The sequence below is a fragment of the Nonomuraea sp. NPDC003214 genome (assembly GCF_053590035.1).
This window is the reverse complement of the sequence record NZ_JBSFSX010000009.1, coordinates 57,354-282,307: the sequence shown is the minus strand read 5'-3', so window position 1 is coordinate 282,307 and position 224,954 is coordinate 57,354. Positions and strand designations below refer to the sequence as shown.

210 protein-coding genes and 2 riboswitches (2 of these 212 cut by a window edge) are annotated in these 224,954 nt (G+C 71.6%); of the genes, 83 read left to right on the top strand and 127 right to left on the bottom strand.

Annotated features, from left to right (window positions below; translation table 11 throughout):
* Positions 1-721, bottom strand: partial view of a PucR family transcriptional regulator gene (locus tag ACWDXC_RS29225; protein WP_449986935.1) — the 5' portion only. It extends 815 nt beyond the left edge of the window; only the first 721 of its 1,536 coding nucleotides appear in the window; it begins with the start codon at positions 719-721; the stop codon falls past the left edge of the window.
* 36 nt (positions 722-757) lie between these two features.
* A complete protein-coding gene (locus tag ACWDXC_RS29220) occupies positions 758-1,228 on the bottom strand; it encodes a hypothetical protein (RefSeq protein ID WP_449986933.1) in 471 nt (156 codons plus the stop codon).
* A gap of 149 nt (positions 1,229-1,377) precedes the next feature.
* Between ACWDXC_RS29220 and ACWDXC_RS29215 the strand changes: the two genes are divergently transcribed.
* Genes ACWDXC_RS29215 through ACWDXC_RS29205 form a run of 3 tightly spaced genes read left to right on the top strand, consistent with a single transcriptional unit; the run spans position 1,378 to position 4,206 of the window.
* Positions 1,378-2,574 (top strand): histidine kinase, encoded by a 1,197-nt coding sequence (locus ACWDXC_RS29215; protein ID WP_449986931.1) that lies wholly within the window; start codon positions 1,378-1,380, stop codon positions 2,572-2,574.
* Positions 2,575-2,588: 14 nt separating this feature from the next.
* Positions 2,589-3,245: a response regulator gene (locus ACWDXC_RS29210; RefSeq protein WP_449986929.1), complete on the top strand. Its 657-nt coding sequence runs from the start codon at positions 2,589-2,591 to the stop codon at positions 3,243-3,245.
* 10 nt (positions 3,246-3,255) lie between these two features.
* The gene (locus ACWDXC_RS29205) at positions 3,256-4,206 is read left to right on the top strand and encodes an NAD-dependent epimerase/dehydratase family protein (RefSeq protein WP_449986927.1); all 951 of its coding nucleotides are present in this window, start codon (positions 3,256-3,258) and stop codon (positions 4,204-4,206) included.
* Here ACWDXC_RS29205 and ACWDXC_RS29200 read toward each other — a convergent pair.
* Positions 4,203-4,838: a hypothetical protein gene (locus tag ACWDXC_RS29200; RefSeq protein ID WP_449986925.1), complete on the bottom strand. Its 636-nt coding sequence runs from the start codon at positions 4,836-4,838 to the stop codon at positions 4,203-4,205. The genes ACWDXC_RS29205 and ACWDXC_RS29200 overlap by 4 nt on opposite strands.
* Before the next feature lie 102 nt (positions 4,839-4,940).
* Between ACWDXC_RS29200 and ACWDXC_RS29195 the strand changes: the two genes are divergently transcribed.
* The gene (locus ACWDXC_RS29195) at positions 4,941-6,149 is read left to right on the top strand and encodes a sensor histidine kinase (RefSeq protein ID WP_449986923.1); all 1,209 of its coding nucleotides are present in this window, start codon (positions 4,941-4,943) and stop codon (positions 6,147-6,149) included.
* 32 nt (positions 6,150-6,181) lie between these two features.
* Positions 6,182-6,826 carry a response regulator gene (locus ACWDXC_RS29190; RefSeq protein ID WP_449987333.1) on the top strand — a complete coding sequence of 215 codons (645 nt, stop codon included), beginning with the start codon at positions 6,182-6,184 and terminating at the stop codon, positions 6,824-6,826.
* Here the strand turns inward: ACWDXC_RS29190 and ACWDXC_RS29185 are convergent.
* Together ACWDXC_RS29185 and ACWDXC_RS29180 are read right to left on the bottom strand one after the other, a co-directional pair.
* Complete coding sequence (locus tag ACWDXC_RS29185; RefSeq protein WP_219508491.1) at positions 6,820-7,269, bottom strand: hemerythrin domain-containing protein; 450 nt, start codon at positions 7,267-7,269, stop codon at positions 6,820-6,822. The two genes, ACWDXC_RS29190 and ACWDXC_RS29185, sit on opposite strands and share 7 nt — an antisense overlap.
* 35 nt (positions 7,270-7,304) lie before the next feature.
* On the bottom strand, positions 7,305-8,507 hold the full coding sequence (locus tag ACWDXC_RS29180; RefSeq protein ID WP_449986921.1) for a hypothetical protein: 1,203 nt from the start codon (positions 8,505-8,507) through the stop codon (positions 7,305-7,307).
* 132 nt (positions 8,508-8,639) lie between these two features.
* On the opposite strand from ACWDXC_RS29180, the gene ACWDXC_RS29175 reads away from it, so the two are divergent.
* Positions 8,640-9,203, top strand: coding sequence for a hemerythrin domain-containing protein (locus tag ACWDXC_RS29175; protein ID WP_219508489.1), 564 nt, complete (start codon positions 8,640-8,642; stop codon positions 9,201-9,203).
* A gap of 6 nt (positions 9,204-9,209) precedes the next feature.
* Here the strand turns inward: ACWDXC_RS29175 and ACWDXC_RS29170 are convergent, their stop codons facing one another.
* The 4 genes from ACWDXC_RS29170 to ACWDXC_RS29155 all read right to left on the bottom strand — a co-directional run bounded on the left by ACWDXC_RS29170 (position 9,210) and on the right by ACWDXC_RS29155 (position 12,476).
* Complete coding sequence (locus tag ACWDXC_RS29170) at positions 9,210-10,043, bottom strand: SAM-dependent methyltransferase (protein ID WP_449986919.1); 834 nt, start codon at positions 10,041-10,043, stop codon at positions 9,210-9,212.
* A 72-nt stretch (positions 10,044-10,115) separates the two neighbouring features.
* Positions 10,116-10,775, bottom strand: a complete 660-nt coding sequence (locus tag ACWDXC_RS29165) for a response regulator transcription factor (protein WP_357583278.1) — start codon at positions 10,773-10,775, stop codon at positions 10,116-10,118.
* Positions 10,772-12,037, bottom strand: coding sequence for a sensor histidine kinase (locus tag ACWDXC_RS29160; protein WP_449986916.1), 1,266 nt, complete (start codon positions 12,035-12,037; stop codon positions 10,772-10,774). The genes ACWDXC_RS29165 and ACWDXC_RS29160 overlap by 4 nt, the downstream gene beginning before the upstream one ends.
* A complete protein-coding gene (locus ACWDXC_RS29155) occupies positions 12,027-12,476 on the bottom strand; it encodes a hypothetical protein (protein ID WP_449986915.1) in 450 nt (149 codons plus the stop codon). The genes ACWDXC_RS29160 and ACWDXC_RS29155 overlap by 11 nt, the downstream gene beginning before the upstream one ends.
* A gap of 202 nt (positions 12,477-12,678) precedes the next feature.
* Here ACWDXC_RS29155 and ACWDXC_RS29150 point away from each other — a divergent pair, with 202 nt between their 5' ends.
* Positions 12,679-13,353: a GAP family protein gene (locus ACWDXC_RS29150; protein ID WP_449986913.1), complete on the top strand. Its 675-nt coding sequence runs from the start codon at positions 12,679-12,681 to the stop codon at positions 13,351-13,353.
* A 54-nt stretch (positions 13,354-13,407) separates the two neighbouring features.
* On the opposite strand, the gene ACWDXC_RS29145 is transcribed toward ACWDXC_RS29150, so the two are convergent.
* From ACWDXC_RS29145 to ACWDXC_RS29135, 3 genes are read right to left on the bottom strand one after another with little or no spacing between them, the layout of a single operon-like run.
* Positions 13,408-14,166: an SDR family NAD(P)-dependent oxidoreductase gene (locus tag ACWDXC_RS29145; protein ID WP_449986911.1), complete on the bottom strand. Its 759-nt coding sequence runs from the start codon at positions 14,164-14,166 to the stop codon at positions 13,408-13,410.
* A 50-nt stretch (positions 14,167-14,216) separates the two neighbouring features.
* Complete coding sequence (locus ACWDXC_RS29140) at positions 14,217-14,792, bottom strand: TetR/AcrR family transcriptional regulator (protein WP_449986910.1); 576 nt, start codon at positions 14,790-14,792, stop codon at positions 14,217-14,219.
* A 9-nt stretch (positions 14,793-14,801) separates the two neighbouring features.
* Positions 14,802-18,494: a LuxR C-terminal-related transcriptional regulator gene (locus tag ACWDXC_RS29135; RefSeq protein WP_449986908.1), complete on the bottom strand. Its 3,693-nt coding sequence runs from the start codon at positions 18,492-18,494 to the stop codon at positions 14,802-14,804.
* A 114-nt stretch (positions 18,495-18,608) separates the two neighbouring features.
* Between ACWDXC_RS29135 and ACWDXC_RS29130 the strand changes: the two genes are divergently transcribed.
* Positions 18,609-19,880, top strand: coding sequence for an FAD-binding oxidoreductase (locus tag ACWDXC_RS29130; protein ID WP_375074300.1), 1,272 nt, complete (start codon positions 18,609-18,611; stop codon positions 19,878-19,880).
* Between the two features lie 49 nt (positions 19,881-19,929).
* A complete protein-coding gene (locus ACWDXC_RS29125; protein WP_449986907.1) occupies positions 19,930-21,078 on the top strand; it encodes an AI-2E family transporter in 1,149 nt (382 codons plus the stop codon).
* Here ACWDXC_RS29125 and ACWDXC_RS29120 read toward each other — a convergent pair.
* From ACWDXC_RS29120 to ACWDXC_RS29090, 7 genes are all read right to left on the bottom strand, one after another.
* Positions 21,075-21,740, bottom strand: a complete 666-nt coding sequence (locus ACWDXC_RS29120) for an AIM24 family protein (RefSeq protein ID WP_308125984.1) — start codon at positions 21,738-21,740, stop codon at positions 21,075-21,077. The two genes, ACWDXC_RS29125 and ACWDXC_RS29120, sit on opposite strands and share 4 nt — an antisense overlap.
* 47 nt (positions 21,741-21,787) lie before the next feature.
* Positions 21,788-22,453 carry a sensor domain-containing protein gene (locus ACWDXC_RS29115; RefSeq protein WP_449986906.1) on the bottom strand — a complete coding sequence of 222 codons (666 nt, stop codon included), beginning with the start codon at positions 22,451-22,453 and terminating at the stop codon, positions 21,788-21,790.
* A 71-nt stretch (positions 22,454-22,524) separates the two neighbouring features.
* Positions 22,525-25,308, bottom strand: a complete 2,784-nt coding sequence (locus ACWDXC_RS29110; RefSeq protein WP_449986904.1) for a hypothetical protein — start codon at positions 25,306-25,308, stop codon at positions 22,525-22,527.
* Positions 25,305-26,420 carry an ATP-binding protein gene (locus tag ACWDXC_RS29105; protein ID WP_219509826.1) on the bottom strand — a complete coding sequence of 372 codons (1,116 nt, stop codon included), beginning with the start codon at positions 26,418-26,420 and terminating at the stop codon, positions 25,305-25,307. Before ACWDXC_RS29105 ends, ACWDXC_RS29110 begins: the two co-directional genes overlap by 4 nt.
* 12 nt (positions 26,421-26,432) lie before the next feature.
* Complete coding sequence (locus tag ACWDXC_RS29100) at positions 26,433-27,734, bottom strand: vWA domain-containing protein (protein ID WP_364171431.1); 1,302 nt, start codon at positions 27,732-27,734, stop codon at positions 26,433-26,435.
* Positions 27,731-29,131, bottom strand: a complete 1,401-nt coding sequence (locus ACWDXC_RS29095) for a hypothetical protein (RefSeq protein WP_449986902.1) — start codon at positions 29,129-29,131, stop codon at positions 27,731-27,733. Before ACWDXC_RS29095 ends, ACWDXC_RS29100 begins: the two co-directional genes overlap by 4 nt.
* Positions 29,131-29,634: a hypothetical protein gene (locus tag ACWDXC_RS29090; protein ID WP_364171427.1), complete on the bottom strand. Its 504-nt coding sequence runs from the start codon at positions 29,632-29,634 to the stop codon at positions 29,131-29,133. The genes ACWDXC_RS29095 and ACWDXC_RS29090 overlap by 1 nt, the downstream gene beginning before the upstream one ends.
* Before the next feature lie 99 nt (positions 29,635-29,733).
* On the opposite strand from ACWDXC_RS29090, the gene ACWDXC_RS29085 reads away from it, so the two are divergent.
* The gene (locus tag ACWDXC_RS29085; protein ID WP_449986899.1) at positions 29,734-31,923 is read left to right on the top strand and encodes a glycosyl hydrolase family 95 catalytic domain-containing protein; all 2,190 of its coding nucleotides are present in this window, start codon (positions 29,734-29,736) and stop codon (positions 31,921-31,923) included.
* Here the strand turns inward: ACWDXC_RS29085 and ACWDXC_RS29080 are convergent.
* Entirely contained in the window at positions 31,908-35,636 is a 3,729-nt protein-coding gene (locus ACWDXC_RS29080) for a S8 family peptidase (RefSeq protein WP_449986897.1), read from the bottom strand. The genes ACWDXC_RS29085 and ACWDXC_RS29080 overlap by 16 nt on opposite strands.
* Positions 35,637-35,898: 262 nt before the next feature.
* Between ACWDXC_RS29080 and ACWDXC_RS29075 the strand changes: the two genes are divergently transcribed.
* Positions 35,899-37,008: a class I SAM-dependent methyltransferase gene (locus ACWDXC_RS29075; protein WP_449986895.1), complete on the top strand. Its 1,110-nt coding sequence runs from the start codon at positions 35,899-35,901 to the stop codon at positions 37,006-37,008.
* Here ACWDXC_RS29075 and ACWDXC_RS29070 read toward each other — a convergent pair.
* Positions 36,947-37,996, bottom strand: a complete 1,050-nt coding sequence (locus tag ACWDXC_RS29070) for a helix-turn-helix transcriptional regulator (protein WP_449986893.1) — start codon at positions 37,994-37,996, stop codon at positions 36,947-36,949. The two genes, ACWDXC_RS29075 and ACWDXC_RS29070, sit on opposite strands and share 62 nt — an antisense overlap.
* Before the next feature lie 101 nt (positions 37,997-38,097).
* On the opposite strand from ACWDXC_RS29070, the gene ACWDXC_RS29065 reads away from it, so the two are divergent.
* From ACWDXC_RS29065 to ACWDXC_RS29040, 6 genes are all read left to right on the top strand, one after another.
* The gene (locus ACWDXC_RS29065) at positions 38,098-38,670 is read left to right on the top strand and encodes a DinB family protein (RefSeq protein ID WP_449986892.1); all 573 of its coding nucleotides are present in this window, start codon (positions 38,098-38,100) and stop codon (positions 38,668-38,670) included.
* Between the two features lie 25 nt (positions 38,671-38,695).
* Complete coding sequence (locus ACWDXC_RS29060; RefSeq protein WP_449986890.1) at positions 38,696-39,106, top strand: hypothetical protein; 411 nt, start codon at positions 38,696-38,698, stop codon at positions 39,104-39,106.
* A gap of 41 nt (positions 39,107-39,147) precedes the next feature.
* The gene (locus tag ACWDXC_RS29055; protein ID WP_449986889.1) at positions 39,148-40,407 is read left to right on the top strand and encodes an AAA family ATPase; all 1,260 of its coding nucleotides are present in this window, start codon (positions 39,148-39,150) and stop codon (positions 40,405-40,407) included.
* Positions 40,407-41,069 (top strand): RloB family protein, encoded by a 663-nt coding sequence (locus ACWDXC_RS29050; protein WP_449986887.1) that lies wholly within the window; start codon positions 40,407-40,409, stop codon positions 41,067-41,069. The genes ACWDXC_RS29055 and ACWDXC_RS29050 overlap by 1 nt, the downstream gene beginning before the upstream one ends.
* 90 nt (positions 41,070-41,159) lie before the next feature.
* Positions 41,160-41,543: a VOC family protein gene (locus tag ACWDXC_RS29045; protein WP_357583241.1), complete on the top strand. Its 384-nt coding sequence runs from the start codon at positions 41,160-41,162 to the stop codon at positions 41,541-41,543.
* 34 nt (positions 41,544-41,577) lie between these two features.
* Positions 41,578-42,456 (top strand): sigma-70 family RNA polymerase sigma factor, encoded by an 879-nt coding sequence (locus ACWDXC_RS29040; protein ID WP_449986884.1) that lies wholly within the window; start codon positions 41,578-41,580, stop codon positions 42,454-42,456.
* A gap of 518 nt (positions 42,457-42,974) precedes the next feature.
* Here ACWDXC_RS29040 and ACWDXC_RS29035 read toward each other — a convergent pair.
* From ACWDXC_RS29035 to ACWDXC_RS29010, 6 genes are all read right to left on the bottom strand, one after another.
* Positions 42,975-43,736 carry an ABC transporter ATP-binding protein gene (locus ACWDXC_RS29035; protein WP_364171410.1) on the bottom strand — a complete coding sequence of 254 codons (762 nt, stop codon included), beginning with the start codon at positions 43,734-43,736 and terminating at the stop codon, positions 42,975-42,977.
* Positions 43,733-44,776: a FecCD family ABC transporter permease gene (locus tag ACWDXC_RS29030; RefSeq protein WP_449986882.1), complete on the bottom strand. Its 1,044-nt coding sequence runs from the start codon at positions 44,774-44,776 to the stop codon at positions 43,733-43,735. Before ACWDXC_RS29030 ends, ACWDXC_RS29035 begins: the two co-directional genes overlap by 4 nt.
* An 11-nt stretch (positions 44,777-44,787) precedes the next feature.
* Entirely contained in the window at positions 44,788-45,783 is a 996-nt protein-coding gene (locus tag ACWDXC_RS29025) for an ABC transporter substrate-binding protein (RefSeq protein ID WP_357583237.1), read from the bottom strand.
* A 95-nt stretch (positions 45,784-45,878) separates the two neighbouring features.
* Complete coding sequence (locus ACWDXC_RS29020; RefSeq protein WP_449986880.1) at positions 45,879-47,486, bottom strand: discoidin domain-containing protein; 1,608 nt, start codon at positions 47,484-47,486, stop codon at positions 45,879-45,881.
* Positions 47,487-47,492: 6 nt separating this feature from the next.
* Positions 47,493-49,040: an alkaline phosphatase D family protein gene (locus tag ACWDXC_RS29015; protein ID WP_449986879.1), complete on the bottom strand. Its 1,548-nt coding sequence runs from the start codon at positions 49,038-49,040 to the stop codon at positions 47,493-47,495.
* 132 nt (positions 49,041-49,172) lie between these two features.
* Positions 49,173-49,637, bottom strand: a complete 465-nt coding sequence (locus tag ACWDXC_RS29010; RefSeq protein WP_364171403.1) for a hypothetical protein — start codon at positions 49,635-49,637, stop codon at positions 49,173-49,175.
* A 90-nt stretch (positions 49,638-49,727) separates the two neighbouring features.
* Here ACWDXC_RS29010 and ACWDXC_RS29005 point away from each other — a divergent pair, with 90 nt between their 5' ends.
* Entirely contained in the window at positions 49,728-50,228 is a 501-nt protein-coding gene (locus ACWDXC_RS29005) for an EF-hand domain-containing protein (protein WP_449986877.1), read from the top strand.
* 12 nt (positions 50,229-50,240) lie between these two features.
* Here the strand turns inward: ACWDXC_RS29005 and ACWDXC_RS29000 are convergent, their stop codons facing one another.
* From ACWDXC_RS29000 to ACWDXC_RS28985, 4 genes are all read right to left on the bottom strand, one after another.
* Positions 50,241-50,663 carry an ATP-binding protein gene (locus ACWDXC_RS29000; RefSeq protein ID WP_375074283.1) on the bottom strand — a complete coding sequence of 141 codons (423 nt, stop codon included), beginning with the start codon at positions 50,661-50,663 and terminating at the stop codon, positions 50,241-50,243.
* Between the two features lie 105 nt (positions 50,664-50,768).
* Positions 50,769-51,602 (bottom strand): carbohydrate ABC transporter permease, encoded by an 834-nt coding sequence (locus tag ACWDXC_RS28995; RefSeq protein ID WP_449986875.1) that lies wholly within the window; start codon positions 51,600-51,602, stop codon positions 50,769-50,771.
* The gene (locus ACWDXC_RS28990) at positions 51,599-52,495 is read right to left on the bottom strand and encodes a carbohydrate ABC transporter permease (RefSeq protein WP_449986873.1); all 897 of its coding nucleotides are present in this window, start codon (positions 52,493-52,495) and stop codon (positions 51,599-51,601) included. The genes ACWDXC_RS28995 and ACWDXC_RS28990 overlap by 4 nt, the downstream gene beginning before the upstream one ends.
* Entirely contained in the window at positions 52,492-53,826 is a 1,335-nt protein-coding gene (locus tag ACWDXC_RS28985; protein WP_449986872.1) for an extracellular solute-binding protein, read from the bottom strand. The genes ACWDXC_RS28990 and ACWDXC_RS28985 overlap by 4 nt, the downstream gene beginning before the upstream one ends.
* A gap of 156 nt (positions 53,827-53,982) precedes the next feature.
* On the opposite strand from ACWDXC_RS28985, the gene arfA reads away from it, so the two are divergent.
* Positions 53,983-55,473, top strand: a complete 1,491-nt coding sequence (gene arfA / locus ACWDXC_RS28980; RefSeq protein ID WP_449986870.1) for an arabinosylfuranosidase ArfA — start codon at positions 53,983-53,985, stop codon at positions 55,471-55,473.
* Here the strand turns inward: arfA and ACWDXC_RS28975 are convergent.
* Entirely contained in the window at positions 55,470-56,501 is a 1,032-nt protein-coding gene (locus tag ACWDXC_RS28975; protein WP_357583225.1) for a LacI family DNA-binding transcriptional regulator, read from the bottom strand. The genes arfA and ACWDXC_RS28975 overlap by 4 nt on opposite strands.
* Before the next feature lie 90 nt (positions 56,502-56,591).
* Here ACWDXC_RS28975 and ACWDXC_RS28970 point away from each other — a divergent pair, with 90 nt between their 5' ends.
* From ACWDXC_RS28970 to ACWDXC_RS28955, 4 genes are all read left to right on the top strand, one after another.
* Positions 56,592-57,209, top strand: a complete 618-nt coding sequence (locus tag ACWDXC_RS28970) for a TetR/AcrR family transcriptional regulator (protein WP_375074281.1) — start codon at positions 56,592-56,594, stop codon at positions 57,207-57,209.
* The gene (locus ACWDXC_RS28965; protein WP_449986868.1) at positions 57,206-58,528 is read left to right on the top strand and encodes an MFS transporter; all 1,323 of its coding nucleotides are present in this window, start codon (positions 57,206-57,208) and stop codon (positions 58,526-58,528) included. Before ACWDXC_RS28970 ends, ACWDXC_RS28965 begins: the two co-directional genes overlap by 4 nt.
* On the top strand, positions 58,525-59,943 hold the full coding sequence (locus ACWDXC_RS28960) for a pyridoxal phosphate-dependent decarboxylase family protein (RefSeq protein ID WP_449986866.1): 1,419 nt from the start codon (positions 58,525-58,527) through the stop codon (positions 59,941-59,943). Before ACWDXC_RS28965 ends, ACWDXC_RS28960 begins: the two co-directional genes overlap by 4 nt.
* A 63-nt stretch (positions 59,944-60,006) precedes the next feature.
* Positions 60,007-60,483, top strand: coding sequence for a Clp protease N-terminal domain-containing protein (locus tag ACWDXC_RS28955; RefSeq protein ID WP_449986864.1), 477 nt, complete (start codon positions 60,007-60,009; stop codon positions 60,481-60,483).
* Here the strand turns inward: ACWDXC_RS28955 and ACWDXC_RS28950 are convergent.
* The 6 genes from ACWDXC_RS28950 to ACWDXC_RS28925 all read right to left on the bottom strand — a co-directional run bounded on the left by ACWDXC_RS28950 (position 60,448) and on the right by ACWDXC_RS28925 (position 68,337).
* Positions 60,448-62,820: a glycoside hydrolase family 2 protein gene (locus tag ACWDXC_RS28950; RefSeq protein ID WP_449986862.1), complete on the bottom strand. Its 2,373-nt coding sequence runs from the start codon at positions 62,818-62,820 to the stop codon at positions 60,448-60,450. The two genes, ACWDXC_RS28955 and ACWDXC_RS28950, sit on opposite strands and share 36 nt — an antisense overlap.
* 10 nt (positions 62,821-62,830) lie before the next feature.
* Positions 62,831-63,706 (bottom strand): ATP-binding cassette domain-containing protein, encoded by an 876-nt coding sequence (locus ACWDXC_RS28945; RefSeq protein ID WP_364171389.1) that lies wholly within the window; start codon positions 63,704-63,706, stop codon positions 62,831-62,833.
* The gene (locus tag ACWDXC_RS28940) at positions 63,706-64,647 is read right to left on the bottom strand and encodes an ABC transporter ATP-binding protein (RefSeq protein ID WP_449986860.1); all 942 of its coding nucleotides are present in this window, start codon (positions 64,645-64,647) and stop codon (positions 63,706-63,708) included. The genes ACWDXC_RS28945 and ACWDXC_RS28940 overlap by 1 nt, the downstream gene beginning before the upstream one ends.
* Positions 64,644-65,528 carry an ABC transporter permease gene (locus ACWDXC_RS28935; RefSeq protein ID WP_449986858.1) on the bottom strand — a complete coding sequence of 295 codons (885 nt, stop codon included), beginning with the start codon at positions 65,526-65,528 and terminating at the stop codon, positions 64,644-64,646. The genes ACWDXC_RS28940 and ACWDXC_RS28935 overlap by 4 nt, the downstream gene beginning before the upstream one ends.
* On the bottom strand, positions 65,525-66,517 hold the full coding sequence (locus ACWDXC_RS28930) for an ABC transporter permease (RefSeq protein WP_449986856.1): 993 nt from the start codon (positions 66,515-66,517) through the stop codon (positions 65,525-65,527). Before ACWDXC_RS28930 ends, ACWDXC_RS28935 begins: the two co-directional genes overlap by 4 nt.
* A 62-nt stretch (positions 66,518-66,579) precedes the next feature.
* Positions 66,580-68,337 (bottom strand): ABC transporter substrate-binding protein, encoded by a 1,758-nt coding sequence (locus ACWDXC_RS28925; protein ID WP_449986854.1) that lies wholly within the window; start codon positions 68,335-68,337, stop codon positions 66,580-66,582.
* A gap of 322 nt (positions 68,338-68,659) precedes the next feature.
* Between ACWDXC_RS28925 and ACWDXC_RS28920 the strand changes: the two genes are divergently transcribed.
* Positions 68,660-69,700 carry a LacI family DNA-binding transcriptional regulator gene (locus ACWDXC_RS28920; RefSeq protein WP_449986852.1) on the top strand — a complete coding sequence of 347 codons (1,041 nt, stop codon included), beginning with the start codon at positions 68,660-68,662 and terminating at the stop codon, positions 69,698-69,700.
* Here the strand turns inward: ACWDXC_RS28920 and ACWDXC_RS28915 are convergent.
* The 8 genes from ACWDXC_RS28915 to ACWDXC_RS28880 form a co-directional block, all read right to left on the bottom strand.
* On the bottom strand, positions 69,680-70,063 hold the full coding sequence (locus ACWDXC_RS28915; RefSeq protein ID WP_449986850.1) for a hypothetical protein: 384 nt from the start codon (positions 70,061-70,063) through the stop codon (positions 69,680-69,682). The genes ACWDXC_RS28920 and ACWDXC_RS28915 overlap by 21 nt on opposite strands.
* An 83-nt stretch (positions 70,064-70,146) precedes the next feature.
* Complete coding sequence (locus tag ACWDXC_RS28910) at positions 70,147-70,389, bottom strand: hypothetical protein (RefSeq protein WP_449986849.1); 243 nt, start codon at positions 70,387-70,389, stop codon at positions 70,147-70,149.
* Positions 70,386-71,687, bottom strand: coding sequence for an AAA family ATPase (locus ACWDXC_RS28905; protein ID WP_449986847.1), 1,302 nt, complete (start codon positions 71,685-71,687; stop codon positions 70,386-70,388). The genes ACWDXC_RS28910 and ACWDXC_RS28905 overlap by 4 nt, the downstream gene beginning before the upstream one ends.
* A gap of 70 nt (positions 71,688-71,757) precedes the next feature.
* Positions 71,758-72,648, bottom strand: coding sequence for an acyltransferase domain-containing protein (locus tag ACWDXC_RS28900; RefSeq protein ID WP_449986845.1), 891 nt, complete (start codon positions 72,646-72,648; stop codon positions 71,758-71,760).
* 33 nt (positions 72,649-72,681) lie between these two features.
* Positions 72,682-73,290 (bottom strand): dihydrofolate reductase family protein, encoded by a 609-nt coding sequence (locus ACWDXC_RS28895; protein WP_449986843.1) that lies wholly within the window; start codon positions 73,288-73,290, stop codon positions 72,682-72,684.
* Between the two features lie 98 nt (positions 73,291-73,388).
* Complete coding sequence (locus ACWDXC_RS28890) at positions 73,389-73,736, bottom strand: DoxX family protein (RefSeq protein WP_219509782.1); 348 nt, start codon at positions 73,734-73,736, stop codon at positions 73,389-73,391.
* A gap of 85 nt (positions 73,737-73,821) precedes the next feature.
* Positions 73,822-74,550, bottom strand: a complete 729-nt coding sequence (locus tag ACWDXC_RS28885; RefSeq protein WP_449986841.1) for a phytanoyl-CoA dioxygenase family protein — start codon at positions 74,548-74,550, stop codon at positions 73,822-73,824.
* Positions 74,550-75,149, bottom strand: coding sequence for a TetR/AcrR family transcriptional regulator (locus tag ACWDXC_RS28880; RefSeq protein ID WP_449986839.1), 600 nt, complete (start codon positions 75,147-75,149; stop codon positions 74,550-74,552). The genes ACWDXC_RS28885 and ACWDXC_RS28880 overlap by 1 nt, the downstream gene beginning before the upstream one ends.
* Before the next feature lie 190 nt (positions 75,150-75,339).
* On the opposite strand from ACWDXC_RS28880, the gene ACWDXC_RS28875 reads away from it, so the two are divergent.
* The 6 genes from ACWDXC_RS28875 to ACWDXC_RS28850 are packed head-to-tail and all read left to right on the top strand — an operon-like array spanning position 75,340 to position 81,314.
* On the top strand, positions 75,340-76,347 hold the full coding sequence (locus tag ACWDXC_RS28875; RefSeq protein ID WP_449986837.1) for a LacI family DNA-binding transcriptional regulator: 1,008 nt from the start codon (positions 75,340-75,342) through the stop codon (positions 76,345-76,347).
* Positions 76,348-76,362: 15 nt separating this feature from the next.
* The gene (locus ACWDXC_RS28870) at positions 76,363-77,628 is read left to right on the top strand and encodes a sugar ABC transporter substrate-binding protein (RefSeq protein WP_449986835.1); all 1,266 of its coding nucleotides are present in this window, start codon (positions 76,363-76,365) and stop codon (positions 77,626-77,628) included.
* Positions 77,625-78,506 carry a carbohydrate ABC transporter permease gene (locus ACWDXC_RS28865; RefSeq protein ID WP_449986834.1) on the top strand — a complete coding sequence of 294 codons (882 nt, stop codon included), beginning with the start codon at positions 77,625-77,627 and terminating at the stop codon, positions 78,504-78,506. The genes ACWDXC_RS28870 and ACWDXC_RS28865 overlap by 4 nt, the downstream gene beginning before the upstream one ends.
* The gene (locus ACWDXC_RS28860) at positions 78,506-79,312 is read left to right on the top strand and encodes a carbohydrate ABC transporter permease (protein ID WP_219501621.1); all 807 of its coding nucleotides are present in this window, start codon (positions 78,506-78,508) and stop codon (positions 79,310-79,312) included. The genes ACWDXC_RS28865 and ACWDXC_RS28860 overlap by 1 nt, the downstream gene beginning before the upstream one ends.
* A gap of 10 nt (positions 79,313-79,322) precedes the next feature.
* Complete coding sequence (locus ACWDXC_RS28855; protein ID WP_449986832.1) at positions 79,323-80,678, top strand: sulfatase-like hydrolase/transferase; 1,356 nt, start codon at positions 79,323-79,325, stop codon at positions 80,676-80,678.
* A 45-nt stretch (positions 80,679-80,723) separates the two neighbouring features.
* The gene (locus ACWDXC_RS28850; protein ID WP_364171361.1) at positions 80,724-81,314 is read left to right on the top strand and encodes an AAA family ATPase; all 591 of its coding nucleotides are present in this window, start codon (positions 80,724-80,726) and stop codon (positions 81,312-81,314) included.
* Positions 81,315-81,325: 11 nt separating this feature from the next.
* Here ACWDXC_RS28850 and ACWDXC_RS28845 read toward each other — a convergent pair whose 3' ends face one another.
* Complete coding sequence (locus ACWDXC_RS28845) at positions 81,326-81,472, bottom strand: hypothetical protein (RefSeq protein WP_449986830.1); 147 nt, start codon at positions 81,470-81,472, stop codon at positions 81,326-81,328.
* 26 nt (positions 81,473-81,498) lie between these two features.
* A complete protein-coding gene (locus tag ACWDXC_RS28840) occupies positions 81,499-83,448 on the bottom strand; it encodes a family 10 glycosylhydrolase (protein ID WP_449986828.1) in 1,950 nt (649 codons plus the stop codon).
* Between the two features lie 189 nt (positions 83,449-83,637).
* Between ACWDXC_RS28840 and ACWDXC_RS28835 the strand changes: the two genes are divergently transcribed.
* The 4 genes from ACWDXC_RS28835 to ACWDXC_RS28820 all read left to right on the top strand — a co-directional run bounded on the left by ACWDXC_RS28835 (position 83,638) and on the right by ACWDXC_RS28820 (position 88,627).
* Positions 83,638-85,152 carry a golvesin C-terminal-like domain-containing protein gene (locus tag ACWDXC_RS28835; RefSeq protein ID WP_449986826.1) on the top strand — a complete coding sequence of 505 codons (1,515 nt, stop codon included), beginning with the start codon at positions 83,638-83,640 and terminating at the stop codon, positions 85,150-85,152.
* Positions 85,153-85,248: 96 nt separating this feature from the next.
* Positions 85,249-86,751, top strand: a complete 1,503-nt coding sequence (locus tag ACWDXC_RS28830; protein WP_375074271.1) for a sugar ABC transporter ATP-binding protein — start codon at positions 85,249-85,251, stop codon at positions 86,749-86,751.
* Positions 86,741-87,703 carry an ABC transporter permease gene (locus ACWDXC_RS28825; RefSeq protein WP_449986824.1) on the top strand — a complete coding sequence of 321 codons (963 nt, stop codon included), beginning with the start codon at positions 86,741-86,743 and terminating at the stop codon, positions 87,701-87,703. Before ACWDXC_RS28830 ends, ACWDXC_RS28825 begins: the two co-directional genes overlap by 11 nt.
* A gap of 12 nt (positions 87,704-87,715) precedes the next feature.
* Entirely contained in the window at positions 87,716-88,627 is a 912-nt protein-coding gene (locus tag ACWDXC_RS28820) for a D-ribose ABC transporter substrate-binding protein (protein ID WP_449986822.1), read from the top strand.
* Positions 88,628-88,633: 6 nt separating this feature from the next.
* Here the strand turns inward: ACWDXC_RS28820 and ACWDXC_RS28815 are convergent, their stop codons facing one another.
* From ACWDXC_RS28815 to ACWDXC_RS28805, 3 genes are read right to left on the bottom strand one after another with little or no spacing between them, the layout of a single operon-like run.
* A complete protein-coding gene (locus ACWDXC_RS28815) occupies positions 88,634-89,440 on the bottom strand; it encodes a DUF1206 domain-containing protein (RefSeq protein ID WP_449986820.1) in 807 nt (268 codons plus the stop codon).
* Between the two features lie 47 nt (positions 89,441-89,487).
* Positions 89,488-90,669 carry a hypothetical protein gene (locus ACWDXC_RS28810; RefSeq protein ID WP_449986818.1) on the bottom strand — a complete coding sequence of 394 codons (1,182 nt, stop codon included), beginning with the start codon at positions 90,667-90,669 and terminating at the stop codon, positions 89,488-89,490.
* Positions 90,666-91,175: a SigE family RNA polymerase sigma factor gene (locus ACWDXC_RS28805; RefSeq protein ID WP_449986817.1), complete on the bottom strand. Its 510-nt coding sequence runs from the start codon at positions 91,173-91,175 to the stop codon at positions 90,666-90,668. Before ACWDXC_RS28805 ends, ACWDXC_RS28810 begins: the two co-directional genes overlap by 4 nt.
* A gap of 234 nt (positions 91,176-91,409) precedes the next feature.
* On the opposite strand from ACWDXC_RS28805, the gene ctaD reads away from it, so the two are divergent.
* The gene (gene ctaD, locus ACWDXC_RS28800) at positions 91,410-92,984 is read left to right on the top strand and encodes an aa3-type cytochrome oxidase subunit I (protein WP_449987330.1); all 1,575 of its coding nucleotides are present in this window, start codon (positions 91,410-91,412) and stop codon (positions 92,982-92,984) included.
* 74 nt (positions 92,985-93,058) lie between these two features.
* Positions 93,059-93,286 (top strand): hypothetical protein, encoded by a 228-nt coding sequence (locus tag ACWDXC_RS28795; RefSeq protein ID WP_449986815.1) that lies wholly within the window; start codon positions 93,059-93,061, stop codon positions 93,284-93,286.
* A gap of 10 nt (positions 93,287-93,296) precedes the next feature.
* Here the strand turns inward: ACWDXC_RS28795 and ACWDXC_RS28790 are convergent, their stop codons facing one another.
* From ACWDXC_RS28790 to ACWDXC_RS28765, 6 genes are all read right to left on the bottom strand, one after another.
* A complete protein-coding gene (locus tag ACWDXC_RS28790) occupies positions 93,297-94,691 on the bottom strand; it encodes an alpha/beta fold hydrolase (RefSeq protein ID WP_449986813.1) in 1,395 nt (464 codons plus the stop codon).
* 126 nt (positions 94,692-94,817) lie between these two features.
* Entirely contained in the window at positions 94,818-95,351 is a 534-nt protein-coding gene (locus tag ACWDXC_RS28785) for a hypothetical protein (RefSeq protein ID WP_219501592.1), read from the bottom strand.
* Between the two features lie 68 nt (positions 95,352-95,419).
* A complete protein-coding gene (locus ACWDXC_RS28780) occupies positions 95,420-95,902 on the bottom strand; it encodes a metallophosphoesterase family protein (protein ID WP_449986811.1) in 483 nt (160 codons plus the stop codon).
* 420 nt (positions 95,903-96,322) lie between these two features.
* A complete protein-coding gene (locus ACWDXC_RS28775; protein ID WP_449986809.1) occupies positions 96,323-96,940 on the bottom strand; it encodes a hypothetical protein in 618 nt (205 codons plus the stop codon).
* On the bottom strand, positions 96,937-97,488 hold the full coding sequence (locus ACWDXC_RS28770; protein WP_357583179.1) for an RNA polymerase sigma factor: 552 nt from the start codon (positions 97,486-97,488) through the stop codon (positions 96,937-96,939). The genes ACWDXC_RS28775 and ACWDXC_RS28770 overlap by 4 nt, the downstream gene beginning before the upstream one ends.
* A gap of 128 nt (positions 97,489-97,616) precedes the next feature.
* Positions 97,617-98,270: a YdcF family protein gene (locus tag ACWDXC_RS28765; protein WP_449986807.1), complete on the bottom strand. Its 654-nt coding sequence runs from the start codon at positions 98,268-98,270 to the stop codon at positions 97,617-97,619.
* Between the two features lie 188 nt (positions 98,271-98,458).
* Here ACWDXC_RS28765 and ACWDXC_RS28760 point away from each other — a divergent pair, with 188 nt between their 5' ends.
* On the top strand, positions 98,459-99,439 hold the full coding sequence (locus ACWDXC_RS28760; RefSeq protein ID WP_449986805.1) for an endonuclease/exonuclease/phosphatase family protein: 981 nt from the start codon (positions 98,459-98,461) through the stop codon (positions 99,437-99,439).
* Between the two features lie 52 nt (positions 99,440-99,491).
* Positions 99,492-100,643 carry an MFS transporter gene (locus tag ACWDXC_RS28755; RefSeq protein WP_449987326.1) on the top strand — a complete coding sequence of 384 codons (1,152 nt, stop codon included), beginning with the start codon at positions 99,492-99,494 and terminating at the stop codon, positions 100,641-100,643.
* 36 nt (positions 100,644-100,679) lie between these two features.
* Here the strand turns inward: ACWDXC_RS28755 and ACWDXC_RS28750 are convergent, their stop codons facing one another.
* On the bottom strand, positions 100,680-101,813 hold the full coding sequence (locus tag ACWDXC_RS28750; protein WP_449986803.1) for an esterase-like activity of phytase family protein: 1,134 nt from the start codon (positions 101,811-101,813) through the stop codon (positions 100,680-100,682).
* A gap of 280 nt (positions 101,814-102,093) precedes the next feature.
* Here ACWDXC_RS28750 and ACWDXC_RS28745 point away from each other — a divergent pair, with 280 nt between their 5' ends.
* From ACWDXC_RS28745 to ACWDXC_RS28730, 4 genes are all read left to right on the top strand, one after another.
* Positions 102,094-103,815: an HAD-IIB family hydrolase gene (locus tag ACWDXC_RS28745; RefSeq protein ID WP_449986801.1), complete on the top strand. Its 1,722-nt coding sequence runs from the start codon at positions 102,094-102,096 to the stop codon at positions 103,813-103,815.
* 73 nt (positions 103,816-103,888) lie between these two features.
* Positions 103,889-104,494 carry an RNA polymerase sigma factor gene (locus ACWDXC_RS28740; protein WP_449986799.1) on the top strand — a complete coding sequence of 202 codons (606 nt, stop codon included), beginning with the start codon at positions 103,889-103,891 and terminating at the stop codon, positions 104,492-104,494.
* Positions 104,487-105,533 (top strand): CU044_5270 family protein, encoded by a 1,047-nt coding sequence (locus tag ACWDXC_RS28735; RefSeq protein ID WP_449986797.1) that lies wholly within the window; start codon positions 104,487-104,489, stop codon positions 105,531-105,533. Before ACWDXC_RS28740 ends, ACWDXC_RS28735 begins: the two co-directional genes overlap by 8 nt.
* A 28-nt stretch (positions 105,534-105,561) precedes the next feature.
* A complete protein-coding gene (locus ACWDXC_RS28730; RefSeq protein WP_449986796.1) occupies positions 105,562-106,398 on the top strand; it encodes a hypothetical protein in 837 nt (278 codons plus the stop codon).
* A 1-nt stretch (position 106,399) separates the two neighbouring features.
* Here ACWDXC_RS28730 and ACWDXC_RS28725 read toward each other — a convergent pair whose 3' ends face one another.
* Genes ACWDXC_RS28725 through ACWDXC_RS28715 form a run of 3 tightly spaced genes read right to left on the bottom strand, consistent with a single transcriptional unit; the run spans position 106,400 to position 109,542 of the window.
* Positions 106,400-107,491, bottom strand: a complete 1,092-nt coding sequence (locus ACWDXC_RS28725) for a sialidase family protein (protein WP_449986794.1) — start codon at positions 107,489-107,491, stop codon at positions 106,400-106,402.
* 40 nt (positions 107,492-107,531) lie between these two features.
* Complete coding sequence (locus tag ACWDXC_RS28720; protein WP_364171322.1) at positions 107,532-108,191, bottom strand: potassium channel family protein; 660 nt, start codon at positions 108,189-108,191, stop codon at positions 107,532-107,534.
* On the bottom strand, positions 108,184-109,542 hold the full coding sequence (locus tag ACWDXC_RS28715) for a TrkH family potassium uptake protein (protein WP_449986792.1): 1,359 nt from the start codon (positions 109,540-109,542) through the stop codon (positions 108,184-108,186). The genes ACWDXC_RS28720 and ACWDXC_RS28715 overlap by 8 nt, the downstream gene beginning before the upstream one ends.
* A gap of 120 nt (positions 109,543-109,662) precedes the next feature.
* Between ACWDXC_RS28715 and ACWDXC_RS28710 the strand changes: the two genes are divergently transcribed.
* Together ACWDXC_RS28710 and ACWDXC_RS28705 are read left to right on the top strand one after the other, a co-directional pair.
* Entirely contained in the window at positions 109,663-110,535 is an 873-nt protein-coding gene (locus ACWDXC_RS28710; RefSeq protein WP_449986790.1) for a sulfotransferase family protein, read from the top strand.
* Entirely contained in the window at positions 110,532-111,689 is a 1,158-nt protein-coding gene (locus ACWDXC_RS28705) for a glycosyltransferase family 4 protein (RefSeq protein ID WP_449986789.1), read from the top strand. The genes ACWDXC_RS28710 and ACWDXC_RS28705 overlap by 4 nt, the downstream gene beginning before the upstream one ends.
* A gap of 12 nt (positions 111,690-111,701) precedes the next feature.
* Here the strand turns inward: ACWDXC_RS28705 and ACWDXC_RS28700 are convergent, their stop codons facing one another.
* The 3 genes from ACWDXC_RS28700 to ACWDXC_RS28690 form a co-directional block, all read right to left on the bottom strand.
* Positions 111,702-112,634 (bottom strand): sporulation protein, encoded by a 933-nt coding sequence (locus tag ACWDXC_RS28700; protein ID WP_449986787.1) that lies wholly within the window; start codon positions 112,632-112,634, stop codon positions 111,702-111,704.
* A gap of 67 nt (positions 112,635-112,701) precedes the next feature.
* Positions 112,702-113,070 carry an STAS domain-containing protein gene (locus tag ACWDXC_RS28695; protein ID WP_449986785.1) on the bottom strand — a complete coding sequence of 123 codons (369 nt, stop codon included), beginning with the start codon at positions 113,068-113,070 and terminating at the stop codon, positions 112,702-112,704.
* Positions 113,071-113,143: 73 nt separating this feature from the next.
* Positions 113,144-113,668 carry a MarR family winged helix-turn-helix transcriptional regulator gene (locus ACWDXC_RS28690; protein ID WP_357583163.1) on the bottom strand — a complete coding sequence of 175 codons (525 nt, stop codon included), beginning with the start codon at positions 113,666-113,668 and terminating at the stop codon, positions 113,144-113,146.
* Positions 113,669-113,784: 116 nt separating this feature from the next.
* Between ACWDXC_RS28690 and ACWDXC_RS28685 the strand changes: the two genes are divergently transcribed.
* The 3 genes from ACWDXC_RS28685 to ACWDXC_RS28675 all read left to right on the top strand — a co-directional run bounded on the left by ACWDXC_RS28685 (position 113,785) and on the right by ACWDXC_RS28675 (position 118,322).
* A complete protein-coding gene (locus ACWDXC_RS28685) occupies positions 113,785-115,941 on the top strand; it encodes a transglycosylase domain-containing protein (RefSeq protein WP_219501553.1) in 2,157 nt (718 codons plus the stop codon).
* A 115-nt stretch (positions 115,942-116,056) separates the two neighbouring features.
* Positions 116,057-117,028 (top strand): LacI family DNA-binding transcriptional regulator, encoded by a 972-nt coding sequence (locus tag ACWDXC_RS28680; protein WP_219501552.1) that lies wholly within the window; start codon positions 116,057-116,059, stop codon positions 117,026-117,028.
* Positions 117,015-118,322, top strand: a complete 1,308-nt coding sequence (locus tag ACWDXC_RS28675; RefSeq protein WP_449986782.1) for a serine/threonine-protein kinase — start codon at positions 117,015-117,017, stop codon at positions 118,320-118,322. Before ACWDXC_RS28680 ends, ACWDXC_RS28675 begins: the two co-directional genes overlap by 14 nt.
* Here the strand turns inward: ACWDXC_RS28675 and ACWDXC_RS28670 are convergent.
* Positions 118,319-119,689 (bottom strand): GH12 family glycosyl hydrolase domain-containing protein, encoded by a 1,371-nt coding sequence (locus tag ACWDXC_RS28670; protein ID WP_449986780.1) that lies wholly within the window; start codon positions 119,687-119,689, stop codon positions 118,319-118,321. The genes ACWDXC_RS28675 and ACWDXC_RS28670 overlap by 4 nt on opposite strands.
* 222 nt (positions 119,690-119,911) lie before the next feature.
* Between ACWDXC_RS28670 and ACWDXC_RS28665 the strand changes: the two genes are divergently transcribed.
* Both ACWDXC_RS28665 and ACWDXC_RS28660 read left to right on the top strand, forming a co-directional pair.
* The gene (locus ACWDXC_RS28665) at positions 119,912-120,979 is read left to right on the top strand and encodes a lytic polysaccharide monooxygenase (RefSeq protein ID WP_219501549.1); all 1,068 of its coding nucleotides are present in this window, start codon (positions 119,912-119,914) and stop codon (positions 120,977-120,979) included.
* A 21-nt stretch (positions 120,980-121,000) separates the two neighbouring features.
* Positions 121,001-121,537, top strand: coding sequence for a hypothetical protein (locus tag ACWDXC_RS28660; protein ID WP_364171304.1), 537 nt, complete (start codon positions 121,001-121,003; stop codon positions 121,535-121,537).
* A 142-nt stretch (positions 121,538-121,679) separates the two neighbouring features.
* On the opposite strand, the gene ACWDXC_RS28655 is transcribed toward ACWDXC_RS28660, so the two are convergent.
* The 3 genes from ACWDXC_RS28655 to ACWDXC_RS28645 are packed head-to-tail and all read right to left on the bottom strand — an operon-like array spanning position 121,680 to position 128,761.
* Positions 121,680-123,242: a cellulase family glycosylhydrolase gene (locus tag ACWDXC_RS28655; protein WP_449986777.1), complete on the bottom strand. Its 1,563-nt coding sequence runs from the start codon at positions 123,240-123,242 to the stop codon at positions 121,680-121,682.
* A gap of 57 nt (positions 123,243-123,299) precedes the next feature.
* Positions 123,300-125,798 carry a glycoside hydrolase family 9 protein gene (locus tag ACWDXC_RS28650; protein WP_449986775.1) on the bottom strand — a complete coding sequence of 833 codons (2,499 nt, stop codon included), beginning with the start codon at positions 125,796-125,798 and terminating at the stop codon, positions 123,300-123,302.
* Positions 125,799-125,809: 11 nt separating this feature from the next.
* Positions 125,810-128,761, bottom strand: a complete 2,952-nt coding sequence (locus tag ACWDXC_RS28645) for a glycoside hydrolase family 48 protein (protein WP_449986773.1) — start codon at positions 128,759-128,761, stop codon at positions 125,810-125,812.
* A 267-nt stretch (positions 128,762-129,028) separates the two neighbouring features.
* On the opposite strand from ACWDXC_RS28645, the gene ACWDXC_RS28640 reads away from it, so the two are divergent.
* Complete coding sequence (locus ACWDXC_RS28640; protein WP_449986772.1) at positions 129,029-131,380, top strand: glycoside hydrolase family 6 protein; 2,352 nt, start codon at positions 129,029-129,031, stop codon at positions 131,378-131,380.
* A gap of 61 nt (positions 131,381-131,441) precedes the next feature.
* Here the strand turns inward: ACWDXC_RS28640 and ACWDXC_RS28635 are convergent, their stop codons facing one another.
* The 5 genes from ACWDXC_RS28635 to ACWDXC_RS28615 all read right to left on the bottom strand — a co-directional run bounded on the left by ACWDXC_RS28635 (position 131,442) and on the right by ACWDXC_RS28615 (position 135,683).
* Positions 131,442-131,840: a DnaJ family domain-containing protein gene (locus tag ACWDXC_RS28635; RefSeq protein ID WP_449986770.1), complete on the bottom strand. Its 399-nt coding sequence runs from the start codon at positions 131,838-131,840 to the stop codon at positions 131,442-131,444.
* Between the two features lie 16 nt (positions 131,841-131,856).
* The gene (gene folP / locus ACWDXC_RS28630) at positions 131,857-132,762 is read right to left on the bottom strand and encodes a dihydropteroate synthase (protein ID WP_449986768.1); all 906 of its coding nucleotides are present in this window, start codon (positions 132,760-132,762) and stop codon (positions 131,857-131,859) included.
* 89 nt (positions 132,763-132,851) lie between these two features.
* Complete coding sequence (locus tag ACWDXC_RS28625; protein WP_449986767.1) at positions 132,852-133,319, bottom strand: ATP-binding protein; 468 nt, start codon at positions 133,317-133,319, stop codon at positions 132,852-132,854.
* An 87-nt stretch (positions 133,320-133,406) separates the two neighbouring features.
* On the bottom strand, positions 133,407-134,459 hold the full coding sequence (locus ACWDXC_RS28620) for an NAD-dependent epimerase/dehydratase family protein (protein WP_449986765.1): 1,053 nt from the start codon (positions 134,457-134,459) through the stop codon (positions 133,407-133,409).
* Between the two features lie 42 nt (positions 134,460-134,501).
* The gene (locus ACWDXC_RS28615) at positions 134,502-135,683 is read right to left on the bottom strand and encodes a zinc-dependent alcohol dehydrogenase (protein WP_449986764.1); all 1,182 of its coding nucleotides are present in this window, start codon (positions 135,681-135,683) and stop codon (positions 134,502-134,504) included.
* Between the two features lie 211 nt (positions 135,684-135,894).
* Between ACWDXC_RS28615 and ACWDXC_RS28610 the strand changes: the two genes are divergently transcribed.
* From ACWDXC_RS28610 to ACWDXC_RS28595, 4 genes are all read left to right on the top strand, one after another.
* The gene (locus tag ACWDXC_RS28610; RefSeq protein WP_449986763.1) at positions 135,895-136,944 is read left to right on the top strand and encodes a polyprenyl synthetase family protein; all 1,050 of its coding nucleotides are present in this window, start codon (positions 135,895-135,897) and stop codon (positions 136,942-136,944) included.
* Positions 136,945-137,051: 107 nt separating this feature from the next.
* Positions 137,052-138,470, top strand: coding sequence for a family 2B encapsulin nanocompartment shell protein (locus tag ACWDXC_RS28605; RefSeq protein ID WP_449986761.1), 1,419 nt, complete (start codon positions 137,052-137,054; stop codon positions 138,468-138,470).
* Positions 138,471-138,506: 36 nt separating this feature from the next.
* Complete coding sequence (locus ACWDXC_RS28600; protein WP_449986759.1) at positions 138,507-139,871, top strand: family 2B encapsulin nanocompartment shell protein; 1,365 nt, start codon at positions 138,507-138,509, stop codon at positions 139,869-139,871.
* Between the two features lie 35 nt (positions 139,872-139,906).
* Positions 139,907-142,057, top strand: a complete 2,151-nt coding sequence (locus ACWDXC_RS28595) for a terpene synthase family protein (RefSeq protein WP_449986757.1) — start codon at positions 139,907-139,909, stop codon at positions 142,055-142,057.
* Positions 142,058-142,076: 19 nt separating this feature from the next.
* Here the strand turns inward: ACWDXC_RS28595 and ACWDXC_RS28590 are convergent, their stop codons facing one another.
* Both ACWDXC_RS28590 and ACWDXC_RS28585 read right to left on the bottom strand, forming a co-directional pair.
* Positions 142,077-142,409, bottom strand: coding sequence for an STAS domain-containing protein (locus ACWDXC_RS28590; RefSeq protein WP_364171278.1), 333 nt, complete (start codon positions 142,407-142,409; stop codon positions 142,077-142,079).
* A gap of 340 nt (positions 142,410-142,749) precedes the next feature.
* Positions 142,750-143,001 (bottom strand): hypothetical protein, encoded by a 252-nt coding sequence (locus ACWDXC_RS28585; RefSeq protein ID WP_219501509.1) that lies wholly within the window; start codon positions 142,999-143,001, stop codon positions 142,750-142,752.
* A 359-nt stretch (positions 143,002-143,360) separates the two neighbouring features.
* On the opposite strand from ACWDXC_RS28585, the gene ACWDXC_RS28580 reads away from it, so the two are divergent.
* On the top strand, positions 143,361-143,930 hold the full coding sequence (locus ACWDXC_RS28580) for a C40 family peptidase (RefSeq protein ID WP_449986755.1): 570 nt from the start codon (positions 143,361-143,363) through the stop codon (positions 143,928-143,930).
* 213 nt (positions 143,931-144,143) lie between these two features.
* Here the strand turns inward: ACWDXC_RS28580 and ACWDXC_RS28575 are convergent, their stop codons facing one another.
* Positions 144,144-144,395, bottom strand: coding sequence for a hypothetical protein (locus tag ACWDXC_RS28575; RefSeq protein WP_219501505.1), 252 nt, complete (start codon positions 144,393-144,395; stop codon positions 144,144-144,146).
* Between the two features lie 408 nt (positions 144,396-144,803).
* On the opposite strand from ACWDXC_RS28575, the gene ACWDXC_RS28570 reads away from it, so the two are divergent.
* Both ACWDXC_RS28570 and ACWDXC_RS28565 read left to right on the top strand, forming a co-directional pair.
* Positions 144,804-145,295, top strand: coding sequence for a hypothetical protein (locus ACWDXC_RS28570; protein WP_449986753.1), 492 nt, complete (start codon positions 144,804-144,806; stop codon positions 145,293-145,295).
* Positions 145,296-145,304: 9 nt separating this feature from the next.
* On the top strand, positions 145,305-145,862 hold the full coding sequence (locus tag ACWDXC_RS28565) for an O-methyltransferase (RefSeq protein ID WP_449986752.1): 558 nt from the start codon (positions 145,305-145,307) through the stop codon (positions 145,860-145,862).
* A 333-nt stretch (positions 145,863-146,195) separates the two neighbouring features.
* Here ACWDXC_RS28565 and ACWDXC_RS28560 read toward each other — a convergent pair whose 3' ends face one another.
* Entirely contained in the window at positions 146,196-146,636 is a 441-nt protein-coding gene (locus ACWDXC_RS28560) for a MarR family winged helix-turn-helix transcriptional regulator (protein ID WP_357583141.1), read from the bottom strand.
* Positions 146,633-147,259: a type 1 glutamine amidotransferase family protein gene (locus ACWDXC_RS28555; protein ID WP_449986750.1), complete on the bottom strand. Its 627-nt coding sequence runs from the start codon at positions 147,257-147,259 to the stop codon at positions 146,633-146,635. The genes ACWDXC_RS28560 and ACWDXC_RS28555 overlap by 4 nt, the downstream gene beginning before the upstream one ends.
* A 60-nt stretch (positions 147,260-147,319) precedes the next feature.
* On the opposite strand from ACWDXC_RS28555, the gene mads6 reads away from it, so the two are divergent.
* Both mads6 and bla read left to right on the top strand, forming a co-directional pair.
* Positions 147,320-148,672 (top strand): methylation-associated defense system protein kinase MAD6, encoded by a 1,353-nt coding sequence (gene mads6 / locus ACWDXC_RS28550; RefSeq protein WP_219501494.1) that lies wholly within the window; start codon positions 147,320-147,322, stop codon positions 148,670-148,672.
* 113 nt (positions 148,673-148,785) lie between these two features.
* Positions 148,786-149,712 (top strand): class A beta-lactamase, encoded by a 927-nt coding sequence (gene bla / locus ACWDXC_RS28545; protein ID WP_449986748.1) that lies wholly within the window; start codon positions 148,786-148,788, stop codon positions 149,710-149,712.
* A 460-nt stretch (positions 149,713-150,172) separates the two neighbouring features.
* On the opposite strand, the gene ACWDXC_RS28540 is transcribed toward bla, so the two are convergent.
* Entirely contained in the window at positions 150,173-152,863 is a 2,691-nt protein-coding gene (locus ACWDXC_RS28540) for a BTAD domain-containing putative transcriptional regulator (RefSeq protein ID WP_449986747.1), read from the bottom strand.
* Positions 152,864-152,977: 114 nt separating this feature from the next.
* On the opposite strand from ACWDXC_RS28540, the gene ACWDXC_RS28535 reads away from it, so the two are divergent.
* Positions 152,978-153,901, top strand: a complete 924-nt coding sequence (locus tag ACWDXC_RS28535; protein ID WP_449986746.1) for a M23 family metallopeptidase — start codon at positions 152,978-152,980, stop codon at positions 153,899-153,901.
* On the opposite strand, the gene ACWDXC_RS28530 is transcribed toward ACWDXC_RS28535, so the two are convergent.
* A complete protein-coding gene (locus ACWDXC_RS28530) occupies positions 153,898-154,701 on the bottom strand; it encodes an FKBP-type peptidyl-prolyl cis-trans isomerase (RefSeq protein ID WP_449986745.1) in 804 nt (267 codons plus the stop codon). The two genes, ACWDXC_RS28535 and ACWDXC_RS28530, sit on opposite strands and share 4 nt — an antisense overlap.
* Positions 154,702-154,793: 92 nt before the next feature.
* Here ACWDXC_RS28530 and ACWDXC_RS28525 point away from each other — a divergent pair, with 92 nt between their 5' ends.
* Both ACWDXC_RS28525 and ACWDXC_RS28520 read left to right on the top strand, forming a co-directional pair.
* Positions 154,794-155,831: a DUF2293 domain-containing protein gene (locus ACWDXC_RS28525; protein ID WP_219501484.1), complete on the top strand. Its 1,038-nt coding sequence runs from the start codon at positions 154,794-154,796 to the stop codon at positions 155,829-155,831.
* The gene (locus tag ACWDXC_RS28520; RefSeq protein ID WP_364171258.1) at positions 155,828-156,202 is read left to right on the top strand and encodes an MmcQ/YjbR family DNA-binding protein; all 375 of its coding nucleotides are present in this window, start codon (positions 155,828-155,830) and stop codon (positions 156,200-156,202) included. Before ACWDXC_RS28525 ends, ACWDXC_RS28520 begins: the two co-directional genes overlap by 4 nt.
* On the opposite strand, the gene ACWDXC_RS28515 is transcribed toward ACWDXC_RS28520, so the two are convergent.
* The 8 genes from ACWDXC_RS28515 to ACWDXC_RS28480 form a co-directional block, all read right to left on the bottom strand.
* Positions 156,182-156,787 (bottom strand): LysE family translocator, encoded by a 606-nt coding sequence (locus tag ACWDXC_RS28515; RefSeq protein WP_449986743.1) that lies wholly within the window; start codon positions 156,785-156,787, stop codon positions 156,182-156,184. The genes ACWDXC_RS28520 and ACWDXC_RS28515 overlap by 21 nt on opposite strands.
* 116 nt (positions 156,788-156,903) lie before the next feature.
* Complete coding sequence (locus ACWDXC_RS28510) at positions 156,904-158,091, bottom strand: kynureninase (RefSeq protein ID WP_364171254.1); 1,188 nt, start codon at positions 158,089-158,091, stop codon at positions 156,904-156,906.
* Positions 158,092-158,095: 4 nt separating this feature from the next.
* The gene (locus tag ACWDXC_RS28505; protein WP_449986742.1) at positions 158,096-159,202 is read right to left on the bottom strand and encodes an ABC transporter substrate-binding protein; all 1,107 of its coding nucleotides are present in this window, start codon (positions 159,200-159,202) and stop codon (positions 158,096-158,098) included.
* A gap of 14 nt (positions 159,203-159,216) precedes the next feature.
* Positions 159,217-160,185, bottom strand: coding sequence for an amidohydrolase family protein (locus ACWDXC_RS28500; protein WP_449986740.1), 969 nt, complete (start codon positions 160,183-160,185; stop codon positions 159,217-159,219).
* Positions 160,185-160,700, bottom strand: coding sequence for a 3-hydroxyanthranilate 3,4-dioxygenase (locus tag ACWDXC_RS28495; RefSeq protein WP_219501471.1), 516 nt, complete (start codon positions 160,698-160,700; stop codon positions 160,185-160,187). The genes ACWDXC_RS28500 and ACWDXC_RS28495 overlap by 1 nt, the downstream gene beginning before the upstream one ends.
* The gene (locus tag ACWDXC_RS28490) at positions 160,697-161,101 is read right to left on the bottom strand and encodes a RidA family protein (protein ID WP_308125642.1); all 405 of its coding nucleotides are present in this window, start codon (positions 161,099-161,101) and stop codon (positions 160,697-160,699) included. The genes ACWDXC_RS28495 and ACWDXC_RS28490 overlap by 4 nt, the downstream gene beginning before the upstream one ends.
* Positions 161,102-161,127: 26 nt before the next feature.
* On the bottom strand, positions 161,128-161,925 hold the full coding sequence (locus ACWDXC_RS28485; RefSeq protein ID WP_449986738.1) for a 2-keto-4-pentenoate hydratase: 798 nt from the start codon (positions 161,923-161,925) through the stop codon (positions 161,128-161,130).
* Positions 161,915-163,351, bottom strand: coding sequence for an aldehyde dehydrogenase family protein (locus ACWDXC_RS28480; protein ID WP_449986736.1), 1,437 nt, complete (start codon positions 163,349-163,351; stop codon positions 161,915-161,917). Before ACWDXC_RS28480 ends, ACWDXC_RS28485 begins: the two co-directional genes overlap by 11 nt.
* A 184-nt stretch (positions 163,352-163,535) precedes the next feature.
* Between ACWDXC_RS28480 and ACWDXC_RS28475 the strand changes: the two genes are divergently transcribed.
* From ACWDXC_RS28475 to ACWDXC_RS28465, 3 genes are all read left to right on the top strand, one after another.
* Entirely contained in the window at positions 163,536-164,000 is a 465-nt protein-coding gene (locus ACWDXC_RS28475; RefSeq protein WP_449986734.1) for a VanZ family protein, read from the top strand.
* A 154-nt stretch (positions 164,001-164,154) separates the two neighbouring features.
* Positions 164,155-164,907: a GntR family transcriptional regulator gene (locus ACWDXC_RS28470; protein WP_308125632.1), complete on the top strand. Its 753-nt coding sequence runs from the start codon at positions 164,155-164,157 to the stop codon at positions 164,905-164,907.
* A 112-nt stretch (positions 164,908-165,019) separates the two neighbouring features.
* Positions 165,020-165,250, top strand: coding sequence for a hypothetical protein (locus ACWDXC_RS28465; protein WP_219501459.1), 231 nt, complete (start codon positions 165,020-165,022; stop codon positions 165,248-165,250).
* A gap of 155 nt (positions 165,251-165,405) precedes the next feature.
* On the opposite strand, the gene ACWDXC_RS28460 is transcribed toward ACWDXC_RS28465, so the two are convergent.
* Positions 165,406-166,368, bottom strand: coding sequence for a hypothetical protein (locus tag ACWDXC_RS28460; protein ID WP_449986732.1), 963 nt, complete (start codon positions 166,366-166,368; stop codon positions 165,406-165,408).
* Between the two features lie 177 nt (positions 166,369-166,545).
* On the opposite strand from ACWDXC_RS28460, the gene ACWDXC_RS28455 reads away from it, so the two are divergent.
* Positions 166,546-167,067 carry a gamma carbonic anhydrase family protein gene (locus ACWDXC_RS28455; RefSeq protein WP_449986731.1) on the top strand — a complete coding sequence of 174 codons (522 nt, stop codon included), beginning with the start codon at positions 166,546-166,548 and terminating at the stop codon, positions 167,065-167,067.
* Here the strand turns inward: ACWDXC_RS28455 and ACWDXC_RS28450 are convergent.
* Positions 167,039-167,941, bottom strand: a complete 903-nt coding sequence (locus ACWDXC_RS28450) for a hypothetical protein (protein ID WP_449986729.1) — start codon at positions 167,939-167,941, stop codon at positions 167,039-167,041. The two genes, ACWDXC_RS28455 and ACWDXC_RS28450, sit on opposite strands and share 29 nt — an antisense overlap.
* 53 nt (positions 167,942-167,994) lie before the next feature.
* On the opposite strand from ACWDXC_RS28450, the gene ACWDXC_RS28445 reads away from it, so the two are divergent.
* Positions 167,995-169,332, top strand: coding sequence for a hypothetical protein (locus ACWDXC_RS28445; RefSeq protein WP_449986727.1), 1,338 nt, complete (start codon positions 167,995-167,997; stop codon positions 169,330-169,332).
* Positions 169,333-169,782: 450 nt separating this feature from the next.
* Here ACWDXC_RS28445 and ACWDXC_RS28440 read toward each other — a convergent pair whose 3' ends face one another.
* The 7 genes from ACWDXC_RS28440 to ACWDXC_RS28410 form a co-directional block, all read right to left on the bottom strand.
* Entirely contained in the window at positions 169,783-170,064 is a 282-nt protein-coding gene (locus tag ACWDXC_RS28440) for a metal-sensitive transcriptional regulator (protein ID WP_049560737.1), read from the bottom strand.
* A 28-nt stretch (positions 170,065-170,092) separates the two neighbouring features.
* On the bottom strand, positions 170,093-171,160 hold the full coding sequence (locus ACWDXC_RS28435) for a glycosyltransferase (protein WP_364171234.1): 1,068 nt from the start codon (positions 171,158-171,160) through the stop codon (positions 170,093-170,095).
* On the bottom strand, positions 171,157-171,951 hold the full coding sequence (locus tag ACWDXC_RS28430; protein WP_449986725.1) for a hypothetical protein: 795 nt from the start codon (positions 171,949-171,951) through the stop codon (positions 171,157-171,159). The genes ACWDXC_RS28435 and ACWDXC_RS28430 overlap by 4 nt, the downstream gene beginning before the upstream one ends.
* A gap of 147 nt (positions 171,952-172,098) precedes the next feature.
* Entirely contained in the window at positions 172,099-174,198 is a 2,100-nt protein-coding gene (locus tag ACWDXC_RS28425) for a (Fe-S)-binding protein (RefSeq protein WP_449986723.1), read from the bottom strand.
* A gap of 117 nt (positions 174,199-174,315) precedes the next feature.
* The gene (locus tag ACWDXC_RS28420) at positions 174,316-174,897 is read right to left on the bottom strand and encodes a TetR/AcrR family transcriptional regulator (protein ID WP_219501443.1); all 582 of its coding nucleotides are present in this window, start codon (positions 174,895-174,897) and stop codon (positions 174,316-174,318) included.
* Positions 174,894-175,643: a class I SAM-dependent methyltransferase gene (locus tag ACWDXC_RS28415; RefSeq protein ID WP_449986722.1), complete on the bottom strand. Its 750-nt coding sequence runs from the start codon at positions 175,641-175,643 to the stop codon at positions 174,894-174,896. The genes ACWDXC_RS28420 and ACWDXC_RS28415 overlap by 4 nt, the downstream gene beginning before the upstream one ends.
* An 11-nt stretch (positions 175,644-175,654) precedes the next feature.
* Positions 175,655-176,464: a sugar phosphate isomerase/epimerase family protein gene (locus ACWDXC_RS28410; RefSeq protein ID WP_219501440.1), complete on the bottom strand. Its 810-nt coding sequence runs from the start codon at positions 176,462-176,464 to the stop codon at positions 175,655-175,657.
* A 56-nt stretch (positions 176,465-176,520) separates the two neighbouring features.
* Between ACWDXC_RS28410 and ACWDXC_RS28405 the strand changes: the two genes are divergently transcribed.
* The 6 genes from ACWDXC_RS28405 (at position 176,521) to disA (ending at position 184,026) form a co-directional block, all read left to right on the top strand.
* Positions 176,521-177,219, top strand: coding sequence for a class I SAM-dependent methyltransferase (locus ACWDXC_RS28405; RefSeq protein WP_449986720.1), 699 nt, complete (start codon positions 176,521-176,523; stop codon positions 177,217-177,219).
* 44 nt (positions 177,220-177,263) lie between these two features.
* Positions 177,264-177,632 carry a MerR family transcriptional regulator gene (locus ACWDXC_RS28400; protein WP_219501436.1) on the top strand — a complete coding sequence of 123 codons (369 nt, stop codon included), beginning with the start codon at positions 177,264-177,266 and terminating at the stop codon, positions 177,630-177,632.
* Positions 177,629-177,934, top strand: coding sequence for a thioredoxin (gene trxA, locus ACWDXC_RS28395; protein ID WP_219501434.1), 306 nt, complete (start codon positions 177,629-177,631; stop codon positions 177,932-177,934). Before ACWDXC_RS28400 ends, trxA begins: the two co-directional genes overlap by 4 nt.
* 73 nt (positions 177,935-178,007) lie before the next feature.
* On the top strand, positions 178,008-180,218 hold the full coding sequence (locus ACWDXC_RS28390) for a M28 family peptidase (RefSeq protein WP_449986717.1): 2,211 nt from the start codon (positions 178,008-178,010) through the stop codon (positions 180,216-180,218).
* 361 nt (positions 180,219-180,579) lie between these two features.
* Positions 180,580-181,986 carry a DNA repair protein RadA gene (radA, locus tag ACWDXC_RS28385; RefSeq protein WP_449986715.1) on the top strand — a complete coding sequence of 469 codons (1,407 nt, stop codon included), beginning with the start codon at positions 180,580-180,582 and terminating at the stop codon, positions 181,984-181,986.
* Between the two features lie 957 nt (positions 181,987-182,943).
* Positions 182,944-184,026 carry a DNA integrity scanning diadenylate cyclase DisA gene (gene disA / locus ACWDXC_RS28380; RefSeq protein WP_219501428.1) on the top strand — a complete coding sequence of 361 codons (1,083 nt, stop codon included), beginning with the start codon at positions 182,944-182,946 and terminating at the stop codon, positions 184,024-184,026.
* Positions 184,027-184,055: 29 nt separating this feature from the next.
* Here the strand turns inward: disA and ACWDXC_RS28375 are convergent, their stop codons facing one another.
* Positions 184,056-184,736 (bottom strand): hypothetical protein, encoded by a 681-nt coding sequence (locus tag ACWDXC_RS28375; RefSeq protein WP_219501426.1) that lies wholly within the window; start codon positions 184,734-184,736, stop codon positions 184,056-184,058.
* 196 nt (positions 184,737-184,932) lie between these two features.
* Between ACWDXC_RS28375 and ACWDXC_RS28370 the strand changes: the two genes are divergently transcribed.
* The gene (locus tag ACWDXC_RS28370; RefSeq protein ID WP_449987323.1) at positions 184,933-185,691 is read left to right on the top strand and encodes an A/G-specific adenine glycosylase; all 759 of its coding nucleotides are present in this window, start codon (positions 184,933-184,935) and stop codon (positions 185,689-185,691) included.
* A 10-nt stretch (positions 185,692-185,701) separates the two neighbouring features.
* Positions 185,702-186,172 (top strand): MarR family winged helix-turn-helix transcriptional regulator, encoded by a 471-nt coding sequence (locus tag ACWDXC_RS28365; RefSeq protein ID WP_219501422.1) that lies wholly within the window; start codon positions 185,702-185,704, stop codon positions 186,170-186,172.
* Between the two features lie 14 nt (positions 186,173-186,186).
* Here ACWDXC_RS28365 and ACWDXC_RS28360 read toward each other — a convergent pair whose 3' ends face one another.
* From ACWDXC_RS28360 to ACWDXC_RS28335, 6 genes are all read right to left on the bottom strand, one after another.
* Positions 186,187-187,125, bottom strand: coding sequence for a TIM barrel protein (locus tag ACWDXC_RS28360; protein WP_449986713.1), 939 nt, complete (start codon positions 187,123-187,125; stop codon positions 186,187-186,189).
* Positions 187,126-187,478: 353 nt separating this feature from the next.
* Positions 187,479-189,968: an ATP-dependent Clp protease ATP-binding subunit gene (locus ACWDXC_RS28355; protein ID WP_449986711.1), complete on the bottom strand. Its 2,490-nt coding sequence runs from the start codon at positions 189,966-189,968 to the stop codon at positions 187,479-187,481.
* 709 nt (positions 189,969-190,677) lie between these two features.
* Positions 190,678-191,010, bottom strand: a complete 333-nt coding sequence (locus ACWDXC_RS28350; protein WP_219501415.1) for a histone-like nucleoid-structuring protein Lsr2 — start codon at positions 191,008-191,010, stop codon at positions 190,678-190,680.
* Positions 191,011-191,524: 514 nt separating this feature from the next.
* The gene (locus ACWDXC_RS28345; RefSeq protein ID WP_219501414.1) at positions 191,525-192,010 is read right to left on the bottom strand and encodes an RDD family protein; all 486 of its coding nucleotides are present in this window, start codon (positions 192,008-192,010) and stop codon (positions 191,525-191,527) included.
* Positions 192,011-192,122: 112 nt separating this feature from the next.
* Positions 192,123-193,370, bottom strand: a complete 1,248-nt coding sequence (locus ACWDXC_RS28340) for an RDD family protein (protein ID WP_449986709.1) — start codon at positions 193,368-193,370, stop codon at positions 192,123-192,125.
* Positions 193,371-193,455: 85 nt separating this feature from the next.
* Positions 193,456-194,025: an amino-acid N-acetyltransferase gene (locus tag ACWDXC_RS28335; RefSeq protein WP_219501412.1), complete on the bottom strand. Its 570-nt coding sequence runs from the start codon at positions 194,023-194,025 to the stop codon at positions 193,456-193,458.
* Positions 194,026-194,291: 266 nt separating this feature from the next.
* Positions 194,292-194,439, top strand: a riboswitch (cyclic di-AMP (ydaO/yuaA leader).
* 3 nt (positions 194,440-194,442) lie between these two features.
* Here ACWDXC_RS28335 and ACWDXC_RS28330 point away from each other — a divergent pair.
* Complete coding sequence (locus ACWDXC_RS28330; protein WP_364171215.1) at positions 194,443-195,438, top strand: C40 family peptidase; 996 nt, start codon at positions 194,443-194,445, stop codon at positions 195,436-195,438.
* Positions 195,439-195,464: 26 nt separating this feature from the next.
* Here ACWDXC_RS28330 and ACWDXC_RS28325 read toward each other — a convergent pair whose 3' ends face one another.
* Positions 195,465-195,677: a LuxR C-terminal-related transcriptional regulator gene (locus ACWDXC_RS28325; RefSeq protein ID WP_219501411.1), complete on the bottom strand. Its 213-nt coding sequence runs from the start codon at positions 195,675-195,677 to the stop codon at positions 195,465-195,467.
* Positions 195,678-195,915: 238 nt separating this feature from the next.
* On the opposite strand from ACWDXC_RS28325, the gene ACWDXC_RS28320 reads away from it, so the two are divergent.
* Positions 195,916-197,043 carry a cytochrome P450 gene (locus tag ACWDXC_RS28320; RefSeq protein ID WP_449986706.1) on the top strand — a complete coding sequence of 376 codons (1,128 nt, stop codon included), beginning with the start codon at positions 195,916-195,918 and terminating at the stop codon, positions 197,041-197,043.
* On the opposite strand, the gene lysX is transcribed toward ACWDXC_RS28320, so the two are convergent.
* Positions 197,027-198,484 (bottom strand): bifunctional lysylphosphatidylglycerol synthetase/lysine--tRNA ligase LysX, encoded by a 1,458-nt coding sequence (lysX, locus tag ACWDXC_RS28315; protein ID WP_364171982.1) that lies wholly within the window; start codon positions 198,482-198,484, stop codon positions 197,027-197,029. The genes ACWDXC_RS28320 and lysX overlap by 17 nt on opposite strands.
* A gap of 169 nt (positions 198,485-198,653) precedes the next feature.
* Between lysX and ACWDXC_RS28310 the strand changes: the two genes are divergently transcribed.
* Positions 198,654-199,127, top strand: a complete 474-nt coding sequence (locus ACWDXC_RS28310) for a hypothetical protein (protein ID WP_449986704.1) — start codon at positions 198,654-198,656, stop codon at positions 199,125-199,127.
* A 51-nt stretch (positions 199,128-199,178) separates the two neighbouring features.
* Here ACWDXC_RS28310 and ACWDXC_RS28305 read toward each other — a convergent pair whose 3' ends face one another.
* The 5 genes from ACWDXC_RS28305 to ACWDXC_RS28285 form a co-directional block, all read right to left on the bottom strand.
* A complete protein-coding gene (locus tag ACWDXC_RS28305; RefSeq protein WP_219501408.1) occupies positions 199,179-199,961 on the bottom strand; it encodes a type III pantothenate kinase in 783 nt (260 codons plus the stop codon).
* Between the two features lie 3 nt (positions 199,962-199,964).
* On the bottom strand, positions 199,965-202,487 hold the full coding sequence (locus ACWDXC_RS28300) for an L-aspartate oxidase (RefSeq protein ID WP_449986703.1): 2,523 nt from the start codon (positions 202,485-202,487) through the stop codon (positions 199,965-199,967).
* A 77-nt stretch (positions 202,488-202,564) separates the two neighbouring features.
* Positions 202,565-203,392, bottom strand: a complete 828-nt coding sequence (gene panC / locus ACWDXC_RS28295; protein WP_219501397.1) for a pantoate--beta-alanine ligase — start codon at positions 203,390-203,392, stop codon at positions 202,565-202,567.
* A gap of 49 nt (positions 203,393-203,441) precedes the next feature.
* Entirely contained in the window at positions 203,442-204,332 is an 891-nt protein-coding gene (locus ACWDXC_RS28290) for a Rossmann-like and DUF2520 domain-containing protein (RefSeq protein WP_449986701.1), read from the bottom strand.
* Between the two features lie 321 nt (positions 204,333-204,653).
* Positions 204,654-204,893, bottom strand: a complete 240-nt coding sequence (locus tag ACWDXC_RS28285; RefSeq protein ID WP_308125631.1) for a chaplin family protein — start codon at positions 204,891-204,893, stop codon at positions 204,654-204,656.
* Positions 204,894-205,039: 146 nt separating this feature from the next.
* Between ACWDXC_RS28285 and ACWDXC_RS28280 the strand changes: the two genes are divergently transcribed.
* Positions 205,040-206,002 carry an SAM-dependent methyltransferase gene (locus ACWDXC_RS28280; RefSeq protein WP_449986699.1) on the top strand — a complete coding sequence of 321 codons (963 nt, stop codon included), beginning with the start codon at positions 205,040-205,042 and terminating at the stop codon, positions 206,000-206,002.
* Positions 206,003-206,036: 34 nt separating this feature from the next.
* Here ACWDXC_RS28280 and ACWDXC_RS28275 read toward each other — a convergent pair whose 3' ends face one another.
* Both ACWDXC_RS28275 and ACWDXC_RS28270 read right to left on the bottom strand, forming a co-directional pair.
* Positions 206,037-207,227: a cytochrome P450 gene (locus tag ACWDXC_RS28275; protein WP_449986697.1), complete on the bottom strand. Its 1,191-nt coding sequence runs from the start codon at positions 207,225-207,227 to the stop codon at positions 206,037-206,039.
* Entirely contained in the window at positions 207,227-207,943 is a 717-nt protein-coding gene (locus ACWDXC_RS28270; protein ID WP_449986695.1) for a TerC family protein, read from the bottom strand. The genes ACWDXC_RS28275 and ACWDXC_RS28270 overlap by 1 nt, the downstream gene beginning before the upstream one ends.
* Before the next feature lie 117 nt (positions 207,944-208,060).
* A riboswitch (SAM riboswitch) is annotated at positions 208,061-208,176 on the top strand.
* Between the two features lie 43 nt (positions 208,177-208,219).
* On the opposite strand from ACWDXC_RS28270, the gene ACWDXC_RS28265 reads away from it, so the two are divergent.
* Positions 208,220-209,509 carry an aminotransferase class V-fold PLP-dependent enzyme gene (locus tag ACWDXC_RS28265; protein WP_219501388.1) on the top strand — a complete coding sequence of 430 codons (1,290 nt, stop codon included), beginning with the start codon at positions 208,220-208,222 and terminating at the stop codon, positions 209,507-209,509.
* Between the two features lie 3 nt (positions 209,510-209,512).
* Here the strand turns inward: ACWDXC_RS28265 and ACWDXC_RS28260 are convergent, their stop codons facing one another.
* On the bottom strand, positions 209,513-210,265 hold the full coding sequence (locus ACWDXC_RS28260; RefSeq protein ID WP_449986693.1) for a DoxX family protein: 753 nt from the start codon (positions 210,263-210,265) through the stop codon (positions 209,513-209,515).
* A gap of 101 nt (positions 210,266-210,366) precedes the next feature.
* Here ACWDXC_RS28260 and ACWDXC_RS28255 point away from each other — a divergent pair, with 101 nt between their 5' ends.
* Both ACWDXC_RS28255 and ACWDXC_RS28250 read left to right on the top strand, forming a co-directional pair.
* Positions 210,367-211,512 carry an NADH-quinone oxidoreductase subunit D gene (locus ACWDXC_RS28255; RefSeq protein ID WP_219501384.1) on the top strand — a complete coding sequence of 382 codons (1,146 nt, stop codon included), beginning with the start codon at positions 210,367-210,369 and terminating at the stop codon, positions 211,510-211,512.
* Positions 211,509-212,603: an acyltransferase family protein gene (locus ACWDXC_RS28250; protein WP_375074455.1), complete on the top strand. Its 1,095-nt coding sequence runs from the start codon at positions 211,509-211,511 to the stop codon at positions 212,601-212,603. The genes ACWDXC_RS28255 and ACWDXC_RS28250 overlap by 4 nt, the downstream gene beginning before the upstream one ends.
* Before the next feature lie 79 nt (positions 212,604-212,682).
* Here ACWDXC_RS28250 and ACWDXC_RS28245 read toward each other — a convergent pair whose 3' ends face one another.
* The 11 genes from ACWDXC_RS28245 to dacB all read right to left on the bottom strand — a co-directional run bounded on the left by ACWDXC_RS28245 (position 212,683) and on the right by dacB (position 222,591).
* Entirely contained in the window at positions 212,683-213,138 is a 456-nt protein-coding gene (locus ACWDXC_RS28245) for a DUF3180 domain-containing protein (RefSeq protein WP_219501378.1), read from the bottom strand.
* Positions 213,135-213,638, bottom strand: a complete 504-nt coding sequence (gene folK / locus ACWDXC_RS28240; protein ID WP_449986690.1) for a 2-amino-4-hydroxy-6-hydroxymethyldihydropteridine diphosphokinase — start codon at positions 213,636-213,638, stop codon at positions 213,135-213,137. Before folK ends, ACWDXC_RS28245 begins: the two co-directional genes overlap by 4 nt.
* Positions 213,635-214,000, bottom strand: coding sequence for a dihydroneopterin aldolase (gene folB / locus ACWDXC_RS28235; RefSeq protein WP_449986688.1), 366 nt, complete (start codon positions 213,998-214,000; stop codon positions 213,635-213,637). The genes folK and folB overlap by 4 nt, the downstream gene beginning before the upstream one ends.
* Positions 213,990-214,436: a nuclear transport factor 2 family protein gene (locus ACWDXC_RS28230; protein WP_219501370.1), complete on the bottom strand. Its 447-nt coding sequence runs from the start codon at positions 214,434-214,436 to the stop codon at positions 213,990-213,992. The genes folB and ACWDXC_RS28230 overlap by 11 nt, the downstream gene beginning before the upstream one ends.
* Positions 214,433-215,284: a dihydropteroate synthase gene (gene folP / locus ACWDXC_RS28225; RefSeq protein ID WP_449986686.1), complete on the bottom strand. Its 852-nt coding sequence runs from the start codon at positions 215,282-215,284 to the stop codon at positions 214,433-214,435. The genes ACWDXC_RS28230 and folP (ACWDXC_RS28225) overlap by 4 nt, the downstream gene beginning before the upstream one ends.
* A 101-nt stretch (positions 215,285-215,385) precedes the next feature.
* Positions 215,386-215,964, bottom strand: a complete 579-nt coding sequence (gene folE / locus ACWDXC_RS28220) for a GTP cyclohydrolase I FolE (protein ID WP_219501367.1) — start codon at positions 215,962-215,964, stop codon at positions 215,386-215,388.
* Positions 215,961-217,955, bottom strand: coding sequence for an ATP-dependent zinc metalloprotease FtsH (gene ftsH, locus ACWDXC_RS28215; RefSeq protein WP_219501365.1), 1,995 nt, complete (start codon positions 217,953-217,955; stop codon positions 215,961-215,963). The genes folE and ftsH overlap by 4 nt, the downstream gene beginning before the upstream one ends.
* Positions 217,956-218,192: 237 nt before the next feature.
* Positions 218,193-218,744: a hypoxanthine phosphoribosyltransferase gene (gene hpt, locus ACWDXC_RS28210; protein ID WP_049568591.1), complete on the bottom strand. Its 552-nt coding sequence runs from the start codon at positions 218,742-218,744 to the stop codon at positions 218,193-218,195.
* An 11-nt stretch (positions 218,745-218,755) separates the two neighbouring features.
* Positions 218,756-219,712 (bottom strand): tRNA lysidine(34) synthetase TilS, encoded by a 957-nt coding sequence (gene tilS, locus ACWDXC_RS28205; RefSeq protein WP_449986683.1) that lies wholly within the window; start codon positions 219,710-219,712, stop codon positions 218,756-218,758.
* Between the two features lie 356 nt (positions 219,713-220,068).
* A complete protein-coding gene (locus ACWDXC_RS28200; RefSeq protein ID WP_219501360.1) occupies positions 220,069-221,145 on the bottom strand; it encodes a zinc-dependent metalloprotease in 1,077 nt (358 codons plus the stop codon).
* 24 nt (positions 221,146-221,169) lie between these two features.
* Positions 221,170-222,591: a D-alanyl-D-alanine carboxypeptidase/D-alanyl-D-alanine endopeptidase gene (gene dacB, locus ACWDXC_RS28195; protein ID WP_449986681.1), complete on the bottom strand. Its 1,422-nt coding sequence runs from the start codon at positions 222,589-222,591 to the stop codon at positions 221,170-221,172.
* Positions 222,592-222,676: 85 nt separating this feature from the next.
* Between dacB and ACWDXC_RS28190 the strand changes: the two genes are divergently transcribed.
* Positions 222,677-223,171 (top strand): inorganic diphosphatase, encoded by a 495-nt coding sequence (locus ACWDXC_RS28190; protein ID WP_219501356.1) that lies wholly within the window; start codon positions 222,677-222,679, stop codon positions 223,169-223,171.
* A 3-nt stretch (positions 223,172-223,174) separates the two neighbouring features.
* Here the strand turns inward: ACWDXC_RS28190 and ACWDXC_RS28185 are convergent, their stop codons facing one another.
* Both ACWDXC_RS28185 and ACWDXC_RS28180 read right to left on the bottom strand, forming a co-directional pair.
* On the bottom strand, positions 223,175-224,272 hold the full coding sequence (locus tag ACWDXC_RS28185) for a C40 family peptidase (RefSeq protein ID WP_357583088.1): 1,098 nt from the start codon (positions 224,270-224,272) through the stop codon (positions 223,175-223,177).
* Positions 224,273-224,331: 59 nt separating this feature from the next.
* Positions 224,332-224,954: the end of an RNA polymerase sigma factor gene (locus tag ACWDXC_RS28180; protein WP_449986678.1), read on the bottom strand. It continues 802 nt past the right edge of the window; only the last 623 of its 1,425 coding nucleotides appear in the window; its start codon lies beyond the right edge, outside the window; the stop codon is at positions 224,332-224,334.

Sequence of the window (224,954 nt, the reverse complement as noted above, 5' to 3'; positions counted from 1 at the left end):
GCGGCGCGCCCTCCAGCGGACGCTCGCACTCCACCCAGATCGACCCCAGCAGCTCGCGCCCGGCCCGCACGGCCACCACCATCCGGCCGCGCAGCCCGTGCTCCGGCGACGGCGCCACGAACACGGGCTCGTCGGAGGTCGCCAGGTGGCGGAAGACCCCCTTGCGCGCCAGCAGCCGCCGCATCGAGTCGGGCACCCGGCGGCCCAGGATCGTCTCCAGCCGAACCGGGTCGGAGCTCTGCTGGGAGCCCGAGTAGGCCAGCACCCGCGACATCTGGTCCTCGATCGTCACCGGGTTGCCCAGCTCGCCGGCCAGCGTGTCGGCGAAGGCGAACAGGTCGGTCGGGCCGCGGCCCGCCTCGGTCTCGCGTCCCTCCAGGACCAGGCCGTACACCACGCCGAGGAGCTGGCTCCAGGACACCTCGGGGTCGACGGCGAGCACGGCCATCCCGGCGTCGCGGGCGCCGGCCAGGGCCTCGTCGTCGCCCGGGACGCCCTCGCGGACCAGCACCACGACGGCTCTGGCGGTACGGGCCAGCCGGATCGCCTCGGCGGTCGACTCCACGCCCACCGCCAGGTACACGTCACCGCCGGCCGGCCGGTCGTCGGCCGGATCGTGGACGACGACGCTGCGCAGCTCGACGCCCCGGGAGGCGGGCGCCAGCCGCAGCCGCGCGCCGTAGCCTCCCAGCACGTTCACCAACCGGTCCAGCTTCAGCATCCGCGCAGCGTACACGCAGGATGCCCGCGGCGGAGGTCAGCCGCAGTTGGCGAGCCTGCCGCGCTTTCCGACGGCGGTGGCGTAGTTCCGCGTGCCGTTGGTCGTCCTGCCCTCGAAGTCGACGCACTGGCCCTTGCCGTAGCCGATGGCGGCGGCGTAGTACTTGTACGTCCTGGCCGTCAGCGTGCCCGGGTCACGGTACGCGCCGCCGCCCTGCACCTTGAGGATCGCCTGGGTGTAGGTGGACTTGCCGGCGTACCTGGTCTTGATCATGGCGACGCAGTTCTGCTGGCTGGCGCGGTTCCACATCAGGTAGACGTGACCCCACGTCGAGCCCCGGTGCTTCACCGCACGCCTGTTGTCGCTCACATGCGTCCAGCCGCCCTTCCCGGACTGCTCGGCGCACGCGGCCTCAGGGGTGTAGCCGGCGGCCATCGCCGGCGCCGGGTGCAGGAGGACCGTGCCGGCGCCGAGCATGGCTGCCAGGGCGAGGGCCTTCTTACGCACGTGGTACGTCCTTTCATCGGGAACGAAGCGAGATCATGTTTGCATATGGATGATCCTCTTTGTGGGGTTTTGGGGTAGGGGAAAGTCCACCTGAAGGCTCCTCGTGCCCTCACTGACCGGAGATGTCCGTTCTCCATAGGCTGCACGACATGTCCAACGCCTGGTCCGCTCTCCGCGGCTCCCCCTTCAGGTTCCTGACGTCGCGCTGGCCGTGGCGTGGCCTGGTCTACACCCTCGTCCACGCCCTGCTGTGGGCGCCGGGGGTCGTGGCCGTGAGCCTGCCGCTGCTGTTCCCGTTCTGGGCCGCGTACATGGCCAGGATCGAACGCCGGATGGTGCGGCTGGCCGGGTTCGAGCCCATCCCCCGGCCGCCGGGCCCGCACGGGCTCGCCAGGCTCCAGCAGCCGATGTTCTGGCGGGAGGTGGCCTTCGCGGTGGTGCAGCTCGCGACCGGGCTGCTGTCCGTCGTGTTCCTCGCCGTGGCGGCCGCCCTGTCGGTGCTCTGGGTGGTCGTGGCGCTCGTCGTGTTCACCGCGATCGAATGGCAGACGCGGCCCGAGCCGCTGGAGCTCACGCTCGCGCTCGCCGCCAGCCTCCTCGCCACCGTGGCGCTGCCGTACGTCTCGACCCTGCTCGCCTGCGGGCAGAGCTTCCTGGCCACGATGCTGCTCTCGCCCCGGATGGACGAGCTTCAGTCCCAGGTGACGTCGCTGGCCAGGGCCAACATCGCCGAGCTGGAGCGGTTCGAGGGCGAGCGGCAGCGCATCGAGCGCGACCTGCACGACGGCACCCAGCAGCACCTGGCCACGGCCGCGATGCGCCTCGGCATGCTCGAACTGGAGCTGCGCGAGTCCATCCCCGCCGGGCCGAAGCAGGACGCCGCGCTGGAGTCGCTGGAGGCCGTCAGGCGCGAGAACGAGCTGGCCCTCGACACCCTGCGCGACGTCGTGCACGGGCTGCGCCCCCGCACGCTGATCGACGACGGGCTCGGGGCCGCGCTGCGCGAGCTCGGGCACCGCATGCCGGTGCCCGCCACGGTCGAGGCCGACGGCGTCGGGCGGCTCCCGCTGCCGGTCGAGTCGTCGCTCTACTACATCGCCAGCGAGGCCGTCGCCAACGCCGTCAAGCACGCCATGCCCGACCGGATCCACGTCACGCTGGCCGCTCCCGGCGACCGCATCGTGCTGACCGTCACCGACGACGGCCTCGGCGGCGCCAGCTCGGCGCGCGGGACCGGGATCGTCGGCATGTACGAGCGGGCCGCGATGCTCTCCGGCGACCTTGTGGTGGACAGCCCGCCCGGCGGCCCCACGAGGATCGTCGCCGACATCCCCCGTCCTCGATGAGCGACAATGGGATCATGCGTGTGGTGATCGCCGAGGACGCGGCACTGATGAGGGAAGGGCTGGTCGCCCTGCTCCAGCGCTTCGGCCACGAGGTCGTCAGCGCCGTCGAGGACGCCGACGAGCTGCTGCGGGCCGTCGCCGAGCACCGCCCCGACGTGGTGATCACCGACGTGCGGATGCCGCCGCGCAACCTCGACGACGGGCTGCGCGCCGCCCTGGAGATCCGCGCCGCCCATCCGGGCATCGGCGTCCTGGTGCTGTCGCAGTATCTCGGCGACGCCTACGCGGCCAAGCTCATCGCCGAGCCCCGGGGCGGCGTCGGCTACCTGCTGAAGGACCGCGTGGGGCGCGTGACCGACTTCATGCACTCGCTCGACGTCGTCGCGGGCGGCGGGATCGTCATCGACCCCAAGGTCATCAGCCACCTGATGGCCGCCAACCGCCCGCGCGCCATCGACACGCTGAGCGAGCGCGAGCGCGAGGTGCTGGGCCGCATGGCCGCCGGGGAGAGCAACGGCCACATCGCCGCCGGGCTGCACGTCACCGAGGGCGCGGTGGTCAAGCACATCGGCAACATCTTCGCCAAGCTCGGCCTCCAGGCCGAGGACGGCAACCGGCGGGTCCTGGCGGTGCTCACCTACCTCCAGGCGGCCGGCGAGCCGCGCATCTAGGCTGGTCCCCATGCGCACTGTGGTGATCGGCGCCAGCGGGCACATCGGCACCTACCTGATCCCCCGGCTCGTCGAGGCGGGACACGACGTGGTGGCCGTCAGCCGCGGCCGGCGCGGCCCCTACACCCCGCACGGCGCCTGGCGGAAGGTCACCACGGTGGTCGCCGACCGGGAGGCGGAGGAGGCGGCCGGGACGTTCGGCGCGCGGATCGCCGGCCTGGGCGGCGACGCCGTCATCGACCTGATCTGCTTCGAGGAGTCCAGCGCCAGGCAGCTCGCCGAGGCCCTGGCCGGGCGGGTGCGGCACTTCCTGCACTGCGGCACGATCTGGGTGCACGGCCCCAGCGAGCAGGTGCCGACGACGGAGGACCGCCCCCGGCGGCCGTTCGGCGACTACGGGATCAAGAAGGCGGCCGTCGAGTCCTACCTGCTGCACGAGAGCGGGCTGCCGGTCACCGTGCTGCACCCCGGGCACATCACCGGGCCTGGCTGGGTGCCGGTCACCCCGGCGGGCAACGTCGATCCCGCCGCGTTCCAGACGCTGGCCGACGGCGACGTGCTGACGCTGCCCAACCTGGGGCTGGAGACCGTCCAGCACGTGCACGCCGACGACGTGGCCCGGCAGTTCATGGCCGCGCTGGCCGCCCGCTCGGCCGCCGTCGGGGAGAGCTTCCACTGCGTGGCCTCCTCCGCGCTCACGCTGCGCGGCTACGCCGAGGCGGTGGCCGGCTGGTTCGGGCAGGAGGCGCGGCTGGCGTTCCTGCCGTGGGAGCGGTGGCGGGAGACCGTGCCGGAGCCGGACGCCGAGATCACCTACGACCACATCGCGCACAGCCCGCACTGCTCGATGGCCAAGGCCGAGCGCCTGCTCGGCTTCCGCCCCCGCTACACGCCGCTGGAGGCGGTCGCCGAGGCCGTCGACCGGCTGATCCGCGACGGGATCATCCACGCGCCCGCCTAACGCAGCCGGGCCACCGTGACCAGGCCCATCACCAGGTGGACCACGGCCACCAGGAGCACGGCCGCGACCGCGACCGGCAGCGGCGGCAGGACCCAGGCCGCCGCCGCGCACGCGACGCCGACCAGCGTCGTCGCCAGCCCGCCCGGCCGTTGCGCCCGCTTCCACTCGCGGGCCGGCGCCTCCGGCAGGTCCGGGGTGACCCTCGGCAGCGCCCGGCCCAGCGCGACCAGCAGCAGGCCGAGGGAGGCGGCCATGATCTGCTCGACCGGGACCGCGTACCCGGCGGTCCAGGCGAGCAGTCCCGTGTGGAGGACCAGCAGGAACGGCGGCACCGTGCCGAGCACCACGCTCAGCGCGGCCCGCGACGGCGTGAGCGTGAACAGCGTGTTCAGGACCGCCGGGGCCCGCCGCCCCACCACGACGCCCGCGCCCAGGGCTGCCACGACGAGCACCAGCGCGGCCGGGAGCGCCCCGGCGGCCAGCAGTCGCGGCACCCGGACCCCGGCCCGGTCGGGCGTGGCCTCCCGGGTCGTGATCAGCTCCGGCAGCGCGTCCCACAGCGCCCAGCTCACGGCCAGCATGGCGGCCAAGGAGAGCGTGGCGATGACGGCTCCTGTCCTGGGGAAGTTCATGGCACCGACCGTAGGTTCGCGGCCTACGGGCAGAACATCCGCTTTTTGTCATGTGCCGGATGTCATCTGCCCGCCCCGCGCGGCCCGCCGTATGCTGCGAGCATGCGGGGCTGGACGGAGTTCGACGGCGACCGGGCCCCGGTGGCGCTGGAGATCACCTTCTGGGGCGCCGCGCTGCTCAGCGCGCTCATCTACCTGGCGACCCTGCACCCCGACATCCGGCCCGGCCTGGCGGCACAGCCGCTGATCTCGGCGCTGTTCTGGATCGGCGCCGCCGCCCTGCTCGCCGCGTGCGTGCTGTGGTTCTTCCTGCCGTGGCGGGCCTCGGCGCCTGCCGGGCGCAAGGCCGTCACCGTGCTGTTCCTGGGCGCGAGCCTGCTCATGATGTCCGCGGGCAGCATCACCACGCTGCTCATCTCGTGCCTGGCCGTGGGCAACGCGCTCGTCGTGTTCGGCATGCGCGGCGCGGCGCTCTACCCGGTCCTGACCGGGCTGCTGCACTTCGGGGCCGGCCTGGTCAACCCGGCGCAGACGCTGTTCATGGCCGTGGTCAACGGGCTGCTCGCGATGTTCCTCTGCCTGGTGATCGTCCTGGTCATGATGGCGTTGCTGGAGGCGCACCGGCAGGCCGTACGGACCCGGCGCCTGCTGGCGGAGCTGGAGGAGGCGCACGCCGCGCTGCGCCGCCACGCCGAGCAGTCGCGTGACCTGGCCGTCGCCGACGAGCGCGCCAGGATGGCCCGCGACATGCACGACAGCGTCGGCCACCACCTCACGGTCATCAACATGAGCTTGGCCAACGCCCTGAGGTTCCGCACCGCCCGGCCCGCCTCGGCGTGGGACGAGGTGCGCCAGGCGCAGGAGCTGACCCTCGACGCGCTGAACGACACCCGCCGATGGGTCCGCGCGCTCAAGCCGCTGCGCATGGAGGGCCGCACCGGCGCGGCCGCGATGGAGCTGCTGGCCGCCTCGTTCCGGTCGGCCGACCTGGAGGTGGCGTTCACCGTGGACGGCGAGTGGCCCGCCGTGGCCGAGGGGCACGAGCTGGTCTGCTACCGGATACTGCAGGAGGGGCTGACGAACGTGCTGCGGCACGCGCGGGCCCGCCGCGTCGAGGTCGCGCTCGGCTGCGCGCCCCGGGAGATCACGGTGACGATCGCGGACGACGGCGACGGCGCCGACCCGGAGCGCGTGGCAGAGGGCTTCGGCCTGCGCGGGCTGGAGGAGCGGCTGGCCGGGATCGGCGGCGTCCTGCGGATCGACAACCGGCCCGGCGACGGATTCGCGCTGACCGCGACGGTGCCCGCGTGATCCGCGTCCTGCTGGTCGACGACCAGATCCTCATGCGCGAAGGGCTGCGCAAGCTGCTGGAGATCGAGCCCGGCATCGCCGTCGCCGGAGCGGCCCGCAACGGCCTCGACGCCCTCGAACTGCTCGCCGGGACGGCCGCGGACGAGCGTCCGCACGTCGCGCTCGTCGACGCCCGGATGCCCGTGATGGACGGGGTCGAGCTGGTGGGGCGGCTGCGCACGGATTTCCCCGACATCGCGGCGATCATGCTGACCACGTTCGACGACGACGCGTACATCTTCGGCGGGCTGCGCGCCGGCGCCCGCGGCTACCTGCTCAAGGACACGCCGCCTGACGAGCTCGTCGGCGCCGTGCGGCGGGCCGCCGCCGGGGAGACCGTGCTCGGCGGGCCCGCGGCCGCGCGGCTGGTCGCCGCGCTGCGGCAGGACGAGCCGCCCGCCGCGACGCCGCTCACCGGGCCACTCACCGGGCCACTCATCCGGCCACTCACCGGGCCGCTCACCGGGCGCGAGCTGGAGGTGGCCCGGCTGGTCGGACTCGGCGCGACCAACCGGGAGATCGCCCGGCGGCTGGACATCTCGGAAGGCACCGCCAGGAACCACATCTCCAGCTGCCTGCGTAAACTCTCCCTGCGCGACCGGACCCAGCTCGCCGTTTGGGTGACCCGGGGCTACTGACCGGCCTGTTCCAGGGGCTTGGCCGCCGCCAGGGCGCGCAGGAGCTGCTGCCTGCGCTCGGCGAAGGCGGCGCCGATCCGTTTCAACCGCTTGTCGCCCGCCGTCCTGGCCAGCAGCGGCAGCATCGTCGTCTCCTCCTCCCGCATGTGCGGGACGATCGACTCGGCCAGCAGCTCCAGCGTCTCCACGAACCCGGCCGAGCCCGCCTCGGCGCGCCGCAGCGCGTCGAGCAGGACCTCGGCCTCCTTGTGTGCTTCCAGCCCGTGATGGGCGTCGATGCCGGGATAGACCCGATCCTCCTCGGCACGAGCGTGCGCGGTGAGAAGGACGTGCAGCTCGGCCACGGTGTCCCGGCGCTCGCCCCGCTCCGCCTTGAGCCGGTCGAGCAGTGCTTCCACCCGCCGGTGATCAGCGGTGATGAGGGTGATGACGTCGGCAGCCATGGCAACGGGACTACCCCGGCCCCGGCCGGCCAACCTCAGCGGCCCAGGCGCAGGCTCTCCACCGGGTGCGGGCCCTCGGTCTCCAGCCGGTACTCCTCGCCCGACTTGCTGCGATTCTCCTCGATGACCCGCTCCGAGGGCGCCTTCTCACCGCCCATGATCGCGTCCTGCATCTTCTCGAACCGCTCGTGGGCCTCCTGCACGTAGCCGGTGCCCAGCGTCGTGTAGTCGATCTGCGTGGCGATCAGCTCGCGCAGGTACGCCTTGTTCGGCTCGAACGTGACCGGCGTCGGCAGCGCCGGGGCCACCACCTGCTCGGGGTCGCGGCCGTCATGCTTCTTGAACAGCTCGGCGGCCAGCCGCAGGTGCTCCAGCTCCATGTTCAGGTGCAGCTCCCAGATGGCCTTCACCTTGGGGTCGGACTCGGTCTCCATGAACGAGTGGTAGAGGTAGCACTCGTTGTACTCGTGGTTGAGCAGCATCTCCCACCAGCTCTCGCCCGGGTCGACCAGCGACTCGTAGTGGGTGACGTGCTCCTCCTCGATGAGCCCGATCTCCTGGTAGAGCTGGCGGGCGATCGGCTCCATGTAGGTGGGGCCGACGTTCATGTAGAAGTTCATGGTCTGCTGCTCGGCGGCCATGATGGTCAGCGCGTGCAGCTTGGAGATCGGCTCGGTGCTGCTCTTGTCGTACGGCTCGCGTACGTTGTCGACGGGGTCGCGGTGGTGCAGGTACGTCGGGCGGCCCGGCATCACCTCGGTGAGGTCGTCGACGATCTTCTCCGCCTTGCGGTGCTCGATCATCTCGTACAGGTTGGCGTACCGGTAGAGGTGGTCGAAGTCCTCCAGGACGCCGAACTGGTAGGCCTGCTTGAGATACGGGTCGGGCTCCATGCGGGCCACCCAGGCCGTCAGGTCGACGGCCACCTGCTCGTAGGCGAGCGTGGTCTCCAGCACCGAGGAGACGCCCGGCAGCAGCCAGTTGACCGCCTTCTGCTGCTGCGCCTCGATGTAGCGGACCCGGGCGAGCTGCTGCTTGAGCTCCAGGTCGGGGCAGTGCCGGGCGAGCTGGTGGCTGAAGAGGATCGCCTCCACCTCGATCCCGTTCATCGCGATGATCCGGCACCGGGTGTACGGGTCGGCGTGGTCGGGGTCGATGGGCATGACGTTCAGCTCGCGCCAGTTGCGTAGCTGTTTGTCGAGCGGGATGCCCCGCTCTTGGAGTGGGTCGAAGCTCATGGGCGCGACCTACCCGGGGGCACTTCGGACAATCTCCGCGCCACGCCTGGGGACGGCCTGCGGTTGGCCACGCGAGGCGTGACCAGCGCGTCCGAGGGTAGGCAGCCGCCGTATTCGAGAGGAGATCCACCCATGGCGACCGATACCGAGACCGACGTCATCGAACTGCTGCTGGCCCAGCACGGGATGATCAGAAACCTGTTCGACGAGGTCGAGCAGGCTCCCGCCGGGCAGCGTGGCGAGGCGTTCACGCGCCTGGTTCGGCTGCTGGCCGTGCACGAGACGGCCGAGGAGGAGATCGTCCACCCGTACGCCCGCCGCAAGATCGACGGCGGTGACGGCATCGTCGACGATCGCCTGGCCGAGGAGAACCAGGCCAAGAAGCTCCTCCAGCAGATGGACAAGGCCGGGCCGGACGCGCCCGACTTCATGGAGAACCTCCTGGTGCTGCGCGCCGCCGTCGAGGCGCACGCGCGCAGCGAGGAGCGCTACGAGTTCGCCGAGTTCCGCGCCCGCACCAGCGAGGCCGAGCGGCGCGCCCTGGGCGCCGGGCTCCGGGCCGCCGAGGCGATGGCGCCGACGCACCCGCACCCCGGCACCGAGTCGGCGACCAAGAACCTGCTCATGGGCACGCCGGTCGCGATGATGGACCGGGCGCGCGACGTCATCCGCCAGGCGATGGGCAAGCGCCCCTGACCGCGGTCACGGCTTGCGCGCCACCGCGCCGACGAAGGTGTGGTACGTGATGCCCAGCTCGGCCTGTTCGTCCCGCCCGTCGGGCCGCCACTCCGGCAGCGGGACCAGGCCGGGGTCCAGCAGTTCGAGGCCGTCGAAGTAGGCGAGGATCTCCTCCCTGGTGCGCCACCGGCCGGTGCCGAGCGTCTCGTTGAAGATCTTCTCGGCCGAGCGCGCCTGCTCCGCCACCTCGGGGTGGGCCCGGCCCGGATTGTGGAAGTGGGAGATCGCGAGATGGCTGCCCGGCGCCAGGGCCGCCATCAGCCGGGCGACGATGCCGCCCGGGTCCTCGTCGTCGGCCAGATGGTGCAGGATGCCGAACAGCAGCAGCCCCACCGGCCGGGTGAAGTCGATCAGCCCCCGGACGTCGGGGTGCGCCAGGATGGCCTCGGGCTCACGGATGTCGGCCTCGATCACGGTCGTGCTGGCGTCCACGGCCAGCAGCGCCCGGCCGTGCACGAGCACGATCGGGTCGTGGTCCACGTAGACGACGCGGGCGCCGGGCGTGATCGCCTGGGCGACCTCGTGCACGTTGCCCTGGGTCGGCAGCCCGGAGCCGATGTCGAGAAACTGGCGGATGCCGGCCTCGCCCGCCAGATGGCGGACCGTGCGCCGCAGGAACTGCCGGTTGGACCGGGCGGCCTCGGGGGCGTCAGGCGCGACCTTCAACGCCAGTTGCGCCACGTGCCGGTCGATCTCGTAGTTGTCCTTGCCGCCGAGCATGAAATCGTAGACGCGGGAGACGCTCGGCCTGGTGATGTCGATCCCTTGTGGCGCGCGCTCCTGCTCGTTCTCGGGCACTGGCGGGCTCCTTCGGAGGCCCAGGGGGCGATGTGCGTGATCATAACCTTTCGCCCGGCCCGCCTCGACGGGCTAATCCCGGCCGGGCACGACCAGCCCGGTCTCGTACGCGATCACCACGAGCTGCGACCGGTCGCGGGCCGCGAGCTTGCCCAGCAGGCGGCTGACGTGCGTCCGGGCGGTGGCCGGGCTCATCGACAGCACCCGGGCGATGTCGTCGTTGGAGCGGCCCCGGCCCACCTCGGCCAGCACCTCGCGCTCCCGCTCGGTGAGCGCGTCGAGGCGGCCGGTCTCCAGGGGCGGGCTGCCGGCCGCCGCCGCCCGCATCACCCTCCGGGTCACGCCCGGCGACAGCAGCGCCTCACCGGCCGCGACCACCCGCACCGCCTCGCGCAACTGCTCCGGCGTGCTGTCCTTCAGCAGGAACCCGGCCGCGCCCGCGCGCACGGCGTCGAGCACGTTCTCGTCGGTGTCGAACGTGGTCAGCACGATCACCTGGACCCGGCGCAGCTCAGGGTCGGCGATGATGCGCCTGGTCGCCTCCAGCCCGTCGCCGCCGGGCATGCGGATGTCCATGAGCACCACGTCCGGCTTCTCCCGGACGGTCACCGCGACGCCCTCGGGCCCGGTGCTGGCGTGGCCGACCACGGTGATGTCGCCGGCCCGGTCGAGCAGGGCACGCAGCCCCTCGCGCACCAGGTGCTGGTCGTCGACCAGGACGACGCGGATCACGTCCGGTCCCCGTACGGCACGCGCGCCTCCACCTCGAACCCCTCCGACGGCCGCGAGCCCACCCGCAGGGTGCCGCCCAGCAGCCCCACCCGCTCGCGCATCCCCATGATCCCCCACCCGCCGTCCAGCCTCTCACCCTCGCCGGGTCCGCCCTCGCCCTCGCCCTCGCGCTCGGCGGGGCCGCCTTTTCCGTCGTCGGCCACCCTGACGACCAGGGCCTCCTCCCCGTACGCGAGCTCGATCTCCACCCGGTGGGCCTCGGCGTGCTTGAGCACGTTGACAAGCGCCTCCTGGACCACGCGGTAGGCGGTCGCGTCGGCGACGGCGGGCAGCGGCACCGGCGTGCCGCGCACGCTGACCCCGACCTCCAGCCCGGCCTCGCGCGCCGGCCGCGCCAGCTCGTCCAGCCGGTCGAGCCCCGGCACCGGAGCCAGCCGGCCCTGATCGCCGAGCCCCCGCATCGGAGTCAGCCGGCCCTCGTCGGCGAGCGGCGGCTCGCGCAGTGCGCGCAGCGAGGCGCGCAGCTCGGCGACCACGTCGCCGCAGGCGTCGCGGACCACCGCCAGCGAGCGTTCGGCGGCGTCGGGGTCGTCGCGCAGCGCCTCGCGGGCCACGTCGGTGTGCAGCGAGATGACGGAGATCGTGTGGCCCAGCAGGTCGTGCAGGTCGCGGGCGATCCGCAGCCGCTCCTCGCCGACCCGGCGGGCGGCCTCCCGCTCGCGTTCGGCCCGCGCCGCGCGGGCCTGCTTGTCGAGCTCGGCCCGCCAGCCGCGCCGTGACCGCACGGTGTCGCCCAGCGCGATCACCGCGGCCATCAGGCCCACCGACGTGGCGAGCTCGAACCCGTACAGATAGGCGGGGTCGTCGCCGTGGGCGGTGCGCGCGGTCGTGGAGATCACCAGCAGCGCGACGGCCGTGCCGACGGCCCACCGGAGCTTGCCCTGCTCGGCCGCCGAATAGAGGGCCGCCGCCACCGGCACGGCCAGCCCGACCGGCGGATAGGACAGCAGGTAGTAGACCAGCAGGGCGGCGGCCGTGACGACGAGCGTCGCCACCGGCCAGCGGCGGCGCACGAACATCAGCCCGCTCAGCAGCAGCCCGAACCCGTAGGCGGCCACGGGCGGCTCCGCCCCCGCCGAGCCCACGTTGGCGCTGATCGCGGTGCCGACCACGACGAGCACCACCATGGCCAACCCCAGGTCGGCCGCCTGCTGCCGTCGCTCGCCCCGGATCGTCACCGCCTCCTCCGCCCTAGTCGTCACCCGGCCGCAGCCCCGGCACCAGCCGCGACAGCACCCAGCCGACCGCGCCCACCGCGGCCCCGACCGCCAGCCCGGTCATCAGGCTGCTGCCGAACGCGAATACCCGCAGCAGCAGCCCCTCGACCGCCGGTGACAGCGCGCCCGCCAGGTTGCCGCCGAGCGAGGGCGGATCACCGCCGAACGACTCGGCCCACAGCACCTGGTGGGTGAGTCCCAGCAGCACACCATAGGCCGCGCCGATCGCCAGCAGCGTCATGAACGCGTTGGGCACCCGTTTCCACAGCACGACCGCCAGCCAGACGGCGATCGGCACGAACACCAGCAGCGCGTTGACGGACGGGCCGACCAGCCGCAGGTCGTGCGCGACCACCCGGGGCACGCCGAGCGCGGCCAGCCCGACGACGGCGACCAGCGGAAGCCCCAGACCCTTGGCACTCATCTCGACCGGATCCTTCCTGGTAGGAGGATTCGAGGCTAGGTCCGGGGCGGGGTCCGGGACATCGGTCTCGCGACCCCTTTCGCCTACGCGTCTGTACGTATCCGTCCCGCTTCGCCGTACGTCGCGGGTCGGTCGAAGGATGTACGCCCGGGTCGGTCGGGCGCAGGATGTGGCCGGTCGCGCCAGGCGGGAGGATCGGGGGATGACGATCGGACTGATGCTCACCCTGGCCGCGCTGGCACTGGTCGACAGCACCAGCTTCGGCACCCTGGGCATCCCGGTCTACCTGCTGCTGACCACGCGGACGTCACGGCTGCTGATCTACCTGGTGACCGTGGTCGGGTTCTACTTCCTGGTGGGCGTCGGGCTCATGCTCGGTCTGTCCACAGTTGTGGACAACTTCGGGCAGGCGCTGGAGAGCCAGGCGGCCCATTGGGCGCAGTTCGCGCTCGGGGTGGGGCTGTTCGCGCTGAGCTTCCGGTTCGACCCGAAACGCCGGGCCAAGCTCGGCAAGCCGGAGCGCCGCTTCGAGCCCCGGGCCGGCGGGCCGCGCACGATGGTGATGCTGGCGCTGACCGCCGGACTGCTGGAGGTGGCCACCATGCTGCCCTACCTCGCCGCCGTCGGGATCATGACCACCGCCGAGCTGCCGCCGGGCGTGTGGGTGCCGCTGCTCGCCGCGTACGTGCTGGTCATGATCGTGCCGACGCTGGTGCTGCTCGCCCTGCGCACGGCGGCCGGCGAGTGGCTGGAGCCGAAGCTGGAGCGGCTGCGGGCGTGGCTGGCCAAGCACTCGGCCTCGATGGTGAGCTGGACCCTGGCCATCGCCGGCTTCCTGCTGGCCAGGGACGCCGCCGTTCCGCTGTTCTTCGCCTAGCCGTCCATCCTTCGCCTGGTCAGGCCCTCGCGCCGCCGTCCGTCCTTCGCCTGGTCAGGCACTCGCGCCGCCATCGGCGACCAGGTCGTGGCCCAGCACGAACGCCGACTCGGGCGCGGCCAGCCACAGCACCGCCGCGGCGATCTCCTCCGTCCGGCCGACCCGGCCGATAGGGAGCTGCGCGGCCATCCGGGCGTCGCGGTCCTCGGCGGTCTCGCCGGGCCGCATGCTCATGGGGGTGTCGACCGGGCCGGGGCTGATCGCGTTGACCCGGACGCCGTCGGCGGCGTGGTCCAGCGCGGCGGCCCGGCTGAGCGCGCTCACGGCGGCCTTCGACACGGCGTACGCGCCCAGGCCGGGCAGCCTGCGGTGGGCGCCGATGTTGGAGGCCATGTTGACGATCGCGCCGCCGCCGTGCGCCCGCATGTGCGCGATCTCGGCCTTCATCGACAGGAACACGCCGGTCACGTTGGCGTCCATGAGCGACGACCACGCGGCGGGGTCCACGTCGGCGAGCGGGCCCACCGCGCCGAGCACGCCCGCGTTGTTGAAGGCCACGTCCAGGCCGCCGTGGCGCTCGACGGTGGTGGCGACCATGCGGGCGGCGTCGTCGGCGCTGGTCACGTCGGCGGTCACCCAGTCGGCCCGGCCGCCCTCGGCCTGGACGCGCTTGGCCGCCTCGGTCAGCCTGGCCGCGTCACGCCCGGCGAGCACCACCGTGGCGCCCTCCGCCGCGAACGCCCGCGCCGTGACTCCGGCGATGGCCCCGGCGCCGCCGGTGATGAGAACGATCTTGCCGTCGAATCGCGTCATGATGCAAATTCCTATCAGAATGATCGGTTTTTAAAGAAGGCATGGGTTCGTCACCCGAGCAGGACCAGAGCCTGGCGGGCCGCGTCACGCAACCGGTCACCGTTGCCCTCGGTGCGGCCCAGCACGCGCATCCCCTGCAGAAGCACCAGCAGCAGCCTGGCCAGCGCCTGCGGGTCCCGGTCGGCCGACAGCTCGCCCTGCGCCCTGGCCCGAACCAGCGCCGACGTCAGCGTCGACTCCAGGTGCCGCCAGCTCGACTCCACGAACCGCCCCGCCTCCGGATCGCGCGCCGCCAGCTCCACGGCCGTGTTGACCACCATGCAGCCCAGGTGCCCCTCGGCCGAGTCCTCCGCGTACGACCAGATCAGCTCCCGCAGCGCCGGCAGCACCGGGCCGGGCTGCGACAGCGCGTCGGTGATGCTCGGGTCCTGCGTCCGCAGATAGCGGCCCAGGGCCTTGAGGTAGAGCTCGTGCTTGCCGCCGAACGTGGCATAGATGCTCGCCCGCGCGACGCCCAGGTGCTCGACCAGATCCGCCATCGACGTCGCCTCGTAGCCGCGCTCCCAGAACAGCTCCTGCGCGCGCCGCAACGCGACCTCCGGATCGAACTCCTTCGCCCTCGCCATGCCCCGACCCTATGCCTTTCGAGAACGATCGGTCAACATAACGCCCATTGCGGCCAGCTCGTCCCTGCCCTCGGCCTCCCGGCCCGGCACCAGAAGCAGCGTCCGCGCCCGCTCGTACCGCGCCCCGACGCCCTCCCAACCAGCCACCGCCCGCTCCAACGCCTCCACCCCAGCCCCAGACCCACCGGGCGCACCCTGACTACCGGATCCGCCTTGGCCGCCGGACCCGCTGGACCCACCGGATCCGCCTTGGCCGCCAGACCCGCCCTGACCGCTCGCTCCGCCCGATCCGGCCGCTCCGTCCGACCGGGCCGCCAGCCGGCCCTGGGCCCGTGCCAGGCAGGCCGCCGCCCAGGCGTTCTCCCGCCCCACCGGCTCCGCGGCCGCCAGCCACTCCGCCGCATCCGCCCGGCCCGCCACCACGGCCAGCTCCGCCCGCGCCGCCACGGCGTACCCGGCGAACATCCCCCCGGCCCGCCCGCCGAGATCCGCCTCGGCCAGCGCCCCACCCACCCGGTCAGCGCCCTCGCCGTCGGCGATCCGATCCGTGGCCGTACGCGCGTCGATGAACGCGAACAACGCCACCAGCCTCGTCCCGCCGACCGCCTCCGCCCGGCCATACCACCCCTGCGCCGCCGCCGAGTCTCCCAGCAGATCGCAGGCCAGCCCCATCCACGCCAACGCCGGAGCCATCCACCGGCCCGGCGGCGTCTCCATCCGCGCCTGGCTCTCCCACATCTCCACGCCCAGGGCCAGCGCCTCCCGGAACGCCCCGGTCAACACCAGCGGCGCGATGAGCCGGCTCCTCGCCAACGCCGGATGGCCACCGGTGACGTCATCACGCATCGCCTCCTCCGCGATCTCCAACGCCCCAGGCAGATCGCCCACGGCCACGGCGTAGACCGAGGCCGTGTGCAGGGAGTCGACGATCTCGATGCCCGAACGCGGATCGTAGGGGTCCATCGCCGCCCGCAGCACGAGCCGCTCCCTGGCCGTCCCGTACGCCTCCCGCAGCCGCCCCTCCCCGGCCGCCTCCAGCACCACCCCGTCCATCGCCCCGCTCACCAGCACCGCATCCCCGACAGCCTCAGCCGCCCCCAACGCCCACCGCGCCAACGACCCGCCCTCCCCCAGAACCCGCCTCCGCTGCTCCCGAGGCGCAACGGAGGCACCGGGCGGCTCCCCGCCCACCGGAAGGGTGCCTGGGGTAACGGGCTGCTCAAGCTCCACCTGGGAAGCGGCGGGGCTGCCCGGCTGCGTCTGGCCCGTCGGAGGAGCGGCGGCGGAATCCGCGGGCCCCTCCGATGGAGCGACCGAGCTGCCCAGGTGCGCCTGCCCCGCCGGAAGGGCAGCGGGCCGCGCGGTGCCCGCCGAAGGCGTAGTGGAGCTGCCGGGCGGCGCCTGGTCCACCGGAGGCGCGGCAGAAGCGGCGGGCCGCGCAGCCCCGGCGGGAGGGGCGGGGGAGCCAGCCGGGTGCGTCTGGTCTGCCGGAGGGGCAGCGGAACCTGCGACCCCCGCCGAAGACGCGGTGGAACTGTCCGGGTGCGCCTGGCCTTCCGGAGGGGTGGGCTGTGTGGGGTCCGTTGAAGGGGGGTGGGGGGTCAGGGGGTGGGTGGTCCAGGCGTAGGCGGCTGCTACGTGGGCCGTCACGTACGGGTTGGCCGGGTCGCCGGCGGTGGCGGCTTCCTCGGCGAGGGCGTGGAGCTGGGCGGGGGTGACGGTGAGGCCGGTGCCGAAGCCCGGGTGGCGGCTCGCGATCACCGCGGCCCTGGCCAGCGCGATCGCGCGGGCGTCGCCGTCGCCCGCCTGACGGGCGTGCTCGGCGGCGGCCAGGTGCAGCTCGTACGCCAGCGCCGAGTCGGCGAAGGCCAGCGCGCACTCGGCGGCGGCGCCCAGGTCTGCCGCCGCGTCCCGGGCGTTCGCCGCGGCCTGCCCCGGGGTGGGGTGCGGTTCTGCGGGATCGTGCCGGGTCAAGGCCAGCGTGGCGGCGTGGCGGAAGTGGGCGATGGCCTCCCGCAGGAAGCGCCGCCCGTACGCGAGCCGCCCCAGCGCCCTGGCCAGCCGGTGCGCCATCTCCCCCGGCTGGGCCCTGGCCAGCGCCGCCCGCAGATCGTCGGCCACGGCGTCGAACTCCGCCCACCACGCCACCCCGGCCCGTGCCGCCCCGGCGCGCCCGCCTTCCACGGGAACGGCGGCCCACGCGGGCGCCCCCTCCGGGCGGGCCTCCCCCGGACGGGCAAGCGCGCCACCGGCCGTCCCGGCGGGGGCCTTCTCCCGAAGGGGGCCCGCAGGCGCGCCACCGGCCGCCCCGACCGGGGCGTCCCCCCGAAGGGAGCCCGTAGGCGCGCCGCCGGCCGTCCCGGCGGGGGCCTCTCCCAGGTGGGGTGATGGCCGGACCGCCTCCCCCGGACGGGAGCCCGCGCCGCCGGTCATCCAGGCGGGGATGGGGGCGGGGGTCGGGGCGGGGGCGTCGGCGGGGGGCAGGAGGCGGGCGGTCAGGGATTCGGCGGTGGTGGCGGCCCAGGTGAGGTGGCGGGCGTGGGTGGCGGGGGTTTCGCCGGCGGCGGCGAGGTGTTCGGCGGCGAAGGCGCGGACGGTCTCCAGGAGCCACCAGCGGCCGGCCCCGCGCTGGAGGAGGCTCTTGTCCACGAGGCGGCCGAGGAGGTCGGCGACGTGGACGCGGTCCTCGCCGGTGACCGCGACGGCGGCGGGGAGGTCGAAGGCGCCGGTGAAGGCGGACAGGCGGCGCAGGAGGGCGCGTTCAGGGTCCGCGAGGAGGTTGTGGCTCCAGGCGAGGACGGCGCGGAGCGAACGGTGCCGCTGGTCGGCTCCGCGCCCGCCGGCGAGCAGGCGGAGGTGGTCGTCGAGGGCGGCGAGCAGTCCTTCGGCGCCGAGGGCGGCGCTGCGGGCGGCGGCGAGTTCGACGGCGAGGGGAAGTCCGTCGAGCCGGGCGCAGATGGTCTCGACGGTGGCCGGGTCGAGGGCGTCCTGTCCGGCGGCGGCGGCGCGGTCGTGGAAGAGGGTGACCGCGTCGGTGCCGGCGGGCAGGGGTTCGACGGCGATGACGCGTTCGCCGGGCATGCCGAGGCGTTCGCGGCTGGTGGTGAGGACGCGGACGCCGGGGCAGCGGGCGAGGAGCCGGTCGACGAAGCCGGCGACCTCGTCGAGCAGGTGTTCGCAGTTGTCGAGGACGAGCAGGGCGGGTGTGGTGCCGAGCCGGTCGGTGACGGCGTCGGCCAGGGGCTGTTGCGGCTGCTCGGAGACGCCGAGGGCGGCGGCGACGGCTTCGGTGACGAAGCCGTCGCGGACGGGGACGAGGTCGGTGTAGGCCCCGCCGTGGCCGAGGGCGCCGGCCACGGCCACGGCGAGGCGGGTCTTGCCGACGCCGCCGGGCCCGGCGAGGGTCACGAGGCGGGAGGCGGCGAACGCGGCGCTGATCGCCTCCTGCTCGGCCTGCCTGCCGACGAACGAGGTGCGGGTGACGGGCAGCCCGGCCAGCTCACCGGCGGGGACGGCGAGCGCGGCCAGCTCCTGCCGGTCGGTGACGCCGTACTTGCGCAGCAGCGACGAGACGTGGCTTTCGACGGTGCGGATGGAGATGTGGAGCCGGCCGGCGATCTGCGCGTTCGTGAGCCGCGCGCCGAGCGCCTCGAGGACTTCCGCCTCGCGCCTCGACACCCCGCCCGGACCTGACACCGTCACGTCCACATCATCGCCTATCAGGACTTTCCGTGGTGAATCCGTGGTGACTACGGATGTGTTCGGGGGGTGCCCGGCGGGAGGCTGGAGGCAGTCGGGAAACAGGAGGTCAGGGACATGGTGCAGCAGCTCGCGGACAGGACGTACGGGATCGCCGGCTTCCGTGGAGCCGTGCACCGGCCGGGTGGCGAGGGGTACGAGCGGGGGCGCGCGGCGCTCAGCCCGGCCGTCGACGCGCGGCCTGTGCTGGTCGCGGAGGCGTCGGGGCGGGAGGACGTGCGGGCGGCGGTGGCGGCGGCGGGCGAGCTGGGCCTGCCGCTGGCGGTGCAGGCGACGGGTCACGGCACGCACGTCCCGTCGGACGGCGGCATCCTGCTGCGGACGACGGCGCTGGACCGGGTGGAGATCGATCCGGTCAGGCGGGTGGCGCGGGTCGGGCCGGGCGCCCGCTGGGGTCAGGTCCTGGCGGCTGCCGCGCCGTACGGGCTGGCGCCGCTGTCGGGCTCGTCGCCGGACGTCGGCGTCACGGGCTTCACGCTCGGGGGCGGCGTCGGGTGGCTGTCGCGCCGGTACGGGTTCGCGGCCGACAGTGTGCTGAGCGCCGAGGTGGTCACGGCCGACGCCCGGATCGTCACGGCGGACGCGCACCGGGACGCCGACCTGTTCTGGGCGCTGCGGGGCGGCGGCGGCAACTTCGGGATGGTGACGTCGCTGGAGTTCCGCCTGTATCCGGTGGCTGAGGTGTTCGCGGGCATCGCGTTCTTCCCGTACGAGCGGGCCGGGGAGACGCTGGCCCGTTACCGCGACTGGGCGGCGTCGGCGCCGGACGAGGTGAGCACGGCGATCATGCTCACCAAGGGGCCCGACGGCGGCCGGGCGGTCGGGATCAAGGCCATGTACGCGGGCCCGGCGGAGCGGGGGCGGCAGGTGCTGCGCCCGCTGTGGGAGGCGGCCGGTCCGGCGCTGGCGGACGGCGTGCGGCCGGTGCCGTACGCGCGGGCGGCGATGGGCGGGACGCCCGCGCGCTACCTGGACCTGTTCCCGTCGCTGCCGGACGAGCTGATCGGCGCGCTGGTGGAGACGGGCCGGGAGGCGACGGTGGAGCTGCGGCACTGGGGCGGCGCGATGGCCCAGGCGGGGCCGGACGCGGGGCCGGTCGGCCATCGCGGGCTGCCGTTCTCGATCATCGTGGACCAGGCGCTGCCGGGTCTCGGGGAGAGGCTGGGGCAGCACGGCATCGGCGGGACGTTCCTGAACTTCCTGGCCGACAGCACCCGGGTGCGGGACGCGTACACGGAAACGGACTATCGGCGGCTGGCGGCCGTGAAGCGGTGTTACGACCCGGGCAACGTGTTCCGGCTCAACCACAACATCGTTCCGCAGGGCTGAACACGCTCGCTGGGGGCAGAGGACGGGTCCCGCCCTAGGAGATCCCCTCGTGACGAACCCCACGCAAGAGCACGCGCAGCCCGACGGACGCGCGGTGCGGGTCGAGGGCTTCGCGCCGCGCGTCCCGGCCGCGCGGCGCGGTGAGAAGGCCCCGTTCGGCAAGCCGGGCCGGCCGGTGAGCGGGAGCCCGTTCATGTTCGGGTTCACGGCGGCGCTGGGCGTGCTGTCGGCCTGGCTGCTGGTGCAGGCGCTGACCGTGACGGCGTCGGCGTTGATCCTGATCGTGGTGTCGCTGTTCCTGGCCGTCGGGCTGAACCCGGCGGTGCGCCGGCTGGAGGAGCGCGGGCTGCGGCGCGGCGCGGCGATCGGGATGGTGTTCGCGGCGGTGATCGGGTTCTTCGTGCTGTTCGGCGTGGCGGTGGTGCCCGCGCTGTCGCAGCAGACGGGCCAGTTCGTCGAGCAGTTGCCCGCCTACATCGAGCAGCTTCTCGCCAACCCGGGCGTCCGTGAGCTGGACCAGCGGTTCGGGCTGCTGGAGCGGGCGCAGGACTACCTGCTCAGCGGCAACATGGGCACGCAGGTGTTCAGCGGGCTGCTGGGCGCGGCGGGCGTCGTGGTGAGCGTCCTGTTCTCGGCGCTCACGGTGCTGATCCTGACCCTGTACTTCCTGGCGTCACTGCGCTCGATCACCGGGCTCGGCTACCGGCTGGTGCCGAAGAGCCGCCGCGAGCGGGTGCGGCTGCTGGGCGACGAGGTGCTGCGGCGGGTCGGCGGGTACGTCGCGGGCAACCTGATCATCTCGCTGATCGCGGGCGTCACGTCGTTCCTGTTCCTGTCGATCGCCGGGGTGCCGTACGCGCTGCCGCTGGCGATCATCGTGGCCGTGACGGACCTGGTCCCGCTGATCGGCGCGGCCATCGGCGCCGGGGTCGCCTCGATCGTCGGCTTCTTCGTGTCGATGCCGGTGGGGATCGCCTGTCTGGTGTTCTTCATCGCCTACCAGCAGGTGGAGAACTACCTGATCGCGCCGCGCGTGATGAAGACGTCCGTGGACGTCCCGGCAGCCGCCACGATCGTGGCGGCGCTGATCGGCGGCGCGCTGCTCGGCATCGTCGGCGCGCTGCTCGCCATCCCGGTGGCCGCCGCCATCCAGCTCATCCTGGCCGAGGTGGTGCTCCCCCGGCAGGAGAGCCACTAGCCCTTGGCCTGCACCACCGGCGGGCCCTCGCTCGCCTGGACCAGGACGAACCCCTGTCCCTGGAAGGCGAGCTGCATGGCCTCGCCGCTGCCCCGGCCGATCAGCGCGCCGGCCTTGAACGTGCGGTTGACGCCCACCTTGAGCGACGTGCTCCAGCACACGGCCGACTGCCCGTCGGCGTACGTCGGCATGGCGGCGGCGTCGAGCACGACCGGCGTGCCGTGGGTGGTGACGGCGACCCAGCCGGTGCCGTTGAGCGTGGTGTTGAACAGGCCGCCGGCCGCCATGCCGGCCCCCTGCACCCGCTGGATGTCCCAGGCGAGCTGCGGCTGGAAGGCGAGCAGGTTGCGGCCGTTGACGGTCAGGCCCTCGTTCTCCAGGAAGAACAGGTGGATGTCGTCGGCGTTGTCGGCCAGGTAGAGGTTGCCCTGCCCGCGCACCCGCATGAGCGAGGCGCCCTCACCCGTCATGGCCTTCTTGAACAGCTTGCCGAGGCTGCCGGACCCTTCGTAGTCGAAGTCCATCTGCCCTTGGAAGGCGACCATCGAGCCCTGCTTGGCCAGCACTTCGGGAAGCTGGACGCGCAGCATCTTGGAGTTCTGCAGGGCGAAGCCCGGTGGGAGCTGCTGGGGGTCCATGTTGCCGAAGAATGCGCTGCGCACGCTCGCCCCTTTCGAGATGGATGTCCGTTGAGTCCCACGATATGGGGTCAGGACACGCCCACGTGGGCGGCGTGCCGGAGGCCGGAACGGGGGGCGTAGGCGGGACGGGTGAGCATCGCCTGGGCGAGCGTGGCCTTGACCAGCGCGGCGCCGCGCAGCACCGGCACCAGCGTCAGCGCGAACAGCACGCCCACGATGACGTTGAAGGTGATGTGGGTCGCCATGTCGGTGCCGAAGCCGAGCAGCGCGGGCAGCCCGCCCTCGTGGAAGCCGGGCAGACCGGTCAGGAGCCAGCCGTAGACCGGGAAGGTCAGGCCCGCGATCGCCCCGGCCCACCACACGACGGCGAACACGAACGAGACGATGGCGATCGGGAAGGACAGGATGGCGTACAGCAGGTCCATCGGGGCCTGCGCGTTGAGCACCGGGTTCATCGTGCGGCGGAACCAGCCGGCCCACGCCGGGGCCTCGCGGTATTCGGGGCGGGCGAGCGGGCGGCCGAGCACTTCCGGCAGCGCGGCCCGCTCCACGTCGGCGAAGCGCCGCGCCATCGTGGCCGTGGCGGCCAGGATCGGCAGGCCGACGAAGGCGACGGCGCTGCCCAGCCCGGCCGCGATCCCGGTCACGATCAGGCAGAAGCCGATGACGGCGAGGGGGAAACCGGTGAGGACGTAGCGGGTGTCGACGGCGATGCGGCGGCGGAGGTTCGTCATGTACCTCAACGTACGGTTCGGACCCCTGCCGCCACTCTCCCGCTCGCTGGCCTCTTGGGGTAGGGCTGTCCCTACCCCTTACCGGCCGCGCACAGCACGCCTGCCAGCGCGTGCGCCGCCGACGGATGCCGGGCCAGGAGCGCGGCCACCTCGGGGGCCGCCCCGGGCACGGCGTCGCCGGAGCCGAGCGGCGCCCAGCCGCCCTCGCAGCCGAGCAGCGCCGCCACGGCGTCGCTGGGGGCCGGGTGCGCCGCCAGCAGCTCGGCGACCGGCCCGCCCGCGACGGCGGCGGGAGCCGCCCGCACGCCCGGCCCGTCGCCGGGCGCCCGCTCCCACGGCGCCACCCAGGCGTCCACGGCCGCGAGCGTCGCCGGGAACGTGCGCCCGGCCTCCCGGATCAGGATCGGGACCAGCTCCGGGGCCTCCTTGCGCAGCGTCTCAATGAGCGTCGGCAGCCACGGCAGCAGCACCCGGTCGGGCAGCTTGGCGAACGCACCGGAGATCACCTCCACCACGAACGGCGTCAGCGCCGGGGCCGCCTCCAGCGCCTGCACGAACCCGCTCAGGTACTGCGGGAACGACGGCACCACCAGCGGGTTGTCCAGCAGCTCGGCACACCGCTCCCGCAGGTCGGCGATCGCCAGCACGCCGAGCTGGAACTGGGCCGCCCACAGCAGCGCGATCTTGCCGGGCGTCTCCGGATGCGACTGGCGCACGGCCAGTTCGAGCTGCGCCCGGTCGCAGCCCAGCGACAGCGCCAGGCTCTCCATCGACGACAGGAACCCGAGCATGGCGGCCACCTGCCGCACCCCGACGTCCTCGGCCACGAACGCCGTGGGCAGCAGCGTGCAGTACTGCGCGTAGCCGGTGGTCACGAACCGCTCGCACCACTCAGGCAGCGCCGGCTCGGTGGCCCGGTAGTGGGCCAGCAGCCGCCGGATGCGCCGCAGCACGTCCGGCGCGTCGTCGACGCTCCGCTCGGCGGCGAGCAGGTCCACGGCCCGCGCCCCGAGCTCGTCGGCGACGCGCCGGCCGCCCAGGAACAGGATGGCCTCCTCGACCGCCTGCAACGCGTCGGCGGCGGTCGCCTTCGGCTCCCACACGCTGCGCCGCAGCCGCTGCTCCAGCACCTGCTCGACGGTGACGCCCTCGTAGCCGAGCTCGATGAGCGCGCGCTGGTGGTGGCCGAGCGCGACGTCCCAGCTCTCCTGGATGGAGCGCTCGCCGAGCTGCTTGCTGCCCATGATGGGCCGCACGGCGTGGTCGTCGGGCATCAGCCGCCGCAGCACCCACAGCAGTTGGGAGCAGGGCCGCAGCTCGGGGGTGGCGTTCAGGTCGAGCAGCACCCGGTGCACGGCCCGCTTCTTCATGTCGAAGCCGAGCGGCTCCAGGCGTTCGAACACGTCCTGGGCGAGCGGCGGCAGCGACTGGTAGCCGACCTCGCCGATCCGGTCGCCGCCGAGCAGGATCTCGCACAGCCGCCGCACGTCCCGGCGGCCGGGCACGGTGTCCTTCTCGATGCAGGTGACGGCCGCATCCTGGAAGTCGTACGGCGTCGGCCTGGCCCTGCCCCGGATCCCGGCGAGCAGGATGGACGTCTCGTACACGGCGATGGCATCCGCGGTGCTGGACAGGTAGCCGTTGCGCCGGGCCAGCCGGACGATGTCGACGCACCAGCCGAGCAGTTCGGCCTCGTCGAGCGGGTCGCGCTCGGGCGGCCTGGACAGGAACCCGGTGAGCTGGTCGGCGGGCACCAGGGGCGCGGCGGGCTTCGCCTTGGCGGGCCGCTTGCTCGACGGCTGCCCCTTGAGCGCGTACGGCTTGACGCCGCCGCGCGTGACGGCCTTGGCGTACGTGGCGGCGGCGATCGACACCGACCCGGGGGCCAGCCCGAACTGGGCCTCGATGGCCGAGTGGCTGGACGGGATGAGACCGTACAGCCAGTTCGTGGCGGTCCGCGGGGAGATGTCGAAGTCCGTACGCGTCGCGTCCAGGCCGAACTCCTCCACCCGGCTGGCCGCGTGGAAGGCGCCGCACACGTACAGGCAGCGCTCGGGGTCGGCGCCGGTCGCGGCCAGGTGCTCGCGCATGCGCGTCCACATGTACCGCTCGCGGTCCTCGTCCCGGTCGAGCTTGGCCGAGTCGTGCGGGCGCAGCCGCCTGAACAGGCTGCCGATCAGCACCATGACCTGACGGTAGGTGTCGTAGTCCGCACTGGACAGCGGCTGCTCCACGTACTGGTCCCACCACTCGGACCAGTGGCGGACCTTGCCGTGGTGCAGCAGGTGCTCCTCCAGCTCGGCGAAGCGGGGCCGCAGGTCGCCGATCTCGACGCCGACCGCGTCGCCGTGCAGGCCGGCCTCGTCGGCGGGCCTGCCGGGCTCCTCCCGGGGATGCCACTGGAAGACGTGGTCGGAGGACCGGTCGACCAGCACCAGCTCCACGCCGGGCGTGTCGAGCGCGTAGGCGATGGCCTGATACTCGGCGGACGCCTCGGTGATGGGGGCGACCACGCTGAGCGGCCCCCAGCTCTCCGGGAAGCCGTCGAGGTCGGTGGCGAACGCCTGGAGCGCCACCGGCAGCTTGCAGGTCCGCAGCTCGTCGAGGAGCGGCCGCAGGTCCTCGCACAGCTCCAGGTAGATGACCTGCGGCTGCTTCTCGCGCAGCCGCCTGGCCATGGCCAGGGCCGAGGCCGGCGAGTGGTGGCACACCGGGAAGATCTCCAGCCGCTCGCCCAGCGCCCGGTCGACGTCGTCGACCATGCCCGTGAGGATCTCGGACAGGGCGCCGGGCGACCCGGCGAAGGTCTCGGCGGCATCGTTGAGCTGCTCGCGCAGCGCGCCGAAGAGGCTCATGACAGGGTGGCGATGGCCTGGCGGCCGCCTTCGAGGAAGCCCTGCCACTCGCCGCCGTCCTTCTTGCTGCGCGGCTCGACGACCCCGTGCCAGTACTTGTTGAGGATGGCCAGGTCCTCGGGGGTGCGCCGGGCCAGCGACCCGACGAGCGAGCCGGCCAGCGTCTCGGCCCTGAGCGTGCGGTCGCCGAAGAAGTTGCTGTGCAGGATCGCGTCCTCCAGCACGCCGATCTGCTCGGCCGTGGACAGCGCCGACTCCAGCTTGCCGTCGTCGCTCTGCGCGGACGCGGCGGCGGCCCGCAGGTCGGCGAAGCTCTGCAGCAGGATGTCGAGCAGCGTGGGCGGCAGCTCCAGGTCGATGTTGTGGCGGCGCAGCAGCTCGGTGGTGCGGAAGCGGACGATCTCCGCCTCGCTCTTCTTGTTCGTCACGACGGGGATGCGGACGAAGTTGAAGCGCCGCTTGAGCGCGGACGACAGGTCGTTGACGCCCCGGTCGCGGCTGTTGGCGGTGGCGATGATGGAGAAGCCGGGCTGGGCGAAGACGATGTTGTCGTCGTCGAGCTCGGGGATGGACACGTACTTCTCCGACAGGATGGAGATGAGCGCGTCCTGGACGTCGCTGGTGGAGCGGGTCAGCTCCTCGAAGCGGCCGATCACGCCCTGCTCCATCGCCGTCATGATCGGCGAGGGGATCATCGACTCGCGCGACTGCCCCTTGGCGATCACCATGGAGACGTTCCACGAGTACTTGATGTGGTCCTCGGTGGTGCCCGCGGTGCCCTGCACGACCAGCGTGGAATTGCGGGAGATGGCGGCGGCGAGCAGTTCGGCGAGCCAGCTCTTGCCGGTGCCGGGGTCGCCGATCAGGAGCAGGCCGCGGTCGGAGGCCAGCGTGACGATGGCACGCTCGACGAAGCTCCGGTCGCCGAACCACTTCTGCGCGATCTCCCGGTCCAGGCCGTCGGAGCGCTCGGAGCCGAGCACGAACAGGCGGACCATGCGCGGGCTGAGCCGCCAGGAGAACGGCTTGGGGCCGTCGTCGATCGACTCCAGCCAGTCGAGCTCCTCTGCGTACTTGACCTCGGCGGGGGCGCGCAGCATCTCGTCGGTCATTCGGGGATTCTCCTAGTTGAGGAAGTTCTTGAGCTCGAACACGAGTTTGCGGATGTGGCCGGAGATCACCGGCGTGCCCAGGTCCTTCAGCTTCTGCTTGAACCAGGAGTCGACGCTCTGATGTCCGGAGCTGCTGACGGACCCGACGGGGATCAGCTTCACGCCGGAGCGGTGCAGCGACTCGAACTCGGTCTGCACGTCCCGGTTGTCGTAGAAGTCGGAGATCCACACCAGCGCGGTGTTGCGCGGGTCCATGATCTTGGGGCGGGCCAGGCTCATCGCGACCATGCCGTTGGTGCCGCCGCCGAGCTGGGTGCGCAGCAGCACCTCGAACGGGTCGTGCACCCACGGCGTCAGGTCGAGCGCCCGGTGGTCGTAGGCGATCAGGTGCACGTCGACCTTGGGCAGCCCGGCGAAGATGGAGGCCAGGATGGTGCAGTTGACCATCGCGTCCACCATCGAGCCCGACTGGTCGACGACCACGATCATGCGGGCCGGGACCGTGCGCTTGGCGGTGTGCTTGTAGAAGAGCCGGTCCACGTAGAGCCGCTCGTCGTCGGGGCTCCAGTTGGTGAGGTTCTTCCAGATCGTCCGTTCGATGTCCAGGTTGCGGAACACCCGCTTGGGCGGCACCGACCGGTCGATGGTGCCGGCGCTGGTCTGCTGCACCTGGGTGCGCAGCACCTGGGCGACCTCGTCGACGTAGCGGCGGATCAGCGCCTTGGCGTTGGCCAGGGCGACGCCCGACAGGTTGTCCTTGTCGCGCAGCAGTTGCTCGATGAGCGACATGCTGGGCGTGAGCTGCCGCGACAGCGCCGGGTCGGCGAGCACCTCGCGCAGCCGCATGCGCTTGACCAGGTCGCCTTCGAGGCCGGCGAGCACTCCGCCGAGCCCGTTGCGGCCGGGCTGGGCGCGCAGCTCGCCGGGCTCGCAGCCGAGCGCCTGCTCGAACCAGCCGGCGTCCTGCTGCCAGGCGGCCAGTTTGGTGGCGGAGACGTCGCCGCTGCCGGTGGCGAACAGGTTGAGCAGCAGCTTGGACGCCAGCGCGGCGGTGCGGGCCCGGTCGCGCGGCTCCTCGTCGTCCTCGCCGGGCGCCATCAGGCCGCGGAACTCCTCGGCCAGCTCGGGGAAGCGCTGCACCAGCGTGTCGACGGACACCGACGGGTCGAGCAGCGCGGGCGGCAGCCCGAGCGCGTCGACGGCGGCCACGCTGGCCGCTTCGAGCGCCGGCTGCTCGTCGGTCTCGAACACGCGGGCCAGCAGCCGCCACAGCAGCACCTGGCGCCGGTTCTCCTCGGCGCGGGTATCGGTCATTTCCTCAGCAGCCGTCCTGCTCGTTCGCGGAGTACGGCCACCGCGTCGCCCGATCTGGCCAGCGACTTGACGACCTTGGGGTCGGTGGGCCCGAGCGCCCAGTCGCCGTTGTGCACGGCGACCTGCTGGCGCTTGACCGTCGACTGGACGGCGAGCGGCTGGAGCAGCCAGCGGCCGTCCCAGCGCAGCAGGCCGATGCAGGCGGTGGAGGTGGCCAGGAGCTGGGGCGTGAGCGGGCCGCAGCCGGGCAGCCGGTCGGTGGTGACGGCGATCGCCTGGTCGCCGAGCCGGAACTCGATCCCTTCGTCCACCTTGACGGCCTTGTAGCCCTCGACGAACACCGGCTCGGCGATGGCCACGGGGTGCCGGTCGATCGGCGGCCCGGCGGGCGCGAGCGCCCCGGCGAGCTGGACGCGGGCGACGGCGAACGGGGCGGCGAGCTCGCCCGCGGCGGCCTTGGCGTCGTCCCACAGCAGGTCGCCGCTCGCCAGCAGCGGCATGTCGGTGAGGTCGAGCGACAGGTGCCTGGCCAGCGCGCCGAGCAGCGCCGGGTAGTCCTGGAGGACGCCCCACACGGCGGGGCCGACGACGGTGTCGACCTTGGTGGCGGAGATCGCGGTGCGCACCAGCCGGGGCGTGCCGCCGTCCTTCGGCTCCAGCAGGCCGTGCACCTGGACCTGGACGGCGGTGGCGTGCTCGTGCACGTCGGCGCCGAGGATGAGCAGCCGCCCGGACACCGGGACGCCGGGGTCGGCGCCGGCGCGGCCGGGCTGGGTGAGCATCAGGGCGCGGGTCCACAGGTCGGCCCAGCGGCGTTCCGGCAGCCTCTCCATCGTGGCGACGGGGCTGGAGGCGCGCAGCTCGGCGGCGAGCCCGTCGAGCAGCACGGCGGCCCGGCGCAGCGCGGGCTCGCCGAACATGGCCTCGATGGCCTGGTCGGAGGCGGCGACGAGGTCGTGGCCGACGCCGCGCCAGCCGGTGATGGCCACCTCGTGCAGCCAGGACCGGCAGCCGACGAGCAGGTTCTCCGGAGCTTCGGCCGGGCCGGCGGCGGGCTCCTCCCAGGAGGCGCGGGTCCGGCCGAGCGCCTCGTCGAGGCGGGCCAGCAGGGCGTCGGCGACGGCGCCGAGCAGCGCGGCACGCGCCCCGGCCAGCATCGTCAGGTGGTCGCCCGCGACCGAGCCGGTGGCGATCTTGTCGGCGGCCTCGACGGCCCGGTCGCCGAGCGGGGTCGCGGCCACGGCGGCGGCCAGCCCGGTGATCGCCTGGGCGCCCTGCTCGCTGAGCCGGCCGAGCCCGGTGCCCAGCGTCTCGTCGAAGGCGGAGACCAGGTCGAGGGCCTCCTCGACGCCCGGGGGCAGGCCGGCGTCGAGCGCGCCGAGTTGCACGTCCAGCATCAGCGCACCGCCCCGGTCGAGGGGAACCAGTGCATCTCGGCGAGCGGCGCGGTGCCGGCCGGCAGCTCCAGGTAGCCGAGGTGGCGCAGGAACCGGCTGAACACCACGGCGGCCGAGCCCGGCTCGTGCCCGCCGGTCAGGCGCCTGATCAGGTCGTGGCTGGTCTCGACGGTCTCGGCGCCGTCGACGCGCAGGTAGCGGGCGACGCGCCCGGCGCCGTACTGCACGATCGCCTCGGCCACCAGCGAGTTCAGGTGCTTGCACGGCGAGCTGTAGAGGCCGCCGCAGGGCCGGTTGTTGTTGGTGCTGCAGTTGAAGTCGTGGGTTCCGGCGGCGATGAAGGACACGTACACCCGCCCGATGTCCGATCCGCTCGACACGACGCCCTGCAGGCGTCCGTCAGCCAGCTCGACGAAGGGCACCTTCGCCAGCTTGCGCGGCTGGACGGGCGGCACCACGAGGGTGACGCTGCGCCGCTCCCACGCGGTTGGGTCCGCGTTCACGATCCTCTGACCTCCAGGGCTCTTGATCAACGAACCGGAAATGTAGCGGAGGCCACCGACAAGAGTGGGCGGTTCACGCAGAATGACTAGGCTTGGACGGTGATCCTCTGGTACGACCGACCTGCCGCGACCTGGGAGAGCGAGGCGCTGCCCATCGGCAACGGCGCGCTCGGCGCGACCGTCCATGGCACCGTGGCGACCGAGCGGTTGCGGCTCAACGAGAAGACGCTGTGGACCGGCGGCCCCGGCGAGGACGGCTATCTGTCGGGCAACTGGCCGAGCCCCCGGCCCGGCGCCGTCGAGAGGATCCAGCAAGGCATCGACGAGCGCGGCAGCCTGCCGCCCGAGGAGGTCGCGGCGGAGCTCGGCGCGCCGCCCACCGGGTTCGGCGCGTACCAGACCTTCGGCGAGCTGCTGCTCGACGTGCCGGGCGCGCCCGCCGAGCCGGCCGGCTACCGGCGCGCGCTCGACCTCGGCGACGCCGTCGCCACCGTGACCTACCGGGACGCCGACGGGGTCACGTTCACGCGCGAGTACCTGGCCAGCCATCCGGCCGGGGTGATCGCCGGGCGGATCACCGCCGACCGGCCGGGCCGCGTGAGCTTCACGCTGCGCTTCGCCGGCGCGCACCCCGGCTGCGAGCGGGTCACGGCACGTGACGGGCGGCTGGTCGTGCGGGGCGCGCTCCCGGGCAACGGGCTGCGTTACGAGGGCCAGATCCAGGTCCTCGCCGACGGCGGCGCCCGTACCGACGGGGACGGGTGCGTGACGGTCAGCGGGGCCGACGGCGCGACGTTCGTGTTCTCGGCCGGCACCGACTACGCGCCCGCGTACCCGCACTACCGGGGGCCGGACCCGCACGCGCGGGTGACGGCGGCCGTGGACGGCGCGCCGCCGTGGGAGGAGCTGCGGCGGGCGCACGTCGCCGATCACCGGGAGCTGTTCGACCGCGTACGGCTCGACCTCGGCGAACCGCTGCCCGACGTGCCCACGGACCAGGCGCTCGCCGGGCGGGGCCGGGGGCTGCAGGCGCTCTACTTCCAGTACGGGCGCTACCTGCTCATCGCCTCGTCGCGGCCCGGCTCGCTGCCCGCCAACCTCCAGGGCGTCTGGAACGAGTCCAACACGCCGCCGTGGGACTGCGACTACCACACCAACATCAACCTCCAGATGAACTACTGGCCCGCCCAGGTCACCGGCCTGGCCGAGACCGCGGAGCCGTACCACGCCTTCGTCGAGGCGCTGCGCGAGCCCGGCAGGCGGACCGCGAAGGAGCTGTTCGGCACCGAGGGCTGGGTGGTGAACCAGAACACCAACCCGTTCGGCTTCACCGGCGTGCAGGACTGGGCCACCTCGTTCTGGATGCCGGACGCGGCCGGCTGGCTGGTGCGCGAGCTGTACGAGCACTACCTGTTCGGCGGCGACGCGGACTTCCTGCGCGAGCGGGCCTACCCGGCAATGCGTGAGGCGGCCCTGTTCTGGCTGGCCAACCTGCGGACGGACCCGCGTGACGGGCTGCTCGTCGTCTCCCCCAGCTACTCGCCCGAGCACGGCGGCTTCACCGCCGGGGCCGCGATGCCGCAGCAGATCGTGTGGGACCTGTTCACCTCCACGCTGGAGGCGGCGGACGTGCTCGGCGCGGACGGCGAGCTGCGCGAACGGCTGCGGGCGGCGCTGGACCGGCTCGACCCGGGCGTGCGCGTCGGCTCGTGGGGCCAGCTCCAGGAGTGGAAGGCCGACCTCGACGACCCGGACGACGAGCACCGGCACGTCTCCCACCTGTACGCGCTGCACCCGGGACGTCAGCTCACCGAGCCCGCGCACCTGGAGGCCGCCCGGGTCACGCTCGGCGCCCGCGGCGACGGCGGCACCGGCTGGAGCAAGGCCTGGAAGATCAGCTTCTGGGCGCGGCTGCGTGACGGCGACCACGCGCTGCGGATGCTGACCGAGCAGCTCAAGGACAGCACGCTGGCCAACCTGTGGGACACGCATCCGCCGTTCCAGATCGACGGCAACTTCGGCGCCACCGCCGGGATGGCCGAGATGCTGCTGCAGAGCCACGCGGGCGTCATCGACGTGCTGCCCGCGCTGCCGTCCGCCTGGCCGGACGGCTCGGTGGACGGCCTGCGGGCGCGTGGCGGCTTCACCGTCGGCGTCACCTGGGCCGGCGGCCGGCCGACGGAGATCCGCCTGACCTCGAACCTCGGCGGCACCGCCAGGCTCCGGTATCCAGGGTCCGGGATCCTGACGGTGCCGACCGAGGCGGGCGGCTCCTACCGCGTCGCGTAGGCCCTGATCACCTCCTGCGTGACGCCGTTGCCGTGGACGTCGGCGGCGGTCAGCCGCAGCGAGACGAACCCGGACCGGTGCCGCTCCACCTTGGCCTCGTACCGCTTGTCGCCCTTGTTCTTCAGCTTGGCCGGCTTCCAGGTGGCGCCGTCGTCGTAGGAGACCTCCAGGGTCACGTCCTTGACGTCGCTCTGCTCGGCCCCTTCCTGGTGGAACAGCCGCACGCCGAGCTTGGTGGACGTGGCGCGGTTCTTCAGGTCGACCGGGGCGTCGAAGCTCGCCATGAGCAGCGGGATCACGGTCGTGTCCGCCGTGTGCGCCGAGCCGAACGTCCACACGCCCTTCGTCCGGGTGGACAGCCTGGCCCACTCCGCCTCGTTGCGCACGTCGTACTCGATCCGGTAGGACGCCTGCTCGGCGGGCAGGTCGACGGTGCCCGTCGGCAGGTAGTTCGTCTGCGTGACGAGCGTCTCGCCCTGGTAGAGGCGGAAGTCGGTCTTCATGCCGTGCTCGAAGTCACTCGTGTACGTGTCGCCGAAGTTGCCGTCGGCGTCCACGAAGCCCTGCATCGAGATCGACAGCCGGTCGCCGTCGCGGCGCAGCGGGTTGCGCGGGTTGGTGCCGGGCAGCAGCGGATGCCGGAACCAGCTCCGGCTGACCTTCTGGCCCGCCTCGAAGGTGGCGAAACCGGGCAGCGTCAGCGTGACGTACGGGGTGTCGGGGTGCGGCCACATGCTGTTGTAGTGCCGCTCCGGCGTCCCGGCGCTGGTGGTCCAGCGCAGGTCGGCGCCCGGGCTGACGTAGTCGACGCGGGTGCGCGGCGCCTTGGCCAGCGGGCGGTTGGTGGTGATGGCGAAGGTGTCCCACGGCTCGAAGACGTAGCGGGCCTCGTTGACCGTCACGTCGTCGGCGAGCTGGCTGCGGAAGTCGGTCTCCACCCTGGCCAGCGACTTGGCGCGCACCACGTAGTCCAGCGAGCCGGGCACCCGGCCGACCTCGCGCAGATACAGGTCGTAGGCGTACGGGCTGGCGACGATGCCCTTGGCCAGCACCGGGACGGGCAGCCGCTTGAGCCGTTCGACCAGCTTGAGCCCTTCCTCGTGGCTGAGCCGGACGGTCGGGACGGCCAGCTTGACGCCGTTGCCGCCGGAGCTGACGTCGGAGCCGGGCGTGTCGCTGTAGATGGCGACCAGCTTGGCCCCGGCCGCGGCGGCGGCGTTCGACTGGGTGGACACGGGCACGCCGGGGGTGCGGCGGATGACGGCGAGCTTGCCGCGCAGGCGGGCCCGGGCGATCTCCTCGGCGCTGCCCCGGCCGGCGTCGGCCGCCATCAGCAGGGCGGTGCCGTCGAGGCGCGGGTACTCGGTGGAGAAGTCGCTGAAGTGGACCGGGTCGTAGTAGAAGGGCTCCAGGTCGAGGCCGGGGGCGCTCAGCGTGATCGCGGGAGCCTCCAGCCGCCACCGGGTGGCCACGGCGAACGTGCCCTTGGTGACCTTCTTCGTCGGCTGCACGAACAGCCGCTCCTCGATCTGGCCGCCGGGCGAGATGTGGGTGCCGCCGCGCAGCGCCGTGCCCTTGTCCGCGGCGCGGTACCACATGAGCTGGGCCGCGGCCCCGACGTTGCGCTTGGTGCGGTGGTCAGGGGTCTTGATGTTGACCTCGACGGCCTTGCGGGCGTCGAGCACGACCTCGGTGTTCTCGGTGATCTCCATCTCGGGGTCGCCGACGAGGCTCTCGTGCAGCGGCTTGCCGCCCGACGTGCTGTCCTGGCCGGCGGGCATGGTCCAGATGTGGCCGAGCACGGAGTACGTGCCGGGCGTCACCAGCAGGCAGGTGCCCTGGCCGTACTTCTGCTCGGTGCACGGCTGGGCCGGGTCGCCGGGCAGCACGCGCCCGGCGAGCGTGCCCTCGTCCAGGTTGAGCACGGTGAAGCCGCCGCGCCCGTCGCGCCCGTCGCGGGCGATGCCGCGTACCCGCAGCTCGACGCGCTTGGGCTCGACGCTCGCCGACAGCAGCGTGCGCACGGTCGCGCCGCCGGCGGCGGTCGCGGTGAGGTGCTCGCGCAGCAGGGCGGGGGTGTCGCCCTTCAGCGTCACCGTGGCCTCCGCCGTCCCGGCGGCGGGCACGGTGAGCTTGGCCGGCTCCACGGTGAAGGGGCCGCTGACCGCCAGGTCCAGCTCCACGGGCGCCTGCCCGAGGTTGCGGTAGGCGACGGTGGCGGTCTTCGTCTCGCCCGGCTTGACCTTGCCGAACCCGGCCGAGCCGGTCGAGGCCACGACCGTGCCCTTGATCGCCGCGGCCACGTCGATCCGGCCGTTGCCCTGCGCGTCGGCCGCGATGTCCTGGCCCGGCTTCGCCGTGCCCATCAGCAGCGCCTTCAGCTCGGCGCCGGTGATGCCGGGCCGGGCCTGTCGCAACAGCGCCGCCGCCCCTGCCACGTGCGGCGTCGCCATCGAGGTGCCCGACATGGGGGTGTACGGCCGGTCCTGGGCGGTGCCGCCGGTCCGGGCCGCGACGATGCCGACGCCCGGCGCGGTCACGTCCGGCTTGACCGCGAGCGTCGCCGCGATCGGGCCCCGGCTGGAGAAGCCGGCGAGCTTGTCCTCGCGGTCGACCGCGCCGACGGTCAGCGCCTCGGGGGCGTCGCCGGGCGTGCCGACGCAGCCGTCACAGCCGTCGTTGCCCGCCGCGACCACGAACAGCGTGCCGTACTGGCGCGTCAGCGCGCCGACGGCCTCGGTGAGCGGGCCGCCCGGCTCCGGGCTGCCGAGGCTCATGTTGACGATGCCGGCGCGCTTCTCGCCCGCCGCCCACTCCATGCCGTCGATGATCCACGAGAGCTGGCCATTGCCGTCTCCGTCGAGCACCCGGCCGTCGACCACCGTCGCGCCCGGCGCCACGCCCTTGCCCCGGCCTTCGGAGGCCGCGCCGCTGCCCGCGATCGTGCTCGCCACGTGGGTGCCGTGGCCGTGCGGGTCGCCGGTGACGTTCTCGCCGGTGAAGTCGCGCCGGTCGGCGACCTTGCCGGCCAGGTCGGGGTGCCGGCCGTCCACGCCGGTGTCGAGCACGGCCACGGTCGTGCCCGTGCCGTCGAAGCCCGCCGCCCACGCCTCGGGCGCGGCGATCTGCGGCACGCTGTGCTCCAGCGACGGCTCCACCTTGCGGTCGAGCCAGATCTTCTCCACCGCCGCCAGCGGGCCCGCCGCGCGGGCCGCGGGACCGGCCCCGGCGAGCTTGACCAGCTCGGCGCCGAGCCCGGCCGCCTCCGAGGCGGCCAGCTCCACGCCGGCGCCGCCGATGCTCTCCAGCGTGCGGGCCTGCTTGACGGCCGGGAGCGCCGCCTTCGGCACGTTGTCGCGGTAGGTGAGGATCAGCGGGATCGACGTCCCGTAACCGTCCCTGGCCAGGTCGGTGACGTTGAACAGCGCCGGGTCCAGCCGGTCCGGCACCAGGGCCGCCACGTCGTCCGGGATCACGGTCAGCTCGCCGTCCGACTCCAGCGTCCGGAACGCCGGGACGTGCCCGTCCGCGCGCGGCGCCGGGGTGACCGCCACCGTCCGGTGACCGCCGTCGACCGCCCGCACCCGCACCCGGTCACCGGTGATCAGGGTGATCTCGTCGGCGGCGCCTAACGCGGTGGCCGCCGGGACACTCTCGGCTCCCGCGCCCGGCGCGCTGAGCGCCGACACGGCCAGAACCGCCGAGACGCCCACCACCGCCCCTCGGCGCCATCGCCCCAAACCAGACATTCGACCGTCCTCCAACGCATGTGGTAAGCACAACTACCGAATTCCTAAGGGGCGCGATCTGCCGGTGTCCATGAGATCGGCGTGGCTGGAACCGGACTTGTCATGAATCCGCCACCCATTCCGGCCCGCGCGGTGGTCGTTCTCGGTGTTCATTTGGGGATTGCGATGGAATAGTCGGAAGGAGGCGAGGCAATACCTGCGGCATTCGGCTGCTTAGGGGTATGTGATGGTCTCTGCACGGCGAGTTCTCGGCCGGCTGGCGTACGGCACCCGCTACGACCGCGTCCCCTGGGGACAGCGCGTCTACGTCCGGCCCGGCGAACGCCTCGTCCGCGAGGCGCAGTGGCGCTGGCGACTGCGCCGGGCGCCCGTCCTGCCGCTGGAGGACTACCAGGCCGATCTGCCGCTGGGCGAGATCGAGGAGTTCCTCGCCTGCATGATGTGCGGCGACGAACGCCAGCAGCCGCTCTTCCGGCCCGCTGGCGAGAAATGGCGCTACCGCGTCGTCCGCTGCCCCTCCTGCGGCTTCCTCTACCGCAACCCGAACATCCGCCCAGAACGCCTCGGCGACCTGTACGCCACCGGCTACAGCAAGTTCCTGACCGGCAAGTACGCCGCCAACCGGCAGCGCCGCTACACCCTCACCATGCAGGCGTTCTCCCCCATCCTGGACGCGGGCGAAGGTAGGCGGCTGCTCGACTTCGGCTGCGGCGCCGGCCTCTTCCTGGAGCTCGCCGAACAGCGCGGCTTCGACGCCTACGGCGTGGACCTCTCACCCGACTCCGTCGCCCAGGCCAACGAACGCCTCACCAAGGCCCGCGCGTTCTACGGCGCGCCCGAGGACGTGCCCGAGATCGCCGAGGGCGGCTTCGACGTCATCACCCTCTGGTCGGTGCTCGCCCACCTGCCCCGCCCGCTGGACGACTTCACCCGCTTCCGCAGCCTGCTCGCTCCCGGCGGGGTGCTGCTCATCCTCACCGTCAACGCCCGCTCCCTGCTCCTGAAGGCGTACGGGTCGGCGTGGAGCGGCTTCACCAAGAACCACCTGATGTTCTACTCGTCCGACACGCTGCCCACGCTGCTGAGGCGCACCGGGTTCGCCGGGGTCGGCTACGCCCCGCACTACGGCGACACCGTCGAGGCCGGCACGTCCCGCCTGCCCGATCCGCTCCGCGCCCGCCTGCGCCGGGCCGTCGAGGCCACGGACGGGGGCAACATGATGCGGGCGATGGCGTTCGCCGACGACGAGGCGATCTCCCGATGGGGCGGCGCCCTCAAGGTCCGGCGGCTGCGCGAGTCCCCCGCCTCGGCCCCGCTGGAGTCGGCGGGCCACTGACCTCCGGGCCCGCTCCCGAGCCGGTCGCGGCGGCGGCGTAGCGGCGGGCCAGCCGGGCGAACGCGTCCCTGAGCTCGGCGGGCCCCACCACCTCGATGTCGGCGTCGAACCTGCCGAGCGCCGCCGCCAGCCCCGGCCACGACCACGAACCCAGCACGACCCGGCAGCGATCCGGCCCGAGCTCCTCCACGAGCGCCTCACCGGCGAACCGCGACACCTCGGCGGCCGGCAGGCCGAGGATCACCTCGCCCCGGCAGGGCCAGTCGCCCGGCCCGCCGGCCCCCCGGAACCTGCCCGCCACGAACGCCGCCGCGTCACCCCCGGGCAGCGCGCGCGGCGTGAACCGGGGCCCCGCCGCCGGGACGCGCGGCGTGATCCGATCCGCCCGGAACGTGCGCCAGTCGCCACGGTCGAGATCCCAGGCGACGAGATACCAGCGCCCGCCCCAGGTGACGAGATGATGCGGCTCCACGCGCCGCGCCGGTCCGGGATCGCGCTCGCCGGTCCACCTCCTGTAGTCGAACCGCAGCACCTCGCGGGCGTGCACGGCCGCGCTGAGCGTCATGAGCACCCCGCTGTCCACCCGCGTCCCCGGCCGGACCGCGTCGGCGGCCGTGACCTGGAACGTGTCGATCCGGTGCCGCAACCGCGCGGGCATCACCTGCCGGACCGTGTGCAGCGCCCGCGCCGCCGCCTCCTCGATCCCCGCCCCCGACCTGGCGGCCCCCTGAAGCGCGATCGCCAGCGCCACGGCCTGCTCGTCGTCGAACAGCAACGGCGGCAGCTCGCTCCCCGCGTCGAGCCGGTAACCGCCGTCCGGCCCCTTGATCGCGAGAATCGGATAGCCGAGCTCCCGCAACCGGTCGACGTCCCGCCGCACGGTCCGCGAGCTGATGTCCAGCCGCTCGGCCAGCAGCGCCCCCGGCCAGTCGCGGCGCGCCTGCAGCAGCGAGAGCAACGCCAGCAGTCGCGCTGAAGTCTTCGGCATGTTTTCCATGGTGCCGCAAATAGCGGCCACACCCTGTCCTGTACTGCTGCGACTGTTGACCCCGTACCGAGAACCACCCACCGAAAGGCCGGTCCGCCACCATGCCCACTCCCGCGACCACCACCCTCGACGCCGAGCGCGCCGACCTCCTCGCCGAGCTCGCCGCCGTCCGCTCCGCCCTGACCGCCACCGTCCGCGGCCTCACCGACGAGCAGCTCGCCGAACGCCCCACGGTCAGCGCCCTGTGCCTCGGCGGCGTGATCAAGCACGTCGCCGCCATGGAGGAGCAGTGGCTGCGCTTCGCGACCGACGGCCCGTCGGCCATGAGCTACGACCTGCCCGACGGCGTCACCTGGGCCGACATCGCCGCCGGCACCGCCCGCGAGTTCCCGCAGTGGATGATCGACCACCAGAACGACTTCCAGATGCTGCCCGGCGACACGCTCGCGAGCATCCTCGCCCGCTACGAGGAGGTCGCCGCCCGCACCGAGGAGATCGTCGCCGCCGTCCCCTCGCTGTCGGCCACCCACCCGCTGCCCGAAGCCCCCTGGCACCAGCCGGGCGCGGTGCGCAGCGTCCGCCTGGTCCTTCTGCACGTCATCGCCGAAACCGCCCAGCACGCCGGCCACGCCGACATCCTCCGCGAATCCCTCGACGGCCAGAAGTCCACCTGACCCAGACTTCGACATGAGTACAGTTATGATAAGTGCACCTATCGTAACTGCGAGGAGCTGGCACACGGCGCCGTCAGGGCAAGACCTTCCTGCTCAGAGCCCCTCCGCCCGCACCAGCCACGAACTCGACGTCGTCGCCCACGGCCTCGACGAGGACGACCGGCAACCCCTGCTCGGCATCGGCGAGGTCAAATGGGGCGACGTCATGGGCCTCGGCCACCTTGACCGGCTCACCCGCATCCGCGCCCTGCTCACCGCCCAGAACCGGCCCGGCGCCGCGACCGCCCGCCTCCTGCTCTACAGCGCCACGGGCTTCACCACCGAACTCCGGGCCCGCGCCGCCTCCGATCCGGGCATCGTCCTGGTGGGAGCCGAAGACCTCTACACGTCCCACTCCGCCGCCTCCAAGCGCCGTTCTCGTACGAAATCCGCTTGATAGCCTCTTACGCAGGGTAACCTCAGCTTCGAGGAGGTCGGATGCTGCTCAGGTTCCGTGTCGCGAACGTCCTGTCCCTGCGCGATGAGCAAGTCCTGTCGTTCGTGGCGGCCCACCCCGGCGCTCCCGCCGCGCGTGACACCGGCCTGACGATCGACGGCAAGCCCGTACGCGCCCAGCCGGTCATAGGCGTGTACGGCGCCAACGCCTCAGGCAAGTCGAACGTGCTGCGCGCGATGGAGCTCATGCGCGACGCCGTGCTCGATTCGCACGCCGAATGGGCGAAGGGCGAAGGCGTGCCGCGCAAGCCCTTCGCGCTCGATTCGTCCTGTGCCGCCGAGCCGTCGTTCTTCGAGGTCGACGTGGCCCTCGGCACCCCTCCCGTGCACTACACGTACGGGTTCACGCTGAGCGACAGGCGGGTCGAGCACGAGTGGCTGTACGCGTATCCGAGCGGCAGGCGGCACACCCGGCAGGTGTGGTTCACCCGGGACGCTTCGGCCCGCGTGCCCTTCGAGTTCCCCGGAGACCACCTCAAAGGGCCGAAGTCCACGCTGGCGAAACTCACCAGGCCCAACGCCCTCTTCCTCTCCACCGCCGCCGCCAACAACCAGCGGCAGCTCACCGCCCTGCAACGATGGTTCGCCGACGACTTCTCGCTGCTGACCCCGGAGAGAAACCGCACCGTCCTGGAGAACGACACGAGACGGCAGTTGCTCGGGCCGCTCAAACCCTGGGTCGAGGAAATGCTCCGGCATGCCGAACTCGGCATCGAGGGGATCGACGTCATCGCGAGAGACCCGGACCCGCCGGAGATCCGATTCGTCCACCGCGCCGGGGCCGACCGGGTGACGCTGGACTTCGCCGACGAATCGCTCGGCACCCGCACCTGGTTCTCGATGCTGGGACCGGTCCTGCTCAGCCTGAGCCGTGGCTCCGTGCTCCTGGTGGACGAACTCGACGCCAGCCTGCATCCGGCCATCTCGGCCGAGCTGATCCGGCTCTTCAACGACCCCCAGGCCAACCCCGCCGACGCCCAGCTCGTCTTCACCTCGCACGACACCACGCTGTTCGGCAACCTCCCGGGCGGACGCCCGCTGGACCGCGCCCAGGTCTGGTTCACCGAGAAGACGGACGAGGCGGCGACTGAGCTCTACCCCCTGGCCTCGGCGAAGCCACGCCCGGACGAGAACCTTCACCGCGGCTACCACGAGGGCCGTTACGGCGGCAGACCGTCGATCATCCCCGGTGACCTCGCCTGGCGGATCGGGCTGCGAAGAGCAGGCGAGGGCAGAAGCTGATGCCACGCCCCACCCCCGGGACCCCCCTGCACAGTGGCGGCGGACGCTTCCGCTCCCGAGTTCCCGTCTACTTCTTCGTCGAGGGTGAGACCGAAGAGGACTACATCCGCCACCTGGGGAGAAGGACGGCTGAATACTCGTTCTTCCTCCAGAAGAGGCACACCGACAGGGCATGCCTCGTGGATGAGGCCGTCGCGCTGCGCAAGAAGGAGTTGAAGAAGGACCAGCTCCGCGACCCCGACACCGGCCCGCGAGTGTGGTGCGTGTTCGACTTCGACGGGGATCATCGTGTCGATCGGCTCTTCCAGCAAGCCGCCCGGCACGGGGTTCGCATCGCCTTCTCGCACCCCTGCCTGGAGCTCTGGTGGCTGCTGCACTTCCAGGCCGTCACCGCGACCCTGGACGCTGAGACGATCAAGCTGAAGCTGGGGCGCCAGTCCGAGGCCTTCCGGGGGCTGAGCAAGAACAAACGCCTCACCCCACAACGATGGGAAGCCCTGCGGGGGCTCTACCCGACCGCGTGCCGACACGCCGACAGGCTGATCTCTCACTGCGGCTGCGCATGCGAGCCGCCACGCCACGGTGACGACTGCCCGCCGTCCAAGCGGAGCCCTTCGTGCAACCTCGCGGAACTGGTCGGCTCCTTCGCGATCACCTACTGACCCGTCCGCGCGTTGTTACCTTCCGGCGCCCCTCCCCGTCATATGAGCGACGGCCGCGGACGCGGGCCGACGACGAGATGGGACACCGGAATGCTGACGAACATCATGTACGTGACGATCCCCGTCACCGACCAGGACCGGGCGCTGAGGTTCTACACCGAAGGGCTCGGCCTGGAGAAGCGCATCGACTTCCCGGGGCCGGAGGGGCGCTTCCTCACCGTGGCCGTGGCCGACAGCCCGGTGCAGCTCCTCCTCTGGCCGCACGCCGGGCAGCCGGTCGAGAAGCAGCCGGACGCCGAGGCGGGCCTGCTCATCCTCGAGTCGGACGACCTGAGGAAGGATTTCGAGGTGTTCCGCCGGCGGGGCGTGACATTCGACCAGCCCGAGCCGGAGGATTATCCGTTCGGCGTGCGCATCGAGGCGGTGGACCCGGACGGCAACCGGATCTCCCTCCGCCAGCAGCGCCGCCCATGACCCACGAGCAAGCCGACCCGAGGAACGCCACAGGATGACTGACACCAGCCGGACGGACCTGCTGGCCGCGGCCTTCGAGGCCGAGCGCGACCGGCTGGGCGCGGTCGCCTACCGCGTGCTCGGCTCGCACGCCGACGCCGAGGACGTGGTCCAGGAGGCGTGGATGCGGCTGGCCCGCCAGGACACGACGGCCATCGCGAACCTGCCCGGCTGGCTCACCACCGTGGTCGGCCGGATCAGCCTGGACGTCCTGCGGTCCCGCCGGACCCGCCCCGAGGCGGCCTACGGGGACGGGCTGTCCGAGCTCGTGATCACCGTCGACGACGGCGACGAGCCCGGCGAGACCGTGTCGGTCGGCGACTCGGTGGGGCTCGCGCTGCTCGTCGTCCTGGACGTGCTCGGGCCCGGCGAGCGGTTGACGTTCGTGCTGCACGACCTGTTCGCGGTGCCGTTCGCGGAGATCGGGCAGATCCTGGGCAAGTCGGCCGACGCCACCAAGATGATCGCCAGCCGCGCCCGCAGAAAGGTACGGGCCGCCGAACGGCCGCTGATCGCCCGGCGCGAGCAGCGGCGGGTCATCAGGGCCTTCCGCGAGGCCGTCACGGACGGCGACTTCGAGGCGCTGCTGCGCGTGCTCGACCCGGACGTGAGGCTGACGGTCGACACCCCCGGCGGCGAGGTCGTCACCCTCGGCGCCACCGCCGTCGCCTCCGGCGCCCGGCTGTTCTCCGGCGCCGTCGCCCGCCACCGGGCCGTCCTCGTCAACGGCCTCCCCGGGTACGTCTCGTGGCGCGAGGACGGGACGCCGCTCTCGATCATCTCCTTCGCGGTCACCGACGACCGCATCACCGCCATCACCATCGTGGCCAACCCGCCCCGGCTCGCATCCATCCCCCTCCCCGCCCCTGCCTGAGCCGGTACCGGCCTCCCGATCGACCGGCCCCTCGGGGCGGCCACCCTGGGGGGCGCCCATCCTTGGGGGCGGCCATCCTTGGGGGCGGCCAGCCCTGGGGGCGGCCAGCCCTGGGGGCGGCCAGTCCATCCGGACCGCGCGCCTACCCTTCTCCGCTGGTCAGGGGCGCCGGGAGTCCGACCGGCCGCCGCTTCCGGAGGATCGGGCGGCGCTGTGGGCCGCCCAGCTCGCCGTGCGGCAGTCGGTGCGTCCTGGGCTCGACGACGCCCCTGGTCGCCGCCGCATCGGCCCCCACCCAGGCCCGGCTGGGGCCACGGTAGGGGTGCGGCTTCAAGGCCGCGGTGCACTGTGTCGGCGGCTCTCCGCCCAGGTGGTTGGCCATGCGGCGGTCGCGCGGCGCTCGGGGGTGCAGGGGGCCGGAGGCCCCTTGCCAAGGGGGTGTGGGGGAGCTCGGCTCCCCCACTGGACACAGCCCGAACCCATCGGGCGCGAAGCGCCCCCCGGTGAGGGCCATGCCGTCAGGGGAGGCGGTCGAAGACGAAGCCGAGGGAGCCGTTCATGCGCACCAGTGAGGCGCGCACCCCAAACACCTCCTCGATGAGCTCCGCCGTGAGCACCTCGCCCGGCGGCCCGCCGGCGACGATGCGGCCGGCCGACATCACGTACAGCCGGTCGCAGTACGCCGCCGCCTGGTTGAGGTCGTGGAGCACGGCCAGGGTGCTGACGTCGAGTTCGCGTACGAGGTGGAGGACTTCGAGCTGGTGCCGGATGTCGAGGTGCGAGGTGGGCTCGTCGAGGAGGAGCAGCCCGCTGCGCTGGGCGAGGGCGCGGGCGATGAGGACGCGCTGTTTCTCGCCGCCGGACAGGACGGCGTAGCGCCGGTCGGCGGCGTGGGCCATGCCGGTGCGGGCGAGGGCGTCGGCGCAGATGCGGTCGTCGTCGCGGGTGGTGCGGTCGAGGGCGCGTTTGTGTGGGGTTCGGCCCATGTGGACGACTTCGGAGACGGTGAAGTCGAGGTCGTCGGGGGTCTCCTGGGGGACGACGGCGACGCGGCGGGCGGCTTCGCGGGAGGGGAGGCGGGTGAGTTCGTCGCCGTCGACGGCGATGAGACCGGCGGTGGGGCGCAGGGCGCGGTAGACGGATCGCAGGAGGGTGGATTTGCCGCAGCCGTTGGGGCCGATGAGGCCGACGAGTTCGCGTTCGCCTACTTCGAGGTCGGCGCCCTGGACGATGGGGCGGCCGTCGAGGGCGACGCGGACGCCGGAGACGGTGAGTTTCATGCGCGCCTCCGCAGCAGCCAGAGGAAGAACGGCACGCCGAGCACGGCGGTGACGATGCTGAGGGCGAGTTCCTGGGGTGCGCTGATGGTGCGGGCGGCGAGGTCGACGAGCTGGAGGAAGACGGCGCCGAGCAGGGCGGTGACCGGGAGCATGCGCCGGTGGTCGGCGCCGACGAGCATGCGGGCGACGTGCGGCACGATGAGGCCGACGAACGCGATGGCGCCGGTGGCGGCGACCATGACGCCGACGAGCAGTGAGGTGATGACGAAGAGCTGGGCTCTGAAGAGGTGTACGGGGATGCCGAGGGAGAGGGCGGTCTCTTCGCCGGCGGTGAGCGCGTTGAGGCCGCGGTGCTGCACGAGGAGCAGGGCGAGGCCGATGATCATGACGGCGGCGGGGAGGGGCAGGTTCTCCCAGCGGGCGCCGCCGAGGCTGCCCATGAGCCAGAAGAGCACCTGCTGGGCGGCGCGTCCGCTCTGGGCCTGCTGGAGGACGAAGCTGTAGAGCGCCTGGAACAGGTAGGCGAGCGCGACTCCGGCCAGCACGAGCCGGGCGGGGGTGAGGCGTCCGCTGCGCTGGGCCAGCGCGTACACGAGGGCGAGGGCGAGCAGCGCGCCGAGGAAGGCGGCGGTCGGCAGTGAGAGGCCGCCGAGCACGGTGGGCCCGGCGATGAGCACGACGACGGCGCCGAAGGAGGCGCCGGAGGAGACGCCGAGCAGGAACGGGTCGGCGAGCGGGTTGCGCACGACGGCCTGGAGGACGGCGCCGACGACGGCGAGTCCGGCGCCGACGAGCAGGGCGAGGAGGGCGCGCGGGAGCCGGTAGGTCCAGACGATCTGTTCCTGGGCGGCGGTCCAGGTCTGCTCGACGGCGCCGGGGATCAGCCGGTTCACGATGATTCCCCAGCATTCGGCCACGCCGACGGGGACGGCGCCGATGCCGACCGACAGCAGTGTGGCCACCACGATGGCGGTGGCGAGGCCGAGGACGAGCAGGGAGAATCCGGTACGCCGCCGCCCGGTGGGTGGGGCGGCGGTCAACGCCTCGGTGCTCACTCCTTGAACGCCTCGGGGTGCAGGTGCCGGGCGATGTCGAAGACGGCCAGGACGTTGCGGTAGCCGGGGTGCGCGGCGGCGGCGGGGACGGGCAGGAACTCCTTCTTCGCGGCGAGCGGGCTGCCCTTGGTCATGCCGTACGCGAGGTCGGCCTTGGCCTTGGCGGCGGGCATGTTCTCGCCGCGCAGGTTGGCGTAGTCGAGGACGAGCAGCGCCTCGGGGTCGGAGGTGGCGACCTTCTCGACGCTGACCTCGGTGTAGTCGGCCTTGACGTCGGCGAGGACGTTGACGCCGCCGGCCAGGGTGATGAGCTGGTTCATGATGCCGGCGCCGCCGAAGGCGTTGACCGGGCCCTCGCCGCCGTCGGTGGCGAGCACGCGCTTGGGCGGCAGGTCCTTGACGCGGTCGCGGACGTCGTCGAGCCGGGCCTGGAGGTCGGCGACGACGGCTTCGGCCCGCTCCTCGACGCCGAAAATCTTGCCGAGGTTGCGCAGGTCGGTGAGCGTGTCCTCGACGGTGAACTCGAGCTGCTCCTGCGGGCTGCACCAGCCGCCCATGATGTAGACGGGCGCGCCGGCGGCGTCGAGCTCCTCGACGGTGGCGTAGCCGCCGGCGGCGTCGAAGCTGGCCATGCTGTTGTCGAGGACGAAGTCGGCGCCCTGCGACAGCATGATCTCCTTCTGCGGCAGCATGATCGTGCTGGAGATCTCGGGGATGGCGTCGTAGTGCTGCTTCTGGCCGGGCAGGAAGCCGTCGGGGCCGAGCTCGGTGAAGTTGGTGCGGGCGGCGACCTTGTCCTGGAGCCCGAGGGCGAGCAGCGTCTCCAGGGCGGGGTGGTAGCCGGTGACGACCTTGCTCGGCGGTTTGTCGAAGGTGAGGGTGCGGCCGCAGTTCTCGATGGTGACGTGCTTGCCGGCGGCTTGGGGTTGCGGGGCGGGCGCCGCCGCGCAGCCCGTCGCCAGGAGCAGCAGACCGGCGAGCCAGTAGCGCATGCGAGGACCTTCCAGAGTGGTACGGCGCGGCAGGGCGGACGGGTCCGCCCTGCCGCATAGCTCGCACCAATCTAGCAATTGCGAACTATTTGCAGCTATCGGGGCGTGATCTCCGCCGCCGACAGGTACTGGCCGTTGTGCCCGCGCGTCCCTTCCAGCCGTACGTAACGGGCGGTCACGGCGGGGAAGGCGACCGTCTTGAGCCGGGCGTCCAGCGCCCACGACCCGCTCGCGACCTTGGTGAACTCCTTGCCGTCGGCGCTGACGTAGACGTGGTAGTCGAGGATGGTGCCGTTCAGGTTGCCGTCGAAGCGCGGCTGGTAGTCCAGCGCGCTCACCTGCCGGGTCTCGCCCAGGTTGAGCGTGATCGACTGCGGCAGCGGGGTGAGCGGCTGATACTCCGAGTGCCAGAACGTCGCAATGTCGCCGTCCACGGCCAGCTCGGGCCCGTTGCCCGCGTGGAAGCTGGTGGCGTACACGGCGGGCTCGGAGCAGGTCTCGGTGACGGTGACGGGCACCTCGGTGGTCCCGGAGCCGGCCCGGACCGTCAGCCGGTGCTCGCCGGGCGGCGTGTCGCGGGGCGCGGTGACCTTGACCACGACGCCGCCGCCCTGCCCGGCGGGCACGTCGAGCGCGGCCGGGGCGGTGGCCGCGAGCGGCGCCGGGGCGTCGACGGTGACGGGCAGCGACACCGGCTCGCCGGTGTTGTTGACGGCCCGCACCACCACGTCGGCGACGCGGACGGCCAGCTCGCAGTGGTCGAGCGCGATGCGGGCGGGCGTCACCGCCTGCTGGACGTCCCGCCCGGCCGCGAGCAGCGCCCAGCTGAACGGCGCGTCGGCGTAGTAGTCGGACCGGCACGCGGGCGGCGCGGTCCCGGACCGCCCGGCGTCGAAGGCCGCCTTGCAGGCGGCCACGTCCGGCAGGTCGCGGTCGTAGCCCGCCGCCAGCACGTCGCCGCGGGCGAACAGGTAGCCGGTGAGCGGCCGCGCGTGCGCGTCCCCCTTGTCGAAGAGCGCGTCACTGTACGCCCCGGGCCCGGTCAGGCTCGACCAGAACGCCTGGGGCGCGCAGCCGGCCGCCTGGTCCTTGCTCGGCGTGGCGCAGCGGCCCGCCCGGAAGTCGCCGCCGAGCACCGTTACCTGGCCTCGGGCGCGCGGGAAGCGGTCGGCGAGCTGGGGCACGGCGGTGGCCGGGTCGCCGCCGGGGTGGGCGGCGAGCAGTGGCACCCGCAGCGTCCCGTCACGCCGGGCGGCGGCCACGTACGCCTGGTCCTCGTCCTGGACGCGGTGGAAGCCGCCGGGCTGTTCGGCGAGCATGGTGTCGGTGTTGAGGATGACGGCGTTCTCGCGGACGGCGCCGTCCGGCAGGAAGGCCGTGCGCTCCCCGGCGGCCATGACGCGATAGCGGTAGCCGGTGGCCTGGCTGAGCTTGGTGGCCAGGCGGCGGGCGCCGGGGCCGAGCACCTCGGTGAGCACCAGGGCGTCGGGCGCGGCTGGGACCTTCCCTGCCAGGCGGCGGGCGAAGGTGTCGAGGTCCCGGGTGTCGCGGGCGTCGGCGGGCCGTACCGAGTCCTGAAGGCCGGCCTGGACGACCAGCACCTGGCCGGCGGGGGTGGCGGGCAGGCGCGGGGCGCCGGTGGCGGGGACGGCGAGCGCGCCGAGGGCGAGGGCGGTCGCGGCGGCGATCCGTAGGTGTCTCATGGGGCCTCACACGTCCTGGAGGGCCGGGCGGCCGGACTCGACGGCGAACGACCTGCGGACCGAGGCGCCGCCGCCGGGCGTGGTGACCCGGTCGACGACCACGAAGTCCGTCCGCAGGAGGTCGCGGGACAGGGTGCAGCGCACGTATCCGCGCTGGCTGTTGAAGAACTTCAGGTGCGGGTTGGCGGCCAGCCACTCCTGGCCTCCGGCGGTCATGTCGGCGCCGTTGCCGCCGGAGCTGATGGAGGTGCCCATGAACTCGACGCCGACGGTCGCGGAGTCGGGGTTCGCCCAGTCGGCCTTGAGCTCGGCGGCGGAGTTGACGTGCGCGTCGCCGGTGATGACCACCGGGTTGGAGACGCGGCGGCGGGCGATCTCGGCCCAGAGGCGGTCGCGGCCGGCGGCGTAGCCGTCCCAGGTGTCGGGGTTGAGCTGCTGGAGCCCGGGGTCGGTGAGCCGGTCGAGCTGGAACATCTGGACCTGGTTGGCGATGAGGTTCCAGGTGCTGCGGGAGGAGGCCAGGCCGTCGGCGAGCCAGCGCTCCTGCTCGTGGCCGAGCATGGTGCGGTTCGGGTCGAGGCGCTGGGTGATGTTGGCGGGGCTGCGGAACTGCCGCTCGTCGAGGATGTGGAAGGTGGCCAGCCGGCCGTAGCGGAGCCGGTGGTGCAGCGACATGTCGGGGCCCTCGGGCAGGGTCGAGGGGCGCACCGGCTGGTTCTCGAAGTAGGCGCGGAAGGCGGCGGCGCGGCGGCGCAGGAAGTTCTCCGGCACCATGCGGGTGGGCGACAGGTCGGCGCCCCAGTTGTCCTCGACGTCGTGGTCGTCGACCATGAAGAACCAGGGCGCGACCGCGCGGGCGGCCTGGAGGTCGGGGTCGGAGTTGGTGAGCGCGTAACGCAGCCGATACTGCGAGAGCGTCATCACGGCGGCGTTGTGCGCGGCCGACAGCGGCGTCCTGCGCTGGCCGCCGGTGGCGCCGATGCCGTACTCGTAGATGTAGTCGCCCATGTGGCCGACCAGGTCGAGGTCCTGGGCCGCCAGGTCCTTGTAGGCGGTGTAGAAGCCGGCCTCCCACTGCTGGCAGGAGGCGAAGGCGAAGCGGATCTCGGGGGCGCTGCGCGGGTCGGGCGCGGTCTTGGTGCGGCCGACGGCGCTGGCGTCGCCGCCGACGGCGAACCGGTACCAGTATTCGCGACCCGGCCGCAGCCCGTTCACCTCGACGTGCACGGAGTGGGCGAGGTCGGGGTGGGCGGTGGCGGTGCCTTTGCGGATCACCCGGCGCATGCCGTCGTCCTCGGCGAGCTCCCAGCGGACCGGCACCCGCTCGCGCGGCATGCCGCCGAAGCCGTCGTCGGCCAGCGGCTCGGGGGCCAGCCTGGTCCACAGCACCACGCTGTCCGGGCGCGGGTCGCCGGAGGCGACGCCGAGCGTGAACGGGTTGGCGGGCAGCGCGGGCGCGGAGTCGGTCCAGCCGCTGGGCGCCTGGCTCAGGGCGGCGAGCCCGGCGAGGCCGGCGGCGTAGGAGAGGAGTTGTCTTCGGGAGGCGGGGGTCATCCGGTGTGCCTTTTCGTCGTTCCTGGGCCGTTCAGGGGCTGGGAAGGCGAAACCTCTCATGTGGTGATCAAACACCGAGGAACGCCGACACACCACAGGCGAGACGACAGGTGAACGAATGACCCCTAAGGGCTAGAAACGCCCCTTCTTGAACCTGCGCACGAAGATGTGCGTGTGCGAGCGGCTGAGCACCTCGACCTTCCGGCGGCGCGGATGCTCGTACATCGTGACCTTGAGGCACTTCAGCGTGACCCGGCGCGGCCCGCGCAGCGCGTCGAACGCGATCGTCTCGGTGTCGAAGCCGCGCCCGTCGTCGATGCCGATGCCGAGCTCGCGGCGGAACTTGAAGGAGCCCGGCGGGTTGAACGGCTTGGTCGCCACGATGGCCCGGTTGGCCTCGAACGGGCAGCGGACCAGCACCCGCACGTCGCTGTCCTGCCGGGGCCGCCGCGGCCTGATCTTCACCCCGGTCCACTCGTCGGTCCAGCGCAGCGGGCCGTGGTCGGCACGGGCCGGGGCCGGGGCAGTGACCTCGGCCGTCAGGCCGCCGGCCAGGCCGAGCGCCATGACGATTCCGATCCCAACGAACAGCCTCATGTTCTCCCCCATCGTCGGCGTTTCGGGGGGAGCTGATCAAGTATCGATTACTGTGAGTAGTGAATCAATCACTCTTCGAGAGGAGTCGCGGTGAACGACGGAAATGTGCTCCGCCGGTGTGCCGAGCGTAACTTCAAGGATCTCGACACCGATGGCGACGGCGCCCTGACCAGGGACGACTACGTGGCTCTGGCCGAGCGCCGGTGCGCCGCGGCCGGCGTCGCCCCCGGCAGCCCCCAGGGCCGGTCCGTCGTCGAGGCGTACGCGGCCACCTGGGCGTCGCACGCCAGGGCCATGGACCTCGACCACGACGAGCAGATCACGCTGGACGAGTACGTCCGGTCCTTCGAGTCGATGGTGCGCAGCGGCACGATGTCGCAGGTGCTCGCGCCGATGTTCCGGGCCACGTTCGAGCTGGCCGACCGCGACGGCGACGGCGCCCTGGCGGCCGAGGAGTTCAGGGCGCTGTGGAGCCGTCCCGCCGACGGCCTGGCGGCGGCCTTCCAGGAGGCCGACGCCGACGGCGACGGCCGCATCAGCTACGAGGAGTACGCGGACGTGCGGCACCGGCTGCTCGTCGGCGACGCCTGACGCGCGCGGCGGTCAGCCGCGGGGCAGGGCGAACCAGGTGGCCTTGCCCGTCCGGTCGGGGCTCGTGACGTAGCGCTGCGGGTGGCAGCCGTAGAAGCCGTCGGACAGCGCAGCCACGATGTGCAGGCCGCGCCCCCGCTCGGCGTCCAGGTCAGGCGGGCGCTGGGCGGGCAGCGGCCTGCCGCTGTCGACCACCACGCAGACGATCTCCTTCCGCCCGGCGTTCACGGCCAGCTCGTACGGCGCGTCGCCGTACAGCAGGGCGTTGGTGACCAGCTCGCTGGTCATCAGCACCGCATCGTCGACGAGGCCGGCGGGCAGGCCGAGCCCGGTCAGCAGGTCCCGGATGGTGGTGCGGGCGTGGCGCACGGCCAAGGCGTCGCCGGGCAGCGGCCATGCGTACTGGATTCGGCTCTGCGGAGCGGATCGCAGCATGTCGTCCCTTTCCTCAACCGGGCGGAGGGTGCCGTCCCCAACCTGTACGAACACAGGAGGTTGCCAGGTTGAACCCCCGGCTGTCCCGGGGAAGTGACAACTTCGCTACTGTCCGGCCAGGCCCGTGTGCGCCACGCCACGGATGATCTGGCGTTGAAACAGGACGAACACCACGAGGAGCGGCAGCCCGGCGAGCATGACCGAGGCCATGATCTGCGCGTACCTCAGGCCGAACGTGCCCTGGACGACGTTGGCCAGGCCGACCGGCAGGGTCATCGTGTTGGGGTCGGTCGAGACGAGGAACGGCCACAGGAAGTTGTTCCATGTGGTGATGAACGTGAAGATCGACACCGCGCCGAGCACCGGCCGCGACAGCGGCAGCACGATCCGGAAGAACACCCGCCAGCGCCCGGCCCCGTCCACGAACGCGGCCTGCTCCAGCTCCGGCGGCACGTCCTGGAAGAACTTGAACAGGATGTAGACGATCAGCGGCGCCGCCACCTGCGGCAGGATGATCGCCCACCAGGTGTCGACCAGCCCGAGCGAGACCATCTCGGCGAACAGCGGCGCGATCAGCACCTGCGGCGGCACCATGATCCCGGCCAGGATGAACCCGAGCAGCGCCCGCTGCCCCCTGAACCGGGTGCGGGCGAACCCGTAGGCGGCCATGGCCGACAGCAGCACGGTCAGGAAGGTGACGATGATCGAGGTGACCGCCGAGTTGATCGCCCACTTGACGATGCCGCCGGTGCCCAGGACCAGCGCGTACGCGTCGAGGGTGAGCTCGCTGCCGAACCAGCGCAGCGGCAGCAGCGTGGTCTCCGACTCGGGCTTCAGCGAGGTGGCCAGCCCCCAGGCGAACGGCGCGATCCACACGACGGCCAGGACGAGCGTGACGGCCAGCAGGACGAGCCTGCCCGGGCTGAACCGCTTGGTCATGACGCGACCTCCTCGCGCTTGCGGAACAGCCGGAGCTGCACCAGGGACACGACGACGATGATGACGAAGAGGATGTAGGAGACGGCCGAGGCGTAACCGATGCGGTAGCCGGTGAAGCCGACGTCGTAGGCGTACTCGATGATCGGCCGGGTGGAGTTCTCGGGGCCGCCGCCGGTCATCAGGTAGATCTGGTCGAAGACCTTGAGCGAGGCCAGCAGCTGCAGCACCACGATGAGCGCGGTGGTCCGGCTGAGCATCGGCAGGGTGATGGAGCGCAGCTTCTGCCAGGCGTTCGCCCCGTCGATGGCGGCGGCCTCGTACAGGTGCTGCGGGATCGACTGGAGCGCGGCCAGGTAGAGCAGGAAGTTGAAGCCGACGGTCCACCAGACGGTCGTCAGCACCATCGACCACATGGCCACGCCCGGGTCGCCGAGCCACAGCACGTCGGTGCCGAGGGTGCCGTTGAGCAGCCCGTATTCGGGCGGGTAGATCATCTGCAGCCACAGCACGGCGACCACGGCCGACGGCAGCAGGAACGGCCCGAAGAACGACAGCCGCCACAGCCACTGCATGAACCGCAGGTTGTGCACGAGCAGCGCGAACAGCAGGCCGAGCAGCACCAGCGGGACGGTGCTCAGCGCGGTGAAGACGAGCGTGTTCCACAGCGAGCGCCACATGAGCGGGTCGCCGAACGCCTCGGCGTAGTTGTCGAAGCCGACGAGCCGGTCGTTGGTGCCGGCGATGTTGACGCTGGAGAAGCTCATCCGGAGCCCGAGCAGTGTCGGCCAGACGAGGAAGGCGAGGTAGACGAGCAGGAAGGGGGCGACGAACAGCAGCCCGTGCTGGGTCCAGCTCCGGTGCACCCTGGCTTCGGCGACGGCGGTCGTCATCATCGCTCCTGGGCGGGGAAGGGGTTCGGGGCGGACATCAGCCGGGTCAGCGCGGCCTTGGCGTTGGCCAGCCCTTCCTCGGGGGTGCGCTCCCCGCTGATGACGGGGGAGAACGCCTCGCCGAACTCGATCCACAGCCGGGAGGCCGAGCCGGTGTACCAGACCTGCGGGTCGAGGGCGACGTCGGTGATGACCGAGCGGTACTCCGACTGCGGTTGCAGAGCCAGGTACTCGGGCTGCTGCAGGGTGGGCAGGTAGGCGGGCACGTGCCCGGCCACGGCCCAGTCGGCGCTGTTCTTGACCAGATAGGCGATGAACCGGTAGGTGGCCCGCTCCACCTCGGGGTCGCGGTGGCGCTGGTGGGGCAGCACGAACGCGTGGCAGTCGGCCTGCGCCGCCCCGCTGCCGAACACGCTGGGGAAGCGCGTCATGCTGAACGGCGTGCCGCGCTCCTTGAGCCCGGTGGTCTCCCAGTCGCCGTTCCACAGGAAGGCGGCCCGGTTGTTGGTGAACTTGGCGACCGAGGCCCCGTAGTCGGTGGTCGGGTCGCAGAGCCCTTCCTCGCCGAGCGTGCGCATGAACCGGAGCGCGGCCAGGGCCTTGGCGTCGTCGATGGTGATGCGGCTGCCGTCGTCGGAGAGGAGGGTGCCGCCGCTCTGCGGGTAGAGCGACCACCACACGCGCCACGGGCCGACGGTGCCGAGGCCGAGCGCGTCGAAGGTGAGCGGCGGCTGCCCGCCCATGGCGTCCTTGGCCTTGCGCAACGCGTCGAGCAGTTCGCCGGGGCCGGTGGTGGGGCGCAGCTTGCCGTCGGGGCCGAGCAGCCCGGCTTCGGAGCAGATGTCGGTGTTGTAGTACTGCACCATCGGGTGGGCGTCGAAGGGGACCGCGTACAGGGTGCCGTCGAGGTGGGCGCGTTCCCAGATGGGCGGGCTGAAGTCGGCTCCCCGCAGCCCGGCCTCGGCGAGCAGGTCCACGTCGATCGGGTCGAGGAGCCGGCCCGCGCCGATGCCGGCCAGCCTGGCCAGGTGGAAGGTGGCCAGGTCGGGTGAGCGGCCGCCGGCGCCCGCCATGGCGACCTTCGTGTAGTAGGGCTCGCCCCAGGCGAGCACGTTCTCCTCGACGAAGATCTCGGGATGCTGCTCGGCGAAGCCGCCGACCATCTGATGCATGATGATGCCGTCGCTCGCGCCGAGGAAGTGCCAGTACCTGACGCGGGTCTGCGACGAGCCGAGCCCTACGGGGAGTGCGCATCCTGCCGCGCCGGCGCCGAGGAGGGCGAGGCTGCCGCCGAGGAGGTTCCGGCGGCTGATGGTGGGGGGTGGGTCGTGCACAGTGGCCTCTTCTCGCCGGGCTGATCGAGGTGGCCACGAGTGTTAGCGATAACACAGGCGCTGTCAAGGCTTCCGCTGCAACCGCTTGCCGCACCCTTGACCCCACTTGCTGATAACGCTAACAATCGGGGGACCCCGGTATTGAGGAGCAGCCACGTGCAGACGGCACACCTGACGATCGACCCCGCGTTCCGGGTGGCCCCCGTGCGCCGCCGCACCTTCGGCGCCTTCGTCGAGCACCTGGGCCGATGCGTCTACGAGGGCATCTACGAGCCCGGCCACCCCGGCGCCGACGACGACGGGTTCCGGCGCGACGTCCTCGACCTGACCCGCGAGCTGGGCGTCACCACCGTCCGCTACCCCGGCGGCAACTTCGTCTCCGGCTACCGCTGGGAGGACGGCATCGGCCCCAAGTCTCGGCGCCCGCGCCGGCTCGACCTGGCCTGGCACAGCACCGAGACGAACGAGGTCGGCGTCGACGAGTTCATGCGCTGGTGCCGCAAGGCGGGCGTCGAGCCGATGATGGCCGTCAACCTCGGCACGCGCGGCATCGCCGAGGCGCTCGACCTGCTCGAATACTGCAACCACCCGTCCGGCACCGCCCTGTCGGACCTGCGCGTCGCCAACGGCGCCAAGGAGCCGCACGACATCCGCATGTGGTGCCTGGGCAACGAGATGGACGGCCCCTGGCAGACCGGGCACAAGACCGCCCGCGAGTACGGCAGGCTCGCCGCCGAGACCGGCCGCGCCATGCGCGTGCTGGACCGCGACCTGGAGCTCGTCGCCTGCGGCAGCTCCGGCTCGGGGATGCCCACGTTCGGCGCGTGGGAGGCGACCGTGCTGGAGGAGACGTACGACGTGGTCGACTACGTCTCCTGCCACGCCTACTACGAGGAGAAGAACGGCGACCTGGGCAGCTTCCTGGCCTGCTCGACCGACATGGAGTACTTCATCCGCTCGGTCGTCGCCACCGCCGACCACGTCGGGGCCCGGCTCAAGTCCCGCAAGCGCATCGACATCTCCTTCGACGAGTGGAACATCTGGTACCTGTCGCGCTTCCAGGCCGCCGAGCCGCCCGCCGACTGGCCGGTGGCGCCGCCGCTGCTGGAGGACCACTACCACCTGGCCGACGCGGTGGCCTTCGGCGGGCTGCTGATCACGCTGCTGCGCAACAGCGACCGGGTGACCGCCGCCTCGCTGGCCCAGCTCGTCAACGTGATCGCGCCGATCATGACCGAGCCGGGCGGCCGGGCCTGGCGGCAGACCACCTTCCACCCGTTCGCCCAGGCGTCGCGGCACGCGGCCGGCGACGTGCTGCGCGTCGAGCCGGTCTCACCGAGCTACGAGACCGCCGAGTACGGCGAGGTGCCGCTGCTGCACGCGGTGGCCACCCGCTCCGACGCGGGCGTGACGGTGTTCGCGGTCAACCGCTCGACGGACGCGCCGCTCTCGCTGGAGATCGACGCCCGCGCGCTGGGCGGCGCCCGCATCACGGCCGCGACCACGCTGACCGACGACGACGTGTACGCGCGCAACACCGCCGACGACCCTGACCGGATCGCCCCCCGCGCCAACCCGGACGTCGAGCACGACCCGATGCGGGTGCTGCTGCCGCCGGTGTCGTGGAACGTGATCCACCTGGCCTAGCGGGGCGGGGGCGCGGTGCTCTCGCGGACCACGAGCTGCGGCTCGACCAGCCGCCGCGCCCCTTCGCCCTTGCCCGCCATGCGGTCCAGCAGCAGGTGGAAGGCGTGCCTGCCGACCTCGCCGAAGTCCTGGCGCACGGTGGTGAGCGGGGGCGAGTAGTAGGCCGACTCGGGCACGTCGTCGAAGCCCACGACGCTCACGTCCTCGGGCACCCGGCGGCCGGCCTCGCGCAGGGCGCGCAGCATGCCGAGCGCCATCTGGTCGTTGCCCACGAACACGGCGGTCACCGCCGGGTCGGCGGCCAGCCGCCTGCCCAGCTCGTAGCCGGAGCGCGGGGACCAGTCGCCGCGCAGCGGCTCGTGCACCGGCCGGTCGTGGTCCTCCAGCACCGCCCGCCAGCCGTCGATCCGGTAGTTGGCGTCGAGCCAGTCGACCGGCCCGCCCAGGTGCCACACGCTCTCGTGGCCGAGGTCGAGCAGGTGGCGGGTGACGTGCTCGGCGCCGGCCCGCTGGTCGACGGTGACCACCGGGACCGGGATGTCCTCCCCCGCGTCGACCGCCACCACGGGCAGGTCGGGCGGCAGGTGGCGCAGGCCGTCGGCGGCCGACTCGTGCGGGGCGAGAATGACGACGCCGTCGACCGACTGGGAACGCAGCCGGTGCACGGCCTCCTCGATGGAGTGCCGGCTCAGCAGGCTCAGGCTGGCGATGCTCACGCTGTAGCCGCTGAGCCTGGCGGTCTGCTCGATGCAGTAGAGCGTGGACGCCGGGCCGTACAGGGTGGTGTCGATGCTGACCACGCCGAGCACGCCGGAGCGGCCGGTGACGAGCTGGCGCGCGGCCGAGTTGGGCCAGTAATCAAGCTCGCGCACGGCGGCGAGGACGCGCTCGCGCGTCTCGGCGCGCACCCGGTCGGGCTTGTTGAGCACCCGGGAGACCGTCATCGCCGAGACCCCCGCCAGTGCGGCGACGTCCCCCAGCACCGCCGGCCTGGTGCGCGGGCTGCGTTCGTCGGACTTCCCGGCCATGGCCGCTCACCCCCTTGCCGATAACGCTAACAGGACAGGGCCGGTTTCAGCGCCCTGTTATCTCCATCAATCGATTGATAAGTTCGGGCCATGACCACCCCAGCGGAGACGATCCTCAAGGTCGCGACGGAGCTGTTCGCGGCGCACGGCTACGCGGGCACCTCCACCAGGCGGATCGCCGAGGCCGCCGGGCTCAACATCGCCACCGTCAACTACCACGTGGGCGGCAAGCGGGAGCTCTACCTGGCGGTGATGGAGCACGCCCACCGGGCCGAACGCGAGGCGCTGGAGGCGGCGCTGGCCGAGCTGCCCGGCGACGACCCGGTGGCCGCCATCCACGGCCTGATCGACGCCTACCTCGACTTCTGCGTGGCCCGCCCCGAGGTGCCCGCGCTGTGGATGCACCGGTGGCTGTCCGACGCCGGCGACGTCAACGAGCTGGAGCGGCGCTACGTCCTGCCGCTGGTCGGCGCCGTCGCCGCCGCGCTGCGGCCCTCGGTCGAGTCGCGGCTCATCGACCCCGGCCTCGACCTGGAGTACGCGGTGTGGTCGGTGGTCTGGTGCGTCCACGGCTTCGCCAAGGGCGGCGTGCTCGACGCCGACGGCCGCCGCCGGGGCGCGGGCGACCGCGAGGCGCTGCGCCGCTTCCGCGCCCATCTGCACCTGTCGCTGCACCGCACGCTCGGCCTGCCGGGCCAGGCGCCGTGACGACCGCCGGACGCCTCGGGCGCGGGCGGCTGCTCGGCTACGGCGCGGGCTCGGTCGGCACCGGCGTCTTCTCCGCCGTGCCGGGACTGCTGCTGCTCTACTACCTGACCGACATGCTCGGCGTGCCCGCCGCCGTGGCCGGGGCCGTGCTGGTGACGCCGAAGATCTGGGACGTGCTGCTCAACCCGCTCGTCGGCGCGTGCAGCGACCGCGAGGCCGTGCGCACCGGGCGGCGGACCCGGCTGCTGCTGGCGGGCTCGGCGGCGCTGCCGGTGACGTTCGCGCTGATGTTCGCCGTGCCCGGCGACGTGCCCGGCTGGCTGTGGGCGGGCGGCGCGTTCCTGCTTGCGGCCTCCGCGTTCGCCTGCTTCCAGGTGCCGTACGTGGCGCTGCCCACCGAGATGTCGGCCTCCCCCGCCGAACGCACCCGGATCATGTCCTGGCGGGTGGTCTGCCTGACCGTCGGCATCCTCGTCGCCGGCGGGCTGGCCCCGGCCGTGGTCGACCTGGCCGGCGGCGGCCGGGGCGGCTACGCGGTCATGGGCGTCACCGTGGCCGCCGTGATGGCGGTCGCGCTGGTCACCGCGACGCTGTCCACCCGCTGGGTCGACTCGCGGCCCGGCCCGCGCCCGCTCGGCGTCGTGGCCGCCTTCCGGCTGGCGCGCGGCAACGCCGCCTTCTTCGCGCTGCTCGCCGCGTTCGTCACGCAGGCGCTTGGCGTGGCCGTCATGCTGGCGGGCGCGCCGTACGTGGCCTCCTACCGGCTGGGCGACTACGGGCTGACGACCGTGCTGTTCGTCTGCCTCGTCGCCCCCAGCACGGCCGCCGTGCCGGTGTGGGCCCGGCTGTCCCGGCGGCACGGCCCGGTGCGCTGCTACCTGGTGGCCACGGTCGGCTTCGGACTGGTCGCGCTCGCGCTCGTGCCCGCCGTCCAGGCCCGCTCGCTCACCGCCACGCTGGCGCTCGTCGCGGTCGCCGGCGTCTGCTACGCCGCGCTGCAGCTCCTGCCGCTCGCCATGCTGCCCGACACCGTGCACGCCGACAGCGCCCGTACGGGACACGCGCAGGCGGGCGCGTTCACCGGGCTATGGACGGCGGGCGAGACCGCCGGGCTGGCGCTCGGCCCCGGGCTGTTCGCTCTCGTGCTCACGCTGTCCGGGTTCGCCTCCGCTCCCGCCGAGACGCCCGTTGCCCAGGAGCCGGCCGCGCTGACCGGGCTGCTGCTCGGCTTCACCGCGCTGCCCGCCGTGCTCATGCTGCTCAGCCTGCCGTTCATCGCCCGCTACGGGCGGCTCGCCCGAATCAAGGAGACCCTGTGAACCTGCCCGCGACCGGACGCACGCCCGAGGACCTGCTGGCCGAGCTCGCCACGCTCAGGGAGCACGACCTGCCGGTGCGCGGCGGCCAGGTGACGTCGTACGTGTACGACACCGGGCGGCCCGAGGTGCACGAGGCGGCGGCCCGCGGCTACATGGAGATGCTGGAGGTCAACAGCCTCGACCCGACCGCCTTCCCGAGCATCGTGGAGATGGAGAAGCAGGTCGTCGGCGCCGTCGCCGACCTGCTCGGCGGCGGCCACGGCATCTTCACCAGCGGCGGCACCGAATCGATCATGCTGGCGGTCAAGGCCGCCCGCGACGCCGCCGGGCGGGCCCGGCCCAACCTGGTGGCGCCCGTCACCGCGCACCCCGCCTTCCACAAGGCCGCCCACTACCTGGGGCTGGAGGTCAGGGCGGTGCCCGTGGACCTCGGCACGTACAAGGTGCCCGTCCAGGCCGTCGCCGACGCGATCGACGAGGACACCGTGCTGGTCGTCGTGTCCGCGCCCGCCTACCCGCAGGGGGTGATCGACCCGGTCGAGGAGGTCGCCGCCGTCGCCGCGTCGGCCGGGGTGCGCTGCCACGTCGACGCCTGCGTGGGCGGGTGGCTGCTGCCGTGGCTGCGCGAGGCCGGGGCGGACGTGCCGCCGTTCGACCTGTCGGTGCCGGGCGTGACGTCGATCTCGTGCGATCTGCACAAGTTCGGGTACGCGCCGAAGGGGGCGTCAGTGGTGCTGTTCGCCGACCCGGCGCTGCGGCGCCGGGCCTACTTCGCGTCCGCCGCCTGGCCCGGCTACACGATCATCAACGCCACCGTGCAGAGCTCGCGCACCGCCGGGCCGCTCGGCGGCGCCTGGGCCACCCTCCAGGCGCTCGGCCGTGACGGCTACCTGGAGCTCGGCCGGACCACGCTGGAGGCCGCCGCCCGGCTGCGCAAGGGGATCGCCGGGATCGACGGGCTGCGGGTGCTCGGCGAGCCGGAGTCCACGCTGATCGCCTTCACCGGAGACGACGTGGACGTGTTCGTCCTGGCCGACGAGGCGCGGGCGCGCGGCTGGTTCCTGCAACCACAGCTCTCCTACGCGGGCATCCCGGCGAACCTGCACATCACGGTCACCGGCGTGACGCTCGCCGGGGTGGACGCCATGCTGGAGGTCATCGCCGAATCGGCCGCCGCCGCCCGGCGCATCGGCCCCGCCACCCTGCCCGACGGCCTCGTCGACCTGATCGCCGGCCTCGACCTGGACGCCCTGGACGACGCCGCCTTCGCCGAACTGGCCGCCTCCGTCGGCGTCGACCTGCGCCCCGGCGCCGGGCAGCCCCGCATGGCCGTGGTCAACACCGTCCTGGACGCCCTCCCGGCCCCCGTCCGCGAGTCCGTCCTGGTCCGCTTCCTGTCGGTGATCTACGGCTGACGCCGCCGCGCTCACTAGCATGCTCAGCGACGAGAACCTGATCCACCTGCGAGGAGTGGCGGCATGTTCGAGAAGTTCACCGGACGGGCGCGGCGCGTCCTCATCCTGGCCCAGGAAGAGGCCAGGATGCTCAGCCACAACTCCATCGGCGGCGAGCACCTCCTGCTCGGCCTGATCCATGAGAACGAGGGCCTGGGCGCCCATGTCCTCAAGAGCCTGGGCCTCACCCTTGAGGGGCTGCGCTCCCAGGTCGCGGAGAGCAGGGGCCGGGACGGGCAGCCCGCGCAGGGCTACCTGCCGTTCACCCCGCCGGCCGAGCAGGCGCTCAAGGCGGCGCACGAGGAGGCCGTGCGGCGCGGCCTCGACTACGTCGGCACCGAGCACCTCCTGCTCGGCCTCGTCCGCGACGGTGCGAGCCCGGGCGCCCAGGTGCTGGTCAAGCTCGGCGTCGACCTCGGCCGGGTCGAGCGCGCCGTGGACGAGTTCGTCCAGCGGACGCTCGGTTCAGCGGTCGTTGACGCAGCGCAGGACCGGGGGTGAGGTCAGGGCGTCCGGGTCCAGCGATTCGCCCGACGTCACGTGGAAGGTCGCCGTCTCGCCCGGCAGGAGGGTGACGAGCAGGTCGTCCACCGAGGCCGCCGGGTCGAGGCGGTCGGGGAAGAGCGCCAGGTCGCGCAGGACCGTGCGGGCGGTGACCGTGACCCGGTAGCCGCCGTCCACCGGCTCGGCGCTCGCGTCGTAGGCCGCCGGGGGGAACGCCACGGCCGGGTCCTCGGCGAAGAACGCCACGGTGCGCCGGTCGCCGAGCGAGGCCGTGAGCAGCTCGCCCGACGGGTCGTCCGGCGCCGACAACGCGGGCGGCAGCGGCACCCGGACGACCGAGCGCGGCCCGGCCTCGACCGGGACCGACTCCTTGGCCAGCGGTTCGCCGGCGAGGGTCCGGCGGACCAGCAGCAGCTCGCCGCGCCACGCCACGCCGCCGCCGTTGACCACCGCCACCTCGTCCCCCTGCACGCTGAGCAGCCGGTCGGCGTAGACGCGGCGGAGCGCGTACCAGAGGGGCTTGCGGCGGCCGTCGCCGTCGACGGCGGCCCACGAGGTGACCGGCCAGCAGTCGTTGAGCTGCCACACGATCGTGCCCATGCAGTGCGGCGCGAGCGCGCGGAACCGCTCGATGCCGAACGTCATGGCCCTGGCCTGGTTGAGCTGGGTCAGGTAGTGCCAGTCGTCGAACGAGCCGGGCCGGGGCAGGTGGTCGCCGAGTCCGCGCAGCAGCTTGGCGTTGCCGTCGTCGGCCTTCTGGTGGTGCAGCACCAGCGGCGCGTCGGCGGCCAGCTCGCCGGAGACGGCGCGGCGCAGCGTGGCGTACGCGGGCGGGCCCTGGAAGCCGAACTCGGCGACGAACCGGGGCGTGTAGGCGGCGTAGCGGGTGTAGTCCTCGCGGTTCCACACGTCCCAGATGTGGATGGTGCCGCTCGACGGGTCCTGCGGGTGCCGGCCCGGGTCGGCGGAGAACGGGCTGCCCGGGATGTACGGGCGGGTGGGGTCCAGCTCGGCGACGATCGACGGCAGCAGGTCGTGGTAGAAGCCGCCGCCCCAGCTCCGGCCCTCCAGCGGCTCCTGCCAGGACCAGTCGGCGTACCCTTCCAGGTTCTCGTTGTTGCCGCACCACAGCACCAGGCCGGGGTGCGGGGCCAGCCGGGTGACCTGCTCGCGGGCCTCGGCGGTCACCTCGGCGCGGAACGGCTCCTCCTCCGGGTAGGCGGCGCAGGCGAACGGGAAGTCCTGCCACACCATCAGCCCCAGCTCGCCGGCCAGGTCGTAGAAGTCCTCGCTCTCGTACAGCCCGCCGCCCCACACCCGCAGCAGGTTGACCCCGGCGTCCACGGCCTGGGCGAACCGGGCGGCCAGGCGTTCGCGGGTGACGCGGCTGGGGAAGCAGTCGTCGGGGATCCAGTTGACGCCCTTGACGAACACCGGCTCCCCGTTGACCGACAGCCGGAACGCGTCCCGGTCCAGCTCGACGCTCCGGAAGCCGATCTTCCGCTGCCAGCGGGACCCGCCGAGCCGCACGGTCAGCTCGTACCGGTGCGGCTCGCCGTAGCCGCGAGGCGACCAGAGCAGCGGGTCCGGCACGGACAGGGAGACGACGGCGGTGCGCTGCCCGGCGGCGAGCGGCACCTCGGCGCTGACCCCGGCCACGTCGGCGGTGAGCGTGAGCGGCGCCTCGGTGGCGCGCTCGACGCGCACGTGCACGTCCACCACGCCGGCCGGGCCGTCCAGCCGCACCTGCGGGCGGACCTCGGCCAGCCGGGCGCCGCTCCAGCTCTCCAGCCCGATCGGCCGCCAGATCCCGGCCGTGACCAGCGCGGGCCCCCAGTCCCAGCCGAAGTTGCAGGCCATCTTGCGCACGAACGGGTACGGGGCCGCGTAGGCGCCGGGCCGGAAGCCGAGCCGTTCGCGCAGCGCCTCGGCGTGGGCGACGGCCGGCTCGAACGTCACGGTGAGCGTGTTGGCGCCCTCGCGCAGCAGGTGGCGCACCGGGAACCGGTAGGAGCGGTGCTGGTTGGCGGTGCTGCCCACGGTGACGCCGTTGAGCGTGACCGTGGCGACCGTGTCGAGGCCGTCGCACACCAGATCGGTGCGCTCGTGCTCGTCGGCCTGCCAGGTGAGGACCGTCGTGTACGCCCAGCGGGTGTCGCCGATCCAGGCCAGCCGGTTCTCGTTGTCGTCCAGGTAGGGGTCGTCGATGAGGCCGGCGGTCAGCAGGTCGGTGTGCACGCAGCCGGGCACGCTCGCGGGCACGTCCGTCGGTCCGGCGTCGCGCGGGATGGCCGACAGGGTCCAGCCGTCGTGCAACGGTCGGTACGCGCTCAAGTAGGTCTCCTTAGCAGTCGCTGAGCTGGGCACATGCCACGAAGTGCCCGGGGTCGGCCTCCAGCAGCCCGCCGGTGGCGCCGCGCTCGTGGTAGAGGCAGGTGGTGACCGGCGCGGCCTCCTCCCAGGGCGCGTGCAGCCGGGGGACGGCCGACAGGAGTTGCCTGGTGTAGGGGTGCAACGGGTCGTCGAACACCTTCGCCGTCACGCCCATCTCCACCACCGTGCCGCGCCGCAGCACGACGGTACGCTCGGCCAGGTAGTGCCCGAGCGACAGGTCGTGCGTCACGTACAGCACGCCGAGACCCCGGCCCTTGAGCTCGGCCAGCAGGTTGAGCACGTCGATGCGGGTGGAGGCGTCGAGCATGCTGGTGATCTCGTCGGCGATCAGCAGCTTGAGGTCGAGCAGCAGCGCCCGCGCGATGAGCAGCCGCTGCAACTGGCCGCCGCTGAGCTGGTGGGGGAACTTGCCCAGCACCTCGTCCGGGTTGAGCCGCACGTCGCGGACGGCCGAGCGGACCCGTTCGGCCCATTCGGCCTCGGGGACGGCCGGGTAGTAGCTCTCCTTGATGAGCCGGAACACCCGGTCGGCCTTGAAGACGGGGTTGTAGCAGCTGAACGGGTCCTGGAAGACGCCCTGGACGGACCGGTAGTACTCCTTGCCCGGCCGGACCGCGACGCCGTCCACGGTGATGGAGCCGCTGGTGATGGGGACGAGGCCGAGGATCATCTTGCCGAGCGTGCTCTTGCCGCTGCCGCTCTCGCCGATGAGCGAGACGACCTCGCCGGGCCGCACGTCGAAGCTCACCGCGTCCACGGCCGTCATGGTCCTGCCGCCGAAGGTGCCGACCTTGTACACCTTCGTGACGTTGTCGACTTTCAGCATCAGGCCTTCCAGCACGCGACGAAGTGGTTGGGCTCGATCTCGACCGGCGGCGGGTCCTCGGCGCACTCCTTGCCCGCCATCGGGCACCGGTCGCGGAACCGGCAGCCCTGGGGCGGGTCGAGCAGCGACGGCGGGCTGCCCGGGATGCCGGTCAGCTTGCGGTCCTGGTGGCGCACGCCGATCTCCGGCAGCGAGTTGATCAGCAGCCGGGTGTACGGGTGCCGCGGGGCCTTGGTGAGCCGGTCGGAGGGCGCCTTCTCGGCCAGCCGGCCGGCGTACATCACCATGATCGTGTCGGCGATGTGCGAGGTCAGCGCCAGGTCGTGGGTGATGAAGATCATGCTCTTGACGTAGCCGCTCTCCCGGAAGCCGAGCAGCGCCTTGGCCACCGCCTGCTGCGTCGACACGTCCAGCGCCGAGGTGATCTCGTCGGCGATCAGCAGCGACGGGTCGAGCAGCGTGGAGATGACCATCACCATGCGCTGCTTCATGCCGCCGGACAGCTCGATCGGATAGCGGTCGAGCACGTCGCGCGGCAGGCCCACCAGGTCGAGGCGGCTCTCCAGCTCCTTGACGTCGAGCGTGACCCCGCGCGAGCGCAGCAGCTCGCCGACCATCCTGCCGATCCTGCGGGTCGGGTTCATGGCGCTCATCGAGTACTGCGGGATGAGCGACACCTCGTGGAAGCGGAAGGCGACCATCGCCCTGTCGTCGCCGATGGGCAGCTCGCGGCCGTCGAGCTCGACCGTGCCGCCCGCGTGGCGCATCCGGCCGTCCATCCGGATCAGGCTTTTGCCCAGCGTCGTCTTGCCGCAGCCGGACTCGCCCGCCAGGCCCAGGATCTCGCCGTCCGCCATGCCGAAGGAGACCCCGTCGAGCGCCTTCACCTCACCCCTGAGCGTGCGGTAGTGCACCCTCAGATCGTTGACCCGCAGACTCATGTCTCCCTCAGCTTCGGGTTGAAGACCTCGTCGAGGCCCACGTTGGCCACGTACAGGGCGCCCACGACGGCGGTGATGGCCGCGCCCGGCGGGACGAACCACCACCACAGGCCGAGCTGGAGCGCGCTCCACTGGGTCGCGTTCTGCAGCATCAGGCCGAGCGAGACGCCCTCGGTCGGCCCGAGGCCGATGAAGTCGAGCGAGGCGGCGATCAGGATGGAGCCGCCGAACAGCAGGATGAAGGTCATGAACAGGTACGAGCTCATGTTGGGCGCGATCTCCCGCATGATGATCCTGCGGGTGCTCACGCCGCTCAGCCTGGCCAGGTCCACGAACTCGCGGCTGCGCAGCGAGAACGTCTGCGCCCGGATCGCCCGCGCCGCCCACGGCCACGAGGTCAGGCCGATGAACAGCGCCTGGAGGCCGACGCTCCTGATGCCCAGGTAGGCGTTGATGATGAGCAGCACGGCCAGCGTCGGGATGACCAGCACGACGTTCGTCAGCATGGTGAGCACCTCGTCGACCAGGCCGCCCCGGTAGCCCGCGACGAACCCGATCGCCATCGCGATCACCGCCGCGATCCCGCCGCCCATCGCCCCGGCCAGGAACGTCGTGCGCAGCCCGTGCACGAACTGGGTGAACACGTCCTGGCCGAACGTCGTCGTGCCGAACCAGTGCTCGGCCGAGGGCGGCAGCATGGGCCCGGCCACGTACTCGTTGGGCGGGGCCGAGCCGAGCAGCAGCGGCCCGAGCAGCCCGACGAGCAGCAGCACGAGCACGATGCCGAAGCCGATGAGCAGCTTGGTGTTGCGCACCGCGAAGTACAGCGCCTCGCGGCGCACCACCCGCTCTTCCGCGGGCAGGGTGGTGGTCGTGGTCATGCGGCACCCGCCATTCCCGCTCGTGTCCGGGGATCGACGATCACGTACACGATGTCGATGATGAAGTTGGCCAGCAGCACCCCGATCACGATGAACATGAACGTGCCCTGGAGCAGGAAGAAGTCCTGGTTCTGGATGGCCTTGAGGATCAGGCTGCCGAGCCCCGGGTAGGAGAACACGATCTCGGTCACCAGCGCCCCCGCGACGAGCACGCCGAGCTGCAACGCCAGGCCGGTGATCTGGGGCAGGATCGCGTTCCTGAAGGCGTAGCGCCGGATCAGCCGGGTCGGCGCGCCGAGCGCCGCCAGGTAGTTGGAGTAGTCCGACTCCAGCTCGTAGATGATCATGTTGCGCATGCCGATCGCCCAGCCGCCCAGCGCCACGATGAACAGCGACAGGAACGGCAGCGTCCAGTGGTGCAGCAGGTTGACCAGGAAGGCCCAGCTCCAGCTCGGCTGCAGCGCGAAGCTGTAGCCGCCGGCCACCGGGAACCAGCCCGCCGTCACGCCCAGCCCCCACGCCAGGATCACGGCCAGCCACATGTACGGCATCGCCGTCAGGACGTAGCCGACCGGCAGGACCGTGTTGTCCAGCAGCTTGCGCCGCGCCGCGAACGCGCCCAGCCGGTTGCCGATCCAGTAGCTGAGCAGCACCGCCGGGATCATCAACCCCAGCGTGTACGGGACCGCGCCGAGGATGACGTCGGTCACCGGGGTCGGGAACACCCAGATGCTGATGCCGAAGTCACCCCGGAACAGGGCGCCCCAGAAGTTCAGGTACTGCTGCCAGATCGGCTGGTCGAAGCCGAACAGGTTCGTGTAGTAGGCCCGCATCGCCTCGACGGCCGCCGGCTGCGACACGCGGGCCCTGGCCAGCATGCTCGCGACGGGGTCGCCGGGCATGAAGCGCGGGATCATCCAGTTGACGGTGACGGCGACCACGAAGGTCAGCCCGTAGATGAGCAGTTTCCTGCCGAAGTATTGGCGCACGTGAGGTCTCCCAAGCGGCCCCCTCCGCCCGGGGGCGGGCGGAGGGGGCACCCGTCATCCGGTCAGCCGGCCGCCGGCTGGAGCTGCGTGAGCGTCTCGAACCCGCCCAGCTCAAGCCAGTTGCGCCACATCACGGGAGCCGACTTGGGCGTCCCGGCGGCCGACGACGGCCAGTTCTTCCACACGCTGGTGCTGGACTGGGACCACAGGCCGTTGTACCAGAGCGGGATGATCGGCATCTCCTGGAGGTGGATCTTCTGGATCTCGGAAATGACCTTCTTCATGCCCTCGATGTCGTCGGTCTTGACCCGGTCGAGCTGCTGGACGAGGTCCCAGGCCTTCTTGTTCTCGTACCGCCCGAAGTTGACGGTGTTCTGCTGCTTCCTGATCGGGAGCTGGAAGATGTAGTCGTAGTAGGTCCACGGGCTGCTGGAGAGCTGCCGCTCGTTGTTGACCACCAGGTCGAACTTGCCCTCGCCGCGCTTCTGCACGAGCGCGTTGAAGTCGGGGAACTCGGGGTTGACGTCGATCCCGGCCGCCTTGGCGCTGCTGGAGATGACGCGGGCCGCCTCCATCCAGTCGGTCCAGCCGGCGGGCACCTCGATGGTCAGGCTGATCTTGGAGCCGTCCTTGTTCTCCACCAGCCCGTCGCCGTCGGTGTCCTTGTAGCCGGCGTCGGCCAGCGCCTTCTTGGCGGCGGCGGTGTCGAAGGTGAACCCGTCGGAAGCCACCACGCCCTGGTCGACGAACTGGTCCCACTGCGGCAGCAGGCCGGTCGGGCTGGCCGCCTTGACCAGGTTGCCGTAGACGCCCTCGACGATCTTCTTGACGTCCACGGACGCGGCCAGCGCCTTGCGGAAGGCCGGGTCGTCCATCGGCTTCTTCGTGGTGTTGGGCACCAGCCAGGCGGTGTTGGCCGACAGCATGTACGGCGGCTCGTTGTAGAACGTCGTGATGCCGAAGTTGCCCTTGACCAGGTTGGCGACGCCGGGCAGGAAGTTGTTGCTCATGTCCATGCCCTTCTGCAGGAGCATGCCCATGGCCACCTCGTTGCTGGGGGTGGCGACGTCGACGATGTACCGGGGCTTGGGCTCCATGCCGAGCGCCGTCTTGCCCCACCAGTCGTCGCGCTTGACCCACACCACGCGGTCCTGGTCGTGGCTCTGATACTTGTATGCGCCGCTGCCCACCGGGTTCTCGTTGACGCCGTTGAGCACGTCCTCCTCGGAGCGGTCCTTCCAGACGTGCTCCGGCACGATGACGCGGCTGTAGAGGTTGAAGTCCCATTCCTGGTAGTTGGCCTGGGAGAACGTGAAGCGCACGGTCTGGTCGTCGACCGCCTCGACGCTCTTCAGCCAGTCCCAGATGTTGTGGTACGGGATCGTCTCCATCTTGCCGAGGCTGTAGGAGAACGCCACGTCCTTGGCCGTCAGCGGCTTCCCGTCGGACCAGGTGACCCCGGTGCGGATCTTGGCCTCGTACGTGGTGTCGTCCACCCAGCTTCCGCTCTCGGCGATCCACGGGGTGAGCTTGGCCGCGTTCGGGTCGTAGTGGAACAGGCTCTCGTAGACCAGGCCCTTGGTGCCGGTGGCGGAGTCCCATTCGCGGATCGGGTTGAAGTTGGCCGGCGGGCCCCACTGGGTGCCGGTGGTGTAGAGGGTCTCGTTGCGCGGCAGCTCGCCCGTGGCGCCCTGGCCGGTGGCGGCGGGGGCGGCTTGGGTGTTCTGGGTGGCCGCCGGTGTGGCGCCGCCGCCCGTACAGGCGGTGGCCGTCAGGCCAGCCGCGAGGAGCGGTATCAGGATCCGCGCCCGGGTCTGCATCTGTTTCTCCTTCCCCCACCGAAGCGGAGGTCGACCGTCCTGTCCAACCCCGAGATCGGCGGCCCGGGACGTGTGACGCCGCCGCTTCCTCGGCCCGGCGAAAGCCCGCTGACCTGCGCAGGAGCTCCTTGGGAGCGCTCCCGCAACCGGCCGTGCCGAGCGCTGTCGCTGAACCGGTGAAGTACCGAGACGGTCAATACGGCGTGACGACGGCGTCAAGAGTCGTGATGCGTTTGAGACGATGGGGCCGCCGAAGTGCGGTTGGGGAGGGCGGTAGTAAAGTTCGGGTGCACTGACTAACCGGTTCACAAGTGGAGGCTCGGTGAAGCGACCGACGATCGCCGACATCGCCCGGCGAGCGGGCGTCTCCAAAGTGGCCGTCTCCTACGCCCTCAACGACCGCCCCGGCGTCTCCCCCGCCAAACGCGCCGCCATCAAGGCCATCGCCGAGGAGATCGGCTGGCGCCCCAACTCCGCCGCCCGCGCGCTCAACGGCGCCCGCGCCCGCTCCGTCGGCCTCACCGTGTGCCGCCCCGCCCGCATCCTCGGCGTCGAGCCGTTCTTCATGGAGCTGATCAGCGGCATCGAGAGCGAGCTGGCCAGCCACTCCTACGCGCTGATGCTCCAGGTCGCCGCCTCACCCGACCAGGAGACGGACATCTACCGCCGCTGGTGGGGCGAAGGCCGCGTCGACGGCGCCATCCTCGTCGACCTGCGCTTCTCCGACGCCCGCGTCACCGCGCTCAAGGAGCTCGGCCTGCCCGCCGTCGTCATCGGCCACCCGTCGGAGGCCGGCGCCCTGACCCCCGTCTGGTCCGACGACGCCGTCGCCATCCGGGAGACCGTCGAATATTTGGCGGCACTCGGCCACCGCCGCATCGCCCGCGTCGCCGGCCTGCCCGAGCTCGTCCACACCGTGCTGCGCGACCAGGCATTCACCGCAGCCTGCGACGACCTGGGCCTCGACCGGCCCGCCATCATGCACACCGACTACACCGGCGAGGAGGGCGCCCGCGCCACCCGCCGCCTCGTCAGCGCCGCCACCCGGCCCACGGCCGTCGTCTACGACAACGACATCATGGCCGTGGCAGGCATGTCGGCCGCTCACGAGATGCGCCTCGACGTCCCCGGCGACCTGTCGATCGTCGCCTGGGACGACTCGCCGCTCTCCCAGGTCGTCCGCCCCGCCCTCAGCGCCCTGACCCGCGACATCCCCGCCTACGGCGCCCACGCCGCCCGCGCCCTGCTCGCCCTCATCGCCGGCGAGGAGGTCACCGGCATCCAGGACGAATCCGCCCGCCTCGTCCCCCGAGGCAGCACCGCCCCACCCCGCCCCGCCTCTTCACCGGAGCGACAGGCGTAGAGCCTCCAGGACGTCCGGGCCACCCAGCACGATGTCGGCGCCCGGGGTCGGCATCGTCCGGTACATGGCGTGGAGCACGTCGAGAAACGGCTGCTCGCGCAACGCGTGCAGCATGATGGCGGCATCGCGGGACTCACCCGCGTTGCGCAGGCGCAGGTATTCGCGCAGCATGGCCTGACACCTCGGGAACGCGACCTCACGCCCTCTTCGCAGGTCAGCCCGATTGAGCTGGAACACCTCGATGGTCGCGCGGCCTCTGGGCGTGTTGCCGCGATAGGTGCCGGTCGAAAGGATCAACCGGAGATGGTCCAGCGGATCATCGCGTGTCGGGTCGACGAGCAGGCAGACCCCGGACTCGTCCACAGGAAACCGGTCCCTTTTCGCATTGCTGTTGCACGAGGAGCATGCGAGTAAATGGTTCAGCCATTCGAACGTGCGGAGCGGCGCTACCTGATCGGCTCGAAATGATCGATGTCCGTGCCTCGACTGTCACCGCAGTACATACAGCGCTCGACCGCCGCCGACATCTGACGCAGCGTCAGCCTGACGCCTTCTTTCTCAAGGGCGGCGCCGGACCACTCCCTGCGGGCAGCACGGTGATCCGCATCCGCCACTTTCAGCCGGTCCGTGCGCGTGCGCAGCCGCAGCGACAGCTCAGGGCCCAGATCAGGGCGGGAGATCCGGATCAATCCCGCCTCCCCAGACGGGAGGAGACCTCGTCCACCCGGGCCGAGAGTGAGCTCTCCAGCATTTTGCTGAGCTTTCGATATTCTTCGATCTCGGCCGTGGACGCCGAGCCCTCCAGGACTTTGTCCTCGAGGTCCCCGAGAATGCGCCGCACGTCCTCAGCCCTCCTCGAATAAGGACTGTCGACACCGAACAGCTCGGTCAGAATGGCATCGTCACCGCTTCCGAAGACGACGCGCTCATGAAGATCCCGGTCGACGACGTGTGCCGCCCTGGGCTCATGAGGTCCGGGAAGGGAAACCAGCCCGTTGGCGGCGGCGGTCTGACAGATGTACGGGCTGTGCGTGGTCACGATGAACTGGACGAGCGGAAAGTGGTCCGTCAGCCATTCACCGATCTTCTTCTGCCAGCTGACGTGCAGATGGTTCTCGACCTCGTCCACGAGAACGACACCCGGATACGCCAGCGTCGGCGTCTCGCCGGCATAGCTGACGCGCACCCTGCCATAGGCGAGATGCATCTGGCGGATGATGTCGAGCACGAGGGCCGTCACCGCCTTGTACCCCTCGCTCATCCGGCGCAGCGGCATCTCCGTGCCGTCATCCTGCCGCACCCACAACCCGTCGGAATCGACGCGCACCACCGTGTGGCCGTCGGGAAGCATGCCGTCGGCCAGCAAGGAAAGCACCGCCTCCAGCAGCTCGGCGGCGCCCGGACGCCCCTCCAGCTGGTAGAGATGCTGCTCGACCAGCCAGCTGACGCCCTCCACGAGACTCACGTCCTCGTCGAAGAGCGTCCGCAACCCCGCGTACATGGCTGCCCGCGGCGACTCGCCACGCCCCAGCGCGGCTGCGGACAACCGGCGGAAGGGCCCGTAGCCCGCGAAGAACCCTCCTTCTCCAGGGGCGAATCGCAAGCGTCTGGCGCCCTTGGCCCGGCCTGAGGTCATGGCCCACTGCGGAGTCAGGTGGGAGCCGTCGGAGTCGTTCCAGCGCAGTTCGAAGTCCTGCGGACCGAAGTCCAGCCCTCCGTCGAACTCCGAGTCCTGCACCACCGTGACACGTAGGAACCCCTGCTCACCCTCGGGCGCGCCTCGCCAGCCCTCCCAATCGCGGACGAAGTACTGGCCGATGACTCCCAGCGCTATCGCCTGCAGGATCGTCGTCTTGCCCGATCCGTTCCGTCCGGCGAGAACCGTCCAGCCCGCGTAGGAGCCGTCCGGACGACTGAAGTCGAGGTCCACCTGCCTGGGACCGGAGAAACCGCGAAGCCCCTGGATGACAAGCCGCGATATGTACATGGTGCGCCTCCTTCCAGGACCCTCCAGACCGGCGGTGCAACTCTACGACTTTCACCGGTGGGCGGCCGTGTCATTCGGCCGGGGTGCCCGCCAGGGGGGTCCAGCCGGTGGTGGCGTGCCAGGTGTTGCCGGCGCGGAGGTGGTCGCCGACGGCGCGTTCCAGGTTGGTGCGGCGGGGCAGGTCCGGGGCGAGCCGCGCGTCGGCGCCGAAGACGAACGGGACGATGCCGCCGTCGTCGTCCGAGCGGTAGGCCGGCCGGAAGCGGCGCTGGAAGCGGACGATGTTGGACTCCTCCGGCAGGTAGCGGGCGAGCTGCTCGTCGAGCAGCCACGAGCCGCAGAAGGCGTAGCGCGGCCGCTCCTCGGGGAAGTGGCGCGGGAAGAACGCGGCGGCTTCGGCGAAGGCCGCGTCACACGCCTCGGGCGTCATCGGGCCGAGGAAGTCGGGGATGTGCACGGAGAGCGCCGGTTCGCCCGGCTCGCACGGCAGCCCGGCGGCCTTGATCGACTCGGCCAGGCGCTCGTCGAGCGTGGCGCGCTCGAACTGCAGCCGCCCCAGCTCGTAGATCATGCCGCGGAAGTGCAGCATGAGCCAGGACGGCGCGTTGAGCCCGCCGGTGCCGAGCCTCTTGCGGTAGACGGCCATGTTGCGGCCCAGGTCGGCCAGCGTGCGCGAGGAGACGTCGTCCGGGATGCCGCGGGAGCGGTGGTATTCGCGGACATGCGGCGCGGCGGCCATGAACACGTGCACGTAGAAGTACGGGTCGGGCAGGTCGGGGAAGCGCGGCGGGTCGTCCAGGTCGCCCATGGCCGACACCAGGGTGTGCACGTTGCTTTCCAGCAGCCGCCACGCCTCGGTGCCCGGCCGGGGACGGGCCGCGAGGACCCCGGCCACGTCCTCGTGGGGCACCGTCAGGCGCAGGAGTTCGGGGACCGGGTCGGGCGGGAGGAGGTCTTTCATGTGCCCGAACGCTAGAGGGTGCCGCTTCGCTACTCAAGCCACGGACCCGGTGCGGGGCTTGCCCTCCCACGCGTAGGTCACGTACAGGACTCCGGCGCCCGTGGTGGTGGAGCCGGTGAGCTTCAGCCCGGCCGGCATGGTGCCCGGGGAAAACAGGCGCTTGCCCTCGCCGAGGACGACGGGGAAGACGAGCAGCCGGTACTCGTCGACCAGTTCGGCCCGCTGGAGCGTGTGGATGAGGTCGGTGCTGCCCTGGGTCATGATCTCGCCGTCGGTGGTCCGCTTGAGCTCGGCGACGGTCTCGGCGGCCTCGCCCGCCAGGACCGTCGTGTTGCGCCAGTCGGCGGTCCTGGGCGTGCGGGTGGCGACGTACTTGGGCATGCTGTTGATCCGGGCGCCGCCCTCCTCGTCGGGCACGCCGGGCCAGTAGGAGGAGAGGATGTCGTAGGACCTGCGGCCCAGCAGCATGCCGGACGCCTGCTCCAGCTGGTCGCCCATGATCTGGCCGAACACCTCGTCGACGTGCGGGGCCAGCCAGCCGCCGTGGGTGAAGCCGTTGGAGTCGTCCTCGCCCGGCCCGCCGGGGCCCTGCATGACCCCGTCGAGCGACACGAACGCCGACACCACCAGTTTGCTCGCCATGTTTCCGCTCCTTCTCGCTTTCGATGTGCCTTCAGCATCGCGGGGGCCGTTTACGGAATCCTTACGGCTTTCCTTCTCCGCTCCTGAAGGCGCGCCGTTCAGCCGGCGAGGCCGAGCGCCAGGGAGGCGATCACCGGGGCGGCGTAGATCATCGGGAACGGCAGGTGGGAGAACCAGCGGGCGCGGGCCACGGTGACGACGGCGCCGGTGAAGTACAGCACCAGGCCGATCGCCGCCGCGACGCCGACGGCCGGGACGAGCAGCCCGGCGGCCAGGCCGAGCGCGCCCGCCGCCTTGGCCGCGCCGAGCCAGGGCCACCAGGCGCGCGGGATGCCGTAGGCGGCCAGCGGCTCCACGACCCACTTGGCGCGCATGAAGACGGAGACGGCCGAGAAGCCGGTGGTGGCGGCGGCCAGCAGGGTGATGATCACGTAGGTGGTGGACATGGGTGACGCTCCTCTGTGTGTTTCTGCCTTCATCACCCCGACCCGCCCCGGCGGGGAGGTGTGACAGAGGGAGGAGAGATTTTTTCTAGGCGAACAGCCGCTCCGGGTGCATGCCGTCGACCAGGCCGGTGTCGGGCGGGTGGACGCTGTAGCCGAGCATGCGGCGGACCCGCCCGGTGAGCTGGCGGGCGACCTCGCGGCCCGGTGAGAGCGTGAACGCCTCGCGGGTGCGCAGCCAGGGCTCGCAGTAGTGGGCGGTGACCGTCAGCCGGGGCGCGGCCAGGTCGGGGAGCGGCGGGCGGGCGTGCCAGAGGGTGCCGAGGAGCAGCACGCACGAGCCGGCCTCGACGGGCAGCGGGACGCCGGAGCCGATCGGGGTGCGGCCGTCGGGCCAGCGGTGGCTGCCCGGCCAGACGGTGATCGCGGCGTCGTCGACGGGCCACAGGGCGGCCACCGACAGGGCGGGGCGCGGGCGGGGCAGCGGGTAGTGCCGGTCGTCCGGCGCGGGCGGGCGGGCCGGGGCGCCGGGGCGCACCTCGATCACTTCGAGCTGGGACAGCAGGAAGTTCGGCAGCAGGAGGCGGTCCAGGAAGGCGAGCGCCGCCGGGTGGTCGAGCAGGGGGTCGACGGCCCGGGTGTTGGTCAGGACGCCGAAGACCTGCCGGAGGTGGCCGGTGCGGAAGGGGTCGCGGCCTGCGGGGCCGAGCAGCGGGGTGAGGTCGGCGCGGATGCGCCGGCAGGCGGCCGGGGCGAGCACGCCGGGCAGCACGAGGAAGCCGTCGCGGTGCAGCGCGGACAGGGCGCCGGCGGCCATCAGCCGTCGCCTCGCGGGCGGGCGCCGAGCGCGGCGGTGCTGAACTCCCACAGCTCGCGCAGCACCGTCGCCCGCTCGGGCCGGGGGTCCTGGTCGAGGACGACGGTGAAGACGGCGCGCATGCCGCCCACCACGGCCGTGGCCAGCAGCTCGGGGTCGCGGTCCGCGACGACGGCGCCTTCGGCCTGGCCCGCGGCGACGTGTTTGGCGCCGAGCGTGATGACGAGCTTGAAGCAGCGCGCCTCCATGGCCGCCACCTCGGCGTCGCCGACCATGCGGCCGAGGACGACGGGGGCGAGCGGGTCGTCGTAGACGCGGTCGACCCAGGTGGTGAGCTGGGCCCGCCACCGGTCGAGCCAGGTGTCGCCGTCGAAGCTGACCAGGACGGTGTCGGCCACCAGCCGCTCGTAGAAGTCCTCCAGGAGCGCGCTCATCAGGCCGCTGCGGGTGCCGAAGTAGCGGTACGGCAGGCCGACGCTGAGGCCGGCGCGCCGGGCGACGGCCGCCACCTCGACGTCGCCGGTGGCGATGAGCTCGTCGGCGGCGGCTTCGAGCAGGCGGCGGCGGCTGGCGGCGGCGCGTTCGGACAACGGTTCCACGCCTCCATGCTGGTTGAGTTGAACTCAACTTGCAAGATAGGGCCTCCCGTAACGGGCTTTCGTGTGTTAAACGATTAACCACTATGACGCAGCACACACCCGTCATCCCGGTCGAGCATCACGTCGCTCCACAAAGGGCCCGGATAAAAACCTACTTTACATGCAGGGAATACTATGTTATTCGTATAACATGAGACCTACCGCCAAACAGGTGGCAGAGCTCGCCGGAGTGTCGATCGCCACCGTGTCGTACGTGCTGGGCGGCCGGGACAGGCGGGTGGCCGCCGAGACCAGGCAGCGCGTGATCGACGCCGCCGCCCAGCTCGGCTACACCCCCAACCAGGCCGCCAGGAGCCTGCGGCGGCGGCGTACCCAGCGGGTGTGCCTGGTGCAGTCGTCGTTCGGCGGCGTGCCGACCGACGAGCGGCTGGCCCGCGACCTGCACGAGATGGCCGACGGCCATGGCTACTCGGTCGTCACGCTCACCGTCTACTCCGAGGCGCGCGCCGTCGCGGCGGTCGACGTGCTGCGCGGCGGCATCGCCGACGGCGTGCTGATCCACGCCGTCGGCGACCACCTCACCGAGGACCTGCTGTCATCGGTCGTCGCCACCCGCATGCCGACCGTGGTCATCGGCCAGGAGAACGTGCCTCCGGGCTGCGACGTCGTACGGACGCCGGAGGCCGAGGCGTGCGCCGAGGCGGTCGAGCACCTGATCGCGCAGGGCCGGCGGCGCATCGCGTTCCTGGCCCAGCGCTACGAGCTCTACCGCGAGCGGCCCGCCGGCCGGCTGCTCGGCTACACCACCGCGCTCGACCGGCACGGCGTCAACCCGGCGTGCCGCATCGTGGTGCCCGGCGCGGACGACCGCGTCGGCGCTTACCAGGCGGCCACCGCGCTGCTGCGTGGCCCGGAGCCGCCCGACGCGATCTTCGCGGCCAGCGACCGGGCCGCGATCAGCACGATCTGGGCCGCCAGGGACGCCGGGCTGCGCGTGCCCGACGACGTCGCCGTGGTCGGCGTCGGCAACATCGACGAAGGACTCATCGCCAACCCGCAGCTCAGCACCGTTGGCCCGCTCAGGCACGACTACACCGACGTCGTGCGCCTGCTCTTCGACCGCCTCCAGGCCGACGAGCCACTGCCCGACCGCGAGATCGTCCGCTCCTGGGCGTTCCTGCGCCGGGGCTCTTCCTAGAAGGGAACCGATGAGATGTCCCCCGCCCTCTCCCGCCGCGACCTGCTCCGCCTGGCGTCGGCCGCCGCCGCCGTCCCCCTCCTGAACGCCTGCGCCGGCGCCCCGCCCGCCCCGTCCGCCGAGCCCGGCACGTTCACCGTCTACTGGAACGCCGGCCACGACTACCAGGCCTACCGCAAGGTGATCGCCGAGTTCGAGCAGGCCCACCAGGTCAAGGTCAACTTCCAGAAGTACCAGTGGCCCGACCTGCGCACCCGCCTGCTGGCCGACTTCGCCTCCGGGAGCGTGCCCGACGTGGTCGAGGAGCCCGGCGGCTGGGTCCAGGACTTCGCGATCTCCGGCAACGCCCTGTCGCTGCAGGAGTACGTCGACCGTGACGGCCAGGCGATGGGCTTCCCGTCCGACTGGCGTCCCGTCACCGTCGAGCGGAACTCGTACCAGGGCCAGGTGTACGGGGTGCAGCTCCACCTGACGTGCACGCTGCTGCTCTACAACAAGGGCATGCTGGACGCGGCCGGCGTCGAGCCGCCCACCACCTGGGAGGAGCTGCTGGAGGCGGCCGGGAAGCTCACCAAGGGCGACGTGTACGGCATCGCGCTCAACCAGGACCACGGCTACGCCGGGCCGTGGCTGATGCAGAACGGCGTGCGCTACTACGACCCGGCGACCAAGGGCGTGCTGATGCCGCACGACGCGGCCGTGGAGGCGATGCGCTTCCAGGCCGAGCTGGTGCACAAGCACAAGGTGGCGCCGGTGCCGGTGTCGGGCACCGACTACTCGGGGCCGCAGAAGCTGTTCTCCGCCAAGCGGGCCGCGATGATCATCACCGGGCCGTGGGACCTGGGGCCGATCAAGCAGACCAGCCCTGACATCGAGGTCGGCTACGCGGCCCCGCTCAAGGGCCGCGAGCAGGCCACGAACGCGGCGGGGACCAGCGTGTTCGTCCCGGCCAAGGCACGCAGGCCCGACCTGTCGTGGGACTTCGTCAAGCGGATCACCGCGCTGGAGGTCGAGCGGGCCGCCACCAAGGAGGTCGGCATGCTGATGCCGCGCCTCTCCTGGGCGGAGCTGCCCGAGGTGCAGGCCGACCCGGGGATCAAGGCGTTCGCCGACGCGCTCGGCATGGCCCGCGACGCCAGCCAGGAGATCAGGCTGACCGGGCAGTTCGGGCGCTTCGACGACGAGCTGAAGAAGATGTACCAGTCGGTGCTCATCCAGAACGAGCCCGCCGCCGCGGCCGTCGAGAAGTTCGCCGAGGCGGCCCGGGGTTACCTGAAATGAGCGTGCTGCGCCCGCGTACGCTCTCCGCCCGGTATGCCCGCACCGCCTATCTGTTCCTGCTGCCCGCGATCCTGTTCTTCGCCGCCTTCTTCTACCTGCCGATCGGGAACGTGGTCTCCACGAGCCTGATGACGGGGCCGTCCGCGGACCGGTTCGCCGGGCTGGGCAACTACGCCCAGGCGCTGGCCGATCCGGCGGTGCGGCACTCGTTCCTGGTCACCGGCGGGTTCGCACTGATCGTGGTGGCCGGGTCGATCGTCCTCGGGCTGGGCCTGGCGATGGCGCTGGACCAGCCGCTCAGGGGGCGGGTGGCGTTCCGGGTGATGCTGCTCGTGCCCTACCTGACGTCGGTGGCGATCGTCGGGCTGCTCTGGCGCAACATCCTCGACCCGGAGCTCGGCGTGCTCAACCGGACGCTGGCCGCCCTCGGGCTGCCGGAGCAGCAGTGGCTCAACACCAGCCCGCTGCTGACCATCGCCGCCGTCACGCTGTGGCAGAGCGTGGGCTACACGATGGTGCTGTTCCTGGCCGGGCTGCAAGGCATCCCCGAGACGTTCCACGAGGCGGCGAAGATCGACGGGGCCGACGCGTGGCACCGGTTCTGGCGGATCACGCTGCCGCTGCTCGCGCCGACGACGCTGTTCGTGTCGGTGATGGCGGTGATCTCCGGGCTCCAGGCGTTCGGGCAGGCGTACATCATCACGAACGGCGGGCCGGGCGACGCCACCGACCTGTCGGTGTTCCACATCTTCAACGTCGCCTTCCGGGCCCGCGACTTCGGCTACGCCTCGGCGCAGTCGGTGCTGCTGCTGATCGTGATCGTCGCCTTCACGCTCGTCCAGCTCCGGGCCGGGCGGCGCGGGGAGGTGCAGTACTGATGCGGCGCGCGCTGCTCTACACGCTGCTGACCGTGGCCTCGCTGGTGATGGTGCTGCCGCTGCTCTACATGCTCTCCCTGTCGCTGCAGACCGAGGCCGAGACGCTGTCGGCCGAGGCCGTGGTGTGGCCGGAGTCGCCGCAGTGGGGCAACTACGCCGAGCTGTTCGCCCGGGCGCCGTTCGGCGACTTCATCGTCAACAGCCTGGTCGTGGCCGGCGGGATCACGCTGGCGCACCTGCTGTTCGACCCGCTGGTCGGGTACGTGTTCGCCAAGTTCCGCTTCCCGCTGCGCAACACGCTGTTCGTGGCGTTGCTGGCGACGCTGATGGTGCCGTTCTTCGTGCGGATGATCCCGCTCTACGTGCTGATGGCGCACCTCGGGTGGATCAACACGTACCAGGGGCTGATCACGCCGTTCCTGATGGACGCGTTCGGGATCTTCCTCATGCGGCAGTTCATCCAGCCGATCCCGGACGACCTCATCCACGCCGCGCGCATCGACGGGGCCTCGGAGTTCGCCATCTACCGGCGGATCATCCTGCCGCAGACGCGCCCGGCGCTGGCCGTGCTCGGGCTGTTCACGTTCGTCTTCCAGTGGAACGAGTTCCTGTGGCCGCTGGTGGCGACCACGACGCCCGAGATGCGGACGATCCCCGTCGGGCTCACGCTGTTCAACCAGGAGTACTTCACGCTCTGGCACCTGACGGCCGCGGGCTCGGTGATCCTGTTCGTGCCCACCGCCGTCCTGTTCATCGTCACCCAGCGCTACTTCGTCCGCGGCATCGCGCTGACCGGCCTTCGTTAGGAGCTTCTTCTTGGCACGCCCGAACGTGATCGTGATCCTGACCGACCAGCAGCGGTGGGACACCGTCGGCCCCTTCACCCCCAACCTCGACAGGATGGCCAGGCACGGCACCCAGGCCACGGTGGCGCTCACGCCGCAGCCGGTGTGCGCGCCCGCCCGCGCCGCGCTGCAGACCGGGCGCTACCCGACGACGGTCGGGGTGCACCGCAACGGGCTCACGCTGCCGGCGGAGGAGCGCACGCTGGCCCACCGGTTCGGCGAGGCCGGCTACGCCACCGGGTACATCGGCAAATGGCACCTGGCCCAGGGCGACCCGGTGCCGGAGGAGCAGCGCGGCGGCTACCGGAGCTGGCTGGCGGCCAACACGCTGGAGTTCACCTCCGACGCCTACCGGACGATCGTCTACGACGAGGCCGAGGAGCCGGTCTTCCTGCCCGGCTACCGCTCCGACGCGCTGGTGGACGCCGCCGTCCGGTTCGTCGCCGACCACCACGGGGAGCCGTTCTTCCTGTTCCTGTCGTTCCTGGAGCCGCACCACCAGAACGAGGTCGACAACTACCCGGCGCCCGACGGCTACGAGGAGCGCTATCAGGGCCGCTGGCTGCCGCCCGACCTGGCGGCGCTCGGCGGCACCGCGCACCGGCATCTCGGCGGCTACCTCGGCCAGGTCAAACGGCTGGACGAGGGGCTGGGGCGGCTGCTCGACGCGCTGCGCAGCATGGAGCTGCTCGACGACACGATCGTGGCCTACACCTCCGACCACGGCAGCCACTTCAAGACGCGCAACGACGAGTACAAGCGGTCCTGCCACGACGCCTCGCTGCGGGTGCCGTTGGCCGTACGCGGTCCGGGCTTCGACGGCGGGGGCGCGATCGCGCGGCCGGTCAGCACCCTCGACCTGCCGCCGACGCTGCTGGAGGCCGCCGGGCTGCCGGTGCCGGGCGACATGCAGGGGCGCTCGTTCCTGCCGCTGCTGCGCGACTCCCGCGCCGAGTGGCCCGGCGAGGTGTTCTTCCAGGTGAGCGAGTCGGAGGTGGGGCGCGGCATCCGCACGTCCCGGTGGAAGTACTACGCGGTGGCCGAGGACGCCGACCCGTGGCACGACGCCGGCTCGCCGCGCTACCGCGAGCAGGCCCTGTACGACCTCGACAGCGACCCGCACGAGCTGGTCAACCTGGCCGGGCTGCGCTCGCACCTGGAGGTGTCGGCGGAGCTGCGCGAGCGGCTGCTGCGCCGGATCGCCGAGGCGGGCGAGCCCGAGCCGGTCATCGACCCGGCTCCGGAGCGCGACTCCGACGTGCTCGCCGATCCCGTCGTCCGCCTCGGCGGTCCCGCTCCGGCCCGATTCGGCCACCAAGCTCGCTAGGTTGGGGGGACGTGCGTCTGAGGGTTCGTGGGAAGGTGAGCAGTTTTGTCCATCTCTGTGCCCGCTGCCCGGGAGACGTCCCTGCACTTCCCCGCCGGATCGCTGGTGATCCTCACCGGCCTGCCCGGCGCGGGCAAGACCACGCTGCTGCGCCGCCTGTACGGCCTGACCGGGACCGAGAGCGGCCCGGTCACGGCGGGCGGCGCGGCGGTGATCGACTCCATGCAGTCGCGCCTGCACTGGGCCGGCGGGCTGCGCTGGGCCCCGAAGCCGGTGCGGACGTTCGTGGTGTTCTGCACGCACCTGTGGCGGATTCGCGCGGCGGTGCGGGCCGGGCGATCCGTGGTCGCCCACAACCGGGGCTGCGGCGCGTTCGTGCTGCGCGCGTTCGCCTGGATGGGCCGGCGGGGCGGCTTCCACCTGGTGTTACTGGACGTCACGCCGGAGGTGGCGAAGGCGGGCCAGCACGCCAGGGGCCGCGTCGTGCCGGACCGGACGTTCGCCCGGCACCACCGCCGCTGCCACGCCCTGCTGGCGCGCGCCCGAGCGGGCCGGCCGGCGCCCGCTCACAGCGCCAGAATCCTGGACCGGGCGGAGGCCGACCTGCTGGAGAGCATCCGCTTCGGCCGGCCGTGAGCTGAGGGCGGCTAGCGGCGGCGGGAGCGGAACCGGTCCAGGAACCGGCGGGCCTTGTGCTGGTTGCGGGGGTCTCGGGCCATCCGTTTGGCCTTCTCGATCGTCTGCCTGCCCTGGGGGCTGCGGAGGTAGGCGCGCACGCGGTCTATGAGGGTCATGCGCGCCCCCTACCCAGAACCGCGGGTCACACGCGGGTTATGCGCACGGCGTCGGCGATGACGTAACCCGGCGCGGAGGTCCAGCGGCTCACCCCCACCACGTTGTACGTGCCCGCGGCCAGCGAGAACGTGCCGAGCACGCGCCAGGCGCCGCCGCCCGAGCGCTGGTCCACGGTGACGGTCTGGTTGCCGCCCGCCGCGGCCACGATGTGCGGCGCGGCGCTGCTGTAGCCGGCGTTGGCCGGGTGCCACACCTCGACGCGGTAGCTGCCCGCGGCGGGGATCGCGGCCCGGAACCAGGCCGGGTCGCTGGCCGAGACCGGGTCGGCGAAGCGGTAGTCCGTGCCGTGGAGCTGCGGCGAGTAGGTGGAGGTGCCCCAGGCGGCGCTCGCGGTGAAGGCGGCGTCGGCGTTGTCGACGGTGACGCTGAAGGTCTCGCCGGAGCCGGTCACGGACCTGCCGGGGCTGGGGGCGCTCTCCTGGTGGGTGCGGGTGAGCGCGGTCACGTAGTAGGTGTAGGCGGTGCCGGGCGCGGCCGTGGTGTCGGTGTAGGCGGTCTTCGTCGTGGTGGCGACCAGGTTGCGGGCGTCGGCGAACGCGCACTCGCCGGCGGCTCCGGTGGTGCGGTAGATCGCGTAGTAGCGGGCGCCGGAGCCCTGGAAGGCGAGCGAGACGCCGTTCGTGACGCGGGTGGCCGAGGTGATCGACGGCGTGGCGGGCGCGGCGGCGGAGCCGCGGGCGGGCAGCAGCGCCGGCTTGCCGTAGTGGGCGGCGGCCAGCGTGGAGAACGAGCCGATGCGGTCGGCCCTGACGTCCTTGGCGCTGAAGTACACGTCGCCGGCGACCTCGGGGTGCTGCCGGTTGACGTGCAGGTGGTCGCTCAGCTCGGTGCGGTCCTGCCAGGCGGCGTCCTGGCCGGAGGCGCCCGCGCGGTAGGCGGCCTGGCCGATGACGAGCTGGGTGCCGGTGCCCCGGACGACCTCGGCCCACCAGGCGGTCAGCACCTCGTACGCGGCCGTGCTGAAGCCGATGTGCCAGTAGATCTGCGGCGAGATGTAGTCCACCCAGCCCTGCTTGACCCAGCGGCGGCTGTCGGCGTAGATCGCGTCGTACGACTGGAGTCCGGAGGTGCGCGAGCCGAGCGGGTCGGCGGAGGCGTTGCGCCAGATGCCGAACGGGCTGATGCCGAACGTCACGTGCGGCTTGGCGGCGTGGATGCGCTGGTCGAGCTCGCGTACCAGGAGGTTGACGTTCTCGCGGCGCCAGTCGTGGACGTTCATCCCGCCGCCGTGCTGGGAGTACGCGGCCGAGTCCGGGATGGTCTGGCCGCTGACGGGATAGGGGTAGAAGTAGTCGTCGAGGTGGACGCCGTCGATGTCGTAGCGGCTGACCGCGTCCATGATCACGTCTTCGATGAAGTCGCGGACCTCGGGCAGGCCGGGGTTGTAGTAGAGCTTGCCGCCGTAGGCGAAGCGCCAGGCGGGGTTGCGGCGCGCCGGGTGGGTGGAGATCAGGCGGCTGGGGTCGTCGTGGTTGGCCACGCGGTAGGGGTTGAACCAGGCGTGCAGCTCCAAGTTGCGGGCGTGCGCCTCGGCGACCATGAAGGCGAGCGGGTCGTAGCCGGGGTCGCGTCCCTGGGTGCCGGTGAGCCACTGCGACCACGGTTCCAGACTGGAGGGCCAGAACGTGTCGGCGGTCGGCCGCACCTGGACGACCACGGCGTTCATCCGGCGCTGTACGGCCAGGTCGAGCCAGGAGCGGAACTCCGCCTGCTGGGCGGCCACGCTCAGTCCGGTGCGGCTGGGCCAGTCGATGTTGGCGACGCTGGAGATCCACATGGCCCTGAGCTGGCGCTTGGGCGTGGCGGGGTCGACGGTGCAGGCGGAGGAGGCCGCCGCGGGTGCGGTCGCGGGCGCCACGGCGCCGGCTAAGACGGCCAGCAGGGCCGTCAGGACGAGACGCAGAAGCGTGGTCACGAAGGGAAGTTTCAGCCGACTTCCCGTAGAGCGCAATAGTTTTCACCACATTGGCGGGGGCCCAACCTAGCCCGCCATCCCCTTCGCGCGGGCGGAAAGTTTCCTTTAATACCTAAGTAATGTCAATTATCGACATCTGTCATGGAACGGCCTTACTGTGCGACCGATACCCCCCAACGAGGAGCGCCCATGACTCTCGCCCGAACGCGATTAGTGGCCCTCACGGCCGCGGTCATCACCTCCCTCATGGTCCTCACAGGTCAGCCGGCCCTGGCCCAGCACACCGCCAACCCCCTGTCCGAAGCCTTCGACCGGGCAGCCGCCGCCCACGACGTCCCCCGGGACCTGCTCGTCGCGCTCGGATACGCCGAAACCCACCTTGACGGCCACAACGGCGAGCCCAGCGCCAGCGGCGGGTACGGCGTCATGCACCTGGTGAGCAACCCCACCAACAAGAGCCTCGAACAGGCCGCCGAACTCACCGGCCAGCCCGTCGCCAAGCTCCGCAAGGACGACGCGGCCAACATCCTCGGCGGCGCCGCCGTGCTCCGCGCCCACGCCGACAAGCTCGGCCTCGACGAGGCCGCCCGCGACGACATCGGCCGCTGGTACCAGGCCGTCGCCGCGTACGGCAACGCCACCTCGCCCGAGCTGTCCCGCCTGTACGCCGACGCCGTCTACGAGAGCCTCGGCCTCGGCCTCCAGGCGCGCGGCGTGACCGTCGCCCCGCAGGAGGTCACCGCCGACCGAGGCGCGCTGGCCGACGCCCGCGACCTGAACGCGCAGGCCACCGTGGCCAGCGCCGACTACCCGCCCGCCGCCTGGGTCGCCGCCAACTCCGGCAACTACACCGCCTCCAGCCGCGAGTCCAGCTACAACATCGACCGGGTGATCATCCACGTCACCCAGGGCTCGTACGCCGGCACCATCTCCTGGTTCCAGAACCCGAGCGCCAACGTCTCGGCCCACTACGTGATCAAGTCCTCCAACGGCGCCGTCACCCAGATGGTCCGCGACAAGGACATCGCCTGGCACGCGGGCAACTGGACGTACAACACCCGGTCCATCGGCATCGAGCACGAGGGCTGGGTCGACGACGCCTCCTGGTTCACCGACGCCATGTACCGCGCCTCGGCCGCCCTGACCAAGCACCTGTGCGACAAGTACGGCATCCCGAAGACCCGTACCGGCATCATCGGCCACAACGAGGTCCCCGGCGCCACGCACACCGACCCGGGCCGGCACTGGAACTGGACCACGTTCATGAACTACGTCAACGGCGGAGGCGGCACTCCGACGTGGACCACGACCGTGGACAACTCCAGCTCCGGCTTCACCGCCAGCGCCAACTGGGGCACCTCGGCCTACTCCAGCCAGCGGCACGGCACCGACTACCGCTTCGCCGAGCCGGTCGCCGCCAGCGACCCGGCCTGGTACTCGGCCGCCATCCCGAGCGCCGGCACGTACCGGGTGGAGGTCTGGTATCCCAGCGATCCGGGATACAACAGCTCGGCCCCGTACATCGTGGCCACGGCCAGCGGCAACCAGACCGTGTACGTCGACCAGAGATCCGGAGGAGGCGCCTGGCGCAGCATCGGCACCTTCTCGCTCAACGCGGGAACGCAGAACGTGGTGGGCGTCAGCAGATGGACGTCCGGCACCGGGCTGGTGATCGCGGACGCGGTCCGCATCTCGCGCGTCTGAGTCCTGAAGTGAAGTCCCCGGCCCGTGCGCGGGCCGGGGGCTTCACCGCTCCCACCTGCGGGTTTGACGTCGGCGGGGGCGGAAAGGTCCCTCTGGGTGAGCGAGGCGATACTCCGGGCGGAAGGGCTGACCAAGTCCTTTCCCGGCGTGCGCGCGCTGGACGGGGTCGATCTGAGCCTGCGCGCGGGCGAGGTGCACGTGCTGCTCGGCGAGAACGGCGCCGGGAAGAGCACGCTCATCAAGATCCTGTCCGGCGCGTACCGGCCGGACGAGGGCCGCGTGCTGATGGACGGGCGGCCAGTGGAGATCCGCGATGCCGGTGACGCGCGGCGGCTCGGCATCTCGACCATCTACCAGGAGTTCAACCTGGTGCCGGACCTGTCGGTGGCGGAGAACCTGTCGCTGGGCAGGCTGCCGCGCCGGTTCGGGCTCGTCGACACGGCCGCGATGCAGCGCCGGGCCCGCGAGCTGCTGGAGCGCGTGGACGTGCGGGTCGATCCGCGCACGCCGGTCCGCAGGCTGGGCATCGCCCGCATGCAGATGGTGGAGATCGCCAAGGCGCTGTCGCTGGACGCCCGGGTGCTGATCATGGACGAGCCGACGGCGGTGCTCACCACCGGCGAGGTCGGCAAGCTGTTCGCGATCGTCCGGCGGCTGCGCGACGAGGGCGTGGCGATCGTGTTCATCACCCACCACCTGGAGGAGATCGCCGAGATCGGCGACCGGGTGACGGTGCTGCGCGACGGCCGCTCGGTGGCCGAGGTGCCCGCAGGCACGCCGCAGGACGAGCTGGTCAGGCTCATGGTGGGCCGGCCGGTCGACCAGCAGTTCCCGCGCCGCCCGGCCGAGCTGGGCGAGCCGCTGCTCAGCGTGCGCGGGCTGACCCGCAGGGGAGCGTTCGACGACGTCTCGTTCGAGGTGCGCGCGGGCGAGGTGGTGGGGCTGGCCGGGCTGGTGGGCGCGGGCCGCACCGAGGTCGCCAGGGCGGTGTTCGGCGCCGACCGCTACGACGCCGGCGAGGTGTTCGTGCGCGGGCGCCGGCTGCCGCCGCACGACGTGCACGCCGCGATGGAGGCCGGGCTCGGGCTGGTGCCGGAGGACCGCAAGGGCCAGGGCCTGGTCCTGGGCGCCGGCATCGGCGAGAACCTGGGGCTGGTCACGCTGCGCGACGCCACCAGGGCCGGGTTCGTGGACCTGAAGGGCCAGCGCACCGCGGCGGCCCGGGTCGCCGAGCAGCTCGGCATCCGCATGACCGGCCTCGACCAGGAGGTCCGCACGCTGTCGGGCGGCAACCAGCAGAAGGTCGTCATCGGCAAGTGGCTCGCCGCCCAGGCGGGCGTGCTCATCCTGGACGAGCCGACACGCGGCGTCGACGTGGCCGCCAAGGTCGAGATCTACCAGCTCGTCAACGCCCTCACCGACTCGGGGCACGCGGTGCTGATGATCTCCAGCGATCTGCCGGAGGTGCTCGGGATGAGCGACCGCATCCTCGTCATGGCGCGCGGCCGGCTCGTCGGCGAGCTGCGCGCCGACGAGGCCACCCAGGACGGCGTGATGGCGCTGGCCGTCACCGACGTGGCGGGCTCCCGTGCGGAGTAAGCAGGGCGGAACCGACAGCCGGTCGTCGGCCTGGCTCGCCGAGAACGGCGCGATCGCCGCGCTGGTCGTGCTCGTCATCGCGCTGTCGCTGCTGTCGTCCGACTTCCTCAGCCTGACGAACCTGCTCAACGTGGGCGTGCAGGCGGCCGTGACCGCCATCCTGGCGTTCGGGTCCACGTTCGTCATCGTCACCGGCGGCATCGACCTGTCGGTCGGCTCGGTCGCGGCGCTGTCGGCGATCACGCTGGCGTGGACGGCCACCGAGGGCGGCCTGCCGTGGCCGGCCGCCGTCGTGCTCTCGCTCGCCACCGGCGTGGCGTGCGGGCTGGTCAACGCCGTCCTGATCGCGTACGGGAAGCTGCCCCCGTTCATCGCCACGCTGGCCATGCTCGGCATCGCCCGCGGCCTGGCCCTGGTCATCTCCCAGGGCAGCCCGATCTCCATGCCGGAGGCGGTCTCCCACCTGGGCGACACCGTCGGCCGGTTCCTGCCGATCCCGGTCCTGGTGATGCTCGTCATGGGCGTCGTCGCCGCGATCATCCTCAACCGGACCTTTCCCGGCCGGGCCATGTACGCGATCGGCGGCAACGAGGAGGCCGCCCGGCTGTCCGGGATCAAGGTCAGCCGGATCAAGCTCGTCACCTACGCGCTGTCCGGCGCGTTCGCGGCGGTCGCCGGCGTCGTGCTGGCCAGCCGGCTGGCCTCGGCTCAGCCGCAGGCGGCGGCCGGCTACGAGCTCGACGCCATCGCGGCCGTCGTCATCGGCGGCGCGAGCCTGTCCGGCGGCAAGGGCCGGGCGCTCGGCACGCTCGTCGGCGCGCTCATCCTGGCCGTGCTGCGCAACGGGCTCAACCTGCTGTCGGTCTCGGCGTTCTGGCAGCAGGTGGTGATCGGCGTGGTCATCGCGCTGGCCGTCCTCGTCGACACCCTGCGCCGCCGGGGAACGAACTAGAAAGGCACGATCATGCGGATTCCCGCGATAGTCATGGCGCTCGCGCTGGGCCTGGCCGCGTGCGGCGGCGGGGGCGGCGACGGGCTGGAGCTCGGCATGTCCGTCTCGACGCTGAACAACCCGTACTTCGTCCAGCTCCGCGACGGCGCCCAGGAGCAGGCCGACAAGCTCGGCGCGACGCTCACCGTCACCGACGCCCAGAACGACGCCTCCCAGCAGGTGAACCAGGTCCAGAACTTCACCAGCCAGAACATGAAGGCGATCATCCTCAATCCGGTCGACTCCGACGCGGCGGCGCCCGCCGTCACCGCGGCCGAGCGCGTCAACGTGCCGGTGATCGCGGTGGACCGCGGCGTCAACGGCGTCGAGGTGGCGCAGACCGTCGCCTCCGACAACGTGGCCGGCGGCAAGCTGGCCGCCCAGGAGCTCGCCAAGCAGATGGGCGAGCAGGGCCAGGCCGTCGTCCTCCAGGGCACCCCTGGCACCTCCGCCTCCCGCGACCGCGGCCGGGGCTTCGAGGAGGGCATCAAGGCGTTCCCGAACATCCAGGTCGTGGCCCGGCAGCCGGCCGACTTCGACCGGGCCAAGGGCCTGGACGTGATGACGAACCTGCTCCAGTCCCACCCGGACGTCACCGGCGTGTTCGCCGAGAACGACGAGATGGCGCTGGGCGCGATCCGGGCGCTCGGCAGCCGGGCCGGCAAGCAGGTCAAGGTCGTCGGCTTCGACGGCACCCCGCACGGCCTGACCGCGGTCAAGGACGGCACGCTCGCCGCCACCATCGCCCAGCAGCCGAGGCTGCTCGGCCAGCAGGCGGTGGAGGCGGCGGTCAAGCTCGCCAGGGGCGAGCAGGTGCAGAAGACGGTGGCCGTGCCGGTCAAGGTGGCGACCAAGGCGAACGTCGGGGAGTTCGAGACGTCCTGACCCCGGTCAGGTGCGGCGGTAGCGCGACTCGCCGAAGCAGTAGCCGGCGAACAGCATCAGCCCCACGGCCACCAGCACCAGCAGCCACGGCCCGACGGGGGTGTCGGCGAACGCGCGGAGCGTCGCGTCGATGCCGCCCGCCTTGTCCGGGTCGTGGGTGAGGGCCGCCTGGACGACGAAGATCCCGGCCAGCCCGGCGATGGCGCCGCGCGCCAGGTAGCCGGCCACGCCGAGCTTCTCCATCACCGAACGGGTGCGCGGCGACATCCGGCCCAGTTCGAGCTCCTCCCGGAACTTCTTGGTCACGCCCTGCCGGATCCAGTAGACGCCCAGCGCCACGATGCCCAGGCCGATCACGCCGACGAGCAACTGCCCGGCGGGCAGGTCGAGCAGCTTGCCGGTGACGTCCTGCGACTTCTGGTCCTCCGAGGCGGCGCGGCCCACCGTCAGCACGCTCCACAACGTGAAGACGATCAGCGCGTACACGACCGTCCTGCAGGCCGCCTCGGCCCGGTCCAGCGGGCGCAGGTGGCCGAATGCCAGCTCGGACGCCTGCCACAGGGCCAGCGCGGTGAAGCCCGCCACCATCACCCACAGCAGCACGGAGCCGAACGGCAGCTCCGCCACCGTGGTGATCGCGCCGCCCTTGTCGGCCTGCTCTCCCCCGCTGCCGAACGCGATCTGGATCGCGAGCACGCCGATCAGCGCGTAGAGCACGCCCCGGCAGGCCAGCCCCACACGGGCGAGCCTGTCGAGCGCGGGGGTGTCCGCGGCCCTTCTGGCCGCGGCCCTGGCGTTCTGCGCGGTAGTCAAGAGGTCCTCCTCGGGGGTCGGGGGACCTCCACCTGCCCGCGAACGCGTCATCTAGGCGTGAGCACCCACTGCCAGCCCTCCTCCTCGGCCCGCGCGTCGTGGTCGCCGGTGAGCCGCACCACGTCCCGGCCGTCCACGCTGACCAGGACGAGAGCGGCGCGGAACTCGTTCTCGCAGGCGCCGGCGCAGGCGAGGGCGAGCGCGTGCCCGTCGTCGGCCCAGGCGAGGAGCTGGAGGACCCGCTGCCGGCCGACGACCGCGCCCGTCCGCCTGTCGGTGATCGAGGTCGGCAGGCCGGGGTCGCCCAGCACCAGCCTGCCGTCCGGTGACACCTTTGACAGCCCGCCCTGGCTGACCAGGTCGGGCGGCGCGGCCTGCGGCGTGCCGTCCGGGCTGTGGTAGAGCCTGCCGGGGCTGGTGCTGATCGGCGTCCAGATCAGCGAGCCGTCGAGGCTCCAGCCCAGGTCCTGGCGCGTGTTGCCGTTGCCGGGCTGCGCGCCTCGCTCCAGTGGCGGCATGGCGTGGAACTCGACCGTGCCCGCGGGCACGTCGGCGATGACGTAGCCGGTGCGGGTGCTGGGAGGAAGCAGCCGGCTGTTCGGCCCGTTCCGCCGCCAGGCGTCCGGGTAGTCGGCGTAGCTCGTGGCCAGCAGCCGCGTGCCGTCGGGCGACCAGGAGAGGGACGCGACGTCCCGGCCCAGGTCGATCCAGGTGATGAACTGCCGCGTCTCCATGTCGAGGATGCCGGCCCGCCGGCCCATCACGTCCCCTTCGAGCACCGCCGCCACCCGCAGGCCCGGCGCCACGTCGAGCCAGGCGTACGACGTCCGCTCGTAGCCGCCGGTACGCGGGTCGTACAGCCACCAGGTGCGCCGCAGCCGCTCCCGGTCGCCGCCGAGCTTCTCCACCCGGTGCGTGCAGTACGCCGAGACCGCCACCCGGCCGGCGGCCACCAGCTTCGTCGGCCGCATGTTGCCCGGGTCGCCGCGCACGTCCGTGGGCGCGGGCGAGGGCCGGGGCGGCAGCGTGACCCCGTCGGCGGGCCGGACGGTCGCCGGCCGGCCCGTCAGCACGACCGCGAACACCGCGACCGCCACCGCGAAGGCCAGCGCCGCAGCCGCGACGGCGGGCTTCCTGGAGCGCTTGCGCAGCGCCCGGTCGGCCAGGTCGTGCGGCACCCGGGCCTGCCCGGCCCACTCCCGCATCGTCTCCCGCAGCAGCCTGCTCATACGGCGGCCTCCAGTTCCTGTGCGAGCTCCGGGGCGAGCTGCCGCAGCCGGGCCAGCGAGCGGTGCGCGGTGCTCCTGACCGTGCCGACCGAGCAGCCGAGCAGCCGCGCCACCTCGTGGTCCGGCAGGTCCTCGAAGTAGCGCAGCACCAGGACCGCGCGCTGCCGGGCGGTGAGCCTCGCCAGCGCGTCCCGCAGCACCAGGCGCAGCTCGCTCTGATGGGTGCGGTCGAGTCCCGGCACGTCGGGCACCGCGTCCCGGACGACCTCGCCGCGCCGCACCGCCGTACGCCACCAGCTGATGTTCTGCCGGTACATGGTCTGCCGGGCGTAGGCCTCCGGCGCCGCCACCCGCCGCCACCGGCCCGCCAGCTTCGCCAGCGCCGCCTGCACCAGGTCCTCCGCCGCGTGCTGGTCCCCGCCGGTGAGCAGGAAGCCGAGCCGCATCAGCGCGGGCGAGCGCGCGGCGACGAACTCGCGGAAGACCCTTTCGTCCTCGGCGTCCACGTCACCTCCCAGAGATCGTCCTTCGTCCCTGAGACGCTCCCGAACGCGCCCCACTATGCCTCTTGTGGGATTTTCGTGGGCCTAGCGTGGCATTACCCCGGGTAGTCACGCACGTACGGCCCGTGTACTAGGGGGAACCAGGTGACGATCCACAAGCCGTCCAGCGGCGAGCCGCTGACCTCGCCGCTCGCGCCGGTCAAGAGCCACCGCACCGGAGCGGTGCTGGTCAGGTGGATGACGACGACGGACCACAAGGTCATCGGGTACCTGTATCTGATCACCTCGTTCGGGTTCTTCCTGGCGGCCGGGGTCATGGCGCTGCTCATCCGGGCCGAGCTCATGCAACCGGGCCTGCAACTGGTGAACACGGTGCAGTACAACCAGCTGTTCACCATGCACGGCGCGATCATGCTGCTGCTGTTCGCCACGCCGCTGTTCGCCGGGTTCGCCAACGTGATCATGCCGTTGCAGATCGGCTCGCCCGACGTGGCCTTCCCCCGGCTCAACATGGTCAGCTACTGGCTGTTCCTGTTCGGCGGGCTGATCGCCGTGGCCGGGTTCTTCACGCCGGGCGGGGCGGCCGACTTCGGCTGGTTCGCCTACACGCCGCTGTCGACGTCGGAGTACACGCCGACCGTCGGCGGCGACTACTGGATCATGGGCCTGGTGCTCAGCGGCCTCGGCACCATCCTCGGGTCGGTGAACTTCTTCACCACCATCGTGTGCATGCGGGCGCCGGGCATGACGATGTTCCGGATGCCGATCTTCACCTGGAACGTGCTGCTGACCAGCATGCTCGTGCTCATGGCGTTCCCGGTGCTGGCCGCCGCGCTGCTGGCGCTGGAGGCCGACCGGCGGCTCGGCACGCACATCTACAACCCGGAGAACGGCGGGCCGATCCTGTGGCAGCACCTGTTCTGGTTCTTCGGCCACCCCGAGGTGTATATCATCGCGCTGCCGTTCTTCGGGATCGTGACCGAGGTGCTGCCCGTGTTCAGCCGCAAGCCGATCTTCGGCTACATCGGGCTGGTGGCCGCGACCATCGCGATCGCCGGGCTGTCGATGACCGTGTGGGCGCACCACATGTTCCCCACCGGGCAGGTGCTGCTGCCGTTCTTCTCGTTCATGACGTTCCTCATCGCCGTGCCCACGGGTGTGAAGTTCTTCAACTGGATCGGCACCATGTGGCGGGGGCATCTGACGTTCGAGACGCCGATGCTGTTCGCGATCGGGTTCCTGGTGACGTTCCTGCTCGGCGGGCTGACCGGCGTCATCCTGGCCTCGCCGCCGCTCGACTTCCACATCAGCGACACGTACTTCGTCGTCGCGCACTTCCACTACGTGGTCTTCGGCACCGTCGTGTTCGCCATGTTCGCCGGGTTCTACTTCTGGTGGCCCAAGATGACCGGGCGCATGCTCAACGACCCGCTCGGCAAGGTCCACTTCTGGATGCTGTTCATCGGCTTCCACACCACGTTCCTCGTGCAGCACTGGCTCGGCATGGCCGGGTTCCCGCGCCGCTACGCCGACTACAGCGCCGTCGACGGGTTCACCGACCTCAACCTCATCTCCTCGCTGGGCGCGTTCCTGCTCGGGCTGTCGACGCTGCCCTTCATCTACAATGTGTGGATCACCGCGCGGCGGGCGCCCCGGGTGACCGTGGACGACCCGTGGGGCTACGGCGGCTCGCTCGAATGGGCGACCTCCTGCCCGCCGCCCCGGCACAACTTCACCTTCATGCCCGCGATCCGCTCCGAACGGCCCGCCTTCGACCTGCACTACCCGCACACCTCGGGGCGCGACGACTGACCCCTACTTTGGTCACCCCGGCCGATACGGATGACCGATCGTCCGCCGGGGCCCGCGTGCCTAGCGTTGCCGGCATGCGGAAAACCATCCAGGTCGCGGGGCTCGTCCTCGCGCTCCAGGGCGCCAGCGGGGCCATCGACCACCTCGCCGTGCAGCCGTTCTTCGGCGTCTTCCTGAACTTCTTCAACCGGGTGATCATCCCCCGGGTCGACTTCCTGACCGGGTACGAGCTCTTCGCCAACCTCGCCCTGGCCGCGATCGGGGTCGTGCTCGTCATCGCGGCCGAGCGGGCCCCCGCCTGACCCTCACCGGTCAGCGGCACACCGCGCCGGGCGGCGGCAGGGTCAGGTCCGTCAGGTAGCGGTCCGCGTACGCGATCACGCACGCGTTGCCGGTCAGGTAGAGGCCGTGGCCGGGACCGTCGTACCGGACCGTCGAGGAGCCCGGCACCCGCCGCGTCAGGTCGGCCGTGTCGGCGTGGTCCGTCCAGGTGCCCGCGCCCAGGAACGGCGGCAGCCCCTTCGCCGGCAGCGGCGCCGGCGGGTTCGCGACCGGGGCCGGCCAGCCCGCGCAGCCCAGGCGGTGCCACACGCCCATGTCCGGCAGGTTCGGCGAGAGCCGCCGGCCGATCGCCAGCGCCGCACGATAGTCGGCGTAGCCCGCGTGCCGCAGGCCGTCGGCGCAGTGGGTGGCGTTCATGCCCGTGTAGGAAGGCGGCTTCAGGCTGCCCGACGCCTTCACGTACTCGGCGAACCCGCCCGCGTCCCCCGCCTCCGCCCTGGCCGCCGCGTCGGCGAGCTGGGCCCACCGGGCGTTGCCCGGACCCGGGTGGACGAGCTGCGGCATCGCCGCGATCTGCATGTCGAACCCGCTGTAGTCGACGCCCTGGTGGCCGGTCGGCACGGGGTCGCGGTCCGCGCGGGCGATCAGCTTCCGCCAGCGCGCCGCCGGGTCCGGCCCGTGCAGCGCGCAGGAGGCGTCCGCGGCGCACCAGGCGGCGAAGCGGGTGAACTGCCTCTCGTACGTGACCGCCCTGTCGCGGGCCTCCGCACGGGTGTCGCGCAACTGGTTGACCGCGCCGTCCAGGAACATGGCCCGCACCCGCTCCGGGAACAGCCGCGCGTACGCGACCGCTGGCACGCCGCCGTAGGAGGTGGCGATGAAGCTCAGCCGCCGCTCGCCCAGCGCCGCGCGCACGGCGTCGACGTCCCGGGCGAAGGAGGCCGAATCCAGGTGGTCGAACAGCTCCGGATCATGACGGCGGCAACGCTCCGCGGCAGCCCGGTTGGCCGTGGCCAGCCGCGTGTACGCCGCCTTGCCGTCGGGGCGCGTCAGCCACGGGCCCGTGGTGAAACACTCCACCGGCAGGCCGCCCGCGCTCGCGTGCGTCCGCGGCGTGAGGCTCACCACGTCGAAACGCCTGCGCAGGTTGTCGAAGCTGTTCACACGGTAGGTGAGGTCGTCGACCCCCGAACCGCCCGGGCCGCCGGGAATCGCGAACACCGTCCCCCTCCTGGTGCCGGTCGCGGGCAGCTTGGCGATCCGCAAAGTGATCTTCCGGCCCTCCGGGCGGGCCCAGTCGACCGGCACGCGTACCGACGCGCACACCATCCCGGCGGGAACCTCCTCCCCCGGGCACGGCGCCCAACCAGGAGCAGCCGGGACGGCCACCAGCGAACCGAGCAGCAGAATCGAGGCGAGAAACATGCCTCACACCCTCGCCAAACCGCCGCGCCCACCTCCACCGCCCAGACACCACACCCTGAGGTGGTGCCAGGACTACCGGCAGCACCCGCGAGGCGGCGCCCCCGGACTACCGGCCCCGCCCTGGGGCTACCGGGCGACCGGCGCCCGTTCCGCCAGCACCACCGGCGCCGACAGCACCGAATGACGCTCACCCTCCCGGCCCGCCAGCACCGACACGAACGCGTGCTTGCCACACTCCGTCGTGCACCCCACCAGCACCGAAAGCTGGAACACCCCCGCCCGCAACGGCTCCGCCCGCACCTCCGCCCGGCCGTGCAACGCCTCCCAGCCGCGCAACACCGCGCCCGCCCTGCCGCTCACGTCGATCAGCCACACGGCCTCCTGATCGGCGGGAACGTCCACCTCCATCACGCTCGGCGCCGCCGCCAGCTCACCCAGCGTCACCCCGGACACGGCCACCTCACGCTCCCGCGACTCCTGCCCCGCCAGATAGCGGACACCGTCGACGGTCAACTCCGGCGCCGGCTCCAGCTCGTCACCCCGAGCACGAGCCACCTCACGGGTCACCACCTGCAGGAACCGTACGCGCACGTCCACGGTGTCGGCCGGGCCGGCCTCGATCAGGCACTGGGTCCGCGTCTGCCACGGATGGTCGTCCATCGTCAGCCCCGTCCGATACATCACTGTGTGTAACCGACATACCGCACAACGTTCTCCGGCAAACCCGGTCACGACACCGCGACGATCTTCGCCTCCACCAGCTCCCCGCCGTCCACCTCCAGCACCCCCACCGTCCCGTACGGCTGCCGCCGCCGATCCGTCGGCGACCCGGGATTGAAGATCCGGAACCCGCCGGCCGACTCGTCCAACGGAATGTGCGAATGCCCGAACACCACCAGATCCGCCGCCGGGAACCGCCGCCGCATCCGCCCCAGCCTGCCCTTCGCCGGGCCGCTGTCGTGGATCATCCCCACCCGCAACCCGGCCAGCTCCAGCTCCAGCGTCTCCGGCGCCACCACGTCCGGGCCGTCGTTGTTTCCCTTGACCACGTGCACGGGCGCGTACTCGGCCAGCTCGTCCAGCACCGGCCGCACGCACACGTCCCCGGCGTGCAGGATCACCTCCGCGCCGCGCAACTGCTGGGCCACGCGCGGCGGACACGACCGCCAACGCCGCGGACCGTGCGTGTCGGCCAGCACCACCACCCTCATCCCCTGCCCTTACCCCCAACGGCAAGGTCCTCGCCCGCGGCGCTCCGCGCTCCCCCGCTCGGGCTCCCTCCAGTGGGGGCCCAGCCCCCCACACCCCCGGCAAGGGGCCTCCCGGCCCGCTGCACCCCCGGCGTGGGCCAGGGCGCTCGGTCCACGCCGGACCGAGACGGGCCCTCACCTAAAGGCGGACCGGCCCCCCGGCCCCACCCGTCCACGCGGAATCCCGGAGGCCAGCAGGCGGGGCCGGGCGTTCGGTCCAGAGGGGACCGGACACCCGGCCGCACCCGTTCGCCAGGTTCCCGGAGTCAGCCGCCGGGCCGGGCACTCGGCTCGGGGACCAGGTCGCGGAACCCGCTCGCCTGGGTACGCGGGCTGCCCCTGGCGGTCACGGCCCTGGTCGGGCGGTGCGGTTTCGGTGGGTCAGCTACTCGCGGGGGAAGGCCGGCCGGGGCGGTCGGCATCGTCCCAGAGCGGGTCGTCGACGACCACGCAGGGCTTGACCGGGCCTTCGACCACGTAGGCAGCGAGCTGCCACTGGACCGCCGGCTTCGCCGCCTCGGCGGCCGCGCCGGTCCTCTCGGTGAACGCCATCACCAGGGTCTGCCCGGCGCCGACGTGCCGGGGGTCGATGGTGAGCCCCTTACCGGGCCGCAGGCGTACGGCCTTGTCCGATGCGGAGCCCTCCCACTCCTCCGGGGACGCGCCTCCGACGATCTTGCCTCGGTTCCCCTCGCAGGACTTGCCGGGCTTGAGGTACGTGATGTCGGCGGGGACCTTCATCCTTTCCAGGTCCCGTTCCAGCTTGTCGGCGTCCCTGAACTCGTTGAGCTGGACGTTGATCGTGCCGTCGGCGTTCTCGGCCACGGCGTACGCGGGCTGCTCCGACCCGGTCAGCAGCGGCACCGCGATCGCCGTGACCGCGGCCAGGCCGGCCACCGCCGCCCCCGTGAACAGGCGGCGACGGGTGCGGTGACGCCGTTCGGCACGGGCGGTCATCTCGGCTTTGAGCTCCATCAGTATCTGCTCCTCGAATCTCATCCTGGTGCTCCCTCCATGACCAAGGGCAGTGCCTGCAGCTTGCGGCGGGCGCGGTGCAACCGCACCTTGGCGGTCCCCGGCCTGATGCCGAGGGCGATCGCCGCTTCGGTGACCGTGAGCTGGTCGACGACCACCAGTTCCAGCACGGCGCGTTCGCGTTCGGACAGGTCGGCCATGGCCTTGAAGACCTCCCTGGCCGATCTCTCGGCGTCGATGCGTTCTTCGAGCCTGGCGAGGTCGTCGGTGTCCAGGACCCGGCGTCCGCCCACGCGGTTCGTCAGCCGCGACTCCTTGAACGCCCGGCGCCGCTCGCTCGACAGCGTGTTGCGCGCCACGCCGTACAGCCATGCCAGTTCGGGCCCGAGCCCGGGCTGGTAGGTGCGGGCGGAGTCGAGCACCGCCAGGAACACCTCGGCCACGAGATCGGCGACCGTGTGCGGATCGTCGACCCGCCGAGCGAGGAAAAGGGTGATCGCGTCGACGTGCCGCCGGTAGAAGGCTTCGAACGCCACCTGATCTGTAGCGATCTCCGCCCGTTTGCGATGCACCGGCATGCTCCCTTCGTCATCTGACATCCCCTTTTGGGCAGAACCGCGCGAAGGGTTACACCGCGAAGGGCGACGAAGGCGGCGCTTCTCTCGTCACCTCCCGAGCGGCCGGGTGGGGGTCCGGGGCCTCATGGGATGACCCTGCTGTCGAACCCGGCGCGCAGCAGCGACTCGTAGGCGTCGCGTACGGCAGGCGGGACCTCCTGCTCGACGCTGTAGCCGCGGGCCGGGTACTCGATGACCCGCTGGAGGTCGCCCACCAGCATGTCGATGACCAGTTCGCCGTCGCCGATCGCCCGGACGTACGCGTCGAGGCGCTGGGCGCCCGAGGCGCACACCACCTCGACCTCGGGCCACACTTTGCGGGTCGTGGCGTAGGCCCGGCGTTCCATGTACGGCTTGGAGATGAGCATCACCGAGCGGGGGCGGATGCCGGCCTCGTGCAGGACCTGGCGGGACAGGACGATGTTCTCGCTGGTGTTGGTGGCTCGCGGTTCGAGGAGGATGGCCTCGTCGGGCACGCCGAGCCCGATCGCGTGCTCCCGGTAGTGGACGGCCTCGCCGCGGGGGAAGCGGGCGGCGGTGGTCGGCGTGGTGGCGCCCGAGAAGACCAGGCGCGGGAACCAGCCTGCGTGGTGGAGCGCCGCCGCGGTGGACGCGACGCCCAGGTCGTGGCTGCCCAGGCCGATCGCGGCGTCGCAGTGGCGCAGCGGGTGGTGCATCTGGAGGTAGTCCCAGAGCGAGCCGGCCTGCCTCCACTGCTCGTCGGTGATGCCCGCCAAGGCTGCTCCCGGTCCTCGTGGTCAGGTTCCTTCCCAGGGCTCGTGGCCGTGTCCATGATGGCATTGGCGATCTGCGGACACCCGTGAGCGGCCGCTTCCACGGCAACCGGGTCCCATCTTGAGCGGCCGTTCAGGATGCGTAGGCTCCGCCTCAGAACGTTCAGCGCGATTCGGAGCGGCGGAAGCACGTGGGCATCTCGGTCGAGGACAAGGAGGCCGGCGGGGCGCCGCCGCGCCGCCGTCGGCGCAGGCGCTGGCTGTCGTGGACGGTCGTGGCGTGCCTGGCCGGGTGGGCGGTGGTGCGCGTGGGCGGGCTGGAGGCGGGCTCGTTCCTGACGCAGCTCGTGACCGTGACCCCGCTCGGCGCGGTGCTGTCGCTGCTGGTGGCGCTGCTGGTGGTGCGGCGCAACCGGCCGGCGGCGCTGGTGGCTCTGGTGGCGTGCGTGCTGATGGCGGCCGTGGTGGCGCCGAGGGCGTTCGCCGTGGGCGAGCGTCCGGTGGGCGGCGTGCCGTTCAGGGTGCTGACGATCAACCTGTTCGGGCGGGCGGACCCGCAGGCGGTGGTGGAGCTGGTGCGGCGGCTGCGGCCGGACGTGTTCAGCGCGCTGGAGCTCACGCCGCGCGCGGTGGCGGCGCTGGACGCGGCGGGCCTGGCGGAGCTGATGCCGCACCGGGTGCTGGAGGCCGACCACGGCGCCACGGGCAGCGGGCTGTACGCGCGGCATCCGCTGACGGCGTTGCCCGATCTGTTCACGCCGATCGGGCACAACATGCCGGCCGCCGCGCTGACGCTGCCCTCGGGCGGCAGGGTGGAGGTGGTGGCCGTCCATCCGAACCCGCCGCTGGGCCGGAAGACGGCGGGCTGGTACGCGTCGCTGGCCGCCCTGCCCGGGCCGTCGCCGAACGCGGTGCGGGTGCTGGCGGGCGACTTCAACGCGAGCCTGGACCATCGCGCCTTCCGCGAGCTGCTCGACCGGGGCTACGTGGACGCCGCCCGGCAGGTGGGCATGGGGCTGACGCCGACGTGGCCGAACCGGGCCGTGCCGCCGTTCATCACGATCGATCACGTGCTGGTCGACGAGCGGGCCGGGGTGCGCGAGGTCGAGGTGGTGGACGTGCCGCGTACGGACCACCGGGGGGTTTACGCGGAGCTTAGGCTGCCCGGCTAGACTCGCCCGCATGAAGTGGCGACATTGATTCGTTGACGGAAGCCCGTCCCGGCTGGCGGGCACGCTTTATCTTTACTCGTTCCTGGATGAGTTCGTCCTGCTCTATCCGGTCTATGCGCTGCTGTTCAGCGAGACCGGGTTGTCCGTGGCCGAGACCACCTCGCTGTTCGTGATCTGGTCGGTCACCGGGCTGCTGCTGGAGGTGCCCTCCGGCGCGCTGGCCGACGTGCTCTCCAGACGGTTGCTGCTGTGCGTGGGGCCGCTGCTGGCCGCCGCGGGCTTCGCGCTGTGGGTGATCTTCCCGTCCTACTGGGTGTTCGCCGCCGGGTTCGTACTGTGGGGCGTGCGTGGCGCGCTCACGTCCGGCTCGCTGGAAGCCCTGGTGTACGAGGAGCTGGAGCACGCCGGCGAGGCCGAGCGCTATGCCGGGCTGATGGGCCGGGCTTCCTCCGTGGGCCTGGCGGCGACGGCTTCGGCGATCGGGCTGGCGATCCCGGTGTTCGCCGTGGGCGGTTATCCGGTGGTGGGCGCGGCCAGCGTCGTGGCCTGCCTGCTGTGCTCGCTCGCCGCCCTGGCGTTCCCGGAGCATCGCACGGCCGCGGCCGCCGATGACGACGACGAGCCCGGCTACTGGGCGGTGCTGAAGAGCGGGCTGTCGGAGGCGCGCGGCAACCGTCACGTGTCGAGGTGGCTGGTCCTGTCGGCCGTGGCGGGGGCGATCTGGGGCGCGCTGGAGGAGTACGTCCCGTATCTCGGCAAGGAGCTCGGGACACCGGTCGCCTGGGTGCCGGCGCTCGTCCTGCTGGTGTGGGCCGCGGCCACGGCCGGCGGGCTGCTGGCGGGCCGGGCCGAGCGGGTGGCGGAGCGGCCGTTCGCGGTGATGCTGCTGGCTGCGGCGCTGGCGCTGGCGGGCGGCGCGCTGAGCGGGGAGCTCGCCGGGTTCGCGCTGATCGCGCTGGCCTTCGGGGCGTTCCAGCTCGCCGACGTGGTGGCCGACGCGCGGCTCCAGGAGAGCATCGACGGGCCGAGCCGCGCCACCGTGACGTCCGTCGCGGGGCTCGGCAAGGAGGCGGTCACGCTGCTCGTCTACGCGTCGTACGGCGCCGCGTCGACGATGGCGGGCCACGGCCTGACGTTCGCCCTGTTCGCGGTGCCGTACGTGGTCGTCGCGCTGGTGTGGGGACGCAAGAGCCCGCGCCCCTGATGGAGGGCAGGGGCGCGGGCGGTCAGGCGGGCGGCGTCAGCAGCCGCGGACGGCGAAGGCGAGGAACTGCGTCACCTCGCGCTCGTCGAAGTTGTCGTCGGAGCCGGCGACGAGCGTGCACTCGCCGGTGCGCAGCCGGGGACCCCAGGCCAGGCCCTCCAGGTTCTGCACCGGCCCGCGCAGGTCGCTGAAGTCGTAGACCAGCCGCTTGCGGACCGGGCGGTACGACCGGCCGTCCGCGAGGCTCCGCCGGGGCAGCACGTCGGTCGCGCCGCGCAGGTCGATCTCGTACAGCTTGACCCGGTAGTCCACGCCCTCGATCCAGGAGCGTTCCAACGCCAGGTAGCGGTGGTCGTCGATGGCGAGGAGCTCGGAGACGCCGCTGTCGGTCGCGCCGGTCGGCGGCACGGGCGCGGCCGGGAGCGGGTCGATCGGGTAGGCGTACTGGCCGAGCAGGCGGCCGTCGCGGTTCCAGACGGTGATCCTGGCCGGGGCGCCGCGCTCGACGGTGGGCGGCTGCCCGTCCTCGTAACGCGGTCCTTCGGCCACGGCGGCGATCGTGCGCGGGCCGAGCGCCAGGCCCTCGAAGCCGAAGTTGCGCCGGGGGCCGCTGTCGGTGGTGGTCAGCCGGAGGTTGCGCGGGATCGGCAGGGAGCCGAGGTGGCGGCCCTGGCGGTCCATCCGGCGCACGAAGAGCTGGGAGACCGGGATGTCCGGGTTGCGCGTGTCGGGCCGGTCGCCTTCGTGTCCCCAGACCAGGTGGCGGGTGCGCCGGTCGAAGCGGATCGTCTCGGGGTCGGCCGAGCGCGGCTTGCCGTAGCCGGGGTAGGGCTGGCCGTCGGGGCCGATGAGCGTCTTGACGCCGGAAAGGTGGGCTCCGGTGAACCTGCCGGTGCGCCGGTCGAAGTCCAGCCTGCCGGTGTAGAAGCGGGCCGGGTTGTAGCGCCACCGGTCGTCGGAGATGAAGTACCAGGTGCCGGTGCGCGGGTCACGGTCCAGCCCGGAGAAGCCGCCGACGACCGTGCCCGCGAACTCCATCTTGTGCGGCAGCCGCTGCTCGCCGAGGAAGCGGGTGACGCGCACCCGCTCGGCCGCCATCACCGGCTGCGCGAATCCGATGGCCAGCGCGAAGGCGACCGTGACTTGCGCTATCCGCCGTGGATACAGCATGTGTTCCCCTGTCCGTGTAGGGCCTGCGAACCGGGGGACATGAGATCGCGGGTGAGGGCGGATTTCCAGGTAGCGGGGCAGGCGAAAGTTCGCGCACCGGCGAAGGCCGCGTTTCCCCTGAAAACGCGGGGCGAAGTGTCAGCGTCACGCGGGATACGTCAGAGAACCGCCGCAGACCCGCGGCTTTCCCGCTTCGCCCGGAGCGGGTCGCGCGACCGTTTCCGCTCGTCCGTACGGGGTGATCCAGATTTCGCCGGGGTCTCGGGGGTACGTGCGCGACATGAGGTATCACGTGCTCGCCTGCGACTACGACGACACGCTGGCCAGGCACGGACGGGTCCATGAGCACACCGTCCGGGTCCTGGAGCGCGTCTCCCGCTCGGGCAGGAAACTGCTGCTGGTGACCGGGCGGGAGCTCGACGACCTGCTGTCCGTGTTCCCGCACGCCGACCTGTTCGACCTGGTGGTGGCCGAGAACGGCGGGCTGCTCTACGACCCCGGCAGGCGCAGCGCCGAGGCGCTGGCCGAGGCGCCGCCGGCGGAGCTGGCCGACCGGCTGCGCGCGGCGGGCGTCACGCCGCTGGGCGTCGGCTCGGTGGTGGTGGCCACGCGCGAGCCGTACGACGCGCAGGTGCACGAGGTCATCCGGGACCTGGGCCTGGAGCTGCAGGTGATCAGGAACAAGGGCGCGGTCATGGTGCTGCCGCCCGGCGTGAACAAGGCCACCGGCCTGGCCGCCGCGCTCGACCGGCTGCGCCTGTCGCGGCACAACGTGGTGGCCGTCGGCGACGCTGAGAACGACCACGCGTTCCTGACCGCGGCCGAGTGCGGCGCGGCGGTGGCCAACGCGGTGCCGGCGCTGCTGCGCCAGTGCGACCTGCCGCTGGGCCGGCAGGCGGGCCACGGCGTCGTCGAGCTCGCCGAGCTGCTGCTCACGGGCGAGCTGGACCAGATCGAGATCCCGCGTCACGACGTGCTGCTGGGCCATAGTGACGGCGGCGAGGCGCGGCTCAAGCCGTACGGGACGGGGCTGGCCGTGGCGGGGCCGTCGGGCAGCGGCAAGTCCACGGTCACCACGGCGCTGCTGGAGCGGCTGGTGGAGAGCGAGCACCAGTGCGTGGTGGTCGACCCGGAGGGTGACTACGCCGAGTTCCCGGGCGTGGCCGTGCTGGGCGAGCCGGACCGGCCGCCCGCGGTGGAGGAGGTGCTGCGGCTGCTGGAGTCGCCCCAGCACAGCGCCGTGGTGAACATGATCGGGATGCCGCTGCGCGACCGGCCCGCGTTCTTCGCCGAGCTGGTGCCGCGCCTGGTCGCCATGCGGGCAAAGCTGGGGCACCCGCACTGGGTGGTCGTGGACGAGGCGCACCACCTGATGCCGGCCGAGCTGCAGGAGGTGCCGCTCAAGGACCCCGGCGACCTGGGCTCGATCATGCTGATCACCGTGCATCCCGAGGCGCTCAGCCCGGCCGCGCTCGACCTGCTGAACGGCGTGATCGCGGTCGGGCCGGAGCCAGCCGACACGCTGGGCGCGTTCGCCGACGCGCTCGGCCGGCCCCTGCCGGCCGTCGAGGGCGAGGGCGGTGACGGCAGCGTCGTGCTGTGGTACACCGCGCTGGACGCCGCCACGCGGATCCAGCCCTCGCCGGCCCGCGCCGAGCGCACCCGCCACCGCCGCAAGTACGCCGCCGGCACCATGTCCAAGGACAAGAGCTTCTACTTCACCGGCCCCGACGAGCGGCTGCACCTGCGGGCGCGCAACCTGCACACGTTCGTGGAGCTGGCCGAGGGCGTGGACCAGGAGACGTGGACGTACCACCTGAAGCGGGGCGACTACTCGGCCTGGATCCGCGACCGGCTCGGCGACGACGAGCTGGCCGGCGAGGTCGAGGCGGTGGAGCGGGAGGAGCCCGACGACAGCCTGAGCCAGGTGGTCGGCCTCATCGACCGGCGCTATACGCTGCCGGCCGAGCCCACCCGCTACGACCCGGACCACGACGACTGATCACGCTGGGACCGTGAAGGGGAATGGGACGATCGGTGGAGTAGGGGTGTAAGCAACAGAAGGGACACCCCGAATGACCGCGCCCCCCGAGGTGAGCGACCCTCCGGTCGCGGCCGACGACGCGGCCGTGATCAAGGAGTCCGTCCGGGAGCCGGAACGCTTCGCGGTCCTCTACGACCGGTACGTCGAGGAGATCTACCGCTACCTGGCGGCCCGCCTCGGCCCGGAGGCTGCCGACGACCTGACCGCGGAGACGTTCCTGGCGGCCTTCCGCAAGCGGCACACGTACGACCCGGCACGCGGCGGCGTCCGGCCCTGGCTGTACGGCATCGCCACCAACGTGGCCGCCCAGCACCGCAGGGGGCTGTCGCGGATGTTCGCGGCCTTCCGCCGGGCCCCGGCGGCCGAGCGGAGCGAGGCGGGCCCCGAGGAGCGGGTGCCCACACGGCTGGACGCCGCGGGCGCGCGGGGGCCGCTCGCGGCGGCGCTGGCCGCGCTGCCCTCCGGCGACCGCGACGTGCTGCTGCTCGTCGCCGTGGCCGGGCTCAGCTACGAGGAGGTCGCGGCCTCGCTCGGCATCCCCTACGGAACGGTCGGCTCCCGGCTGCACCGCGCCCGCAAGAAGGTGCGGACCGCGCTCGGCGAGGTCAACCCGGTGATCGGAGACATAGATGGATGACCTGTCCGCGGTGCGGGAGCTGCTGGTCCCGCCCGGCCCGTCCCGGGAGACGGTGGCGCGCGGGCGCGACCGGCTCCTGGCGGAGATCGCCCGCGACCGCCCCCCGAGGGGCGCGCACGACGGGCCCGCGCACAAGCGGGTGCGGGCGGCACGGTGGGCGACGTTCGGGCTGGGGCTGGCGTCGGCGGGGGCGGCGGTGGCCGTCGTCCTCTCGTCGGCGCCGCCGGTCGAGGCCCCGCCGCCCGACGCCCGCACGGTCCTACTCGCCGCCGCCACGTCCGCCGCCCGGCAGCCCGCCGAGGGCGCCTGGTGGGGCAACAAGCTGATCAGGGGCGTACGGTTCCGCGACCCCGGCGACCGCTACACCCTGGAGCAGACGGCCGCCGAGGAGACCTGGCTGCCCACGGGCAAGATGACCGACCCGCACTGGCTCGTCCTGCGCTACCTGGGCGTCAAGCCGGCCACGCCGGAGGACGAGGCCGCCTGGCGGGCCGACGGCTCCCCCACCCACTGGTCCTACCCGTACGGCAACGGCGGCGGTCTCGGCGGCGACTCCTACGAGGTGGAGGCGGCGCCCGGCGAGGCCAGGTCGTTCGAGCAGGAGGACGTCGACTGGCGGCTGCTGGCCGCCGGCAGGCCGCTGACCAGGATGGCCGAGCTGCCCGCCACGCCGGAGGGCCTGCGTGCCCTGCTCGGCCCCGGCGACAGGGAGTTGATGACCAATCTGGGCTCGTTCGTCCTGGAGATGCCGGTGCCCGCCGAGACCAGGGCCGCCGCGTACCGGCTCATGGCCTCGCTGCCCGGCGTCACCGCGCAGGGCCGGGTGACCGACGCGCTCGGCAGGACCGGGGAGGCGATCGCCTACCGCGACCCGGCCGACGGCTCCGCCAGACGGCTCATCGTCGACGACGCGACCGGGGCGCCGCTCGCGCTGGAGACGCTGGCGCCCTCGGGCGAGCTGAAGCAGTTCACGGCCGTCGCGGAGAGCGTCTGGGCCGACCGGCGGCCCGACCTGCCCAACCCCGAACCCGCATCCTGACCCCCGAACCGGAAGGTGACTGCACACGATGCGTAAGACGATCATGATGGTCGCGGTCCTGGCCCTGGCGGCGACCGCCACCCCGGCGCAGGCCGCCGAGGCCGACCCCGGGGCCGGCGGCAAGTACTGGCAGACCCGGACGACGTTCACCATGACCCACCCGCGCAAGGTCGGCGCCGCGCCGAACACGTACTGGGTGGTGCAGCGGCGGATCAGCGAGTCGACGTCGGCCTCGACCGGCGACCGGTGGCTGGGCTTCCGCGAGCTGGGCGTCAAGCCGAAGAGCGCGGCGGACCGGGCCGCCTGGAAGCGTGACGGCTCGCCCGCCTCGTGGCGCTACCGGACCGAGGGCATGCTGGTGAAGCTGTCCACGGAGCCGGGCAAGGCGAGGCTGACCAAGATCAGGCCGAGCGGGTTCATCCTGGCCGGGCGGAAGATGTCCTACGAGGAGCTTCAGGCGCTGCCGTCGGAGCCGGCCGCGCTCAAGGAGCGGCTCGTCGAGATCCGCCTGGCCGCCCCCGAGCCGCCGCGCCGCGAGCACATCAAGCTCGGGCACACGTACGAGGAGCTTCTGCACGAGCTGCCCGTGCCGCAGAAGGTGCGCGCTGCCGCGTTCGCGCTGCTGTCGGCGGAGCCGGGCACCAAGGTGACCGGCGACGGCGCGAACCGCAAGAAGCTCACCGTGACCGACGGCAAGGGCGACTGGCGGATGCGGCGCAGCGTGACCGTCGACACCTCGGCCATGCTGCTGGTCGCCGAGAAGCTGGACACCTGGATGGGCGGCAAGCCGTTCCCGAACAAGACCTGGACGAAGGTCATCGAGTCCGGCTGGACCGACCAGGCGCCCACCGCGCCGAAGGGCTGACTCAGGCCAGCTCCGCGGCCGGGACGCGGCGGAAGGCGATCGACTCGTACGGCCCGAAGTCGCCGGTCTCGTAGAGCAGGCCCACCGTGTCGGGGTCGAGCGCCGTCAGGTCGGAGTAGGCGGCGGGCAGCCCCGACACGGTGTGGGCGACCCGCCAGGTGACGCCGAGGTCGTCGCTGGCCCGCACGGTCATGAGCGCGCGGGCGTCGGGCGCGGCCGGGCCGGAGAACAGCAGCGTCCCCGTCGGCTCCCAGTACAGGACGCTGCCCTCCACCACCGGCCCGCTCAGCCCGGCCTGCGGGCGGAAGGGCAGCTCCAGGCTCTGCCCGCCGTCGGCCGAGTAGGCGTCGGCGCGGGTGCCGGGGGCGGCCGAGTCGGTGCGGGTGTTGAGGTAGAGGCGTCCGCCGGGCAGCTCGGCGGCCGTGGTCTCGTTGACGTTGACGTAGCCGTCGGGGTTGTCGTCGACGTAGCCGATCCGCCACGTCGCGCCGCCGTCGTCGCTGAGCAGGCAGTGGCCGCCGTTGTAGGCGCCCTCGGTGCCGTCGCGGCCGGCGGCCGGCGGCAGCGAGTGGTTGGCGGGCACCACGATCCGGCCCGCGTGGGGGCCGTGCCGGAGCTGGAGCGCGTGGCCGGGAGTGGTGGCGTACCAGCGCCATTCCGGCCGTTTCACGCTCGCGGTGATCTCGCGCGGGGCCGTCCAGGTGACGCCGTCGTCGGCGCTCTCCTGCACGAACACCCGGCGACCGTCGGCGGCGGGCACCTGGCCGCGCCGGATCTTCGCCTCGGTCGCCGCCGGTCCCTGCCGCACCGACACCAGGACGATCCGGCCGTCGGAGGTCACCACCGGGGCCGGGTTGCCCACGGTGCCCCCGCGCGGCTCCTCGGCCACCACGCGGGCCTCGCTCCAGGTGTCACCGCCGTCGGCCGAGCGCTTGACCACCAGGTCGATGTGGCCGGAGTCGCCGGCCGAGCCGCGCCGCCCCTCGGCGAACGCCAGCACGGTCCCCGCCCGGGTGACCACGACGGCGGGGATGCGGAACGTGTGGAAGCCCTCGGTGCCCGCCCGGTAGGGCACGGACGTCGCGTACGCCATCCGGCCACGGTAGGAGGGGCGGGTGAACGGCGGGTGTCCGTCAGCTGAGCTCCGAGAAGCGCTCGATCTGGTCGGTGCGGCCGGACACCAGGATGATGTCGCCGTAGGACAGCTCGGTCTCGGCCGTGGCGTACGTGAACGCCTCGCCCTCCTTCTTGACCGCGACGACCGTGACGCCGTACTTGCGCCGCAGGCCGGACTCGCCCAGCGGGGTGCCCACGTACTCCTTGGGCGGGTGGGTCTTGATCAGCGCGAAGTTCTCGTCGACCTCCATGTAGTCCAGCAGCCGGCCGCTCACCAGGTGCGCCACCCGCTCGCCCATGTCGAACTCGGGCAGCACGACGTGGTGCACGCCGACCCGGCTCAGGATGCGCCGGTGCTGCTGGCTGACGGCCTTGGCCCAGATGTCGTCGATCTCCAGCTCCACCAGCAGCGAGGCGGACAGGATGCTCGCCTCCAGGTCGCCGATCGCCACCACGGCCCGGTAGAAGTCGGGCACGCCGAGCTGCTGGAGCGCGTCCAGGTCGGTGGCGTCGGCGGTGGCGAGGTGGGTGATGTGGCCCGCCAGCGCCTGCACGATCTTCGGCCGGTGGTCGATGGCCAGCACCTCGGTGCCCCGGCGGGTCAGCTCCAGGGCGAGCGAGCTGCCGAACCGGCCCAGCCCGATGACCACCACGGGGTCATTGCTCTTCTCAACCAACGATCATCCGCTCCTCAGGTAGTTCGTAATGCCGGGTCCGCTCCTTCAACGCCAGCGCGGAGCCGATCGTCAGGGGGCCTATCCTGCCGACGAACATCAGCAGGACCATCAGCACCTGGCCCGGGACCGTCACGTCGGCGGTGATGCCCGTCGACAGCCCCGCCGTGCTGAACGTGGCCACGACCTCGAACAGCACCTGGTCGAGGCTGTGCGGGGTGAGGACGAGCAGCACGTAGGTGCAGACGGCGACCAGGCCGGCGCTCATCATCGTGATCGTGACGGCCTGGCGCTGGGCCGACTCGGAGATCTGCCGGTGGCCGATGTTCACCTTGGACTCGCCGCGCAGCTCGGCCCACATGACGAAGGCCAGCAGCCCGAGCGTGGTCACCTTGATGCCGCCGGCGGTGCCCGCGCTGCCGCCCCCGATGAACATCATCAGGTCGGTGAACAGCCAGCTCGACGGGTAGAGCTCGCCGATGTTGACGCTGTTGAACCCGGCGGTGCGCGCCATGGACGACAGGAAGAACGCGGCCAGCAGCTTGCCCGAGTCGTCCAGCGCGCCCAGGGTGCCGGGGTTGCGCCATTCGGTGGCCAGGTAGACCAGGGTGCCGAGGATCAGCAGCACGACGGTGGCCACGACGGTGATCCTGGTCAGCACGCTCCACCTGCTCGGGTGCCGCCAGGACTTCAGCAGCTCGAACACGACGGGGAAGCCGAGCCCGCCCACGGTGACGGCGGCGGCGATCGTCAGGCAGATCCACGGGTCGGTGACGAACCCGATGACGTTGTCGGACCAGAGCGTGAAGCCCGAGTTGTTGAAGGCGGAGATGCCGTGGAAGACGCCCAGGTAGAGCGCCTCACCGATCGGCTCGCCGTAGCCGATCAGGAAGCGCAGCGTGAAGACCACGGCCGCGATCGCCTCGCACACCAGGCTGAAGACGACGACCTTGCGCACCACCTTGCGCATGTCGGCCATGGTCGGCGTCTTGGTCTCGGCCTGGGCGAACAGCCGGGCGCGCAGTCCCAGCCGGCCCGACACCAGCACGGTGAACACCGTGGCCAGCGTCATGATCCCGAGGCCGCCGATCTGCACCAGGCCGATGATGACCACCTCGCCGAACGTCGACCAGTGCGTGGGCGTGTCGACGACGACGAGCCCGGTCAGGCAGACGGCCGAGGTGGCCGTGAACACCGCGGTGAGCCAGCCCGGGGACACCCCTTCGGTCGTGGCGAAAGGGAGCATCAGCAGCAGCGTGCCGATCAGCGCGGCCGTGCTGAATCCCGTCGCGATGACCTGCGCGGGGTGGCTGTAGCCGCCGAGTGAGAAAGAGGCGGCTCGAACACGTCTCATCAGGTGCGAGGCTCCAGCAGGAAGCAATGAGATGGTCGAGGATATACGGCGCCGTCACGGTTCCGTATCGACCCCCGATTCCCAGGGAACTACCAGGAAGGATGAGTAGTCTCCCTCTGCATGAGCTGGCAGCGTAAGATCAACAAGGCGCTGGTCAGGTTCACCGGATTCCAGGTCAATCGAGTAGGGAACCAGGGTATTACGAAGGCGGCGGCCCCCGCGCCCGCCAAGCCGGCCGAGGCCGAGATCCGGCCGCCGGCGGACCCGGCGGCGGACCGGCTCCTCACCGCCCCCGTCTTCATCATCTCGCCGGTGCGGTCCGGCTCCACCCTGCTTCGTTCGATCCTCAACGCTCATTCGGCACTGCACGCCCCGCACGAGCTCCACGTGCGGCGCCTCAGAGTGGAGTTCGGCACGACCCTGGCCAGCAAGGCGATGGCGGCGCTCGGCCACAACCAGGCCGATCTGGAGCACCTGCTCTGGGACCGGGTCCTGCACCGCGAGCTGGTCCGCAGCGGCAAGCGCTACATCGTGGACAAGACCCCGGCGAACGCCTTCGCCTACGAGCGGCTCGCCACCTGCTGGCCGGACGCGCGGTTCGTCTTCCTGCTGCGCCACCCCGCCTCCATCGCGACCTCCTGGCACGAGGCCAGCCCCGACAAGCGCACCCCCGACGAGGCCGCGCTCGACGCGCTGCGCTACATGAAGGCGGTGCAGCGGGCCAAGTCCGCGCTCCCCGGCCTCACCGTGCGCTACGAGGACCTCAGCGCCGAGCCGGAGAAGGTCACCCGGGAGATCTGCGAGTTCCTGGGCGTGGAGTGGGAGGCCGGGATGCTCTCCTACGGCGAGCAGTCGGTCATCCAGAAGGGCCTCGGCGACTGGCGGGACAAGATCCGCACCGGCACCGTCCAGCCGGGCCGCGAGCTCCCGCCCGAGGAGTCCGTCCCCGAATCGCTCAAGCCGATGTGCCGGAGCTGGGGGTACCTCCCGTGAAGATCCGCTATCTGATGCTGCACGCCTACGGCATGGGCGGCACCATCCGCACCGTGATCAACCAGGCCAACGCGATGGCCGAGCACGGGCACGACGTGGAGATCATCAGTGTGGTGCGGCGGCGGGAGAAGGCGCAGTTCGCCATCCACCCGGGTGTCCGGGTCAGCACGCTCGTCGACCAGCGGCAGGGCAGGCAGGCCGACTCGCTGCCGCGCAAGGCGTGGCGCCGGGTGCGCGGCAAGATCGTGCCGCGCGGCGAGTTCGCCGCCGACTACTTCACCGAACGGGTGGAGAAGGCGGTCATGGACTACGTCGCCGGGCTCGACCACGGCATCCTGGTCACCACCCGGCCCGCGCTCAACCTGATCGCCGCCCGCCGGGCCGGCAAGGGCGTGGTCAAGGTGGCCCAGGAGCACATGAACCTGACCGCCTACCCCGAGACGATCCGGCGGGACATCGCCCGCTACTACGGCAGGTTCGACGCCGTCGCCGTGCTCACCAAGACGAACCAGCGCGAATACCAGCAACTGCTGCCGGGCGCCCGGATCGTGCAGATCCCCAACGCCGTGCACAAGGTCGACCAGGAACGTTCCCGCCAGGAGAACCCGGTCGTCCTCGCCGCCGGGCGGCTCGTGCCCCAGAAGGGGTTCGACATGCTCATCCCGGCCTTCGCCGAGGTCGTCAGGGAGCACCCGGAGTGGCGGCTGCGCATCTTCGGCACCGGCCCGCGCAAGCCCCAGCTCGCCGCCCGCATCGAGGAGCTCGGCATGACCGGGCACATCTCGCTCATGGGCCGCACCGACCGGCTCGACGCTGAGCTGGCCGACGCCTCCGTCTACGTGCTCAGCTCCCGGTTCGAGGGGCTGCCGATGGTGATGATCGAGGCCATGACGCACGCGCTGCCGGTCGTGGCCTTCGACTGCCCGACCGGGCCGCGCGACGTGCTGACCGACGGGGTCGACGGGGTGCTGGTGCCGCCGCGCGACACCGAGGCGCTCGCCGCCGCGCTCAAGGAGGTCGTCGCCGACCGCAGGAAGCGCCTGGAGATGGGCGAGGCCGCCGTGGTGACCTCGCGCGCCTACGGTCCCGACGTGGTGATGCCCCAGTGGGCGGACCTGTTCGCCGAGCTGCTCGGCGAACCGGCCCGCCGCTGACGGTGACGGCGGCTACCAGTCGCCGTCACCCTCCTCCTCGCCGCCCTCGAACGCCTCCTCGATGAGCTCGCCGGCGACCATGCCGCCGACCACGCCCATCGCCCCGGCGGCGACCATCCCGCCGAGCCCGCCGCCCCCGTGGTGGTGGCGCTCCTCGTGGTAGTGGTGGCCCTGGTGGTGGTGGCCGCCGCCGTAGGCGCTCAGCCCGGCCAGCCAGCCGCCGATCTCGGCCGCCCAGTCCATGCGCAGGGCCTCGTCGTGCCCGACGCGGAAGCGGCCGATGGCGTCGCCGTAGCCGCCGGAGCGCTTGTCGGCCTCGATGACGACGTGCATCCCCTCGGCGTCGGCGACGAACGTGAGCTCCGCCTCCTTGATCTGCCCGGGCGGCCCGTAGAACTCGATCTCCTGATAGACCGGCAGCTCCTGGTGGATGCCGTGGATGCGGCCCACCTCCACGTCCGCCGACTTGAACGCGAACCCGAGCTGCAGGAACGCCTCCATGACCCGCTGCTGCGACGGCAGCGGCTCCACGCTCAGCGGGTCGAGGTCGCCCTTGTCGACGGCCTTGGCGATGGCCAGCTCGGTGCGGACGCCGAGCCCCATCCCGGTCAGCGGCTGCCCGCCGACCTCGCTCACCGGCGTCTCCCACGGCACGGCGACCTCGAACGGGATCGTCCGCGCCTCCCCCTTGGCGAGCGTGAACGGCCCCGAGACCCGCATCCGGTGCAGCTCGGCGAGCCCGTGGGCCTCGCCGTCGCCGATCTCCGCCTCGGCCCGGGCGACCAGGCCGAGCGTGACGTGCTCGATTTCGGCGTCGAAGTCGCCGCCCTTCAGCCGCACCTCACCCGCCAGGAGCCCGCCGGGCCGCACCCGCGGGGTGGTGAGGACGGTGTCGACCGAGGGGGCTCCGACGCCGAAGGCGCCCAGCATCCGCTTGAAAACCACGTGATTACTCTCCGTTCCGGTACGGCTGGCGTACCGGAGAACGATCACGGGTTCGGCGCGGTTCCCGTCATTCCCTGGCGGTCTTGAGCATCAGCTCGGCCACGGCGACGTCGACGCTCTGGCTCAGCGACACGTGGCCGAGCAGGTCGGTCTGCCGCAGCACGTTGACCAGGTGGGGGGTGGGCCGGGCCAGGATGACCTCGCCGCTGCCCTCGGCCCGCATGCGTTGCAGCACCGCGGCCAGCACGCCGATGACGGAGGAGTCGTAGAAGATCAGGTCGGCCAGGTCGAACACGAGCACCGGGCCGGGCGACCAGTCCCACACCGCGTCGACGTGGGCGCCGAACCGTTCGCGCCCGGCGTGGTCCAGCTCGCCGGCCGCCACCAGGACCGTGCACTCCCGGTGCCGGACCGTCTCGATGCGCAAAGCGGCCACGCACTACGCCTTCCCCGGGGCCCTGCCGTTAGTCCGGTGACTCGGGGGTAGGACGTAGGCCGTGACCGCCCCCTCAGTCGCCCCCCGGATCGCCGGTGAGCTCGCCCGTGAGGTCCCGCAGCATCGAGCGCAGGACGCGGTCGAGCGCGGCGCTCTCGCCGGACGGCACCAGGGCGGCCAGCCGGTGCAGGTTGGCGGCGTGGTCGGTGAGCGTGGCGTCGATCACCCGCCGGCCTTCGCCGGTGAGCGCGATGCGGAAGCTGCGCCGGTCGTCGGGGTCGAGGCTGCGCTCGACGAACCCGGCGGCCTCCAGCCGGTCGAGCCGGTTGGTCATCCCGGCGCGCGAGAGCCGCAGCACCGCCGACAGCTCCGACGGGATCATCGTGTACGGGCTTCCGGCGCGGCGCAGCGCGGCCAGCACGTCGAACTCGCCGGGGCGCAGCCCGTGGCGGGCGAAGACCCGCTCGACGTCCGCCTCCAGCAGCCTGGTGACCTGGACCAGCCGGGCGAACAGGCCGAGCGGCTCCAGGTCGAGATCGGGCCGCTCCCGGCGCCACTGTCGCAGGACGGCGTCCATGGGGTCGGGTTCGGCGGTCATGGTCAACGATTCTACGGAGGTGAGACCACGATCACATCGATCCGGATACGCGGCATTCGTGAGGCCTATATGGTTTGGGACGGGGTTGAATTGGCTATCGGGGAGGTTCCTGCACCATGAGCCGGGGTACGAGCATCCTTCGTCTGACCGGGGCCGCCGCCGCGGCGGGCGTGCTGGCCGCGGCCATCGCCCTGCCGGCCATCGGCGGCGCCGGCGCGATGTTCGTCAGCGCCTCGGAGGACCTCAACCTCAAGCCCGAGGACCTCAAGGAGCCGCCGCTGGCGGAGAAGACCACGGTCCAGGACGCCAAGGGCAACGAGATCGCCACCTTCTACGAGGAGTACCGCGAGGTCATCCCGCTCTCCCAGGTGGCCGAGGTGATGAAGACCGCGATCATCTCCATCGAGGACTTCCGCTTCTACGAGCACGGCGCCATCGACATCGAGGGCACCATCCGCGCCCTCGCCAAGAACCTCAGCTCCGGCGGCATCGCCCAGGGCGGCTCCAGCATCACCCAGCAGTACGTCAAGCAGGTGCTGGTCAACTCCGCCGTCACCGACGAGCAGAAGGCCGCGGCCACGGAGGCCAGCTACGCCCGCAAGCTCAACGAGCTGCGCTACGCGATGGCGATCGAGGAGAAGTACACCAAGGACCAGATCCTGGAGAAGTACCTCAACATCGCCTACTTCGGCGCGAGCGCCAACGGCGTGGAGGCGGCGGCGAAGCGGTTCTTCGGCGTCTCGGCCTCCGAGCTGGACCTGGCCCAGGCCGCCACGCTGGCCGGAGCCGTGCAGAACCCCAACAGGACCGACCCCAACCTCGGCAGGAAGCAGCGCGCCGCCCTGCTGGAGCGCCGCAACATCGTGCTCAACCGGATGGCGGAGCTCGGCAAGATCACGCCGCAGCAGGCCGAGGAGGCCAAGGCCAAGAAGCTCGGCTACAAGGGCACCCCGCTGCCCGGCGGCTGCGAGACCAGCAAGTACCCGTACTACTGCATGTACGTGCGCGCCGAGGTGCTCGGCAACCCGATCTTCGGCAAGTCCAAGACCGAGCGCGCCCAGCTGCTCAGCCGGGGCGGCCTGACGATCCGGACCACGCTCGACCCCAAGATGCAGAAGGCCGCCGAGGCCGCGATCAAGAAGCACGTGCACGCCTCCGACCGCCCGGTGGCCTCCGAGGCGCTGGTCGAGCCGGGCACCGGCCAGATCAAGGCGATGGCGGCCAGCCGCAAGTACGGCAACAACAAGCGCAAGAACGAGATGTCGTACAACGTGGTCGCCAACGCGGCGCACGGCGGCGGCGTGGGCTTCCAGCCGGGGTCGACGTTCAAGACGTTCACGCTGCTCACCGCCCTCAAGGAGGGCATGAAGATCAACGACGGCCTCTCGGTGGGCGCCGGCTACCGGGCGCCCGGCTATTCGACGTTCAAGAACTGCAAGGGCGAGAGCATCGGCGACCCGTCGCACACCGTCACCAACGACGAGGGCTCGGGCGGCTTCAAGACGCTGCAGACCGGCACCTGGGGCTCGGTCAACACGTTCTTCATGAAGCTGGAGGAGAAGGTCGGCCTCTGCGACACGATCAAGACCGCCAAGTCGCTGGGCATCGAGCGGGCCGACGGGCTGCCGCTGCTGGAGTTCTCCACGTTCACGCTCGGCACGAACGAGATGGACCCGGTCACCGTGGCCAACGCCTACGCGGCGATCGGCGCCCGGGGCAAGTTCTGCGAGCCGATGGTGATCACGCAGATCACCGACCGCTACGGCAAGGTCAAGAAGTACGACCCGAAGTGCAAGCAGGTGCTGGACCCCGAGGTGGCCGACGCGGCGGCGAACGTGCTGCAGGGCGTGTTCACCCACGGCACGATGCGGGGCGTGGGCGGGATCGGCCGTCCGGTGGCGGGCAAGACCGGCACCTCCGACGCGCAGGCGACGGCCTGGTTCGCCGGGTTCACGCCGGACCTGGCGGGCGCGGTGAGCATCGGCGACCCGCGCGGGGCGCAGAAGTACAAGCTGAACGGCGTCACCATCGGCGGCAAGTACTACGGCTCCGTGTTCGGCGCGAGCGTGCCGGGGCCGATCTTCAAGGACACCATGATGGCTGCGCTCAAGGGCACCAAGGCGACGCCGTTCCACCCGATCAACACCGCGCGCTTCGGCGGCTGCGGCTCCAGCTGCGCGCCGGTGCAGCGGGACCGGGACGAGGCCGGCCAGCGGGAGGACCTCGAGCTGGGTGACGGCACCGTGCGCTTCGACGACGGGATCGGCCGCTGAGCTCACCGTCCTCCTTACTCGCTGCCAATGGCCCAGTACAGAGGGCCTGTTAACGGCGGCGAAACATTGATAACGTGGGAGCGCTCCCAGGGATCTTCGGCGCGAGGTGCTGAGAATGTCCGAGCAGCCCACTTTGGCACAGGTCGCGGCGGCCGCTGGGGTTTCCCCGGCAACCGCCTCCCGAGTTCTCACCGGCTCCGTCCGGGTCAGCACGTCGACCCGCAGGCAGGTCTACGAAGCGGTGTCCCGGATGGGTTACGTGCGCCAACGAGCCCCCAGGGGATCGGTGTCGAGAGCCGCCGCGACAGGCGTGACCGCGGTCGTCTGCGATCATCTGCCGCGATTATTCTCCGAACCGTACTACGCGCGGCTCCTGTCGGCCACCGGCGCCGTCGTCGCCGAGCACGGCACCCATCTGATGGTGACGACCGTCAACCCCGCCTCGTCCACGCTGCCCACGCTGTCCGGCGCGGTGCTGCTCATCGGCGCCCGTGAGCGCCATCCCCTGGCCATCAAGCTGTGCACCTCCGGCATCGCGGTGCGCAACATCGGCCGCCCGCCCCACGATCTCAAGCTCCCGTTCGCCGACGTCGACAACCAGGACGGCGGCCGGCAGGCGGCCGAGCACCTGCTGCTCACCGGCCGCCGCGCCGTGGCGGCCATCGGCGGCCCGCCGTCGCTGCCCGCCGCCCGCGACCGGCTCGACGGGCTCGTCCGCACCCTGCGCGAGGCCGGCATGGCCGAGGTGCCCGTCGCCTACGGCGACTTCACCGCGGCCTCCGGCACCCACGCCATGCAGTGGCTGCTGCGCCACGCCCCCGGCCTGGACGCGGTGTTCGCCGCCTCCGACCTGATGGCCGCCGGCGCGATCCAGGCGCTGCGGCGGGCCGGCCGCCGGGTGCCCGCCGACGTCGCGGTGATCGGGTTCGACGACGCGCCCGTCGCCAGGCACACCAATCCGACGCTGACCACGGTCCGCCAGCCCGTTGAGGAGGTCGCCACCATCGCCACCCGGCTCCTGCTGTCAGGAACGACGGGCATCGACCCGATCCTCCCCACGGAACTGGTCATCCGTGACTCGGCATGAGCCCGGGGACATCCTCGCCCGCAGGTACCTGCTGCTGGACCCGCTGGCCACCGGCGGCATGTCCGTCATCTGGCGGGCCTTCGACCAGTCGCTGCAGCGGGTCGTCGCCGTCAAGGTGCTGACCTCGTCCCTGCAGACCGGTCTCGTCGACCGGATGCGCGCGCGGAGCGAGGCCAGGGCCGCCGCCCGGTTCATCCATCCGGACGCCATCGAGATCTACGACTACGGGGAGGCCGTGACCGCCAACGGGGAGGTCGCGGCCTACGTCGTGATGCCGCTGCTCGACGGCACGCCGCTGGCCGAGCGGGTGGCGAACGGGCCGCTGCCGTGGCCGCGCGCGGCGGCCATCGGCGTGCGGCTGGCCCGCGTGCTGGCCGCCGGGCACGCGCGCGGGCTCGTGCACCGCGACGTCACCGGCGAGAACGTGCTGCTCACCGCCGACGGGCCGAAGCTGCTCGACTTCGGCATCGCGGCCTGGGCCGGCGACCCCGACGACGACCGCGGCACCCCGCCGTACGTCGCCCCGGAGCGGCTCGACGGCGCCCCCACGCATCCGGCCGTGGATGTGTACGCGCTCGGCGTGCTGCTCTTCACCATGATCACCGGGCGGACCCCGTACCCGGAGACCACGTGGGAGGAGATCGAGGCGGCGCGCCGCACCTCGCCGGCTCCGCGCCCGGCGGGGGCGCCGCACGCGGTCGCCACGCTCTGCCAGCGCTGCCTGGACCCGGACCCGGCCCGCAGGCCCACGGCCGACGAGGTGGCCACGGCGCTGGCCGCCGCGCTCACGCTGCCCAGGCGGCTGCGCAAGGGCCTGGCGGTCGTGGGCGCGGCGGCGGTCATGTCGGTCGCCGCGTCGCTGGCCATGTCGGTGCTCGTGTGGTTCCAGCCCCCCGCCGAGCGGGCCGGGCCGGAGGCGGGCCCCTCGCCCACGGCCGCGGCGTCGTTCCCGGAGTCCGAGCTGTTCACGCGGTCCGAGCCGATCCCGCAGGCCGAGCCGTTCCCCGGGTCCGAGAGCCCGCCGGTCGAGGCGCGGACCATGCGGCAGGCGGTCGACGGGTTCCACAGCGCGCTGGAGACCGCCGTGTGCGGGGCCACCGACGGTGACGTGGCGCTCGACCTGAAGCAGGTGCTGCGCGGCGTGCTGGTGACGCCGGGCCAGGAGGAGACCGGGCTGGCCTCCCTGCGCCGCAAGCTCACCGACCGCGAGCGCGAAGGGAGGCTGACCCCGGGGTGCCGGTCGGCGCTGGAGGTGTCGCTCAACGAGATCACCGCCGCCCGGCGGGCGCCCTAGAAGGCGCAGGTGTAGCCGGAGGGGAGCTGGGTGCTCGACGCCGGGCGGGTGGCCTGGAAGCCGAACGTGGTGCTGGCGCCGGGCGCCAGCGTGCCGTTGTAGGGCAGGCTGGTGGCCGTCACCGTCTGGCCGCTCGTGGTGAGCGTCGCGCCCCAGGAGCCCGCGATCGCGTGGCCCGCGGGCAGCGTGAACGTGACCGACCAGCGGCTCGCGCCGGACGAGCTGCCGTTGGTGACGGTCACCGGCTGGATGACGTAGCCGGTCGACCAGCTCGTCTGGGTGGTGGGGGTGACCTCGCAGTCGCCGCCGCCGCTGCCCGGCAGGGTGGTGGCCGTGACCGCCGCCGACTCCGGCGAGGTGTTGCCGGCGCCGTCCCTGGCGCGGACGCGGTAGCTGTAGGTCGTGGCCGGGGTCAGGCCGGTGTTCGTGAACGACGTGGAGGCGGTGGTGCCGACCTGGGTGTAGGCGCCGCCGCCGGTCGAGCGCAGGATGTCGTAGCCGGCCAGGCCGCTGCCGCCCGAGTCGGTGGCGGCGTTCCACGACAGGGTGGTGGCCGTGGCGGTGGTGTTCGCGGTCCGCAGGCCCGACGGGGTGGTCGGCGGGGTGGTGTCGGTGCCGCCGCCCGTGGTGGTGAACGAGAAGTCGTCCACGGCCAGGCCCGCGCCGCCGATCCACGGCTCGAAGCCCGCCTGGACGCTCGTCAGATACCAGGAGCGCTGCCCGTAGCCTCGGCTGACCACGTCCGCGTAGAACGTGTCGATCGCGAAGTCGATCGAGGTCGCCGGGGAGGTGCGGACGTAGGAGATGACGTTCCAGCCGATGTTGCCGAACCAGACCTCCCAGGAGGACCCGGCCAGGTTCACGGTGCCGACGCGGTTGCCGATCGGCTGGATGGAGCCCTGCCGGTTGAGCCAGATCATCAGCTCGGCGCCGGTGTTCTGCCCGTCGGTGCGCGGCGTCGGGTCGAACCACAGGTCGTAGGAGGCGTTGTACGTGCCGCTGCCCGGATAGGTCATGCGCACGCTGGAGCGCAGGTTGCCGAAGCCGCTCGCGCTCGCCTGCATCGGCAGGCCGCTGCCGGTGGTGCAGTTGGCGTAGTGGCACCCCGCGTAGATCGACGGGTAGCCGGCCGGGGCCCCGCTGGTGGAGTTGTTGTGCGCGGACTGGGTGACGGTGAAGCCGCCGCTCTGGTCCACGTCGATGCACTGGGCCGTGTCGGCGCCCCAGACGTTGTTCTGGACGATGTAGCGCCCGCTCTGGACGCTCGTGGAGCCGTACTTCTCGCAGATCACCGGCGCGGCCTCGGCCGGGGCGGCGACGATGAAGGTGGCGAGCAGGAAGCCGACGAACAGGTATAAGCGCCTCATGGCACGCAGGATTCGCCAGCGTCCGGACGCCCGGCAACCGGCCGGGGGCGGCGGGCCGGGCCGTCACAGCGCGCACCAGGGGAAACCTGCACGGTGATCGGCTGAAAGTTTCACGCCACGTTGTCGAACGAAGTGAAGACGTGTTGTAATGCGGCCACGCGAGTGCTGCCGGGCGGGCGGGTCGTGGCGGGTTCCTTCGTCATGCGAGCAAAGGAATCACCCATGAGAGTCTTCCGTTCGGCGGCCGTGGCGGTCGCCGCGGCCCTGGCCTTGATCACCGCTGCCTTGGTCGTCCCGGCCCAGGCGCACGGCGTCACCATGTTCCCCGGCAGTCGCACGTTCCTGTGCTGGCAGGACGGCCTGCGCGAGAACGGCGCCATCCAGCCCTACAACCCGGCCTGCGCGGCAGCCGTCGCGCAGAGCGGCACCACGCCGCTCTACAACTGGTTCGCGGTGCTGCGCTCCGACGCCGGAGGCCGGACCACCGGCTTCATCCCCGACGGCCAGATCTGCAGCGCCGGCACCGGCGGCCCGTACGACTTCACCGCCTACAATGCCGTGCGCAACGACTGGCCGCTGACGCACCTGACGTCGGGCGCCAGCATCACCATGCGGCACAGCAACTGGGCCGCGCACCCGGGCTCGTTCGTCTACTACGTCACCAAGAACGGCTGGAACCCGAACGCCCCGCTGAAGTGGTCCGACCTGGAGCAGTTCGGCAGCGTCAGCAACCCGCCGCAGTCGGGCGGGCCCGGCGGGCTCAGCTACTACTACTGGAACGTGCAGCTGCCCTCCGGCAAGAGCGGCCGGCACATGATCTTCGTCCACTGGATCAGGTCGGACAGCAACGAGAACTTCTACAGCTGCTCCGACGTCACCTTCGACGGCGGCAACGGCGAGGTCACCGGGGTCGGCCCCGGCGGCAGCACGTCCAGCCCCAGCCCCGACCCGACCATCACCCCGACCGACCCGCCGCCTCCCGGGGGCTGCACGGCCACGCTGCGCGCCACCGACACCGGCTGGGCCGGCCACTTCCAGGGTGAGGTGACCGTCCGCAACACCGGCACGACCGCGATCAACGGCTGGAAGGTCAACTGGACCTTCAGCGGCGGCCAGGGCTTCGAAGGCTCGCCCTGGAACGGCGTGCTGAGCGGCCAGCCGCCGTCGGTCGAGGTGAAGAACGCCTCCTACAACGGGCAGATCGCGCCGAACGGCTCCACCACGTTCGGCTTCAACGGCACGGGCAGCGTGCCGAGTCCCGTGCCCGCGCTGACCTGCACGCCCGCGTAGGTCATCGGGATGCTGGAAGACGTGCGGAGGCCGCGGGCGCGGCGGGGACGGGTCATCGCCGTCACCGCCGTGGTCGTGGCCTCCGTCGCCGGGGCGGCGCTGGCGGCGAACCTGTGGCGGCCCGGACTGCCGTCGCAGCTCAGGGAGCCGCTCGCCGCCCGGGTGACGGAGATCCTGGAGAAGTCGTCCCCGGCCGAGCACCACGAGCACGGCCACGAGTTCGGTGAGGACGCGGGGAGGGTCGTGTGCGCCGTCGAGCCGTTCGGCGTCGCGCCGGAGAACGCCGCCACCGTGTCCGAGGTGCGGTGGGTCTACGCCCGCCACATGTGCGCGATCACCGGCGCGGGCGCCGAGTGGGCGATGTCGGTGCGCGTGTCGGGCCCGCTGGCCGTGCGCCTGCACGACCCGGTCGAGGTACGGGTGCCGGAGCCCGGCGCCGGCTATCCGGAGCGGGTCAGGCTGGTCATCCCGCCGCGCCTGCACGAGGAGGCGTTCGCCGAGTTCGCCGATGACGAGGTGATCGAGGCGGCACGCCGGCGGTTCACCGAGGCGCGTTAGCGGGCAGGTCGAACGCGGCCGGCGAGAGGGGGAGGACTCTCCGGGCCGGCCGCGTTCACGCCATCCGGGCGGGATGGTGTCGTAGGGGCGGTTCACAGCAGGGGGACGGGCCTCACCTCCTCAGGGGGCGTGGTGCGGGGGTTCAGCCGGCGCAGGCGTAGCCGGAGGCCACGCTGGTCGAGCCGCTGGGCCGGCTGGCCTGGAAGCCGAACGAGGCCGGCAGCGAGGCGTTGTAGCCGAGGTTCCTGGCCGTCACCTTCTGCCCGTCGACCGTGACGGCGGCGTTCCAGGAGCCGACGATCGTGTGCCCGGCGGGCAGGGTGAACGTGACGGTCCAGCCGGAGCCGGTGCCGGTCACCGACACGGGCGAGACCACGTACCCGTTGCCCCACTGGCTGCCGACGGTCGCGGTGACCTCGCAGTCGCCCTCGCCGCCGCTGGGGAGCGTGCTGAACGCGGTGGTGGGTGAGGGCGCCGACTGGTTGCCCGCCGCGTCCCTGGCCCGCACGTACACCGTGTAACCGGTGCCGGGGGTGAGCCCGGTCAGGCTGATCGACGGGGTGGCCGAGCTGCCGAGCAGGGCGCCGCCGCTGTCGTGGACGTCGTAGCGGGTGACGCCCACGTTGTCGGTGGAGGCGGTCCAGGTCAGCGTGGCGCCGGTGGTGGTGATGCCGGAGGCCGCCGGGGCGCCCGGGGCGGTGGGCGGGGTGGTGTCGTCCGGGCCGCCGCCGCCGTAGATCGCGGCCTCGCGGGCGGTGGCGGCGATGCCGTCGGCGCCGTTGAACAGCCGCTCGCCCCACGGGGTGAGCTGGTCGACGTCGAAGTTCGTCACCTGGTCGAGGTACTCGACGCCGCCGCCGTTGCCGCTCCACGACCAGCCGAGGTAGCCGAGGCCGCGGCTGACGGCCTGGGCCATGATCGTGTCCTCGTCGGGGTTGCCGTCGGAGTGGTTGTGCCCGAACTCGCCGACGACCAGCGGCAGCCCGGCGGTGCGGAAGGCGTCCATGTAGGAGGTGATCTCCGCTGCCGTGTCGAAGACGCCGTACATGTGGACGGAGAAGATCGTGTTCTTGTCCGGGTCGCTGTCGAAGACGGCCCGGGCGTTGTCGCGCATGGTGAACTGCCAGTCCTGTCCCCAGTTGGGGGCGTCCACCATGAGCGCGTGGTCGAAGCCGTTGGCGCGCAGCTTCTGGATGGCGGCCGTGGTGGCGGCGGCCCAGCCGGGGGTGACGGCGTTGTTGCCGACGGGCTCGTTGCCGATGTTGACGATGACGTGGTCTTCCTGGCCGACCAGGGCGCTCTTGACGCTGATCCAGTAGTCGGCGGCGGCGTCGAGGGTGACGGCGCCGCTCTGCTCGCCGTAGCCCGTCGTGTCGTGATTTTCCAGGATGCAGATGAGCTTGTTCTGCTTGCACAGGGACACGACGTTGGCCACATCGGCGACGCCGTTGGCGGTCCAGCGCCCGCCGCTGAGCACCACGCGGACGGCGTTGGCGCCGAGCGACTTGATGTCGGCGAACGCCCGGGTCTGCGAGGTGTACCAGGTGTGGGCGTGGCTGGTGCCACGGATGACGAACTCCTGGCCGCCCTTCTCGACGATCTTCGTGCCGCTGACGTGCAGGCCGGTCGCGGCGTGGGCGGGAGAGGCGATCAGGACGACGGGGAGGAGCAGAAGTGCCGCCAGCGCGGCGAGCCGGGATCTCATGTGGTGCCTTTCGCTGGGAGGTCCCGCCCCCCACCGGGGAGGGCGGGACCCGTGTTCTCAGGCGGTGGTGCAGGTGATCGGGTCAGGGGTCGCCCCGCTGCCCGACGCGATGAAGCCGAAGGAGGCGGTCCCGCCGGGAGCGAGCGCGCCGTTCCAGGCCTCGTTGCCGACGGTGAGCGTGCCGCCGGACTGGCTGTGCTTGCCGCCCCAGAGCTGGCTGACGGTGCCGGACTGCGCCCAGGAGACCCTCCAGCCGCCGATCGCCGACGTGCCGGCGTTCTTCACCGTCACCTCGGCCTGATAGCCGCCGCTCCAGGAGTTGACCAGCTTGTACGTCGCCGTGCAACCGCCGGTGGGCGGCGGCGTGTCGGTGGTCGCGAAGGAGGTGCTCGCCGACGGCTCGGAGCTGTTGCCTGCGGCGTCCCTGGCCACCACGTGGACCGTGTACTCGGTGTCGGCGTCGAGCCCGGTCAGCTCGAAGGTCGTGCCCGGCGCGGTGCCCGCCTTCTCGCCGTCCAGGTAGACGTCGTAGCCGCTGACGCCGACGTTGTCGGTGGCCGCGGTCCACGACAGCCTGGCCGTGGAGCCGGTGATCGCGGAGACCGCCGGCTTGCCCGGGGTGCCGGGCGGGGTGTCGTCCTCCTCCTCGGGCCCCGGCGGGTTGCCCCAGATCTTGGTGGCGCCGCTGTAGAGCGTGATGTTGGAGGTACGGGCCGGCGTCGTGCCCGGCGTGGTCGGGATGCCCCGGTACGACCAGTCGTTGGCCGGGTCCCAGGTGCCCGCGCTGGCGATGCGGAACTGCACCTCACGGCGGTGCTGCGACTGCCCGGCGGGCGCGATGTCCTGCCCGGAGCAGTCGATGGCCACGTAGTAGGTGCTGCCGCCCGCCGCGTGCAGGGTCGGCGCCGCGCACTGGGTGTACGCCGACGACACCGTGATCTGCGACGCGGTGGTCGACCCGTCGAGCGTGAAGTAGTAGCGGAACGACCCGTCGGACAGCACCCGGGCGGGCCAGCCCGACTGGTTGCGCACGATGGCCTTGATCTCGGTGAAGTTCGTGCCGGAGGCGTTGACCCCGGCCTCCACGAAGATCTCCGGCCCGTCGGGCGTCTCGGCGACCGGGAAGCCCGCCGCCGGCGCGCCGCCGTACTCCTTGTAGAGCCGGGCGAGCGCGCTGGTGAAGCCCGCGTTGTAGTCGGTGGCGACCTCGTTCATCACGTAGTCGTCCCGCTTGTCGGTGTAGGCGTCGTCCGGGTCGGGCGGCCCGCCGACGAGCGCACCGTACAGCGTGTGACGGCTTTCCACAGGTGTGGATATCTGGTCCGTCCACGAGCCGTGCGCGGTCCGGTGGTGCGGCGCCTTCGGCGGGTTGGTGCCGAAACCGACCACGTACGAGGAGTTGCGTGGGTTGTCGCCGAGCGCGTAGTTGATCTGCCGCACCGCGAAGTCGTGGTAACGGGCCTTGCGCGTGGCGTCGCTGATCGAGTCGCTGTGCACCAGCGCCGCGAACGCCGTGTTGGCCGCGTACCGCAGCGACCCCCACCGGTCCAGCACCGCCTGGCCGCCCGGCGAGTAGCGCACCTTCGAGCCGTTCACGCCGACCGTCCACCAGTCGAGCCAGCGGTTGGCGTCGTCGAGGTACTTCTGCTTGCCGGTCAGCTTGTGCAGCAGCACGTAGGCGCCGTAGGACTTGTCGTCCCAGGCGATGGTCCACTTGTACGACTTGATGGAGGTCTGGGGCTCGGTGCCGAGGCTGTCGTAGGTCGACTCGGCCTTGGTCAGGAAAGCCGGGTCGTCGGTGGCCCTGTACAGCCAGATCGCGCCCCAGACCAGCTCATCGGTGAACCCGCTCCAGGAGTTGTAGTAACCCTGGGCGTCGGTGATGCACTCGCTGTACTTCTTCCTGACCGTGTCGGCGAAGGAGTACAGCTGCTTGGCATGCGTCACCAGCTTGTCCGCGTAAGCGGGGTCGGTCGGCCGGAAGACGATCGAGGAGGCGGCCATCGCCGCCGCCGTCTCGCCCGCCAGGTCCGACCCGCCGCACGACGCGTCGATCTTGTACGCCGGCCGGTCCATCGCCATGGCCTCGGCCGGGCCCCACCAGGCGTGGTCCCTGCCGCCGTGGCCGACCTGGCCGTAGAGCGTGTTGGGCGACGGGTGCGCCTTGACGAAGTAGTCGTTGACGTACCTGAGGTTGTTGAGCAGATGGGTGAGCTGGCCGGAGGCGGCGTAGGCGTCGCGGTACTCGACCGCGCCCCAGGCCAGCATGGTGGCGGAGAACGCCATCGGGAAGCCGAACTTCACGTGGTCGCCGGCGTCGTACCAGCCACCGGTGAGGTCCAGGCCGACGTCCGCGCCGTCGTCGAGGCCCGAGTCGCCGCGCCAGTTGACGCGGTTCCAGTCGGGCAGCTCGCCCGACTGCTGGGCCTCGTAGAACCAGAGCGACTTCTGCAGCGCCTCGCCGTACGCGAACGCCGGGGCGGCGGAGGCGGGCGGCGCGGCGACGATCAGGGGCACGGCGAGGGCCGCCGCCGCGACGGCGGCGACCCTCTTCACGAGCGGGTTGTTCACGGGAAGAGCCGTCCGAACTCCGCCAGGGCGACGGCCACGTCGACCTGCGCCCAGAAGCGGTGGTAGTTGAACGTGGGAGCCGGCCCGGTGCCGTCCAGGTAGGCCTTGACCTCGGGCCAGTCGGGGTCGTTCTCGTAGAAGGACCTGATCGACAGGAACGTCGAGTCCGAGTTGATCGGGTCGCCGTTCGGCATCGTGCCGGTCCAGCCCGCGGGCACGTGGACCGGGTCGTCGATGCGCTGGTAGTCGGTCTTGGTCTCCTCGACCGAGACGCCCTTGTCGTCGCGGTTCTCCCACACGGCGTCGAGCAGCGCCTTGGCCGTGTCACGGGCCTCGGCGTGGTTCGCCCGGGCCGCGTAGTACATCAGCACCTTGGCGTAGGAGCCGGCCACGCCGACGTCCTGGGTGTGGTTGACGACCTCGACGTGCAGGTCGGGGTTGGCCGGCGGCATGCCGGACGTGGCGTTGAAGTTGCCCGCCGGCTGGCCGGTCCAGCGCAGCGTGGACGGGATCTGGTAGTCGCCGCCGGCGCCGACCGTGGTGTTGTCGAGCGCCCAGGCCACCCACTTGTCGAGCAGGGCCTTGGCGTCGGCGTTGCCGGTGACGTTGTACAGCTCGGCCACCCGCTCCATGGTCCACGCCTGGAAGCCGAACCACTGGTTCGACGGCGGGTCATGGTAGACCGGCTGCCAGTCGTAGGCCATGCCGTGGAACTTGGGCAGGTTCGCCGGAGGCGTGGCGTAGTGTCCGTTCCAGCTGTTGGTCGCGCCGCCGGCGATGGCGCCCTCGGCCGACTGCAGCCAGGTGTAGAACTGGAGCTGCCGGGTGAGGCTGGTGCTCCAGTCGGTGGCGCCGGTCGCGCTCTCCGGCCGCAGCTCGGCCACGTTCGACAGCGCCCAGGCCGCGAACGGGTTCTGATAGCCGGAGTGGTTGTGGCTGGAGCCGATCCGCCAGGCCCAGCCGGCGCTGGAGTCGGTCGCGCCGCCCCAGGCGTAGTACCAGGACAGCAGGTAGCTGGCGGAGTTCTTGCCGGTGCCGGCCGGGCACGACGGGCTGGTGCAGCCCGGCTGCTTGAAGTACTTGTCGTACATGGCGTAACGCAGGTAGTCGCCCATCTTGGCGGCCTTCTCCACGGTCGCGGAGATCTGGTCCGCCTTGCCCTGCGCCTTGGCCCAGGTCAGCGCCCAGTACGCCACCTGCACGGCGCGCGCGTCGGCGTCCGGGGCGTTGGTGTACTTCCACTGCTTGGCGTAGGAGGAGTCCTTGATGAACAGGTCCAGGTAGCCGTTGGTGCCGCCGTGCGCGAACGTGTCGCAGGACGGCTGCGGGATCGTCTCGAAGACCGACTCCTCCGGGCCGCGCTGGTAGGTGTTGATGTAGGCGGGCTTGGTGGTGCCGTCGCCGCAGCGGCCGAAGCCGTAGGTGTTGTCCACGTCGAGCAGCCAGTGCATGCCGTAGACGTCCCGGGTGCCGTACGCGGTCTGCAGCTCGTTGGCGATCGGGTCGGAGCCCACGCTGACGCCCTGGTCGATCTGCGACGGGTAGTTGCTGATCTCCAGGTGCTCGGCCGCGTACGTGGCCGGCTTGGCCGGGTTGTAGAAGGAGTTCGTCGGCTGGTCCCTGGTCGCCGGGATGATGTACGTCTCCATCGACTCCCAGGCGTCGTTGAACTTCGTCCAGTCGCCGGTCACCTGGCCGTAGACCGCCTCCAGCCACAGGTAGTAGCTGTAGGCCTCGGAGGTGGTCTCGTGCCCGTGGTCGGGCGCCTCGACCATGAACGTCTCCACCGAGTGGTACGGCACGCCCTCGGGCGAGAAGTAGCCGTTGGCGGGGTCGTGCAGGTCGTTGTACATCTCGGTGAAGCGCTGGATGTACTCGTTGTCGCCGCCGGGCAGGTCGTCGTCCGCCTCGGTGGCGGTGACGTCGACCGGGTCGTAGCCGGTGGCGCTCACCCTGAACACCGCGGTGCCGGCGGAGGTGTCGGCGTCGTCGGCGGCCGACAGCGTGACGGTCTGGGCGGTGTTCCAGTTGGCCGTGGTGAAGGTGCGGCTGGCGCCGGCGCTGACGGTCAGGTCGGCGTCACCGCTGGCCCGCGCGGTGTTCACGGTCACGCTCGCGGCCGGCTGGCGCGAGAGCTTGACGGAGAACGTGGCGGTGCCGGTCTCCGGGACGGCCACGGACTGCGGGCTCACGACGAGCGCCGGCGTGCTGTCGGAGCCGACGGTGATGCCGACGGGCGCGGAGTTCGTGGTGGCGCCGTCGTTGTCGGTGGCCCTGGCGGTGATCGAATAGCTGCCGGCGGCCACGTTCTGCCAGTTGTAGGTGTAGGGCGCGCTGGTGTCGGTGCCCAGCAGGGTGGAGCCCTGGTAGAAGTCGACCTTGGAGACCGTGCCGTCGGAGTCGGCGGCGGTCGCCGCGATCGGCACGGTGGCCGGGGCGGTGAACGTCTGGCCGGCCGTGGGCGAGGTCAGGGAGACCGTGGGCGCCTCGTTGTCGTCCTCGCCGCCGCAGGTGGTGCCGTTGATCGCGAACGAGGTGGGGGCCGGGTTGCTGCCGGTCCAGGAGCCGTTGAAGCCGATGGAGGTACTGGCCCCGGTGGCGAGGGCGCCGTTCCACGGCATGTTCTTGGCGGTCACCCGGGTGCCCGACTGGCTCCAGGTGGCGCTCCAGCCCTGGTCGTACTTCTGTCCGGTGGTCGGGAAGTCGAAGGTCAGCGTCCAGTTCGTGAGCGGGTCGCCGAGGTTCTTGATGGCCACGCTGGCAGTGAAGCCGCCCTGGTTCGAGCCGCTGTTCCACTGGTTGGCGGTGTAGGTCACCTCGCAGGCGACGGCCGCGCTGGCGGGGGTCTGGGCGAGCACCGTGGTGGTGCTCGCCACCAGGACCAGCGCCGCGGCCGCGGATAACCGCCTGGCCAGGCGCGTGAGGAAGGGGCGGGGTCTGTGACTCACGGTTTCTCCATGGGAGTAGGGGGGTGGGAGCGCTCCCATGCCGCATTGTGCGCTTCGGCGAGGAGGAGATGTCAACGAAATGGCGTCCGGGTGACGGCCGGATTTCCTCTCACCTGCCTGCGTGGCATGAAAGTTTCACGGTGCTTGCCCGGCATCGCGCGAGCGTGTGGCCCGCCGGGGCCTCGGCGGGCCACCGGTCGCTGTACACATTTGTGAATGGCCGCCCACTATGGGAGCGCTCCCACTCACCACAGGAGATGATGATCCGTGAAACTCCTACGCGGCCTTCGGAGATGGGCCGTCACCGCGACAGCCACCTGTGTCGCGGCCGCCGGTCTCGTCGCCGGGCAGACGACCGCCGCCCACGCCGCGGTCTCCTGCGACGTCGTGTACACCCCCAACTCGTGGACATCCAGCCCTGGTCAGGGAGGTTTCACCGCGAACCTCACGCTGAAGAACCTGGGCGACCCCCTCAACGGCTGGACGCTGGCCTTCGACTTCCCCACCACCACCCAGAAGTACACCCCCAGCGGGTGGGGCGCGGAGATCAGCCAGTCGGGCACCCGGGTCACCGCCAAGAACATGCCGTGGAACGGCGCCCTCGCCACCGGGGCCAGCACCACCATCGGCTTCAACGGCACCTGGTCCGGCACCAACCCCAACCCGACCACGTTCACCGTGAACGGCACCACCTGCGGCGGCCCCGGCGGTGAGACCCCCGCGGTCGTCACCTCCGCCAGCTCCGTCGCCGTCAACGAGGGCGGCACCGCCACCTTCACCGCCAGGCTGTCGGCCGCCCCCTCCTCGAACGTGACCGTCAGCACCTCGCGGACCAGCGGCGACGCCGACCTGAGCGTCACCTCCGGCGCCTCGCTCACCTTCACCCCGTCGAACTGGAACACCGCGCAGACGGTCACCCTGGCCGCCGCGCAGGACGCCGACACGACGGCGGGCACCGCGGTCTTCACCGTCGGCGGCACCGGCGTCACCTCGACCACGGTCAACGCCACCGAGGTCGACGACGACAGCACCCAGGAGCAGTCGCTCATCGTCACCCCGACGTCCGTGACCGTCCCCGAGGGCGCCACCGGCGCCTACACCGTCCGCCTGGCCACCCAGCCGTCCTCCGGCGTCACCGTCACCACGACGGCCGGCAGCGGCGACGCCGACCTCACCGTGAGCTCCGGCGCCTCCCTGTCGTTCACCACGGCCAACTGGAACACGCCGCAGACCGTGACCCTGGCCGCCGCCCAGGACTCCGACGAGGTCAACGGCACCCGGACGTTCACCGTCGCCTCCACCGGCCTGACCTCCCGCACGGTCACCGCCACCGAGGCCGACGACGACGGCGACACCACCCCCGTCCACGTCGAGAACCCGTACGCCGGAGCCACCGGCTACATCAACCCGAGCTGGTCGACGAAGGCCGCCGCCGAGCCGGGCGGCGCCGCCATCGCCAACACCTCGACCGCCGTGTGGATGGACCGCATCGCCGCCATCGAGGGCCCCGGCGACGCCCTGGGCCTGCGTGAGCACATGGACGAGGCCGTGCGGCAGGACGCCGCCAACGGCGCCACGCCGCTGACCATCCAGGTCGTCGTCTACAACCTGCCCAACCGCGACTGCTCCGCCCTGGCCTCCAACGGCGAGCTGCGCATCTCCGAGAACGGCTTCAACCGCTACAAGGCCGAGTACATCGACCCGATCGCCGACATCCTCGACGACCCGCAGTACGCCAACCTGCGCATCGTCACGATCATCGAGCCCGACTCGCTGCCCAACCTGGTGACCAACATCAACACCTTCGCCGACTGCCGCGAGGCCAACGGCCCCGGCGGCTACGTCGACGGCGTCCGCTACGCGCTCGACAAGCTGCACGCGATCACCAACGTCTACACCTACGTCGACGCCGCCCACCACGCCTGGCTCGGCTGGGACTCGAACTTCCAGCCGTCGGTCGACCTGTTCCACCGCACCGTCGCCGGCACCGCGGCGGGCGTGGACAGCGTGGACGGCTTCATCGTCAACACCGCCAACTACTCCGCGCTCAAGGAGCCGCACTTCACCATCAACACGACGGTGAACGGCACCACGGTCCGCCAGTCCAAGTGGGTCGACTGGAACTACTACGTCGACGAGCACACCTTCGCCACCGCCCTGCGCAACGCCCTGATCGCCAAGGGCTTCCGCTCCGGGCTCGGCATGCTCGTCGACACCTCGCGCAACGGCTGGGGCGGCAGCGCCCGCCCGTCCGGCCCGAGCACCGCGACCAATGTGGACACCTTCGTCAACGAGTCGCGCGTCGACCGCCGCCTGCACGCCGGCAACTGGTGCAACCAGAGCGGCGCGGGCATCGGGATGCGGCCGACGGCCAACCCCGAGCCGGGCTTCGACGCCTACGTGTGGATCAAGCCTCCGGGCGAGTCGGACGGCTCCAGCAAGGAGATCCCGAACACCGAGGGCAAGAGGTTCGACCGGATGTGCGACCCGACCTACACCGGCAACGACCTCAACGGTCACAACATGTCCGGCGCGCTCGCTGACGCGCCGATCTCCGGCCAGTGGTTCTCGGCCCAGTTCCGCCAGCTCGTGCAGAACGCCTACCCGCCGCTGTCCTAACCCCTGATCACAGGGCCCAGGCCGCCGGATCAGCCCCCGGCCTGGGCCCTGTAACCATGTGTCAGCCCCTGCTGCGCCACTCCGACACGATCCGCTCGACGTCGTACGGGACGAGGTTGTGCGGCGGGCCGGACAGCCCGGTCCTGATGGCCTCGCGGATCCGGTCGTTGATCTCGTTGACGATCAGCCGGACCTCCCCCTCGGACCTGGCCTTCGCGGCGGCCGCGAGCGCCTGCTCGGCGTCCTTGCGCAGTTGCAGGCTCGGCGGGAGCGGCATCGACAGCCCCTCGCTCTCCAGCTTCTGCTTGATCCACCAGTGCTCGTCGTACGGCTTGTCGGCCCCGGGAAGCGGCTTGCCCGCGCCCGGCAGGTCGTCGAACTCGCCGCGTTCCTGGGCTTCCCTGATCTGCCGGTCCACCCAGCTCTCGAACTGCATCCCGCCCGGCTTGCGCTCGGTCACACGCGATCCCCTCTCCCTACGCGAGGTTGTGGCGCGGGGCGGCGGGCGGCCGCCAGCCCAGCATCGCCTCCGTCATCCGCACGGACGCCACGGTGGCGGGCACGTCGTGCACCCGGACGATCCGCGCCCCGCGCAGGATCGCCATCACGTTCGCGGCGATCGTGCCCTCGGTCCGCTCCCCCTGCGGGCGGCCGATGCTCTCCCCGATGAAGTCCTTGTTGGACAGCGCCACCAGCAGCGGGTAGCCGACGGCGGCGACCTCGTCCAGCCGGCGCATCAGCTCCAGCGAGTGGTAGGTGTTCTTGTTGAGGTCGTGGCCCGGGTCGATGACGACGCGGTCGGGGGCGATCCCCGCCGCCAGCGCGGCCTCCACCCGCTCGCGCAGGTAGGCGGTGACGTCGGCGACGATGTCGGCGTAGTCGGGCCTGAACACCCGGCGCCCCGGCCCGCCCAGGCTGTGGGTGACGACCACGGTGACGCCGGTGCGGGCGGCGACCTCGGCGATGCCGGGCTCGCGCAGCCCGTTGGTGTCGTTGAGCACGTCGGCGCCCGCGGCGATCGCGGCCTCGGCGACGGCCGCGCGGTGGGTGTCGACGCTGATCACCGCGTCGGTGACGCGCCGCACCTCGGAGATCACCGGCACGACGCGGTCGATCTCCTCCTCTACGCCGATCTCCGCCTGGGCGGCGCTGAAGGCGAACCCGCCGATGTCGACCCAGTCGGCGCCCTGCTCGACCGCTCGCGACGCCGCCTCGACGGCCCGCTCCAGGGCGAAGGTCCGGCCCTGGTCGTGGAAGGAGTTGGGGGTGCGGTTGACGATCGCCATGATCGCCACCTGTCGCCGGAAGTCGAACTCGCGCCGCCCGATCCGCCGCACGGGGTGGGACATCTCGGACGGGGCAGTGCTCACTCCACCGGTCACGACACCATCCCCTTACGAGCTCGGGCCACCTGCTTGGCAGCCTACCTTCCGGGGAGCCCGGGGGCCCTGCTGCGTCAGCCGGTGAAGGGTCAGGCGGTGAAGCGCATGCGGTGGGGGCGTTCGGTGGCGACGCGGATGCGCCTCATCCGGGGGCGGGACGCGCACGGGCGCCGGGGCAGGCGCATGGCGAGCTCCACGACGGTCCCGTCGGGGCCGGTGTGGAAGTCGGCGTCGTCGCACAGCCGCTTGATCAGGAAGATGCCCCGGCCGCTGCCCGAGGTGTCGGGCGGGCGCTGACGGCTCTCGACGTAGTGGTGGGGGATGCCGGAGCCCCGGTCGGCGGTCTCGGCGCGCAGGACGCCGTCGGCCGTCCACAGCTTGAGCGTGCCGTGCCCGCCGGCGTGCGTCACGACGTTGATGACGCTCTCGTGCACGGCGAGGACGAAGTCCTCGAGCCTCGGGCCGGCCAGTCCGGCCCCGGACGCGTGCCGGGCGACGGCCTGACGGATCCGGGTGACCTCCCGGCGGGTGAAGGGCTGGGTCATGAGCGTGCGCATGGCAGCTTTCCTCGCGCTGTTCCTCGTCGTCGGCGGGCCGCGCTGCTGGACCTCACAGGGCTTCCCCACTGCCCTGACAGCCGGGCTTCACACCTTCGACCGGCCGCCGATCCCGGTGGCGAACTCGCGCAGCCGCCTCGGCGCGCTGTCGGGGGCGAGCGGCGCGGTGTCCATGCCGGCGCCGTCGTGCAGTCCTTCCAGCAGCGCCTTGATCGCGTCGGGCGCCGAGTGCCTGGGCGTCCAGCCGAGCACGTGGCGGGCGCGGTCCACGTTCATCAGCGGGATGCGCAGCGCCAGCTCCAGCAGGCCGGGCGCGGCGGGGATGAGCCGCAGGTGCCAGCCGGCGGCGACGGCGGCCCGCGCGACCCCGGCCGGGACCGGCACGGTCCTGGCGCCGAGCAGCTCGGCGAGCTCGGCCGGGCCGAGCACCGGCTCGGCGGCCAGGTTGAAGGCGCCGGTGACGGGCTTGGTGACGGCCAGGCGGTAGGCCTCGGCGGCGTCGTCGGCGTGCAGGATCTGCATCTTGAGCCCGGGGATGTCGGGCACGAACGGGATCCGGCCCGCCCTGACCAGCCTGCGCGGCAGCAGCGGCCCGGCGAACAGCCTGCGCTGCTCGGTCGCCGCCTGCCGCTGGAAGATGAAGCCCGGCCGCATCCGCACCACCCGGACGCCCGGGTTGTCGTGCTCGAACACGTCCAGCACCCGCTCCACGTACGCCTTCTCGCGCCCGTACGCGGCTCCCGGGTAGCCGTGGGTGGGCCAGGTCTCGTCGACCCGCACCTCCTTCGGGCCGGGCGAGTACGCGCCGACGGAGGAGGCGTGGACCAGCGCGGGCACGCCCGCCTGGGCGACGGCCTGGAAGACCCGCATGCTGCCGAGCACGTTGGCCCGCCAGGTCGCGGTGGCGTCACGGGTCGGCTGGAACAGCCAGGCCAGGTGCACGACCGCGGCGGCGCCGTCGAAGATCTGCGCGAGATCGCTGGTGACGACGTCCGCCTTGACCCATTCGGTGCGGCCGGGACGCCAGCCGGGCAGCCTGCGGGCGACGCCGACGATGGACGTCACGCTCTCGTCGGCTTCCAGGGCCCGGATCACGCTCGTGCCGACATTGCCCGTCGCACCCACCACCACGACTCTCATGGCGCACCGCCTGCCCCGTCAGAAGGGGACGAAACGGGCTGGTCAGGGTTCGATCAGCACCTTGATCGCGCCGTCCCGCTTCTTCTGGAACATCTCGTACGCCTCCGGCGCCCGCTGCAACGGGACCCGGTGCGTGGCCAGGTCCATCACGCCGAGCGGATCGGCGTCGTCGGTGACCAGCGGCATCAGCGCGCCGACCCACCGCCTGACGTGCGCCTGGCCCATCCGCAGCGAGATGCCCTTGTCGAACATGCGCAGCATCGGCATCGGGTCGGTCATGCCGCCGTAGACGCCGATGACGGAGATCACGCCGCCGCGCCGTACGGTGTCGATGGCCTGGTTGAGTGCGGCGAGGCGGTCCACGCCCGCGTGGCTCATGAGCTGGGCGGCCAGCGCGTCGGGCAGCGCGCCCGTCATCGTCTGGGCCAGCTTGGCGGCGGGCGAGCCGTGCGCCTCCATGCCGACGGCGTCGATCACCGAGTCGGTGCCGCGTCCCGAGGTGAGCTGCCTGACCGCCTCCGGCACGTCGGTGGTCTCGCTCGCGTCGACGACCTCGACCCCGTGGCGGCGGGCCATCTCCAGCCGCTCGGGCACGCCGTCGACGCCGATGACCCGGTGGCCGAGGTGGCGGGCGATGCGGGCGCACATCTGGCCGATGGGGCCGAGCCCGAAGACCGTGAGGCTGCCCCCGTCGGGCAGATGTGCGTACTGGACGGCCTGCCAGGCGGTGGGCAGCACGTCCGACAGGTAGACGAACCGCTCGTCCGGCGGCCCGTTCGGCACCTTGATCGGGCCGAACTGGGCCTGCGGCACCCGCAGGTACTCGGCCTGGCCGCCCGGCACCTGGCCGTACAGCTTGGTGTAGCCGAACAGCGCGGCGCCCATGCCGTGCTCGCGGACCTGGGTGGTCTCGCACTGGGCGTACAGCTCCATGCCGCACATGTGGCAGTGGCCGCAGGAGATGTTGAACGGGACCACCACCCGGTCGCCCGGCCTCAGCGTGGTGACCTGCGAGCCGACCTCCTCGACGATGCCCATCGGCTCGTGGCCGAGGATGTCGCCCTGGGTCAAGAACGGCCCGAGCACCTCGTACAGGTGCAGGTCGGAGCCGCACAGGCCGGTCGTGGTGACCTTGATGACGGCGTCGTTCGGTTCCTTGATCTGCGGGTCGGGGACGTCCTCGACCCGGACGTCGCGCTTGCCGTGCCAGGTGACGGCCTTCATGGCAACTCCTCAGGATCGGCTTCACGAGCCGCATACCCCCACAAAGCACCCCTAGGCCGGGGGGCGCGAATCGCCTCCATGTGTCATGACAAACCCTTGGACCAGGCGTTCTTCAGTCCGGAAAAACTCCATCCGGTAAACACGCTTTACACCCTCCGTATTCGGTGAGTAACTACTGGTAGCGAACGGTAGACAGAAGGAGCCCGGCACCATGACGGTGAGCTTCACCCCCAACTTGCTGGGGCCGCGGATCGACGACCGCCTGATCGGCTTTCTCGACGAGTGGCAGGCGCCGGTCTCGGACCCGGACGTGGTGGCGGCCTACCGGTTGCTCGTCGAGTTCATCCTGGGCGGCGGCAAGCGCATCCGCCCGCAGCTGTGCTACTGGGGGTGGCGGGGAGCCGGCGGCGTCGACTGCGACGAGATCATCAGCGCGGCGGCCGCCCTTGAGCTGTGCCACGCGGGCCTGCTCATCCACGACGACATCATGGACGGCAGCGATCTGCGCCGCGGCCAGGCCACGGTCCACCGCAGCCTGGCCCGGCTGCACTCCGGGCCCGGCGCCGAGGCGTTCGGGCGGGCGGGCGGCATCCTGCTCGGCACGCTCAGCCTCGCCTGGTCCGACACGCTGCTGTCGTCGTGCGGGGTGGAGCCCGTCCGGCTGCGGGCGGCCCACCACCTGTTCGACACGATGCGCACCGAGGTCATCAGCGGCCAGTATCTGGACATCCTCGCCCAGCTCCGGGCCGGCGTCAGCGTCGAGCAGGCGCTGACCACGATCCGCTACAAGACGGCCAAGTACACCGTGGAGCGGCCGCTGCAGATCGGCGGCGCGCTCGCCGGGGCCGAGGCCGGCCTGCTGCGCGCCTACTCGGAGTTCGGGGTGCCGCTGGGCGAGGCGTTCCAGCTGCGTGACGACGTGCTCGGCATGTTCGGCTCGTCGGGCGAGACCGGCAAGTCGGCGCTCGACGACCTGCGCGAGGGCAAGCAGACCGTCCTCTACGCGCACGCCGTCCAGCGGGCCACGCCCGCCCAGCTCGCCTACCTGCGCGCCTGGCACGGCAACCCCGACCTGACCGAGGAGCACGCCGCCGAGGTGTGCCAGATCATGACCGACACCGGCGCGCTCGCCGAGGTCGAGTCGATGATCGACGATCGGGTCCGCACCGCGGTCCGCGTCCTCGACGCCACGGCCATCGAGGCCGAGGCCCGCGTCGCGCTCACCGTCCTGGCAGCCGAGCTGGCGCACCGCGACAGCTAGACCGGCCCCGGGCACGGCGGGCGCTTCGTGCTGCCCGCCGACGGTCACCGACCGTAACTGAACTTTCCTCTCAGTAACGTCCAACCTTCTCCTGATTGGTGGAGCACGTGACAGAAACGACAGAATCGACCGCACCGGTCAACGGCAACGGCAACGGGCACCAGCTCAGCCTGAGCACCGACGCCGCGCGCAACCTGGCGACGACCACCAAGACCGCGCCCCAGATGCAGGAGATCACCTCCCGGTGGCTGCTCAAGCTGCTGCCCTGGGTGCAGACCTCCGGTGGCGTCTACCGGGTCAACCGCCGCCTGACCTACACGCTGGGCGACGGCCGCATCACCTTCAGCACCACCGGCTCCGAGGTCCGGGTCGTCCCCGCCGAACTGTCCGAACTGCCCATGCTGCGCGGCTACGACGACATCGAGGTCCTCGAAGCGCTCGCCTACCGCTTCGCCCAGCGGGAGGTCGAGCCCGGCGAGGAGATCGTGCGCGAGGACGAGCCGGTCGACCAGCTCGTGCTCATCGCGCACGGCCGTGTCGGCAAGGAGGCCCAGGGCGCCTACGGCGACACGCAGAACCTGGGCGTGCTCGCCGACGGCGACTACCTCGGCGAGCAGTTGCTGTCCGGCGGCGGCCAATGGGAGTTCTCCGCCAAGGCGAAGACCGCCACCACCGTGCTGACGCTGTCGCGGGAGGACTTCCAGCAACTGCTGGACCGCTCGCCAAGCCTGCGCGAGCACCTGGAGGCGTGGCAGGCGGCCAGCGATCGGGCCAGCAACGACTACGGCGAGGCCGCGATCGACATGTCGTCCGGGCACAGCGGCGAGCCCGTGCTGCCCGGCACGTTCGTCGACTACGAGCTGAGCCCGCGTGAATACGAGCTGAGCGTCGCCCAGACCGTCCTGCGCGTGCACAGCCGGGTCTCCGACCTCTACAACCAGCCGATGAACCAGCTCGACCAGCAGCTCAGGCTGACCGTCGAGGCGCTGCGCGAGCGCCAGGAGGACGAGCTGATCAACAACCGCGAGTTCGGCCTGCTGCACAACGCCGACTTCAGCCAGCGGGTGCGCACCCGCACCGGTTCGCCCACCCCCGACGACATGGACGACCTGCTGGCGAAGGTGTGGAAGGAGCCGGCGTTCTTCCTGGCCCACCCGCAGACCATCGCCGCCTTCGGCCGGGAGTGCAGCAAGCGCGGCCTCTACCCGCAGTCGAGCGAGGTCAACGGCCACCGGGTGCCCGCCTGGCGGGGCGTGCCGATCTTCCCGTGCAACAAGATCCCGGTCTCCGGCCGGCGCACCAGCTCGGTGCTGCTCATGCGCACCGGCCAGGAGAACCAGGGCGTGGTCGGCCTGCACCAGACCGGCATCCCCGACGAGTACCAGCCGAGCCTGTCGGTCAGGTTCATGAACATCAACGAGAAGGCCGTCGTGTCCTACCTGGTCAGCGCCTACTACTCGGTCGCCGTCCTGGTGCCCGACGCGCTGGCCGTGCTGGAGGACGTCGAGATCGGGCGCGAGGACTAACAGAGCATTTCCGGCCAGGGATTGGTGGTGTTTCGGTTGTCGGAGTTGGAGGCACGGCTGAGCCTGGACACGGCGGCGGCGCGCAAGCTCGCCACGACGTCCAAGACGGCTCCGCACATGCGGGAGATCTCCCCGCGCTGGCTGCTGCGCGCGCTCCCCTGGGTGGAGCTCGCGGCCGGCACCTACCGGGTGAACCGCCGCCTCACCTACGAGACGGGCGGCGGCCGGGTGGCCTTCTCCCATACGGGGACGCGGCTGCGGGTGGTGCCGCCGAGCCTCACCGAGCTGCCCTTCCTGCACGGGTACGAGGACCGGGCCGTGCTGGAGTCCCTGGCCGGGATGTTCGAGCAGCGCGAGTACGTGCGCGGCGAGGTGATCGCCAGGGAGGGATCGCCGCAGAACGAGCTGATCCTGCTCGCCCACGGCAAGATCGCCAAGCTGTGCACGAGCACGTACGGCAACAGCGTCGCGCGGGGCATGCTGTCGACCGGCGACCACGCCGGCAGCCGTGCGGACAGCCGATCGACGCCGTGGGAGGTCACGCTGGCGGCACGCACCGCCTGCGTCGTGCTGGCCCTGCCCTGGCAGGCGCTGGACGACCTGGCCGCGCGCCGGCCGTCGCTGGGCGAGCACCTCGCGCGGCGACCGGCCGGCCCGGCCAACAAGTACGGCGAGGCGGCGATCGACCTGCTGTCCGGGCACCGCGGCGAGGTCGTGCTGCCGGGCACGTTCGTCGACTACGACCCGGGCCCCCGCGAGTACGAGCTGAGCGTCTCCCAGGCGGTGCTCAGGATGCACACCAGGGTCGCCGACCTGTTCAGCAGCCCGATGGACCAGACCGAGGAGCAGCTCAGGCTCACGATCGAGGCGGTGCGCGAGGCGCAGGAGCGCGAGCTGGTCAACAACCCGGACTTCGGGCTGCTCCACAACGTCGCCCCGGGCCAGCGGCTGACCACCCGCACCGGGCCGCCCACCCCCGCCGACCTCGACGACCTGCTCTGCCGCAGGCGCAAGACCCGCTACTTCCTGGCCAACCCGCTGGCCATCGCCGCGTTCGGCCGGCAGTGCAGCGCCGCCGGCGTCTACATGGACAGCGTCGTGCTCGACGGCAGCACGCTGGCCGCCTGGCGCGGGGTGCCGATCCTGCCCTGCGACAAGATCCCGGTCAGCCGGGCCGGCACCAGCTCGATCCTGGCCATCCGCACGGGCGAGGACGAGCAGGGGGTCGTCGGCCTGCACCAGACCGGCGTCCCCGACGAGCACCGGCCCGGCCTCAGCGTGAAGGTGATGGGCATCGACAAGCGGGGGATCACCACCTACCTGGTCAGCGCCTATTACTCGGCCGCGGTGCTCGTGCCCGACGCGCTGGGCGTGCTCGGGGACGTCGAGGTACACAGCTGACCTTCACCTGATCTTCACAGCCGAACGGAGCCACGATGGCGCAACCCTTTGACCTGCCGGACTTCTACGTCCCGTATCCGGCCCGGCTCAACCCCCACCTTGAGGAGGCCAGGACCCACTCCAAACAGTGGGCCAGGAAGATGGGCATGCTGGAAGGCTCGGGCATCTGGGAGGAGGCCGACCTCGACGCGCACGACTACGCGCTGCTGTGCGCGTACACCCATCCTGACTGCGACGCCACCGAGCTCAGCCTGATCACCGACTGGTACGTGTGGGTCTTCTTCTTCGACGACCACTTTCTCGACGTGTTCAAGCGGACGGGCGACCGCGAGGGCGGCAAGGCGTACCTGGACCGGCTGCCCGCCTTCATGAGCACCGCGAGCCCCGAGCCGGTCAACCCGGTCGAGGCGGGGCTGGCCGACCTGTGGGCGCGCACGGTGCCCGGCACGTCGGCCGACTGGCAGTCGCGTTTCACGGAGAGCACCCTCAACCTGCTGAACGAGTCGCTGTGGGAGCTGTCCAACATCAACGCGGGCCGGGTGCCCAACCCGGTGGAGTACATCGAGATGCGCCGCAAGGTCGGCGGGGCGCCCTGGTCGGCGGGGCTGATCGAACACGCGGCGGGCGCCGAGGTGCCCGCCGTGATCTCCGCCTCGCGGCCGATGCGGGTGCTGCGCGACGCCTTCTCCGACGCCGTCCACCTGCGCAACGACATCTTCTCCTACCAGCGCGAGACGCAGGAGGAGGGCGAGCTGAGCAACGGCATCCTGGTGCTGGAGACGTTCCTCGGCTGCTCGACGCAGGAGGCCGCCGACGCGGTCAACGACCTGCTCACCTCGCGGCTGCAGCAGTTCGAGCACACCGTCGCCGTCGAGCTGGGGCCGCTGTTCGTCGAGCACGGGCTCGACCCGCTGAGCTGCGCCGGCGTGCTCGCCTACGTCAAGGGGCTGCAGGACTGGCAGTCCGGCGGTCACGCCTGGCACCTGCGCTCCAGCCGCTACATGAACCAGAACGCCTCCGCCCCGGCGCTCGGCATGAAGTCGGTCGTCGACCTGCTGGGGCTCAAGCGCGTCAGGTCCTACGCGCACGTGCCGTACGAGAAGGTCGGGCCGCTGCCGGTGCCGGACCTCTACCAGCCGTTCACGCCGGAGCTGTCACCGCACCTGGAGGCCGCCCGGCGCAACGTGGTCACGTGGGCGCACCGGATGGGGCTGCTGGAGGCGCAGCCCGGCATCACCGGCTCGGCCGTGTGGGACGAGGACAAGCTGATCGACTACGACCTGCCGCTCTGCGCCGCCGGGCTGGACCCCGACGCGACGCCCGAGGAGCTCGACCTGTCCTCGGCGTGGCTGGCGTGGGGGACCTACGGCGACGACTACTTCCCCGTCGTGTTCGGCCACGGGCGCAGCCTGGCCGCCGCGCGGGCCACCGTGGAGCGGCTGTCGCTGTTCATGCCGCTCGACGGCGTCACCTACCCGGCGCCCGTCAGCCCGCTGGAGCTGTCGCTGGCCGACCTGTGGGCGCGCTCGGCCGGGCCGATGAGCCAGGGCGCGCGGCGTACGTTCCGGGCGGCCATCGAGAAGATGGCGTCGAGCTGGCTGTGGGAGCTGGCCAACCAGGCCGAGAACCGGGTGCCCGACCCCGTCGACTACGTGGAGATGCGGCGGCTCACCTTCGGCTCGGACCTGACGATGGCCCTGTGCCGACTGGCCCGGGCCGACCGGATCCCGCAGGAGGTCTACGACAGCGGGCCGATGCGCTCGCTGGAGAACTCGGCCCAGGACTACGCGACCCTGCTCAACGACGTCTACTCGTACCAGAAGGAGATCGAGTACGAGGGCGAGCTGCACAACGGGGTGCTGGTCACGCAGTGCTTCTTCGGCTGCGACCGCGACACGGCGCTGCGCATCGTGGTCGACCTGCTGGAGTCGCGGATGCGGCAGTTCCAGCACGTGGCCGCGCACGAGCTGCCGGTCGTGTTCGACGATCTCGGGCTGGGCGACGACGGCCGCAAGGCGGTCGCCGAGTACGTCACCGAGCTGGAGAACTGGATGTCGGGCATCTACGTGTGGCACCGCGACTGCCGCCGTTACGACGAGGAGTCGCTGCGCCGTCACCACCGGCCGCCTCGGCCCAAGCTGGCCGGGCCCACAGGGATCGGCACGTCGGCCGCGCTGATCCTCTAGCCGGTCCTTCGGGTGGTCTTCAGGGCACGGCCACCGGGTGGGATCCGTCGAACCAGCCCATCAGCTCAAGCATGCGGCGCTGGCACGGCGTGACGTTGCGCAGGCGGATCCACCGCTCGGCCGGGGGCAGCGCGGGCAGGGCCAGCACCCGGATGCCCGACAGGTCGACGAACGTGAGGGCGGCGGTGTCGACGGTCAGATGCGGGCAGCCGTCACGCCACAGGGCCAGCGCGCGGGCGAGCGCGGGGCTGTTGGTGATGTCGACCTCGCCGCAGAGGCTCACGGCGGGGTCCGGCGGCGCGGCCAGCACGACGATCCGTAGCTGCTGGTCCTGGTAGAGCAGTCGCTCCATCTGTGCACACCCCCCATCGCTCCGAGTCCGGGGGTCGGTCACCGCAGCAGCGGCAACCGAGAACCAGGTTACACGAACTATGTTTCTCTTTGTAATGTTCGCGAGAAAAATGACCGTTTACAGCACTTTTATAGAAGGAATGGTCCGATGAGCGTTTCACCCCCATCAGGCCGCTGATCGGGGCCGGGCATGCGAAAGCCCCGGCACTGGTGGTGCCGGGGCCGATCAGATTGCCCGTACGCCTGTCACACGCTGGTGCCACGGCCCGGCGGCTCCGGGGCTCCCCGCGTCCGGGGAGGTGCGGGCCGGCCGGGCCGTGCGCGCCACCGGCGCCGCGGGATCAGTCCTCGACGTTGCTCAGGACGTTGCCCTCGACGTCCTGCAGGTGCAGGAAGGTCAGCACGTCGATGTACTTGACCGAGTCGTTGAGGACGTCGTTGGCCAGCGCCACGTCGTCGATGATGGAGAACTGGCTGAGGATCTGCTGGCCGGTGTTGCTGACGTTCGGGCCGACGTCGGCCGAGGCCACGCCCGCGGAGAAGCCGAGCGCGAGACCGCAGATGGCGGCACCGGCGAGAATGCGACGCATCATTTGTAGAACTCCTTCGTAGGAATCGGCGCGGAAAGCGCGTCATCGCGATTGTGTTCGCTGTGCTTTCGAGATGCCTCGGACAACGATCGCGTATCGCGGCTTCGACGGGCAAGGCGAGGCGCCTAAACCTAGGTCAAAACCGATTCACGAGAATCGTCGTGGGCATCGCGCCACCATATGTCCGGATTTATCAGGATTCGTCTGGTGGCTTTGACGGATTTTCTTTCACGTTATGGCCATATGCGCCTCTCGCCTCCCCAAAAGGGTGTTTTGTCCCCATCGGTCGAGAGGAAAGCTCTGGGACAGCAGCGCCGGCATCGAGAGCCGGTGAAACGAGTCGCAGAAGCGGTGGATTGACCATGGAGGCAAGACGCACATTTATCGTGATGGCCCTGGCGTGTGTGTTCACCGGCACGCTGGATTGCGCGCCGGCAGTGGCTCGCGACTGCGGCCCTGAATGCGGGCCGCGTTATTCCGAAACCTTTCACGTGGACCGGGCCGCCGCGGGCGCCATCGCGGTGCGGGCCGCGATCGAGATGATCGGCGTCCCGTACTCATGGGGCGGCGGCGGGGTGGACGGCCCCGGATTCGGCATCGGAAAGGGTGCGAAGACCAAAGGATTCGACTGCTCCGGCCTCACGCAGTACGCGTGGGCCTCGGCCGGGGAACTGATCGGCCGCACCACGAAGGAGCAGTGGCGATCAGGTGCCCGCGTGCCCAAGGAACAGGTGCGGCCCGGGGACCTCGTCTTTTACGACAACGATCCGCGGCGCCCCGGCCCCGAGCACGTCGGCCTGGCCGTCGATCGCGAGCGTATGGTCCACGCCCCCTATACCGGCGCGTTCGTCCGGCTCGACCCGCTGGACCGGCCGACGTTCATGGGAGCCGTCCGGCCGACCGAGGAAAGAGCGGCGGACGCCGGCCTCTGACGCGCGGCCCCGGACGGCCTGCTCGATGGAGCAGGCCCTCCGGGCCGCCCGCCACCCGGCCCGTCGGTGCGCACCGGGCTGCCGTGGCCTCGAGTATCCACGGCCGCCCTTCCGGGAAACGTCCCGGCGTTTCAACCGGGACCCGGGCGGGGTGACGGTTCACCGGCTTCTGCCGGCGAGCTTTTCAGGTCGAGCGCCGATTTCCCGTCGCTCCTAGTCCTCGACGTTGGCCAGCAGGTTCAGCTCGACGTCCTGCAGGTGACCGACGGTGCCCAGGTCGATGTACTTGACCGAGTCGTTCAGGACGTTGTTCAGCGCGGTGACGTCGTCGATGACGCTGAACTGGCCGATGATGCTCTGGCCCGTGTTGCTCGCGCTCGGGCCGACGTCGGCCGAAGCGGCGCCGGCACAGAAGCCCAGCGCGGCGCCCACGATGGCTGCACCGGCAAGAATGCGACGGATCATGTTTCGTTCCTCCATTGATCGGCGCCTGAGAATTTCAGCGCCTTAGTCGTTTCTGCAGGGCTGTGAGGTGCCGCGGATAACAATTGCGGCAGCGCGCCGGAACCGCAACCGGATCTTCTCAGACCGAGGTCAAGGGGCGGCCTCGGTTTCTTGGCGATCGACACCGCCGTCGAACACAAATGCCACGGCCGATCCGCGCAATCGAAACGGCATTTCTTTTGGCCTCACCCGGTGATGACGTAGCCGTTCGCGCACCGGCGGGAAACCGACGATCACCCGCCGCTTGGGAATCGCGCGCGCCCGCAATACGCCGTGAGGTGTAGCGGCGGTGCCGCCTCTGGTCCGACGCGCACCGCCCGGGACGCGGGTCACGATGGCCAGGAGTTCGTTCGGGAACCGGAGGTAAAGATGACTGCGATACGACCGCGTACCCGCAAGTCACTGCTGGTCATCCACATCGTCGCCTCGGTCGCGCTGCTGGGCGAGGTATGGGGACTCGTGGTGCTCAATACTGCGGCGACACTCACGAATGACCTCGCTTTGGCGCACGCCGCCTACCGGTTGATGCCCGCGCTCGTTTTCGCGGGCGGAATACCGCTCAGCATGCTGTCGCTCGTCACCGGCGTCCTGCTCGGGCTGACGAGCCACTGGGGGGTGCTGCGCCACGTCTGGGTCGCGGCCAAGCTGGCGCTGCTGCTCGCCACGATCTGCGCGGGGATGTTCCTGTTCGACCCCGAGGGCATGGCCGCCGCCACCGAAGGCGCCGCCCAGGTGGCCTCCTCACGGCAGTGGGCCCAGGTGGCCGCGCTCGGCTGCCAGCTCGCGATGCTGATGCTGGCGACCGGCCTGTCCGTCTTCAAGCCGCGAACCCGGATGCCACGGCTGCGCCCCGCGAGGTAGGACAGGACCATGGGAACCGATCTGGTCACGGCGGCCGTGGCCCGGGCCGAAGAGGCGTCGTTCGCCTACTCGTGCGATCCGGGCGTCGGCCGCCTCCTCGCCGCGCTCGCCGCCGCCGTCCCCGAAGGCGGGCGCGTCCTGGAGCTCGGCACCGGCGCCGGCGTCGGGCTCGCCTGGCTCGTCAGCGGCCTCCTGCCGCGCACCGACGTCACGGTCACGAGCGTCGAACGCGACCCCGGCCGCGCCGCACTCGCCGCCCGCGACGGCTGGCCCTCCTTCGTCGACCTCCGTACGGGCGACGCCCTGGACCTGCTCGACCGGCTCGGCGCCTTCGACCTGATCTTCGCCGACGCCACGGGCGGCAAGCACGTCGGCCTCGACCGCACCATCGCCGCCCTGCGCCCGCGCGGCATCCTCCTCGTCGACGACCTCGCGCCGGCCCCCGGCTGGGACGACGACCTCATCCGCAAGCAGCGTGCCGTCCGCGACGCCCTGCTCGCCCACGAACGGCTCGTGGCGGTCGAACTCGACCACGCCTCCGGCCTCGTCCTCGCCACCGCCCGCTGACCCTTGCCACCCGCCCTCCCCTGCGCGGCACCCCCACCCGACGCCCTGCCCTGGGCGGCACCCACCACGTGCCCTCCCTTTGCGGCACTCGCCGCTCAGCCCAGAAGCCGGGGTGCGGGTGGGGAGCGGCCCACACCCCCGGCGGGCCGCGCGGGAGCCGCCCGGGAGCCGCCCGGGAAGCCCCGCCCGGGACCCCGCCCCGAAGCCGCCCGGGAGCCGCCCCGGAGCCGCCCGGAAACCGCCTGGGTGCCGCCCGGGAACCGCCGGGGAGCCGCCCGGGAAGCCCCGCCCGAGACCCCGCCCGGGAGCCCGCCAGGGAGCCGTCCAAGGGGGTCAGTCGGAGAGGCGGTCGAGGGCTTCGGAGAGGCGGCGGAGGGCGGCGAGGGTGTCGCGGGCGGCGGGCAGCCCCAGCTCGGCCACCAGCCGGTCGGCGAGCTCCTGGTGGGCGGGATCGATACGGGCGATGGCGGCCCGCCCCTCCGGGGTGGGATTGAGCAGCTTGGCCCGCCGGTGCGCCGGGTTGGGCAGGTATTCGGCCAGCCCCTTCTCCACCAACAGGTCGGCGATCCGCTGGACGCCCTGGCGGCTCATGCCCATCACCCTGGCCACCCCCGAGACCGGCAGCGGCTCGTGCAGGATGGCGCCCAGCACCTGCCACCAGGCGGCGGTGAGTCCGGCGGGCCTGGCCAGCTTCTCGGCGACGTCGAGGAACTGACCGTTGAGCCGGAAGACCGTCAACGCGCTGCCCGACAGCAGCTCGCCCGTTTCGCTCATGCCGCCATCAGCACCTCGTACGCCGACGCGTCGCTCTTGGCGAAGAGCCGGTACCAGGCGTCGAGCACCTCGGGCGTGTAGACGTCGAGCCGGCGGAAGATCTCGCGGGCGAAGGCGACGGGCTCGGTGGGCCCGGCGGTGATCAGGTCGCCGTCGAGCACCGCGTCGCGGTCCTGGTAGCGCTTGGCGCCCCCGTACCCCTGCTGGGCCTCCAGGTACTGCACCACGGCGCTCGTGTGGTCGCGGTCGTCGAGCAGCCCTTCGCGGGCGATCCCGGCGACGGCGCCGCAGATGGCGGCGACGGGCACCCCGGCGTCGAGGAACGCGCGTGCCTTGCGGGCGTAGGGGGCGAGGTCGTCGCCGGCGTCCCACAGGTCGGCGCCGGGCAGGATGAGCAGGCTGCTGTCCTGCGGCGTGAGCGCGTCGAGCGTCAGGTCGGGAACGATCCGCATGCCGCCGGAGGTGGTCACGGGCTCGCCGGTGAGCCCGACCGTGACGATCTCATAACTGCCGGGCTCCCGGTGGAAGCGGCCACTGCGCAGGTGGGCGGTGGCGTGCCCGGTCTCCCAGTCGGCCAGAGTGTCGTAAACGGCTACATGCACGGGCTTTGTCTTCGTCGTCATGACAACATACTGTCATAACGACAACATGCTGTCAACTCCAACCCGTGCGAGGATAGGCGCATGGCAGAGATCGTCGGCGGAGGACCTCCGGTCAACGACGCCGAGCGGCGGGTGATCACCTACCTCCGGGATCACGCGCCGGCCGACTGGCTGCTGCTGCACAACGTCGAGGTTCCGCGCGGAGACGACGTCTTCGAGGTCGACCTCCTCGTGCTCACCGGCCACTCGCTCGTCGTCGTCGACGTCAAAGGCACCCGCGGCCGCATCGAGGTGTCGGGTTCGCGGTGGTTCCCGCCGCGGCGGGAGGCGTTCGGCTCGCCGGTGGCCAAGCTGCGCGGCACCGCCAAGGCGCTCAAGGGACTGCTCGTCTCCAGAGCCACACAGCTCGAACGCGTCTACGTCGACAGCCTCGTGGTGCTCACCTCGCCCGACGCCCAGCTCGTCGACCCCGCCGGGCGCGACGCCGTCAACGTCACCGACCTGCCCCGGCTCATCGCCACGCTGAGCGACGTCTCCCGGGTCAGGCGCGGGTGCAGCCCCGACGCCAAGCCCTACTTCGCCGCGATCCTCGACGCGCTCAACCAGACCGTACGGCGCAGCACAGCGCCCCCGCGCTACGGCAACTGGGAGGTCGAGGAGCAGCTCGGCGGCGACGCCAGGATCACCGAATACCGCGCCTTCAACGCCACCCTGCCCGGCAGCGAGACCGTGCTGCTGCGCGTCTACCAGGCCGACCCGCTGGCCGACCAGGAGTCACGGGCCGCCGAGCGGCAGCGCATCGCCAACGCCTACCAGTCGCTGGCCCGCATCCCGCCCCACCCGAGCCTGGTGCGCCCGCGCGACTTCTTCGCCATCGACGACGAGAGCCGGTTCGTGCTGGTGCTCGACGACGTCCACGGCCAGGCCCTCCACCTGCGGCTCGGCCAGGGCGTACGCCTGACCGTGATCCAGGACATGCTGAGCGGCCTGGCCCACGCGCACGCCCACGGTGTCATCCACCGCGCGCTCACCCCGGCCAGCGTGCTGGTGACCGACGACGGGCACGCGGTGCTGACCGGGTTCGACTACGCCAAGCCGGGGCCGCGCAACTACACCGTCGCCCACGAGCTGCACAACGTGCTCGACGCCCACTACGTCGCGCCCGAATGCCACGAACGGCCCGACCGGATGACGGCCGCCTCCGACGTCTACGCCGCCGGCGTGATCGCCTACCAGCTCCTCACCGGCGACCTGCCCGCCGGCCCCGACGCGCACGGCCCCGACGTGCCCGACGTGGTCCGGCGCATGCTCGACCACACCCCGGCCAAGCGCCCCACAGCGGCCGAGGCGCTCGACATCCTCCGCCACCCGCCGGCGCCCGCCCCCGAATCCCGGCTCAGACGCCTCGTCCGCCGCTTCGTCCCGGGCTCCTGACCTGCATACATACATTTCCTGATATTCGTACGTTCGCGATATCGCTATTAGACATGAGCTGATCACGTCTGGTTTGCTCCTGCCCTCTGACAGCGAACCGCGAAGGACTTGACATGCTCCGTTCCCGGCAGGCCCTGCGATCGGCCGCCCTGGCACTCTCCCTCCTCGCCGGCGGCGCCACCCTCCCGGCCACCGCCGCGCCCGCGACCGCCGCCGCCGTGCACCTCACACCCGGCGCGACGGCCAAGAAGGAACTACGCGCCCTGGAAGCCGCCTTCCAGGGACGCATCGGCGCGTACGCCGTCGACACCGCCACCGGCCGGACCGTCGCCTACCGCTCGGCCGAACGCTTCCCGCTGCTGTCCACGTTCAAGGCCCTGCTCTGCGGCGCCGTCCTCCACAAGGCGCGCACCGCCGAGCCCGGGCTGCTCGCCAAGCGCCTCCACTGGACCGCCGACGACCTCGTGACGCACTCCCCCGTCACCGAGAAGCACGTCAAGGACGGCCTGACCGTGGCCGCCCTGTGCGAAGCCACCATCACCACCAGCGACAACACCGCCGCCAACGTGCTCCTCAAGGAGATCGGCGGGCCCGCCGCCGTCACCCGCTACCTGCGCACGCTCAAGGACCCCATCTCGCGGCTCGACCGTACGGAGCCCACGCTCAACGACTGGACGCCCAAGGAGAAGCGCGACACCACCACCCCCGCCGCCGCAGCCCGCGACCTGCGCGCCCTCACCGTCGGCGACGCCCTACACCCCAAGGACCGGCACCAGCTCAACGCCTGGCTGATCGCCAACCAGACCGGTGACACCCGCATCCGCGCCGGCCTGCCCAAGACGTGGCGCATCGGCGACAAGACCGGCACCAACGGGTCCCGCGGGCTCGCCAACGACATCGCCGTCATCTGGCCCGCCAAGGCTTCCGCGCCGATCATCATGACCATCTACACCAACCGCACCGACCCGGCCGACCCGGTGGACGACAAGGTCATCGCCTCCACGGCCACCATCCTCGCCCGCGCCCTCAACACCCTCTGACCCCCTGGCCGACAAGCCCCTCCCCAAAGGGGCCCCGTACCCACGGAGGCGCGGCGCCGCGCCCGAGGGGGCAGGCGCCCCCGGGAGAAGCGGGTGCCCCCGCGAGGGCGGGCGCGCCCTCGGGAGAAGCGGGTGCCGTGCCTAAGGGCGGCGGGCCGCCTCCCCGAAAGGGCCCCTGCCTGAAGGGCCGCATGCCCCGCGGAGATGGTGGAGCCACGCCCCGGGAGGGCCGGTACGACCCCCGGGAGGGCGGCTGCCGTGCCTTGGGCGGCGGCTTGCCCTCGTGGAAGGGCGGCGTGTCCCGTTGGGTCGCGCGCTCCCGTGGGGGCCGGGTGGGGCCGAGGGTGTGCATGGGCGGGTGGCGGTCCCTTTCGGGAACGTGCGCCACTTCGGCGGGGGTGGCCGTGTCGGCGGGGTGGCCGCGCCGGGGGTGGGGGCGTTGGGCGGTGGGGCGTACGGGTTAGGCGGGGAGGGTGCGGCGGAGGGCGGTGGCGTGGGCCTGGTAGTCGAGGGCGAGGCCGGTGCGGCCGGCGGAGAGGTGGAGGTCGGCGAGCAGTTGGGTGGTGGAGGCTTCGCCGCTGCGGTCGCCGAGTTCGCGGAAGACGAGGAGGGAGCGTTCGAGGCCGGCGGAGGCGGGGGCGAGGTCGCCGCGGGCGACCTGGAGGCCGGCGAGGCTTTGCAGGGCGTAGGCGCCGCAGTGCCGGTCGCCGAGGGATTCGAAGATCTCCAGGGCGTGGCGGTGGAAGGACATGGCCTGGTGGAGGTGGCCCATCTGGAGGCAGACGCAGCCTTCGCGGTGGGAGTCGCCGAGCTCCTGGGCGAGGCGCATGGCCTGGGTGAGGGATTCGGACGCCTGGGCGAGGTCGCCGGCGCGCAGGCAGGCGCGGCCGATGGCCTGGCGGGCGAACGCCTCGCCGTGCTGGTCGCCGGCGGCGAGGAACATGGCGAGGGCGCGGCGGAAGTGGCCGAGGGAGCGGGCGTGGCGGCCGCGGAACTGGTGGACGGCGCCGAGCCCGCAGACGGAGGTGGCTTCGGCGCGGAGGTCGCCGAGGTCGTGGAAGAGGCGACGGGAGCGGGTGAAGCCGTCGGCGGCCTCCTCGTACCGGTCGCGGTAGAGGGCGACCTGGGCGAGGCCGCGGAGCATGGCGGCTTCGCCGTACGTGTCGCCGGCGGTGCGGGCGGCGGCCAGGGCGGCGGTGTGGGTGCGCTGCCAGGTGTCGAGGTGGCAGCGCAGGTCGAGGTAGGGAACCATGGCGGCGGCCAGGCCCCAGGCGGAGGCGGCGAGGCCGGTGCGGGCGGCGACGGTGACGGCGGCGGCGAGCGTGTCGTGCTCGGCTTCGAACCAGGAGAGCGGGTCGGCGGTGAGCCGGTCGAGGAGGGGTTCGGGGAGCCGCCAGCGGGGGGCGTCGGCGGCGGTGAGGCCGAAGACGGTGGTGGGCAGGCGGGCTCGGGCGTGTTCGGTGGTGGCGGTCCAGGCGGCGAGGACGCGGGCGAGTCCGTCGCGGTGGGGGGTGCGTGAGGTGGAGTGCTGGCGGATGAGGTCGGGCAGGCGGTAGCGGGGCTGGCCGACGGGGTCGGTGCCGACGAGTTCGAGGAGGTTGACGTCCACGAGCAGGTCGGTGACGTCGTCGGCGCGGTGCCGGTCGAGGGCGGCGGCGACGACCCAGCCGGGCTGGGGCGCGGCGCCGAGCAGACCGAGGGTGGCGAGGGTGCGGGCGGCCTCGGCGGGCAGGTGGCTGTAGCTGCGGTCGAGGCGGGCGCGTACTTCTTCGAGTTCGCCGAGGCGGTCGTCCTGGAGGCGTTGCCGCAGGACGGACAGGGACCAGCCGGGGCGTCCGGCGAGGCGGGCGCCGGCGCTGCGGAGGGCGAGGGGGAGCCGGCCGCAGGCGGTGACGATGGCGAGCGCGTCGGCGCGTTCGCGGGCGACCCGGTCAGGGCCGGCGATCCGGGCGAGGAGGCGCAGGGCGTCGTCCTCGGGCAGTTCGGCGAGGGTGACGTGGCGGGCGCCCGGCAGTTCGGTGATGCGGCGTCTGCTGGTGATGATGACGGCGCTGTCGTTGCCGGGGAGCAGGGGGCGTACCTGGGCGGCGTCGAGGGCGTCGTCGAGCAGGACGAGCATGGGGCGTTCGGCGAGCAGGGAGCGGAGGAGGGCGGAGCGTTCGTGGAGGGTGGGCGGGGGGCGTTCGGCGCCGAGGGCGCGGAGGGCTTCGGCGAGCAGGTCGGCGGGGTGCCTGCCGCCGAGGTCGAGGTGGAGCTGTCCGTGGGGGAAGCGGGGCCGGAGGAGGTGCGCGGCGCGTACGGCGAGGGCGCTCTTCCCGGCGCCGGGCGGGCCGGTGATCACGGCGACGGCGGCGGGGCGCGGGCGGGTGAGTGCGGCGAGTTCGGGCTCGCGGCCGGTGAAGTCGGGGATGTCCGGGGGGAGCTGGTGCGGGGTGGTGGGGAGGGAGTCGTCGGCGAGGACGGTCTCGTAGGCGCGGCGGAGCTCGATGCCGGGTTCGACGCCGAGTTCGTCGACGAGGCGGGCGCGGATGCCGGCGTAGGCGCGTAACGCCTCGGCTTTGCGTCCGCCGGCGTGGAGGGCGAGGATGAGGCGGCCCCACAGGTCCTCGCGGTAGGGGTGCTCGGCGAGGAGGGCGCGCAGTTCGCGGACGGCTCCGGCGTGGTCGGCCCGGTCGAGGCGCTGGGCGATGAGTTGTTCGGCGGCGCGGAGCCGTGCTTCGTGGAGGGGGTCGAGGCGGCGTTCCCACAGGGGGCTGCCGGGCAGGTCGGCGAGGGGGGCGCCGCGCCAGAGGGCGAGGGCGTCGGCGTAGCGGCCGTGTTCGACGTGGTCCTGGAAGACGAGCAGGTCGAGCGCGCCGACGGGGACGTCGATGGCGTAGCCGGATCCGGCGCCGCGCAGGGCGTCGCCGGCGCGGGCGGCGCGGGACAGGTCGGCGCGCAGGGAGCTGACGTAGGTGCGCAGGTTGGCCTGGGCGGAGCGGGGCGGGCGCTGCGGCCAGAGGACCTCGGCGAGCTGGTCGCCGCCGACGACCCGGCCGGCGTCGAGCAGCAGGGTGGCGAGCAGCAGCCGTGGCTTCCTGCCGGAGATCCGGACGGGGCGTCCCGCTGACCGGACTTCCAGCGGCCCGAGCACGTGAAAAGTGACCGTCATGACCGCATCAGCTCCTCTTTGGAGGCCTGACAGCTTTTTGTATCGGTTCTGGATGTTCTTTGTGCGGTGAATCTCGACCCTGGGTTCAGAGCCCCTCCCGGAAAGGATCACCCGATGAGGTTCAGCGGAGCAATGGTCGCGGGTGTCGCACTCTTACTCAGCATCGGAACGGCGTCCACGGCCTCGGCCGACCCGTCGCTCGACCCGGAGCCGTCGTCCGACAGCGTCGGGATTCTGGCCACCAACTTCCAGCTGCCGTTCCCCTGCGGGCAGTCCTGGAACGGCAACTCCAGCGCGAGCAGCGCGCACCAGTCGTGGGAGATCGACTTCAACCGGGGCAGCACGGCCGGCGCCGACCTCGGCGACACGGTGGTGGCGGCGGCGGCGGGCACGGTGGGCATCTCGGCGCACCAGGGCTCGGCGAACGGCTACGGCAACCTGGTCAGGATCGACCACGGCAGCGGCTGGTCCACCTACTACGCGCACCTCAACACGCGGTCGGTCAGCGCGGGCCAGTCGGTCTCGCAGGGCCAGAAGATCGGCACGGTCGGCAACACCAGCAAGCCGGGCAACAACATCAGCCCGCACCTGCACTACGAGGTGCGGCAGGGCACCGGCTACCCGGACAACATCCGCAAGGCGGTCTTCAACGGCGTCACGTTCGGCTACCCGGTCCAGACGCTGACCTCGCGCAACTGCGGCGGCTCCAGCAACCCGTACACGCCGCAGGAGGCGTGCGGATCGGGCTACGACGTGATCGACTCGGCCGGGCTGGGCACGTCGGGCACGGTCTACCTGCTGTACAACAACGGCAACGGCAACAACTGCGTCGTCACGATGAAGCACACCTCGCTGGGCACGCCCACGGCTACCACCGCGTATCTGGAGGTGCAGGGCAGCACCCGGAAGACCGATTCGGGCAACTACTCCTACTATGCGGGTCCGGTGTACGCGTACGCGCCGGGCAAGTGCGTCCGGTGGGGCGGCAAGGCGGGCTCGTCCACGTACGACAGCCCGTTCGAGCACTGCGGCTCCTAGAGCGCGTCGAGAATGTCGATGACGTAGAGCGTCGGCTCGCCCCGTGAGCTGGTGGGCGAGCCGATGGCGACCCGGCCGCCGACCCGCTGGCCGCGCAGGCCGTCGACCCAGCCGGGCGGCACCGTGTCGGGGGTCAGCCGGTAGGCGCTCGGGCCGCCGCGCTTGTAGGAGGAGTCCACGACCTCGCGGGTGGGCCAGGAGGCCGCCACGTACTGGATGACGATCTTGTCCCCGGGCATGACCTCGGCCCCGGACCCGCCGATGAGCGTGCGGGCCGGGGCCGCCGGCGTGAGGTCGGCGGGGACGGTGGGCAGCGGCCGGCCCACCAGGCGGGCGTCCGGGGGGTAGCCGCCGATGATGTCGAAGACCACGACGAGCGTTTCGGCGGGCGGGACGCCGTCGAGGCGCATGTCGGGGCCGAGCGTCTGGACGGCGGGGCCGACGAGCAGCACCCGGCTGCCCGCCGCCCGCCCGATGAGGGCCTCCTGCCAGGTGCGGGGCACCGCGCGCCCGTCGAAGACGACGGTGACGGGCTGGTTGACCTCGTACGTGCTCAGATGCGGCTCGTTGCCCGACCAGCGGCGGACCTCGACGTCGGCGAGCACCACGTCCCCGGGCATCGTGCGCCGTCCGGCGCCGTGGGAGAGCAGGACCACCCGGGGCGTGCGTCCGGGTTTGCCGGGCGGGATGGTGACGTCGGGCGGGGCGCCGAAGGGGCCGGCGACGACGGGCAGCGTGCCGCTGTCGGCGACGCCACAGGAGGTGGCGAGCACGAGTACGGCGGGCCAGAGCAGGCGCACGATTCCTCCCGGTGCGAGATCCGCCCGCTTCCTTGCCGGGATCACCACAAGGCATGCCCACCTGCTGACAAAGGCGCGGCACACTAAGGGGCGTGAGCAAGCCGAACCTGGCCCGAAGGGTCGCCGAAGCCGCCGAGCTCGCGCTGACCCGCAACAAGTACGTGACGTTCCTGGACGTGGTGACGGGTCTGCGCTGGCTGCATTCGCGTCATGTCGACACCTGGCGGCAGGGCCGGGCGGCCACGCTGGCGGAGCTGGCCGCCGTCGACGAGGACCGCCTGGTGGCCACGGCCGCGCTGCTCGGCGACTGGGCGCGGGCCAGGGGGCTGCGCCCGGTGGAGACGCCGTACGTGTCGGGCAGCCGTGACCGGCGGCCGTTGCGGTTCACGGGCGGGGGCGGGCAGGAGGCGTTCCGGGTGCACTGGCTGTCGCCGGACCTGAGCGAGGCGCGGGTGCGGCAGCTCACCGAGCGGCAGAGCAAGGCGCCTGATCTGGTGGTGGTCGCGCCGCTGGAGGCGTGGACGTGCGCGTCGTGCCGCGACACCGGGCCTTATCTGATCATGGAGGACGACCGGCCGCACTGCCTGACGTGCGCGGATCTGGATCATCTGACGTTCCTGCCGTCGGGTGACGCCGCGCTGAGCCGCCGGGCCAAGCAGGAGAGCCGGCTGTCGGCGGTGGTCGTCCGCTACAACCGGCGGCGCAAGGTCTACCAGCGGGCCGGGCTGCTGGTGGAGGAGGAGGCGCTGGCGCGGGCCGAGGAACGCTGCCTGGCCGACGAGGAGGTGCGGCTGCGCCGCCGCGAGCGTGACGCGGTGCGCCGGGCCGAGCAGGACGTGGAGTTCCAGGCGCGGATGGCGGCGGAGATCGCCCGGCTGTTCCCCGGCTGCCCGCCGGACAGGGCGCGGGAGATCGCCGAGCACGCGGGGCTGCGCGGCAGCGGCCGGGTGGGCCGCACCGCGGCGGCCAAGGTCCTGGACGAGAACGCGATCACGCTGGCCGTGATCGCGTCCATCCGTCATCGCGACACCGACTACGACGAGCTGCTTATGTCGGGGGTGCCTCGTATGGTGGCCCGAGACCGGATCAGGGCCGCGATCGACCGCAAGCTTGAGGAGTTCCGGACATGACCGACTGGCACGACGTCCGCGAGGAGCTGCGCGCGTTCGCGCTCGGCCTCCCCGAGACCCACGAGGACCATCCGTGGGGCGAAACCGTGATCAAGGTGAACAAGAAGGTGTTCCTGTTCCTCGGCATCGACGAGCAGACCGAGAAGTGGGACCCGACCTTCGGCGTCAAGCTCCTGTCGGAGACGCACGGGCACGCGCTGACCGTGCCGGGGGCGGCGCCGAGCGGCTACGGGCTCGGCAAGGCCGGCTGGGTGACGGTGCCGTTCCTGGCCGAGCTGCCGGAGACCGAGGTGCTGCTCGACTGGGTCGAGGAGAGCTACCGGGCCATCGCCCCCAAGCGGGCGGTCAAGCTACTGGACGGCCAGCCGTAGCGCGAAGCCGACCAGCAGCACGCCGGTGACCCGCTCGACCCGGGCGCGCACCCGGGGCGTGCGCAGCAGCGCGCCGACCCGGTCGACGATCAGGTTGTAGAGGCTGAACCAGAGCGCGTAGAGCACGGCGATGATGCCCGACAGCAGCAGCGCGCTGCTCAGCGTGTCGCCGTGCGACGGGAGAAACTGCGGCAGCCACGTCACGAACAGCAGCAGCACCTTGGGGTTGAGCAGGTTGGACAGCAGGCCCCTGCGCACGTGGACGAGCGGCGAGCCGCCGGGCGCCGACTCGGCGGTCTCGGCGGCCTTGCCGCGGCTCGACAGCAGCGCGTGGACGCCGAGCCAGAGCAGGTAGCAGATGCCCAGCCCGCGCACCACGGTGAAGGCGGTGGGCGAGGCCACGAGCAGCGCCGACAGGCCGATCGCGGCGGCGGCGGCGTGCACGGACAGGCCGAGCAGGCCGCCGAGCATGGTGAGCAGCCCGGCCATCCGGCCGTGGGCGAGCGAACTGCGCATGATCAGGGCCGCGTCGGGCCCGGGGATCATGATCATGACAAGCGTGGTGACCACGAAGGTCAGCAGCATGGCGGGGGTCTCCCGGAGCTGGAGGCGCGCTCCGGTCGACCCGCTCGTGCGCAGGCCGCACGGTGACGCGGGCGAACATCGGTGAAGTGCCTTGTGGGCAAGCCGATATTACCTGGTCAGGTGACCGCGAGCCGCCGCGCGTATCGGTCGTCGCGCCAGAGCTCCTTCTCCAGCACCTCCAGCAGCGTGGTGGCCGCGTCGTACACGTCGGTGTAGCGCGTGTAGAGCGGCGCGAGGCCGAAGCGCAGGATGTCGGGGGCGCGGAAGTCGCCCTGCACGCCCCGGTCGATGAGCGCCCGCATGACCGGGTAGCCGTCGGGGTGGCGGAAGCTGACGTGGCTGCCGCGCCGTTCCGGGTCGGCGGGCGAGGCGAGCTCCAGCGCGTCGCCGACGAGCTCCACGAACAGCTCGCCGAGCGCCACGCTCTTGGCCCGCAACTGGTCGAGCGGCACCCGGTCCCAGATGTCGAGGGCGGCCTCCAGCGCCGCGAACGACAGCACGTGCGGCGTGCTGATCGCGAACCGCCTGATGCCCTCGGCCGGGCGGTATCCGCTCTCGAACGCGAACGGGTCGGCGTGGCCGTGCCATCCGGACAGCGTGTTCACGGCCGTCGCATGGTGGCGCGGGTTCACGTACAGGAAGGCGGGGGCGCCGGGGCCGCCGTTCAGGTACTTGTACGTGCAGCCGACGGCGAAGTCGGCGGCCGAGACGTCCACGCGCAGGGCGCCGACGCTGTGGCACACGTCCCACACCATGAGCGCGCCCGCGGCCTGCACCCGGGCGGTCACCTCGGCGACGTCGTGCCGTTCCGCCGTGCGGTAGTCGACCTCCGACAGCAGCACCACGGCCGCGTCGTCGAAGCGGCCCTCGGCGAAGTCGCGGATCTCGTAGCCGCCGGCCAGCCCTTCGATCATGTAGTGGTCGGTGGGGAAGTTGTTGACGTCGGAGACGATCACGCGGCGGTCCGGGCGCAGCCGCAGGGCCGCCGAGACGGCCTGGTGGACCGCGATGGACGTGGTGTTGCCGGCCACGACCTGGCCGGGCCCGGCGCCGATGAGCGGCGCGATGCGGTCCCCCACGCGCAGCGGCTGGTCGTACCAGCCCGCGCTGTTCCAGCCGCCGACGAGCTGGACGCCCCATTCGTCGGTCACGGCCTGGTTCACCCGTTCCGGAGTGCGGCGCGGCAGCGCGCCCAGCGAGTTGCCCACGAGGTAGATGACGCCTTCGGGCAGCGCGAACTCGTCCCTGAAGTCGCGCAGCGGGTCGTCGGCGTCCAGGGCGAGGCAGCGGTCACGGTCCTGCAACGCGTCACTCCTTCGGGGGGATTGTGGCAATCACCCGATTGATGCCATTTTCGTACTGTCTGGCATACCAGTTCTGGACCGGGTTGTGCGAGGTGTCGTCCAGCCTGAGCTTGCCGCGCGGGCTCTCCAGCTCCTCCACCCCGGCCAGCGCCTCCCCCAGGTCGCCGCCGCGCGCCGCCGCCCGGTCGATGAGCCGCATCGCGTCCCAGCTCTGCAACGCCACCACCGACGGGTTCTTGCCGGTACGCGCCCGCCAGGTGGCGACGAACGCGGTGTTGGCCGGGTTGTCCAGCGCCGGCGAGTAGCTGCCGACGCTGGTGATGCCCTCGGCGTCCCGGCCGATCGCCGCCAGCACGTCCTCGTCCACGAGCTGCTGGCACGCCAGCAGCTCGATCCGGGCGTCGTAGCCGAGCTGCCTGAACGCCTTGACGAACGTGACCGCCTCCCCGCCCGCGTAGAACGCGTACAGCAGCTCCGCCTCCGGCGGGATCCGCGCCAGGTACGGCTCCAGATCCCCGACCTTCCCGTACGGCGTCAGGATGCGCGTGAGCGGGCCCGCGCCGTACCCCTCCTCGAACCCGTCGAGCGTCTCCACGCCCGCCGAGTAGTCGGAGGCCATGAGCACCACGCCGGTCCGCCCGTAGCGCTCGGCGGCGTAGCGGCCGGCCGCCTCGCCGTGCTCGCGGTTGGTGTAGGAGACGCGGAAGACGCCGGGGCCGCCCAGCTCGTCGGCGCCCGCGTTGGCGATGACCACCGGCGTGCCGTCCGCCGCCTCGGCGACGGACACGGCGACCGGCGAGGCCAGCAGGCCGGTGATCACGTCGGCGCGCTCCTGGCTCACCAGCCGCCGGGCCTCGCGCCCGCCCCGGTCGGCGGCGCCCGCGTCGTCGGCCACGACCAGCCGGGCCGGCCTCCCGCCCAGCCTGCCGCCGTGCTCGTCCAGGTAGAGGCGCATGGCGGCCTCCATCTCGTCGCCGAGCATCGCGTACACGCCGGTCTGGGAGATGATCGCGCCCACCGTGAGCTCGCCGTCGTCGCGGGCCTCGGTCGGGGCCGGCCCGCCGCAGCCTGCGGCCAGCAGCACCAGCAACCCGGCCACGGGCAGGCGCATGGGTGCTCCCTTCCTCAGCCCAGGAACGCTCCGGCGTTGCCGCCGAGCAGCTTGGCCCGCGCCTCGTCGGACAGGAAGCCCGCCTTGCGGACCAGCGCGCCGACGGGCGACTCGCCGAGCGGGTAGGGGTAGTCGGAGCCGAGCATCACGTGGTCCTCGCCGATCGTGTCGACGAGCAGCCGCAGCGCCCGCTCGTCGAAGACCACGGTGTCGACCGCGAACCTGCCGAGATAGGCCGACGGCGGCCGCTCCGAGACGCCGACCAGGTCGCCGCGCCGGTGCCAGGCGTTCTCGAACCGGCCCAGCCAGAACGCGAACGACCCGCCGCCGTGGGCGAAGCAGATCCGCAGCGTCTCCGGCACCCGGTCGAAGACGCCGCCGAGAATCAGCGCCAGGATCGACAGGTGCGTCTCGGCGGGCATCCCCACCAGCCACTGCGCCATCCACCGCTCGACGCGCGGGCCGCCGGGCATGTCCCACGGGTGCACGAAGACCGGCACGCCACGTTCGGCGCAGTGCTGCAGGAACTGCACGATCCCGGCGTCGTCGAGGTCGCGGTCGCCGACGTGGTTGCCGATCTCCACGCCCCGGTGCCCGGCCGCGATGCTCCGGTCGAGCTCCGCGCAGGCCAGGTCGGGGTCCTGGAGCGGCACCTGGCAGAACGGGATCAGCCGGTCGCCGTCGCAGATCTCCAGCGCGAGGTCGTTGAAGATCTTCGCGACCCGTACGGCCTCGGCGGCGGGCCTGTCGTAGGCGAAGAACACCGGCGTCGGCGAGACGACCTGCCGGTCCACGCCGTCGCGGTCCATCGCGGCCAGGCGGACGTCGGCGTTCCAGCAGTCATCCTGGATCTTCCGGAAGTTCCGGTCGTTGACGAGGATGGTCGCCTCGCGCTCCGACTCGATCCGCAACCGGGGCGCCCCCGGCCAGCCCAGCTCCGGCCAGCCTCGGGGCACGTGGTGCGTGTGGATGTCGGTGATCATCAGCCCTTGCCAGGATGGAGCGTGCCGCAGGAGTCACAGGTGCGCGCCTTCTCGTCGGTGTAGAAGGCGTTGAAGACCGGCGGCAGGTCCTTGACGATGTCGCGCACCTGCAGCTCGACCTCGTGCACCAGCGCGGCGCACTGCGGGCAGTACCACTGGAACCGCTCCAGGACCCCCTCCGGCCGCACCCGTTCCACCACCAGCCCGACCGAGCCCTCCTCGGGCCGCTGCGGCGAGTGGGGCATCCCGGGCGGCAGCAGCCACATCTGCCCCTCCCGGATGTGCACGGTGTCGGGCCCGTCGTCGGTCATCACGTTCACGTGCATGTTGCCGCGGACCTGGTAGAACAGCTCCTCGTACGGGTCGATGTGGAAGTCGGTGCGCGCGTTGGGCCCGCCGACGACCATCACGATGAAGTCCTCGGCCCCCTCGAACACCACCTTGTTCCCGACCGGGGGCTTGAGCAGATGGGCGTGCTCGTCGATCCACTTGGTGAAGTCGATGGGCGGGATCATGATCGCTCCTGGGGGTGGTAGGCGACGGCTTGCATCTCGATCAGCAGGTGGGGGTGCGGCAGCTGGTGCACCGCGACCGTGGTCCGCGTCGGGCCCTCCTCGTCGAAGAACTCGGCGTAGACCTCGTTGTAGCCCTTGAAGTCGTTCATGTTGACCAGGTACGTGGTGATCTGTACGAGGTCGGCCAGCGAGCCTCCGGCGGCCTTGAGGATGTCGCCGATGTTCTCGATGACCGCCCTGGTCTGCTCGCGGATGTCGAGCTCCGGCGCGCCGTGCTTGTCGACGCGCACGCCGACGAAGGTGTTGTCGGGCCGCCGCGAGCTCGTGCCCGACACGTACAGGAAGTCGCCTGCCCGCTTCACGTGCGGGAACCTGCCGAGCGGTGTCGCCTTGCCACGCACCTGCAGTGCCTCGCCCCGATCAAGACTCACTGGGAGAACACCGCCCGCACCGAGCCCAGCCCGTCGATGTGCGCCTCGAAGGCGTCGCCGGGCTCCACCGGCACGACCGGGCCGAGCGCGCCCGTCAGCACGACGTCACCGGCGCGCAGCGGGTGCGCGGTGCGGCCGAGGGCCCCGGCCAGCCACACGGCGGCGTTGAACGGGTGGCCCATGCAGGCCGCGCCGGATCCGGCCGACACCTCCTGCCCGGCGCGCGTCATCCGCATGACGGCCAGCCGCAGGTCGGTCCCGGCCAGCGGGACGGGCGTGTTGCCCAGCACGAACGCGCCCGCGGAGGCGTTGTCGGCGACGGTGTCGGCCGCCGTGATGTCCCAGTCGGCCACGCGCGAGTCGGCGATCTCGACGGCGGGCAGCACGAAGTCGATCGCCCGGATGACCTCCGCGACGGTGAACGGCCCGCCCACCAGGTCGGCGCCCATGACGAAGGCGATCTCCGCCTCGGCCCGGGGCTGCAGGAACCTGCTCACCGGCACGGGCAGCCCATCGAGGTAGGACATATCCGCAAAAAGCATGCCGTAGGTGGGTGTGTCGATCCCGAACTGCTTCTGCATCAGCGGATTCGTCACGCCGATCTTCCGCCCGACCAGCCGCCGCCCCTCGTCCAGCGCCCGGGTCGTGTTGATCTCCTGTACGGCGTAGCCCTCGGCCAGGGTGCTGACCAGGTCCCGGATGGGCGCGCACGGCTTGCCCGACCGGGCCGCCTCCAGCAGTCGGTCGGCGGCCTGGCCACGCGCGTCGACTGCCTGCGACCATTCATCGTGCATCGGGGTACTCCAGCTTGATCGTAATCGTGGTGGGCTCGGAATAGAAGTCGAGCGACCGTGTCCCACCTTCCCTGCCAATGCCCGACAGCTTGACGCCGCCGAACGGGGTGCGCAGGTCGCGCAGATACCAGGTGTTGACCCAGACGAGCCCGGCCTCGATCCGCTGCGCCACCCGGTGCGCCCGGTCGAGGTTCGCCGTCCACACGGTGGCCGCGAGCCCGTAGTCGCTGTCGTTGGCCAGCGCCACCGCCTCGCCCTCGGTGTCGAACGGCGCGACGTGGCAGACCGGCCCGAAGATCTCCTCGCGGTTGAACGCCGACGACTCCGGCAGCCCGGTCACCACGGTCGGCTCCACGAAGTAGCCACCGTCGCGCGCGTCGCCGAACTCCGGCACGCCGCCGCCGGTCACGAACGTGGCCCCCTCGTCCCGGGCCAGCGCGTAGGCGCCGAGCACCTTGTCCCGGTGCTCGGCCGAGATCATCGGCTGCGGCTCCACCTCGCGCGCCCGCCCCGCCAGCCGCGCGCAGAACTCCTCGAACACCGGCCGCTCGACGTAGAGCCGCTCGGTGCACAGGCAGACCTGGCCGCCGTTGGTGAACACCGACCTGGCGCAGCCCTCGACCGCCCTGTCGAGGTCGGCGTCGGCGAACACCAGGCCCGCGTTCTTGCCGCCGAGCTCGAAGGAGACCGGCCTGACCCGGTCCGACACCGAGCGCATGATGGCCGTGCCGGTGCGGGTGGAGCCGGTGAACGTCACGCCGTCGATGCCGGGGTGCTCGACCAGGAGCCGGCCGCTGGTCCCGTACCCGAAGATCACGTTGACCACGCCGCCGGGCAGGCCGGCGTCGGCGCAGATGTCGGCGAACAGCGACGCCGAGCCGGGGGTGTTCTCCGACGGTTTGACCACCACGGTGTTGCCCGCCATCAGCGCGGGCGCGAGCTTCCAGGTCATGAGCAGGAACGGCAGGTTCCACGGCACGACCACCGCGACCACGCCGAGCGGCCTGCGGATCGTGTAGCTGAGCACGCCGGGCAGGTGGAACGCCTCGTCGGGGCGCTGGGCGGCGATCTCGGCGAACGCCCGGAAGTTGGCGGCGCCGCGCGGGATGTCGAGCGTGCGGGTCTGCTCCAGCGGCTTGCCGGTGTCGGCGATCTCGGCGGCCACCAGGTCGTCGAAGCGGGCCTCGATGCCGTCGGCGAGCCTGCGCATCCACCCGGCGCGCTCGGCCGCGGGCAGCGCCGCCCAGCCGGGCGCGGCCGAGGCGGCGGCCTCGACGGCCTGCCGGACGACCTCCTCGTCCGCCTCGCGCGCCTCGCCGGCCCGCGCGCCCGTCATCGGGTCATGGACGCCGAACGCCGGCCCCTGGGCCACCCGCCGGCCGCCGATGAAGTGGTTCAGCACCGAGCTCGCCTCCTCGCTCTGCATCGTCTCTCGCCGGCGGGCGCCGCGCCATGCCGCTCCTGCATGATCGCGGAGACCTGTCCTGGGAGTCATCTTCTCGTAGCCACGAATCGGCCGACATCATGGTCCGGTGAGGCAGACGTGGGTTTTGTGGGGAAACGTCATTATTGCTGGTACCTTTGCGCTGTTTTTCGGCGTGCTCGCCATCATGCTCCTCGCCCGGCGCCGCGCCCGCCGAGGCCACCCCGCGCCGCTGCGCACCGCACTCGCCGACGTGGGGATCGTGGTCGGCACCGCGCCGTGGATCTGGATGATCCTCACCCCGGCCACCGGTCAGGAAGGTGTCAGTCTCGTCCCGTTCAAGGACCTCACCTGGATCGCGAGCGCGCCGTGGGAGACCGTGTTCGTGCAGGTCGGGGGCAATCTGCTGGTGTTCGCGGCACTGGGGGCGCTGCTGCCCGTGCGCACCGCCAGGATGGCCTCCGTGGCCCGCGTGGCCGCCGTCGCGGCCGGAGCCTCGGCGCTCGTGGAGGTGCTCCAGTACGCGCTGCGGCTCGGCAGGTTCTCGTCCGTGGACGACGTGCTGATCAACACGCTCGGCGCGGCGGCGGCGGCTTTGGTTACTCGCCGCTGGTGGGCGTCTCATATTTCGGTCAGCCCGATTTCCCGATAAATAGGCAACTAAAAACGGGCACTAATCGACACACAGGCACACACCGCTCAAAAGAATGCTCGGGACCAACCTCCGTATCTGTGCGATCGTGGACAAGACGGGGCAAGTTCTCTGGAGACGCCAAACCCGCTTGGTGACAGAGGGTGATCAAACAGTGTCTGAATCCCCGGTACCCCACGAGCCCCCTATCTATCGACGCATCGCCGACGGCCTCCGCTCCCGGATCCTGTCCGGCGAATTGCGCGACGGGGAACGGCTGCCGGGCGAGAACGCGCTCATGGCCGACTACGCAATCGCACGGGCCACCGCCAGGCAGGCGCTTGCGGTACTGATCAACGAAGGGCTGGCGGTGCCGAAGCGAGGCTCGGGGGTCTACGTGAGACTGTTCAAACCGATCCGCCGGCACGGCTCCCGCCGTCTGGCGCGCGAGCAGTGGGGCCAGGGACGATCCATCTGGGAGGCCGACACCCGCGGCCGCCCCTTCACCGTCGACGAGGTCGAGGTGGCCCGCGAACAGGCCCCCGACGAGATAGCCGGCGTGCTGGAGAGCCGCGAGGTCTGGGTGCGCCGCCGGCGCTACTCCGTCGACTCGCGGCCCGTGCAGCTCGCCACCTCCTACTTCCCCGCGCAGCTCGTCGAGGGCAGCGCCATCACCGCCGCCGAGACCGGGCCCGGCGGCGTCTACGCCAGGCTGGGCGACCTCGGCCTGCCCCCCGCCCACTTCACCGAGGAGGTCCGCGCCCGCATGCCCCGCCCCCGCGAGAGCGTCATGCTCGGCCTGCCCGGCGGCACCCCCGTGATCGTCATCGACCGCACCGCCTACACCGCCGGCGGCCTCCCCGTCGAGCTCAACGAGATGGTCCTCGACTCGGCGGCTTACGTACTCCAGTACGACTTCGACGCCTGAGTCAGGAAGGCAACGCTGACCTGTCCTTCCCGATCATTGACGTCTCTAGAGATGTGGCGCACCTTCGAAGGAGATGGAACCTCGTACAGGGGCCCCTGGAAGGTTGAACCGGATGACCTTTGACCGGCATCTAGCAGAGATCGCCCGGGAGTACCCGAAGTGGACCATCTGGCGTAGCGACGCCGGCCGCTGGTGGGCCACCCGTCACCACCCGCTGGACGCGGCCCAGCGCGACGCCGGATGCGCGATGACCATCGACGCGGACGACCCGGAGCAACTCCGTGAGCAGCTCCGGGACCAGGAGAGGCGCGCAGGCGAGGAGGAGGGGCGCGCCCCTCCCTGAGGCGTGGGCCGGTGCTGGCCGGTCCACGCCCTAGAGCCGCCCGGTGCCGGGTCCAGCGTCTCGGCGGCCCCGGCACCGGGCAACCAAACGGGGCCACTGACGTGGAAGCCTCCGACCCGATCGGGGGCGGAGGCTTCCACTTCGATCCTTCTGTCCTACTTGCGGGCCTCGGAGAGCCGGCCGAGGTTCACGTCCGTGTCGTCGGCGCTCTGCGGCTCCTGAACGTCCTCCCGGACGTCCTCCCGCTCGACGACGATCCGCACGTCGTCCTGCGGGGCCGGGCCCACCGCCGGCTGGGTGGCGTCGGCGATGAGGGCGCCCGCGGCGGCCTCGTTGCGCATGAGGTCGCCCAGCACGCTGGTGACCTCGTTGAGCCGGCGCACCACCTCGGTGTGGGTGTTGGTCAGATACTCCACCCGCCGGCCGGCGTGCTCGTCCAGCGCGGCGACCCGCTGCTGCGCGGCCTGGAGCGCCGCCTCGGCCTCCGCGTTCGCGGCCTTGACCAGCTTGTCCGCCTCCGCCTGGGCGGTGGTGATCAGCCGCTCCGCCTCGGCGCGCGCGCCGCCGACCGTCTGCTCGGCCTCGGCCTGCGCCGACGTCACCATGCGCTCGGCCTCGGCGTGCGCCTCGCGGAGCCGGCTCTCGGCCTCGGCGCGTGCGGTGCCGCGGGTCTCCTCGGCGTCGGCGCCCGCCTGGGCCAGCATCCGCTCGGCGGCCTCGGTGGCCTCGCCCACGCGCCGCTCGGCCTCGGCCTGCGCCGAGGTGAGGATCTTGTCGGCCGTCTCGCGGGCCGTGCTCGTCATCCGCTCGGACTCCGACCTGGCGGCGTCGCGCAGCGCCTTGGCCTCGGCCTCGGCCTCCTCGCGCATCGCCGTCGCCTCTTCCTGGCCCAGCTTCAGGATCTGCTCCAGCCGCGTGCTGGGATTGAAGTTCTGCGGCACCTCGGCGATCTGCCGCCTGGCCTCCGCGAGCTCGATCCGGCCCTGCTCGGCCTGGTCGATCGCGCGCGCCAGCCGCTCTTCGAGATCCCTGATTTGGTTACGGGTGCGGATCATGTAGTCGTGGACCTGACGGCGGTTGTAGCCGCGCATCACGACTTCGAACGTGTCCTCTTGCATCAGATCGGGAATGCTCTCGTGCCGGTTTGTCATGCTCTACCTAAGGGGTTGCGTAAGGCGGGGAAAACTGCGGGTTGTGAGGGTCTGACGACGAGACGTTAAGAATCGACTTTCCTGCCATCTGCCCCCCTCCGCAACCGGAACGCCTGAGGAGAGACGGGAATTACGATGGGGCAGATGTACATCGCGGCATTGGACGGCGACGCTGTTCCGGACATCCATTCTCAGGCCTACATCGCCCCCGGTGCGGTCGTGGTCGGCAGGGTCTCGATCGGCAGGGCGTCGAGCATCTGGTACGGCTCCGTTCTGCGAGGTGACGACGAGCGGATAGAGATCGACGAGGAGTGCAACGTGCAGGACCTGTGCTGCCTTCACTCCGATCCGGGCGAGCCCGCGATCCTGGAGTCGCGGGTCAGCCTGGGGCACAAGGCGATGGTCCACGGCGCCCACGTGGAGTCGGGCGCGCTGATCGGCATCGGGGCCATCGTGCTGGGCGGCGCCCGCATCGGCGCGGGCACGCTGGTGGCCGCCGGAGCCCTCGTGGGCCCCGGCAAGAAGATCCCGTCCGGCGTGCTGGTCGCCGGCGTGCCCGGAAAGATCGTGCGCGAGCTCACCGACGACGACCGGGCGTCCTTCGCCCGCACGCCGGACAACTACATGGCCAAGGCTCTCAAGCACCGGCAGGCGTCAGCAGTTTGATCAGGACCTCGTCCGACACCGAGGCGGTGTTGAGCGGGTCGGCGTACTCGGGCATCTCCGGCCGCAGGAAGCGGACGTAGTCCACGGTCAGCTTCAGGTCGGGCAGCCCCCTGACCTGCTTGGCGTTGCCCTTGGTCACGTCCTTCTTGAGCGTGCTGTAGCTGTCCCAGTCCGTGTAGGCGGTCACGCCCCACTGCAGCACCTCGGGCAGCTCCGACGGCCAGCGGCTGCCCACCTTCCACGCGCCGCCCTCGTCCTTGTAGAGGGCGACCGCGACCCGGCCCACCCGGGCCAGCACCAGCTCCACCCAGGCGCCCTTGACGGCCAGCTCCTGCGGCTTGGAGCTGCCGTCCCTGGTGAACTTCACCTCGACCTGGCTGCTCTTGTCGCCGGTGCCGGTGGTGACGGACATCCAGTTCGGGTTCTCGTACGAGCCCGGCACCCGGGCCATCAGGCCGCCGAGCGAGAACTTGCGCTTGGGCTTGCCGCCCCGCTTGCCCTCGACCTTGACCCGGGCGTGCATGACGATGTCGCCGGCCAGCTCCTGGTAGACGAACGGGCCGCGGAAGCCGTCGAACCAGGCGGACGTCTTCGGCTCCAGGTAGAGGGCGCCCTTGGCGGTCTTGTTCACGTCGAGGACGGCGATCCGGTCGACGTCCTTCTCGGTGTCGCTCAGCTTGGTCCACATCGACAGGTCGGTGGCGGCCTCGAACTCGGTCGAGGCTCCGCCCACCTCACCGCCGGGCGCCGGGGGCGAGGCCTTGGCGAGGGTGAGGACTCCGAGGGTGGGCGTCGGCGGCTGTGCCGTCGTCGCCGTGCCGCACCCCGCCAGGACGCACAAGGCCATCACGCTCCCCGCCATCTTTGCCCTCATAGCGGCCATTCTGCCGTGTTCCGGACGTGGTTGATTCGAGTTCGCCCAGTACGATGGCCGCCGTGCGCCCGTGGAATGCGTTCACCGCCGTGGAGGCGGAGGTCCGCGCGGTGGTCACCGGCCCGCGCTGGCCGGAGCTCCCGGAGCCCGCGCGCGCCCACCAGATCGCCTCCCGCGCCCTCGTCACCGCCGACGGCGACCGATGGCTGTTCGCCGCCCACGCCCGCTGGCACCTGCACGACCCGGCAGGAGGCCGCTGGCACCCCGCGCCGCCGCCCCGCCACCTGCCCGGACGCCGGGTCAAGCACGCCGCCGCCGCGCTGCCCGCCGACCTCGTCCCGCGCGGCCCCGACTTCGCCGCCGAGCCCGGCTCCACCCAGGCGTTCGTCGGCCCCGACGTGCCCGACCGGCTGTGCGGGCACATCCGCGAGCTGCTGCGGGCCAACTGCGGCAAGTCCGAGCCCGAATACCCGTTGACCGCCTTCGGCGAGATCTTCGCCGCCGACGTGCCCAGCACCGTGGCCGCCGTCTGGGGCACGATCATGTGGTGCGCCTACGCGCCCGCGTTCGACGGCAACGAGCGGCTGCTCACGGCCTTCGGGGAGTTCCTGCGCCGGCCGCTGCCCGGCGACGAGTGGGTGCGCTGGCTGCCCGCGCCGCCGCTCGCCGACCTCGTCCACCTCGTCGCCGAACGCCAGCGCGCCGGCCACCCGCGCGCCGCCCTCCGCCTGACCGCGCTCATCGCCGACACCGCCCAGTTCCTGCTCGCCGACGCCCGCTTCCGGCCCCGCGCGCTCGCGCTGCTCACCATGACCGAGCCCGCCCTGCAACAGCCCGGCCTCGACGACCACCTCCTCGACGACCAGGCGTTGCGGAGCGCCTGGCTCGCCCGCTGCCCGCCCCGCCTGGCCCGCGCCCTCCTGCGCGACACCGACCCCGAGGCGCACCTCGCCCACACCGTCTACGACCTGCTCGAAGCCCTGGCCCACACCCCCGACCCGGCCCGGGCCGCCGCCGCCCACCTGGCCGACCTGTCCGACTCCCGTGGCCTGCTGCCGGGCCGTCTGGACCACCGCCTGCGCCGGGCCTACGACGACCTCCACCGCGCCGGCCTCACCAGCACCTCGGCTGCCGAGCGCACCCAGCCCGACGGCTTCCCCATCCGCCCGCCCGCTTCGGGGCAGGCCACCGGGACGGGCCCGTACGCCGTGTTTCAGGAGGGCGGGGATCGGGGGCGGGTGGCGGCGGTGCTGGGGGCGGCGTACGCCGTGGGGCTGGCCTGGAGCAGGGTGTCGGGGGCGCGGGTGCCGGAGCGGGGGTTCGCGGGGGCGGCGGCGCTGGTGCGCAGGCTCATCCACGAACGGGACGACGAACCACCCCTAAACCACTAATCCCAATTTTTCACTCCAACCCAGCCCATATCCCCCAATCACTCCATCGAACCGCCCATTCGCTGAATTGTGATCTGGGTTCGGAGAAATGACCCTCCTGTGGCCCGGGTGGCGCCGGAAGGAATGACTCCGATGGGCCATGTCGCCCGAAGGGACCGCACCGTAACCTCGAAGAGGGTGTGGGCTGCGGAAGGAAGGACGACGCGGTGGGGCACGATGACCTGGACTCTCGGGTCCACGACCGTGTCGCGTTGGACGAGATTGCGCTCTACGCCGAGGTGCTCACCGCCGTCGCTGTAAGCGAGCGGCGGCTTACCTTGGATGAGCTCGACGACGCGCTCGGATTGCGGACTTCGGCGAGCCGCTGAAGAAGATGACATGACCTGGTCCCGGACTCCCCAGGGGTCCGGGACAGTGCTTATCTGGAATGGCTCATCCTGACTAGTTCTTTCAGGACCGTACGAGCCGCGCGATGGCCGCCGACGCTTCCTTGACCTTGGCGTCGGCCTCCGGCCCACCGGTGGCGATGGCGTCGGCCACGCAGTGGGAGATGTGCTCCTCCAGCAGCCCGAGCGCCACGGCCTGCAGCGCGCGCGTCGCGGCGGAGACCTGGGTGAGGACGTCGATGCAGTAGGCGTCGTCGTCGACCATCCGCTGCAGGCCCCTGATCTGGCCTTCGATGCGCCTGAGCCGGGTGAGATAAGCCTGCTTGTCTCCGCTGTACCCATGCATGGTTCTACGGTACCCGTTACCCGTATGGTCAGCGGAGGTCCGCGATCAGCTTCTCCCACTGCACGCTGACCTCGTCGGCCGCGTGCCTGATCGCGGTGTCGAGCGCGCCCGCCGCGAGCGAGCGCCGCCTGCGCTCGTCGTCGATGAGCGACAACAGCGCGGCGGCCAGCATCTCGGCCTCGCCGGCCGACTCGGGCACGAGCACGCCGTTGTAGCCGGTCGCCACGAACTCGGCCGGCCCCCTGGCTCCCTCGAACGCCACGACCGGCACCCCGCAGCCCATCGCCTCCAGCACGGTCATGCCCAGGTCGGCGCTGCGCGAGCTGTTGGCCACGATCGACGCCTTGGCGAACTCCCCCGCCAGGTCGGGCGTGGTGCCCATGAAGTAGACGTGGTTGTGCAGGCCCAGCTCGCTGACCAGGGCGCGGAGCCTGCGTTCCTCGGGGCCGCCGCCGTACAGCCTGAGCCGCCAGTCGGGGCGCTTGTCGGCGACGATGGCGAAGGCGTTGATCAGCCGGTCGTACGCCTTGGCGGGCACCCAGCGCCCGCCGGCCGCCACGATGCGGTTGTCCATCCGGGAGCGCGGCCAGGGCGCGATGGGCAGCGCGTCGGGCACGCTGTGCACGGACGGGCCGCCGTCGAGCAGCCTGCGCCACTCCTCCTGCGCCGACTCGGTGGCGGTGACGACGGCGTCGAGGCGCGGGTAGAGCTTCCTGACCGGGCCGGGAACAGCGGGGCGGGCCCACTCGCGGGCGATGCGCAGGATCTCGCGCGGCGCGTGCCTGGCGGCCTGGACACTCAGTCCGGGCCTGGTGGTGATGAGAACGTCACTCTTGAGCCCGCGCAGCGCCCGCCACAGCGCCACCTCGGTGCGCACCTGCCCGCGCGGCAGCAGGTGGCGCACGCCGGGCCTGGCGTCGATGACCGAGCGCATGGTCACGTTCGGGCCGACGGGGAAGAACGGCTTCTCCTTCTGCCGCCTGAGGCTGATCACCTCCACCTCGTGCCGCTGGGCGAGCGCCGTGGCCAGGTTGAGCGTGGACCGGACGTCGCCGCGCATGCCGTACGCGGAGGAGAGGATCAGGCTGACTCTCACCCGCCCACCTCGATGCGGAGCTCGTCGTCGGCCGTGTAGGAGGGCCGGATCGGGATGCCGTCGACCCGCGCCGACGGGTAGTGCAGGCGGCGGCGCTTGCCGTCGACGTCGTCGAGCCAGGCGCCGAGCCGCAGCGGCTGGGGCACGCCGTCGACCTCCAGCGACGGCTCCCAGGTGCCGGACCCCTCGGGGTCGGCCGCGAGCACGTCCACCAGCGAGAACGCGGCGTGGAAGCGCACCCCCTGCACGGTGGCGGTGGCGCACACCCGCGCGCCCGTCTGCCTGCGCTGCAGGGCCAGCATGGCCTCGTGGCGGGAGTCGTCGTCCTCCAGCCCGGTGTAGGCGAGCAGGCCGGTGACCTCGAAGCGGCCTTCCCTGAACCAGACCGCGCGCACCTCGGCCACCGGCTCCGCGTCGTCGATCTTCAGCGCGAGATAGCCGTTGCGGGTGCGGTAGGAGCGGTAGGCGAGCGTGCGCTTGCACAGCGCGTACGCGTCGAGGTGGTCGAGCGAGAAGCCCGGGTCGATGCTGCGCAGCCGCACCCGCTTGCCGTCGTGGCGCAGGTAGGCGTCCCAGCGTCCGGCGCTGAGCAGCAGCGGGGCCAGCGACACGGCCAGGCTGGCCTCGCGGGCCACGGCTCCCGGGGTGCCGAGCAGCACGTCACGCTCGACGCCGCTGGTGCGGTGGCGCAGCACCAGCTCGGTGCCGGCCTTCAGCGGCTCGCGCATGGCCAGGCGCAGGGAGAGCACGTCGGCCAGGGTGACTTCCGCATCCGTCACGACGACGCTCATGCGTGCCCCCTCCCCGTCGAATAGAGCCATGCGACGTTGAGGTTACCGTGATTTTCCCGTTATGTGGATGGCAGATTTACGGGGATCGCCCCTTCTGACGTGCGAAACTCCTCCACAGACGGCTGTGGAGGAGTCCGACTATCCCGGTCAGGTAGGGCTCTTGACCGATTTGATCAAGAGCTGGGCCACGTCCACGACCTCCAGCGACTCCTTGGCCTCGCCGCTGTTCTTCTTCTCGTTGATGGCGTCGCCGAGCATCACCATGCAGAACGGGCACGCGGTCGACACCGTGTCGGGATTCGTGGTCAGCGCCTCGTCCACCCGCTCGGTGTTGATGCGCTTGCCGATGCGCTCCTCCATCCACATCCGGGCGCCGCCGGCGCCGCAGCAGAAGCCGCGGTCCTTGTGCCGGTGCATTTCCTGGGTCTGCACGCCGGGCACCTTCGACATGATGTCGCGCGGCTGCGAATAGACCTTGTTGTGGCGGCCGAGGAAGCACGGGTCGTGGTAGGTGATCTTCTCCTCGATCGGCGTGATCGGCGTGAGCAGCCCCTCGTCCACCAGCTTGGCCAGCAACTGCGTGTGGTGCACGACCTCATACGTGCCGCCGAGCTGCGGATATTCGTTGGCCAGCGTGTTGAAGCAGTGGGGGCAGGTCGCGACGATCTTCTTGACGCCGGCCTCGTTCAGCGTCTCGATGTTCTGCTGGGCCAGCATGTTGAACAGGTACTCCATGCCCAGGCGGCGGGCCGGGTCACCGGTGCACGCCTCCATCGGGCCGAGCACCGCGAACTTGACGCCCGCGATGTGCAACAGCTCGGCCACGGCCTTGGTGGTCTTCTTGGCCCGGTCCTCCAGCGCGCCCGCGCAGCCCACCCAGAACAGGTATTCGGCGTCCTCGGGCATCTTGTCCTCGACGAGCTCGACCTCGAAGTCCAGCTCCTCGATCCAGTCGGCCCGCTTCATCTCGGACATGCCCCACGGGTTGCCCTTGTTCTCCAGGTTCTTCACCATCACTCCCGCCTCGGACGGGAACGACGACTCCACCATCACCTGGTAGCGGCGCATGTCGAGGATGTGGTCGATGTGCTCGATGTCGACGGGGCACTGCTCCACGCAGGCGCCGCAGTTGGTGCACGACCAGAGCACGTCGGGGTGGATCACGCCGTCCTCGCCGACCAGCGGCTTCTCCAGCAGCGCCAGCACGTCCTGCCCGGCGTGCTCGTTGTTCGCCGCCATCAGGTACGGGGCCACCGCGAAGGCGTGGTCACGCTGGTCGATGATGAGCATCTTCGGCGACAGCGGCTTGTCGGTGTTCCACGCCGGGCACTGCGACTGGCAGCGTCCGCACTCGGTGCAGGAGTAGAAGTCGAGGAAGCCCTTCCACGTGGTGTCGCCGATCTTGCCCCGGCCGAGCTTCTCCGGGTCGAGGTCCTCGTCCTCGAAGTCGACGGTCTTGCCGTCGACCCGCAGCTCGGGGGCCGCGCCCATGGCGTCGGGGCGGCGGGAGAACAGCACGTTGAGCGGCGCGGTGAAGATGTGCAGGTGCTTGGAGTTCATCACGATGACGAGGAACACCAGCATGAAGCCGATGTGCAGCAGCAGCCCGATCTCCTCGAGCAGCTCGCTGTGCGGCAGCACGTCGCCGAGCGCCAGCGAGACGAACGCGCCAGAGGAGTAGGGGAAGTTGCCGTTGGCCGCCGCCGCGCCCCTGGCCAGGAAGAGCGTCCAGATGATGTTGAAGATCATGAACAGCACGAGCCACGCGCCGCCCAGGTGCGACCCGGAGAAGCGGGAGCCCCGGCCGAGGGTCTTCGGCGAGTTCTTCACCCGGATGACGGCGAAGGCGACCACGCCGAGCAGACAGGCGACCGCGATGAAGTCCTGGAGGAAGCCCAGGACCCCCCAGGTGCCGATCAGCGGGATGTGGAAGTTCGGCCTGCCGGTGATGGCGCCCTGGATGATCGCGCCGTACGCCTCGATGTAGACGGTCAGCAGGATGAAGAACGCCCACATGACGAAGAAGTGCGCGACGCCCGACGCCGTCCACTTGAGCAGCTTCTTCTGCCCGAACACCTCGACGAGCTGGGCCTTGATCTCCTGCCCGACGTTGGCCTTGGCGTAGGCGATCCGCTCGGGCGCGGGCGGGCCCACTGTGGCGAGCTTGACCAGGAACAGCGCCCGGCGGCCCGCCATGGCGACCGCCGCGACGGTCATCACGAGCCCGATGATGGCTACCCAGAGCACGGATCCTCCCAACACCTCAGCGTATTGACCGGCCTCCCCAGAATCCTACCCGCCGGTAACATTCACAGGGTAACCCGCTACTCACCTTACGGTCAGGCCCGCGTCCAGAACAATGCTCTACCCGGTGAAGTAGCGTTGAATCGTCGGCCCCAGCAGCTCGGCCAGCTCCTCGGGATCGGCGCTCGCCATCGGCTCCAGCTTGAGCACGTACCGGGCCATGAGCACGCCGAACATCTGCGCGAAGGCCGCCTCGATCCGCAGGTGCGGCACGTCGAGCTGGTCGGCCACCCTGAACAGCAGCGCGTTGGTGATGAACTCCCGGAACATCGGCACGGCCTGCTCGTTCGTCATGGCCGAGCGCACCAGGGCGATCATCGGCTCGCGCGTGTCGGGCTCGGCCGTCACGCTCAGGATCAGCGTGACCAGCCGCTTGCCCAGATCCTCGCGCGGACCGTCGAGCAGCGTCGGGATCACCACGTCAGGCGTGATCGGCAGCCGCATCGCCGCCGCGAACATGCCCTCCTTGGTGTCGAAATAGTGGTGCACGAGAGCCGGGTCGACCTGCGCCTCCCTCGCGATCCCGCGCACCGTCGCCTTGTCGAACCCCTTCTCCGCGAACACCTTCCTGGCCGCGCTGAGGATCTCGCCCCGCGTGTCGGCCGACCCGGGCCTGCGCCCCGGCCCCCGCCTGACCGTCACCGGCCCACCGCCAGGTAGACGCGCATCGGCACCGACAGCACGCCGCCGGGGAACTCCCTGGTCAGCTCCGCCCGCTGCCGCTCGACCAGCTCGTCGGCCGCGCCCGCGGACAGCGCCGCCATGTAGGAGTGGGAGCGCAGGTCGAGCAGGAAGTTTTCGACGCGCACCAGCCGGGTCCACGGGATCCACCGCTCCGCGACCACCTCGAACGCGGCCGCGATCGGCGGCACCGACCACTCCTCCAGCGCCGGACCCCAATACGTCGGGCACGACCTGGCCAGCCGCTCCTCGTAGGCCGCCAGCCAGCCAGCCTGCGCGGCGTGCGCCAGGTTCCAGCAGCCGGCGATCGCGCCGCCGGGCCGCAGCACCCGCCTGGCCTCGGCGATCGACGCCACCGGATCGAGCCAGTGCCAGGACTGGGCATAGGTCACCAGATCGGCCACACCGTCGGCCAGCGGCAGCGCGTTGCCGTCGGCCAGCACGGCCGCCGTACCACCGGAGCCGGCCCGCGAGCGCAGCCGGGCCAGCATCTCCGCGCCCGGGTCGACCGCCACCACCCGCGAGCCGCGGGCCCGCAGGGCGCGCGTCAGGATGCCCGTGCCGGCGCCCACGTCGACCGCGGTCGCGCCGTCGAGGTCGACGCCCGACACCTCCGACAGCGCCTGGAACAGCTCGTCCGGATAGGTCGGGCGGGCCGCGTCATAGGCGTCGGCGACCCGGTCGAACACCTTGCCGAGCTCGCGCATCGGCCCCACGCTCATCGCGTGGCCGCCAGGTGGAGCCGGGCGAAGGCCAGCCCCTCGGCCAGGTCGTCGATCCGCTCGGTGCGGCTGGACGCCTTGCGCGTGTTGACCTCCAGCACGACCAGGCCGTCGTAGCCGGAGCCCGCCAGCCGCTCCAGCAGCGGCGCGCACGGCTGGTTGCCCCTGCCGGGGACCAGGTGCTCGTCCTTGTTGGTGACGCCGAGGCCGTCGGCCAGGTGCACGTGGGCCAGCCGGTCGCCGAGCTTGGTGGCCATCTCCATCGCGTCGCTGCCGGACACCGCCGTGTGCGACAGGTCGAGCGTGACGTGCGGGAAGTCGTAGTCGGTCGGGTTCCAGTCGGGCGAATAGGGCACCACGTCGTTGCCCCGGGCCCGCAGCGGGAACATGTTCTCGACCGCGAACGTGATGTCGGTCTCGTCGCGCATGCGGGCCAGACCGGTCTCGAACTCGCGCGCGTAATCCCGCTGCCAGCGGAACGGCGGGTGCACCACGACCGTCGAGGCGCCCAGCCGCTCGGCCGCCTTCTGCGCCTTGACCAGCTTGGCCCACGGGTCGCGCCCCCACACCCGCTGCGTGACGAGCAGGCAGGGCGCGTGGATGGCCAGGACCGGCACCTGGTAGTGCTCGGAAAGCCGCTCGATCACGTCGATGTCCTGGCTCACCGGGTCTGCGCCGACCATGATCTCGACGCCGTCGTAGCCCAGGCGGGCCGCCAGCTCGAACGCATCGGGAGTGCGTTCCGGATATACCGAAGCGGTGGACAATGCGATCTTCGCATTGGGCACGCGGATGACATCAGCCACGCTGCCAGCCTAAGCCGGTTGACGCGATATGGCGCGCCGCCCCCTACGGTTGGGCCATGCCCAGGATCGCGAAAGGCGCCATTCCCAGTCCCAACATCTGGAACACCCCGCAGGTGTACGAGCTGGAGAATCGCGCCGTCGATCCCGAAGGCGCCGCCGACGCGGCCATGCGCGCGCTGCGCCCGTGGGAGGGCGCCACCGTGCTCGACATCGGCTGCGGCACCGGCTTCCACCTGCCGATCTACGCGCGCCACGCCGCCCGGGTGATCGGCGTCGAGCCCCACGGCGACCTGGCCGCGATGGCCCGCCGCCGCTGCGCCGCGCTCCCCTCCGTCCAGGTGCACGCCGCCGGTGCCCAGGACCTGCCGCTCCCCGACGCCTCGGCCGACGTCGCCGTCGCGCGCTGGGCGTACTTCTTCGGGCCCGGCTGCGAGCCGGGCCTGCGCGAGCTCTCACGGGTCGTACGGCGCGGCGGGGCGGCCTTCGTCGTGGACCTCGACGCCGCCAGGGGCGCGTTCGGCCGGTGGTTCCAGCGGACGGTGCCGGCCTATTCGGCGAGGGCCGTGGAGGACTTCTGGGTCCGCCACGGATGGCAGCGGCAGGAGCTCGACCTGCGGATGGTCTTCGAGCGGCGGGCCGATCTGGAGGCCGTGCTGCGCATCGAGTTCGCGCCCGAGGTGGCCGAGCAGGCCATCGCCGAGACCCCCGGCCTGGAGCTGGCCTATCCGAACGTGCTGCGCTGGCGCTACTACTGACCGGGCTTGACCCTGACGTCAGTGTCAACGTTTACCTTGAGGGCATGCGCATCGGAGAGCTGGCCGAACGGACCGGGGTGAGCACCCGCTCGCTCCGCTACTACGAGCAGCAGGGGCTGCTCAGCGCCCGCCGCAGCGCCAACGGCTACCGCGACTACTCCGAGGACGACGTCAAGCTCGTGTCGGAGATCCGCATGCTGCTGTCCGTCGGGCTGACGCTGGACGACACCCGCCCGTTCGTCGCGTGCCTGCGCGCCGGGCACAGCACGGGCGGGTCCTGTCCCGAGTCGGTCGCCGTCTACCAGCGCAAGCTGGCGGAGATCGACGAGCAGATCCGCGTCCTGCTCACCCGCCGCGCCGAGGTGTCGGCCCAGCTCGCCGACGCCTGCACGTTCTCTGGAGGTAAGCGATGATCACCCTGACCACGGACAACTTCGAGGAGCAGGTGCTCAAGGCCGACAAGCCGGTGCTCGTCGACTTCTGGGCCGAATGGTGCGGGCCCTGCCGCATGGTCGCGCCGGTCCTGGCCGAGATCGAGGCCGAGCACGGCCTGACCATCGGCAAGCTCAACACCGACGAACACCCCGAGATCATGGCCCGCTACGGCGTCATGAGCATCCCCACGCTGCTGCTCTTCGACGGCGGCGAGCCGGTCAAGCAGGTGATCGGCGCCAAGCCCAAGCGCCTGCTCGTCAACGAGTTGGGGCTCGCGTAATCACAAGGATCTACGCGGCGAATCGTTCCCTGGACTGATTCGCCGCCCCACCCCCGCGGCCTAGGTTTGCCGCATGATCCGCTCCGCCCTGATCGGCCTGCTCACGCTGGCCGCCCTGCTCGCGCTCACCGTCGCGGGACTCGCACCCCCGTCGCCACGCGACTCCGGCGAAGGCTTCCAGGCCGTCAGGGCACACGAGCACGTCAAGGCCATCGCCCGCGCACCGCACCCCACCGGCTCCGCCGAGCACACCCGCGTGCGCGACCACCTGCTCACCGAGCTGCGCGCCCTCGGCCTGGAGACCCGCGTCCAGGAAGGCGTCGGCGTCCTGCCGCTCGACATCGGCGGTGTCACCCCGATGGGCACGATGCGCAACATCGTCGCCGTCCGCCCCGGCACCGACCCGACCGGCCGCGTCATCCTGGCCGCCCACTACGACTCCGTCCCGGCCGCGCCCGGCGCCGCCGACGACGGGGCCGGCGTCGCCACCATCCTGGAGGTCGTCAGGTCGCTGCCGCCCGGCCAGCGCAACGACCTCGTCGTCCTGCTCACCGACGGCGAGGAGCAGGGCCTGCTCGGCGCCGAGACGTTCGCCCGCGACGACTCGCTGGCCAAGGGCACCGTCGTCGTCGTCAACAACGAGGCCCGCGGCGTGCGCGGCGCCGTCCAGATGTTCCGCGCCTCGCCGGGCTCCGCGCCTCTCATCGACCTTTACGGCGCCGCCGCGCCGCACCCGTCGGCCGACTCGGCCTTCGCCGCGCTGCTCAGCATCCTGCCCAACAACACCGACTTCCACGTCTTCGACGAGGCGGGCTGGCTGGGCCTCGACTCCGCCTTCGTCGGCGGCGGCGCCTACTACCACTCGCCGCTCGACGACCCCGCCCACCTGAGCCTGAGCAGCCTGCAGCAGATGGGCGACAACACCCTCGGCGTCGCCCGCGCCCTCGGCGACGCCGACCTCACCAAGCTGCGGACCGGGGACGATTCGGTCTATTTCACGATTCCGGGCACCCTGATCCGCTACCCGCTCTGGCTCGAACTCCCCATCGCCGCCCTCGCCCTCGCCCTGACCGTCGCCCTCACCTGGACCCTGCGCCGCCCAGCCCGTTCCCCTGCCGGAGAGGGCTCCGCCTCGCTGCCCCGGACCCTGGCCGGCGCCCTGCTCGCGCTGGTGCCCGTCCTGCTGTCGGCCGCCGCCGGGTTCGCCGTGATGCCGCTGCTCGGCCTCATCAGGCCCGAATACGACCAGATGTTCACCGGCGACCCCTACCGCCCCTGGCTCTACCAGGCGGCCCTGCTGACCTTCACCGTCGCCGTCGTCCTGGCCTGGCGGGCGATCCTGCGCCGCCTCGGCGCCACCGCGCTCGCCGCCGGCGCCCTGCTGCTGGTCGCCGTCCTGGGCACGCTCTCGGCGCTGCTGCTCCCCGGCGGCTCCCACACGTTCACCTGGCCCGCCCTGTTCGCCGCCGCCGGCTGGCTGATCGCCCGCCGCCTCCCGGGCACCGCCCTGCCCGCCGTCGCCCTCACCCTCGGCCTGGCGCCCGCCGTCCTCCTGCTCGCCGCCAACGCCGTGACCTCCCTGGACATCGGCCTCGGCATCGGCGGCATGATCGCCGCCCCCCACTTCGCCCTCTTCGCCCTGCTCCTCCTCCCCCTCCTCAAGCAGACTCCCCCCGCCGACCGCTCCGGGCGGCGCGGCCGGGCCTTCCTGCCGCCGCTCGTGGCCGTGGCCGCCGCCGTCGCCCTCCTGGCCGCCGGGCTGTACGCCGACCGCTTCGACGCCGCGCACCCCCGGCAGCTCCGGCTCGCGTACGCCATGGACGCCGGCGAGAAGCGGGCCGTCTGGGGCACCCGCACCGACACCGCCACCCCCGGCAGCGAGCACTTCTTCCCCACCGGCGCCTGGACGACCACCACCGCCCAGCCCGCCCCCCTGCGCGCCCCGGCGCTGTCGGTGCTCGACGACCAGACCACCCCCACCGGCCGCACCCTCACCCTGCGCCTGACCCCGACCGGCGACGCCCCCGTCACCGGCCTCAGCCTGCCCCCCGGCGCCGCCCCCGCCCGCATGACCGTCAACGGCCGCGACCTGACCAGCACCGGCTTCGCCTACCACGCCCCACCCGGCGAACTGCGCGTCACCCTCACCCTGCCCCCCGGCCCGGCCCGCCTCCGCGCCTTCGAGCAGAGCCACGACCTCCCGTCCCTCCCCGGCTACCAGCCCACCCCCGACACCGTCGTCATGAACCCCTTGGCCACCGTCTTCGAGGACCACACCCTCTAACCACGGCCCCCACCGCCGCAGACGCACCGACCTCACTGACTCCCCCGCCTCACCTGGCCCAGGGCACCCCAACGCCCTGGGCCGCCCTGTCGTCGCTGGGGGATCGGCGGCCCACGCCCGGTACGAGCCGCCAGCCCCGTACGAGCCGCCAGCCTCAACTCCCGGGCGGTGCGGAGCGGTCGCGGGTCCCTGGGGTGCGGGGCGGTCGTTGGTCGGCCGCGCAGGCCGGTCGTGGGCCCCGGCTGCGTGGGGCGGTCGGCGGGCCCAGCACCACGAGACGGTCGCGGGCCGGGCAGCGCAGGCCGGTCGGCGGCCCTGCCACCCGGGACGATTGTCGGTCTTGGCCGCTACCCTGCTCGGCATGGCCAAGACAGCGCAGAAGCCCGGTTACCGCTGTGCCGAATGCGGGTGGCGTACCACCAAGTGGGTGGGCCGGTGCAGCGAGTGCCAGGCGTGGGGCACGGTCGACGAGGAAGGCGCCCGGGGCGGTGCGCACGTCGTCCAGGCCGGCGCCACCACTGCCCCGGCGATGCCGATCGGCCAGGTCAAGGCCGAGATCGCGGCCGCGCGCACGACGGGCGTCGGCGAGCTCGACCGCGTGCTCGGCGGCGGCCTGGTGCCCGGCGCCGTCGTGCTGCTGGCCGGTGAGCCCGGCATCGGCAAGTCGACGCTGCTGCTGGAGGCCGCCGCCCGCATCGCCGAGCGCGACACCGTCCTCTACGTGACGGGCGAGGAGTCCGCCGCCCAGGTGCGGCTGCGCGCCGACCGCATCGGCGCCATCCGCGACCACCTCTACCTGGCCGCCGAGACCGAGCTGTCGGCCCTGATCGCCCATGTCGAGAAGGTCCAGCCCCGGATGCTCGTGGTCGACTCGGTCCAGACGGTCGGCTCGGCCCAGGCCACCGGCGTCCCGGGCGGCGTCACCCAGGTGCGCGAGGTGGCGGCCAACCTGGTCCGCCTCGCCAAGGAGCGCAACATGTCCACCGTGCTCGTCGGCCACGTCACCAAGGAAGGCTCGATCGCCGGCCCCCGCACGCTGGAGCACCTGGTCGACGTGGTGCTGAACTTCGAGGGCGACCGCCACTCGCGGCTCCGCATGGTGCGCGCGATCAAGAACCGGTTCGGCCCCACCGACGAGGTCGGCTGCTTCGACCTGCACGAACGCGGCATCGAAGGCATCACAGACCCGAGCGGCCTGTTCGTCTCCCGGCGCAGCAGCCCCGTGCCCGGCACCTGCGTGACCGTCACCGTCGAAGGCACCCGCCCCCTCCCCGCCGAGGTCCAGGCCCTGGTCGCCCGCACCGAGGCCCAGCAGCCCCGCCGCACCTCCTCGGGCCTCGACACCTACCGGGTGCAGATGATCCTCGCCGTCCTGGAACGCCGGCTCAACGCCCGGCTCGGCGGCTGCGACGTGTTCACCGCCACGGTCGGCGGCATCAAACTCGCCGACCCGGCCGTGGACCTGTCCGTCATGCTCGCCGTCGCCAGCGCCGCCGGGGACAAGCCCCTCCCCGCCGGCCTCGTCGCCCTGGGCGAAGTCGGCCTCGCGGGCGAGCTCCGGCCGGTCAAGGACGTCCGCCGCCGCCTCTCGGAGGCCGCCCGCATGGGCTTCAAACGCGGCCTCGTCCCGGCCGGCTCCCTCAACGAAGGCACCCGCAAGCCGAACGGCCAGCGTTCCCTCGTCCCGGTCGGCCCGGTCGCCTTCGCCCCGGGCTTCGAAGTCGTCGAAGCCGAAAACGTCTGGGACGCCCTGACCCACGTGACCTGACCCCATTTCACGGTCCGGCCCGTACGTGATCCGCTCCCTCTAGGCTCCGGCCCTCCCAAGGGCCAGGGCGCTTCGTCGGCCCCGGCCCTCCCGCCGAGGACCATCCCGCTGTGGGGCGCCAACCGCGCCGGAGGCGCCGGCCCCCACGGCGCCCGGCCCCTCCGAGGTATCGGCTCCCGACCGCGCTCACCGCCTCTGGGGTGTCGGCCCTCCGGCAGCCCCGGCGCCTCTGAGATCTCGGCCCGTGACGGCGCTCACCGCCTCTGAGATCTCGGCCCGTGACGGCGCTCACCGCCTCTGAGATCTCGGCCCGTGACGGCGCTCACCGTCTCTGAGACGCCGGCCCTCCGACGGCGCCCGGCGCCTCTGGGGTGTCGGCCCGTAACGACGCTCACCGCCTCTGAGATCTCGGCCCGCGACGACGCTCACCGTCTCTGGGTGTCGTCGGCCCGCGACGACGCTCACCGCCTCTGGGGGCCCGTGACGGCGCCCGGCGCCTCTGAGGCGTCGGCCCCCCGAGGGCGCTCGCCGCCCCTGGGGTGTCGCCCCTGCTGAGACGTCAGGCTGCCTCGAAGGCGCAGCCGTCCATGGCCGCCCGGTACAGCGGTTGCGGGGGGTTCCTGAGGAGGGCGGCCGTTCAGGGCGGTCGCTGGATTGGCCGGGCCTCCGGGAGACCCCCACGGCGTGAGTCGGGCGCGCCGCGGATGGGATCCGCGCGGGGAACACGAGGAGCACCGTAGGCGGTGGCGGCCGGGGTGGGGAGGGGCGTCCGAGTCGGTCGGAGGGGGATGGCGTGGGGGGCGCGTGGGGGCGTTGGAGGGGGTCAGAGGCGAGGGTGGGTGGGGTGGTTGGAGGGTGCCGGAGGCCGGGGTGGGTGGGGTGGTTGGGGTGGAAGAGGGGGGATGGATCTCGGGCGGCGGGGATAAGCTGGGCTTGACTATTCGACACGGGGGTCAGGTGCCTAACGACAGGAGTCTTGACGACCGCCGTCGCGAAGCCCTGGCGGCTGTGGCCCCGGGCACTCCGCTGCGCGACGGCCTGGAGCGAATCCTGCGCGGTCAGACCGGCGGCCTGATCGTGCTCGGTTACAACAGGGTCGTCGAGCAGGTGTGCAGCGGCGGGTTCGAGCTGGATGTGGAGTTCTCGGCCACGAGGCTGCGGGAGCTCGCGAAGATGGACGGGGCGATCGTGGTCAGCGACGACCACAAGATCGTCCGGGCGGCGGTGCATCTGGTGCCGGATCCGGCGATTCCGACGGACGAGTCCGGCACGCGGCACCGTACGGCGCAGCGCGTGGCCAAGGAGACGGGGCTGCCGATCATCGCGATCAGCAAGTCGATGCGGATCATCGCCCTCTATCTCGACGGCATCCGTTACGTGCTGGAGGAGTCGGCGGCGATCATGTCCAAGGCCAATCAGGCCCTGGCGACGCTGGAGCGCTACAAGCATCGGCTCGACGAGGTGTCCGGCACGCTGTCGGCGCTGGAGATCGAGGATCTGGTGACGGTCCGCGACGTGGCGGCGGTGGCGCAGCGGCTGGAGATGGTCCGGCGGATCTCCGACGAGATCAAGGGCTACGTGGTGGAGCTGGGCACCGACGGCAGGCTGCTGTCGTTGCAGCTCGACGAGCTGGTGGCGGGGGTCGACTCCGATCGGGAGCTGGTGATCCGCGACTACCTGCCGGCTCCGGCGGGGCGGCGGCAGCGGCGGCTGTCGGAGGCGATGCAGGAGCTGGACGCGCTGTCGGGCAGCGAGCTGCTGGACCTCTCGGTGGTGGCGAACGTGCTGGGGCACGGCGGCACGGACAAGCTCGACAGCCCGGTGAGCCCGCGTGGGTTCCGGCTGCTGGCGAAGGTGCCGAGGCTGCCGGCGACGGTGGTGGACCGGCTGGTCAACCACTTCGGCAGCCTGCAGAAGCTGCTGGCGGCGAGCATCGACGACCTCCAGGAGGTGGGCGGCGTCGGCGAGTCGCGGGCCCGGAGCGTGCGCGAGGGGCTGTCGCGGCTGGCGGAGTCGTCCATCCTGGAGCGCTACGTCTGACCCGGTCTCCCGGGGCGCGGCCGTGCGGGTCAGCGCAGGTGGAAGACGCCCTTGGGGCTCTTGAGCTTGCCCATGCGCGCCACCGCGACGTACGTGCCCGGCAGGGCGGTGGGCGGGTCGGCGCGGCAGTCGCCGCTGGAGCGGCGGCGGTCCCAGTCGAGCGAGCGCACGTACGGGACGCCGCGCTGCAGCTCCTTGACCTCGGTGCCGGGGCCGCTGACGCAGTCGGAGGTGGACCAGATGCGGTCCTCGCCTGAGGTGATGCGGATCTCCATGGCGCGCGGGCCGACGTCGGCCTTGCACATGACGTCGCCGGTGTTGACGACGGTGATGAGGAAGTTCGGGCGGGCGGCGCCGGCGTAGATCTCCTGCTTGCCCTGGAGGCCCAGCACCAGGTCGCGTTCGGCGCAGGGTTCGCCGGGGCGCTGGGTGCGCGCCTGTTCGGTGGCCTTGGCCGGGCTGGGTGTCGGCGTGGGTGTGGCGGTGCCGAGGGCCAGCGTGCGCAGGCCCGCGAGGAGCGGGTCGGCGGCCGGGGCCGGGGTCTGCGAGGTCTGCGCGCTGGAGGCGCGTTCCGGCCCTCCGGCGCTGCTCGAACAGGCCCACGCCACCACGGCGACCACCACGAGCACCGCGACGAGCACGCTCATGCGCCGCCGCCAGTAGACGTCGCCTCCGAATCCAGGGTCGTCACGCATCGCATCCGGGTCCATACGCACAGCATGTTCATTGGTGCGGCCACCTAGCGTGACGACACGCCGCACCTTGCCATCTCGGCATACGCTGGGGCCCGTGGTTGAGCCGAAACTCCTACACATTCCCATTCTGGAGTGGTACGAAAACAACGCCCGAGAACTCCCTTGGCGGGCGGCGGACGCGACGCCGTGGGGCGTGCTCGTCAGCGAGATCATGTTGCAGCAGACGCCGGTGGCGAGGGTGCTGCCGGTGTGGCTGGAGTGGATGGCCCGCTGGCCGACCCCGAAGGATCTGGCCGCTGAGCCTCCCGGGGAGGCCGTACGCCATTGGGGCAGGCTCGGCTACCCTCGGCGGGCGCTGCGGCTGCACGCGTGCGCGCGGGCCATCACGGAGGAGCACGGCGGCGAGGTGCCGAATGATCACGCGACGCTGCTCGCGCTGCCGGGCATCGGCGAGTACACGGCCGCCGCCGTGGCCAGTTTCGCGTACGGGGGGCGGCACGCGGTGCTCGACACCAACGTGCGCCGGGTGTTCGCCAGGGCGGTGCGGGCGGAGGAGTACCCGCCTACCGCGACCTCGGCGGCGGAGCGCCGGCTGGCGGAGTCGCTGCTGCCTGAGCTGGGCGCGGCCCGGTGGGGTGTGGCGGTGATGGAGCTGGGCGCGCTGGTGTGCACGGCCCGGGCGCCGCGGTGCGCCGACTGCCCGATCGCGTCGGCGTGCGCGTGGCGGCTGGCGGGCAAGCCGCCGCACGACGGGCCGCCGCGCAAGGGGCAGACGTACGCGGGGACCGACCGGCAGTGCCGGGGCCGTCTGCTGGCCGTGTTGCGGGACGCCCACGGGCCGGTGCCGAAGGCGGCGCTGGACGTGGTGTGGGACGACGCGGTGCAGCGCGAGCGGGCCTTGGACGGCCTGGTGGCTGACGGGCTCGCGGAGCCCCTGCCCGACGGGACGTACCGGCTGCCCCACGCATAGGCTGTCCAGCGTGCCAAGCGCGACCCCGGGCTTCGAGCTGCCGCTCCGCCTCTTCCTGGCCTTCCGTGTGCTCATCGACGAGCTGCACGCGGAGCTGGCCCGTCAGGGCCATCCGGACATGCGTCCCATGCACGGTTTCGTCATGCAGGCCATCGGCTCCCGGGGCACCACGGCGGTCGACCTGGGGCGGGTCCTGGGCGTGTCCAAGCAGGCGGCGGGCAAGACGATCGAGACCCTGGAGCGCGCCGGGTACGTGGAGCGCACCCGCGACCCGGACGACACGCGGCGCAAGATCGTCCGGTTGACCCCGTTCGGCGTCGACGCGCTGGCCAGGTCGGCCCGCATCTTCGACGCGCTGCGCGCCCGCTGGGCGGAGGAGCTGGGCCAGGACCGCCTGGAGGCCCTGGAGGACGACCTGCGCAAGGTCACCCCCGAGGGCCTCTGGCGGCTGGACGTGCCGGGCTGGTTCGGCACGATGTAGGGCGGATCAGCGGGTCAGGCGGCGAGCTGCAGCCCGAGGCCGGTCAGGCTGGTGCGGGCCCAGTCGAGCTCCTGGGCGAGCATCGACACGAGCGCGCCCGGGCCCTTGGCCCGGCCGGGGACGGCCAGGTTGTGCGTCTCGACCTCGATGTGGGCGCTGCCGCTGACGGCTCCCGACAGCATCGCGGCGAGGGTGTCGTGCAGCACCGCGCCGGTGTTGGGCGTGCCGGCGCCGTGGTTGTGCACGTGGCCGAGCTTGACCACCGGCGCGCCGGTCGCCGCCAGGCCGCGCAGGGCCTCGCCGGCCTCCTCGGCGCCGCCCGCCAGGTGGCAGGCGTCCAGGCAGACGCCCAGGTGCTCGGAGTCGATGCCGCCGACGCGCTCCAGCGCCTGCTCGGTCGTCTCCAGCACGCAGCCGGGCCACGGCTCGAACCCGACCCGGATGGTCTTGCCGGTGACGCTGTAGATGCCGCGCAGCTCGCGGGCCAGCCGCTCCAGCCGCCGGGTGGCGATGGCGTGCAGGTCGGCGGGCCAGTCGCGCCGCCAGCCGATCGGTATCGTCGAGATGCTGCCGAACCGTACGTCGTCGGGCAGCAGGAAGGCCAGGATCTTGGCCAGCGCCATCGTGTAGCGGTAGCGCTCGGGCTTGGCCCAGTCGGGGCCGGGCACGTCCTGGTTGCGGCCGCCGGTGCCGTTGAGGCTGACGACCTCGAGACCGCGCTCGTCCAGCGAGCGGCGCAGGCGTACGAGCTCGATGCGGTCGGCGGTGAGGTGGTCGGCGACGGCGGGAGAGAGCCACAGGCCGATGCCCATCCGGTCCACGCCGAGCCGCTTGCGCACCGGCACGGCGTAACGGGTCAGGTGGGCGATCAGGTTCTCCAGGTCTTCTGCGGGGTGAACGCCTGCGTTGTAGGCGAGGTGAACGAGCGTTCCGTCATCGTGACGCAGGCGCATCGACTTCCTCCACGGCTTGCACTGGTTGTTCGGCCCCCGCCCGCGCGGTGTGTCGCGCGGACCCGGACGAGCATGGCTGCTTCCGGTGGGCTCACGCGTCAGCCCTGAGTTGATTGCCTCCTACACCTCAGGGAGCAGGCCCCACCGTAGGGACGCGCTCTTGCGGGTCACTTGGATGGGACTTCGACTCTGCTCTACGTAGTGTAGTACTACTCTTGGTGGCGGTACACCCGGCCGCTCAACAATTCGGCAACAGTAGCCCTGATCTTGAATTTTTGTCCGGCGAAGCCCCGGAAAACGAAGAACCCCTCGTGTGAGAGATCACACGAGGGGTTCTGCGCGAACCTGTGACGTCAGCCCGCGATGGCCGCGGCCGAGTCGGGCACCTTGGCGGTGTTCTCGCCGGTGAAGACGAACTTGGCGTCGTCGCCCTCGCCCTCGATCGTCACCTTGACGGTCTGACCGGGACGGAGGTCGCCGTAGAGGATCTTCTCCGACAGGGAGTCCTCCAGCTCGCGCTGGATGGTCCGGCGCAGCGGCCGGGCGCCCATGACCGGGTCGTAACCGCGGTCCGCCAGCAGCTGCTTGGCCTCCGGGGAGACCTCGAGCCCCATGTCGCGGTCCTTCAGCCGGGCGCTGACCTGGGTGAGCATCAGATCGACGATCTGGATGATCTCCTTCGGCGTCAGCTGGTGGAAGACCACGATGTCGTCGACACGGTTGAGGAACTCGGGCCGGAAGTGCTGCTTGAGCTCTTCCTGGACCTTGGCCTTCATCCGGTCGTAGTTGGAGTCGGCGTCGTTGGACTTCGCGAACCCGACCCCGATCCCCTTGGAGATGTCGCGGGTGCCGAGGTTGGTGGTCATGATGATGACCGTGTTCTTGAAGTCGACGACGCGACCCTGGGCGTCGGTCAGGCGACCGTCTTCCAGGATCTGCAGCAGCGAGTTGAAGATGTCGGCGTGCGCCTTCTCGATCTCGTCGAAGAGCACCACGGAGAACGGCTTGCGCCGCACCTTCTCGGTGAGCTGGCCGCCCTCCTCGTAGCCGACGTAGCCGGGAGGCGAGCCGAACAGCCTGGAGACGGTGTGCTTCTCCATGAACTCGGACATGTCCAGCGAGATCAGCGCGTCCTCGTCACCGAACAGGAACTCCGCGAGGGTCCTGGCCAGCTCGGTCTTACCGACACCGGACGGGCCCGCGAAGATGAACGAGCCACCGGGACGCCGCGGGTCCTTCAGACCGGCGCGGGTGCGCCGGATGGAGCGCGACAGGCCCTTGATGGCGTCGTCCTGGCCGATGATCCGCTTGTGGAGCTCGTCCTCCATGCGGAGCAGGCGCTGCGACTCCTCCTCGGTGAGCTTGAAGACCGGGATGCCGGTGGCCGTGGCGAGGACCTCGGCGATGAGCTCCTCGGTGACCTCGGCGACGACGTCCATGTCGCCGGCCTTCCACTCCTTCTCCCGCCGCTCGCGCTTGAGCTGGAGCTGCTTCTCCTGGTCGCGGAGCGCAGCCGCCTTCTCGAAGTCCTGCGCGTCGATCGCGGACTCCTTGTCGCGGCGGACGTTGGCGATCTTCTCGTCGTACTCGCGCAGGTCCGGCGGAGCGGTCATCCGGCGGATGCGCATCCGCGAACCGGCCTCGTCGATGAGGTCGATCGCCTTGTCGGGCAGGTAGCGGTCGCTGATGTAGCGGTCGGCCAGCTGCGCGGCGGCGACCAGCGCGCCATCGGTGATCGACACGCGGTGGTGCGCCTCGTAGCGGTCGCGCAGACCCTTGAGGATCTCGATCGTGTGGCTGAGCGACGGCTCGGCCACCTGGATCGGCTGGAACCGGCGCTCGAGCGCCGCGTCCTTCTCGAGGTACTTGCGGTATTCGTCGAGCGTGGTGGCGCCGATGGTCTGCAGCTCGCCGCGGGCCAGCATCGGCTTGAGGATGCTGGCGGCGTCGATCGCGCCCTCCGCGGCGCCCGCACCCACTAGCGTGTGCAGCTCGTCGATGAACAGGATGATGTCGCCGCGCGTGCGGATCTCCTTGAGCACCTTCTTCAGGCGCTCCTCGAAGTCACCGCGGTAGCGCGAGCCGGCGACCAGGGCACCGAGGTCAAGCGTGTAGAGCTGCTTGTCCTTCAGCGTCTCGGGCACCTCGCCCCTGACGATCTTCTGCGACAGGCCCTCGACGACGGCGGTCTTGCCGACGCCGGGCTCGCCGATCAGAACCGGGTTGTTCTTGGTCCTCCGGGAGAGGACCTGCATGACCCGCTCGATCTCCTTCTCACGGCCGATGACCGGATCCAGCTTGCCCTCACGGGCGGCCTGGGTCAGGTTGCGGCCGAACTGGTCGAGCACCAGGGAGGTCGACGGGGCCGACTCCTGCGGGCCACCCGCTGCGGCCGGCTCCTTGCCCTGGTAACCGTGGAGCAACTGGATGACCTGCTGCCGGACACGGTTGAGATCAGCTCCAAGCTTGACCAGCACCTGAGCCGCCACACCCTCACCCTCACGGATGAGCCCGAGCAGGATGTGCTCGGTGCCGATGTAGTTGTGACCCAGTTGCAAAGCCTCACGGAGCGACAGCTCGAGGACCTTCTTGGCCCGCGGGGTGAACGGAATGTGCCCCGACGGAGCCGACTGGCCCTGGCCGATGATCTCCTCGACCTGCTGACGCACACCCTCAAGGCTGATGCCCAGGCTCTCCAGAGCCTTGGCGGCTACGCCTTCACCTTCATGGATCAAACCAAGAAGAATGTGCTCAGTGCCGATGTAGTTGTGGTTGAGCATCCTGGCCTCTTCTTGGGCCAGGACGACAACACGCCTTGCTCGGTCGGTGAACCTCTCGAACATCTCGTCGCTCCTCACAGAGCGGTCAGTCAGGCCGGTAAATCCGGTCCCGTCATCCCGCATGCTAGCCCTGGCTCGGCGAACCGTGCCCACTGCCGCTGACGCGCTCTATAGCAGACACGTTCCCCGAGAGCAGGGCGTTCACCCTCCATCCAACTACTGTTCGGGGGTCACGTGTTCCCGATACGCCACCAGCGAACGAGGTTTAGGGCGCCCGGGTGAAGTGGCTCGAAATTCGCCGGGAGCGGCGCGACCGGAACGGCACGGATCGGCTGCGGACGCGGGGGCGAGCCAGGGGCGGCCGCGCCCGATCGCGGTGGACGCCGCGTCCTGTCTTCCATCGTATGTCCTGCTCCAATGCCAGGCCAAGCGTGACCGGAACAGGGGGCTCAATGCCGCCCGAACGCGACCGGAACAGGAGGCGCAATGCCGGCCCGAGCGCGACCGGAACGGGGACGCAATGCCAGGCGGGGCATGACCGGAACGGGGCATCTGGTCAGCCGCGTTACCGATCAGTACGGGCGCGGAGCCGGGACATAACCGGCGCCACGCCCGCGTAAATGGACCCAAACGCCCACTTAAGGGGCGGATCAGAAGATCAACAAATCCCGATGTCCACCATTTGAGATAATGGCAGAAATGATCATGCGCTTATGGCGGCCGCCGGGGTCCTAGGCGAACGGCATAAGCGCATGGTCAGGAGATCGGCTCCTTAGTGAGCCGCTTCGTACTTCTCGACGACGGTGGAGGCGATGCGGCCCCGCTCGCTGACCGGAAGGCCGTGGGCCTTGGCCCACTGACGGATCTCGGCGCTCTTCTCGCGGCTCATCGCCCGCTGCCCGCCACGCCCGCGACGGCGCGTGGATACGGCGCCCGCCCGGCGGGCGTGCTGCACGAAAGGCGTCAGAGCGTCCCTCAGCTTCTTGGCGTTAAGGTCGCTGAGGTCAATCTCATAGGTGGAGCCGTCAATAGCGAAGCTGACCGTCTCATTGGCCTCGCCCCCATCGAGGTCATCGATGAGAATCTCCTGGATCTGCTTGGCCATCTACGCAATCCTTTCCCGGAGCATTGTTTCATTCGCTCGCCCAAACATATACCCGGAAAGACGTTAAGACAATTCAGCGCCACGGGATTCGGCTGAGCGGCCGATCAGTTGCGGTTGTCGGCCTGATCCTGGCGGTTTGGCCGCCGGCCGGCGCCCTCGTGCCGCACCAACTTCACGACGCCAAAGATGAAGGCGCCGCCCACGACGACGGGCGGGATGAGCGCTGACAATACCTCTGTTACGGCTTCCATTCGGCCTCGCCTCCACGGCTGACGGGGTTTCAGGGGCGCTTTATACACAGGCTGCAGGGCCGGCGCGAGCCTGGCGGACCTCGTGTCACTCGAGGCGACAGCCGCCCACACACGACCATAGCGGCACAGAGATGCCCATAGCCTGGCAGGCGCCCCAACATCCGGCAACCCGGACGCCTCATAGCCTAATGCCAGTCTCTCCAGGCTCCTTACCGGATCAAGCGGAAATTTTGCGAAAAGCCATCAGCGCAGGTACGGAACCCTCAACGAAGATCTTTTACGACCAGCGTTCCGGCCAGCCTGTCATGCGGCCCGCGCTGGAGCGGCTTGTCGATCAAGATGAGCAGGCCGACGCCAAACACGAACATTCCGGCCAGCAGATTGGCCACCGGAATGCCCATCAGCATGGCAGGCGCCGGATACAGCAGGGCGCGTTTCAGCCGGACCCGCGCCGGAAGACCCTCCGGGTCCACCCGAATCCCCATGATCGCCTTGCCGAAGGTGCGCCCACCCCGGGAAAGTGCGACCCAGTCATAGACCGTATAACCCAGGCCGGCGCCCACCCACGCGAACACGCCGGGCAGCCGCCCCTCGAACGCGTCCAACACCCCGACAGTCCGGAAGACGCCCCATAGCGCAATGAACAGAATGTAATAGAAGACTCCGAACACGAGCGCTTCAATGAGGCGGGCGACGAGCCGTTCCCACCATTCCGCCGGCAGCACGCCGGTCTCGGGTGTCGCGGCCATAACCTCACCTCGTCCGTTCGGCGGCCCTCGGCGTCCCCCCATTCTGGTACGGCTCGTACACACAAAACAGAGGCCGGCGCGATGCCGGCCCCTGTTTCGCTGTTGCTGAGACTTACTTGATCTTGACCACCACGGTGTTCGCGAACTTGTCGGCGAACGTCTGCTGCAGCGGCTTGTCCCAGAGCTGGGAAGCCGCGTTCAGCAGAACGAGGACGCCGCCGAGAAGCGGGCCGAGGAGCGGGATGACGCCCAGGACGTAGCCGCCCCAGGTCCCGCCGGCCCGCTTGAGCGCGGCGTCGTTGGGCAGTCCGCCGGACGGCATCGCATGACCCACCTGGACGACCTTGATGCCCATGACCATCTTGCCGACGGTCTGGCCGCTCATCTTCGTCATGAAGAAGTCGTAGGCCACGTAGAGCGCGGCCAGGAGGAGGTACTGGATGACGCCGACGATGAGGGAGCTCGCGATACCCGTCGTGACGCCGGTGACCGAGTTGTAGCTGACGACGAAGAAGATGCCCAGGATGAGGTTGATGATGAAGTAGACGACGCCGAAGATCAGGCCGTCGACGATCCTCGCCACCAGGCGCTGCCACCACTCCGCCAGCGGCGCGGGGGCGCCGGGCGGCTGGATGCCCACCGGCTGGCCGTACTGCTGCCCGTACTGGGGCTGGCCGTAGCCCTGCTGCTGACCGTAGGCGGGCTGGCCGTACTGCTGCTGCCCGTACTGGGGCTGCTGACCGTACTGCTGCTGCCCGTAGCCCTGCTGCTGGCCGTAGTCGGGCTGACCGTACTGCTGCTGGCCGTAACCCGGCTGGGACTGGGGCTGCTGGCCGTAAGCCTGCTGCTGGCCGTAGTCCGGCTGGCCGTACTGGGGCTGCTGGCCGTAACCCGGCTGGGACTGCGGCTGCTGGGCGTAACCCTGGCCGTAGTCGGGCTGGGACTGCGGCTGCTGACCATATTGCTGCTGCTGGCCGTAGTCGGGCTGGCCGTACTGGGGCTGCTGGCCCGACGGGGGCTGCTGACCGTAACCCGGCTGGGACTGCGGCTGCTGACCGTACTGCGGCTGCTGGCCGTAGCCCTGCTGCTGCCCGTAGTCCGGCTGGCCGTACTGCGGCTGCTGACCATATTGCTGCTGCTGGCCGTAGCCCTGCTGGGGCTGCTGGCCGTACTGGGGCTGCTGGCCGTAGCCCTGCTGCTGACCGTAGGGGGGCTGCTGGCCGTAGGGGTCGTCCACGCGGTAGCCGACGACCGTCGCGTCGGGGTCGGGCTGCCCCTGGGGGCGTCCTGCGTTCTGGCCGTATTCAGGGGAGTTCTCGGGGGAATCGTCCTGTGGATACGGCGGCTGTCCTGTGCTCACCGTGTCACCTCGCTTCGAGTGCGCATGTGGCACGTGTCAGGGCACATGCCTGTCCTGCCCAACGTATCGACATAGGTATCAACAATCACCTTTCTCGGCAGTCAAGGTCCGCGTCACCCGATGTCAAGTGGAGCAGCATGCGTGTGTTGCCCAGGGTGTTCGGCTTGACGTGTTCGAGGTCGAGGAACTCCGCGACGCCCTCGTCGTACGAGGCCAGGAGTTCGGCGTACACCTCGGGTGAGACGGGCGTGCCCTGGATCGTACGGAACCCGTGCCTCGCGAAGAAGTCCACCTCGAAAGTGAGACAAAATACACGTTCCAGCCCAAGCTCCCGAGCGGTCCTGATGAGAGCCGAGACCACGCGATGGCCGATGCCGAAACCCCGGGCCGAGGGGTGCACGGCCACGGTGCGGATCTCGGCCAGATCCTCCCAGAGCACGTGCAGCGCGCCACAGCCGACGACCTCGCCGCCCCGCTCGGCCACCCAGAACTCCTGGACGTCCTCGTACAGCGTGACGGTGGCCTTCTCCAGCATCTTGCGCCCGACGCCGGCGTAGGTGTCGACCAGGAGCTTGATCGCCCTGACGTCCCTGGTCCGCGCGCGCCTGACGAGCACTTCGGTCTCGGGGACCGCTAGCTCGGCGACCTGCTCCATGGCCATCCAGAGTACAGACCCCATTACGGCTCGACCCAAACTCCCGGACCGTCACTGTGCGTGCACGCTCCGGATTGCACGATTCCTACAGTTTCACGATCGGGCGAACTTGGGGCAAAGAGGGCATAAAGTCTTTTCTGTACGGCTCGCCACGAGATCACCTTGTGACCCGTCGGTTGTGAAACCTCTACAGACTCGGCAGTTCCGGTTGAGCAGGAACCAGGAGTGCATTAGTGTCCAGCGACGATGTCACCCGCGCACACCGCGCGGTCGACACGCCCAATCCCCGCGAGGGGAGCCGGGGACCCGCCGGCGGCGTCAACCCGCTGCCAGGGGTGAATCCGAGCCACGCTCGGTAGGGCTGCTCCGGCCCGAACCCGTCAGCTAACCCGGTAGGCGTCAACGGAAGGAGCTTGGTTGGACAGGCGCTCTGGCAAGAAGCGATTCGGTGTCGTCGGCTTGGCCGCCGTGGCCGCACTGGTCCTCGCTCTGCCCTTGGGCTCACCAGCCTCCGCCGACCCCAAGCCTTCGCTCAAGGAGCTCTCCGAGCAGGTCGAGGAGATGCACCTGGAGATCGAGACGCTGGCCGAGCAGTACAACGGCCAGCGGGAGAAGCTCAAGACGGCCCAGAAGGCCGCCGACAACGCCAAGAAGACGCTCGCCGCCAGCGAGGCCGAGCTGGCCGACAAGCGCTCCAAGGCGATCCTGCTCGCGCAGACCACCTACATCAACGGCGGCCTGTCGGGCACCCTGGCGTTCGTCAACTCCGACGACCCCGAGGGCTACCTCGACCTGGCGGCCACCAACTACGCGATCCAGCAGCAGCAGGGCGAGGAGATCCTCCAGCTCACCAAGGCGATGCAGGCGGCCGAGCGGGCCCGCGCCGGCGCCAAGGCCCGCATCACCGAGGTTTCGAAGATCGTCAAGGACCTCGACGCCAAGCGCGACCGGATCGTCAAGCTGGTCGGCAAGGTCGAGAGCAGCCTGTTCAGGCGCGCGCTCGGCGAGGCCGGCCGGCCGGGCACCCCGGCGGTCAAGGTCAACCTGCCGATCCCGGGCTCGGGCAAGGCCGCCCAGGCCGCCAAGTGGGCGCTCACCCAGCAGCTCAAGCCGTACATCTGGGGCGCCGAAGGGCCGCGCGGCTACGACTGCTCCGGTCTGGTGATGGCCGCCTACCAGCAGGTGGGCATCTCGCTGCCGCACTACACCGGTGACCAGTGGACCGCCGGCCGGCACATCTCCAAGGAGGAGCTGCGCGCGGGCGACCTGGTGTTCTTCTACAACGACCTGCACCACGTGGGCATCTACCTGGGCGGCGGCATGATGGTGCACGCGCCGCGCACCGGCGACGTGGTGCGGATCGCGTCCATCGCCCGGCGCCCCTTCGCCGGAGCCGTCCGCATCGCCGACTAGCCGGCGCCAGAGCCCGGCTATCGGCCCTAGATGAGCTGCCTGCGGGCAGCCCAGGCCACCGCCTCGATCGCGGTGGCCACGCCTATGCGGTCGCAGATGCCGCGCAGTCTTCGCCGCACGGTGCGACCGCTGATGTCAAGGCGCCGGCCGACCCGGTCCACGGTGACGCCCTTGGCCAGTTCGGCCAGCAACGCCAGATCGGCACGGCTCAGCTCAACGCCTTCTGTGAGCACATCCATCGGGAGCCCTCCCCCCCACCAGCACCACCCGGAGACGTCTACGGCCCGACCGGAGCGGCACATCCTCGCAGACGGTAAACGCATCCAGGAAAGGTCGTCAAGCACGAAATTCGCCGCACTTGACCTCCTCCGTTGACATGATCCGTTGTATGTGAAGTACTCGCCATATGTCGGCACTTATCGGAGCATGATGATCGATCACAGCGATCCTGACTACGCTCCTTTGACGCCAACGGACATGCTCGGGTTCGATCCATCCGACCCCGGCTTCCTGCGCGACCCGTACACCCGTTACCGCGAGCTGCGCGAGAGCGACGCGCTGCTGCGGACCCGCGGCGGACTCCTCGTCGCCACCACGCACGAGCTCTGCTCCGCGGTGCTGCGTGACGCCCGGTTCGGCCACGGCGCCCCGCCCGACGGCGAGCCGCCCCGCTCGTTCCTGATGATGAACCCGCCGGACCACACCCGGCTGCGCGGCCTGGTCAGCCGGGCCTTCACCCCGGGCATGATCAGGCGGCTGCGCCCGCGGATCGAGGCCATCACCGCCGGGCTTCTCGACGCGCTGCCCGACGAGGCCGACCTGATGAGCGCGTTCGCCTACCCGCTGCCCGTCATGGTGATCAGCGAGATGCTCGGCGTGCCGCCCGAGGACCACGAGCGCTTCCGCGGCTGGAGCGAGACGCTGGCCAGGAGCCTCGACCCGATCGTGCCACCGGACCTGATCTCCCGGACCGAGCACGACCGGGAGGAGTTCCGCGAGTACTTCCGCCGCCTCATCGCGCTGCGGCGCGAGCGGCCCGGCGACGACCTGCTCAGCGCGCTCGCCCAGGTCGAGGAGCTGACCGAGCAGGAACTGCTCGGCACCTGCGTGCTGCTGCTCGTGGCCGGGCACGAGACGACCGTCAACCTCATCGGCAACGGCGTGCTCAACCTGGTCAGGCACGGCGTGCTCGGGCGCGCCGCCGACGCGCCCCAGCAGGTGGTCGAGGAGGTGCTCAGGTACGACCCGCCCGTGCAGCTCACCATGCGCGTGGCGCTGGAGGACGTGGAGCTGGCCGGGACCGCCGTGCCCGCCGGCAGCGCGGTGCTGGCACTGGTCGGGGCCGCCAACCGCGACCCCGCCGCGTTCGCCGACCCGGACCGCTTCGACGTGGAGCGGACGCCGGGCCGGCATCTGGCGTTCGGGCTGGGCATCCACTTCTGCCTCGGGGCGCCGCTGGCCAGACTGGAGGGCGAGATCGCGCTGCGCGCCCTGGCTCAGGCGGCGCCGAAGCTGGAGCTGGCCGACCCCGCGCCGCCGTACAAGGGAAACCTGGTGCTGCGCGGGCTCGCCACCCTGCCGGTGCGGCTCAACGGGAGGGCTTGACCAGCGGGAAGAGGATCGTCTCGCGGATGTTCTTGCCGGTGAAGGCCATGATCATCCGGTCGATTCCGGCGCCCATGCCGCCCGTCGGCGGCATGGCGTACTCCAGCGCCTGGAGGAAGTCCTCGTCGAGCTGCATGGCCTCCGGGTCGCCGCCGGCCGCCAGCAGCGACTGCTCGACCAGGCGGCGGCGCTGCTCGATCGGGTCGACCAGCTCCGAGTAGGCGGTGCCCAGCTCGGTGCCGAACCCGATCAGGTCCCACTTCTCGGTGAGCAGCGGGTTGTCGCGGTGCTGCCGGGTCAGCGGGGAGGTCTCCAGCGGGTAGTCCATGACGAACGTGGGCTGGATCAGCGTGTGCTCGACCAGCTCCTCGAACAGCTCCTGGACCAGCTTGCCCTGGCCCCACTTGGCGTCCCAGTGCACCTCGTGCTTGTCGGCCAGCGCGCGCACCCGCTCCAGCGGCGTCTCGGTGGTGATCTCCTCGCCCACCGCGCCGGACACCAGGTCGTAGAGCTTCACCCGAGGCCACTCGGGCAGCCCCAGGTCGACCTCGACGCCGTCGTGCACCACCACGGTCGTGCCCAGCGCGGCCACCACGGCCTTCTGGTACATGCGCTGGGTCAGGTCGGCCATGTCGTTGTAGTCGAGGTAGGTCCCGTAGGCCTCGATCATGGTGAACTCGGGGTTGTGCGTGGAGTCCGCGCCCTCGTTGCGGAAGTTGCGGTTGATCTCGAAGACCTTCTCGATGCCGCCCACGACGAGCCGCTTGAGGTAGAGCTCGATCGCGATGCGAAGGTAGAGCTCCATGTCGTAGGCGTTGATGTGGGTCTTGAAGGGCCGGGCCGCCGCGCCGCCGTGGATCGGCTGGAGCATCGGCGTCTCGACCTCCAGGTAGCCCTCCTCGTGCCAGAAGTCGCGGACCGCGCGCACGGTGGCGCTGCGGATGCGCGCCATCTCGCGGGCCTCGTCGTTGACGATGAGGTCGACGTAGCGCTGGCGGACCCGCGCCTCGGGGTCGGTGAGGCCGACGTGCTTCTCCGGCAGCGGGCGCAGGCACTTGGCGGTGATCTGCCAGCTGTCGGCGAGGATCGACAGCTCGCCGCGCCGTGAGGTGATCACCTCGCCCTCGACGCCGACGTGGTCGCCGAGGTCGACGTCGCGCTTCCAGGCCGCCAGCGACTCCTCGCCCACCTTGTCGAGCGAGATCATCACCTGCAGGTCGCCGCTGCCGTCGCGCAGCGTGGCGAAGCAGAGTTTGCCGCCGACGCGGTTGAGCATGACGCGCCCGGCGACGCCCACCCGGTCACCGGTCTGGGTGTCGGGCTCCAGGCCCTGGTATTTCTCCCGGACCTCGGCGTTGGTGGCCGTACGGGGAAAGTTCACCGGGTAAGGGTCGACGCCTTCGCTGCGAAGGCGGTCGAGCTTCTCCCTCCGGATGCGCATCTGCTCGGGAAGTTCGTCGCTCACAGCATCAAAGCGTAGGGGATACGGCCGCCTGCAAGTTCTCGTCGGTCCGGTGAAGGGGTGCTGCAACCACGCGGAGTTACCCATGACTCACGAGCTCAGCGGAACCGGTAGGGCGCCGGGTCGGGAAGGAGCTCAAGGAGAGATCATGTTCAAGAAGATCGCGATCGCGCTCCTCGCCGCCGCCGCGACCGGCACGCTGGCTCTGACCGCGCCGGCCGCCGCCGCCTCGCCGGGCCCCTACGACCAGAGCGACCAGTGGGGTCCCGTCCACGCCAGGCACCACCTGGCCAAGGCCAAGGGGTGGGTGGGCGTCGAGTGGGACGAGCACCAGGAGTCCAACACCGTCCACGTCAAGGGCCGGCTGTACGACCTGGACTCGCGCGGCTACGGGCAGGGCGGCAGGTGCGCCTACGTCAGGTTTCAGGCCGCCGGCTTCGACCACGAGTGGGACGAGGTCTACAGCAGGAAGCACTGCGGCTACCCGGGCTCGAAGAAGTTCGGCTTCAGCGTCGACGACGTCTCCGCGCTGCGGGTCAAGGTCTGCCAGGTGCACCCGTACAAGCACTGGGTGAGCAAGTGCGGCCACTGGGACCACCTGTACGCGGCCGAGAGCGAGTGATCCACCCCGGACGGCGGGCGGCTCCCTTCCCGAGCGGGGGGCCGCCCGCTTTCACGCGGTGTTGCGCTGGTAGATCAGGCGCAGGCCGATGAGCGTCAGCCAGGGCTCGTGCACGTCGATGCAGCGCGACTCGCCCACCACGAGCGCGGCGTGGCCGCCGGTGGCGACCACGGTCACGTCGTCGGGGTCGTCGGCCAGCTCGGCGGCCATCCGTTCGACGATGCCGTCGACCTGGCCGGCGAAGCCGTAGATGATGCCGGCCTGGAGCGCCTCGACGGTGTTCTTGGCGATCACCGAGCGGGGGCGGATCAGCTCGACCTTGTGCAGTTGCGCCCCGGCCGCGGCGAGGGCGTCGACGGAGATCTCGATGCCGGGCGCGGTGACGGCGCCGACGTACTCGCCCTTGGCCGACACGGCGTCGAACGAGGTCGCGGTGCCGAAGTCGACGATGATGCACGGCCCGCCGTACTGGTCGATGGCAGCCAGCGCGTTGACGATGCGGTCGCTGCCGACCTCCTTGGGGTTGTCCATCCGCACCGGCACCCCGGTGCGGACGCCGGGCTCGACGACCACGGCGGTGACGTCGCCGTAGTAGCGGCGGCACATCTCGCGCATCTCGTTGAGCACGCTGGGCACGGTGGAGCAGATCGCGATGCCGCCCACGTCGGCGCCCTTGAGCAGGGGCGACTGGCCGAGCAGCCCCTGCAGGACGACGGCGATCTCGTCGGCGGTGCGGCGGGCGTCGGTGGCCAGCCGCCAGTGCTCGATGACGTCCTCGCCCTCGAAGAGCCCGAGCACCGTGTGCGTGTTGCCGACGTCGATCGTGAGCAGCATCGATTACCCCCGTAGATCCAGTGCGACGTCCAGGGCGGGCGCCGAGTGGGTCAGCGCTCCCACCGCAAGGTAGTCCACGCCAGTTTCGGCCACATCACGCGCCAATTCCAAGGTCAATCCCCCGCTGGACTCCAGCGCAACCGCGTTTTTCGCCCCATTTTTAGCGATTTGTACGGCCTGGGCGGTCTGCTCCACCGTGAAGTTGTCCAGCAGGATCAGGTCCGCCCCTTCGGCGAGCACCTCCTCAAGCTGCTCGACGCTGTCGACCTCCACCTCGATCGGCACGTCCGGGTAGCGCTCGCGCACCGCGCGGAACGCCTCGGCGACCCCGCCGGCCGCCACCACGTGGTTGTCCTTGATCAGGGCCGCGTCCGACAGCGACATCCGGTGGTTGACGCCGCCGCCGCAGCGTACCGCGTACTTCTCCAGCGCCCGCAGCCCCGGCAGCGTCTTGCGGCTGTCGCGCACCCGCGCCCCGGTGCCGCTGATCGCCGCCACCCAGCGCCCGGTCAGCGTGGCGATGCCCGACAGGTGGGTGAGCAGGTTCAGCGCGGTGCGCTCGGCGGTCAGCAGGGCCCTGGTCGGGCCCTCCACCGTCATCAGCACGTCGCCCCTGCGCACCCGCTCGCCGTCCTTGACCCGCCGCTCGGCCTGGCCCGCGCCCAGCCGCGCGAACACCGCCTCGGCCACCGCCAGCCCGGCCACCACGCCGTCGGCCCGCGCCACCACGTCGGCCACCGAGCGGTGCCCGGCCGGGATCGTCGCCAGGCTCGTCACGTCGCCCGCCGCCTGCAGGTCCTCCGCCAGCGCCCGGTCGATCACCGCGTCGGTCTCGGCCGGGTCCACGCCGGCGGCGGCCAGCTCCTGCGCCAGGCGCCGCGGCATCGCGTCACCGTGCGGGGTGTAGGTCATGTGCACGCCCTCCTCCGTCAGGGTCACGTCCAGGTGCCCCAGCCATTCGTCGTCGAGGTCGGGGAAATCCTCCCGCCAGTGGGAGCCGCGCGTCTCCTGCCGCGCCGCCGCCGCGCCGGTCAGCACGGTCGCGACGGTGAGCAGGTTCGTCGTCTCCCACGATTCGGTGCACGACGCCACGTGGACCGGGGTCCACCGGGCGTCGTGCAGCGCCTTGGCGGTGGCGGTGAGCGACGCGCGGCTGCGCAGCACGCCCGCCCCGGCGCTCATGTGCGCCTGGATCCGGCCGCGCGCCCTCGGGTCGATCAGCCCGGCGGGCGCTCCGGACACCACCGGCTCGCCCGGTTCGGGCCGTACGCGATGGATGTCCTCGGCGATGCGCTCGGCGAAGACGAGCCCTTCGAGCAGCGAGTTCGAGGCCAGCCGGTTCGCGCCGTGCACGCCCGTGCACGCCGCCTCGCCGCACGCGTACAGGCCCTCGATGCTGGTACGGCCCCGCAGGTCGGTACGGATGCCGCCGCTGGCGTAGTGGGCGGCGGGAGCCACCGGGATCGGCTCGGCGGCCGGGTCGATGCCGTGCTCGCGGCAGACCGCGTAGATCGTCGGGAACCGGGTGCGCCACTTGTCCTCGCCGAAGTGGCGGCCGTCCAGGTAGACGTGCTCGCGCCCGCTCTCGCGCATCGTCCGGGTGATGGCCTTGGCCACGACGTCGCGCGGCGCCAGGTCGGCCAGCTCATGCACGCCGGTCATGAACCGGTTGCCCTCGTGGTCGATCAGGAACGCGCCCTCGCCGCGTACGGCCTCGGAGATCAGCGGCTGCTGGCCGGTCGCGCCCGCGCCCAGCCACAGCACGGTCGGGTGGAACTGGACGAACTCCAGGTCCCGCACCACGGCCCCGGCCCGCAGCGCCAGCGCCACGCCGTCGCCGGTGGACACCACCGGGTTCGTGGTGGAGGAGTAGACCTGGCCCATGCCGCCGGTGGCCAGCACGACCGCGCGGGCGCGCACCGCGCCGACCCCGTCGCCCGCGCCCTCGCCCATCACGTGCAGCGTCACGCCCCTGGCCCGGCCGTTCGCGTCCTTCAGCAGGTCGAGCACCAGCGCGTGCTCGATCACCTCGATGCCGCTCGCCCGCACCGCCTCGACCAGCGCCCGCTGCACCTCCGCGCCCGTGGCGTCGCCGCCCGCGTGCACGATGCGGTCGCGCCGGTGGCCGCCCTCGCGGGTGAGCTGGAGGTGCCCGTCGGGGGTGCGGTCGAACTCGGCGCCCCGGCCCATCAGCCGCCGCAGCGCGCCCGGGCCGTCGGTCACCAGCGCGCGGACCGCCTCGGCGTCGCACAGCCCCACCCCGGCGACCAGGGTGTCGCCGAGGTGCTCGTCGGGGGTGTCGGCCGGGTCCAGGACGGCGGCGATCCCGCCCTGGGCCCACCGGGTGGACCCGGCCGACAGCACGTCCTTGGTGACGACCAGGACCCTGGCCCTGGGTTCGAGCTCGGCGTAGTGCAGCGCCACCGTCAGTCCGGCGATGCCGGAGCCCACCACGACCAGGTCGGCCTCGACGTTCCACCCGGGTTCGGGCGCTGCCAGCCGCAGGGGAATGGCCGGTGCACTCATGGGGTCTCCTCGGAGGAGGGAATCTCGTCAATATGACGATAACGCCCCCGCTGCCGCTTCCCTTCCCCGGGGTTCAACTAGAACGACAGCACCGCGTTGTCGATCAGCCGGGTGGTGCCCACCCGGCCGGCCACCGCGAGCACCGCCTCACCCGTGTACGGCTCCGCGACCTCGGCGAACGTGGCCGGATCGACCAGCACCACGTAATCCAGCGCCAGCTCGGGGGCGGCGGCCTCCAGCACCTCGCGGGCGGCGGCGACCACCCGCGACGGCACGCTCTCGGCCGCGCCCGCGCGCAGCGCCCGGGACAGCGCCAGGGCCACCTCCCGGTCGGCCGGCGACAGGTAGCGGTTGCGGCTCGACAGCGCCAGCCCGTCAGGCTCGCGCACCGTCGGCGCGCCGACGATCTCCACCGGCACGTCCAGGTCGGCCACCATGCGGCGGATCAGCGCGAGCTGCTGGGCGTCCTTCTGCCCGAACACCGCGAGGTCCGGCTGGACCAGGTTGAACAGCTTGAGCACCACCGTCAGCATCCCGTCGAAGTGCCCCGGCCGCACCGCGCCCTCGACGACCCTGCCCATCTCGCCGGACCGCAGGCTCACCTGCCGGTCCGGGTGGTACATGTCCTCGGCGGCCGGGGCGAACACCACCTCGACCCCCTCGGCGCGGCACACCTCCAGGTCGGCCTCGAACGTACGGGGATAGCGGGAGAAGTCTTCGCCGGGGCCGAACTGCAGCGGGTTGACGAAGATGCTGACCACCACGTGGTCGGCGCGCGAGCGGGCCGCCCTGATGAGGGAGCGGTGCCCCTCGTGCAGGGCGCCCATGGTGGGCACGAGGGCGACGGAGCCGTCACCGCGAGCCTTGATCAGGTCGGTGCGGTTCCTGGCGACGATGGGGTCCATGAGGCGGCCTCCGGGGGCGTCATGCGGATCCGTGCCATGCCGGTCACGGTCACGTCCATATGTTGCCACCCAGGGCGTCGAGCAAGCGTTCGGCCTCCTCCGGCTTGAGCAGGCCGGCGGCCAGCGCCCGGTCCGCGGTGAGCCGGGCCAGTGCGACGTAGGCGTCGGCCGCCTCCGGCGCGGCCAGGATGAGCGCGTCGACGTGCTTGCGCACGGTGCCCGCGTCGCCCCGCACCACCGGGCCGGTCAGCCCGCCGATGCCGAGCCGCAGCACGTTGTCGAGGGCGGCGCCGAGCAGCGGCCCGAGCATGCGGCCCGGGTGCTCGACGCCGATGCGGCCCAGCAGGTCGGACGACTCGGCGATGAGCGTGACCATGTGGTTGGCGGCGCTGGCCAGGGCCGCGTGGTAGAGGGCGCGGTCGGCGTCGGCGATCCACACCGGCTCGCCGCCCATCTCGATGACCAGCGCCTCGGCGATGGGACGCAGCGGCTCGGGCGCGGTGACGCCGAAGGAGCAGCCGGTGATCCGGTTGAGGTCGTCGTCCCTGCCGGTGAACGTCATGACCGGGTGCAGGGCGAACGGCAGCGCGCCCGCCTCGGCGGCCGGTCGCAGCACGGACAGGCCGTAGGCGCCGCTGGTGTGGACGAGCAGCTTGCCCTGGAGGCCGGCGCCGGTGGCGGTCAGGCCGCTGACGAGGTCGGGCAGCGCGTCGTCGGGGACGGTGAGCAGGATGAGCTCCGCCGCCTCGACGACCTCCTCAGGGCGGACGGGCTCGACGCCGAGCCGGTCGGCGGCCCACCGCCGGGAGGCGTCGGACACCCCGCTGGCGGCCACGATCCGGTGCCCGGCCTGCGCCAGGGCAGCGCCGAGCGCGGAGCCGACCTTGCCCGATCCCAGCACGCCGACGGCCAGCCGTGCCGGGCGATCTGCTGCGTCCATGTCCCACCCCTGTCGAGCACCCCGGAAGACGCTGCCGCCCAGCGTAACGGCCGAGTTGCCACGGGGGCGTGACCTGGGCTTTGCCGCATGTTGCGTTAGCGACAAAACGGACAAGGGCATATAAACCGTGCACCCCCTGTCGGGAATGATGATGAGGAGAGGGGTACATCGCATTCAGCGGGCGCCGAGTCCTGAGCTGGACCCGACGCCCGCACTGTGACGAACTCCTTGGAGGTGCACCCTGGTCGCCATCGCCGACTGGCCGGCCCGGGTACGGGGCTCGGACCGGTTCACTCTCGAACCGGTCCGAGTTCCGGCATGTCAGCGATGCACGTGAGCGCTGGAGCCCCCCTTGCAGCCGGCGATGCCGACACCGGCGACCCCCACCCCGTTGCCGCAGGCGTTGATCGGCGCGGTGATGGGCAGGAAGAGCTGGTTGCCGGACAGCACGCCGCTGCGTCCGCTGGTGATGTCGCCGTGACCGGGGCCGTGGGCGTAGGCCGGGGCGGCCACCGAGAGCATGCCGAACGCACCCGCGACGACGATGGCTTTCTTGAACACGAGGGACTCCTTTTCGGGACGACTGCCGGATGATGACAATCAGCAGTCACTCGACTACTTTATGTAAACGGTAGCGCAAGATCGCAACACCGCGTAGTAAAGAAATCGCGCCACGTGTTGGCCGGGAGTCGTGAGATAGTCGCGGGATGTGGCTCACCTGGCGCGCCGCCATGCAACGCGCGCTCTATGGCGAGAGCGGCTTCTACCTGCGCGAACGCCCCTCCGGGCACTTCCGCACCTCGGTCAGCGCCTCGGCGGCCTTCGCCGACGCGGTCCTGGCCCTGCTGGAGGAGGTCGACGCCGGGCTCGGCTCGCCCGACCGGCTCGACCTGGTCGACATCGGCGCCGGCGAGGGCACGCTGGTCCGCCGCGTGCTCGACGCGGCCGGCCCCGCGCTGCGCGACCGGCTGCGCATCACCGCCGTCGACCTGTCGCCCCGGCCCGGCGAGCTGCCCGAGCGGATCGCCTGGCAGCCGCGGCTGCCGTCCGGCATCCAGGGCCTGGCGATCGCCAACGAGTGGCTCGACAACGTGCCGCTGGACGTGGCCGAGCAGACGTCCGACGGGCCGAGACTGGTGATGGTCGACACCGAGACCGGCGAGGAGCGGCTCGGCGACCCGCCGCAGGGGGCCGACCTGGAGTGGCTGGCGCGGTGGTGGCCGCTGTCGTGCGTGGGCTCGCGGGCGGAGATCGGCTGGCCGCGCGACGCCGCCTGGGCGGCGGTGCTGAACCGGCTCTCCAGAGGCCGGGCGATCGCCATCGATTATGCACACCCTGTGGATAACCGGCCGATGCACGGCACGCTCACCGGATACCGTGACGGAGCGGTCGTCTCGCCCGTACCCGACGGCACCTGCGACATCACGGCCCACGTCGCGCTCGACGCGTGCGCCGAGGCGGGCCGCAAGGCCGGCGGGATATCCACAGGCTTGTCCACACAGCGGGCCGCGCTGCGCGCTCTGGGCATCACTGGCGACCGCCCGCCCCTCGACCTGGCCCGCACCGATCCGCGGGGTTATCTGCGCGCGCTGGCCCGCGCCTCCGAGGAGGCGGAGCTGATCGATCCGGGGGGCCTCGGCGGGTTCGGCTGGCTCAGCCAGAGCCGGTGAAAACGACCAGAACCGGTGGAATGGCCCGAGCCGGTCAGGCGACGCTGAGGTCCAGCGACTCCAGGCCGCGGATCACGTACCCGGGCTTCCACACCGGCTCGCGGACCAGCTCCAGCTTCGGCGCCCGCTCCAGCAGGGCGCCGAACGACTCGATGAGCTCGATCCTGGCCAGCGGCGCGCCCAGGCAGAAGTGGATGCCCGCGCCGAAGGAGATGTGCGGGTTGTCCACCCGGCCCACGTCCAGCCGCTCCGGGTCGTCGAACACCTCGGGGTCGCGGTTGGCCGAGCCGAACAGCAGCGCCACCTCCACGCCGCGCGGGATGGCGACGCCGCCGACCTCGATGTCCTCCAGCACCCAGCGCTCGAACATCTGCAGCGGCGTGTCCCAGCGCATCAGCTCCTCGACGGCCGTCGGCAGCAGCGAGCGGTCGGCGCGCAGCCGCGCCAGCTCGCCCGGGTTGCGGAACAGCGACCACCAGCCGTTGCCCGTCACGTTCACCGTGGCCTCGTGACCGGCGTTGAGCAGCAGCACGCAGGTGCCGACCAGCTCGTCCTCGGTCAGCTCGTCGATCGCCGCGAGCGCGCTGATCAGGTCGTCGCCGGGCCGCTCCTTGCGCTCGCGGGCCAGCTCCTTCAGATACGCCGCGAACTCCGACGCCGCCCTGACGGCGGTGTGCTGCGCCTGCTCCGACGGGTTCAGCTCGTACATCCCGCAGATGTCGGCCGACCAGGGGCGCAGCAGGTGGCGGTCGGCGTCGGGGATGCCGAGCATCTCGGCGATCACCGTCACCGGCAGCGGCTCGGCCACCTCGGCGATCAGGTCACCGCCGCCCCGCTCCACGTACGCGTCGACCAGGCCCTCGGCGATCGCCCGCACCCGGGGGCGCAGCGACTCGACCATGCGGGGCGTGAACGCCTTGGAGACGAGGCGGCGCAGCCGGGTGTGCACCGGCGGCTCCACGTCGAGCATGCCGGCGCGGATCACCCGCCAGAACGGCTCCTGGAACTCCGGCTCGGGCTCCTTGCCGAACTCCTCGTGCGTCGCCACGTGCAGGTACGACCTGCCCAGGCGGCGATCCCTGAGCAGGGCGTTCACGTCGGCGTGCCGGGCGACCAGCCACTGGCCGGTCGGCTCGAAGAAGCTCACCGGCGCCTCGCGCCTCAGCTCGGCGTAGACGCCGTACGGGTGAGCGACGAAATCCGGATTCCACGGGTCAAAGCGCACTATTCAATACTAGAAGCTTTCGCCCGCCTGCTCCTCACCCGGATGTTGAGCAGCTCCACGATGACCGAGAACGCCATCGCGAAGTAGATGTAGCCCTTCGGGATGTGCTGGTCCAGCCCCTCGGCGATGAGCACCACACCGATCAGCACCAGGAACGCCAGCGCCAGCATCTTGATGCTCGGATGCGTGTCGACGAACCGGCTGATCGGCCCGGAGGCGAACAGCATCACCAGCACCGCCACGACCACCGCCGCGATCATCACGCCGAGCTCGTCCACCATGCCGACCGCGGTGATCACCGAGTCGAGCGAGAACACCACGTCCAGCACCATGATCTGCGCGATCACCGAGGCGAACGACGCCGCGACGGCCTTCTTGCCGTCCTTCTCGCCCACGTCCATCGTGTGGCCGATCTCGGTGACGCTCTTGGCGAGCAGGAACAGCCCGCCCAGCAGCAGGATCAGGTCCCGTCCCGATATCTCCTGCCCCAGCACCTCGAACAGCGGCTCCGTGAGCCGCACCACCCACGACAGGGCCAGCAGCAGGAGCAGCCGGCTGATCAGGGCCGCCGCCAGGCCGAGCACCCGCGCCCTGTCCCGCTGCTCCGGCGGCAGCTTTCCTGCCAGGATGGAAATGAAGATGATGTTGTCGATGCCCAGCACGATCTCCAGGGCCACAAGGGTGAAGAACCCTATCCAGATCTGGGGATCTGCCACCCAGTCCAACATCGATTACCTCCTGCTATCGGGGGATGTCGAGGAAGCAACGAGTCAACGGGCCGATAAGTTCGCGGTTGCGTTTTACGGGTGGGTGTCGGTTATAGTGCCGACGTAGGTCATGAGTGCCAGCGCCAAGCCCCGGCTCGCTGGCCGGCAACCCTCGCGTCCGCGGCGGGGTGCCCCGGGTGAAGACCTGGTCCGTCACGAGGTGTGGCGGGCAAGCGCGGGCTCACTGGCTGCTCCAGGGGTCCGATGACCCCGAGGAGGTTCGCCGTGTCCACCCTGACGATCTTCAACGCCGCCCGCACCACCGCCGCCGAGAAGCCGGCCCCCGTCCAGCAGGCCCGCGCCATCCCCGCCGTCGTCGGCGCCGACCTGGAAGTGCCGGTCAAGGGCGGCAAGCTCGTCGGCTACGCCAACCTCGACTACGCGGCCAGCGCCCCCTGTCTGGAGCCGGTCAGCGCCGCCGTCGCCGCCGCGCTCCCGGCCTACTCCAGCGTCCACCGCGGCGCGGGCTACGCCTCCCAGCTCACCACCGCCCGCTACGAGCAGGCCCGCCACACCGTACGGGCCTTCGTCGGCGCCCGCACCGACGACGCCGTCATCTTCACCCGCAACACCACCGACGCCACGAACCTGCTGGCCGGCTGCCTGCCCGAGGGCACCACCGTGGTCGTCTTCGACACCGAGCACCACGCCTCGCTGCTGCCCTGGCCTGACGCCGTGCGGCTGGCCCCGCCCGCCTTCCCCGGCGAGGCCGTGCGCGCCGCCGACGACGCGCTGGCCGCGATCGACGGGCCCAAGCTGCTCGTCGTCACCGCCGCCTCCAACGTCACCGGCGAGCTGTGGCCCATCGCCGCGCTGGCCCACATCGCGCACCGGCACGGCGCCCGCATCCTCGTCGACGCCGCCCAGCTCGTGCCCCACCGGCCGGTCAACCTGACCGCGCTCGACCTCGACTACGTGGCCTTCTCCGGCCACAAGCTGTACGCGCCGTTCGGCGCCGGCGTGCTGGTCGGCCGGCGCGACTGGCTGTCGGCGGGCACGCCGTACCTGAAGGGCGGCGGCGCGGTGCGCTCGGTCGGGGAGAGCACCGAGTGGCACGACGACGCCGAGCCCCGGCACGAGGCCGGGACCCCGAACGTGCTCGGCGCGATCGCGCTGGCCGCCGCCTGCGACGCCCTCACCGCCACCGGCTGGACGCCGCTGCTGCGCGAGGAGGAGCGGCTGATCGCCCGGCTGCGCGCCGGCCTCGCCGGCATCGAGGGCGTACGGGAGCTGTCGCTGTGGGGGCCGGAGCACCCGCGCGTGGGCATCGTGTCGTTCACCGTCGACGGCTACAGCGCGCGCGAGGTCGCCGAGGCGCTGTCGAGCGAGTACGGCATCGGCGTGCGGGACGGGAAGTTCTGCGCCCACCCGTTCGTCCGGCACCTGCTCGGCACCGCCGACGGCGGCTGCGAGGACGACACGGCCTCGGCGGTGCGCGCCTCCATCGGCATCGGCACCACCCAGGAGCACGTCGACCGGCTGGTCGGCGCGCTGCGTGACCTGGTCAGCCGCTAGGTCTCAGCGGTTCGGCGGCTTCGGGCGCGTCGGCTGGTCGTTCACCACCGCGTCCACGTCGCGCATGTCCTCCTCGCTCAGCCCGCCCGGCCGGTGCTCGGCCGGGTGCGGACGCTCGGCGGGCTCGGCGGCCTGCGTGCGGTCGTAGCCGGCCGCCTGCGTGCGGTCGTACTCGCTCGCCTGCGTGCGGTCGTAGTCAGCCGCCTGCGTGCGCTCGTGCTCGGCGGGCTGCCGGGGCACCGAGTGCCGTTCGTCCGGGTAGGCGGCCTTCGTGTCGGGCGCCGGCCGGTCCACGGTCGTCGTGGCGCCCGCCGCGGCGTCCCGCTCGGCCGCCCGCCGCTCGGCCCGGCGCCTGTACACGGCGCCGAGAATCCCGTCGAGGCCGAAGCGTCCCCCGCCCAGCGCCAGGAACAGCAGCGACGCCGCGCCGAGCGCTCCGACGAGCTCCCAGCCGCCCTGCTGGACGAAGATGCCGTTCGGCGCGTGCACGAACACAGCCGCGCCGATCATGCCGATGAGCAGCACCAGCGCGGCCGGCCGCACCAGCAGGCCGAGGATCAGCAGGATGCCGCCGACCGTCTCGGCCACCGTGACGAACGCGGCGGCGAGCTGCGGCATCGGCACGCCCGACTCGGCGAACATGCCGCTCGTGGCGCCCAGCCCGGCCTGCCATTTCTGCAGCCCGTGCGCCAGGAAGATGACGCCGATCACCACCCGTGCGATCAGGGCGGCGATGTCGAACACAACCCTTTTCATGGTCTTTTCTCCCCCGTTTCCAGTACTCATCCCCCTGGCTGGACCAGCGATGCACCCCCATACCGTTCCTTGACCGACCCGCCGGTGGCAGCATGGGCCGTATGACGGAACGCGTGGTCGGAATCGGTGCCGGGGCCAAGGAGCTGGCCACCGAGGACATGATCCTGAATATCGGGCCGCAGCACCCGTCGACTCACGGAGTTCTGCGCCTGCGGCTCACTCTTGACGGTGAGCGCATCTCCGGCGCCGAGCCGATCATCGGCTACATGCACCGGGGCGCGGAGAAACTGTTCGAGGTGCGCGACTACCGGCAGATCATCGTGCTGGCCAACCGGCACGACTGGCTGTCGGCGTTCGCCAACGAGCTCGGCGTGGTCCTGGCCGCCGAACGCATGCTCGGCATGGAGCCGCCCGTCCGCGCCGTCTGGGCGCGCACGCTGCTGGCCGAGCTCAACCGGGTGCTCAACCACCTGATGTTCCTCGGCTCGTACCCGCTGGAGCTGGGCGCGATGACGCCCATCTTCTACGCCTTCGACGAGCGCGAACGCATCCAGGCCGTCATGGAGGAGATCTCCGGGGGGCGCATGCACTACATGTTCAACCGCGTCGGCGGCCTCAAGGAGGACCTGCCGCTCGGCTGGCTCGACCGGGTCGCCCAGGCCGTCGCCGACACCCGCCGCCGCGTCCCCGACATCGAGAACCTCATCCACGGCAACGAGATCTTCCAGGCCCGCACCAAGGGCGTCGGCGTGCTCTCCCGCGAGCAGATCCTGCAGTACGGGGTCAGCGGCCCCATCGCCCGCGCCTCCGGGGTCGACATCGACCTGCGCCGCGACCAGCCCTACCTGGCCTACCCCGAGCTGCCCGTCACCGTCGTCACCCGCACCGCCGGCGACTGCCACTCCCGCTTCGAGGTGCTGCTGGAGCAGGTCAAGGTCTCGCTCGACCTGGCCGACGCCTGCGTCCAGCGGCTGCGCGAGCTCCCCCAGGGCCCGATCAACCAGCGCCTGCCCAAGGTGCTCAAGGTCCCCGAAGGCCACACGTACGCCTGGACCGAGAACCCGCTCGGCATCAACGGCTACTACCTGGTGTCCAAGGGCGACAAGACGCCGTGGCGGATGAAGCTGCGCTCCGCCTCCTACAACAACATCCAGGTGCTGCGCGAGATGCTGCCCGGGCACCTGGTCTCGGACATGGTGGCGATCCTCGGGTCGATGTTCTTCGTGGTGGGTGACATCGACAAGTGACCTCCCCTCCGCGACGCGACAGGTACGTCGACTGGCTGCGGGCGCTGAGCCTGATCGTGGTGGTGGTCTGGCACTGGGCCTTCACCATCCTGCAGTGGAAACCGCACGGCCCCGAGCCCACCAGCCCGCTCGGCTTCACCTCCGGGCTGTGGATTCTGACCTGGCTGCTCCAGGTCTTACCCCTGTTCTTCTACGTCGGCGGGCACGTCCACCTGCTGTCGTGGGGCCGGGCGTGCGAGCGCGGCACCGGCCTCGGCCGCTTCGTCTGGCGCCGCCTGCGGTCCCTGGCGATCCCGGCGCTCGGCCTGATCGGCGTGTGGGTCGCCGTCGGCGCCGTCGTCACCTGGCTGTTCGACGTGCCGTGGATGTGGCGGGTGGTGCTGCTCGTGCTCAGCCCGCTGTGGTTCCTCGGCGTCTACCTGGTGCTCATCGCGCTCCTCCCCGTCGCGCTCCTCCTGCATCGCAAGTACGACGTGCTGGCCCTCGTCTGGCTGGGCGGGGCGGCGCTGGTCGTCGACGTGGTCCGGTTCCGGTACGACGTCGAGTGGGCCGGCTGGCTCAACATGGTCATCGTGTGGGGGCTGGCGCACCAGGCCGGCTTCTTCTACGACCGCATCGTCGCCCTGCCCCGCCGCTACGACGTCGGCATCCTGTGGACCGGGCTGTTCGCCCTGTTCGGGCTCGTCTACTCGGGCATCTACCCGGGCTCCATGGTGGGCGTGCCGGGGGACAAGTGGTCCAACATGGCGCCGCCGACGTTCGTCATCGTCGCGCTGCTCATCTTCCAGATCGGGCTGGTGGAGGTGCTGCGCCCGGCCATGGAACGGGTCCTGGAACGGCCGGGCTGGAACCGGGTCAACGCCGTCATCAACCGTTTCGCGCTGCCGCTGTTCCTCTTCCACACGACCGGCATGGCCATCGCGCTCGGCCTGTCGTGGTGGCTCTTCGGCAGCCTCACGCCCGAGGTGCCGCCGGACGTGTGGTGGTGGCTGGAGCGTCCCCTGGCCGTCGCCGGCCCGCTGATCTGCACCCTCCCGGTCATCTATCTCTTCGGCCGCCGCCCCCGCGCCGGACGGCCGGACACCGGCTGAGGGCCTGTCAGCCTCGGAGACGCCGAGCGGCGCCCAGTCGCCGTTGACCTGGGCGGTGAGGCGGTGGGAGGACGAGCGGCTAGCCTGGCCGCTGGTCCTCCGGATCCTTCGGGACGCGGCAGGCGTGCTCCAGGAAGAGCGCCGCCACGATCAACGCCACGCACGACAGGAACGACCCCGTCGAGACGAAGAACTCCGACCGCGGCGTCTCCTTGGCGAAGAGCTGCACCGTGTGCAGCGCGAAGCCGCCGAACAGCCCCGCGAACACCGCGCCGCCGTAGGCCGACGCCTTGCCCAGGGCCGCCAGCCGGGCCACCGCCAGCGGCTCGACCGGCTTGGTGCCCGGCTTGCGGGCGATCCGCGCCTTCGTCATCCAGGCGGTGTAGGCCTCGCCGATCGCCAGCAGCAGCATCGTCGGGATCGCCGTCCACGGCACCAGCACCAGATCGACGTAGACCAGCCGCACCACGCCCCAGGCGATCAGCGCGACCACGACGATGAGCCCGACGAGCACGCCGGGCCGGGTCGGCCTCAATCCGGCCTCTGCAGCTTCAGGTCCTCGCGCAACCGCACACCCCGCCGGTCCAGGCCCACGAGCAGGTCTGCCACCCGGCCCCGCCCCGGCAGCTCACCGTCAGGGTCGGCCGCCGCCCACGGCACCAGCACGAACGCCCGCTCGTGCGCCCGAGGATGCGGCAGCGTCAGCTCCGGGTCGTCGCTGACCGTGTCACCCACCATGATCAGGTCGACGTCGAGCGTGCGCGGCCCCCACCGCTCCTCGCGCACCCGCCCGAATGCGTTCTCCACGCTCTGCGCCCGCTCCAGCAGCGTGCGCGGCGGCAGCGTGGTCTCCGCCACGACCACCGCGTTCAGATAAGGGCGCTGGCCCCCCGGACCGCCCACCGGATCGGTCTCGTAGACCGGCGACGCCGCGACGAACTCCAGCCCCGGCGCGTCGAACAGCGTGTCGACGGCCCCCTGCAACGTCAGGAACCGCCGCCCCAGGTTGCCGCCCAGGGCGAGGACGACCTTCATGCGCGCCTCCGCTCGATCGTCACCACCACGTCGCCGAACGGCAGCGGGATCGGCGCCGCCGGCTTGTGCACACTCACCTCGACCGACTCGACGAGCTCCCGGGCCAGGCAGACGTCGGCCAGCCGCTGCGCGAGCGTCTCGATCAGGTCGACCGGCTCGCCCTCGACCACCTTGACCAGGTCCTGGGCCAGCTCGCCGTAGTCGACGGTCTTGGCCAGGTCGTCACCGGCCGCGGCCGGCGCGGTGTCGAGGAACAGCGTCACGTCGACGACGAACTCCTGCCCCAGCTCACGCTCGGCCGCGAGCACCCCGTGTCTCCCCCGGGCCCGCAGGCCCTTCAGCGCGATCCGGTCAGCGCTCAAGCTCGCCTTCCTCCTCCTCGTCGTCATCGCCCTGCAGCACCGGCGAACCGTGGTGCATCCACAGCCGCCAGCCCTGACCCGTGCGGATGTAGACGTTGCTGGCCACCACCTTGCCGGCGGCGAAACTCGACTCGCCCTCCTCGCCCGCGGTGAGGATGTTCTCCACGCAGGTGAGCACGGCCACGTCACCCAGCACCGTGGTGTTGACGTCGGTGAGCACGAACTGGATGTAGGTCGTGTTGGCCATGATCAGCGCCCACGACCGCAGCACCTCCGAGCGCCCCGTCAGCAGGGTCCAGCCGGGATGCACGCAGCTCACCTGGTCGTCGGCGGTGTCCTCGGCCCAGATCTCGGTCATCCTGTCGAGGTTGCCGTCCTCGATCGCGGTGTAGAAGTCCTGGTTGACCGTCTCGATGGCGGCGGTGTCGACGCTCATGTGTTGGCTCCGGCTCTCTTCCATGCTGCGGCCACGCGCACGGCGTCGGCGTTGGGACCTACGTGGTGGACCCGTACGCACCAGGCGCCCTCACGGGCCGCCAGCGCGGTCACGGCCAGGGTCGCGTCGTCGCTGCCGCTGAACGGGCGGGGGGTGCCGTCGGCGCCGGCCAGCAGCCGCCCCAGGAACCTCTTGCGCGAGGCCCCGATGAGCAGCGGATAGCCGAGCTCGGCGAGTTGCTGCGTGCCGGCCAGCAGCGCCCAGTTGTGCGCCGCGTTCTTGGCGAAGCCGAGGCCGGGGTCGAGCACGATCTGCTCCTCGGACACGCCCTCGGCGAGCACCAGGTCGACCCGCTTGGCGAGCTCCTCGCGCACCTCGGTGACCACGTCGTGGTAGACGGCGCGGCTGTCCATGTCCTGGCTGTGGCCGCGCCAGTGCATCACCACGTACGGGACGCCGGTGGCGGCGACCACGCGCGGCATGGCGGGATCGGCCAGGCCGCCGCTCACGTCGTTGACCAGCCGCGCGCCCGCCTCGACGGCGGCCCTGGCCACCTCGGCGCGCATCGTGTCGACGCTGACGGCCACGCCCTCCGCGTTGAGCGCCCTGATCACGGGCACCACGCGGGCCAGCTCTTCCTCCATCGACACCCTGGCGGCGCCCGGCCTGGTGGACTCGCCGCCCACGTCGACGATGTCGGCCCCCTCGGCGACCAGCTCCAGGCCGCGGCGGATCGCCACGCCCTCGTCGAACCAGAGGCCGCCGTCGGAGAACGAGTCAGGGGTCACGTTGACGACGCCCATGACAAGGCACCGGTCCTCGTCGCCCAGCCCCGGCACTCTCGTCATGAGGCCAAGCCTAGGCGCTCGCCCATACCTGGTGATATCGCGGGTCCCTGGTTGTGGATAACGATCCATCCCCGGCGGAATGCATGCGGCGCGGTCAGGCGTCAGCGTCCCAGGATCAGCGCCATCGCCTCGGCGCGGGTCTTGTCGCTGGTGCGGAAGTCGCCCCGGACGGCCGACGTGACGGTCTTGGCGCCGGGCTTGCGCACACCCCGCATGGTCATGCACAGGTGCTCGGCCTCGACCACGACGATGACGCCGCGCGGCTCCAGCACCCGCATGATCGCGTCGGCGATCTGCGACGTCATCCGCTCCTGGACCTGCGGCCGGCGGGCGAACACGTCGACCAGCCTGGCCAGCTTCGACAGGCCCGTCACCTGACCCTGGTCGTTCGGGATGTAGCCGACGTGGGCCGACCCGTAAAAAGGCACCAAATGGTGCTCACAGGTTGAGTAGACCTCGATGTCCTTGACCAGCACCATCTCGTCGTGGTCGACGTCGAAGACCTTGTTGAGCACGTCTTCGGGGGTCTGGTGCAGGCCGGAGAACTGCTCGGCGTAGGCGCGGGCGACACGGGCGGGCGTCTCGAGAAGGCCGTCGCGGTCGGGATCCTCGCCGATGGCGTACAGGATCTCGCGGACGGCCTTCTCGATCCGGCCGAAATCTACGTCGTGCGGCTTCACGCACTGTCCCCGGAAGGCAGCGCGTCCTGGTGGCCCGAGGTGAGCGAGCCGTTGGCCGACTGCTCCTTCGGCGTCAGGATCGGCGGCCGGTCGGAGGGCAGCCGCTTGCCGTAGCCCGCGTAGGAGGGGCGGTGCTCCTTGACGACCACCGGGGAGAAGATCTCCAGCACCTGGGCGCGGGAGAGCGTCTCCTTCTCCATGAGCTCGAGCACCAGGTTGTCGAGCACGTCGCGGTATTCGACCAGGATGTCCCACGCCTGGTCGTGCGCCGTCTCGATCATCCGGCGGACTTCCTCGTCGATCGTGGAGGCGATCTTCTCGGAGTAGTCGCGCTCGTGGCCCATCTCGCGGCCCAGGAACACCTCGGCCTGACCGCTGCCGAACTTACGGGCGCCGAGCTGCTCGCTCATGCCGTACTCGGTCACCATGCGGCGGGCGACGGCCGTGGCCTTCTCGATGTCGTTGGAGGCGCCGGTGGTGGGCTCGTGGAAGACGAGCTCCTCCGCCGCGCGGCCGCCCAGCAGCATCGCGAGCTGGTCCATCATCTCCGACCTGGTGGCCAGGAACTTGTCCTCCATCGGCAGCGTCATCGTGTAGCCGAGCGCGCGGCCCCGGGACAGGATCGTGATCTTGTGCACCGGGTCGGAGTTCGGCAGCGCGTGCGCCACCAGCGCGTGACCGCCCTCGTGGTAGGCGATCATCTTCTTCTCCTTGTCAGACATGACCCGCGTCTTGCGCTCGGGCCCTGCCATGACACGGTCGATCGACTCCTCCAGCATATCCATCGTGATCAGCTTCTCGTCGGCGCGCGCGGTGAGCAGCGCGGCCTCGTTGATCACGTTGGCCAGGTCGGCGCCGGTGAACCCGGGGGTGCGGCGGGCGATGACGTCGAGGTCGACGCCCGGCGCGAACGGCTTGCCGCGCCCGTGCACCTTGAGGATGCCCTTACGGCCCTCCAGGTCGGGACGGTCGACGGTGACCTGCCGGTCGAACCGGCCAGGACGCAGCAGCGCCGGGTCGAGGATGTCGGGCCGGTTGGTCGCGGCGATGAGGATCACGCCGCCCTTGACGTCGAAGCCGTCCATCTCGACAAGGAGCTGGTTGAGCGTCTGCTCGCGCTCGTCGTGACCGCCGCCCAGGCCGGCGCCGCGGTGGCGGCCGACGGCGTCGATCTCGTCGATGAAGATGATCGCCGGGGCGTTGGCCTTCGCCTGCTCGAACAGGTCACGCACCCGGGAGGCGCCGACGCCGACGAACATCTCGACGAAGTCGGAGCCGGAGATCGAGTAGAACGGCACGCCCGCCTCACCCGCGACCGCGCGGGCGAGCAGGGTCTTGCCGGTGCCGGGCGGGCCGTAGAGCAGCACGCCCTTGGGGATCTTGGCGCCGATCGCCTGGAACTTGGCCGGGGCCTGCAGGAACTCCTTGATCTCCTGAAGCTCCTCGATGGCCTCGTCCGCGCCTGCGACGTCGGCGAACGTGGTCTTGGGGGTGTCCTTGGTGATCAGCTTGGCCTTGGACTTGCCGAAGTTCATCACCCGGCTGCCGCCGCCCTGCATCTGGTTCATGATGAACAGGAAGATCAGCACGATGATGACGATCGGCAGGAAGCTGAGCAGGAGGCTCACCAGGAAGCTCTCCTGGGGCACGTCGGTCGCGAAGCTCTTGGTCTTCTTGGCGTCGACCTGCGCCTGCAGCTCGTCGGTCAGCTTTGCGCCGTAGCCGGTGACCCAGTCAGACTGGATCGTCTTCGTCGGCGTGCCGCTGCCGCCGACCTGGATCGGGCTGTGCAGCGTCAGCTCGATCCGCTGGTCCTTGTCGATGATCTTGGCATTGCTGACATTGCCGGTGCGGATCTGCTGGAGCACCGTTGACGTGTCGGCCTGCTTGTAGTTGCCGCCGCCGCTCCAGAGCTGGGTGACGAGCAGGAGCAGCACGACGATGCCCAGGATCCACAGCAGTGGCCCACGTGTAAATCGCTTGAGATCCATCCGATGCGGAACCCCTTGCGGGCCCGTCCCTTCCTGACCATGGCCTGGAACCCCGGGAAATCCCGGGGCCGCGGCATCCGACACCGCGACTTCTGACTACCCGAAGGGGACGCGGGGTCACCCTCCCGGAGTCAGAAGGTACACCGGAGGAGCGCACGGAGGGACCGCCCGCTACACCGGTCTTGCCCTACCAACGTACGTCAAGGCACGCGGTGTTCCCGGCCACAGTCAGGATTGCTAGCGGTAAACGTGCGGCGCGAGGGTCCCGATGAACGGAAGGTTCCGGTATCGCTCGGCGTAGTCGAGGCCGTAGCCGATCACGAACTCGTTGGGGATGTCGAAGCCCACGTACTTGACGTCGATCGGCACCTTGACCGCGTCGGGCTTGCGCAGCGCCGTGCAGATCTCCAGCGAGGCCGGGTTGCGCGACTTGAGGTTCTCCAGCAGCCAGTGGAGGGTCAGACCGGAGTCGATGATGTCCTCCACGATGAGCACGTGGCGGTTCATGATGTCGGTGTCGAGGTCCTTCAGCACCCGCACGACGCCCGACGACTTGGTGCCGGCCCCGTAGGACGACACCGCCATCCAGTCCATCTGCACCGGCACGTGCAACGCCCTGGCCAGGTCGGCCATCACCATGACGGCGCCCTTGAGCACGCCCACTAGCAGCAGCTCCTGGCCGGCGTAGTCCTCGTCGATGCGCCCGGCCAGCTGCTTGATCTTGGCCTGGAGCTCGTCCTCCGGGATGAGGACCTTCTCCAGATCCTTGCCCATGTCGGCAGCGTCCACCTGTTGGTTCCTTACGCGATGGGACGGATGGCGACTATCAGGGTGCCATACCGCCGAACGGCGCTCAGCCCCCCGGGCAGGTCCACCGCCTTCTGCCCGTGCCACCGCGTGATCAGCCGCTCCACCGCCCGCACGTGCCCCGCCGAGAGCGCCCCGGAGGGCGCTCCCGCCGCGAGCGCCGCCCGCCGCAGCACTCGTGTCCGTACGGCCCCGGGGACCCCTTCCAGAGCCCGTACGGCCAGCGTCACGTTTCCGGCGATATCGCTTAGAGCGCAATCCTGGTACACCGATTCGGCCCACTGATCGAGCGCGTCCGCGTCCTCACGCGCCAGCCCCGCCGTGCGCGCCAGCGCCTCCGCCACCCCGGGCCCCAGCTCCCTCTCCAGAACCGGCAGCGCCACCGCCCGCACCCGCACCCGCGTGAACCGCGGATCGTCGTTGTGCGGATCCTGCCACGGAGCCAGCCCCAGCGCCTCGCACGCCGCCACCGTCGTCGCCCGCGAAAGCTCCAGGAACGGCCGCCGATAGACGCCCGACACCGCCGCCATCCCCGCGATCGACCGCAGCCCGCTCCCCCTCGCCAGGCCCAGCAGCACGGTCTCCGCCTGATCGTCACGCGTGTGCCCCAGCAGCACCGCCGCCGCCCCATGAGCCCCGGCCGCCTCGCCCAGCGCGGCATAACGCGCATCCCTGGCCGCCGCCTCGGGCCCGCCCGCCGTGCCCACCACCACGGCCCGCACCTCACCGAACCCCAGGCCCAGCTCCCCCGCCAGCGCCGCCACCCGCGCCGCCCGCTCCCCGGAACCCTCCTGAAGCTGGTGATCGACGCTCACGAGCCCCGTACGCAGCCCCGCCCTCGGCCCCACGAACCCCGTCGCCGCCGCCAACGCCAGCGAATCGGCGCCCCCACTGCACGCCACGAGCACCAGCGCCCCCTCGGGCACGTCCGCCAGCGCCTCACGCACCATCCTGCGAACGTCGGCTACAGCCGGATGCGGTCCCACGTCCCCATTCTCCCCGCCCGGGCCGTCAGCCCGTACGAGAGCGCCGAAGTCCACCGACCCGGCGCCGGGGGGCGGACCTGGGGTGCGCCGCCGAAGGGCCACACCCAGCCGACGGACGCCCACCTCCGGGAGACGCCACGCACGGCGGCCAGCCCCGTGCGGCGCGCCGTACAAGGGCGCCGAGCTCCACCGACCACCACCCCACCGACCCGGCGCCCGGGAAGGGGCCGTCCGGGGGTGCGCCGCCGCAGGGGCGCCCAGCCGAAGGGGCGCCCGTCCGACGGGCTGCTACCCCCGCCGGCACGGGTCCGGGGAGGGGGTCAGCTGGGGAGGGCGGGGGTGCCGATGACGCGGCGGATCCAGGCGTCGGGGTCGGAGATCTCCGCCGGGGTGGGCAGCGTGTTGGGTGAGGTCCAGACGCGGTTGAAGCCGTCCATGCCGGCCTGGCCGACGACGCGGTGGACGAAGGCGGAGCCTTCGGCGTACTGCTTCATCTTGAGCTCGATGCCGAGCAGGCGGCGGATGGTGCGGTCGAGGCGGGAGCCGCCTTCGCGGCGCTGGGCGAACTTGGCGCGGATGTCGGCGACCGACGGCACGACGGAGGGCCCGACGGCGTCCATCACGTAGTCGCCGTGCCCCTCGACGAGGGTCATGACGGCCGTGAGCCGGTCGAGGATCTCCTTCTGCTGGGGCGACTGGATGACGTCGATGAGGTTGCCCTCGCCGCCGCGGACGACGTCGGCGACGGTGTCGGCGGCGCCGCGCAGGCGGTCGACGAGCGTGGGCAGGTCGAGGTCGGAGGCGAGCAGGAAGTCGGTCATCTGGGACCGGACGTACTCGCGCAGCCAGGAGACGCCGGTGAACTGGACCCGGTGGGTCTCTTCGTGCAGGCAGACCCACAGGCGGAAGTCGTGCGGGTTGACGTTCATCTCGCGCTCGGCGTTGACGATGTTGGGCGCGACGAGCGTGAGGCGGCCGGCGGGCTCGCGTCCGCTGGGGTCGGGCGGCAGGAACAGCTCGTACTGGCCGAGGACCCGGGTGGCGAGGAAGGCGAGGACGGCGCCGACCTCGACGCCGGTGATGCGGGAGCCGACGGCGGAGATGATCGCGGGCGGCGGGTTGGCGCCGTTGGCGACCTTCTGCGTGAGGGGCTCCAGCACGACGCGGAAGCCTTCGACGTTGGCCCGGATCCAGCCGGGCCGGTCGACGATGGTCGCGGGCTGTGGCGCGGTCTCGGTGTGGATCTTGGTGAACTCGCGTACGTGGCCTTCGGCCTCGCGCGAGAGCGTGCGGAGCTCGGCGACGGCCTGCCTGGCCTCCTCCCGGCTCACTTGGGGACCGGGGCGCACCAGGCGCGTGCCGGTCGTGACGGCCAGATCCCAGTCGATCACCTGCATAACGTCCACCGTACGTGTTTCTCGTCAAGACCGCGCGACGATGGCGGCCAGCCTGTCGAGCACGGGTTCGGCGTAGACGGGGACGCGGTCGGCCAGGAAGGCGAAGGTGACCAGCCTGCCGTCCTTGGTGGTGGCGAGTCCGGCGAGCGTGTTGACGTGGTTGAGGGTGCCGGTCTTGGCCCTGACCAGGCCGACCTGGCCTTTGCTGTCGGCGCCGGTGAAGCGGCGGCCGTTGCCGAGGGTGCCGGTGAAGCCGGCGATGGGCATGCCGGAGGCGACGGCGCGCAGCTCGGGGTGCTGGGGTGCGCCGGCGAGGGCGATGGCGCGGGCCATGGCGGAGGCGCTGATGCGGTTGCGGATGGACAGGCCGCTGCCGTCGGACACCTGGACGCCCTTGGTGATGCCGAGCCGGTGGAGCACCTGGGGGACGGCCTTGGCGAGCCCCGCGAACGAGCCCGGCTGGCCTTCCTTGATGGCGACGTGCCGGGCGAGGGCTTCGGCGAGGTCGTTGTCGCTGAAGGTGAGGGTGTGCTCGACGAGGGCGTAGATCGGCGCGGATTCGACCCTGGCCAGCTCGGCGGCTCCGGCGGGGGCCTTGCCGGGGCGTACGGACTTGGCGGCGCTGATGCCGTGCTTGCGCAGGACGCCGGCGAAGGCGGCGGCGGCGTGGGCGGCCGGGTCGGCGACGCGGGGCTGGCGCTGGCCGGGGATCTGGCGGCCCTCGTCGATGGTGAGGGCGTGGACGGGGGCGACCTCGCCGTCGGGCACGTAGTTGGGCTTCCAGCCGGGCGCCTGCACGGGTCCGGTGAACAGGGAGGCGTCGTAGGTGAGCGTGACCTTGGTGACGCCGCGGGCCTTGAGCGCGGCGGCGGTGCGGGAGGCGAGCGTGGTGAGCGACGCCTGGTCGGTGAAGTCGCTGGGCCTGGCCTGGGGGCCGCGCAGCATGGGGTCGCCGCCGCCGACGAGCACGATCGCGTTCGCGGAGCCGCCCTGGAGGACGCGGGTGGCCAGGCGGGTGTCGGGGCCGAGCGAGGCGAGCGCGGCGGCGCCGGTGACGACCTTGGTGGTGGAGGCGGGGGTGATGCCGGTGTCGGGGTCGGCGGCGAAGATCTGCTCGCCGGTCGTGACGTCGACGACGACGGCGCCGACGCGCTTGCCGAGCGCTTCGTCACCCAGCGCATCGGTGAGCTGCTGCGTCAAAGTACCCTTAGTCGGGAGAGGTCCGTCTCCTGACCTCGCCGGAAGCTGGGCCAGCACAGGCCCGGCGGTGACCACGGGGACGGGGGGAACCCCTTCGGGAGACGCGCTCGTCTCGGCCGGTGACGGCCGCCTCGTCAGCGCGCTCAGGTCGAGGTCGTTGTTCATCGCATAGACGCCGGTGACGATGGTCACGATCTGCAGCATGACGAGAGTGGTCAGCATCACCCACCGCTCGTGCCGCGCCACGTCGCCTGACCTCTCTCCTGGTGTTCGCCTACGAGACATTAACGCCCGCCCGGGGGTGCCCGGGGGGCCGAGCGGAGGAACCGCGGTGGAGTTCGACGTTGTCGTTGAGATTCCCAAGGGGCAACGGAACAAGTATGAAGTGGACCACGAGTCCGGCAAGATCAGGCTGGACCGGCTGCTGTTCACCTCCACGCAGTACCCCGCCGACTACGGCTTCATCGAGAACACCCTCGGTGAGGACGGCGACCCGCTGGACGCGCTGGTGCTGCTGCAGGAGCCGACGTTCCCGGGCTGCTACATCACCTGCCGGGCGGTCGGCATGTTCCGGATGACCGACGAGAAGGGCGGCGACGACAAGGTCCTGTGCGTCCCCGCCACCGACCCGCGCATGGCGCACATCCAGGACATCCACCATGTCCCGGAGTTCGACCGGCTGGAGATCCAGCACTTCTTCGAGGTCTACAAGGATCTGGAGCCGGGCAAGTCGGTCGAGGGCGCCAACTGGGTGGGCCGCATGGAGGCGCAGGCCGAGATCGAGCGCTCCTTCCAGCGGGCCAAGGACGAGGGCCACGGCCACTGACCTTCAGCGGGGCCTGGTGGCGCCCACCAGGTCCCCTCGCCACATCGACGCGATCCGCACGACGTCGCCGGTCTGCGGGGCGTGCACCATGAGCCCCGGCGCGACGTACATCCCCACGTGGTGGATGGTCGACGGGTCGTTCTTGTCGTAGCCGAAGAACAGCAGGTCGCCGCGGCGCAGCTGGTCGAGCGGCACGTGCGGCCCGGACGTCCACTGGGTGCCCGTCCAGTGGTCGAGGCGCACGCCGGCCCGCTCCCAGGCCCGCATGGTCAGGCCGGAGCAGTCGTAGCTGGCGGGCCCGTCGGCGGCCCACAGGTAGGGCTTGCCGAGCTGGGTCAGCGCCCAGTTGGCGGCCACGTCGCCCATCGAGGAGCCGCTGGAGAGCGGCACGTGCCCGATGCGGGTCTGCCGCCGCCTGGCGAGCAGTTCGGCGCGGGTGCGGGCGGCGTCTACGAGCCGTTGCAGCTCGTCGCGCCTGGCCCTGAGCTCCTTGGTCTCGCGCCGCTGCCGGGCGACCGCCTCCCGGGCGGCGATCTTGGCGCGTTCGGCCGCCTCGGCGGCGTACTGCTGGGCGGCGTGCACGCTCGCGGCGTGCGTGGTCAGGATCTCGGCGACCTCCTCGGCGTCGCGCAGCCGGGTGAGCAGCAGGCCGCGCTCGCCGCCGAGCTGCCGCAGCAGCCCGGCCCGGTGCAGGTAGCCGTCGTGGTCGCCGTGGTCGTTGAGCATGCCGAGGTATTCGGCGGGCAGTGGCAGCCCGCCATAGCTCTGGGCGGCGAGCATCGCCACCGCCTGCCGGGCCCGCTCGACCTCCGTGGTCGCGGCGCTCTGCCGCGCGGCGGCCTCCCGGTGCGCCTGCTCGGCCTGGCGGAGCCGGACGACCTCCCCGTTGTACGCCTCCACCAGCCGCTCGGCCTCGGCCGCGAGCCGGTCGAGCCGCCCCTGCGCCTCGGCCAGCTCGGCGCTTGCCGTGCCGAGCTCCTTCGCACGATCCCGTACGGCCTGCCGCGCTCTGGCGACGTCACGCGGCCCCGGTTCGGCGTGAACCGGCGGGCACAGCGCGACGACCAGGGTGGCGACCAGGAATCCGGCTCTGACGTGCATAGAATCCCCCTGCGGTCACTCTATGCACACACTTCCCAACAGTAACGAATGCCACACTCTCAGCTCGTTACAGAGGGTGATACCGACTCGGTGGGGGTCGCCGTGGCGGGCGGCGTGGCGGTGCTCGTCGGCTTGCCCGTCGGTTTCGCCGTCGGTTTGGGCGACGGCGTGGGCGTCGTCGGCGTGGGCGCCGGGGTGGGGTCGGGCTGCGGTGACGGCATCACCGGCGGCTTGCCGGAGGGGCGCGGCTTGCCGGGCGGCGGGGTCACCGGGTCGACGGGGTGGACCGGGTCGAGCGTGGGGTCGCCGAGGTCCGGGCCGGTCGGCGGCGGGGTGCTCGGCACGGGCTCGGGGTCGCCGCCGATCGGGGTGAAGACGGGCGGCTGCGGGCTGGGCGTCTGCTGCCCGGCCGTCGCGGGGGTCACGCCGAGCGGGCGGGTGGCCGTGCTGTCGACCTCCACGCTGCCGGGCACCTGCCGCCGGTCGGACCAGGGCAGGGTGAGGCCGGGCGGCTCGCCCTGCGGCGGGAACGCGACGGAGGCGACGCCGGGCAGCCCGCCGACCTCCTTGCCGAAGTAGTCGAAGATCGTCGCTATCGCCACCAGGGTCGCGACCGCCGCCAGCGCGCCTGCCAGCGCCCGAGGCCACTTGCGCGGCCCCCGCTCGACGGCAACGGGAAACC

Coding starts and splice junctions, on each gene's coding strand:
- ACWDXC_RS29215 (WP_449986931.1), top strand. CDS start 1,378: ATGTCCAACGCCTGGTCCGCTCTCCGCGGCTCCCCCTTCAGGTTCCTG.
- ACWDXC_RS29210 (WP_449986929.1), top strand. CDS start 2,589: ATGCGTGTGGTGATCGCCGAGGACGCGGCACTGATGAGGGAAGGGCTG.
- ACWDXC_RS29205 (WP_449986927.1), top strand. CDS start 3,256: ATGCGCACTGTGGTGATCGGCGCCAGCGGGCACATCGGCACCTACCTG.
- ACWDXC_RS29200 (WP_449986925.1), bottom strand. CDS start 4,838: ATGAACTTCCCCAGGACAGGAGCCGTCATCGCCACGCTCTCCTTGGCC.
- ACWDXC_RS29195 (WP_449986923.1), top strand. CDS start 4,941: ATGCGGGGCTGGACGGAGTTCGACGGCGACCGGGCCCCGGTGGCGCTG.
- ACWDXC_RS29190 (WP_449987333.1), top strand. CDS start 6,182: ATGCGCGAAGGGCTGCGCAAGCTGCTGGAGATCGAGCCCGGCATCGCC.
- ACWDXC_RS29185 (WP_219508491.1), bottom strand. CDS start 7,269: ATGGCTGCCGACGTCATCACCCTCATCACCGCTGATCACCGGCGGGTG.
- ACWDXC_RS29180 (WP_449986921.1), bottom strand. CDS start 8,507: ATGAGCTTCGACCCACTCCAAGAGCGGGGCATCCCGCTCGACAAACAG.
- ACWDXC_RS29175 (WP_219508489.1), top strand. CDS start 8,640: ATGGCGACCGATACCGAGACCGACGTCATCGAACTGCTGCTGGCCCAG.
- ACWDXC_RS29155 (WP_449986915.1), bottom strand. CDS start 12,476: ATGAGTGCCAAGGGTCTGGGGCTTCCGCTGGTCGCCGTCGTCGGGCTG.
- ACWDXC_RS29150 (WP_449986913.1), top strand. CDS start 12,679: ATGACGATCGGACTGATGCTCACCCTGGCCGCGCTGGCACTGGTCGAC.
- ACWDXC_RS29145 (WP_449986911.1), bottom strand. CDS start 14,166: ATGACGCGATTCGACGGCAAGATCGTTCTCATCACCGGCGGCGCCGGG.
- ACWDXC_RS29140 (WP_449986910.1), bottom strand. CDS start 14,792: ATGGCGAGGGCGAAGGAGTTCGATCCGGAGGTCGCGTTGCGGCGCGCG.
- ACWDXC_RS29130 (WP_375074300.1), top strand. CDS start 18,609: ATGGTGCAGCAGCTCGCGGACAGGACGTACGGGATCGCCGGCTTCCGT.
- ACWDXC_RS29115 (WP_449986906.1), bottom strand. CDS start 22,453: ATGACGAACCTCCGCCGCCGCATCGCCGTCGACACCCGCTACGTCCTC.
- ACWDXC_RS29110 (WP_449986904.1), bottom strand. CDS start 25,308: ATGAGCCTCTTCGGCGCGCTGCGCGAGCAGCTCAACGATGCCGCCGAG.
- ACWDXC_RS29105 (WP_219509826.1), bottom strand. CDS start 26,420: ATGACCGACGAGATGCTGCGCGCCCCCGCCGAGGTCAAGTACGCAGAG.
- ACWDXC_RS29100 (WP_364171431.1), bottom strand. CDS start 27,734: ATGACCGATACCCGCGCCGAGGAGAACCGGCGCCAGGTGCTGCTGTGG.
- ACWDXC_RS29095 (WP_449986902.1), bottom strand. CDS start 29,131: ATGCTGGACGTGCAACTCGGCGCGCTCGACGCCGGCCTGCCCCCGGGC.
- ACWDXC_RS29075 (WP_449986895.1), top strand. CDS start 35,899: ATGGTCTCTGCACGGCGAGTTCTCGGCCGGCTGGCGTACGGCACCCGC.
- ACWDXC_RS29070 (WP_449986893.1), bottom strand. CDS start 37,996: ATGCCGAAGACTTCAGCGCGACTGCTGGCGTTGCTCTCGCTGCTGCAG.
- ACWDXC_RS29065 (WP_449986892.1), top strand. CDS start 38,098: ATGCCCACTCCCGCGACCACCACCCTCGACGCCGAGCGCGCCGACCTC.
- ACWDXC_RS29060 (WP_449986890.1), top strand. CDS start 38,696: ATGATAAGTGCACCTATCGTAACTGCGAGGAGCTGGCACACGGCGCCG.
- ACWDXC_RS29055 (WP_449986889.1), top strand. CDS start 39,148: ATGCTGCTCAGGTTCCGTGTCGCGAACGTCCTGTCCCTGCGCGATGAG.
- ACWDXC_RS29050 (WP_449986887.1), top strand. CDS start 40,407: ATGCCACGCCCCACCCCCGGGACCCCCCTGCACAGTGGCGGCGGACGC.
- ACWDXC_RS29045 (WP_357583241.1), top strand. CDS start 41,160: ATGCTGACGAACATCATGTACGTGACGATCCCCGTCACCGACCAGGAC.
- ACWDXC_RS29040 (WP_449986884.1), top strand. CDS start 41,578: ATGACTGACACCAGCCGGACGGACCTGCTGGCCGCGGCCTTCGAGGCC.
- ACWDXC_RS29035 (WP_364171410.1), bottom strand. CDS start 43,736: ATGAAACTCACCGTCTCCGGCGTCCGCGTCGCCCTCGACGGCCGCCCC.
- ACWDXC_RS29025 (WP_357583237.1), bottom strand. CDS start 45,783: ATGCGCTACTGGCTCGCCGGTCTGCTGCTCCTGGCGACGGGCTGCGCG.
- ACWDXC_RS29020 (WP_449986880.1), bottom strand. CDS start 47,486: ATGAGACACCTACGGATCGCCGCCGCGACCGCCCTCGCCCTCGGCGCG.
- ACWDXC_RS29015 (WP_449986879.1), bottom strand. CDS start 49,040: ATGACCCCCGCCTCCCGAAGACAACTCCTCTCCTACGCCGCCGGCCTC.
- ACWDXC_RS29010 (WP_364171403.1), bottom strand. CDS start 49,637: ATGAGGCTGTTCGTTGGGATCGGAATCGTCATGGCGCTCGGCCTGGCC.
- ACWDXC_RS29000 (WP_375074283.1), bottom strand. CDS start 50,663: ATGCTGCGATCCGCTCCGCAGAGCCGAATCCAGTACGCATGGCCGCTG.
- ACWDXC_RS28995 (WP_449986875.1), bottom strand. CDS start 51,602: ATGACCAAGCGGTTCAGCCCGGGCAGGCTCGTCCTGCTGGCCGTCACG.
- ACWDXC_RS28990 (WP_449986873.1), bottom strand. CDS start 52,495: ATGATGACGACCGCCGTCGCCGAAGCCAGGGTGCACCGGAGCTGGACC.
- ACWDXC_RS28975 (WP_357583225.1), bottom strand. CDS start 56,501: ATGGCCGGGAAGTCCGACGAACGCAGCCCGCGCACCAGGCCGGCGGTG.
- ACWDXC_RS28970 (WP_375074281.1), top strand. CDS start 56,592: ATGACCACCCCAGCGGAGACGATCCTCAAGGTCGCGACGGAGCTGTTC.
- ACWDXC_RS28955 (WP_449986864.1), top strand. CDS start 60,007: ATGTTCGAGAAGTTCACCGGACGGGCGCGGCGCGTCCTCATCCTGGCC.
- ACWDXC_RS28945 (WP_364171389.1), bottom strand. CDS start 63,706: ATGCTGAAAGTCGACAACGTCACGAAGGTGTACAAGGTCGGCACCTTC.
- ACWDXC_RS28940 (WP_449986860.1), bottom strand. CDS start 64,647: ATGAGTCTGCGGGTCAACGATCTGAGGGTGCACTACCGCACGCTCAGG.
- ACWDXC_RS28935 (WP_449986858.1), bottom strand. CDS start 65,528: ATGACCACGACCACCACCCTGCCCGCGGAAGAGCGGGTGGTGCGCCGC.
- ACWDXC_RS28925 (WP_449986854.1), bottom strand. CDS start 68,337: ATGCAGACCCGGGCGCGGATCCTGATACCGCTCCTCGCGGCTGGCCTG.
- ACWDXC_RS28905 (WP_449986847.1), bottom strand. CDS start 71,687: ATGTACATATCGCGGCTTGTCATCCAGGGGCTTCGCGGTTTCTCCGGT.
- ACWDXC_RS28900 (WP_449986845.1), bottom strand. CDS start 72,648: ATGAAAGACCTCCTCCCGCCCGACCCGGTCCCCGAACTCCTGCGCCTG.
- ACWDXC_RS28895 (WP_449986843.1), bottom strand. CDS start 73,290: ATGGCGAGCAAACTGGTGGTGTCGGCGTTCGTGTCGCTCGACGGGGTC.
- ACWDXC_RS28890 (WP_219509782.1), bottom strand. CDS start 73,736: ATGTCCACCACCTACGTGATCATCACCCTGCTGGCCGCCGCCACCACC.
- ACWDXC_RS28885 (WP_449986841.1), bottom strand. CDS start 74,550: ATGGCCGCCGGCGCCCTGTCCGCGCTGCACCGCGACGGCTTCCTCGTG.
- ACWDXC_RS28875 (WP_449986837.1), top strand. CDS start 75,340: ATGAGACCTACCGCCAAACAGGTGGCAGAGCTCGCCGGAGTGTCGATC.
- ACWDXC_RS28870 (WP_449986835.1), top strand. CDS start 76,363: ATGTCCCCCGCCCTCTCCCGCCGCGACCTGCTCCGCCTGGCGTCGGCC.
- ACWDXC_RS28865 (WP_449986834.1), top strand. CDS start 77,625: ATGAGCGTGCTGCGCCCGCGTACGCTCTCCGCCCGGTATGCCCGCACC.
- ACWDXC_RS28860 (WP_219501621.1), top strand. CDS start 78,506: ATGCGGCGCGCGCTGCTCTACACGCTGCTGACCGTGGCCTCGCTGGTG.
- ACWDXC_RS28845 (WP_449986830.1), bottom strand. CDS start 81,472: ATGACCCTCATAGACCGCGTGCGCGCCTACCTCCGCAGCCCCCAGGGC.
- ACWDXC_RS28835 (WP_449986826.1), top strand. CDS start 83,638: ATGACTCTCGCCCGAACGCGATTAGTGGCCCTCACGGCCGCGGTCATC.
- ACWDXC_RS28820 (WP_449986822.1), top strand. CDS start 87,716: ATGCGGATTCCCGCGATAGTCATGGCGCTCGCGCTGGGCCTGGCCGCG.
- ACWDXC_RS28810 (WP_449986818.1), bottom strand. CDS start 90,669: ATGAGCAGGCTGCTGCGGGAGACGATGCGGGAGTGGGCCGGGCAGGCC.
- ctaD (WP_449987330.1), top strand. CDS start 91,410: ATGACGACGACGGACCACAAGGTCATCGGGTACCTGTATCTGATCACC.
- ACWDXC_RS28795 (WP_449986815.1), top strand. CDS start 93,059: ATGCGGAAAACCATCCAGGTCGCGGGGCTCGTCCTCGCGCTCCAGGGC.
- ACWDXC_RS28790 (WP_449986813.1), bottom strand. CDS start 94,691: ATGTTTCTCGCCTCGATTCTGCTGCTCGGTTCGCTGGTGGCCGTCCCG.
- ACWDXC_RS28785 (WP_219501592.1), bottom strand. CDS start 95,351: ATGGACGACCATCCGTGGCAGACGCGGACCCAGTGCCTGATCGAGGCC.
- ACWDXC_RS28780 (WP_449986811.1), bottom strand. CDS start 95,902: ATGAGGGTGGTGGTGCTGGCCGACACGCACGGTCCGCGGCGTTGGCGG.
- ACWDXC_RS28775 (WP_449986809.1), bottom strand. CDS start 96,940: ATGAGATTCGAGGAGCAGATACTGATGGAGCTCAAAGCCGAGATGACC.
- ACWDXC_RS28750 (WP_449986803.1), bottom strand. CDS start 101,813: ATGCTGTATCCACGGCGGATAGCGCAAGTCACGGTCGCCTTCGCGCTG.
- ACWDXC_RS28745 (WP_449986801.1), top strand. CDS start 102,094: ATGAGGTATCACGTGCTCGCCTGCGACTACGACGACACGCTGGCCAGG.
- ACWDXC_RS28740 (WP_449986799.1), top strand. CDS start 103,889: ATGACCGCGCCCCCCGAGGTGAGCGACCCTCCGGTCGCGGCCGACGAC.
- ACWDXC_RS28735 (WP_449986797.1), top strand. CDS start 104,487: ATGGATGACCTGTCCGCGGTGCGGGAGCTGCTGGTCCCGCCCGGCCCG.
- ACWDXC_RS28730 (WP_449986796.1), top strand. CDS start 105,562: ATGCGTAAGACGATCATGATGGTCGCGGTCCTGGCCCTGGCGGCGACC.
- ACWDXC_RS28725 (WP_449986794.1), bottom strand. CDS start 107,491: ATGGCGTACGCGACGTCCGTGCCCTACCGGGCGGGCACCGAGGGCTTC.
- ACWDXC_RS28715 (WP_449986792.1), bottom strand. CDS start 109,542: ATGAGACGTGTTCGAGCCGCCTCTTTCTCACTCGGCGGCTACAGCCAC.
- ACWDXC_RS28710 (WP_449986790.1), top strand. CDS start 109,663: ATGAGCTGGCAGCGTAAGATCAACAAGGCGCTGGTCAGGTTCACCGGA.
- ACWDXC_RS28690 (WP_357583163.1), bottom strand. CDS start 113,668: ATGACCGCCGAACCCGACCCCATGGACGCCGTCCTGCGACAGTGGCGC.
- ACWDXC_RS28685 (WP_219501553.1), top strand. CDS start 113,785: ATGAGCCGGGGTACGAGCATCCTTCGTCTGACCGGGGCCGCCGCCGCG.
- ACWDXC_RS28680 (WP_219501552.1), top strand. CDS start 116,057: ATGTCCGAGCAGCCCACTTTGGCACAGGTCGCGGCGGCCGCTGGGGTT.
- ACWDXC_RS28670 (WP_449986780.1), bottom strand. CDS start 119,689: ATGAGGCGCTTATACCTGTTCGTCGGCTTCCTGCTCGCCACCTTCATC.
- ACWDXC_RS28665 (WP_219501549.1), top strand. CDS start 119,912: ATGAGAGTCTTCCGTTCGGCGGCCGTGGCGGTCGCCGCGGCCCTGGCC.
- ACWDXC_RS28655 (WP_449986777.1), bottom strand. CDS start 123,242: ATGAGATCCCGGCTCGCCGCGCTGGCGGCACTTCTGCTCCTCCCCGTC.
- ACWDXC_RS28625 (WP_449986767.1), bottom strand. CDS start 133,319: ATGCGCACGCTCATGACCCAGCCCTTCACCCGCCGGGAGGTCACCCGG.
- ACWDXC_RS28620 (WP_449986765.1), bottom strand. CDS start 134,459: ATGAGAGTCGTGGTGGTGGGTGCGACGGGCAATGTCGGCACGAGCGTG.
- ACWDXC_RS28615 (WP_449986764.1), bottom strand. CDS start 135,683: ATGAAGGCCGTCACCTGGCACGGCAAGCGCGACGTCCGGGTCGAGGAC.
- ACWDXC_RS28610 (WP_449986763.1), top strand. CDS start 135,895: ATGACGGTGAGCTTCACCCCCAACTTGCTGGGGCCGCGGATCGACGAC.
- ACWDXC_RS28595 (WP_449986757.1), top strand. CDS start 139,907: ATGGCGCAACCCTTTGACCTGCCGGACTTCTACGTCCCGTATCCGGCC.
- ACWDXC_RS28590 (WP_364171278.1), bottom strand. CDS start 142,409: ATGGAGCGACTGCTCTACCAGGACCAGCAGCTACGGATCGTCGTGCTG.
- ACWDXC_RS28585 (WP_219501509.1), bottom strand. CDS start 143,001: ATGATGCGTCGCATTCTCGCCGGTGCCGCCATCTGCGGTCTCGCGCTC.
- ACWDXC_RS28580 (WP_449986755.1), top strand. CDS start 143,361: ATGGAGGCAAGACGCACATTTATCGTGATGGCCCTGGCGTGTGTGTTC.
- ACWDXC_RS28575 (WP_219501505.1), bottom strand. CDS start 144,395: ATGATCCGTCGCATTCTTGCCGGTGCAGCCATCGTGGGCGCCGCGCTG.
- ACWDXC_RS28570 (WP_449986753.1), top strand. CDS start 144,804: ATGACTGCGATACGACCGCGTACCCGCAAGTCACTGCTGGTCATCCAC.
- ACWDXC_RS28565 (WP_449986752.1), top strand. CDS start 145,305: ATGGGAACCGATCTGGTCACGGCGGCCGTGGCCCGGGCCGAAGAGGCG.
- ACWDXC_RS28560 (WP_357583141.1), bottom strand. CDS start 146,636: ATGAGCGAAACGGGCGAGCTGCTGTCGGGCAGCGCGTTGACGGTCTTC.
- ACWDXC_RS28555 (WP_449986750.1), bottom strand. CDS start 147,259: ATGACGACGAAGACAAAGCCCGTGCATGTAGCCGTTTACGACACTCTG.
- mads6 (WP_219501494.1), top strand. CDS start 147,320: ATGGCAGAGATCGTCGGCGGAGGACCTCCGGTCAACGACGCCGAGCGG.
- bla (WP_449986748.1), top strand. CDS start 148,786: ATGCTCCGTTCCCGGCAGGCCCTGCGATCGGCCGCCCTGGCACTCTCC.
- ACWDXC_RS28540 (WP_449986747.1), bottom strand. CDS start 152,863: ATGACGGTCACTTTTCACGTGCTCGGGCCGCTGGAAGTCCGGTCAGCG.
- ACWDXC_RS28535 (WP_449986746.1), top strand. CDS start 152,978: ATGAGGTTCAGCGGAGCAATGGTCGCGGGTGTCGCACTCTTACTCAGC.
- ACWDXC_RS28520 (WP_364171258.1), top strand. CDS start 155,828: ATGACCGACTGGCACGACGTCCGCGAGGAGCTGCGCGCGTTCGCGCTC.
- ACWDXC_RS28515 (WP_449986743.1), bottom strand. CDS start 156,787: ATGCTGCTGACCTTCGTGGTCACCACGCTTGTCATGATCATGATCCCC.
- ACWDXC_RS28505 (WP_449986742.1), bottom strand. CDS start 159,202: ATGCGCCTGCCCGTGGCCGGGTTGCTGGTGCTGCTGGCCGCAGGCTGC.
- ACWDXC_RS28500 (WP_449986740.1), bottom strand. CDS start 160,185: ATGATCACCGACATCCACACGCACCACGTGCCCCGAGGCTGGCCGGAG.
- ACWDXC_RS28495 (WP_219501471.1), bottom strand. CDS start 160,700: ATGATCCCGCCCATCGACTTCACCAAGTGGATCGACGAGCACGCCCAT.
- ACWDXC_RS28485 (WP_449986738.1), bottom strand. CDS start 161,925: ATGCACGATGAATGGTCGCAGGCAGTCGACGCGCGTGGCCAGGCCGCC.
- ACWDXC_RS28480 (WP_449986736.1), bottom strand. CDS start 163,351: ATGCAGAGCGAGGAGGCGAGCTCGGTGCTGAACCACTTCATCGGCGGC.
- ACWDXC_RS28475 (WP_449986734.1), top strand. CDS start 163,536: ATGCTCCTCGCCCGGCGCCGCGCCCGCCGAGGCCACCCCGCGCCGCTG.
- ACWDXC_RS28465 (WP_219501459.1), top strand. CDS start 165,020: ATGACCTTTGACCGGCATCTAGCAGAGATCGCCCGGGAGTACCCGAAG.
- ACWDXC_RS28460 (WP_449986732.1), bottom strand. CDS start 166,368: ATGCAAGAGGACACGTTCGAAGTCGTGATGCGCGGCTACAACCGCCGT.
- ACWDXC_RS28455 (WP_449986731.1), top strand. CDS start 166,546: ATGTACATCGCGGCATTGGACGGCGACGCTGTTCCGGACATCCATTCT.
- ACWDXC_RS28450 (WP_449986729.1), bottom strand. CDS start 167,941: ATGAGGGCAAAGATGGCGGGGAGCGTGATGGCCTTGTGCGTCCTGGCG.
- ACWDXC_RS28445 (WP_449986727.1), top strand. CDS start 167,995: ATGGCCGCCGTGCGCCCGTGGAATGCGTTCACCGCCGTGGAGGCGGAG.
- ACWDXC_RS28440 (WP_049560737.1), bottom strand. CDS start 170,064: ATGCATGGGTACAGCGGAGACAAGCAGGCTTATCTCACCCGGCTCAGG.
- ACWDXC_RS28430 (WP_449986725.1), bottom strand. CDS start 171,951: ATGAGCGTCGTCGTGACGGATGCGGAAGTCACCCTGGCCGACGTGCTC.
- ACWDXC_RS28415 (WP_449986722.1), bottom strand. CDS start 175,643: ATGCGCGAGCTCGGCAAGGTGTTCGACCGGGTCGCCGACGCCTATGAC.
- ACWDXC_RS28405 (WP_449986720.1), top strand. CDS start 176,521: ATGCCCAGGATCGCGAAAGGCGCCATTCCCAGTCCCAACATCTGGAAC.
- ACWDXC_RS28400 (WP_219501436.1), top strand. CDS start 177,264: ATGCGCATCGGAGAGCTGGCCGAACGGACCGGGGTGAGCACCCGCTCG.
- trxA (WP_219501434.1), top strand. CDS start 177,629: ATGATCACCCTGACCACGGACAACTTCGAGGAGCAGGTGCTCAAGGCC.
- ACWDXC_RS28390 (WP_449986717.1), top strand. CDS start 178,008: ATGATCCGCTCCGCCCTGATCGGCCTGCTCACGCTGGCCGCCCTGCTC.
- radA (WP_449986715.1), top strand. CDS start 180,580: ATGGCCAAGACAGCGCAGAAGCCCGGTTACCGCTGTGCCGAATGCGGG.
- ACWDXC_RS28375 (WP_219501426.1), bottom strand. CDS start 184,736: ATGGACCCGGATGCGATGCGTGACGACCCTGGATTCGGAGGCGACGTC.
- ACWDXC_RS28370 (WP_449987323.1), top strand. CDS start 184,933: ATGTTGCAGCAGACGCCGGTGGCGAGGGTGCTGCCGGTGTGGCTGGAG.
- ACWDXC_RS28360 (WP_449986713.1), bottom strand. CDS start 187,125: ATGCGCCTGCGTCACGATGACGGAACGCTCGTTCACCTCGCCTACAAC.
- ACWDXC_RS28355 (WP_449986711.1), bottom strand. CDS start 189,968: ATGTTCGAGAGGTTCACCGACCGAGCAAGGCGTGTTGTCGTCCTGGCC.
- ACWDXC_RS28350 (WP_219501415.1), bottom strand. CDS start 191,010: ATGGCCAAGCAGATCCAGGAGATTCTCATCGATGACCTCGATGGGGGC.
- ACWDXC_RS28345 (WP_219501414.1), bottom strand. CDS start 192,010: ATGGCCGCGACACCCGAGACCGGCGTGCTGCCGGCGGAATGGTGGGAA.
- ACWDXC_RS28335 (WP_219501412.1), bottom strand. CDS start 194,025: ATGGAGCAGGTCGCCGAGCTAGCGGTCCCCGAGACCGAAGTGCTCGTC.
- ACWDXC_RS28325 (WP_219501411.1), bottom strand. CDS start 195,677: ATGGATGTGCTCACAGAAGGCGTTGAGCTGAGCCGTGCCGATCTGGCG.
- ACWDXC_RS28320 (WP_449986706.1), top strand. CDS start 195,916: ATGCTCGGGTTCGATCCATCCGACCCCGGCTTCCTGCGCGACCCGTAC.
- lysX (WP_364171982.1), bottom strand. CDS start 198,484: ATGCGCATCCGGAGGGAGAAGCTCGACCGCCTTCGCAGCGAAGGCGTC.
- ACWDXC_RS28310 (WP_449986704.1), top strand. CDS start 198,654: ATGTTCAAGAAGATCGCGATCGCGCTCCTCGCCGCCGCCGCGACCGGC.
- ACWDXC_RS28305 (WP_219501408.1), bottom strand. CDS start 199,961: ATGCTGCTCACGATCGACGTCGGCAACACGCACACGGTGCTCGGGCTC.
- ACWDXC_RS28300 (WP_449986703.1), bottom strand. CDS start 202,487: ATGAGTGCACCGGCCATTCCCCTGCGGCTGGCAGCGCCCGAACCCGGG.
- panC (WP_219501397.1), bottom strand. CDS start 203,392: ATGGACCCCATCGTCGCCAGGAACCGCACCGACCTGATCAAGGCTCGC.
- ACWDXC_RS28290 (WP_449986701.1), bottom strand. CDS start 204,332: ATGGACGCAGCAGATCGCCCGGCACGGCTGGCCGTCGGCGTGCTGGGA.
- ACWDXC_RS28280 (WP_449986699.1), top strand. CDS start 205,040: ATGTGGCTCACCTGGCGCGCCGCCATGCAACGCGCGCTCTATGGCGAG.
- ACWDXC_RS28260 (WP_449986693.1), bottom strand. CDS start 210,265: ATGAAAAGGGTTGTGTTCGACATCGCCGCCCTGATCGCACGGGTGGTG.
- ACWDXC_RS28255 (WP_219501384.1), top strand. CDS start 210,367: ATGACGGAACGCGTGGTCGGAATCGGTGCCGGGGCCAAGGAGCTGGCC.
- folK (WP_449986690.1), bottom strand. CDS start 213,638: ATGAAGGTCGTCCTCGCCCTGGGCGGCAACCTGGGGCGGCGGTTCCTG.
- ACWDXC_RS28230 (WP_219501370.1), bottom strand. CDS start 214,436: ATGAGCGTCGACACCGCCGCCATCGAGACGGTCAACCAGGACTTCTAC.
- folP (WP_449986686.1), bottom strand. CDS start 215,284: ATGACGAGAGTGCCGGGGCTGGGCGACGAGGACCGGTGCCTTGTCATG.
- ftsH (WP_219501365.1), bottom strand. CDS start 217,955: ATGGATCTCAAGCGATTTACACGTGGGCCACTGCTGTGGATCCTGGGC.
- tilS (WP_449986683.1), bottom strand. CDS start 219,712: ATGGTGCGTGAGGCGCTGGCGGACGTGCCCGAGGGGGCGCTGGTGCTC.
- ACWDXC_RS28200 (WP_219501360.1), bottom strand. CDS start 221,145: ATGCAGGTGATCGACTGGGATCTGGCCGTCACGACCGGCACGCGCCTG.
- ACWDXC_RS28185 (WP_357583088.1), bottom strand. CDS start 224,272: ATGCACGTCAGAGCCGGATTCCTGGTCGCCACCCTGGTCGTCGCGCTG.